Annotated in this window: 178 protein-coding genes, 4 tRNA genes and 2 pseudogenes (1 of these 184 only partly in view); 100 read left to right on the forward strand and 84 right to left on the reverse strand. The window is 55.6% G+C overall.

Translation table 11 applies throughout. From position 1 onward, the window contains the following. From R5H23_RS00835 to recO, 8 genes are all read left to right on the forward strand, one after another. Positions 1-1,327: the 3' portion of a ribonuclease J gene (locus R5H23_RS00835; RefSeq protein WP_203547465.1), read on the forward strand. Its footprint begins 332 nt before the window's first position; 1,327 of the gene's 1,659 nt are visible here — the last part of the coding sequence; its start codon lies beyond the left edge, outside the window; it ends in the stop codon at positions 1,325-1,327. Positions 1,328-1,338: 11 nt separating this feature from the next. After that, positions 1,339-2,655 carry a proline--tRNA ligase gene (gene proS / locus R5H23_RS00840; RefSeq protein WP_317213899.1) on the forward strand — a complete coding sequence of 439 codons (1,317 nt, stop codon included), beginning with the start codon at positions 1,339-1,341 and terminating at the stop codon, positions 2,653-2,655. Beyond that, positions 2,655-3,902, forward strand: coding sequence for a lipoprotein-releasing ABC transporter permease subunit (locus R5H23_RS00845; protein ID WP_317213900.1), 1,248 nt, complete (start codon positions 2,655-2,657; stop codon positions 3,900-3,902). Before proS ends, R5H23_RS00845 begins: the two co-directional genes overlap by 1 nt. Then, positions 3,895-4,584, forward strand: a complete 690-nt coding sequence (locus R5H23_RS00850) for an ABC transporter ATP-binding protein (RefSeq protein WP_317213901.1) — start codon at positions 3,895-3,897, stop codon at positions 4,582-4,584. The genes R5H23_RS00845 and R5H23_RS00850 overlap by 8 nt, the downstream gene beginning before the upstream one ends. 60 nt (positions 4,585-4,644) lie before the next feature. Beyond that, entirely contained in the window at positions 4,645-8,067 is a 3,423-nt protein-coding gene (dnaE, locus tag R5H23_RS00855; RefSeq protein ID WP_317213902.1) for a DNA polymerase III subunit alpha, read from the forward strand. Positions 8,068-8,238: 171 nt separating this feature from the next. Then, complete coding sequence (rpsB, locus tag R5H23_RS00860; RefSeq protein WP_046901435.1) at positions 8,239-9,033, forward strand: 30S ribosomal protein S2; 795 nt, start codon at positions 8,239-8,241, stop codon at positions 9,031-9,033. A gap of 102 nt (positions 9,034-9,135) precedes the next feature. Then, positions 9,136-10,044, forward strand: a complete 909-nt coding sequence (gene tsf, locus R5H23_RS00865) for a translation elongation factor Ts (RefSeq protein ID WP_046901436.1) — start codon at positions 9,136-9,138, stop codon at positions 10,042-10,044. A 123-nt stretch (positions 10,045-10,167) separates the two neighbouring features. Beyond that, complete coding sequence (recO, locus tag R5H23_RS00870; RefSeq protein WP_211502844.1) at positions 10,168-10,965, forward strand: DNA repair protein RecO; 798 nt, start codon at positions 10,168-10,170, stop codon at positions 10,963-10,965. Here recO and R5H23_RS00875 read toward each other — a convergent pair. Then, positions 10,925-11,401 (reverse strand): hypothetical protein, encoded by a 477-nt coding sequence (locus R5H23_RS00875; protein ID WP_211502753.1) that lies wholly within the window; start codon positions 11,399-11,401, stop codon positions 10,925-10,927. The two genes, recO and R5H23_RS00875, sit on opposite strands and share 41 nt — an antisense overlap. Between R5H23_RS00875 and parC the strand changes: the two genes are divergently transcribed. Next, positions 11,378-13,588: a DNA topoisomerase IV subunit A gene (parC, locus tag R5H23_RS00880; RefSeq protein ID WP_211502752.1), complete on the forward strand. Its 2,211-nt coding sequence runs from the start codon at positions 11,378-11,380 to the stop codon at positions 13,586-13,588. The genes R5H23_RS00875 and parC overlap by 24 nt on opposite strands. A gap of 2 nt (positions 13,589-13,590) precedes the next feature. On the opposite strand, the gene R5H23_RS00885 is transcribed toward parC, so the two are convergent. Then, positions 13,591-14,307 (reverse strand): arginyltransferase, encoded by a 717-nt coding sequence (locus tag R5H23_RS00885; RefSeq protein ID WP_099212259.1) that lies wholly within the window; start codon positions 14,305-14,307, stop codon positions 13,591-13,593. Between the two features lie 115 nt (positions 14,308-14,422). On the opposite strand from R5H23_RS00885, the gene cls reads away from it, so the two are divergent. After that, a complete protein-coding gene (gene cls / locus R5H23_RS00890) occupies positions 14,423-15,835 on the forward strand; it encodes a cardiolipin synthase (protein WP_317213903.1) in 1,413 nt (470 codons plus the stop codon). Between the two features lie 3 nt (positions 15,836-15,838). Here the strand turns inward: cls and R5H23_RS00895 are convergent, their stop codons facing one another. Further along, on the reverse strand, positions 15,839-16,465 hold the full coding sequence (locus tag R5H23_RS00895) for an endonuclease/exonuclease/phosphatase family protein (protein WP_046901441.1): 627 nt from the start codon (positions 16,463-16,465) through the stop codon (positions 15,839-15,841). Continuing rightward, entirely contained in the window at positions 16,462-17,538 is a 1,077-nt protein-coding gene (locus R5H23_RS00900) for an AI-2E family transporter (protein WP_046901442.1), read from the reverse strand. The genes R5H23_RS00895 and R5H23_RS00900 overlap by 4 nt, the downstream gene beginning before the upstream one ends. Positions 17,539-17,589: 51 nt before the next feature. Between R5H23_RS00900 and R5H23_RS00905 the strand changes: the two genes are divergently transcribed. From R5H23_RS00905 to R5H23_RS00915, 3 genes are read left to right on the forward strand one after another with little or no spacing between them, the layout of a single operon-like run. Then, positions 17,590-18,480, forward strand: coding sequence for a sulfurtransferase (locus R5H23_RS00905; protein ID WP_317213904.1), 891 nt, complete (start codon positions 17,590-17,592; stop codon positions 18,478-18,480). Between the two features lie 3 nt (positions 18,481-18,483). Beyond that, the gene (metC, locus tag R5H23_RS00910; protein WP_317213905.1) at positions 18,484-19,701 is read left to right on the forward strand and encodes a cystathionine beta-lyase; all 1,218 of its coding nucleotides are present in this window, start codon (positions 18,484-18,486) and stop codon (positions 19,699-19,701) included. After that, entirely contained in the window at positions 19,701-19,910 is a 210-nt protein-coding gene (locus R5H23_RS00915) for a hypothetical protein (RefSeq protein WP_317213906.1), read from the forward strand. Before metC ends, R5H23_RS00915 begins: the two co-directional genes overlap by 1 nt. Here R5H23_RS00915 and R5H23_RS00920 read toward each other — a convergent pair. The 3 genes from R5H23_RS00920 to R5H23_RS00930 form a co-directional block, all read right to left on the reverse strand. Further along, positions 19,890-21,392, reverse strand: coding sequence for a YifB family Mg chelatase-like AAA ATPase (locus R5H23_RS00920; RefSeq protein ID WP_317213907.1), 1,503 nt, complete (start codon positions 21,390-21,392; stop codon positions 19,890-19,892). The genes R5H23_RS00915 and R5H23_RS00920 overlap by 21 nt on opposite strands. Positions 21,393-21,428: 36 nt before the next feature. Continuing rightward, the gene (serA, locus tag R5H23_RS00925) at positions 21,429-22,676 is read right to left on the reverse strand and encodes a phosphoglycerate dehydrogenase (RefSeq protein WP_046901444.1); all 1,248 of its coding nucleotides are present in this window, start codon (positions 22,674-22,676) and stop codon (positions 21,429-21,431) included. Between the two features lie 80 nt (positions 22,677-22,756). Continuing rightward, positions 22,757-23,563, reverse strand: a complete 807-nt coding sequence (locus tag R5H23_RS00930; protein ID WP_317213908.1) for an inositol monophosphatase family protein — start codon at positions 23,561-23,563, stop codon at positions 22,757-22,759. A 74-nt stretch (positions 23,564-23,637) separates the two neighbouring features. On the opposite strand from R5H23_RS00930, the gene R5H23_RS00935 reads away from it, so the two are divergent. From R5H23_RS00935 to smpB, 4 genes are read left to right on the forward strand one after another with little or no spacing between them, the layout of a single operon-like run. Then, the gene (locus R5H23_RS00935) at positions 23,638-24,363 is read left to right on the forward strand and encodes a 3-deoxy-manno-octulosonate cytidylyltransferase (protein ID WP_317213909.1); all 726 of its coding nucleotides are present in this window, start codon (positions 23,638-23,640) and stop codon (positions 24,361-24,363) included. Next, on the forward strand, positions 24,363-25,199 hold the full coding sequence (locus R5H23_RS00940) for a prephenate dehydratase (protein WP_211503884.1): 837 nt from the start codon (positions 24,363-24,365) through the stop codon (positions 25,197-25,199). The genes R5H23_RS00935 and R5H23_RS00940 overlap by 1 nt, the downstream gene beginning before the upstream one ends. Then, positions 25,196-26,146, forward strand: coding sequence for a 4-hydroxy-tetrahydrodipicolinate synthase (gene dapA, locus R5H23_RS00945; RefSeq protein ID WP_317213910.1), 951 nt, complete (start codon positions 25,196-25,198; stop codon positions 26,144-26,146). The genes R5H23_RS00940 and dapA overlap by 4 nt, the downstream gene beginning before the upstream one ends. A gap of 8 nt (positions 26,147-26,154) precedes the next feature. Beyond that, complete coding sequence (gene smpB, locus R5H23_RS00950; RefSeq protein ID WP_046901449.1) at positions 26,155-26,649, forward strand: SsrA-binding protein SmpB; 495 nt, start codon at positions 26,155-26,157, stop codon at positions 26,647-26,649. 121 nt (positions 26,650-26,770) lie between these two features. On the opposite strand, the gene R5H23_RS00955 is transcribed toward smpB, so the two are convergent. Continuing rightward, a complete protein-coding gene (locus R5H23_RS00955; protein ID WP_211496921.1) occupies positions 26,771-27,520 on the reverse strand; it encodes a cold-shock protein in 750 nt (249 codons plus the stop codon). A 287-nt stretch (positions 27,521-27,807) separates the two neighbouring features. Here R5H23_RS00955 and R5H23_RS00960 point away from each other — a divergent pair, with 287 nt between their 5' ends. After that, positions 27,808-28,812, forward strand: coding sequence for a lipid A deacylase LpxR family protein (locus tag R5H23_RS00960; RefSeq protein WP_099212284.1), 1,005 nt, complete (start codon positions 27,808-27,810; stop codon positions 28,810-28,812). 70 nt (positions 28,813-28,882) lie between these two features. Here R5H23_RS00960 and R5H23_RS00965 read toward each other — a convergent pair whose 3' ends face one another. Together R5H23_RS00965 and recG are read right to left on the reverse strand one after the other, a co-directional pair. Continuing rightward, positions 28,883-30,556: a GGDEF domain-containing phosphodiesterase gene (locus tag R5H23_RS00965; RefSeq protein WP_317213911.1), complete on the reverse strand. Its 1,674-nt coding sequence runs from the start codon at positions 30,554-30,556 to the stop codon at positions 28,883-28,885. A 95-nt stretch (positions 30,557-30,651) separates the two neighbouring features. Continuing rightward, positions 30,652-32,754 (reverse strand): ATP-dependent DNA helicase RecG, encoded by a 2,103-nt coding sequence (recG, locus tag R5H23_RS00970; RefSeq protein ID WP_317213912.1) that lies wholly within the window; start codon positions 32,752-32,754, stop codon positions 30,652-30,654. Positions 32,755-32,826: 72 nt separating this feature from the next. On the opposite strand from recG, the gene mfd reads away from it, so the two are divergent. Beyond that, complete coding sequence (mfd, locus tag R5H23_RS00975; protein WP_317213913.1) at positions 32,827-36,327, forward strand: transcription-repair coupling factor; 3,501 nt, start codon at positions 32,827-32,829, stop codon at positions 36,325-36,327. Between the two features lie 27 nt (positions 36,328-36,354). Here mfd and R5H23_RS00980 read toward each other — a convergent pair whose 3' ends face one another. After that, positions 36,355-37,227, reverse strand: coding sequence for a hypothetical protein (locus tag R5H23_RS00980; protein ID WP_046901454.1), 873 nt, complete (start codon positions 37,225-37,227; stop codon positions 36,355-36,357). Between the two features lie 110 nt (positions 37,228-37,337). On the opposite strand from R5H23_RS00980, the gene R5H23_RS00985 reads away from it, so the two are divergent. Both R5H23_RS00985 and R5H23_RS00990 read left to right on the forward strand, forming a co-directional pair. Next, positions 37,338-38,156 (forward strand): DUF1217 domain-containing protein, encoded by an 819-nt coding sequence (locus R5H23_RS00985; protein ID WP_046901455.1) that lies wholly within the window; start codon positions 37,338-37,340, stop codon positions 38,154-38,156. Between the two features lie 74 nt (positions 38,157-38,230). After that, on the forward strand, positions 38,231-39,643 hold the full coding sequence (locus R5H23_RS00990; RefSeq protein WP_317213917.1) for a pyridoxal-dependent decarboxylase: 1,413 nt from the start codon (positions 38,231-38,233) through the stop codon (positions 39,641-39,643). Here the strand turns inward: R5H23_RS00990 and R5H23_RS00995 are convergent. The 3 genes from R5H23_RS00995 to R5H23_RS01005 form a co-directional block, all read right to left on the reverse strand. Further along, complete coding sequence (locus R5H23_RS00995) at positions 39,612-41,486, reverse strand: cobaltochelatase CobT-related protein (protein WP_211502736.1); 1,875 nt, start codon at positions 41,484-41,486, stop codon at positions 39,612-39,614. The genes R5H23_RS00990 and R5H23_RS00995 overlap by 32 nt on opposite strands. A 6-nt stretch (positions 41,487-41,492) precedes the next feature. Continuing rightward, complete coding sequence (gene cobS / locus R5H23_RS01000; RefSeq protein WP_211502735.1) at positions 41,493-42,509, reverse strand: cobaltochelatase subunit CobS; 1,017 nt, start codon at positions 42,507-42,509, stop codon at positions 41,493-41,495. Between the two features lie 78 nt (positions 42,510-42,587). Further along, a complete protein-coding gene (locus R5H23_RS01005; protein ID WP_211500707.1) occupies positions 42,588-43,202 on the reverse strand; it encodes a J domain-containing protein in 615 nt (204 codons plus the stop codon). Between the two features lie 67 nt (positions 43,203-43,269). On the opposite strand from R5H23_RS01005, the gene R5H23_RS01010 reads away from it, so the two are divergent. Then, the gene (locus R5H23_RS01010; RefSeq protein ID WP_099212308.1) at positions 43,270-43,560 is read left to right on the forward strand and encodes a BolA family transcriptional regulator; all 291 of its coding nucleotides are present in this window, start codon (positions 43,270-43,272) and stop codon (positions 43,558-43,560) included. Beyond that, positions 43,557-44,150 (forward strand): outer membrane lipoprotein carrier protein LolA, encoded by a 594-nt coding sequence (locus tag R5H23_RS01015; RefSeq protein ID WP_317213922.1) that lies wholly within the window; start codon positions 43,557-43,559, stop codon positions 44,148-44,150. Before R5H23_RS01010 ends, R5H23_RS01015 begins: the two co-directional genes overlap by 4 nt. On the opposite strand, the gene lipB is transcribed toward R5H23_RS01015, so the two are convergent. Further along, positions 44,131-44,814, reverse strand: a complete 684-nt coding sequence (lipB, locus tag R5H23_RS01020; RefSeq protein ID WP_317213925.1) for a lipoyl(octanoyl) transferase LipB — start codon at positions 44,812-44,814, stop codon at positions 44,131-44,133. The genes R5H23_RS01015 and lipB overlap by 20 nt on opposite strands. A 75-nt stretch (positions 44,815-44,889) precedes the next feature. Between lipB and R5H23_RS01025 the strand changes: the two genes are divergently transcribed. The 8 genes and pseudogenes from R5H23_RS01025 (at position 44,890) to R5H23_RS01055 (ending at position 49,364) form a co-directional block, all read left to right on the forward strand. Beyond that, positions 44,890-44,975 (forward strand) — tRNA-Leu (locus R5H23_RS01025). Positions 44,976-45,191: 216 nt separating this feature from the next. Next, positions 45,192-46,070: a UTP--glucose-1-phosphate uridylyltransferase GalU gene (gene galU, locus R5H23_RS01030; RefSeq protein WP_099212317.1), complete on the forward strand. Its 879-nt coding sequence runs from the start codon at positions 45,192-45,194 to the stop codon at positions 46,068-46,070. 209 nt (positions 46,071-46,279) lie between these two features. After that, entirely contained in the window at positions 46,280-46,462 is a 183-nt protein-coding gene (locus tag R5H23_RS01035; protein ID WP_211496909.1) for a DUF3553 domain-containing protein, read from the forward strand. 9 nt (positions 46,463-46,471) lie between these two features. Next, positions 46,472-46,681: pseudogene (locus tag R5H23_RS17080) on the forward strand (double zinc ribbon domain-containing protein); the annotation flags it as partial. Positions 46,682-46,768: 87 nt separating this feature from the next. Beyond that, positions 46,769-47,245: a ComF family protein gene (locus R5H23_RS17085; RefSeq protein ID WP_408874333.1), complete on the forward strand. Its 477-nt coding sequence runs from the start codon at positions 46,769-46,771 to the stop codon at positions 47,243-47,245. Between the two features lie 7 nt (positions 47,246-47,252). After that, positions 47,253-47,510, forward strand: coding sequence for a glutaredoxin 3 (gene grxC / locus R5H23_RS01045; RefSeq protein WP_099212323.1), 258 nt, complete (start codon positions 47,253-47,255; stop codon positions 47,508-47,510). Next, positions 47,511-47,987, forward strand: coding sequence for a DUF2147 domain-containing protein (locus R5H23_RS01050; protein WP_317213930.1), 477 nt, complete (start codon positions 47,511-47,513; stop codon positions 47,985-47,987). Between the two features lie 105 nt (positions 47,988-48,092). Next, the gene (locus tag R5H23_RS01055; RefSeq protein WP_064273179.1) at positions 48,093-49,364 is read left to right on the forward strand and encodes a lactonase family protein; all 1,272 of its coding nucleotides are present in this window, start codon (positions 48,093-48,095) and stop codon (positions 49,362-49,364) included. A gap of 41 nt (positions 49,365-49,405) precedes the next feature. Here R5H23_RS01055 and ubiG read toward each other — a convergent pair whose 3' ends face one another. Further along, positions 49,406-50,161, reverse strand: a complete 756-nt coding sequence (gene ubiG, locus R5H23_RS01060; RefSeq protein ID WP_211503870.1) for a bifunctional 2-polyprenyl-6-hydroxyphenol methylase/3-demethylubiquinol 3-O-methyltransferase UbiG — start codon at positions 50,159-50,161, stop codon at positions 49,406-49,408. Positions 50,162-50,336: 175 nt separating this feature from the next. Between ubiG and R5H23_RS01065 the strand changes: the two genes are divergently transcribed. The 6 genes from R5H23_RS01065 (at position 50,337) to prfA (ending at position 57,470) form a co-directional block, all read left to right on the forward strand. Beyond that, complete coding sequence (locus R5H23_RS01065; protein ID WP_408874317.1) at positions 50,337-51,659, forward strand: aspartate kinase; 1,323 nt, start codon at positions 50,337-50,339, stop codon at positions 51,657-51,659. Positions 51,660-51,664: 5 nt separating this feature from the next. Continuing rightward, on the forward strand, positions 51,665-52,699 hold the full coding sequence (locus R5H23_RS01070; protein WP_202207602.1) for a nitronate monooxygenase family protein: 1,035 nt from the start codon (positions 51,665-51,667) through the stop codon (positions 52,697-52,699). Between the two features lie 16 nt (positions 52,700-52,715). Further along, positions 52,716-53,951 (forward strand): RodZ domain-containing protein, encoded by a 1,236-nt coding sequence (locus tag R5H23_RS01075; RefSeq protein ID WP_317213933.1) that lies wholly within the window; start codon positions 52,716-52,718, stop codon positions 53,949-53,951. A 61-nt stretch (positions 53,952-54,012) separates the two neighbouring features. Next, positions 54,013-55,164, forward strand: a complete 1,152-nt coding sequence (ispG, locus tag R5H23_RS01080; RefSeq protein ID WP_046901473.1) for a flavodoxin-dependent (E)-4-hydroxy-3-methylbut-2-enyl-diphosphate synthase — start codon at positions 54,013-54,015, stop codon at positions 55,162-55,164. Then, on the forward strand, positions 55,164-56,405 hold the full coding sequence (gene hisS / locus R5H23_RS01085) for a histidine--tRNA ligase (RefSeq protein WP_317213937.1): 1,242 nt from the start codon (positions 55,164-55,166) through the stop codon (positions 56,403-56,405). Before ispG ends, hisS begins: the two co-directional genes overlap by 1 nt. Before the next feature lie 3 nt (positions 56,406-56,408). After that, a complete protein-coding gene (gene prfA, locus R5H23_RS01090; RefSeq protein WP_317213939.1) occupies positions 56,409-57,470 on the forward strand; it encodes a peptide chain release factor 1 in 1,062 nt (353 codons plus the stop codon). A 6-nt stretch (positions 57,471-57,476) separates the two neighbouring features. Here prfA and R5H23_RS01095 read toward each other — a convergent pair whose 3' ends face one another. Beyond that, on the reverse strand, positions 57,477-57,935 hold the full coding sequence (locus tag R5H23_RS01095; RefSeq protein ID WP_064273185.1) for a hypothetical protein: 459 nt from the start codon (positions 57,933-57,935) through the stop codon (positions 57,477-57,479). A gap of 30 nt (positions 57,936-57,965) precedes the next feature. Here R5H23_RS01095 and prmC point away from each other — a divergent pair, with 30 nt between their 5' ends. Continuing rightward, positions 57,966-58,814, forward strand: coding sequence for a peptide chain release factor N(5)-glutamine methyltransferase (gene prmC / locus R5H23_RS01100; protein WP_317213943.1), 849 nt, complete (start codon positions 57,966-57,968; stop codon positions 58,812-58,814). 259 nt (positions 58,815-59,073) lie between these two features. After that, positions 59,074-59,508, forward strand: coding sequence for a DUF4167 domain-containing protein (locus R5H23_RS01105; RefSeq protein WP_373321848.1), 435 nt, complete (start codon positions 59,074-59,076; stop codon positions 59,506-59,508). A 41-nt stretch (positions 59,509-59,549) separates the two neighbouring features. Here the strand turns inward: R5H23_RS01105 and R5H23_RS01110 are convergent, their stop codons facing one another. Together R5H23_RS01110 and R5H23_RS01115 are read right to left on the reverse strand one after the other, a co-directional pair. Continuing rightward, positions 59,550-60,419, reverse strand: coding sequence for a glycosyltransferase family 2 protein (locus tag R5H23_RS01110; protein WP_317213946.1), 870 nt, complete (start codon positions 60,417-60,419; stop codon positions 59,550-59,552). A gap of 72 nt (positions 60,420-60,491) precedes the next feature. After that, positions 60,492-60,566 (reverse strand) — tRNA-Met (locus R5H23_RS01115). Positions 60,567-60,740: 174 nt separating this feature from the next. Between R5H23_RS01115 and R5H23_RS01120 the strand changes: the two genes are divergently transcribed. The 3 genes from R5H23_RS01120 to R5H23_RS01130 all read left to right on the forward strand — a co-directional run bounded on the left by R5H23_RS01120 (position 60,741) and on the right by R5H23_RS01130 (position 63,009). Next, positions 60,741-61,928: a mechanosensitive ion channel family protein gene (locus R5H23_RS01120; protein WP_064273188.1), complete on the forward strand. Its 1,188-nt coding sequence runs from the start codon at positions 60,741-60,743 to the stop codon at positions 61,926-61,928. 149 nt (positions 61,929-62,077) lie between these two features. Next, positions 62,078-62,389: a GIY-YIG nuclease family protein gene (locus R5H23_RS01125; RefSeq protein ID WP_317213950.1), complete on the forward strand. Its 312-nt coding sequence runs from the start codon at positions 62,078-62,080 to the stop codon at positions 62,387-62,389. A gap of 29 nt (positions 62,390-62,418) precedes the next feature. Further along, positions 62,419-63,009 (forward strand): DUF4357 domain-containing protein, encoded by a 591-nt coding sequence (locus R5H23_RS01130; protein ID WP_317213952.1) that lies wholly within the window; start codon positions 62,419-62,421, stop codon positions 63,007-63,009. Positions 63,010-63,036: 27 nt separating this feature from the next. On the opposite strand, the gene R5H23_RS01135 is transcribed toward R5H23_RS01130, so the two are convergent. Further along, positions 63,037-64,566: an amino acid permease gene (locus R5H23_RS01135; protein ID WP_317213954.1), complete on the reverse strand. Its 1,530-nt coding sequence runs from the start codon at positions 64,564-64,566 to the stop codon at positions 63,037-63,039. 39 nt (positions 64,567-64,605) lie between these two features. Next, positions 64,606-65,448 (reverse strand): undecaprenyl-diphosphate phosphatase, encoded by an 843-nt coding sequence (locus tag R5H23_RS01140; RefSeq protein WP_317213957.1) that lies wholly within the window; start codon positions 65,446-65,448, stop codon positions 64,606-64,608. Positions 65,449-65,576: 128 nt separating this feature from the next. Between R5H23_RS01140 and R5H23_RS01145 the strand changes: the two genes are divergently transcribed. After that, complete coding sequence (locus R5H23_RS01145; protein WP_046901483.1) at positions 65,577-66,041, forward strand: MlaD family protein; 465 nt, start codon at positions 65,577-65,579, stop codon at positions 66,039-66,041. Between the two features lie 6 nt (positions 66,042-66,047). Here R5H23_RS01145 and R5H23_RS01150 read toward each other — a convergent pair whose 3' ends face one another. Beyond that, positions 66,048-67,112: an ATP-grasp domain-containing protein gene (locus tag R5H23_RS01150; RefSeq protein WP_317213962.1), complete on the reverse strand. Its 1,065-nt coding sequence runs from the start codon at positions 67,110-67,112 to the stop codon at positions 66,048-66,050. Between the two features lie 4 nt (positions 67,113-67,116). Further along, positions 67,117-67,683, reverse strand: coding sequence for a DedA family protein (locus R5H23_RS01155; protein ID WP_064273192.1), 567 nt, complete (start codon positions 67,681-67,683; stop codon positions 67,117-67,119). Between the two features lie 180 nt (positions 67,684-67,863). Between R5H23_RS01155 and R5H23_RS01160 the strand changes: the two genes are divergently transcribed. The 8 genes from R5H23_RS01160 to R5H23_RS01195 are packed head-to-tail and all read left to right on the forward strand — an operon-like array spanning position 67,864 to position 75,672. Next, positions 67,864-68,847: a lytic murein transglycosylase gene (locus R5H23_RS01160; protein ID WP_046902058.1), complete on the forward strand. Its 984-nt coding sequence runs from the start codon at positions 67,864-67,866 to the stop codon at positions 68,845-68,847. Continuing rightward, positions 68,834-69,691 (forward strand): RlpA-like double-psi beta-barrel domain-containing protein, encoded by an 858-nt coding sequence (locus R5H23_RS01165; protein ID WP_317213964.1) that lies wholly within the window; start codon positions 68,834-68,836, stop codon positions 69,689-69,691. Before R5H23_RS01160 ends, R5H23_RS01165 begins: the two co-directional genes overlap by 14 nt. After that, positions 69,688-70,965, forward strand: a complete 1,278-nt coding sequence (locus R5H23_RS01170; protein WP_046901487.1) for a D-alanyl-D-alanine carboxypeptidase family protein — start codon at positions 69,688-69,690, stop codon at positions 70,963-70,965. Before R5H23_RS01165 ends, R5H23_RS01170 begins: the two co-directional genes overlap by 4 nt. Then, the gene (gene tmk / locus R5H23_RS01175) at positions 70,949-71,614 is read left to right on the forward strand and encodes a dTMP kinase (protein WP_317213967.1); all 666 of its coding nucleotides are present in this window, start codon (positions 70,949-70,951) and stop codon (positions 71,612-71,614) included. Before R5H23_RS01170 ends, tmk begins: the two co-directional genes overlap by 17 nt. Beyond that, the gene (locus R5H23_RS01180) at positions 71,611-72,534 is read left to right on the forward strand and encodes a DNA polymerase III subunit delta' (protein ID WP_099212377.1); all 924 of its coding nucleotides are present in this window, start codon (positions 71,611-71,613) and stop codon (positions 72,532-72,534) included. The genes tmk and R5H23_RS01180 overlap by 4 nt, the downstream gene beginning before the upstream one ends. A 29-nt stretch (positions 72,535-72,563) precedes the next feature. Next, positions 72,564-74,102 carry a methionine--tRNA ligase gene (gene metG, locus R5H23_RS01185; RefSeq protein ID WP_317213971.1) on the forward strand — a complete coding sequence of 513 codons (1,539 nt, stop codon included), beginning with the start codon at positions 72,564-72,566 and terminating at the stop codon, positions 74,100-74,102. After that, entirely contained in the window at positions 74,099-74,884 is a 786-nt protein-coding gene (locus R5H23_RS01190) for a TatD family hydrolase (protein ID WP_317213973.1), read from the forward strand. Before metG ends, R5H23_RS01190 begins: the two co-directional genes overlap by 4 nt. After that, positions 74,881-75,672, forward strand: coding sequence for an MBL fold metallo-hydrolase (locus R5H23_RS01195; RefSeq protein WP_046901492.1), 792 nt, complete (start codon positions 74,881-74,883; stop codon positions 75,670-75,672). The genes R5H23_RS01190 and R5H23_RS01195 overlap by 4 nt, the downstream gene beginning before the upstream one ends. Positions 75,673-75,710: 38 nt before the next feature. On the opposite strand, the gene R5H23_RS01200 is transcribed toward R5H23_RS01195, so the two are convergent. Further along, positions 75,711-77,339 (reverse strand): porin, encoded by a 1,629-nt coding sequence (locus tag R5H23_RS01200; protein WP_211508413.1) that lies wholly within the window; start codon positions 77,337-77,339, stop codon positions 75,711-75,713. 359 nt (positions 77,340-77,698) lie between these two features. On the opposite strand from R5H23_RS01200, the gene R5H23_RS01205 reads away from it, so the two are divergent. Beyond that, positions 77,699-79,234 (forward strand): MFS transporter, encoded by a 1,536-nt coding sequence (locus R5H23_RS01205; protein ID WP_317213978.1) that lies wholly within the window; start codon positions 77,699-77,701, stop codon positions 79,232-79,234. A 29-nt stretch (positions 79,235-79,263) separates the two neighbouring features. Here R5H23_RS01205 and R5H23_RS01210 read toward each other — a convergent pair whose 3' ends face one another. The 16 genes from R5H23_RS01210 to mutM all read right to left on the reverse strand — a co-directional run bounded on the left by R5H23_RS01210 (position 79,264) and on the right by mutM (position 101,079). Further along, a complete protein-coding gene (locus R5H23_RS01210) occupies positions 79,264-81,828 on the reverse strand; it encodes a cation:proton antiporter (protein WP_099212391.1) in 2,565 nt (854 codons plus the stop codon). A 74-nt stretch (positions 81,829-81,902) separates the two neighbouring features. Beyond that, on the reverse strand, positions 81,903-82,508 hold the full coding sequence (locus R5H23_RS01215; protein ID WP_046901495.1) for a thiamine phosphate synthase: 606 nt from the start codon (positions 82,506-82,508) through the stop codon (positions 81,903-81,905). Continuing rightward, positions 82,509-83,294 carry a thiazole synthase gene (locus R5H23_RS01220; protein WP_046901496.1) on the reverse strand — a complete coding sequence of 262 codons (786 nt, stop codon included), beginning with the start codon at positions 83,292-83,294 and terminating at the stop codon, positions 82,509-82,511. Position 83,295: 1 nt separating this feature from the next. Then, positions 83,296-83,493, reverse strand: coding sequence for a sulfur carrier protein ThiS (gene thiS / locus R5H23_RS01225; RefSeq protein ID WP_046901497.1), 198 nt, complete (start codon positions 83,491-83,493; stop codon positions 83,296-83,298). Positions 83,494-83,534: 41 nt separating this feature from the next. After that, the gene (thiO, locus tag R5H23_RS01230) at positions 83,535-84,503 is read right to left on the reverse strand and encodes a glycine oxidase ThiO (RefSeq protein WP_317213985.1); all 969 of its coding nucleotides are present in this window, start codon (positions 84,501-84,503) and stop codon (positions 83,535-83,537) included. 52 nt (positions 84,504-84,555) lie between these two features. Then, entirely contained in the window at positions 84,556-86,136 is a 1,581-nt protein-coding gene (locus R5H23_RS01235) for a hypothetical protein (RefSeq protein WP_317213986.1), read from the reverse strand. Beyond that, complete coding sequence (locus R5H23_RS01240; RefSeq protein ID WP_317213987.1) at positions 86,133-89,120, reverse strand: FAD-binding and (Fe-S)-binding domain-containing protein; 2,988 nt, start codon at positions 89,118-89,120, stop codon at positions 86,133-86,135. The genes R5H23_RS01235 and R5H23_RS01240 overlap by 4 nt, the downstream gene beginning before the upstream one ends. Positions 89,121-89,213: 93 nt before the next feature. Beyond that, positions 89,214-91,040: a glutamine--fructose-6-phosphate transaminase (isomerizing) gene (gene glmS / locus R5H23_RS01245; protein ID WP_317213988.1), complete on the reverse strand. Its 1,827-nt coding sequence runs from the start codon at positions 91,038-91,040 to the stop codon at positions 89,214-89,216. Continuing rightward, a complete protein-coding gene (glmU, locus tag R5H23_RS01250) occupies positions 91,040-92,374 on the reverse strand; it encodes a bifunctional UDP-N-acetylglucosamine diphosphorylase/glucosamine-1-phosphate N-acetyltransferase GlmU (RefSeq protein ID WP_317213989.1) in 1,335 nt (444 codons plus the stop codon). Before glmU ends, glmS begins: the two co-directional genes overlap by 1 nt. Positions 92,375-92,451: 77 nt before the next feature. Continuing rightward, a complete protein-coding gene (locus tag R5H23_RS01255) occupies positions 92,452-93,270 on the reverse strand; it encodes a DUF3108 domain-containing protein (RefSeq protein WP_211498109.1) in 819 nt (272 codons plus the stop codon). Next, the gene (gene gyrB, locus R5H23_RS01260; protein ID WP_099212412.1) at positions 93,260-95,704 is read right to left on the reverse strand and encodes a DNA topoisomerase (ATP-hydrolyzing) subunit B; all 2,445 of its coding nucleotides are present in this window, start codon (positions 95,702-95,704) and stop codon (positions 93,260-93,262) included. Before gyrB ends, R5H23_RS01255 begins: the two co-directional genes overlap by 11 nt. An 82-nt stretch (positions 95,705-95,786) precedes the next feature. Then, positions 95,787-96,890: a DNA replication/repair protein RecF gene (recF, locus tag R5H23_RS01265; protein ID WP_317213990.1), complete on the reverse strand. Its 1,104-nt coding sequence runs from the start codon at positions 96,888-96,890 to the stop codon at positions 95,787-95,789. Positions 96,891-96,900: 10 nt separating this feature from the next. Continuing rightward, the gene (gene dnaN, locus R5H23_RS01270) at positions 96,901-98,025 is read right to left on the reverse strand and encodes a DNA polymerase III subunit beta (protein ID WP_317213991.1); all 1,125 of its coding nucleotides are present in this window, start codon (positions 98,023-98,025) and stop codon (positions 96,901-96,903) included. Positions 98,026-98,121: 96 nt separating this feature from the next. Next, positions 98,122-99,537 (reverse strand): chromosomal replication initiator protein DnaA, encoded by a 1,416-nt coding sequence (dnaA, locus tag R5H23_RS01275; RefSeq protein ID WP_211500732.1) that lies wholly within the window; start codon positions 99,535-99,537, stop codon positions 98,122-98,124. 314 nt (positions 99,538-99,851) lie between these two features. Continuing rightward, the gene (gene rpsT / locus R5H23_RS01280; RefSeq protein ID WP_046901507.1) at positions 99,852-100,121 is read right to left on the reverse strand and encodes a 30S ribosomal protein S20; all 270 of its coding nucleotides are present in this window, start codon (positions 100,119-100,121) and stop codon (positions 99,852-99,854) included. Between the two features lie 124 nt (positions 100,122-100,245). Then, on the reverse strand, positions 100,246-101,079 hold the full coding sequence (mutM, locus tag R5H23_RS01285) for a bifunctional DNA-formamidopyrimidine glycosylase/DNA-(apurinic or apyrimidinic site) lyase (RefSeq protein ID WP_317213992.1): 834 nt from the start codon (positions 101,077-101,079) through the stop codon (positions 100,246-100,248). Between the two features lie 30 nt (positions 101,080-101,109). Here mutM and R5H23_RS01290 point away from each other — a divergent pair, with 30 nt between their 5' ends. The 5 genes from R5H23_RS01290 to R5H23_RS01310 all read left to right on the forward strand — a co-directional run bounded on the left by R5H23_RS01290 (position 101,110) and on the right by R5H23_RS01310 (position 106,618). Further along, complete coding sequence (locus R5H23_RS01290) at positions 101,110-101,898, forward strand: class I SAM-dependent methyltransferase (protein ID WP_064273224.1); 789 nt, start codon at positions 101,110-101,112, stop codon at positions 101,896-101,898. Positions 101,899-101,901: 3 nt separating this feature from the next. Next, the gene (gene coaBC / locus R5H23_RS01295) at positions 101,902-103,092 is read left to right on the forward strand and encodes a bifunctional phosphopantothenoylcysteine decarboxylase/phosphopantothenate--cysteine ligase CoaBC (RefSeq protein WP_317213993.1); all 1,191 of its coding nucleotides are present in this window, start codon (positions 101,902-101,904) and stop codon (positions 103,090-103,092) included. 23 nt (positions 103,093-103,115) lie between these two features. Next, entirely contained in the window at positions 103,116-103,571 is a 456-nt protein-coding gene (gene dut, locus R5H23_RS01300; RefSeq protein WP_317213994.1) for a dUTP diphosphatase, read from the forward strand. Between the two features lie 90 nt (positions 103,572-103,661). Next, the gene (locus R5H23_RS01305) at positions 103,662-105,308 is read left to right on the forward strand and encodes an ABC transporter permease subunit (RefSeq protein ID WP_317213995.1); all 1,647 of its coding nucleotides are present in this window, start codon (positions 103,662-103,664) and stop codon (positions 105,306-105,308) included. Further along, complete coding sequence (locus R5H23_RS01310; RefSeq protein WP_099212431.1) at positions 105,305-106,618, forward strand: AAA-associated domain-containing protein; 1,314 nt, start codon at positions 105,305-105,307, stop codon at positions 106,616-106,618. Before R5H23_RS01305 ends, R5H23_RS01310 begins: the two co-directional genes overlap by 4 nt. Before the next feature lie 37 nt (positions 106,619-106,655). On the opposite strand, the gene msrA is transcribed toward R5H23_RS01310, so the two are convergent. Beyond that, a complete protein-coding gene (msrA, locus tag R5H23_RS01315) occupies positions 106,656-107,198 on the reverse strand; it encodes a peptide-methionine (S)-S-oxide reductase MsrA (protein WP_215768747.1) in 543 nt (180 codons plus the stop codon). 50 nt (positions 107,199-107,248) lie between these two features. Continuing rightward, positions 107,249-109,180 (reverse strand): CocE/NonD family hydrolase, encoded by a 1,932-nt coding sequence (locus R5H23_RS01320; RefSeq protein WP_211513686.1) that lies wholly within the window; start codon positions 109,178-109,180, stop codon positions 107,249-107,251. A 153-nt stretch (positions 109,181-109,333) separates the two neighbouring features. Here R5H23_RS01320 and ilvD point away from each other — a divergent pair, with 153 nt between their 5' ends. After that, positions 109,334-111,190: a dihydroxy-acid dehydratase gene (gene ilvD, locus R5H23_RS01325; protein ID WP_317213996.1), complete on the forward strand. Its 1,857-nt coding sequence runs from the start codon at positions 109,334-109,336 to the stop codon at positions 111,188-111,190. Here the strand turns inward: ilvD and R5H23_RS01330 are convergent. From R5H23_RS01330 to R5H23_RS01345, 4 genes are read right to left on the reverse strand one after another with little or no spacing between them, the layout of a single operon-like run. Next, the gene (locus tag R5H23_RS01330) at positions 111,168-112,046 is read right to left on the reverse strand and encodes a hypothetical protein (protein ID WP_252350066.1); all 879 of its coding nucleotides are present in this window, start codon (positions 112,044-112,046) and stop codon (positions 111,168-111,170) included. The two genes, ilvD and R5H23_RS01330, sit on opposite strands and share 23 nt — an antisense overlap. After that, the gene (locus R5H23_RS01335) at positions 112,039-114,705 is read right to left on the reverse strand and encodes a valine--tRNA ligase (protein WP_317213997.1); all 2,667 of its coding nucleotides are present in this window, start codon (positions 114,703-114,705) and stop codon (positions 112,039-112,041) included. Before R5H23_RS01335 ends, R5H23_RS01330 begins: the two co-directional genes overlap by 8 nt. 45 nt (positions 114,706-114,750) lie before the next feature. Then, complete coding sequence (locus R5H23_RS01340; protein WP_317213999.1) at positions 114,751-115,221, reverse strand: DUF2497 domain-containing protein; 471 nt, start codon at positions 115,219-115,221, stop codon at positions 114,751-114,753. Positions 115,222-115,257: 36 nt separating this feature from the next. Next, a complete protein-coding gene (locus tag R5H23_RS01345) occupies positions 115,258-116,715 on the reverse strand; it encodes a TolC family outer membrane protein (RefSeq protein WP_099212441.1) in 1,458 nt (485 codons plus the stop codon). Positions 116,716-116,868: 153 nt separating this feature from the next. Between R5H23_RS01345 and R5H23_RS01350 the strand changes: the two genes are divergently transcribed. Then, a tRNA-Cys gene (locus tag R5H23_RS01350) sits at positions 116,869-116,942 on the forward strand. Positions 116,943-117,094: 152 nt separating this feature from the next. Here the strand turns inward: R5H23_RS01350 and glk are convergent. Then, complete coding sequence (glk, locus tag R5H23_RS01355; RefSeq protein WP_317214002.1) at positions 117,095-118,063, reverse strand: glucokinase; 969 nt, start codon at positions 118,061-118,063, stop codon at positions 117,095-117,097. Positions 118,064-118,156: 93 nt separating this feature from the next. Further along, positions 118,157-118,960, reverse strand: a complete 804-nt coding sequence (locus tag R5H23_RS01360) for an SDR family NAD(P)-dependent oxidoreductase (protein WP_317214004.1) — start codon at positions 118,958-118,960, stop codon at positions 118,157-118,159. A 150-nt stretch (positions 118,961-119,110) separates the two neighbouring features. On the opposite strand from R5H23_RS01360, the gene R5H23_RS01365 reads away from it, so the two are divergent. Next, on the forward strand, positions 119,111-120,280 hold the full coding sequence (locus R5H23_RS01365) for a hypothetical protein (RefSeq protein ID WP_099212443.1): 1,170 nt from the start codon (positions 119,111-119,113) through the stop codon (positions 120,278-120,280). A gap of 21 nt (positions 120,281-120,301) precedes the next feature. Here R5H23_RS01365 and thiL read toward each other — a convergent pair whose 3' ends face one another. Genes thiL through nrdR form a run of 3 tightly spaced genes read right to left on the reverse strand, consistent with a single transcriptional unit; the run spans position 120,302 to position 122,235 of the window. After that, positions 120,302-121,249 (reverse strand): thiamine-phosphate kinase, encoded by a 948-nt coding sequence (gene thiL, locus R5H23_RS01370; RefSeq protein WP_211496878.1) that lies wholly within the window; start codon positions 121,247-121,249, stop codon positions 120,302-120,304. A 3-nt stretch (positions 121,250-121,252) separates the two neighbouring features. Further along, entirely contained in the window at positions 121,253-121,735 is a 483-nt protein-coding gene (gene nusB / locus R5H23_RS01375; protein ID WP_046901521.1) for a transcription antitermination factor NusB, read from the reverse strand. After that, positions 121,732-122,235 carry a transcriptional regulator NrdR gene (gene nrdR, locus R5H23_RS01380; RefSeq protein WP_064273249.1) on the reverse strand — a complete coding sequence of 168 codons (504 nt, stop codon included), beginning with the start codon at positions 122,233-122,235 and terminating at the stop codon, positions 121,732-121,734. Before nrdR ends, nusB begins: the two co-directional genes overlap by 4 nt. A gap of 107 nt (positions 122,236-122,342) precedes the next feature. Between nrdR and R5H23_RS01385 the strand changes: the two genes are divergently transcribed. Next, positions 122,343-122,810, forward strand: coding sequence for a copper chaperone PCu(A)C (locus R5H23_RS01385; protein ID WP_099212706.1), 468 nt, complete (start codon positions 122,343-122,345; stop codon positions 122,808-122,810). A gap of 15 nt (positions 122,811-122,825) precedes the next feature. On the opposite strand, the gene recQ is transcribed toward R5H23_RS01385, so the two are convergent. The 8 genes from recQ to R5H23_RS01425 all read right to left on the reverse strand — a co-directional run bounded on the left by recQ (position 122,826) and on the right by R5H23_RS01425 (position 132,058). Beyond that, a complete protein-coding gene (gene recQ / locus R5H23_RS01390) occupies positions 122,826-124,676 on the reverse strand; it encodes a DNA helicase RecQ (RefSeq protein WP_099212447.1) in 1,851 nt (616 codons plus the stop codon). Between the two features lie 13 nt (positions 124,677-124,689). Next, positions 124,690-125,097 (reverse strand): OmpA family protein, encoded by a 408-nt coding sequence (locus R5H23_RS01395; protein WP_046901524.1) that lies wholly within the window; start codon positions 125,095-125,097, stop codon positions 124,690-124,692. A 59-nt stretch (positions 125,098-125,156) separates the two neighbouring features. Beyond that, on the reverse strand, positions 125,157-126,830 hold the full coding sequence (cydC, locus tag R5H23_RS01400) for a thiol reductant ABC exporter subunit CydC (protein WP_317214016.1): 1,674 nt from the start codon (positions 126,828-126,830) through the stop codon (positions 125,157-125,159). Beyond that, positions 126,827-128,518 (reverse strand): thiol reductant ABC exporter subunit CydD, encoded by a 1,692-nt coding sequence (gene cydD / locus R5H23_RS01405; RefSeq protein WP_317214018.1) that lies wholly within the window; start codon positions 128,516-128,518, stop codon positions 126,827-126,829. Before cydD ends, cydC begins: the two co-directional genes overlap by 4 nt. A gap of 84 nt (positions 128,519-128,602) precedes the next feature. Further along, a complete protein-coding gene (locus R5H23_RS01410; RefSeq protein WP_317214020.1) occupies positions 128,603-130,408 on the reverse strand; it encodes a sensor histidine kinase in 1,806 nt (601 codons plus the stop codon). Between the two features lie 91 nt (positions 130,409-130,499). Next, entirely contained in the window at positions 130,500-130,673 is a 174-nt protein-coding gene (locus tag R5H23_RS01415) for a NepR family anti-sigma factor (RefSeq protein WP_160298815.1), read from the reverse strand. 208 nt (positions 130,674-130,881) lie between these two features. Further along, on the reverse strand, positions 130,882-131,457 hold the full coding sequence (locus R5H23_RS01420; protein WP_046901528.1) for a sigma-70 family RNA polymerase sigma factor: 576 nt from the start codon (positions 131,455-131,457) through the stop codon (positions 130,882-130,884). Positions 131,458-131,572: 115 nt separating this feature from the next. Beyond that, the gene (locus tag R5H23_RS01425; protein WP_317214582.1) at positions 131,573-132,058 is read right to left on the reverse strand and encodes a sigma-70 family RNA polymerase sigma factor; all 486 of its coding nucleotides are present in this window, start codon (positions 132,056-132,058) and stop codon (positions 131,573-131,575) included. Positions 132,059-132,281: 223 nt separating this feature from the next. Between R5H23_RS01425 and R5H23_RS01430 the strand changes: the two genes are divergently transcribed. Both R5H23_RS01430 and R5H23_RS01435 read left to right on the forward strand, forming a co-directional pair. After that, complete coding sequence (locus tag R5H23_RS01430; RefSeq protein ID WP_317214025.1) at positions 132,282-133,013, forward strand: response regulator; 732 nt, start codon at positions 132,282-132,284, stop codon at positions 133,011-133,013. Between the two features lie 58 nt (positions 133,014-133,071). Further along, positions 133,072-134,883, forward strand: a complete 1,812-nt coding sequence (locus R5H23_RS01435) for an ATP-binding cassette domain-containing protein (RefSeq protein ID WP_317214027.1) — start codon at positions 133,072-133,074, stop codon at positions 134,881-134,883. A 12-nt stretch (positions 134,884-134,895) separates the two neighbouring features. Here the strand turns inward: R5H23_RS01435 and R5H23_RS01440 are convergent, their stop codons facing one another. After that, entirely contained in the window at positions 134,896-135,891 is a 996-nt protein-coding gene (locus R5H23_RS01440) for a Gfo/Idh/MocA family oxidoreductase (RefSeq protein WP_317214583.1), read from the reverse strand. A 151-nt stretch (positions 135,892-136,042) separates the two neighbouring features. Here R5H23_RS01440 and secD point away from each other — a divergent pair, with 151 nt between their 5' ends. Both secD and secF read left to right on the forward strand, forming a co-directional pair. Continuing rightward, the gene (gene secD / locus R5H23_RS01445) at positions 136,043-137,584 is read left to right on the forward strand and encodes a protein translocase subunit SecD (protein WP_317214584.1); all 1,542 of its coding nucleotides are present in this window, start codon (positions 136,043-136,045) and stop codon (positions 137,582-137,584) included. Between the two features lie 5 nt (positions 137,585-137,589). Continuing rightward, positions 137,590-138,534 carry a protein translocase subunit SecF gene (secF, locus tag R5H23_RS01450; protein WP_064273272.1) on the forward strand — a complete coding sequence of 315 codons (945 nt, stop codon included), beginning with the start codon at positions 137,590-137,592 and terminating at the stop codon, positions 138,532-138,534. Positions 138,535-138,611: 77 nt separating this feature from the next. Here the strand turns inward: secF and R5H23_RS01455 are convergent, their stop codons facing one another. Further along, positions 138,612-138,944, reverse strand: coding sequence for a hypothetical protein (locus R5H23_RS01455; protein ID WP_215766940.1), 333 nt, complete (start codon positions 138,942-138,944; stop codon positions 138,612-138,614). After that, the gene (gene mscL, locus R5H23_RS01460; protein WP_099212467.1) at positions 138,944-139,402 is read right to left on the reverse strand and encodes a large-conductance mechanosensitive channel protein MscL; all 459 of its coding nucleotides are present in this window, start codon (positions 139,400-139,402) and stop codon (positions 138,944-138,946) included. Before mscL ends, R5H23_RS01455 begins: the two co-directional genes overlap by 1 nt. A 194-nt stretch (positions 139,403-139,596) precedes the next feature. On the opposite strand from mscL, the gene rpmE reads away from it, so the two are divergent. From rpmE to R5H23_RS01490, 6 genes are all read left to right on the forward strand, one after another. Next, a complete protein-coding gene (rpmE, locus tag R5H23_RS01465; RefSeq protein WP_046901535.1) occupies positions 139,597-139,821 on the forward strand; it encodes a 50S ribosomal protein L31 in 225 nt (74 codons plus the stop codon). A gap of 154 nt (positions 139,822-139,975) precedes the next feature. Continuing rightward, positions 139,976-140,458 carry an Hsp20 family protein gene (locus R5H23_RS01470; protein ID WP_167386140.1) on the forward strand — a complete coding sequence of 161 codons (483 nt, stop codon included), beginning with the start codon at positions 139,976-139,978 and terminating at the stop codon, positions 140,456-140,458. Between the two features lie 210 nt (positions 140,459-140,668). After that, positions 140,669-141,253 carry a DUF1013 domain-containing protein gene (locus R5H23_RS01475; protein WP_046901536.1) on the forward strand — a complete coding sequence of 195 codons (585 nt, stop codon included), beginning with the start codon at positions 140,669-140,671 and terminating at the stop codon, positions 141,251-141,253. A gap of 161 nt (positions 141,254-141,414) precedes the next feature. Then, positions 141,415-141,615 carry a YdcH family protein gene (locus tag R5H23_RS01480; protein WP_046901537.1) on the forward strand — a complete coding sequence of 67 codons (201 nt, stop codon included), beginning with the start codon at positions 141,415-141,417 and terminating at the stop codon, positions 141,613-141,615. After that, entirely contained in the window at positions 141,615-142,139 is a 525-nt protein-coding gene (gene purE / locus R5H23_RS01485) for a 5-(carboxyamino)imidazole ribonucleotide mutase (protein WP_064273283.1), read from the forward strand. The genes R5H23_RS01480 and purE overlap by 1 nt, the downstream gene beginning before the upstream one ends. Continuing rightward, positions 142,136-143,266, forward strand: a complete 1,131-nt coding sequence (locus tag R5H23_RS01490; protein WP_211503990.1) for a 5-(carboxyamino)imidazole ribonucleotide synthase — start codon at positions 142,136-142,138, stop codon at positions 143,264-143,266. Before purE ends, R5H23_RS01490 begins: the two co-directional genes overlap by 4 nt. Positions 143,267-143,278: 12 nt before the next feature. Here the strand turns inward: R5H23_RS01490 and radC are convergent, their stop codons facing one another. Next, complete coding sequence (radC, locus tag R5H23_RS01495; RefSeq protein WP_317214037.1) at positions 143,279-144,037, reverse strand: RadC family protein; 759 nt, start codon at positions 144,035-144,037, stop codon at positions 143,279-143,281. Between the two features lie 79 nt (positions 144,038-144,116). Further along, the gene (locus tag R5H23_RS01500) at positions 144,117-144,812 is read right to left on the reverse strand and encodes a RadC family protein (protein WP_099212473.1); all 696 of its coding nucleotides are present in this window, start codon (positions 144,810-144,812) and stop codon (positions 144,117-144,119) included. A 27-nt stretch (positions 144,813-144,839) separates the two neighbouring features. Here R5H23_RS01500 and R5H23_RS01505 point away from each other — a divergent pair, with 27 nt between their 5' ends. The 5 genes from R5H23_RS01505 to R5H23_RS01525 are packed head-to-tail and all read left to right on the forward strand — an operon-like array spanning position 144,840 to position 151,169. Then, on the forward strand, positions 144,840-147,068 hold the full coding sequence (locus R5H23_RS01505; RefSeq protein ID WP_317214038.1) for a UvrD-helicase domain-containing protein: 2,229 nt from the start codon (positions 144,840-144,842) through the stop codon (positions 147,066-147,068). Beyond that, complete coding sequence (locus R5H23_RS01510; protein WP_046901543.1) at positions 147,068-147,973, forward strand: 50S ribosomal protein L11 methyltransferase; 906 nt, start codon at positions 147,068-147,070, stop codon at positions 147,971-147,973. Before R5H23_RS01505 ends, R5H23_RS01510 begins: the two co-directional genes overlap by 1 nt. Before the next feature lies 1 nt (position 147,974). After that, on the forward strand, positions 147,975-148,505 hold the full coding sequence (locus R5H23_RS01515) for an N-acetyltransferase family protein (protein WP_317214039.1): 531 nt from the start codon (positions 147,975-147,977) through the stop codon (positions 148,503-148,505). Further along, complete coding sequence (locus tag R5H23_RS01520) at positions 148,502-150,301, forward strand: aminopeptidase P family protein (protein ID WP_317214040.1); 1,800 nt, start codon at positions 148,502-148,504, stop codon at positions 150,299-150,301. Before R5H23_RS01515 ends, R5H23_RS01520 begins: the two co-directional genes overlap by 4 nt. 34 nt (positions 150,302-150,335) lie before the next feature. Then, positions 150,336-151,169 carry a transglycosylase SLT domain-containing protein gene (locus tag R5H23_RS01525; RefSeq protein ID WP_317214041.1) on the forward strand — a complete coding sequence of 278 codons (834 nt, stop codon included), beginning with the start codon at positions 150,336-150,338 and terminating at the stop codon, positions 151,167-151,169. Between the two features lie 9 nt (positions 151,170-151,178). Here the strand turns inward: R5H23_RS01525 and R5H23_RS01530 are convergent, their stop codons facing one another. Beyond that, positions 151,179-151,346, reverse strand: a complete 168-nt coding sequence (locus tag R5H23_RS01530) for a hypothetical protein (RefSeq protein WP_198150435.1) — start codon at positions 151,344-151,346, stop codon at positions 151,179-151,181. A gap of 562 nt (positions 151,347-151,908) precedes the next feature. On the opposite strand from R5H23_RS01530, the gene R5H23_RS01535 reads away from it, so the two are divergent. Together R5H23_RS01535 and R5H23_RS01540 are read left to right on the forward strand one after the other, a co-directional pair. After that, positions 151,909-152,418, forward strand: coding sequence for a hypothetical protein (locus R5H23_RS01535; RefSeq protein WP_317214042.1), 510 nt, complete (start codon positions 151,909-151,911; stop codon positions 152,416-152,418). Positions 152,419-152,644: 226 nt separating this feature from the next. Beyond that, positions 152,645-153,043 (forward strand): VOC family protein, encoded by a 399-nt coding sequence (locus tag R5H23_RS01540; protein ID WP_317214043.1) that lies wholly within the window; start codon positions 152,645-152,647, stop codon positions 153,041-153,043. Between the two features lie 368 nt (positions 153,044-153,411). Here the strand turns inward: R5H23_RS01540 and R5H23_RS01545 are convergent, their stop codons facing one another. The 10 genes from R5H23_RS01545 to R5H23_RS01590 all read right to left on the reverse strand — a co-directional run bounded on the left by R5H23_RS01545 (position 153,412) and on the right by R5H23_RS01590 (position 159,999). Further along, positions 153,412-154,575 (reverse strand): site-specific integrase, encoded by a 1,164-nt coding sequence (locus R5H23_RS01545; RefSeq protein ID WP_317214045.1) that lies wholly within the window; start codon positions 154,573-154,575, stop codon positions 153,412-153,414. Positions 154,576-154,701: 126 nt separating this feature from the next. Continuing rightward, a complete protein-coding gene (locus R5H23_RS01550; protein ID WP_317214047.1) occupies positions 154,702-154,980 on the reverse strand; it encodes a hypothetical protein in 279 nt (92 codons plus the stop codon). After that, positions 154,977-155,582, reverse strand: a complete 606-nt coding sequence (locus tag R5H23_RS01555; RefSeq protein WP_317214049.1) for a hypothetical protein — start codon at positions 155,580-155,582, stop codon at positions 154,977-154,979. Before R5H23_RS01555 ends, R5H23_RS01550 begins: the two co-directional genes overlap by 4 nt. Then, complete coding sequence (locus tag R5H23_RS01560; RefSeq protein WP_317214051.1) at positions 155,579-155,902, reverse strand: hypothetical protein; 324 nt, start codon at positions 155,900-155,902, stop codon at positions 155,579-155,581. The genes R5H23_RS01555 and R5H23_RS01560 overlap by 4 nt, the downstream gene beginning before the upstream one ends. 495 nt (positions 155,903-156,397) lie before the next feature. Next, positions 156,398-156,658 (reverse strand): hypothetical protein, encoded by a 261-nt coding sequence (locus R5H23_RS01565; RefSeq protein ID WP_317214053.1) that lies wholly within the window; start codon positions 156,656-156,658, stop codon positions 156,398-156,400. Continuing rightward, positions 156,655-157,770 carry a hypothetical protein gene (locus tag R5H23_RS01570; RefSeq protein WP_317214055.1) on the reverse strand — a complete coding sequence of 372 codons (1,116 nt, stop codon included), beginning with the start codon at positions 157,768-157,770 and terminating at the stop codon, positions 156,655-156,657. Before R5H23_RS01570 ends, R5H23_RS01565 begins: the two co-directional genes overlap by 4 nt. Before the next feature lie 104 nt (positions 157,771-157,874). Then, positions 157,875-158,744, reverse strand: a complete 870-nt coding sequence (locus R5H23_RS01575; protein ID WP_317214056.1) for an ORF6N domain-containing protein — start codon at positions 158,742-158,744, stop codon at positions 157,875-157,877. Further along, complete coding sequence (locus R5H23_RS01580) at positions 158,741-159,067, reverse strand: hypothetical protein (RefSeq protein WP_317214058.1); 327 nt, start codon at positions 159,065-159,067, stop codon at positions 158,741-158,743. The genes R5H23_RS01575 and R5H23_RS01580 overlap by 4 nt, the downstream gene beginning before the upstream one ends. Positions 159,068-159,070: 3 nt before the next feature. Then, a complete protein-coding gene (locus tag R5H23_RS01585) occupies positions 159,071-159,229 on the reverse strand; it encodes a hypothetical protein (RefSeq protein WP_317214060.1) in 159 nt (52 codons plus the stop codon). Between the two features lie 182 nt (positions 159,230-159,411). Next, a complete protein-coding gene (locus R5H23_RS01590) occupies positions 159,412-159,999 on the reverse strand; it encodes a helix-turn-helix transcriptional regulator (protein WP_317214062.1) in 588 nt (195 codons plus the stop codon). Between the two features lie 102 nt (positions 160,000-160,101). On the opposite strand from R5H23_RS01590, the gene R5H23_RS17090 reads away from it, so the two are divergent. Then, on the forward strand, positions 160,102-160,317 hold the full coding sequence (locus R5H23_RS17090) for a carph-isopro domain-containing protein (RefSeq protein ID WP_408874318.1): 216 nt from the start codon (positions 160,102-160,104) through the stop codon (positions 160,315-160,317). Positions 160,318-160,503: 186 nt separating this feature from the next. On the opposite strand, the gene R5H23_RS01595 is transcribed toward R5H23_RS17090, so the two are convergent. Together R5H23_RS01595 and R5H23_RS01600 are read right to left on the reverse strand one after the other, a co-directional pair. After that, positions 160,504-161,007, reverse strand: coding sequence for a hypothetical protein (locus R5H23_RS01595; RefSeq protein WP_215767423.1), 504 nt, complete (start codon positions 161,005-161,007; stop codon positions 160,504-160,506). Between the two features lie 143 nt (positions 161,008-161,150). Continuing rightward, positions 161,151-161,465 carry a hypothetical protein gene (locus tag R5H23_RS01600; protein WP_317214065.1) on the reverse strand — a complete coding sequence of 105 codons (315 nt, stop codon included), beginning with the start codon at positions 161,463-161,465 and terminating at the stop codon, positions 161,151-161,153. Between the two features lie 62 nt (positions 161,466-161,527). Here R5H23_RS01600 and R5H23_RS01605 point away from each other — a divergent pair, with 62 nt between their 5' ends. The 16 genes from R5H23_RS01605 (at position 161,528) to R5H23_RS01680 (ending at position 170,764) form a co-directional block, all read left to right on the forward strand. After that, on the forward strand, positions 161,528-161,851 hold the full coding sequence (locus tag R5H23_RS01605) for a hypothetical protein (RefSeq protein ID WP_317214066.1): 324 nt from the start codon (positions 161,528-161,530) through the stop codon (positions 161,849-161,851). Further along, on the forward strand, positions 161,848-161,973 hold the full coding sequence (locus R5H23_RS01610; protein WP_255494183.1) for a hypothetical protein: 126 nt from the start codon (positions 161,848-161,850) through the stop codon (positions 161,971-161,973). The genes R5H23_RS01605 and R5H23_RS01610 overlap by 4 nt, the downstream gene beginning before the upstream one ends. Continuing rightward, on the forward strand, positions 161,970-162,935 hold the full coding sequence (locus R5H23_RS01615) for a helix-turn-helix domain-containing protein (RefSeq protein WP_317214067.1): 966 nt from the start codon (positions 161,970-161,972) through the stop codon (positions 162,933-162,935). Before R5H23_RS01610 ends, R5H23_RS01615 begins: the two co-directional genes overlap by 4 nt. Then, on the forward strand, positions 162,932-163,138 hold the full coding sequence (locus R5H23_RS01620; protein ID WP_317214068.1) for a hypothetical protein: 207 nt from the start codon (positions 162,932-162,934) through the stop codon (positions 163,136-163,138). Before R5H23_RS01615 ends, R5H23_RS01620 begins: the two co-directional genes overlap by 4 nt. Then, entirely contained in the window at positions 163,128-164,639 is a 1,512-nt protein-coding gene (locus R5H23_RS01625; protein WP_317214069.1) for a DnaB-like helicase C-terminal domain-containing protein, read from the forward strand. The genes R5H23_RS01620 and R5H23_RS01625 overlap by 11 nt, the downstream gene beginning before the upstream one ends. 510 nt (positions 164,640-165,149) lie before the next feature. Then, positions 165,150-165,335, forward strand: coding sequence for a hypothetical protein (locus tag R5H23_RS01630; RefSeq protein WP_099182710.1), 186 nt, complete (start codon positions 165,150-165,152; stop codon positions 165,333-165,335). Positions 165,336-166,150: 815 nt separating this feature from the next. Next, complete coding sequence (locus tag R5H23_RS01635; protein ID WP_317214070.1) at positions 166,151-166,450, forward strand: DUF5681 domain-containing protein; 300 nt, start codon at positions 166,151-166,153, stop codon at positions 166,448-166,450. After that, positions 166,443-167,195, forward strand: coding sequence for a hypothetical protein (locus R5H23_RS01640; protein WP_317214071.1), 753 nt, complete (start codon positions 166,443-166,445; stop codon positions 167,193-167,195). Before R5H23_RS01635 ends, R5H23_RS01640 begins: the two co-directional genes overlap by 8 nt. Then, a complete protein-coding gene (locus R5H23_RS01645; protein WP_317214072.1) occupies positions 167,083-168,264 on the forward strand; it encodes an SGNH/GDSL hydrolase family protein in 1,182 nt (393 codons plus the stop codon). Before R5H23_RS01640 ends, R5H23_RS01645 begins: the two co-directional genes overlap by 113 nt. Beyond that, entirely contained in the window at positions 168,261-169,037 is a 777-nt protein-coding gene (locus R5H23_RS01650) for a hypothetical protein (RefSeq protein WP_317214073.1), read from the forward strand. The genes R5H23_RS01645 and R5H23_RS01650 overlap by 4 nt, the downstream gene beginning before the upstream one ends. Further along, the gene (locus tag R5H23_RS01655; protein WP_317214074.1) at positions 169,037-169,336 is read left to right on the forward strand and encodes a hypothetical protein; all 300 of its coding nucleotides are present in this window, start codon (positions 169,037-169,039) and stop codon (positions 169,334-169,336) included. Before R5H23_RS01650 ends, R5H23_RS01655 begins: the two co-directional genes overlap by 1 nt. Positions 169,337-169,402: 66 nt before the next feature. Beyond that, positions 169,403-169,750 carry a cell wall hydrolase gene (locus tag R5H23_RS01660; RefSeq protein ID WP_317214075.1) on the forward strand — a complete coding sequence of 116 codons (348 nt, stop codon included), beginning with the start codon at positions 169,403-169,405 and terminating at the stop codon, positions 169,748-169,750. Further along, positions 169,747-170,082 carry a hypothetical protein gene (locus R5H23_RS01665; protein WP_317214076.1) on the forward strand — a complete coding sequence of 112 codons (336 nt, stop codon included), beginning with the start codon at positions 169,747-169,749 and terminating at the stop codon, positions 170,080-170,082. Before R5H23_RS01660 ends, R5H23_RS01665 begins: the two co-directional genes overlap by 4 nt. A 39-nt stretch (positions 170,083-170,121) precedes the next feature. Further along, the gene (locus R5H23_RS01670) at positions 170,122-170,331 is read left to right on the forward strand and encodes a hypothetical protein (RefSeq protein WP_046902179.1); all 210 of its coding nucleotides are present in this window, start codon (positions 170,122-170,124) and stop codon (positions 170,329-170,331) included. Beyond that, positions 170,328-170,561 (forward strand): hypothetical protein, encoded by a 234-nt coding sequence (locus R5H23_RS01675; RefSeq protein ID WP_317214077.1) that lies wholly within the window; start codon positions 170,328-170,330, stop codon positions 170,559-170,561. Before R5H23_RS01670 ends, R5H23_RS01675 begins: the two co-directional genes overlap by 4 nt. Further along, entirely contained in the window at positions 170,558-170,764 is a 207-nt protein-coding gene (locus tag R5H23_RS01680; RefSeq protein WP_317214078.1) for a hypothetical protein, read from the forward strand. The genes R5H23_RS01675 and R5H23_RS01680 overlap by 4 nt, the downstream gene beginning before the upstream one ends. Before the next feature lie 218 nt (positions 170,765-170,982). Here R5H23_RS01680 and R5H23_RS01685 read toward each other — a convergent pair whose 3' ends face one another. Beyond that, a complete protein-coding gene (locus tag R5H23_RS01685) occupies positions 170,983-171,996 on the reverse strand; it encodes a Hint domain-containing protein (protein WP_317214079.1) in 1,014 nt (337 codons plus the stop codon). Positions 171,997-172,703: 707 nt separating this feature from the next. Further along, positions 172,704-172,778 (reverse strand) — tRNA-Val (locus R5H23_RS01690). A 78-nt stretch (positions 172,779-172,856) separates the two neighbouring features. On the opposite strand from R5H23_RS01690, the gene R5H23_RS01695 reads away from it, so the two are divergent. The 4 genes from R5H23_RS01695 to R5H23_RS01710 all read left to right on the forward strand — a co-directional run bounded on the left by R5H23_RS01695 (position 172,857) and on the right by R5H23_RS01710 (position 177,906). After that, entirely contained in the window at positions 172,857-173,729 is an 873-nt protein-coding gene (locus R5H23_RS01695) for an N-formylglutamate amidohydrolase (RefSeq protein ID WP_317214080.1), read from the forward strand. Between the two features lie 118 nt (positions 173,730-173,847). After that, positions 173,848-175,308 carry a xylulokinase gene (gene xylB / locus R5H23_RS01700; protein WP_317214081.1) on the forward strand — a complete coding sequence of 487 codons (1,461 nt, stop codon included), beginning with the start codon at positions 173,848-173,850 and terminating at the stop codon, positions 175,306-175,308. Positions 175,309-175,374: 66 nt separating this feature from the next. Continuing rightward, a complete protein-coding gene (locus R5H23_RS01705) occupies positions 175,375-175,974 on the forward strand; it encodes a nucleoside 2-deoxyribosyltransferase (protein WP_317214082.1) in 600 nt (199 codons plus the stop codon). 735 nt (positions 175,975-176,709) lie between these two features. Next, on the forward strand, positions 176,710-177,906 hold the full coding sequence (locus R5H23_RS01710) for a diguanylate cyclase (RefSeq protein ID WP_317214083.1): 1,197 nt from the start codon (positions 176,710-176,712) through the stop codon (positions 177,904-177,906). Positions 177,907-178,007: 101 nt separating this feature from the next. Here the strand turns inward: R5H23_RS01710 and R5H23_RS01715 are convergent, their stop codons facing one another. The 3 genes and pseudogenes from R5H23_RS01715 to R5H23_RS01725 all read right to left on the reverse strand — a co-directional run bounded on the left by R5H23_RS01715 (position 178,008) and on the right by R5H23_RS01725 (position 180,941). Continuing rightward, a complete protein-coding gene (locus R5H23_RS01715; RefSeq protein WP_249211278.1) occupies positions 178,008-178,241 on the reverse strand; it encodes a hypothetical protein in 234 nt (77 codons plus the stop codon). A 219-nt stretch (positions 178,242-178,460) separates the two neighbouring features. Beyond that, the gene (locus R5H23_RS01720) at positions 178,461-179,051 is read right to left on the reverse strand and encodes a CatB-related O-acetyltransferase (RefSeq protein WP_317214084.1); all 591 of its coding nucleotides are present in this window, start codon (positions 179,049-179,051) and stop codon (positions 178,461-178,463) included. Between the two features lie 942 nt (positions 179,052-179,993). Further along, positions 179,994-180,941 (reverse strand): annotated as a pseudogene (locus R5H23_RS01725) (IS5 family transposase). 160 nt (positions 180,942-181,101) lie between these two features. On the opposite strand from R5H23_RS01725, the gene ampC reads away from it, so the two are divergent. Then, complete coding sequence (gene ampC / locus R5H23_RS01730; RefSeq protein ID WP_317214085.1) at positions 181,102-182,250, forward strand: class C beta-lactamase; 1,149 nt, start codon at positions 181,102-181,104, stop codon at positions 182,248-182,250. Between the two features lie 434 nt (positions 182,251-182,684). Here ampC and R5H23_RS01735 read toward each other — a convergent pair whose 3' ends face one another. Beyond that, entirely contained in the window at positions 182,685-185,060 is a 2,376-nt protein-coding gene (locus tag R5H23_RS01735; protein ID WP_317214086.1) for a Hint domain-containing protein, read from the reverse strand. Positions 185,061-186,022: 962 nt separating this feature from the next. Further along, positions 186,023-186,459 (reverse strand): TetR family transcriptional regulator C-terminal domain-containing protein (locus R5H23_RS01740; RefSeq protein WP_317214087.1); only part of this gene is annotated, 437 nt, incomplete at its 5' end.

A 186,459-nucleotide genomic window follows, 5' to 3' on the forward strand; every position in this document is an offset into this window, starting at 1 on the left:
GCATGAAGCGCATCTGGTTAATCAGGTAAAAATTCATGTGGTGATGCCGGGCTCGCGCTTCCATGTCGGCCCGTTTGATCTCCAGTTTGTGTCGGTGACGCACTCTGTCGCGGAAGCGCAGGCAGTTGCTCTGCGGACACCCCATGGCCTGATCGTTCATACCGGTGATTGGAAGCTGGACGAAAATCCGCTTGTTGGCCCGGTTACAGATCTGGAAGAGTTCCGTCGTCTGGGTGACGAAGGCGTTCTGGCGATGGTGGGTGATAGCACCAACGTCATGAAGGAAGGTCGTTCAGAGTCCGAAGCGGACGTCCGCAAAGGACTGACGGATCTGATCACAAGCCTTCACGGGCGTGTGGCCGTAACGTGCTTTGCCAGCAACGTGGCGCGCGTTGAGAGCATTGCGAAGGCTGCCATGGCGGCTGGTCGTGCTGTCATGATCGTGGGCCGTTCCCTGCGTAATCTTGAGACTGCTGCCCGGGAGTGCGGTTACTTCAGCGATCTGCCGCCGTTCCTGACGGAGCAGGACGCACGCGACGTCCATGATGACAACCTTCTGATGATCATCACGGGAAGCCAGGGCGAGCCTCGTTCTGCCCTGTCCCGTATCGCGTCCGATACTCATCCGAACATTTCCCTCGGTGAGGGTGACACGGTCATTTACAGCTCCCGCGTTATTCCGGGGAATGAGCAGGCTGTCATGGCTGTGCAGGACAACCTGTCCCGTCGTGGTGTGACTGTTCTGACTGACAAGGACGCGAAGGTTCATACGTCCGGTCATGCAACGGGCGATGATATTCGCGTTCTGTATGGCATTGTCCGTCCGAAATACAGCATCCCAACACATGGCGAATGGCGTCATCTGACGGCTCACGCGGCCTTGGCCCATGAAATGGGCTCTGATCCGATCCTGCTGGAAGATGGTGACATCCTGAACCTGTCGCCGGGCGAAGTGAAGGTTGTCGATACGGCACCGACTGGTCGTTTGGCGCTGGATGGCGGTCGTCTTCTGCCCATGACGGGTGGTGTTCTGGCGGCACGTCGCAAGATGCTCTTCAACGGCATGGTTCTTGCGAGCTTCGCTGTTGATGACGAAGGCTATGTGATCGGTGAGCCAAAGATCAGTGCGCCAGGTCTTCTGGAATCGGAAGATCCGGAAAGCATTCGCATTCAGGAAGAATTCGCTGATTCTATTGACGAAATTCCTGATGAACTGCGAAAGGACGACACGGCATTCCGTGATGCGGCCAAGACGGCCCTGCGCCGTGCCCTGGGGCGCAAGCTCCAGAAGCGTCCGCTTGTCGATGTTCATCTGCTGCGCGTCTGAGAGAATAGAGTATGCGTCTGAGTAAAGCCTTTCAGCCGACGCTGAAGGAAGTTCCGGCGGAGGCGCAAATTGCGTCTCACCGCCTGATGCTACGTGCAGGTCTGGTTCGCCAGACCTCCTCGGGTATTTATGCCTGGCTGCCCGCGGGCCTGCGTGTTCTTCGGAACATCGAGCAGATCATTCGCGAAGAGCAGGATACGATTGGCGCACAGGAAGTCCTGATGCCGACGCTTCAGTCTGCTGATCTGTGGCGTCGTTCAGGGCGTTATGACGCTTATGGTCCGGAGATGCTCCGCATTCAGGACCGTCATGGTCGTGAGCTGCTTTACGGACCGACGAACGAGGAAATGATCACGGATATCTTCGGATCCTCCGTGAGTTCCTACAAGCAGCTTCCAAAGGCGCTGTATCATATTCAGTGGAAGTTCCGTGATGAGGTGCGTCCCCGGTTCGGTGTGATGCGCGGTCGCGAGTTCCTCATGAAGGATGCCTATTCCTTCGATGCAGACTATCAGGGCGCGGTTAACAGCTATCGTCGCATGATGCTGTCCTATCTGCGGATTTTCCAGCGTCTTGGCGTTCGCGCTGTGCCAATGGTTGCAGATACGGGGCCGATCGGTGGTGATCTCAGCCATGAGTTCCTGGTTCTCGCACCGACTGGTGAAAGCGGCGTATTCTTTGACGCTGCCCTTGAAGAGCAGGATTGGCTGGGCCGTCCGGTTGACTGCGATAACGAGGAAGATCTCGCCGCATTCTTCTCTTCCGTGACGGATCACTATGCCGCAACGGATGAGAAGCACGACGAGGCTGCTTGGGCGGAAGTGCCGGATGACCGGAAGCGGGAAGGGCGTGGCATCGAAGTTGGCCACATCTTCTACTTCGGCACCAAGTACACGGAATCCATGGGTATCGAAGTCAGCGGTGCGGACGGGACGAAATTCTCGCCTCACATGGGGTCTTATGGCGTCGGTGTCTCCCGGCTGGTCGGTGCTATCATCGAGGCATCGCATGACGATGCTGGCATCATCTGGCCGGATTCCGTTGCGCCGTACAAAGCTGCGATCCTCAACCTGCGTCCGGGTGATGAAGCCTGTGATGCGATCTGTGAAGAGATCTACGGGGCTGATCCAGGGAACTTCATGTACGATGACCGCTCCGAGCGCGCGGGCGTGAAGTTTAACGATGCTGATCTGATGGGTCATCCCTGGCAGATCATTGTCGGTCCTCGTGGTGCCAAGGAAGGCAAGGTTGAACTGAAGCGCCGTGTAGACGGTGAGCGGTTCGAGCTGCCGGTGGCTGAAGCGCTGGCCAAGATCGGAGCAGCCTGATGTTTGGCCGCTTCGAGCGTATGGTGGCGGGGCGCTATCTGCGTGCTCGCCGTGGCGAACGCTTCGCCTCGATCATTGCAGTTTTCTCATTGGTCGGAATTGCGCTCGGAGTGGCCACACTCATCATCGTCATGTCGGTGATGAACGGGTTCAAGGCCGATCTGATGGGGCGTATCCTTGGTCTTCACGGAGATCTCTCTGTATATGGCTATGGCCACCCCATCGAGGCCTATCAGAACGACGTTGAGGCTATCCGCTCTATTCCCGGGGTTAAATCCGTCACACCCATGGCGCAGGGAACTGTGCTGGTCGAAGCCGGACGGTATTCGACGGGTGCGGAAGTCCAGGGGATTGCACAACAGGATTTTCGTGACTGGCGCGCCTTAAGCAGTGGTATTATCGCCGGGTCGATTGATCGTTTCACGGGAGACGACGCCGTTGCCATTGGGACAACCATGGCAGATCGTGCGGGTCTGACGATCGGTTCTCCAATTACACTCCTTTCCCCGGACGGTCAGGCGACACCATTCGGCACGATGCCGCGCGTAAAAACGTATCATGTGGCTGCCATCTTCGATGCCAATTGGAACGATTATAATTCCAACATCGTTCTCGTGCCGCTACCGGCTGCGCAAAAATTTCTGATGCTTGAAAATGCAGTGTCGCTCATTCAGGTTTCGGTAGACGATCCTATGAACGTCCAGCTTACGCGTCAGGCCGTTGTCCAGCGTCTGGATGATCCACGCCTACGCGTTATTGACTGGAAGAACAGCGCAAATGGCTTCCTGGATGCTGTGACGGTTGAGCAGAACGTCATGTTCCTCATTCTGACGCTCATTATTCTGGTGGCTGCTTTCAACGTCATCTCGTCCTTGATCATGATGGTGAAAGACAAGACGCGTGATATCGCGGTTTTGCGGACGCTTGGTGCGAGCCGCGGCGCAATCATGCGGATATTCCTCATGAATGGCGCTTTTGTCGGGATTGTCGGGACTGCTGCCGGTTCTGCCCTTGGTATTGCGTTTGCCCTAAATATCGAACGCATCCGGCAGTGGCTCCAGTCTCTTACCGGCACCAACCTGTTCAACCCGGAAGTTTACTTTCTCGAGCGTCTTCCGGCGAAGCTTGTCTGGTCGCAGGTTGGAGAAGTGATTGCCATGTCTCTGGTGCTTTCTCTTCTCGCAACGCTGTATCCATCGTGGAGAGCAGCGCGAACTGATCCAATTGAGGCGTTGCGTCATGAGTGAGACACAGGTGCCAGCATTAAATCTGGAAAATCTGACGCGTCGTTTTCGGTCAGGTGAAGAAACGCTTGAAATTCTATCGAATGCCGAGTTTACGCTTTACCCCGGTGAAATTGTCGCCCTTGTGGCGCCGAGCGGGACCGGAAAATCTACGCTCTTGCATCTCGCCGGGCTGTTGGAAGCTCCCACCGAAGGTACAGTTTATATCGGTGGCAACGCCGTAAGTGGACTGAGTGATAGCGTTCGCACGGCTGTCCGGCGTGATCAAATCGGGTTTGTGTATCAGTTTCACCATTTGTTGGGTGAGTTCACGGCACGCGAGAATGTCATGTTGCCCCAGTTGGTTGCGGGTGTGTCCGCAAAGGTGGCGAAGGCGCGTGCCGAAGATCTATTGGGACGTTTTGGATTGTCTCATCGCCTGAATTCTCTGCCCGGCCGCCTGTCTGGCGGTGAGCAGCAGCGGACTGCTATCGCGCGGGCATTAGCCAATAGACCAAAACTTCTCCTTGCGGATGAGCCGACCGGTAATCTGGATGTTGGGACGTCTGATCACGTTTTTGATGAGCTATTGCGTGCCGTTCGTGAGGAAGGCGTTGCAGCACTGATTGCAACGCATAATCAGGAACTTGCGGCCCGTATGGACCGGACGGTGACGTTACGGGATGGGAAGCTCGTACCGTTTTGAGTTGAGGTGACCGGCAAGAAGAGCGCTGTATCTGCTCGCCGGTCCTGATAGAATAGAGGCATGTCTTATGCCGATTTTGTCCATCTCCGTAATCACTCAGCTTACTCCCTGAGCCAGGGCGCCATTCGCATTCCAGATCTGGTTAGTCTGGCTGTGAAGAACGGTATGCCTGCCGTTGCATTGACGGACAGTGGCAACCTATTTGGTGCTCTGGAATTTTCTCTTTACTGCCGAAGCAGCGGTGTGCAGCCGATTGTCGGCTGCCAGCTCTCACTCCCATCGCGCAGTACCAAGCCCGGAGCTCCTTCTGAGCCGCTGGTAGTTCTGGCCCGGAATGAGACGGGGCTGGCCAATCTCCAAATCCTGTCCTCTGAGGGCTTTCTGAACGGTGATCCGGCTGATCCAACAGTTGCTGTGGATGTGCTGTGCCAGCATGCCGATGGGCTGTTCCTTCTGACTGGCGGCAATCGTGGGCCGATCAATCGGTTGATTTACGACGAGCAGAAAGGTGAAGCAGAAGAACTGCTCCGTCGTCTGGCAGACGCTTTTCCGGGTAATATTGCGGTGGAGCTCAATCGCTTCGGCGCGGCGGGTGAACGCGAAATCGAAAGCGTTCTGATCCCACTCGCGGACAAGCTTGATATTCCCCTTGTCGCTACCAATGAGTGCTTCTTCCCGACGCCTCAGATGCACGAAGCCCATGATGCGCTTATCTGTATTGCGCAGGGGCGGACGATGGCCGAAGCCGATCGTTGGCACGTTTCCCCGCAGGCCTGGTTCAAGACGCCGGCCGAGATGCGTGAGATCTTCAAGGATCTGCCAGAAGCTTGTGACAATACGCTTATTATTGCGCAGAAATGTGCCATCGCTGCGTGCACGCGAAAGCCACTTCTGCCGATTTGCCCGAAGGTTCGTGAGGGCTCAACGGAAGAAGAAACGCTTCGTGCCATGGCATGGGAAGGGCTGGAAAAGCGCCTTGAAGCGATCAGTGCGGACGAAGATAAACGAAAAATCTATTCAGATCGTCTGCAAACTGAACTCGACATCATCGCGAAGATGGGCTTCCCCGGCTACTTCCTGATCGTTGCTGACTTCATTCAGTGGGCAAAAGCGCATGATATTCCCGTCGGGCCTGGGCGTGGATCGGGTGCAGGCTCACTGGTGGCGTATGCACTGACCATCACTGATATTGATCCGCTACCCTTCGGCTTGCTGTTCGAGCGCTTCCTGAACCCGGAACGTGTCTCGATGCCTGACTTTGATATCGACTTCTGTCAGGACCGGCGAGACGAAGTTATCCGCTATGTCCGTGAGGAATACGGTGGAAGCCGTGTCGCTCAGATCATTACCTTCGGTAAGCTTCAGGCCAAAGCTGCCGTCCGTGACGTTGGTCGTGTACTTGGTTTGCCTTACGGCATGGTTAACCGCGTTGCAGAACTGATCCCGAATAATCCTGCCAAACCAGTGACGCTGGCGCAGGCGATTGAGGGCGAACCGCGCCTGCAGGAGATGCGAGACAGCGATGAAGCTTTGAAACGGCTTCTGGAAATAGCTCTTCAGCTTGAAGGTCTCTATCGGCACGCCTCAACACACGCCGCAGGCGTCGTGATTGGAGACCGAGAACTGGTCGAACTGGTGCCGCTTTATCGAGACCCGAAGAGCGACATGCTGGTCACTCAGTACAACATGAAGTTTGTTGAGCAGGCCGGACTGGTCAAGTTCGACTTCCTTGGTCTGACGACATTAACAATTCTGAAGCGTGGTCTTGATTTCCTTAAAGAACAAGGAATTATCGTCGATCTCTCACGTATTCCATTAGATGATAAAAAGACTTTTGAAATGCTCGCGAAGGGAGACACGGCTGGTGTCTTCCAGTTTGAAGGCGCGGGCATGCGCGACATGCTCAAACAGATGGCCGCCAGCCGTCTGGAAGATCTGATTGCCGGTGTGTCGTTGTATCGACCGGGGCCGATGGCCAACATTCCGGACTATTGTCGGCGCAAACATGGTGAGGCATGGGAGCCGCCTCACGAAGAAATTCGGGATATTCTGGAAGAGACCTATGGGATCATGGTCTACCAGGAACAGGTTATGCAGATCGCTCAGAAGATGGCGGGCTACAGCCTTGGTGGTGCTGACCTTCTAAGACGCGCCATGGGCAAGAAAATTGCCTCTGAAATGGAGAAGCAACGCGAGATATTCACTGACGGCGCTACGGCCCGAGGAATTCCAAAAGATAAAGCCGTGGAAGTCTTTGATCTTATGGCTCGTTTTGCCGACTACGGCTTTAACAAGTCACATGCCGCTGCCTATGCTCTGGTTTCATATCAAACGGCCTGGATGAAGGCGAACCATCCAGTCGCATTCCTTGCCGGCTGCATGTCTCTGGCACGGGAAAAGACGGATAAACTCGCTGCGCTTTGTCAGGAAGCAAAGCGTATGAACATCTCGGTGCTTCCCGTTGATATCAATCGCTCAATGGCAGATTTTTCCATTGAGACACTGGAGAACGGGCGTCAGGGCATTCGTTATGCGCTTTCAGCCATCAAGCGCGTCGGGACTGCCGCCATGGAGGCGGTGGTGGCAGTTCGCGGGAACCGTCCTTTTAAGGATCTGACAGATTTTGCAGAGCGATGTGACCCTAAAAGCATCAACAAAATCCAGATAGAAAATCTCGCAAAATCAGGAGCTTTTGATAGTCTTCTTAAAGACCGTCACACCGTATTCGCGAGTGCGGATATCCTCATCCGGCGGGCGCAGGCGAGAGCGCAGGAACAGCAGGTTGGTCAGACGGGTCTCTTTGGCGGGAGCGGACAAGAGCGGGAAATTCTTCGCCTGAATGAGGGGCGCCCTTGGCCGGATTTCGAACGTCTTTCACTGGAAGCGTCTGCTATTGGTTTCCATATGAGTGCCCATCCTCTGGACGCATACCGTACGGTCCTCAGACGCTTGGGTGTCACGCCGTCGAACGCACTGGAAAATGCTGCAAAAACAGGAAGTACCCGCGTCAAGATCGCTGGATGCGTCGTGGATAAGAAAGAGCGTCCTACCCGAACTGGCAAGAAGATGGCGTGGGTTAATCTCTCGGATAGTGGCGGTGGCTGTGAAGTCACGCTCTTCGCTGAGACATTGATTTCCTGCCGAGATCTCTTGGTTGCAGGGCAAGCTATTCTTGTGCAGGCTGAACTCAAACTGGACGGGGACGCTCTGCGGATTACGGCACAGAGCGTCATGGATCTGGAGGTTGCAGCCGCGGCTGAGCGGTCCGAAATGCGGGTGTGGCTCCGTCAGTCAGCCGCTTTGCCCAGCCTTTCTGAAATGCTTGAAGAAATGCGTGGCGGACATGGGCGTGTCGTACTGCTTCCTTCTCTGGAAGAGACGCAGGATGTGGAAATCCTTCTGCCTGGGACATATCGCGTGACGCCGCGGTTGGCTGAGCGGATGCGCACCATCCGTGGCGTAGAGAAGGCTGAACAACGATAAACCAGAGAAAATTCTTGCAATAAGGGCGCGTATCAGCCATATCGCGCTCGTCCGTTTTCTTCCCTTCAAGGAGGTTGGCGGACAATCCGCACGCATGACCATGAGGTTTTCTGGTGTTCCGCAAGGGACGTCGTCATGCGGAGGTCTAACCAGATGCTAGGAATTTGAATCATGGCAATGCCAGAATTCACCATGCGCCAGCTCCTTGAAGCCGGCGTTCACTTCGGTCACCACACCCGCCGTTGGAACCCTGCAATGGCGCCGTACCTGTTTGGTATTCGCAATCAGGTCCACATCATCGATCTGCAGCAGACCGTTCCCCTGCTGGACCGCGCCCTGAAGCTGGTCCGCGAGACGGTTGCAAACGGTGGTCGCGTTCTTTTCGTTGGAACGAAGCGCGCTGCTGCTGAGCATGTTGCTGAAGCTGCCCAGCGTTGCGGCCAGTACTACGTGAACCACCGCTGGCTCGGCGGCATGCTGACGAACTGGAAGACCATCACGGGTTCCATCAAGCGTCTGCGCCAGATCGACGACATGCTGTCCGGTGACACGGCTGGTCTGACGAAGAAGGAAGTTCTCGACATCACGCGTGACCGTGAGAAGCTCGAGCGCTCCCTCGGCGGTATCAAGGAAATGGGCGGCCTGCCTGACCTGATTTTCGTGATCGACACGAACAAGGAAAAGCTGGCTGTTGAAGAAGCCAACAAGCTCGGCATCCCGGTCATTGGCATTCTGGACAGCAACTCCAACCCGGCCGGTGTCACGTACCCGATCCCGGGCAACGACGACGCTATCCGCGCCATCACCCTGTACTGTGACCTGATTTCTGGCGCAGTTCTGGACGGCATTTCTGCTGAGCTGGCTGCTTCCGGCCACGATATCGGCGCTGAAGAAGAGCTTCCGGCTGAGACCGCAGTTCTTGAAGCTGCCGTCGCCGAAGGTGAGCAGGCTCCAGCCGCTAACTGAGACAGCGTGCCGTGTTCTCTCTGATGGCACGGCAACTGAAAAACATGCATGCGGTCGGGCGTTTACGCTCGGCCGCATGATCTTTTCGAGGGATAAGAGAACATGGCAGAGATCACCGCAGCCCTGGTTCGCGAGCTACGCGAAAGCACCGGCGCAGGCATGATGGATTGCAAGAAGGCTCTGACTGAAGCCTCTGGCGACATGGAAGCCGCCATCGACTGGCTGCGCACGAAGGGCCTGTCCCAGGCTGCCAAGAAGTCTGGCCGTACCACGGCAGAAGGCCTGGTTGGCGTTGTTTCCGGCCCGAACCGCGCCGCTATGGTCGAAGTCAATGCCGAGACGGACTTTGTTGGCCGTAACGAAGCATTCCAGGCTTTCGTTGAGCAGGTTGCTCAGGTTGCTCTGGAAGTGGGTGATGACCTGGAAACCATCAAGGCTTCCAAGGTTCCGTCTGGCCGTACGGTTGCTGACGAACTGACGCACCTGATCGCCACGATCGGTGAAAACATGTCCATCCGTCGCGCCAAGGTTCTGTCCGTAGAGACCGGCGTTGTCGCAAGCTACGTGCACAGTGCACTGCGTCCGGGCATCGGCAAGATCGGCGTTCTGGCTGCTCTTGAAGCACCGTCTGAGAGCGAAGCTATTCTGACGCTCGGCCGCCAGATTGGTATGCACGTTGCTGCAACCCGTCCGGCTGCTCTGGACGTTGCAAGCGTTGATCCGGAATCTCTGGAGCGTGAGCGCGCTGTTCTGATCGAGCAGGCTCGTGAGTCCGGCAAGCCTGAAGCCATCATCGAAAAGATGGTCGAAGGTCGTGTCCGCAAGTTCTACGAAGAAGTTGTGCTTCTGGAGCAGGTGTGGGTGCTGGACGGCGAAAGCCGCGTGTCCAAGGTCGTTGAGAAGGCTGGCGCGAAGCTGATTGGTTTCGAGCGCTTCCAGCTTGGCGAAGGCATCGAAAAGGAAGAAAACGACTTCGCTGCTGAAGTGGCTGCTGCTGCTGGCACGAAGTAAGATCTTTCTTTTTCCGGCTGATGGGCTTGCCTGCTCAGTTGGATACGAGAGACTGGAAACTCCCGCATGGTTATCGTGCGGGAGTTTTTCTGTTTTCAGGGGCTGTGGGGCTGTTTTGCAATGATGGAATGGGAAGCCGCTGCGCTTGTTCTCTCAGTTCGACCCTACGGTGAAGGCAGCGCACTTGTTCACCTGTTGAGCGAAGAGCACGGTGTTTCGCATGGAATGGTTCGTGGTGGTGGTTCACGGAAACAGGCCCCGCTTTGGCAAACCGGTAATCTTGTTATGGCCAGATGGCGCGCCCGGTTGTCTGATCAGCTTGGAGGTGTGACTGCCGAGCCGGTGCAAAGCGTTGGAGCCAGATTGCTGGACTTGCCGTTGCAACTGGCGATGGTCAGCAGTGCATGTGCCCTCGCTGACGGGGCGCTCCCACAGGGTGAGCCTCACCCTGAGCTTTTCATGCGCCTGATCCGCCTGCTGACATTGATTGCTGTTGCTCCGGAGCCGCCCCCCATGGCGGCCTATATTCGCTGGGAACGTGAACTGCTCGGTGGTCTTGGGTACGGTCTGGATCTTTCGACCTGTGCAGTTACGGAGGCGACTGAAGATCTGAATTTTGTCTCTCCACGATCTGGCCGGGCAGTCAGCGTTGCGGGAGCAGGAGAATGGCGGGACCGCCTATTGCCGCTTCCGGCCTTCCTCCGACATAACGAAGAAGAAGGCCTGCCTGACGAATGGTTGCAGGGAATGACGCTGACAGGTCATTTTCTGGCACGCTGGGTCTTTGGCGTCCGGCATCAACCATTGCCTGCAGCCCGCGAAAGGCTTTTCGAACGTGTCCGTAGATTGACGGAGCCAAACGAGTTGCAGAGGGGGGCGGTCAGTATTGCACCTGAACCGGACCTGGACGAAGGCCACTGACGACATCCGGGTCCGCGCGCCAGTTCCAGACTGACCAGTCCCATCCCGGATGCTGATTAATTTCTGCGGTCATACGTTGTTCTTCATTCGCAGAGACATGGTGGCCGGACTGGTAAGCGTGGTAAGCTGACATATTGCCCATATAGACGCACCCGCAGGCTGTCGGATCCGCATAGAGCAGGACCGGAATATTGCCTTGCATGCGGTACGTCATGGTGTTGGCAGGAAGCAGGTTCATCATTTGCCAGCGGGCTGTCGTATCGGCCGGATGGGCGACAAAGCCGCTGCGAGCCAGTGTATGCTCTTCATGGAGGATGGGCCGGTAAGGTGAACAGGCCGAAAGAAGAACGAGGGCGGCGCTGGACAGAAGCGGGCGCCAGTGTCTAATTCCTGCGGAGAAAAGGGGAAGTGCATGGGCGTTGATCTGGCGGGTCATATTGAGGATACCAAGCTCGCGGAGGCTTTGAGCGAGCGATATATTGCGTATGCGATGTCGACGATCATGTCGCGGTCCCTTCCGGATGTGCGTGATGGTCTCAAGCCGGTGCACCGGCGCCTCCTCTATGCGATGCAGCAGCTACGCCTTGATCCCACATCAGGGTTTAAAAAGTGTGCACGTGTCGTCGGTGACGTGATCGGTAAGTTTCACCCGCATGGTGATGCGTCCGTTTACGAAGCGCTGGTGCGTCTGGCGCAGGATTTTGCCGTTCGGTATCCGCTGGTTGAGGGGCAGGGCAACTTTGGCTCCATCGACGGTGATGGCGCGGCTGCCATGCGATACACGGAAAGCCGGCTGACCGAGATTGCCCAGACGCTGCTGGATGGCATCAACGATGATGCTGTCGACTTCCGGCCGACCTACGACAACGAAGATCACGAACCGATCGTCCTGCCTGGAACATTCCCGAACCTTCTGGCCAATGGCTCCGCGGGTATTGCGGTGGGCATGGCGACAAGCATTCCGCCTCACAATGCTGGTGAAATCTGCCGAGCTGCAAAGCTTCTGATTGAAAAGCCTGAAGCAACAGTTGCGGAACTTGTCGATTACATCCCAGGCCCTGACTTTCCGACCGGTGGCATTCTGGTGGAAGATCGGGATTCGATTATCCGGTCTTACGAAACTGGCCGAGGCAGTTTCCGGACACGGGCGCGTTGGGAAGTTGAACAGGGACGTTTTGGTACGTGGTGTATCGTCGTCACTGAAATTCCCTATCAGGTGCAGAAATCCCGTCTGATCGAACAGATTGCCGAGTTGATGGAGCAGCGTAAGCTGCCCTTGCTCGGAGATGTCCGGGATGAAAGCACCATGGAAATTCGTCTGGTGCTGGAGCCCAAGACCAAGGGATGTGATCCTGAGGTCCTGATGGAGACGATGTTCCGCAACACGGCACTTGAGAACCGGTTCAGTCTGAACATGAATGTTCTGGGCGGGGATCGTGTACCGGGTGTTTTGTCGATCAAGCAGGTCATTCAGGCCTGGCTGGCACATGTGCATGAAGTGCTGGTTCGACGTTCCAACCATCGCCTTGCGGCAGTCCTGCGTAGACTGGAAATTCTTGACGGCTTTCTGGCGGTTTATCTGAATCTTGATGAGGTTATCCGCATCATCAGAGAAGAAGATGAGCCCAAGGTCTGCCTTATGAAGACCTTTACTTTGACGGATATTCAGGCGGAAGCTGTGCTGAATATGCGTCTGCGCTCTTTGCGACGCCTGGAAGAGATGGAAATCCGCAAAGAACGTGATGCGCTGGCGGATGAGCGGAAGTCTCTTGAAACCCTTCTGGGGTCTGAAAAGCGGCGCTGGACACGGATCGGCAAAGATCTGGACGCCACGATCAAGAAATTCGGCAGTGGCCCACTAGGTGATCGCCGGACAACGGTTGCTGAACCGCCCAAAGCCATCGATATTTCAGCGGCTCTGGAAGTTGATCGTGAGCCTCTGACAATTCTGCTGTCCAGCGAAGGCTGGATACGGGCCATGAAAGGTCACGGATTGGACCCGGAAGGCCATCGCTTCAAGGAAGGCGATTCACCAGGACTGATGGCGGAGTGTCAGAGCACAGACCGGGTCTGTCTGATCGCCAGTGGCGGAAAGGCGTTCACACTCAAGGCTGCGGATCTACCCCGCGGGCGTGGTTTCGGTCAGCCAGTGCGGACACTGATGGATATCGCACAGGAAGAACGCATCGTGGCGATGTTCCCCGTGACGGAAGATGGCAGACGCCTGATCGCGTCCGAAAGCGGGCGTGGCATGATTGTCTCTGAGGCCGGTATTGTTGCTGAGAAGCGCACAGGCAAGCAAGTGTTTAACGTCAAGGATGGGGAAAGCGTTTTTGCGTGTATTCCGGCAGTTGGAACGCATGTTCTGGCGGTTGGGCATAACAAGCGCGTTCTTATTTTCCCAATGGAGCAGGTGCCTGAGATGACGCGTGGGTCAGGCGTCTCTCTGCAGAAGCTGGGAGATAGCACATTGCGGGATCTTCGAGCGTTTACGCTTGAAGAGGGCCTTTTGTGGCAGCCCGGGCAGCGTGTACGACCTGCTGCTGACCTGGCCCCGCTTGAAGGACGGCGCGGTGCAGTTGGGCGTGCCGCCCCGCAATGGATCCTGCGCAAACCAAGCTGATGTCAAACCGGTGCGGCCAACGTTTCCCAGTGACCGCCCTGGAAGATCTCAGCCGGACGGAAGGTGGCCTTGTAAGCCATTTTCCGACTGCCGGGGACGTAATAGCCCAGATAGAGGTGAAGGCTTCCGCGCCGCTTGGTCAGATTGATCAGCGTCAGGATTGAATAGGTTCCCCAGGAGGCCGTCGGGCTGGATGTATCGTAGAACGTATAAACTGCGGACAGGCCGTCAGACATAATATCCACGAGGCTGACGCAGACGAGTTGGCCTTCAGGGGTTCGAAATTCCACGACAACCGTTTCCACCGGCGTGTTGGAAATCAGTTCGACGTAATCCTGCCAGGACATGTGGGCCATGTCGCCGTCCGTGTGCCGGCTTTCCTGGTAGGCATGGAACAGGGCAAACTGCTCCTGCGTTGGCACCGGCGGTATGATGACAGCATTGGTATTTTCGTGATGCTTCCAGACGCGCTTCTGCGCACGCGAAGGCGTGAAGAGTCCTACAGGAAGGCGCAGGGGCTTGCAGGCCCGGCAGTCAATGCAGACAGGTGCGTAGGCGATTGTATGGCTGCGCCGGAAGCCAGCCTGGGACAGACGGTCATGCAATGCCGAAGCATTCGGGCCGGAAAGATCAGTCAGAACCTTGCGCTCCATGCGATCAGGCAGGTACGGGCATGGTGCTGGCTCGGTTGTATAGAAGAGCTGTGGGCGGTGTTGCACAGGGCCGCTCCTCCAATGGAAAACCAGATGCGTTCTTCAGCCTAACCCAGACAGGACGCTGGCGCATCCATCATCTTTGCGGGAAGAGTATAGCCTCGGCCTGATTGGGAGTTTTATGAGGCACTGGACCATTCTGGATTGTGTTCTGACGTTTTTTCGCTGGGCGCTTCCCATCTGCGTGACGCTCCATGCGCTGCGGCATAAACGGAATACGTCTGCCTGTGCCGGGTGGATTGGCGTGTGCTGGGTCGGACCGTTTGTAGGGACAGCGCTTTATCTGATGTTCGGCATCAACCGGGTGCATCGCCGGGCCCGGAAGATGATCGATCATCATTCCTGGGAAGGACGGGAGCTGCTCGCCAAATACCGGCAGGTGATGGACGGCCATCTGGCGCCATTGGCAAAGATGCTCGGACGACTGACAGAGCGGCCGCTGATGGGGGGGAACTCCGTCAAAGTGTTGCATGATGGGGATAACGCCTATCCCGTCATGATCGAAGCCATCAATCAGGCGCAGACGTCGATCGTGCTGTGCTCTTACATCTTCCGGGCCGACAGGATCGGAGAAATGTTTGCGGAATCTCTGGTCGAAGCGCACAGAAGGGGCGTCGAAGTTCGTGTTCTGGTCGATGGAATCGGGAGTGGATATTTCAGGTGTGCGATTGAACGCCGCCTGCGACGGGACGGCGTGAAGTGTTCGCGGTTCATGCATTCTGTGTGGCCGTGGCGCATGCCGTTCATCAACCTCCGCAATCACCGTAAAATTCTGGTGGTGGATGGTCGTCTCGGTTTCATGGGTGGCCTGAATATCGGTGAGGAGAACATGCTTCGTCTCCGCACCAAACTGCCGGTTGCGGACACGCATTTCCAGTTGCGTGGGCCAATTGTGCATCAGCTTTCCGTAGCTTTCGCCTGGGATTGGTCTTTTACAACCGGAGAAGAGCTTCGGGGGGAGCCATATCTGCCTGAGCCGGTTCCGGTTGGGGACGTGCCCATGCGGATTGTCACATCTGGGCCGGATGCGGATCTGGAGAAGATTGAGTACGGAATGCTTCAGGCCATCACGTTGGCAAAGACGCATGTTCGCCTCATGACGCCATATTTTCTGCCAGACGATCGATTTTCAGCCGCATTGAATCTGGCCGCCCTACGAGGCGTGGTGATTGACGTTGTCGTGCCCAGGAGCAGCAACCATGCCATCATTGATTATGCACGAGATGCCAATCTGAGGCCGTTTCTGGATGCCGGGTGCCGCGTATGGATGGCCGATCCGCCCTTCAACCATTCCAAGCTCATGGTTGTGGACGATGAATGGAGTTTTGTTGGCAGCACTAATCTGGACGTACGGTCTCTGCGGTTGAATTTCGAAATCAATCTGGAGATTTACGATACAGGCGTCGCGCGGAACCTGTCTGCGTTCATGGATAGTCACCGGAAAAACCGCCTGACCCATCACGATATTGATCGGACGCCGTATCTGATCCAGATTCGCAATGCGGCGCTCCGGCTTTTTCTTCCTTATCTGTAACCGTCAGGGATTGAGGCGCAGCGTCACCGAGATGGGCCGGTGATCAGAGCCAAAGCGTGGCAGGGCCTTCGCCTCAAGACGGTTCACGCCACGCACAAGGCATCGGTCCAGTCGCAAGGGAAGGCGATCCAGCATGCGGTGTGTCTTTTCACGAGGGCCAACATCGTGAAAGCCGGGCAAGAGCACAGGGCCAACAAGATTGAAGTCCCCCATAATAACGGCACGCCGATGCATGTTGGCTGTCAGACTGCGTAATTGCCTGCGGTTCAGGATCTGACCGTGCGACAGATGAACGTTGGCGAGAGAAAAATTTCCAAAATCGAGAATCTGCGCAGTACGCTTAACCATCAGGCCCCGCGGCAGATGACAGAAAGATGGAGGCTGCGTGAAAGGCAGGCGGCTCCAGCAGGCTGTGCCATGTGGTCGGCCAGGAAGAGGGATGCGATCATAATATCCCCCTAGAATCTCCGGTAGGACATCAACGGGCTCCTGAGCTTCCTGCATCAGGACGACGTCCGGGTTTTCCGAACGAATGACTGTGAGGATGTCTTCCAGTGATGCGCCGTCCCAGCGCAGAAGGTTCCAGCTGAGAACGCGGAACGGCGCGCCAGACATAAGGGATGCCGTCACTTGGGAGACTCCGAAATATAGAGGGGGCCTGATTGTGGCCTGTGCGGACCAGCAGCGAACTCACTTGTCAGGGTGTAGCCGATGGCCAGAAGAACAGGGCCTAGAAAAATCCCCAGTCCGCCAAAGGCTACCACGCCGCCAAGAACTCCCAGAACGGTCAGGAGATAAGGGAGTTGTGCCCCTCGTGAAATGAAAATCGGGCGGATCAGGTGGTCGGCGCCTGAAATGACGATGACGCCATAAGCCGCCAGAAAAAGGCCATGTCCGACATGATGGGTCATGGCCAGCCAGATGGCGGCGGGAATCCAGATCAACGGTGCTCCGATGGGAAAGACAGCCACGAAAGCTGCGATACCCGCTAGAAGAACGGGCGATGGGACACCTGCGATCATAAGGCCAATCCCGGTCAGGACGCCTTGAATGATGGCTGTGCCGAGCACGCCGTACACAGTGCCACGAATGGTCCGACCAATGACATTGATGAGTCGTGGTGTAGCGCGTGGCCCAGCAATGCGAGCGATGAGGGCCGTAATGGTCATGCCAAGGGCGTCGCCGTTCAACCAGAGGAAGAATGCGACGAACAGGGCCATGACCAGCTCAACGAGACCGCTGGCCAGCTTTACAAGAACGGCAAGCGTGAAATGAGCGATCTGCCCGAAGTAAGGACGCAGCATCTCCGTGGCGGCACCCACGTCATGCGTTAGATGATACCAACCTTCGACCAGGTGTGGACCAGCCATAGGAATGCGCCCCATCCATGCCGGGGGTGGGCCAGCTGAGGCGGCTTTGAGAAGCAGCGTGTCCAGGCTGGCGATGGTTGCTGGAATATCGCTGATTCCGGCAGATGTCAGAACGGACAGAGGCACGATAATAGTCACGGCGCTGAGCATCATCATGGTGAGTGCAGCGAGAGCCGGACGAATATGACGTCGCAGCCACCGATAGATGGGCCAACTCGCAAAAGTCAGGATTGCCGCCCAAAGGATGGCCGAAAGAAATGGCCAGAGGATGATTCCACATCCATAGGCAATTCCGACAAGGACGAAGCCAAGAATGATCCGTTCGGTCTTCATGCAATGGTTTTCCGGACGGTCAGAGGCTTCAAGGCTGGGACCTGCATGTTCATGACTGGACAGTGTGCCACGCTCTGGCGTTCTGCGCATCCCTCGACCTATGGTGGATCTATGACGAACTCCCCCCTTATCACCGCAAAAGACCTCCTTTCTGTTGGGACGGCATATGTTCCCCTCGACGCCAGTGTTCTTCTGCCGGGTCAGAAGGGCGATCTGGACGCAGCTTTTCTTGAGCGTCGCCTGCCAAATGCGCGCCGATTCGACATTGATGTTTTTGCCGATCCGGACAGTCCGCTTCCACATACGGTGCCGGGTGCAGCCCGGTTCTCCCGTCTCATGGGTGAACTGGGGCTGAGTGAAGAGACACCTCTTGTCTTCTATGACGGCAAAGGAAGTGTTGGAGCCTGCCGAGCGTGGTGGTTGGCTCGTCTTTTCGGGCATCAGAACGTGAAGGTTCTGGATGGCGGACTGGCAGCCTGGGAAAACGCGGGCGGCGCATTGGAACACGGTGCCCAAGCGCCAATACAGCCAGTGTCCTACAGGACGCGTCCACAATACCGGTTACTCGCTGGAAGCGCCGACATTCTGAACGCTGACGCGCACACTGTGGTGCTGGATGCGCGAAGCCATGCCCGTTTCACGGCGTCCGTGCCAGAACCTCGCCCTGGTGTTCGAGGAGGGCATATGCCGGGAGCTCTCAGCCTCGACTGGACACAGCTTGTGGATGAGGCCGGTCATTTTTTGCCCGTTGAGTCTCTGCAAGATCTGTTTGCTCCAGTCGCTGGGCGGCGGGTGATTACCAGTTGCGGGTCGGGTTTGACGGCGGCAACGCTCTTGGCTGGTCTGGCAATCGCTGGGCTGCCAGATGGCGCGTTATATGATGGGTCATGGGCTGAATGGGGCAGCGATCCACAGGCACCAATCGTGACGGGAGAAGAATAAAACATGAGCGACCTTGAAACGAAGGTGAGTGCGGGCTGGAACCGTCTGGCGTCAACGCTGGTGCAAGGTGGCCGGGCCGATGTCAGGGAGAGCGGCACGCTTGTGAACCTTCCTGTCACACGGGGCTCGACAGTTCTTTTCCCAAGTCTTGAAGCCATGAACCGGATGGATGGTCGAAGCCATTCGCATAAGGCCGTGTATGGCGCCATGGGGACGCCCGTTCAGCATGAGCTGGAAAAGCTCCTGTCGCTCATTGAGGGGGGAACGCATACGCAGGTCGTCAACTCTGGCCTGAGTGCCTGCACGACGCCGCTTCTGGCGTTTCTGGGGCAGGGCGATCATCTTCTGCTTCCCGATTCGGTTTATGGTCCGACACGTCGTTTCGCAGATACGATGCTCAAGCGGATGGGCATCAGCACAACCTATTATGCTCCCATGGCGACACGCGCAGAGATTGAGGCGCTGATCCGAGCCGAGACCCGGATTATTCTGGCGGAGAGCCCGGGAAGCCATACATTCGAGGTGCAGGATGTACCGATGCTGGCAGATGTCGCTCATCAGGCGGACGCACTGCTGTTTCTGGATAATACCTGGGGCATTGGCGTGTTTCAGCCGTTTGAGCATGGCGTGGACGTGTCCATTCAGGCTCTGACGAAATATCCCGGCGGCCACTCGGACGTCATTATCGGGGCCATTACGGTTAATGATGAGACACACTGGAAAACCCTGCGGGATGCGTCCATCCAGTTAGGTCAGTGCGCAAGCCCGGATGACTGCTGGCTCACCCTGCGTGGCCTGCGAACCATGGGAGTGCGCCTCACGCATCAGTCGCGTTCGGCTCTTGAGATTGCACAGTGGCTGAAGACGCGCCCGGAAGTTGCCCGGGTTCTGCATCCCGCTTTGCAAGACTGCCCCGGGCATGAATTCTGGAAGCGCGATTTTACGGGGGCTTGCGGTCTGTTCGGTGTTGAACTGCAACGAGATATCAGTGTCGAAGCTGCAGAACGCATGATTGATGGTCTGAGCATGTTTGGGATCGGCGCCTCATGGGGCGGTTACGAGAGCCTGGTTCTGCCGACCACAGGCCATGTCCGACGTGTGACCGAGGCTGGGGCTCCAAAGGCCGCGACGTTCCGTCTGCATATCGGTCTTGAAAGTGTAGATGATCTCAAGGCGGATCTGGCGCGGGGCCTGGACGGTTTGCGGCGGGTCGATCAGTAATGCCACGCAAGGAATGGCTGATCTGGTGGGTCATGGTCTGCGGGTATGTCTTGATGACTGCGACCCTGCTTTATGGCGTCTGGCTGTTTGGAACGGCGTTTTTCCTGAGGATTAATTTCTGGATCACGCTGTTCATCATGGCCGCCATGATCCCATCTTTTCTGGATCTAAAGCGCCGCAAGAACGGGTCAACGCCGCCGAAACCCTAGCGCTTCTGCCACATGGTGGCGCTGGATCTGCTGCGTTCCTTCCAGATCAGCAATTGTTCGCGAGACGCGCATCAGCCGTGTCAGGCCGCGATTTGAAAGGCGCAGTTTTTCGGCAGCCTGTTCAGCCAGGGACCTCGCATCATCGTCCATGACAAACAGGTCTGGCGAGGCCAGGGCATTGCACACGTTCTGACGGGTAATCTGTCGATCGCGTGCTTTTTCAACGCGGGCACGGACGGTTGCACTGTCTTCACCCCGAGGAGCACGACTGATCTCGATGGGCGAGAGCGGGTCAATTTGCACGCAGAGATCCATGCGATCCATCATCGGACCTGAGATCTTTGCGCTATAATCTTCTCCGCATCGAGGGGCTTTGCGGCAACTCCGTTCCGGGTCTCCCAGATATCCGCAACGGCAGGGATTCATGGCTGCGATGAACTGAAAACGGGCTGGATAGGTTGTGTGCTGGGCAGCGCGGGCGATCGAAATTGAGCCGGTCTCGATAGGTTGTCGGAGTGCTTCCAGACATGACCGCGAGAATTCGGGCAATTCATCCAAGAAAAGCACACCATTATGGGCAAGGCTGACTTCGCCGGGTCGTGCTTTGGCCCCGCCACCGACCATCGCGGGCAAACTGGCGCTGTGATGAGGCGCACGATAGGGCGGCCGGATTGTCAGGCGACCGTCTTTCAAGAGCCCTGACACACTGTGGATCCGGCTTGTTTCCAGCATTTCCTCAGTCGTCAGATCCGGCAAGATACCGGGCAATCTGCACGCAAGCATGGATTTTCCAGCACCTGGTGGTCCGCTCATGAGGACGGAATGTCCGCCAGCGGCGGCAATTTCAAGTGCTCGACGCCCAAGAGCCATGCCCTTCACGTCAGCGAGGTCAGGGCCATAATCCGGGGTGTATCCTTCTGCTGCGGGAACAGGCGTTAAAACCTGTTCGCCACGGAAATGAGATACAACGCCGAGCAAAGTGTCTGGAGCCAGAATGTCTTGGTCTGGATTGCCCCAGCGTGCCTCTCTTCCCTGCAGCGCCGGGCAGATTAACCCTAGAGAATGTGCTGCAGCACCAAGGGCTGCGGATAAAACACCGTTAACCGGGTTGATCCGTCCATCGAGCGAAAGCTCACCGACGGCCGCATAGGCAGAGACAGCTTCGAACGGCAGAATTCCCATGGCGACCAAAAGCCCGAGCGCGATGGGAAGGTCAAAATGTGCACCTTCCTTGGCGAGGTCTGCGGGGACGAGATTGACCAGAATACGTTTTGGAGGAAGGGCCAGGCCCATGGATGTCAGAGCAGCACGGACACGCTCGCGTGCTTCGCCGACCGATTTGTCCGCCATGCCGACCAGCAGAAACGCTGGAAGCCCTGTCGAGACCTGAACTTCAACCGTAACCGGAACAGCTTCGATTCCAGAAAAGGCAAAGCTTTGGATACGGGCAAGGGCAGGAGTGTTCTGGCCAGATGTCGTCATGGAACGAGATCTTAGCCAGAACATATTACTGGATGGTTAACGCTGGTAAATCAGGCGCGCACGAAGCGTTCCATCAAGGGCGCGCAGGCCGTCCAGAAGGTGCTGGTCCATATCGGGGCCCGTCGATTCAGCCTCGACGACAACGTAACCGACTTCACCGTCCGTCTGCAGATACTGTGCCGTCACATTGCAGTTCTCGGCTGCGAACAGCTCGTTGATCTGGCGCATGATGCCGGGACGGTTGGCATGAACGTGCATGAAGCGCGTGCCACGTGGCCGCTCCGGAAGCTGCACGCTCGGGAAATTCACGGCACCAATAGTGGAACCAACATCGGAGTAATCCACAAGCTTGCGGGCGACTTCAACGCCAATCCGCTCCTGTGCTTCCATGGTGGAGCCGCCGATATGCGGGGTGAGAATAACGTTTTCCAGGCCCTGAAGCGGGGAAACGAAACGCTCTCCGGCAACTTTGGGCTCCACTGGGAACACGTCCACGCCAGCACCCATGAGATGGCCGTCCTTAAGGGCTGCGGCCAGAGCTTCAAGGTCAACGACACTGCCGCGGGCGTTGTTGAGGAGAATCGAGTTGGGCTTCATGGCCCGGATCTCGGCTTCTCCGATCAGGAGGTCTGTGTCCGGTGTCTGGGGAACGTGCAGTGTGACGATATCGGACTTGGCAAGAAGGTCCTTGAGCGTCGCGACTGCAACGGCGTTACCGTGCGGGAGGCGGGGCATGATGTCATAATACAGGACGCGCATGCCAAAGGCTTCGGCCAGAACGGAAAGCTGTGAACCGATGGAACCGTAACCGACGATACCGAGCGTCTTACCACGGACTTCCCACGCATTAATGGCGGATTTGTCCCAGCCACCCTGGTGGCACTGTTCAGAACGGGATGGAATGCGGCGCATCAGCATGACCACTTCACCCATCACCAGTTCGGCGACGGAGCGCGTGTTGCTGTAAGGCGCGTTGAAGACCGGAATGCCGGCCATGCGGGCGGCGGTCAGATCGACCTGATTTGTCCCGATGCAGAAGCAGCCGATGGCCATCAGCCGATCAGCGGATTCAATAACTTCGCGCGTCAACTGCGTCCGGCTGCGAATACCCACCATGTGCACGCCTTGCAGTGCTTCCTTGAGGGCATCGCCTTCAAGAGCGCCTTTCAGACGCGTGACCTCTGCATAACCCTGCACATTAAAATGCTCGACAGCACTCTCATGGATGCCTTCAAGCAGGAGGATGCGGATCTTGTTCTTGGGGAGAGAGAAGTGCGTTTCCATATTTCCATCCCGGTCCTGAACCGGAAGGCTCCGGCTCTCATTCCAACCTGTCCCGGCCCATGATCACCGGGGCGTCATGCCTAGCCCATCGTTCCCGGATGGGAAAGGTGGTTCACGATGTCTGTGAGCAGGGCAGGGTTGCCGCACGCCAGAACGGTTCCATCACTTTCGAGCGTAAGAGGCTTGCCCTGCCAGTCCGTGATGCTGCCGCCTGCGCCTTCAATGACCGGAACAAGTGCCCCCCAGTCCCATGGGTTCATGGTGCATTCGGCGATTACATCGATCTGGCCAAGCGCCAGTAGTCCGTAGGCGTAACAGTCGCCGCCCCATGATGTCCGCCGGACCTGCTTCTGGAGGCTGGCAAAGCGTGGTGCGTGATTGGGCGTCATGATTTCCGGGGATGTGCAGGATAGTTCAGCTTGCCCAAGAACCGGGCATATGCGTGTGCCAATCTGACCGGGCAGTCGGGTGGACACAAAGCGTGTCCCCTGCCCGGCAACGCCTATCCACCGTTCGCCCGTCAGTGGTTGGTCAATCAACCCCAGAACAGGTCGTCCTTTATGGAAAAGCGAAATAAGGGTTCCGAAGGTTGGGCGGCCGGTCAGGAATGCGCGTGTTCCGTCGATCGGGTCCAGCACCCAGAGCCAGTCTCCTTCGTGACCGCTCATTCCGCTTTCTTCGCCCAGGATAGCGTGCTCGGGCAGAGCATCTTCCAGAATGGAGCGCATGACTTTTTCAGCCGCACGATCTGCAACAGTGACCGGGCTGTCATCGGATTTGGCATCAGCCTGTAGTGAGGTGCGGAAATGGGGGATGACCGTCTCGCGGGCAGCGTTTGCACAGGCTTCGGCGACGACAAGTGCCTTTTCCAGAACTGTTTCGCTCATATTTTCTTTCAATTCCTGCCAGAAAGCCGTGTGTGAGATTGACGCCCGATCAGGCGGGCGGCATCAGAAGGGCCATGCGTCCGATCATCGTCATTCCCTCCAGACTTGCCTCGACCCGCCTCCCACGCAAGCCCCTTGCGGATATTGGTGGCCTTCCCATGATTGTCCGCGTTGCGAAACGGGCGTTGGAAGCAAAGATCGGGCCAGTGGTTGTTGCTGCGGGCGATCAGGACATTCTTGATGCCGTCCGTGAGTTAGAGGGCGTGCAAGGTGTCTTGACCGACTCGTCTCTGGCCAGCGGTTCGGATCGTGTGCATGCAGCCATCCAGAAGCTCGATCCGTCTGGAACTTATGACGTGGTGATCAATCTGCAGGGAGACCTGCCTTTGATTGATCCGACCAGTCTGACTGCCGTGCTCAAGCCGCTGGAAAATCCATCCTGTGATATCGGGACGCTTGCTGCTCCCGTTCAATCAGACTGGGAAAGAGATGCCGAACAGGTGGTCAAGATCGCCTGTGATTTTGGCGACGCCGCGGTGACGCGCGCACTTTATTTTTCACGTATGCCCATTCCATGGGGCGCAGGGCAGCATTGGCATCATGTTGGCGTATATGCATGGCGTCGAAACGCATTGGAGCGTTTTGTCAGTCTGCCACAGTCGGCTCTGGAGCGGCGTGAAAGTCTGGAGCAGCTTCGTGCGCTGGAAGCAGGAATGAGCATCGGGTGTGCCCGGATAGAACATGCTCCTCAAGGTGTTGATACGCCTGAGGATCTGGAACGAGTGAGAGGACTGGTCTGATGCCGGTAATTGCTTTTCAGGGGCAGCCTGGCGCCTATTCGGACCTCGCATGCCGACAGGCTCGTCCGGGTTGGACGACCCTTCCCTGCGCGAGCTTTGCAGCTGCGATTGAAGCTGTGCATGATGGTCGGGCAGATGAAGCGCTCCTGGCCTGTGAAAATTCGCTCGCCGGGCGTGTGCCTGACATTCATTCTTTGCTGCCGGATGCAGGGCTGCACATCGTTGGAGAGCACTTTCAGCGTGTGGAGCACTGCCTTCTGGCTGTGCCGGGCACCGAAATCTCTGACATCCGGCGTCTTCACACACATCCAGTTGCACTCGGGCAGGTCCGTAAGCTTATTCATGAGCTGGATCTGGAAGTCGTGCCGGAGTTCGATACGGCTGGTGCTGCCGAAATGGTCGCGAAATGGGGCCGGAAGGAAGACGCTGCCATCGCCTCGTCACTCGCAGGAGAGCTGAACGGTCTCGTCATCTTACGGAGTAACGTTGAAGACGCGGCGCACAACACGACGCGCTTTTATCGCGTGGCACCTGTGCCAAGTTTTCCCGATTCTCAACGCAATGACACGTTGACGACGCTGCTCATGAAAGTCGGCAACAAACCCGGGGCGCTTTACGCGGCATTGGGTGGATTCTCACGTCATGGTATTAATATGACGAGAATTGAAAGTTACATGCTCAACGGCTCATTCGCGGCCACGCAGTTCCTGATGGATGTTGAAGGACATCCAGAGCAGCCTGCATTGGCGGCCGCTTTGAAAGAGCTGGAGCATGTCAGCGATAATTTGAAGATTCTGGGTGCATACCCACGCAGTCTTGCTCGTTCCAGCGCATGACGCTGACGGATCTAAAGAGCAGGATGGTGCGCATGATGAGCAGAGGCAAGGCAATGGTGGAGACGGGCATGTATCAAGGGTCGCTGACGGCTCTGATCACTCCGATGGGTACGGATGGGCGTATCGATTTCGAGGTGGCGACAAAGCTTATTGAGCGCCAGATTGAAGCGGGGACCAGCGGGCTCGTACCGGCAGGGACAACCGGCGAAAGCCCGACGCTGTCGCACGAGGAGCATGGCCAGATCATTGCCCACTGCGTCGAGACATCGAACGGTCGTGTTCCGGTCATGGCTGGAGCCGGCTCAAACAGCACATCTGAAGCTGTGCAGATGGCGCGACATGCTCATTCTGTAGGGGCGAGCAGCCTGTTGGTTGTGGTTCCGTATTATAACAAGCCCACCCAGGAAGGCCTGTATCGCCATTTCATGACGATCGCCGACGCGACGCCACTTCCGATTCACGTATACTGCATTCCGGGTCGGTCTGTGGTGGATCTTACTCCGGAGACACTGGGACGCCTCGCTCAGCATCCCAATATTGCTGGCGTAAAGGATGCTACGGCCAATCTGGCTCGTCCCATCGCGGTGCGGCGGAACGTTAAGAAGCCGTTCAACCAGCTTTCTGGTGACGATAACACAGTGGTGTCGTTTCTTGCGGCAGGTGGTGATGGCTGCATTGGCGTGACGTCAAATGTCGTTCCTGCGTTATGCGCGGAAATGCACAGCGCCTGGCAGGAGGGGCGAATCGAAGACGCAATCGAAATTCAGGATCGTCTCTCTCCGCTGCATGATGCCATGTTCATGGAAAGCAACCCGGGACCGGTGAAGTACGCTATGTCTCGGCTGGGTCTGTGCAATGCGACCCTGCGCCTTCCACTCGTGGAGCCTCAGGAGGCAACGCGGAAGGCTATCGATGCTGCTTTACGATCTCTCGATCTATTGGACTGATATTTTTAATGGCCGGAAAAAAAGAGAAGAGCGGCATGATCTCTCACGGGATCGTCGCTCAGAACCGTAAAGGCCGGTTCGATTACACGATTCTGGAAACTGTAGAGGCTGGAATTGTTCTGAAGGGGCCGGAGGTCAAAAGCCTTCGCTTGGGACGTTCAACCATTACCGAGGCCTATGCGGCCGAGCGTGATGGAGAAATCTGGCTCTTTAATTCCTACATTCCGGAATATCAGGGGGGCGTTCTTTCCCGCTTTGAGCCAAGGGCTCCTCGCAAACTGCTGCTGCATCGCAAACAGGTTGCGCATTATCTGTCCGCTGTGACGCGTGCCGGTGCATCGCTTGTCCCGTTGGATATTCATTTTAACGCCCGCGGAGTCGCGAAAGTGACGATTGGTTTGGGGCAGGGGCGCAAAAAAGAAGACAAGCGACATGCAATCGCTGAGCGCGACTGGCAACGTGATAAGGCTCGCTTGATCCGGAACAAGGGCAAGGAATACTGAGTTCTCGCGACACCGCCTTGTTTGACTATGGCACGTAATTTTTAGCAGTCATTAAAAAAGCCGCTGTGGAAAAATCCACAGCGGCTTTTTTTAGTGCTCAGCAAGATGCCGAAGCTACCAATCAATCGACGTTGATTGCAGCAGCTTCCGGACCCTTCTGACCCTGAACAACCTTGACGTTGATCGCCTGGCCTTCGTCGAGAGTCGGGAGCTGTGAACGCTCGAGAGCGGAAGCGTGGACGAAGATGTCCTTGCCGCCGGAGTCAGGCGTGATGAAGCCGAAGCCCTTGGTGGCGTTGTACCACTTCACGGTGCCGCGGATGTCCTGTGCGTCGGACAGGTCAGGAGCCGGACGGCCCGGACGTGCTGACGGGCCACCGAAGCGTGGCTGCGGAGCTGCACCGAACTGGGCGCGCGGACGGGGAGCTTCAGCCGTGCTTTCGTCAACGGAAATGACTTCAGCAACCTGGCGACCCTTCGGACCCTGGCCAATGCGAACAACCACGGTTGCACCCGGGTTGACGCTGCTTACGCCAGCGTTGCCAAGAGCGTTGGCGTGCAGGAAGACATCGCCCGAGCCGTCAGCCAGTTCAACGAAACCGAAACCCTTTTCGGTGTTGAACCACTTAACGCGGGAGCTGATTTCTGGGCCGGAAGCGGTAACGAAGCTGCTGCCAGCGCCACGACGAGGTGCGCCGAAGCCACCACCACCGCCGCCACCGAAGCCGCCGCGATCGCCGCCGCCGAAGCCGCCACGATCGCCGCCGCCGAAGCCGCCACGGTCACCATAGGATGGCTGGGACGAATAGTCCCCGTCAAACCCGCCGCGGCGAGGTGAGTTAAAGCTGCGGTCGGTTCTGTTGTTTCTCAACGGTCTAATCCCGAGACTGGGGTGCCACGGAGGGCTTCTATCCCCTGCCATGACGTATTTCAAAAAGGTGAGAAAAGCCTCAGGCCTTCCTCTGAGGGAATCACTAGCATGGTTTTTTCCCGCACTGCCACAACGAAAGTGCGAGAAGTGCCCAACTCGCGCGGATTTTAAGATTGTCTCAGTCCGTCAAGGTGCTCCGAAGGCTTTGCTTTGACGCTCAGTAATGACATAAAGACACAAATTGATAACGTCATTACCCTGATCGTACGCGAGATGCAGAGGTGCCCATGCAGACCCGACTGACTCTTTCCTTCGGGGCTATTGCCCTGCTTGCACTGGCATCCTCGTCCGCATTGGCGACTCCTCTTCAGGATCCACACGGTACCTGGACCATTCAGGGTGAGAACGATGCTGTCTCGACCCTGAAGGGAACGTCTGATCAGTATTATACGTCTGGTCTGCGCATTAACTGGACTTCGGGGACCGATAACCTTCCAGAACCGATTGCGAATCTGAATCATTTCCTGATGGGAAATGGCATGCAGCGTATCAGCATCGGTTTGCAGCAGCTGATTTATACCCCGCGCCAAACCCAGATGGCCCAGCCGCCACTTGGAGATCGTCCTTACGCAGGTTTGATGCTCGGCACCGTTAACCTTATTAATGATACGGATCTGTCCCGTACCGTCATGGGTATTCAGTTTGGTGTCATGGGCCCTGCAGGTCTTGGGCGTCAGGTGCAGAACGGATTCCATAACCTGATCAGCGACACGCCGAACAAGGGGTGGGTGCACCAGCTGGCGAATCAGCCGATCATGCAGATTCAGGCCGGTCGCATCTGGCGTCTGCCAGTCGTAAATGTTTACGGCATCGGCATGGACGTTTTGCCTGCGGTTTCAGGTGCGGCGGGCGATTACCGAACATACGCTGACGCGGCAGCCACCTTCCGGGTCGGACAAGGGCTGGACAGTGATTTCGGTAACTCGACGATTGGACCGGGACTGGATGGTACAGATGCGTTCCGTGGAACGCGTCCTGTCGCTTGGTACTTTTATGGTGGTGTAGAGGGGCAGGCCGTTGGGTACGACGCCACGCTTCAGGGTAATACCGTGCGTCCCGACTCGCCTCACGTCGAAAAAGTCTGGGATGTGGGCGAAATTCATGCCGGCGTGGCCGTGATGTGGCACGGCGTGCGACTCTCTTACAGCCAGAACTGGCAGACGGCTCAGTTCAAGTCGCAGAAAGCTGGCCTGTTTAACTATGGGTCGCTCAAGCTCTCTGTTAAATTCTAAAGCGTAATTTTTAGCTTGATCTTCGGACCAAGAAAAAAGCCCGACCGCAAAAGCGGGACGGGCTTTTTTCTTAAGCGGACTGTGACGCAGGCTTGGCCTGATCTCGAACCGGGGAGCCAAGAAGATATCCCTGGACCTCTTCGCACCCGTAAGCATCCAGGAAGGCCATCTGGGACTCGGTCTCTACGCCTTTGGCGCATGTCGTGATGTTCAAGGCGCGTGCCAAAGCGAGAATCGCGCACATCACTTCATTTGCGCGGTTGTTTTCGCCGAGGCTGTTGATGAATCTGCGATCAAGCTTGATCTGATCCAGCGGATAGAAGCGAAGACGCTCAAGGGACGAGAAGCCAGAACCGAAATCATCAAGCGCCAGCCTGACGCCGAGCGCGCGGACGCGGGACAATTCACGGAATGTGATGTCTTCTGGTCCGAAGAAGCGTGGCTCCGACATTTCAATTTGCAGTCGTTCAGGTGCGAGGCCGCTTTCCTGAAGAATTTCCTTGACGAGTTTCGAGAGGCGTTCACTCACGAGCCAGACTGGCGAGATATTGACGCAGACCCTGTGGGGGACATCCCAGCTCGCCGCAGCCATGCAGGCTGTTTTAAGACTCCAGCTATCGAGCATTTCAACCAGGCCGGCTTCTTCTGCGCAGCGAATAAAGAGGGCCGGCGGGACTTCTCCGTAGCCTGGTCTATTCCATCTTAGCAGGGCCTCATGAGCCACGATTTGCTGTGATGCGGTGTCAACAACCGGCATCCAGTTCAGGAAGAGGCCGTTCTGTTCCACGGCAACGGCAAGATCCTGCTCCAGGCTGGAAGACAGGATATGCATCCGTGTTGTTTCTTCGTCCGCGCGTCTCTCGTGACCGCCACCCAGGCGTTGGGCTTCCATAAGCGCAGCTTTGGCGCTGGTGAGAAGGTCATCAACCGTGTGGCCATCTTCCGGGAACATGCTCCAGCCGATGGACAGGGAAAATGGAAGAGAAGAGCTGGCAAGGGCAACAGGGGCTTCAGAAATCCGCAGAATGGATGTCATCAAGGATCGTGTTGTGACCTGCGTGTAGCCTGGTGGCGTCAAGACAATGAAGTTGCCGCCGCCCATGCCGCCAAGGAACGCGCCCTGGGGTAGGAGCTTTTCGATTCTTCGGACGATCTCTTCCAGAATGATGTCGGCGACATCCCAGCCGTAGCGCTCATTAATGAAAGACAGATGGTCAAGGTTGAAGCGAATTAATCCAAATTTTGCTCGTCTTGTCAGGCCAGCAGTCTGCTCAATGTACCACTGAACAGATTCCATGCTCTGCATACGGTTCGGCAGGACTGAACCGCTGTTGTAAATCGGGTTTCTGGTCAGGTCTGCGAGATCTGCAAGTGCATCCAACGTCTGCTGACTTGAAAGGTCAGTCGTCTCGCACGCAGCAAAAAGGAAGAGAGAGGTGGAAGTGCGCTTCTGTCGGGGCAGGCTTCCGACATTGATCCCGGCAACAGATCGCCCTGCTATTCTGAATGTCTGTGGTGAAGTGCTTTCTGAAAGTTCTTCATACGGAAGTTCACCCAGCGCATCGGCTAAAAATACACCAACGGAGGCAATTTCAAGGGGCGTAGAGTCCTTTGACAGGGCCACTATTCCCGCTGACGAAGCGCCAGTGAGCAGGCGTGCCAGTCTCAAGAGAGGCAGGTAACTGGCGGACGACGTCCCTTTCAGGAAAGAAGCTGCATGCTGATCGTCACCAGTTGAGAACATACTGTAAACCCGATTATGGATAAGTCGTAAAACCGTCAAAGAACGATAAAGTTCCTTCTCGGAAGGCAGATTAACAATTCTTTCTTAAAGGTCCTTTAACCAGAAATCAAAAGCCTGTCGGGTTCGGAGCGGTCAAAGAGCGTTAGCATAATTCTCAATCCGGCCCCGCGTGGGCCTTCCAGCGACGGATTGCGCATAAGTTCTCGCTCGCTGTCCTGTTGCATTGCCGCCAAAAGCAGCGAAATTCTTGCGCCCTGAGCTAACCGGAAGCCGGGCAGTCCGGACTGGCGGTCTCCAGCAAGGTCGCCGCCACCACGGATTCGGTAATCCTCGTCAGCAATCATGAATCCATCGTTAGTGTCTCGCAAAAGCGTTAACCGCCTGACGGCTGTTGGTGTGGCCATGCCATCATGGAGCAGCAGGCAGAAGGACTTTTTCGAACCGCGCCCGACGCGCCCCCGTAACTGATGAAGCTGAGCGAGCCCAAAGCGTTCTGCCTGTTCGATCACCATGACCGAAGCATTCGGTATATCCACGCCGACCTCAATAACGGTTGTAGCAACGAGGATACGTGTTTCACCCTTCCGGAATGCTTCAAGTGCGGCTTGCCGGATGGCGATGTCCTGTTTGCCATGTGCTAATCCAACGATACTGGGAAATCGCTCTCCAAGCATCGCCCACCGTTCTTCGGCCGCTGCGGCAGACTGTGTTTCGCTGTTCTCAATGAGAGGACAGACCCAGAAGACCTGTACCCCATCCGCTACTGCGCGGGATATGGCGGCCAGAATGTCTGGCATGGCATCCATATTATGCAGGGTCGTGCGAATGGGCTGTCTGCCTGCAGGTTTGGAATCCAGCCGACTTACGCTCATTTCGCCCCATTCCATGAGCTGAAGGGTCCGGGGAATGGGAGTGGCGGTCATGACCAGAATATCTGTAGCCTGTCCCTTGGCGCTCAGATTCATCCGTTGCTTCACGCCAAAACGGTGCTGCTCGTCAATGACGGCCAGTCCAAGGTCCGCAAACGTCACGCCTTCCTGAAACAGGGCGTGAGTCCCGACGATGATGCGCGCAGTTCCATCGGCAATGGCCGCCAGTGTCTCGCGGCGTGCTGCGCCTTTGATCGTCCCGCTCAGATAAACGCATTGCGTGGGACAAAGGCGGGACACTGTCTCGAAGTGTTGGCGTGCCAGAATTTCCGTTGGCGCCATGAGGGCTGCCTGGGCACCGGATTCCACGGCTTGAAGCATGGCATTCATCGCGACAAATGTTTTGCCGGCGCCTACGTCTCCTTGCAGCAGACGCATCATGGGAGCAGTGGCCGCCATGTCCTGACGGATTTCAATGATAGCTGAAGACTGGGCCGCCGTTGGCTTATGACCAAAACGACGATTGAGCTCTGCCTGGAGTGCGCCCGTGCCCGGCATGCTGCGGCCTATCCGGCTGCGTGCTTTAAGGCGAGCCAGTCCAAAACAGAGCTGGTCAGCAAGAAGTTCATCCGCAGCAAGACGGGAAAGTGCGCGCTCTCGCACTGGCGCCCATTCGACATGAGCAGGAATGCTTTCCGGGGCCTGCAGGATATGCAGCGCCTGTGTAAAAGCTGGCCAGCGGCGCTTTTGGACAAGGGCGTGGTCCTGCCATTCTGGAAAATCGGGCAGAAGCGTCAGGGCAGCGCGCATGGCTTTGCGCACGATGTAGGGAAACAGGCCTGCGGTCAGGGGCCAGACGGGTTCAAGTCTGGGAAAGCTGTCACGCTTTTCCCATGTTGTGACGTGATCCGGCTGGGGCATCGTCAATTCACCCTGGAACCGGCTGGTCTTGCCAGAGACAAGAAGCTCTGCCCCGACCGTTGGGGCAGGCATGTTTTTCTGCTGGAAAAAAACCAGATCCAGCCTTCCCGTGTCGTCTTCTGTGCGAATGATGGAGGGTTGGCCGGGGCGTGCAGCCTTGCGGATTGAGACGACACGGACACGCGTTGTCAGGATTTCTCCGGGTGCGAGATTGTGTCCTGCGGCAACTGTGCGCAGAATACGACGGTCAACAATTCGCTCGGGAAGGGTGAACAGCAGGTCCAGGACGCGCCGTCCCCCTGCGATCTTTTCCAGCAGACTTGCATGTCTTGGCCCGATTCCGGGCAGGGACGTCAGTGGTGCGAAGAGTGGAGCAAGAAAATCTGGAGAGGGCTGTTCGGACTGCATTGCAACGGGCGCTCCCCGGGGCTTTTCTTGGTATGGCAGGGTCTGGAACGGCAGGTATAGGGCAAGAGCAGGATGGAACAAAACGAAACCATGAGCCGTGAAATGCCCCTCACATCCTTTGGTCCGACCGTCTGGGGTGTCCCGGACGGGAGTGTGGCGTTGCTGCTTCGCCAGCGGCTGGCAGAGCATGAAGGGCCGTTGCTGCATGTTGCGCGGGACGACGCTGCTGTTGCGGCTCTGATGGACATGCTGTCCTATCTGATGCCGGAAGTTGAAGTTCTGCGCCTGCCTGCGTGGGACTGCCTGCCTTACGACCGTGTCTCTCCCAACGCTGCACTGGTTGCTGAGCGTGTTGGAACATTGTGCCGCTTGCTGGAGCCGACGAAAGCCCGCCGGCTCGTTCTGACGACCGTGCACAGTCTGTTGCAGCGCGTTCCGCCACGATCGGCTTTCAAAGGCCAGTCCATCAGTGTGGCTACGGGTGAAATGCTGGATCAGTCTCTCCTGATCGAAGTTCTTGTCGCCAATGGCTACACGCGGACTGATACGGTCATGGAAGCGGGTGAGTTCGCGGCGAGGGGCGGCATTTTCGATCTGTTCCCTGCAGGCGCACCAGACCCCATCCGCCTCGACCTTTTCGGCGATGAAGTCGAAAATATCCGTGCTTTTGATATCGCTACGCAGCGCTCGACAGAAAAGCTTGCGCGTTTCGAGTTACGACCTGTCTCGGAGTTCTCGCTCAGTCCAGAGAGTATCAGTCTTTTCCGAACGGGATGGCGCGATACGTTTGGGCCATCAGCTGCATCTGACACGCTTTATGAAAACGTCTCTGACGGGCGGCGTTATCCGGGTCTGGAGCACTATCTGCCGCTTTTCCATGATGGCGATGGCCACCAGATGGAAACGCTGCTGGATTATCTGCCAGACGTTGCAATCAGCTTCGACAGCCATGCACCGGAGATTTTGAAAGCCCGTCTGGACATGATCGCCGACCACTATGAGGCGCGTCGTGTTCCTGTTCGAGACGGCGAGATGCCGTATCGGGCGCTTCCGCCTCATCGTCTCTATCTGGACCAGCATGGCTGGAATGCCATGCTCTCCAGGGCGCCATCTGTTTTGCTGAATGCATTTGGCAAGCCGGATCTGGGAGAAGGCGTAGAAGCCGGAAGCCGTCCCGGACCGCTTTTTGCCCGGGCCAAGGACGGGTCTCGCGAGGGTGTTTTTGAAGCGTTTGGTAAGCAGGTTGAAGAATGGGCGCAGTCCGGGCGCCGCACGTATGTTACGGCTTGGAGCCGTGGCTCGCGGGAGCGGATTGCCCATCTGCTTCAGGAGCATGGCGTTGGTGTTGAAAGTTATGACGACTGGCCGTCCGCAGCAGGCATGTCCCGCGGGACAGTTGGTCTGCTCGTTCTCGGGCTGGAGCGCGGGTTCGTTTCAGATCGTCTGTGTTTTGTGTCTGAACAGGACCTTCTGGGAGAGCGTATTTCCCGGCCGCCCCGTCGCAAGAAGCGTGGTGAACAGTTCATTTCTCAGGTGGGCGAGATTTCCGAAGGGGACCTCGTTGTTCATCAGGAATACGGGATTGGACGGTATGTCGGGCTTGAGACTATCCGCGAAGGGCTGGTTGCGCATGACTATCTTTCCATTCTGTATGATGGAGAGCAGCGCCTTCTTCTGCCGGTAGAGAACATCGAACTCCTGAGCCGGTTCGGGTCGGAGCAGGCCAGCGTCCAGCTCGACAAGCTCGGTGGTACGGCTTGGCAGGCTCGTAAGGCCAAGATGAAATCGCGCATCCGCATCATGGCGGGTGAACTGATTCGGACGGCAGCTGCGCGTGCATTGCGTGAAGCTCCGACGCTCGCGCCGGCAGAGGGGCTGTGGGACGAATTCTGTGCCCGTTTCCCGTTCGTGGAGACGGAAGATCAGTCCCGTGCCATCGCGGATGTTCTGGAGGATATGAGCTCCGGTCGCCCGATGGACCGTCTGGTGTGTGGCGACGTCGGCTTTGGAAAAACCGAAGTTGCCTTGCGTGCAGCCTTTGTTGCCGCGCTTTCAGGGATGCAGGTGGCTGTTGTTGTTCCGACAACGCTTCTGGCTCGTCAGCATTACCGTGGCTTTGTGGCGCGATTCGAAGGTCTGCCGGTTCGGATCGGGCAACTGTCACGTATGGTGACACCCAAGGAAGCGACAAAAGTCCGCGAAGAGATGGCGGATGGCCGTCTGGATATCGTCATCGGGACGCATGCTCTTCTGGCCAAGACGGTCTCTTTCGAACGTCTGGGCCTGCTGATCATTGATGAAGAGCAGCATTTCGGTGTGTCTCACAAGGAAAAGCTCAAAGCCTTGCGGGAAGACGTGCACGTCCTGACACTGTCAGCCACGCCGCTGCCACGTACGCTCCAGCTGTCCCTGTCCGGTGTGCGGGAAATGAGCCTGATTGCGACGCCGCCGACGGATCGTCTGGCAGTTCGCACGTTTATTACGCCGTTTGACAGCGTCATGATCCGCGAAGCGATTCAGCGTGAGCGTTTCCGCGGTGGGCAGGTGTTCTGCGTGTTGCCGCGACTGGCTGATCTGGACCGGATGGCAGAGCGCCTGGCCGAGATTGTTCCGGATGCGAAGGTCATTCAGGCCCATGGCCGTTTGACGCCGACCGAACTGGAACGCGTCATGACCGAATTTGCCGACGGCAAATATGACATCCTGCTCTCCACCAATATCGTGGAGAGTGGCCTCGATATGCCCAGCGTGAATACGATTATTATTCATCGGGCAGATATGTTTGGCCTGGGGCAGCTTTATCAGCTGCGCGGGCGTGTGGGGCGAGGCAAGCAGCGTGGCTATGCCTATCTGACCTGGCCGCAGACGAACCCATTGTCGGCCGCTTCTGAAAAACGTCTGGAAATCATGCAGACGCTCGACTCGCTCGGCGCAGGCTTCACATTGGCATCGCACGATCTGGATCTTCGGGGTGCCGGAAATCTGCTGGGGGATGAGCAGTCCGGGCATATCAAGGAAGTCGGGATCGAGCTGTATCAGCAGATGCTGGAAGATGCCGTTCTGGATCTACGTCGCGAACGCGGTCGAAAGGCGGAGGAAGAAGACAGCTGGACGCCGAATATTATCCTCGGATTGCCTGTGCTGATTCCAGACACTTATGTGCCTGATCTGCCGGTTCGGCTGGGGCTATATCGGCGTATCGCATCCTTGACCGGAGAAGCGGAAGTCGAGGCCATGCGTGCTGAACTCGTGGACCGGTTCGGATCATTGCCGCCAGAGGTGGGGAATCTTCTGGACGTCGTGCTCATCAAGCGTCTGTGCCGTGAGGCAGGTGTGGAGCGTCTGGAAGCCGGGCCCAAAGGTATGGTGCTTCAGTTCCGCAAGAACCGGTTCCAGAACCCCGCCGGGCTGATCGATTGGGCGACTCGTAAGAAGGATTCGGGCGTGAAGATCCGCCCCGATCAGAAGCTGGCTATTATTCGCGAAATGACGAACGCCACCCGCATTGGTTTTGCGAAGAAAGTAACGACCGTTCTGTGCAAACTCGTGCGGAAACTGGAAGACGCCGACTAAGCGTTTTTCCAGTTTCCGCAGTGGCACTCAGGGAACGGCGATAGGGAGCGGAATACGGTTGACCGTCGCTACGCCGCCCTGAAGGGCAATATCCCACGTGGTGGTGTCGCCGCTCTGGCGTCCCATCAGGCGGGCAATGGTAAGGGCGGTGACCACTTTGGTCGGGGCTGTCTGGCGAATGGCCTCGATCAACTGCGCAACATTGGTGATGCTGACATGGGTGTCTGCGGTGGATGTTGCAGCTGACGAGCCGATCTGAATGGTTCCTGTGCCATCAACAGTGCTGCTTCCGGAAATGGCATGCAGGGCGTTGATCGTGATCTGCTGTGAGGAGCCGGAGAGGCCGCTTACGGACAGATCGGCGGACAGGGACGATGGAATAAGAGGCTGTTTCGAGTCGTGAATGCCTGTTCCATTGACCTTGATGCGGAGCTCAGGGCTGGTCTGGACTGCGTTGATCGTCGCGTGCTGGATGGTCATTGTGTGACCAGGGCGGGACAGTTTTACGCTGCTCCATGAGGCTTCTGGCGTTCCTTCATGGATGTTGTGGACTGTAATGGTGGCATCCTGCCCCTGACAGGCTGGGCTGATACCGCCACGGAAAGCGCTCAGTGCTGCATAAGCGGCCGTTGCATTGAACTGTTCCAGCTTGGCTTCCGTGACTGCGCCTTTGGGGTCTTTCAGGGTGATAGGCCCGATATCGAGGCCGATGCCGGTTCCTGTCAGGGTGGCGTGCAGGCCTGATGCTGAAAAGCCGTGGGCGGCAGCCTGGTGCCCGTTCAGGGAATAGGTGAAGCAGGATGCAGGAATGTTCGGCAGCGTGTCTGCGAGAGCAGATGACGCGAAGGAAGGCAGAGCCGTCGCTAATGCTGTTACGAGAAGGGTTTTAAAAGACATCATGCCCTCAATGCTGTGGTGTCTGATCTCTCAGACAGAAAGACTGTTAAGACTCTCTTAGGATTATGGAGAGACAATGGTTCCCCATAATCCTTCCTTGCGGGTGAGTGTGCATGTCTTCGTCCATTTCCGCCATGCCAGCGGTGCCGCAATACCTGTCCATCGTGAAAGACGAACAGGCCTCCGTGAACCGATGGGAAAAGACCAGTTCATCTTCGCAGCAGGCATTGACGGCGTTCAAAGCTGAGGCTTCTTCCATCACGACGCCTGATCAGCTTCTGAAGAACTACAAGGCGCTGAAAGTCGTTCTTGGCGCCTATAACATGTCTTCCAATATTGATCAGACGGCCGTCCTTAAGCAGCTCATGACGCAGGACCCTACGTCTTCCAAGTCGTTGGCACAGAGAAGCGGGAATGCGTCCTGGAAAGCGTTTGCGACCGCGTTTTCAGACTGGTCTACGTCTCCTCTCTCGTCAGAAGACACTTTGTCTAAAATCGCCCAGAATTACCTGACGAACGGGTATGAAAGCAGCGTTCAGGACGAGACGCCGGGCCTCGGAGATGCTCTTTATTTTACCCGAACCGTCACGTCAGACATGAAGCTTTCCAGCATCATGGCAGATCCGAAACTGTTGAAGGTGGCGGAAAAAGTGTGTGGGTTCGATACAACCCAGTTTGGCGCACTGGATTACGACCAGCAGGTTCGACTGCTGGGGAACAAGCTGGATCTTTCACGTCTCAGCACGTCCCAAGGTGTGCAGCGGTTTGCTGAACAATATCTGGCGCTTCTACAAATCAGCCCTGAAGCATCCACGACGCCTGCCAGTATGCTCACACTTTACGGAAGTGGAGGGACATCGGATGGTATTCTGTCCCTTTTTACAGGAAGCAGTAGCAGTTCCTCGTCATCGCTGTATTCCGCACTTCTCTGATCCGGTTGCGTGACATCCTGAGAGGAGGCCTGTATCGCGGCTAGGGGAAACGTGGCAGCGAAAAGGATCTCTTCATGGCGGGACTGGACCCTGAAGACTGGAGCGGCATTCGTGCCATGGGTCATCAGATGCTGGATGCTCTGTTTGATCGTATGGAACATGTCGGGGAAGGCCCGGTCTGGCGTCCTATGCCGCAGGCAGCCAGGGATGAGCTGAGAACAGGCTTTCCTGCCGAAGGGACCTCTCTGGAAGAGCTGCACGAGCGTTTCACTGAGCTCGTTGTTCCCTATGGCAATGGAAATACTCATCCGGGTTTCATGGGCTGGGTGCATGGCGCCGGAACACCCATCGGGATGCTGGCAGAAATGCTGGCGGCCGGCATGAACGCCAATTGTGGTGGCCGCAGCCATGCCGCAAATGAAGTCGAGCGTGAAGTTATTCGCTGGGCTCTCTCCATGGTTGGAATGCCGGAAGATGGGTCCGGTTGTCTGGTGACCGGATCTTCCATGGCCAACTTCATCAGCATCATTACGGCCAGTCGGGCGCGTGATCCGTTGTTGCGACGGCATGGCGTTGGGCAGAGCAGAATGGTCGGATATGCCGCGACAACGGCCCACGGGTGTCTGCCTCGTGCCTTTGATCTTGCTGGTTTCGGAAGCGAGGCTTTGCGCCGTGTTCCGGTGACGGATGATCATCGGATGGATCTTGCGGCACTGCGCCAGATGATCACCGAAGACCGACAGAGCGGGTTGGTGCCCTTCATGGTAGCCGGAACGGCGGGAACGGTGGATTGCGGGGCTATTGATGATCTTCAGGGGATCGAGGCTATCGCACGGGAGAACGGCCTCTGGTTTCATGTGGATGCAGCTTTTGGGGCGCTGGCCTGTTTGTCGTCACGTTTGAAGGCGCAGCTTTCCGGCATTGAAAAGGCTGACAGTCTGGCATTCGATTTTCATAAATGGGCACAAGTCCCCTACGACGCGGGCTGCGTTCTGGTGAGGAATCGTGAACTTCATGCGGCGGCGTTTGCTCAGTCGCTCGACTATCTGACGCGTGAAGCCAGAGGGCTTGCGAGTGGCGCGCCATGGTTCTGTGATTTCGGGCCAGATCTTTCCCGCGGGTTCCGGGCGCTCAAAGTCTGGATGACGCTGGGCCATTATGGCTCACAGCGTATGGGGCAGATGGTGGAAGAATGTTGTGACGTTGCACAGCATCTCGCGCGCCGCGTGCAGGCTACGCCCGGGCTCGTTCTGCTCGCACCAGTGACGCTGAATATTGTCTGCTTCGGAATAGAGGGCCTGTTAGATCAGGATGTTTCCGAGCTGGTGCAGGATTTGCATGAAAGCGGTGTAGCGGCCCCATCCACAACGCGGATCAACGGTCGGTTGGCGGTGAGGGCGGCGATCGTTAATCACCGCACCACGACCGTCGATACCGACCGGATGCTGAATGCCGTTATCGCACTCGCCGCTGACCGGCGGGGGTAAACAGTTCACTCAATTGAGCCATCATGGTGCCGCCGAGGTCTTCGGCGGAACTGATGGTTACGCTGTGTCGATAGTAACGCGTGACGTCATGGCCGATGCCGATGGCCAGAAGCTCCGTGTTCCGATCGCTTTCGATCCGCTTGATGACCTCACGTAGATGGTTTTCAAGATAGTTGTGCGGATTTGCAGAGAACGTACTGTCATCCACAGGCGCACCATCCGAAATCACCATGAGAATATGACGGTGTTCCGGACGCCGTTTCAGGCGCTTCCAGGCCCAAAGCAGCGATTCGCCATCAATGTTCTCTTTAAGGAGACCATCACGAAGCATGAGGCCAAGGTTCTTCCGGGCCCGGCGCCAGGGCGTATCTGCATCTTTGTAGATGATGTGACGCAGGTCATTCAGGCGTCCTGGCTCGGGTGGGCGCCCATTTTTCACCCATTGCTCCCGGCTCTGACCACCTTTCCATTGGCGTGTCGTGAAGCCCAGAACTTCGACTTTCACGCCGCAGCGCTCCAACGTGCGGGCGAGAATGTCGCCGCATATTGCAGCAGTTCCAATTGGCCGGCCACGCATTGAGCCTGAATTGTCGATCAGGAGTGTGACGACCGTATCGCGGAACTCCATTTCGCACTCATACTTGTATGAGAGCGGCATGGTTGGGTTCGTGACGACGCGGGAGAGGCGCCCGGCATCGATGATGCCCTCTTCCTGCTCGAACTCCCAGCGGCGTTGTTGCTGAGCCATGAGCCGCCGTTGCAGACGATGCGCAAGACGGGAAATCAGGCCCTGAAGTTGAACAAGCTGCTGGTCGAGCTGTTGGCGTAGCCGGTCCAGTTCGTCCGGGTCACAGAGGTCAGCAGCCCCGACTTCTTCATCGAACCTTGTGGTGTACGCTTTATAGGTTGAGCCGCCGCCGATGGCCGTGCCTTCACCTGACTGGTCAGACGGCCCCGCAGCTTCTTCCGAACCTGTCTCAGGGGAATCAAGCGCGTCGGAAGACGTCTCTGTTTCGCCTGTTATTCCGCTTTCACCGCTTTCTGGCTGATAACCATCTTCCTCATCAGGGTCATCGCCTGCAGGTGTCTGCTGATCTTCCTGCGGAACCGCGGCTTCGTCTTCGGAAGGCTGTTCGTCTTCAGATAAATCGTCTGAAGGGGCCTGTTGTTCGATCTCTTCTGGCAGTTCTGTAAGCTGGCAGGCTCCGAGCAGATGCGTAATTGCGCGTGCGAAGGCTTTCTGGTCAGATTGCGTTACAGCCATTTCCGCCAGTGCGTTTTTGGCTGACGGAGAGAGAGAGGCGCGCCAGGCTTCCAGCGCCGGGCCGGCCTGCGAAGGGGTATGCTCTCCTGACATGGCTTCCCGAGCTAGCAGGCTCAGAGCCATGGCGGCAGGCATTTCGTCCTTGGTCGCCATGCGGTTACAGCCCGCCTCGGCGCACTGCTGGATCACACGCTGGTCAAGATTGGCACGGACGCCGGCCATATGGCGGGAGCCGTAAACTTCACAGCGCGCCTGTTCGAGGACGTTGAATGCCTCCTGAGCTTGCGGCTCCGGAAACTGCGCGTTCAGGCCACTCTTGTGGTAGCGCAGCTTCAGCGCCGCAGCATCGGCTGCTCCGCGAATTTTCTGAATTTCGCGATCGTGCATGCTGCGGGACAGGTAGGGCAGTTGCACGGCATCAGGTGCCGGCGGAGCGGGCAGCCTGTTGCCAACAACCGCACCCTGAAAATCCACGCTCTGTTCAGGCGTGCCGCCCATGGCGCGAAGGGTTGCGATTGTGGCGCGGCGGAAACCTTCCTGACGGTTTTCGTCAGGAGGGGAGTTCTTGGGCGCGGACAAGGTTTTTTACTCCACCGGGGAGGTGTTGAAACAACGCTGATAGTATTCCGCAACAATACCGCGCTCGGCTTCGTCGCACTTGTTCAGGAACGTGAGCCGGAACGCGAATGCGACATCGTTGAAAATGTTGAAGTTCTCAGCCCAAGCAATGACAGTTCGTGGGGACATGACTGTGGAGATGTCTCCGGCCATAAAGCCCGAGCGCGTCAGATTGGCCAGAGCGACCATACGCTCGACCATCTTGGTCTTGTCCTTGTCTTCCGCACCAATCTTCAGCTTGGAGGTGACAATCGCGACTTCCTGTTCAAGCGGAAGATAGTTCAGGGTCGCGACGATGTTCCAGCGATCCATCTGGCCCTGATTGATCTGCTGCGTGCCGTGATACAGGCCTGTCGTGTCACCAAGGCCAACGGTATTTGCGGTCGCAAAGAGGCGGAAGGCCGGGTTGGGACGGATCACGCGGTTTTGGTCCAGAAGGGTAAGGTGCCCCTCTGCTTCGAGAACGCGCTGGATCACGAACATCACGTCCGGACGGCCTGCGTCATATTCATCGAAAATCAGCGCACAGGGATGTTGCAGGCACCAAGGCAGCAAACCTTCACGGAATTCCGTTACCTGCTTGCCGTCGCGTAGCACGATGGCGTCCTTGCCGATGAGATCAATACGGGACACGTGGCTGTCGAGGTTGATACGGACGCAGGGCCAGTTCAGGCGCGCCGCAATCTGCTCAATGTGGGAGGACTTTCCCGTTCCATGAAAGCCCTGAACCATCACGCGGCGGTTATAGGCAAAACCCGCAAGAATGGCGCGCGTCGTGTCTTCATCGAACTTGTAGGATGGATCGATGTCAGGGACGTGCTCTGTCCGGACGGAATAGGCTGGGATCTGAAGATCAGTCTTGATGCCGAAGACTTCACGCGAAGACACCGTGAGGTCGGGCGCACCAAGAACACTGGTTGGGACCGCAGAACTTTCGGCGGTGGTGACGGTTTCCGGGGCGTCGATCGTCGCGAAATCACTCATGAGACTGGCGGACTTTCATTGAATTCAGGAATGTTCTGAAAAGATGGGCCTTTAGGCTCTATTCTTCCAGAGAGAAAATCAGGAAACGAACTCTGACTCGCGACTGAAATGCGTTTTCAGCACGGCGTACGCGGATCCGATGGCCTTGAAACGCTCTTCAGCCTGCTTGTCGCCGATATTCGCATCAGGGTGGTGACGGCGGGCAAGGGCACGATATCGGCTTTTGACGTCATCCAACGAGACGGGCCATGTCAGGTCCAACGTTGCGAGGGGTAGTCGAAGCGGTTCTGGTGGGCCGTCGGCTGTGGCGCGCTGACGTGCACTGTCTTTGGCGCGCTGGGCTCGGTCGCGGCGGCTGGCACCGAGAATATCCAGTGGGTCCAGAACATCTTCTTCGTTGAATTCGGCTTTCTGTGCCGCACCAGTCCCAAGTTTCCACGAAGGGCGCTGCCAGGACGTGTCAGCTCTAAGTTGGGCTTCGATCTGGGCCGGTGTCATACCGCGATAGAAGTCCCATCGCGCGTTATAGTCGCGAACGTGTTGAAGGCAGAACCAGAAGTAGGACCGCAGGGCATCGCGCCCGCGGGGAGCACGGTAGCCGGCAGGCTCCGCACAGCCTGGATGATCGCAGGTCTGGTCTGGTGCCTCTGGATCGGGGTCAAAAGCCCGATGTCTGGTAGATTTACGCTGCATGGTGTCTGATATGGGCAATGTGAGCCGTTTGATGCAAGCGGACAAACCAAGTCGGATTTAATTGACCATGACGCAGCCCCTCACCAGGCGGGACCGAATTGCTGAAATTCTTCACCGGGAACTGGCGCCGAGCGTTCTTGAAATTCAGGATGATAGTGCCCGGCATGCCCATCATGCGGGAGCAAAAGCTCTGGGGAGTACGGGAGAAACGCATTTCAATGTGGCGATCACCAGCGCGAAATTTGACGGACTGAACCGGATTGCCCGGCACCGTCTTGTGAACGGATTGCTCGCCGGGGAGTTTGAAACAGGCCTACATGCCCTGTCTCTTGTTCTGCACGGAGAAACCACTCCATGAAGCGTGCACTTCTGGCTCTTCTGTTTCTATCTGGCTGCGCCACAAGTGGGTACGGCCATCTTCCTGCAGACCAGCAGGAGGATGTGCACAGAATTGAAACCTACATGAACGGCGTGACCGGGATGCAGGCGTCGTTCAATCAGACTGGCCCCGATAATGGGGTGAGCGCCGGACGATTCGTCTATATGCCCGGTCATCTGCGACTGGATTACGTGACGCCGCATACGATGGAACTGGTTGCGGGGGATGGTCATCTGGTTCTGGATGATATGGAGAGTGGGGCGGTGACCCATCTGTCCTTGAAGAGAAACCCCTTGGGGCTCCTGCTTCATTATCCGATTCGGTTTGACCGTGGGATTCAGGTGACTGACGTGCGGCGCGGGCAGGGATCGCTTCAGGTTTCGGTTGCTGAGGCGGACAACCCTTCCCAAGGGCTGTTGACGCTCCAATTCTCCGATACGGCTGGAAAACTGCTGCTCATTGGTCTGCAGGGTGTGGATGCCCGGCAGAATCATTTCAGCGTATCTCTAAGGAATGTAGTGGAAGGGGTAACAGTGACCCCTACCGTCTTTACTCCTCCCGGGGGATAGATCCGAAATGCGCTGGCCAGGAGGCGGCCAGCGCATGATCCAGTTCTTCCATGGAAAGAGCCGGGTTGAAGCGCCTGAGGCTGGTGACACCAAATTCCCTGATTCCGCAGGGGACGATGCCGTCAAAGTCATCCAGGGCCGGATCAAGATTGATCGAGACGCCATGCCAACTGACCCAGCGGCTGACCCGGATGCCAAGCGCTGCGATCTTGGCTTCCTCGCCGGTGACAGGATCAAAAGTCCAGACGCCGATACGTCCTTCTCTCGTAAAGGCCGTTACTCCTAGGCGGCTAAGAGTTTCAATGATCCAGGTTTCAAGTCCTTTCACAAAGGCACGAAGATCCCTGGGAGGTATTGTACCATTGGGCTGGCTTAGATTTAGAAGAACATAAGCCAGTCTCTGTCCCGGACCATGATACGTCCACTGGCCGCCTCGGCCCGCTTCGTATGTCGGGTAGTGATGTGGGTTATAAAGATCCTGCTGCTTTGCAGACGTTCCGGCCGTAAAGACAGGGGGGTGCTCTACGAGCCAGACAACGGGATCAGCTGTTCCTTCGTGAATCTGGCGCGAGCGGGTGGCCATGAAGTCCAGAGCATCAGGGTAGGGTGTTAGCCCGGCAGATTTTTTCCACAAAATTTCTTCACAAATATCGTTTCTGGTCATTGCTCTCGTTTCAGGCATCAGCTATATCGCCCCTCACCGGACGGTCTTGCACTACACAAGACGGTTTGTCACGGGGCGGCCGTGGCGGAATGGTAGACGCGCAAGCTTGAGGTGCTTGTGGGGGCAACCCCGTGGAAGTTCGAGTCTTCTCGGCCGCACCATCACTCTTCGGAGCTGATGGAAAAAATCTCGAAAAAATCACAATTATAAAAAACACCCTGAATGCCAGTGTTAAGGCATCCAGTGTGGTGTTTTATTCTGTGCCATTTTATTGCCAGACTGTTCGTCCACCGTTATGCCTGACTATGTTTTCATTTGAACGCTGCTAGCTTTGTGCTCAGTAATCAAATGATATTCTGGCTGATGTGTGAGGTTTCGTGATCAAGCCCTTAAAGAAAGCAGTCCTTCCCGTCGCAGGACTGGGAACGCGCTTCCTTCCGGCCACCAAGGCTATGCCGAAGGAAATGCTTCCTGTCGTCGATAAGCCTCTGATTCAGTATGCTATCGACGAAGCTCGTGAAGCTGGTATCGAAGAATTCTGTCTTGTCACAGGGCGCGGCAAAGACAGCCTGATCGATTATTTCGATATTGCTTACGAGCTTGAGGCAACGCTGAGGGAGCGTGGCAAAAAAAGTGCGCTTGAAGCACTTCAGCCAAGCAGCGTGCAGGCAGGCTCTCTTGTCGCTGTGCGTCAGCAAGAGCCGCTAGGTCTTGGTCATGCAATCTGGTGTGCTCGTTCCTTTATCGGAAACGACCCATTCGCAATTCTGCTTCCGGACGACATCGTGAAAAGTGGCCGCAGCTGCGTTGCTCAGCTTGTGGATGCTTACAACCAGACCGGTGGAAATGTTGTCGCGGTAACGGAAGTGCCGCGTGAGCATACAAATCGGTATGGTATCCTCGACGTGGGCGCCGATGACGGCAAGCTCGTTGAGGTCAAAGGATTGGTTGAAAAGCCGAATCCTGAGGACGCTCCTTCAAACCTTTCCATTATCGGTCGCTATGTTCTGACGGCTGATGTGATGGAGCATCTCGCCAAGCTGGAACGCGGTGCTGGCAATGAAGTGCAGCTTACTGACGCCATGGCCAAGATGATCGGGCATGTTCCGTTCCACGGACTGCGTTACGAAGGCACGCGTTTCGATTGTGGTGACAAGGCTGGCTTCTTGGAAGCACAGATTGCTTTCTCCATTGATCGCCCTGACCTCGGCGATGCGGTTAAAGCCTTCCTCAAGAAATATGTCGACGTCGTCTGACATCTTGGGAAACAGCATTATCTGCTGATGATGCTGGGGCTGATTTAAATAAGGGAGGGTGTTGTCGTTTTAATTACGGCAACACCCTCCCTTTTTCTATTTTAAGCCTCGACACGAATTTACATCTGATCATTTCAAATTTTTTTTCGCGGTTTCGTTTTTGTAAAAACGCTGGGCAATAATGCAAATCTCATGGCATGAAGAGCGTCATGTCCATGCCATTTCAGTCTTTTCTAGAGCCGGGTCAGATTGTGCAGCATCCCGATTTTCCTGAATGGGGATGGGGACAAGTGCAATCGGCGATTGGTGAGCGTGTTACGGTCAATTTTCAGAATGAGGGGAAAATTCTGATTGATGCGTCACGTGTGGAGCTGAAACTGGTTCAAGGCTGATTCTGGCCTTTGGCTCGTTCTCTATTCTCGAAGCTGGGCCGTAGTGCTCTGGACGTTCTCCTTCCTCCAGTGTGCGGAGTGTGCGGAGCAGACGTCATGACGAACGGCGCGTTCTGTTCTGACTGCTTTGCTGAAGCAAAGAGAATTATTTTTCCCTGCTGTGAAAAATGTGGCGTTTCTCTGCCTGGTGAAGCTTTTGGAGGGACGCAGAAAACCTGTGTATCTTGTCAGTTGCGCCCTCCAGCCTGGCGATCTGCGCGTGCGGCCTTTGAGTATGATGATTGGTCACGGCGCCTTATCCTGCCCATGAAATATGCTGACCGGACTGAGAACGCACATATTCTTGTGCAGGAAATGTCTCGGGCAGGTTCTGCCTTGCTGGATCAGGCGACTGTTTTAATCCCCGTGCCGATGCATCGAACCAAACTGTGGCGGCGGCGATACAATCAGGCCGCTCTATTGGCGCATGGTTTGTCTCGAAGAAAGGGGATTACGCTGCTTGCTGACGGACTGACGCGTCGGCAGGCCACCAGACCTTTGGCCCGTTTGTCCGCCAAAGAGCGTCAAATGGAAATTGCCGATACGATTATTGTCCGCGCCGGGCGGGAAAAACGAATTAAAGGGCAGGCCGTTCTTCTGGTGGACGACGTGCTGACGACTGGTGCCACGGCTTCTGTTTGCACTGGTGCTCTTTTGAAGGCCGGGGCATTGTCAGTGGATATTCTTGTTGCAGCGCGGACCTGCAAAGGCGATGAACAGGACGTTCCGTATCCCGAGGAGTAAGAGCTTTATGTCAGAAATTGAAATCTTTACCCAACCGGGATGCCCTTACTGTGTTCACGCTGTCGATCTTCTAAGATCAAAAGGTGTGGCCTTTAAGGAGATTAACGCGCCACATGGAACCCGAGAGCGTGAAGAATCCATGAGCCGTTCGGGTCGCAGGACTGTCCCTCAGGTATTTGTGAATGGGCAATCTCTGGGGGGCTGTGACGACATTATGGCTTTGGATCGGGCCGGACGGCTTGATTCTCTGCTTGGCGGTGCCTGAATGCGCTGGGGACGGCTTTTCGCGGGTGCATTACTCTGCCTGACGCCCTTCATGGGATACGCTGAGGCGCCGGCAGTCTCTCAGGCACCGACTACGCCGTCAGAGCTGGGCCTTTGGCTATCTGCGGGTAAAGACGGTGTTTTCTCGATCGAGCACTGCGGCAGTGCCTTGTGCGGCAAGCTCGTCGGAATGGACTATGACGGGGAGATGCCCAAGGACGTTTGGGGCCGGGCAGAATGCCATCTTTGGATTTTGACAGATTTTGTCGCAGCAGAAGACCAGAAATGGCGGGGTCACATCCTTGATCCTCGGAGCGGACGTATCTATCAGGCGTACATCTGGCTCTCCGAGCCAAATGTTCTAAAGCTGCGTGGCTTTGTTCTTGGAATGCCTCTGTTGGGTCAGACCGAGACCTGGACGCGATATACCGGAGGCTCATTCGGGCCACAGTGTAAGATGCCTCCGCAGCCTCACTGAGAAACTACAATGGCAGGTCATATCTCTCTGATATGGTTTGCCAGGAACATGCAGGCCAATCTCAGGTCTCTGATTCTGCCGAACTGAAAGGACCGTGGAACCACTATGTCCCACACTGTTTCCCGCCGCGATTTTGCGCTCGGGCTGGCTGCTGGTGCGGTTGGCGCCAGCGTGGCAGGCACGTCTTATGCCGCTGACGAACCAAAAATTGTCCCTGTTCCTCCGCCGTTGCCCAAGCTGGTGTCCAAAACAGTATGTTTTGTCGGGGGGTACACCAAGCATGCCCCTGCAGGTGGTGCTGGAAATGGGCAGGGCATTGCCGTGTTCGAGATGGATCGGGATTCAGGCGTTCTGACGCCAATCACGACCTACACGGACATTGCCAGTCCTTCGTTTATCACGCTCTCAGCAGATAACCATTTCCTGTATGCGCTGAGTGAGATCGACGATTACAACAAGGCCGGAGATGGATCTGTCACGGCTTTTGCCGTAGATCAGAAGACGGGTTCTCTACGTAAGCTGAACAGTGTCAGCTCCGGTGGTGCTGTGCCTGCGCATCTGAGTGTTCATCATTCAGGTCGTTATGTTCTGGTCGCGAACTATGTGGGTGGCTGTGTTGCAGTCCTGCCGATCCGGAGCGATGGATCGCTGGGTGAGGCAACCGATGTGGTGCATAATACGGGGCCGCGTCAGCCAGAGCGCGCAACGGATAATCCGCAAGGCAACTTTGCGGTTTCTGACCATTCCGGGTCTCATCCGCACATGATTCGTTCCGATCCGAGCGGTCGCTTCGTAATCGCGGATGATGCGGGTCTGGATCGAGTTTATGTCTGGACGCTGAATCTGGCGACTGGGAAGCTCATTTCGGCAAAAACACCATATTACGATATGGAGCCGGGTTCTGCGCCGCGTCACTTCGAGTTCAATCACTCGGGGCGCATTATGTACAATCTGTGTGAGCAGAACTCGAAGATTGTCGTGTCCAGCTTTGATCCGCTGACGGGTACAATCACGAATATCCAGACTGTCAGCACCGTCACACCTCATTTCCGAGGGTCAACGCTGGCTGCGGAAATCCTGATTTCTGCCAGTGGAAAGTACGTATACGCGTCTAACCGCTTGGGAGATTCACTCGCGGTATTCGCGATTGCCGCGGACGGAACGCTGTCCTTGCAGGACGAAGTCTGGATGCATGCCGATTATGGCCGCGCCATGATGTTCGATCCGTCTGGAACGTTCCTGTTCTGCGCCAACCAGCGCTCGGATGCGGTGACGTCCTTCAAGGTGGACAAGAACACCGGGCAGCTTGCGTTTACTGAGAACTTTACGCCTGTCGGTAGCCCGACGACGTTTGCGTTCATGAACACGCAGGTCTGACATTCAATGGAAAAGGCGCTCTTCGGAGCGCCTTTTTTATTTCAGCCCTTCGTGAACATGGCGATGTAGTTCACGCCGGTGTCGCGGGTTGTGCGCCAGCGTGGGGGCAGGTAGCTCATGCCGGCAATATCGGTCATGCGCAGGCCGGCGTTCCGTGCCATGGCGGCCAGTTCTTCCGGCTTGATGAATTTCTTCCAGTCATGTGTGCCGACGGGCAGCATGCGTAGAAGGTATTCCGCGCCCAGCTTTGCCATCGCGAACGAACGCGGTGTGCGGCTCATTGTAGAGACAGCAACCATGCCGCCCGGGCGGGTCAGGGTTGCAAGCATGTGCAGGAAATCCTGCGGATCGTTGACGTGTTCGATGACTTCCAGAGCTGAAACCACGTCGAATTCTGCGCCTTCCTCAACCAGGTCTTCCGCGCTGCCATTACGATAAGTCAGAGGTGCGGCACTCGGTGGGAGTGGGTAGGTAGCCTGATGGGCGCGGGCGGCTTCGATCCCGTCCGGGCTTGCATCAAGGCCGAGTGTCTCGAACCCCAGCTTTGCAAAAGCTTCGCTGGCGAGGCCTGCGCCGCAGCCAATATCAAGCAGGGAAAGGCTTTTTCCTTCAGATGGCTTGAGAGAGGTCGTCCGGGAAGCGACCCAGTCCGTCCGCAGGGGGTTCATGGCGTGCAAAGGGGCCATCGGGCCACGTGGATTCCACCAGTCCTTGGCCAGCGCACTGAAATGGGCGATTTCGGAATCGGAAACGGAAGAGCGATGTGAGGTGCTTCCGGAAACGGTTTCTGAGGCCATCAGAACTGTCCTTCTGTGTGCCCGCATGATGCCGTCGGCTGGACGCGGCGTGGCGAGACGAGTATGTGGACCGGCAGAGTCTGTTCAGAAGACCGGCCGGCAAATCTGTTTTGTGCCGTATCCGATGCCAGACCCGAGCGCGCAACGCCAGACACGTACTGGAGCCTTATCCGCGATGTCCATGTCCGATACTCCCGTTCACGACCAGATTTCGGGTCGTGCCGATACTCTTTCCATGTCTGTGGATAGCGGGAAACGGAAAACGATCGTCATGAAATTCGGCGGAACATCCGTCGGAAATATTGAACGCATCCGGATCGTTGCGCAGCGGGTCAAGGCTGAGCACGCGCTTGGGCGTCGGGTGGCTGTCGTTGTGTCTGCCATGGCCGGCGTGACCAATCAGATGGTTGGATACTGTTCCGAACTCGATCCGCTGGCGGACCCGAAGGAATATGATGCCGTTGTAGCATCGGGTGAGCAGGTTACGAGCGGTCTTGTGGCTATTGCGCTACAGGCACTGGGCGTTCCGGCACGGTCTTTTCAGGGCTGGCAGATACCGCTTGTAACGGATGATGCGCACGGGAAAGCATCCATTGATGGCGTTGACGGCACGGAACTGCTGAAATGCCTTGATAAGGGGATTGTACCGGTTATTGCCGGCTTCCAGGGAGTTGGTCCGGATAACCGGATTGCCACACTTGGACGTGGCGGATCGGACACATCTGCTGTAGCGATTGCCGCCGCGATCCATGCGGATCAATGCGACATCTATACGGATGTTGATGGAATTTATACGACGGACCCGCGTATCGTGAAGCGTGCGCGGAAGCTGGATCGCATCACCTATGAAGAGATGCTTGAACTCGCTTCCGTGGGCGCCAAGGTACTTCAGACCCGCAGTGTCGGGCTGGCGATGCGTGAAGGGGTCCGTGTACGTGTGCTGTCGTCATTCTCCGAGACGGACGATGACAGTGGGTCGATTGTGGTGGATGAGGACGAGATCGTGGAGAAGGAACTGGTTGCGGGCATTGCCAGCTCGCATGATGAAGCAAAGCTCTCCGTCCGGCGTATTCCGGACCGTCCGGGCATTGCCGCGGCCATCTTCGGACCTCTGGCTGAAGCAAACATCAATGTGGACATGATCGTGCAGAGCACGGGCGTTGACCGCATGACGAACATGACCTTCACGGTCGGTAAAAGCGATGAGGCTGCTGCCCGCGCTGTTCTGGAAAGTGCTCATGGCATCATCCAGTATGGCGAGCTTGAGACGTCCCACAATGTGGTGAAGATCAGCGTCGTGGGTGTTGGCATGCGTTCGAATGCCGGGCTTGCTGCGACCATGTTCGCTACGCTGGCGGAACGTGGGATCAATGTGCAGGTGATTTCCACCAGCGAAATCAAGATCTCCGTACTGATTGATTCGGAATACAAAGAGCTTGCGATGCGTGCACTGCACACCGCGTACGGGCTGGACAAGAAAGAGGAACCCTCTACGTGAGTGCAATGACGGACGCCCGCGAGACCCTGAACCGCCTTTGGAAGCCGGGATGTGACTTCCTGGGCAGCGAAGTCGCCATTCTTGGCGGCGCGATGTCCTGGGTGAGCGAGCGCAATCTTGTGTCCGCCATTTCCAATGCTGGCGGTTTCGGTGTGATTGCCTGCGGTGCCATGACGCCGGAGCGCCTTGAGGAAGAAATTGTTGCCACGCAGGCTCTGACGAAGCGCCCGTTTGGTGTGAACCTCATCACCATGCATCCTGAGCTAGAGCGTCTGGTGGATGTGTGCCTCGCACATAACGTATCCCACGTCGTTCTGGCTGGTGGTGTGCCGACAAGTGCCATCATCAAGCGTGTTCGTGATGGCGGAGCGCGTGCGATTGGTTTCGCGCCTGCGCTGGCTCTCGGCAAGCGTCTGGTGAAGCTGGGTATTGAAGCGCTCATCATTGAGGGTTCAGAAGCTGGTGGCCATGTCGGACCGGTTTCCTTGACGGTTCTGGCGCAGGAAATCCTGCCGCACATCAAGGATGTTCCTGTCTTTGTTGCTGGTGGTCTGGGCCGTGGTGATGCCATCGTGTCTTACCTTGAGCAGGGCGCTTCCGGTGCGCAGCTTGGAACGATCTTTGCTGCGTCTGAAGAGAGCATCGCACACGAAAACTTCAAGAAGGCGTTCCTGCGGGCCAATGCCCGTGACGCTGTGACATCCGTGCAGCTTGATGAGCAGTTTCCGGTCATTCCGGTTCGTGGTCTTGCCAATGCTGGAAGCCGGGGCTTCCTGAAGCATCAGGCAGAGACGATCCGCACGTTCCAGAGCGGTGGTGTCAGCAAGGAAGATGCTCAGCTTTCCATCGAACATTTCTGGGCTGGTGCGCTTCGTCGTGCCGTGATCGAGGGCGACGTCGAGAACGGGTCTGTCATGGCTGGCCAGTCTGTTGGTATGGTCAAGGAAGTCCGTCCGGTTTCCGAAATCATTGCCACACTCGTTGAGCAGGCTGTCGAAGCCATTGCGAAGCGGGAAGATCGCGTTCACGCTTCTGCCTGATCAGGTTTTATCAGCCATGTCTCCTCCCTCCGACCGTCCGATGCCGCTTCGTTCAGACCAGCCCAGTGTTGGCACGATTCTGCGTACGCGACGGGAAGAACTGGGATGGCAGATAGATGACGTTGCGCAGTGGCTGCGCATCCGGTCACGTCTGCTGGTTGCGCTTGAAGCTGATGATCTCTCGTCTCTGCCAGGTGTAGCGTATGCCGTTGGCTTCCTGCGGACGTATGCCCACGCCATGCAGTTGGACGCAGATGGGTTGGTTGCTCGTTTCCGTCGAGAATATCGTGGGGTCGTCAATCGGAAGACGGATCTCGTCTTTCCGCAGCCTGAGGGTGAGCGCGGGCTGCCCATTGGTCTGCTGGTTGGAGCAGGGCTTGTTGTTGTCGTGGCGGCCTATGCTGGATGGTATCGGTTTGCCTCGCATGACAGTCCGGCAGATCGCCGCATTCCGGCTGTTGCGGAATTGATGCCAGGTGCTGCGACATCTGCGACTACGTCCCCTCAGGTCGCGTCTGTCATGCCCGGCAGGGCACCAACTCCCGACCCCACTCTGCCGCATGATCCTCTTCCTGCGCCCGTCGCTCCAGCTGTGCCGGCTCCGGCACCACAGCCGGTTATTGCACCGACTGAGCCCGTGACGTCTGCAGCATCGCCAGCGTCTCCCTCGCCGAGCGCAGAAGAGGATGAGGCCGCGCCGAACAATACGGATCAGTTTGGCCCCGCTACAGATGTTCCTGCCGAAACTCCCGCTCCAGCTGTCCCCGTCGGGGCTGTTGTCGTGCGTCTGTTGGCGCCTGTCTGGATGCAGGTGAAAGACAAGGACGGTCATGTTCTTGTGTCTCGCGTGCTCAAAGCTGGCGAGAGCTGGCAGGGTGACGCTTCTGCAGCGCCGTTTCGCATGTCTTTTGGCAATGCGGGTGGTGTTGTCCTTTCGACAGATGGCTGCACGAGCGCGCCTCTTGGTCGTCAGGGCGAAGTGCGCCGGAATGTTGAAGTTACAGCGGATGCCATCCGCTCAGGTGCATTCGGCAATGGTGTTGCTCTCCCGGCACAGCCGTCTGCCGTGGTGGCTGCGCCTGCAGAGCAAAGTGTTGACGGGCCCACTGCGGCCGCACCAGATGATTCGTCTGCGGCGCCTGCTGTGAAGCCTGTAATTCGTCGCCCTAAAAAAGCTCCTACGCCTTCCGCAGAAGTTTCTGCTGACGATCTGAATGCCCGGCAACTGGATCAATCGTCTCCATCGCATTAAACAGGGGGGTAACGCCCCTGACCCAAAGGACCCGGTTATCCCGGGCACGAAGAGGTAAATCATGAGCAGCTACCGCCCCTATCAGCACATCGAGCGTCGCAAGTCGCGCCAGATTCATGTCGGCAAGGTTGCGGTCGGTGGTGATGCGCCGATCTCCGTGCAGACCATGACTAATACCCTGACGTCTGACGCGCAGGCGACGATCGACCAGATCCGTCTCGCCGAACTAGCGGGCGTGGACATCGTTCGTGTGTCCTGTCCGGATGAAGCCAGCACGGCCGCTCTGAAGGAAATCGTTCATGAAGTGAACGTGCCGATCGTTGCGGACATTCACTTCCACTATAAACGCGCGATCGAAGCCGCGAAGGCCGGTGCGGCTTGCCTGCGTATCAATCCGGGCAATATCGGCAGTGCCGAGCGCGTGCGTGAAGTTGTAAATGCTGCCAAGGATTATGGCTGTTCCATCCGTATCGGTGTGAATGCTGGCTCGCTGGAAAAGCACCTTCTGGAAAAGTACGGTGAGCCTAACCCGGAAGCGCTGGTCGAGAGTGCTCTGGAGCACGCAAAGATCCTTCAGGACCATGATTTTCATGAGTTCAAGATCAGCGTGAAGGCGTCTGACGTATTCATGGCAGTTGCGGCCTATCAGCAGCTTGCAGACTGCTGTGACCACCCACTGCACATCGGCATTACGGAAGCTGGCTCCAAGCGTGCCGGTACGGTGAAGTCCTCCATCGGTCTGGGCAATCTGCTCTGGGCGGGCGTGGGTGACACGATGCGTGTTTCGCTGTCTGCGGCACCGGAAGAAGAAGTGCTGGTGGGCTGGGACATTCTGAAGTCCCTGGGGCTGCGTCATCGCGGTGTGAAGATCATTTCTTGCCCGTCCTGCGCGCGTCAGGGTTTCAACGTGGTCGAGACAGTTCAGACGCTTGAAGATCGCCTCCAGCATATCAAGACACCGCTGACGCTCTCCATCATCGGATGCGTTGTGAATGGTCCGGGTGAAGCCCTGATGACCGATATCGGCGTGACTGGCGGTGGCTCAGGTCGTCATATGGTCTATTCGGCTGGTCGTCAGGACCATACGATGCCAGCAGAAGACATGATCGAGCACATTGTGGACCTGGTTGAGACCAAGGTTGCCGCTATTGAGGCAGACAAGGCTCAGACAGAAGCTGAAGCAGCCAAGTTGTTGGACCCGGCGGCTCACTGATGTCAGGATTGCAGCCACCTCGCGGCACACACGACCTTATTGGCGACACGATGCGCCGTCACCACCATGTGGTGCAGACGGCCAGAGCTGTTCTGGAAACCTATGGCTTTGAAGAGTGGAGCACCCCCATCTTCGAAGACACACGGGTTTTCTCCCGGACACTCGGGGAAACCTCCGATGTCGTCTCCAAGGAAATGTACACTTTTGAGGACCGGGGCGGCGAGAGCATTACGCTGCGTCCCGAAAACACAGCCTCAATCTGTCGTGCTCTTGTGACGAACGGCTTGACCCAGTCCTTACCTCAGAAGGCGTTTTATCACGGGCCGATGTTCCGTTATGAGCGCCCGCAGAAGGGGCGTTATCGCCAGTTCCATCAAATTGGTGCGGAGCTGCTGGGCGCAGAAGGTCCTCTGCGAGACGCCGAAGTCATCACGATGGCCTACGACATTCTGAAAGCGCTTGGTCTTTCAGAGCATGTTGTTCTGGAAATCAATACGCTCGGGGATATTGCGTCCCGACAGGCATGGCGCGAGGCTCTGGTGGCGTATTTCCGTCAGCACGCAGATGCGCTTTCTGAAGAAAGCCGTGTGCGTCTTGAGGTAAACCCGCTGCGCATTCTGGACAGCAAGTCCGAGCAGGATCGTGCGCTGCTGGCCGATGCCCCGGCTTTTGCGGATTATCTGAACGATGATTCTCGTAAATTCTGGGACGACCTGCGGTCCTACCTGACGGCATTTGGCGTGAAGTTTGTCGAGAACCCGCGGATTGTGCGTGGCCTTGATTACTACAGCCACACGGCTTTCGAGTTTGTGACGACGAAGCTGGGTGCTCAAGGCACTGTTCTGGCTGGGGGACGCTACGAAGGTCTGGTTGAGCAGATGGGCGGTCCTGCTGTTCCGGCAATCGGCTGGGCTGGTGGTATCGAGCGTCTTGCCCTGCTGCTTGAGGACGCGCCTGCTGTTCCTGCTGGAATTGCAATTGTTCCTATGGGAGACGAGGCTCTTCTCAAAAGTGCGGCGATTGCTCGCTCACTGCGCGAAGCGGGACTGCGTGCTGAAATTGAGACGCGTGGGAACATGAAGAAGCGCATGGAGCGCGTCGTGAAGTCCGGTGCATCTCATGCGGTTGTTCTGGGTGATGAAGAAATTGCGCGCGATGTCGTGCAGCTTCGTGATCTGGGTACACGTGATCAGCAGGAAGTATCTGTTGCGGATCTGGTTCAGGCACTGAAGGGCGCCTGACACGTGGCATTTGACGACAGGCTTGAGCGAATTGTTGCGCGGTCGGAGGAAATTCAGGCTCTGATGTCCGCAGGTGAGGCGACAGGGGAAGAGTTCACGCGTCTCTCACGGGAGTATGCAGAACTCGAGCCTGTCGTTGCTTCAATCCGGGCCTGGCAGGACGCCGACACACAGCGCGATGGAGCCAAAGCTCTTCTTTCTGACCCGGAAATGAAGGAACTGGCTCAGGCTGAGCTGGAAGAGATTGAAGCCCAGATTCCTGAACTGGAGCACAATCTCCGACTCGCGCTTCTTCCTAAAGATGCAGCAGATGAACGCAGTGCTATTCTGGAAATTCGTCCGGCGGCAGGTGGTGATGAGGCGGGGCTTTTTGCCGCCCAGCTTTTCGATGCCTATCGCCGATTTTCGGAGCAGAATAGCTGGCGTTTTGAAGTCATGGAATACGCCGAGAATGAAGTTGCAGGGCTGAAAGATGGCATGGCGACAATTTCCGGCCGTTCTGTGTTTGCTCGCCTGAAGTATGAGTCTGGCGTGCATCGCGTACAGCGCGTCCCGGCGACTGAAAGCCAGGGGCGCATTCATACGTCCACGGTGACGGTCGCTGTTCTGCCGGAAGCCGAGGAGGTGGACGTCACGATTAATGACGACGATCTGCGGATTGACGTTTATCGTGCGTCGGGTGCGGGTGGGCAGCACGTCAACAAGACGGAAAGTGCCGTTCGCATTACGCATATTCCTACTGGCGTCGTAGTGGCGATGCAGGAAGAAAAGAGCCAGCACAAGAACCGTGCCAAGGCGATGAAAATCCTCCGTGCACGTCTGTATGAGCGGCAGCGATCAGCTGCTCATGAATCCCGTGCCGCGGATCGGCGCTCTCAGGTTGGAACAGGGGACCGGTCAGAGAGGATTCGGACGTATAACTTCCCGCAGGGACGTGTGACGGACCATCGCATCAATCTGACGCTCTACAAGATCGAACGCATCATGGCGGGCGAGTTTGACGAGATTATCGACGCGCTGACGCGTGAAGAACAGACAGAGCTTCTGGCTGCTGAAGGCTTTTAAAAAGACTTAGCTGCTGGGAACTGCGCAAACAGCAGCCCGTCCATGCCGATGAGTGGCGACGGACGGGTCGTTGTAGTCTACCAAAAAAAAGTCTGTGAAATTATTGCTGCCGACAGCATCCAGGGCATGGTCTTGCGGGCTATGAAGCTGGCCGTCGCTGCTGACCTGATGCGTTTCCTGATGACCGTTGTGCATGATGGTGATTTCGCCGCACAGGGCGTAGTCAACATCGTTGCGTCCGGCAGGCAGCGTGATGGTTTGCGTTTCTCGTGATTTGGATAAGCCGAGGCGGAAGGTCGCAACCAGGTTACCATTCAGGTAAAGGCGAGAGACTTCGGAGATTTCTTCAGGAGCACGTTCATCGGTGACGGTGAAGGTGCCAGGAAGTTCAGACTGGGCGCTGGCTGAATGCAGGGCGCATCCCAGAAGAAGGACCGAGAAGAAAAATGCACGTTTGGACTTCATGATCACAGGTATAGCAGGTTCACTGACAAAATGACTGCAAAAGATGACATTCTTCAGCGTGCAGCAGTGGTCTTGCAGCAGGCTGGACTTGAAGATCCTCGTCGTGAAGCCCGGCTGCTGCTGTCCTGGGCTACGCATCGTGATCTGGCTGGATTATTCGCTCTGAACGTTCTTTCGGATGATGAAGCGAATCGCTTTGAGGCGGCTGTTCAGCGGCGCGCGTCTCGTGAACCTCTGGCTTTCATCACGGGTGAAACGGGGTTCTGGACTCTTGATGTTTTTACGTCACCCGAGACGCTGATTCCCCGGGGAGACAGTGAAGCTCTGATTGAAGCGCTCCTGATCGTTCGACCGGACAAGGCGGAGGCTCTTAGCATGCTGGACCTTGGGACGGGGACAGGGTGCCTGCTGTTGTCCGCGCTTTCAGAATATTCCCGGGCGTGGGGGGTAGGCGTTGATCTTGCACCAGGAGCGGCACTTCTGGCCCAGCGGAATGCGGCTCGGAACGGATTGGAAAAACGCAGTGCGTTTTTGGCAGGGAACTGGGATTCTGCCCTGAACGGGCAGTTTGATGTCGTGATTTCCAATCCACCCTATATCGAGAGTGCTGACGTGCCCGACCTGATGCCGGAGGTCTCGCGTTATGAGCCCGCCCGGGCGCTGGATGGAGGAACGGACGGCCTGGATGCCTATCGGTTGTTGTGTGACGCGTTGCCTCGACTGCTTGTTCCCGGGGGGCATGCCATTCTGGAAATGGGCATCGGGCAGATCGATACTGTGTCCGAACTGGGGAGCCGGCGAGGGCTGAAAGAGGTCGCGCGGCATGATGATCTGGGGGGCATTGCACGCGCTCTTGTTCTGCAGCGGACAGAAAACTGAGGAAAGACGTTGGCTTAAGGGCTGAGAGTTGGTATGACCCAAAAGCTACGTTTTGGAGTGAAAGCCGTAATGGCGGTTTTTTCCTCACGGAGTTGCTCCTGTTGGCCGTCTTTCAGTAAGCCGGTAACAGATGAGAAGGCTGGCCAGTGTCCAGCCACAGCGAGATAGACAGACGTCTTTTCGACAGCGGCGGATGCATCCTTCTGCAAGGGCAGAAGAGGGGCCCGCCATCAGGAAAGTGCATCACGGGTCGATGAATATGAAGCGTATAAGAGGCCGGCATCATCGTGCAGGCGGCGGGACACCACGCACAAGTAGTTCCCAGACCCCTCTGAACCGCAACCATGTGTTTGACAGCAATGGCCCGGACCTCAGAATTCGCGGAACTGCTCAGCAGCTTTTCGAGAAGTATCTCCAGCTTGGTCGGGATGCCACCGGAACCGGGGACCGTATTCTTGCGGAAGCCTATTTCCAGCATGCCGAGCACTATTTCCGCATTCTGAATGCGATGAATCAGGCGGCCCAGCAGAGCCAGCAGGAGCGCAACGAGCGTCAGGCGCAGCGTCAGCGCGCTTATGAAGATCGTCGTGAGCCACATGGCGAAGAAAATTATCAGGGCGGCGACCGTGAAGGTGGCGAACAGCCTTCCTTCGAGGCCCAGCGGCCTCAGGACGCTTCAGCCGACGCTGAATAAGATTTGAAAAAGAGCCGGTCCTGAAAAGGTCCGGCTCTTTTTTATATCCGCCCTACAAACCGTTCGGGGAGGTGCCAGAGCTCGGTTCCATTGATGTGGAGGTCGAGCCGGTACTGGTCATGATCACGGTCAATTGCGCTTTGTTCGACCGCATGACGCCAGTTCTTTAGCCGCTGGTCCTGCTGATCGAATGTTGGGTGGACAATCGGGAGGCCTGCCATGTTGCGGAGCATGTTCTCCCAGTCCTGATCAAGGAGGCGCTGGTGCTGGCCAGCATTTTCTGAGCTCCAGGGTTGCGTTCGGGTTCGGTTCAGACGCCTGAGGCCTGAGGCAAGGTCTGCGTAACGCAGGTGGAAAAGAAATAGCGGTGCTGTCACCTGAGGACTGACTTCTTTGCAGCAATGAAAGCCAGGAGCCCACGTCACCGCCGCGCGGATGAGTACCGGCTTACACATCGCACTCGAAAATCGTAAATGCTGCCTCTGGATTGAAACCAGCCGACTATAATCGAAGTCAGTTTCGCTGTTGGGCAGATGGATGACATCCAGGCCCGTGGCTGTGACGACAGGGCTACTATTGGCAATGGCAAAATGGGTGAGGGACGGGTAAATGGCAGGATCTGCCAGGAGAAGCTCATCCACATCACTGTAAATGACGCTGTCATACCATTCGAGAAGACTGGCACAGAATGCGCCAATGGCGCGCGCACGTCGTTCGTCATCCTGAGGAGAGCGGGGAATTCGGATCCTGTTGACCTGACCAAGATGATCCGTCGAGCCGTCATTGGAGCCATGGTCAATAACGTAACATGACGCTTCGCCGACCTGAGCGCCATAATGCCGACGCCAGATCTGAAGATGTTCTGGTTCATTATAGGCCATGGTGACGACGGCAAGAGGCTTCTTGATCATGTCAGCATGATACAAAAATGCTTTCAGATCAGATACCTGAAAGATTTTTATTTAATTTTAGGAAAATAAGGATGGTAGCGGTGGACGGATTTGAACCGCCGACCAAGGGATTATGATTCCCCTGCTCTACCACTGAGCTACACCGCCATCCCACCGGGCAACCCGGCGTTGAGGCGGGTTTTTAAGGGGGATCTGTTGGTGTGTCAACACGTTATCAAAAGGAAAATGCAGGATTTTAGTCACCGCATTTTTCACAATGGTCATATCTGTTATGGTTTTCTGAATCCCTCAATTCCCTCTTGATATGGAGCTTCCTGCCTAGTGACGCAGCACTTCGTCAGCACGCTGTTTGCCGTAAGGTCTTATTTTACGTGGCTTCCGGCAGCCGTTGTTTCTGTTCTGATGCTCGCGGTCGTGGGTATTCTGGCTTTTTATTGCGGTAATCTCGTAACGTCCCTGACGTTGCGGATCCCTGGCTCCCGAAGTGGTGCGCTGATCCGCCGGATCGTGGCTGCGCTTCGGCGTCCAACACGGATTATGATCGCACTGCTTGCGATGATTGCGGCTTTGCCTGCCGTGACAGGCTTTGCCTACGAGACTGAACAGAACCTCAGACTCTTTTTCCTGTTCCTGCTGGTTCTGACGTTTGGCTTCTCTGCCATTATCGTTTTCCGGATCATGACGGAAGCGTATCTCAACCGGCTTTCTTCAAGAGAACAGACCGACGACATCATGATCCGTACGCACCAGACGCAGATCCGCGTTCTGAGGCGCCTGACGGAAATCATGGTGGGCATTGTGACCGTGGCGTCTGCCCTTATGCTGTTCCCGTCCGTGAAACAGTATGGTGTGTCGCTCTTTGCTTCGGCTGGAGCCGCATCACTGATCGTGGGTCTTTCTGCGCGTGGTTTGCTGACCAATCTGATTGCAGGCGTGCAGATTGCCGTGACCCAGCCCATTCGTATGGAAGATCTCGTCATCATCAATGGTGACTGGTGCTGGGTTGAGGAAATCAACGCGACCTATGTTGTGCTGCGGGTGTGGGACTGGCGCCGTCATATTGTACCGATTTCTTACTTCCTGGAGAACCAGTTCGAAAACTGGACGCATAATTCTGCGGCGATCATCGGTGTTGTGTTTCTATGGCTCGATTATGAGGCGCCAATGGATCGCATCCGGGAGATGCTGAATGAGATCATCCGCACATGCCCACTTTGGGACGGTAAGGTTTTTGATGCGCAGGTGGCGGACTGTAACTCTCAGGTGATGTCGATCCGTATTATCGCCAGTGCACGCAATGCTCTTCAGAGCTGGGATCTACGGTGTGATATCCGGGAAAAGATTATCGCGCGGATCAGGGAAGAATGTCCGGAGGCTCTGCCGCGGGCACGTTTTGCCATGATGCCACCCCGGCCGGGCGCTGAGGCTTGGCCAAGCGAGCTTTTGTCTCCAAAGATCGATCGGCCGCCGCCGGGGAGTTATATGGGCCCAGGAACACCGGGAGCCTGATCCAGAAACCATCGCTTCGGCGGTGGTTTTTTCTTTTGAGGGACGTAGCCGCTCTGCATCTGGCTTGATCAGCTTATGGCTGTTACGTCGGATTTGAGTGTTTCTGCTTGAAGCATGAATGCCGGATCTTGTGCAGGACTGAAGAAGATATGTCGGAACATCCTCAAACCATTCAGATCTTTCTTCCGTCAGGTGACCCGCAGGGCATTCGTACCGCAGCCATTACCACACGTATTGTGCAGGTGATTGAAATTCCCCGAGTGCGCCTTGAGTCCTTTTTGGCGATGCCTGAAGCCGGGTTTGTTGGTGTGTATGTTCTTTTTGGTGAGAATGAACAGACTTCTGCGCCCATGGCTTATGTGGGGCAAACAGGAAACCTGGGTACGCGCCTGAAGCAGCACAATGAGAAGAAGGACTTCTGGAACCGCGCCGTTGTGGCGTTATCTTTGACCAGAGCCTAACGCTGACGCACGCTTATTATTTGGAATGGTTGTCAATCACTGGGGCCGCGAAAGCGCAACGCTTTGAGTTGGATAACGGTACGATCGGTACCAAGCCGCATACGCCACCAGCAATAGAAGCCGAATGCCGGGAAATCTTTGAAACATTCGATATTTTGCTAACGACGCTGGGCCACCCGCTCTTTGATCCATTGATCAGGGCTCGTGTTGTTCAAAGTCCAGTCATCACTCCGCATGACACCTGTAATCCTGTGGCATCGGAAGATGTGGAACAGGAGTTTTATTGCAGAGCATCCGGAGTGAATGGCCGGGCGCGGTATACTGAGGAGGGTCTTGTAGTTTTCGCTGGGTCGTACGGGAGAACAGAGGTCTCCGAGGCGTTTCTGGAAAACGGATACTATCAAAAGCGGCAAGACTTAATTGATCAAGGCGCTCTGAAGGTGGAGGGAAGTCGTGTCATCTATACGCGTGACACGCTTTACAAATCTCCCAGTTCATCCGCCGCTTATTTGCTCGGGCGGTCGGCTAATGGATGGTTTGAGTGGAAAAACAGCGTCGGTGTGTCTCTTGGTGCAGCCATGGACCGCTATGGTGCCACGGAAGAAAGCGTTGCCGAATAAACGCTATTCTGCCGTGAGACGAGACTTTCACCCCGCCATTGTGGAATTGCGGCGTCCGTAAAATACATATGTGACGATGCCGAGAATGACGTAGCCGGTGAGTAGAATAAGGGGCACGGGATTACCGTTGGCAACGGAGTGGATCATGTCTGTGACGAGCGGAATGGTCATGAACAGGCAGAAAATAATCCCGAGCAGTGGTGTTATCCCGATCCAGAAACCACGCACCCGGAACCCGCCCAAGGGGACACTGAAAGGCCGATGCAGATCCGGCCGTGTGTTCCGCTGCCAAATGACCGTAAAGCACACGATACCAAAAGCTGCTGCTGTACCGATTGAAACCAGATCACTGATAATGTCGATGGGGAGCGTTGCCGTCATGATGGCAACGATGATCCCCAGAACGATCGTGCCGAGCCAAGGGGTGCGGAATTTGGTATGAACCTTGCCGAACAGCGAGGGGATCAGGCCGTCACGGCTCATTGTCATGAGCACACGCGACTGGGCATACATCAGCCCCATCAGAACGGAACACAGTCCGATGGTTGCGCCCACATTAATGAAAATGGATAGCCAGGGCGTGTTCATTACGCGCACAGCGATGGCCAGTGGGTCCGGAACATCCAGGTCTCGGTAAGGGACGATCCCGAGAAGGACCGCAGCAACGATGATGTACACAATCGTGCAGATCAGAAGGCTGCCGATAATCCCGATGGGGACATCCCGTGTCGGGTTCTTCGCTTCTGCTGACGCAGTCGAGACGGCTTCAAATCCGACATAAGCGAAGAAGATGATCGACGCTGCGCGGAAGATCCCTTTGACACCGTAGTGAAAGCCACCTTCGTTGGGCGGAATAAACGGGTGCCAGTTTGCGGGGTGAATGGCATGGATGCCGAAGGCAACGAACAAACCAAGAACACCGACCTTCAGGATAACGATCAGCGTATTAACGCGGGCAGATTCCTCAATGCCACGCACTAAGAGGCCGGTTACCAGAAAGACTGCCGTCAGGCCGATAAGATCCAGTCGCCAGCCGGCGCTAATGGCAGTGCCATCCGAACCGGGAACGGGCTGCAACGTCGCCTGAGTAAGGCTGGCGGGAATATGGATACCAAAAACGGCAAGGAGAGACGACGCATAACCGGACAGTCCGGCGGCGACGGCTGCACAGGAAATTCCGTATTCCAGAAGGAGCAGCCACCCCACGATCCACGCCACTTTCTCACCCATGGAGATGTAGGCGTAGGAGTATGCCGAGCCCGAGACCGGAAGCGTGGATGACAGCTCGCCGTATGAGAACGCGGTGAAGAGGCAGGCGAGGGCGGCTACCACGAACGAAACAAGAACAGATGGCCCTGCATATTCGGCAGCAGCCGTTCCAGTCATGACGTAAATGCCTGCGCCGATGGTGGAGCCGACGCCCAGCAGAATAAGCTGCGTGGCCGTGAGGCTGCGTTTCAACCCGTGCGCTTCATTCTCGGACATGATCTGTTCGAGACTCTTTCGACGGGCAGCCGTGGCTGAGGCGGATGAGCTGGATTGTATCGGAAGTGGCATGATCCCTAATCTGCCGGGAAAAGCGGCGTCTGGAAAGGTTTATAGAACGATGAGAACGCCTGCCAGCAGGCCGGCAGCAATGCAGTAGATGCCGAAAGGCTTGAGAGCCCATTCGTCATGATTGCGGAAGAAGCGCAACATCAGGAGAGAACAGATAAGAGCTGTGATGCCGGCAGCGATGGCTCCCACGACGCATTGAAACAGCACGTCGTGGGAAATCGTCATATGCCGCATCTGCCAGCCTTCCTTGACGGTCGCTGCCAGAACGACCGGCTGGGCCATGAGCAGGGAGAAACGGGCGGCGGTTCCATGATCCAGTCCACGCAGAAGACCGCCATTCATGGTGGCACCTGAACGCGATAGACCAGGGAATAGGGCAAGACACTGCCAGAACCCGATAATCAGAGCATCTTTGGGAGACAGGGAAGAAATCGGACGGTGATCCGCCTGTCCGCGCTGTCTGCGGAGCCATTCCGTGACCAGAAGCAGCAGGCCATTCAGAACCAGAAAGCCTGCGACGGCCAGAGGTGCCCCGAAGATGGAGCGCAGGCTATGTTCAAAAAGCCCGCCGAAGATGACGGCCGGGATGGTCGCAATGACGAGAAGACCAAAAACCCGAATCGATTCAAGCTGGTTGTATCGGCCGTGCAGACCCAGCATTCCGCGAAGAATGGCCATCCAGTCGCGCCAGAAGACACCGGCCAGAGCCACCAGGGTTCCGACGTGCAGCATTGTCAGGAATGGCAGGAACATTTCGGAATGTTCGTCCAGGTTCCAGTGAAGGATGCCGGGCAGCAGAACGGCATGGCCGAGGCTACTGACGGGAAAGGGCTCAGTAATGCCCTGAACGATGGCGAGAATGATGGCCTGAAAAAGCGTCATGGAGCCTGCACGGATGGGCGGAAAAGGAAGTCACTTGCCTGATGGCGCGAAGGGACGCAACCTTGACCGTGCTGTGGGGGAAGACTAACTCGCCAGCTTACCGGGTTTTTTGAAAGTTGAGGCACCACATGAAGGCAGGATACAGCGGGCGCGGTGGCGCCATTCTGGCAAGCGGTCTTGTCCTTCTCGTTGCCGGGGCTTTCCTTGTTTATGGCGGTGAGCTTCGCAAGGGGCCGGTTCAGCACAGCATCGTCATGCATGCGCAGTTCAATTCAGCGAATGGCCTAAAAGCTGGGGCGGATGTTGATCTCGCCGGAGTGACGGTGGGGCGTGTCCAGTCGATCAGCCTCAACCCACAAACCCAGATGGCTGACGTGACGTTTTCCGTTGATCAGCAGCTCAATCTTCCGGTTGATACGGCTGTCGGTATTGGTGCGCCAAGCATGACGGCTGATAACGCGCTTCAGATTGAACCGGGGAAAGACCCTAAGACGCTGTCTGCTGGCGGGGTCATCAAGGACACCCGCGACCAGCTTTCGCTGGAGCAGCAGGTCAGCAACTATATCTTTGGCGGTGGTAAGCTCGGGAACTGAGTTCCCTCAGTCGTTCATTGGATAGGATGCCAGCAGACGGCGCTGCTTGCGCCAGGAGTGCAGCATTCCGAAAGCGCCTGACGTCTTCCATCCACGGGCCTTGTTGGCAGCGCCGATGAGGAAGGTCTGGTGATAGTGTGAGAACTGCGCCCGATACGCTTCCCACAGGGTGGTACGGCGGTCCCAGATATGGATTGCTTCGGAGCCGACACCGTTAATTTCGATAATGCGAAGGCCTTCTCCGCGCTGCAGGGCTTCAACCGACGGAACCTTCACGTCTACACGGCCGAAATAGAAATCCGGGACGTCTTTCATAATGGCGTCCAGGCGCGCTGTCAGCTCTGGGGTGGTATCGGCCCGGCCATCGCGAAAGACAGATCCTTTGCAATGATTGCCAGCAAACACGAGGGGTAGAACTTCCCCTTCTGCCAGAACGGACTTTTCCCGACCCGCCAGACGCGGAAGATAGATTTGCGGAACCTGCCCCATGCGAGGATCACTCATGATGAGTTCTTCGATGGTGGAATGTCCGTCGCCAGTAAGAACCGGTGCTTCCTTGTATGTTACCGACGTGATGCGACCTTGCGGTTGATCGGGATGGCGAATGTAAAACAGGCCGGCTTCGACGGGATAGTCGATGAGTTCCTGCACCATCAGGTCAACGTCGTTCGGGAACTGAGGAAGAACGTTTTCGAGTTGCTCCCGGGAGCGGACGAGTTTCACGCCTGTTCCGTTGCAGCCAATATCGGGTTTGACCACCACCGGAAATGACAGGTCCTTCCGTTCCATCGCGGCCAGCGCACGATCCAGCGCGCCCATGCCACTCGCAAAAACAGCGTAAGGGGCAATAGCCTCCTGGGCGATTGGGCCAGCCATGTCGAGAATGGAAGACTTGCTCTCTCCGCAAAGACCCCCGGTCTCGATGCGCGGATTGGCAGCCGTCGGAATGCTGAGATCCCGGTACTTCAGGCCCATTGCGATCCAGTACAGGACGATGGGCGTGTAAAAGATGGAACCGGGCCAGAACTCGAAAAGCGAGAGGGGATTTTGTTCAGTCTCTGTCTTGGACATTCGGTTACTGGCTCACGGTCTGGATACGGGCGATCAGGCGCCCGACAACAACAATACACAGAACAAATCCCGCCAGTCCGGCCCAGCGCCAGCCTCCCTGATGCGCCAGAAGCCAGCCGCCAATGCGCATGGCCAGCAGGAACAAGAGTGTTGTCCACACAAGGGTGGCGAGCACTGCTGTCAGGGCAAAGCGCAGGAACGGTGCGTGGAAGAAGCCACAGGCTGTGTAGAGCGGGAGGCGCGCGCCGGGCACGAAGCGGGAAATGGCGACGATGCGGATGACGTTCTTGGAAAACCAATCCTGCGTTCGTTCCTGCTTGGGAAGCGTCAGGAAGCGGCGAAGACGGGGCCAGCGTGCACCAGCGGCGCCAAGGCCATATAACCCGAGATCACCGATTGCGACGCCAAACCAGAGTGCACCCAGGGCCAGAGCGATGCTGACATGCCCCGCACGCGCAGCTACTCCGGAAAGAACGGTTGCCACGTCTTCGAGGATAAAGGTCCCCACAATGATGCTGACTGCTTTCAGCCAGGCAGGCTGTGACGCCAGGGCGGGGCCAATGGCTATCATGCCGCGGGATGTTCCATGATCATGGAACGTTGATGTCGCATGTCAGCGCGCTGGCGACAATCTCACGCCGGGCGTTTTAACCGGAGAATGCTCGAAAGGTTTTGCGGAAGACTGGTAGGGAGCATCACAGGTTGCTAGCGTGCGCTTCAAATGAACCACCCTCTGGGGGCTGATATTCCCGTGCTTAAAAGACGTCATCTTCTTGCTGCCTTTTCCTCTGTTGCCGGAGCGGCTGCGATGGGGATCCGCTCTGCTGAAGCTCAGGACTACGGTGCATTTCTCGCCGGCGTCCGATCGCAGGCACTGGCGCAGGGGCTTTCTTCCAGCATCGTCTCCCGTGCTCTGGCTTTGACGCGAGAACCCAATGCCAAAGTTCTCAAGCTCGATCGGCATCAGCCGGAGTTCACCCTGACATGGGCGCAGTATCGTGATCGCGTGCTGCCGGAGTCGCGTTTTCAGAAGGGCCGGACAGTCTATTCGGGCGTAGAGAACGTCATGGCACCCGTCAGTGAGCGCTTTGGGTGTGACGATCGGGGCGTGATGGGGATCTGGGGTCTCGAGTCGGGTTTTGGTGCGCATACCGGCACTTTCTCTGTCGTGGACGCCCTTGCGACTCTGGCATTCGATGGACGGCGTTCAACGTTCTTCCGTGGGGAGCTGATGAAGGCGCTCCAGATCCTGAATGATGGTGATATCGCACCGGAAGCCATGATGGGCAGCTATGCCGGTGCCATGGGGCAGGCCCAGTTCATGCCGAGCGCGTATCTGCGGTATGCGGCTGACGGTGATGGTGACGGCAAGCGTAATATCTGGACGTCCCAGCCCGATGTGTTTGCGTCTATCGCGAACTATCTCGGGAAATGCGGTTGGCAGCCTTACGAGCCATGGGGACAGGAAGTCACACTGGCCAGCGCGTTAGATAAAAGTGAGATTGGCCGGACCAATACCAAGTCACTGGCAGAGTGGATGTCTCGCGGCGTGCGGCGGGCAGATGGCGCGCGTTTCTCCCGTACGGACGTAAAAGGCGCGATTGTGCAGCCGGATGGTCCGGGGACGCAGGCCTTCATGGTTTACCATAATTTCAACGTGATCCGTCGTTACAACCCGTCTGATTATTACGCGCTGGGCGTAGGTCTTCTGGGAACCGGCATTGTTTCTCCGTAATTTCGCGCCACTTCTGGCGTTCTTGCCCCTGGTCGGGGCGTGTCATCAGGATGATGAGCCTGCTATTGCGCCGCATCCCCACTATGAGCTGGGGAATGCGTGGCACGGCCCGCAGGGTTGGTTTTATCCCAATGAGCAGTTCGACTATCGGGCAACGGGTCTGGCGACACGTGAGGCGCCGTTACATGGGCAGCTGGCTTCTGACGGAGAGGTTTGGTCTTCGGATGGAATGACCGGGTCACACCAAACCCTTCAACTGCCGTCGATCGTGACGGTCCGAAATCTGTTGAATGGGAGGGTGGTTCGGATCCGACTGACACGGCGGGGGCCGGAAAGTGCAGGGCGCGTTGTCGCGTTGTCCCCAAAGGCCGCAGATCTGCTGGGCATGACATCTGATACGCCTGTTGAGATTGTTGAAGACGAAACCGCGAGCCGTTCCGTTATGGAGGGACTGACGGGTGCGCCGCATCTGGACGTCCAGTCTGCTCCGGTTGGGGAAGTTCGCGCAGAGTCGCTTGATGGTAGCGCTTCGAAAAAAGTCTATGGCAGCGACTCGTCTGTGGGTGGCCAACCGTCCGCTGCGCTCACGCCGTTACCTGTAACGTGGTCTCAGGGAATGACAGGTCCGCAGGGGCTATATGTTCTTCTTGGAAAATTTTCCGGGCATGGGGCCGCCGCGAGTGTGGCAGTGCGCTGTTCCGGCGAGGTTCAGCGTGTACCAGATGGAGCAGGGCTGGACTGGCGCGTAAGGTCCGGACCCTATACCGATACCGCCCAGGCCGATGCGGCACTGGACCGGACCCATGCGTGCGGGGTAGAGGGCGCGCGGATCATTGTGGAATGACGGCCGTGACAAAGGCCGAACAACTGGGGACGAACGTGCGGACTAGACGCTCTCTTTTCGGTGGTGTTGCGGGCTTTGCAGCCTGTGCTTCTTTTGGCGGGCCGCTGAGTGCGCTGGCACGCCCGCACCATCATGCCGCAGCTCATGCAAAAGCCGCTGCTGCCGCTTCTGATGTTCCGGCTGCTCCGGTTGGGACGCCTGCCAATACGCCGATTGGTCCGTTCGATACCGTTGCGCGCTGGGCTTACATTGTGGATTCCAGCACGGGTGCAGTTCTGCTGGATAAATCTGCAGATGAGCGGATGGCACCATCGTCCCTGACGAAAATGATGACGGCCTATATCGTGTTCGGCATGCTGGCGACCGGACGTCTGCACCTGGAGCAGGGGCTTCCGGTCAGTGAAAAAGCCTGGCGGACGCAGGGCTCCAAGATGTTCGTGCCGCTGGGCGAGAGCGTACTTGTTTCTGAACTGATCCAGGGCATGGTCATTCAGTCAGGCAATGACGCTTGCGTTGTGCTCGCAGAAGGGATTGCCGGCTCTGAAGAGCGCTTCGTCGCCATGATGAACGAGGAAGCTCCGAAGATCGGGCTGACGAATTCGCACTTCATGAATGTGACGGGTCTGCCTGCTGAAGGGCATTACATGTCCGCGCATGACGTCGCGACCGTGGCCATGCACCTGATCCGTGACTTCCCGCAATATTACCATTTCTTCGGTGAGACGGAATTCACGTTCAACAAGATCCGTCAGGGCAACCGTAACGTTCTGGTCGACAAGGGACTGGCTGATGGCCTGAAGACGGGTCACACCGATGCGGGTGGGTTTGGTCTTTGTGCCAGCTCCAGCCGGAACGGAAATCGCGTGATTGTCGTGATTAACGGGACAGCGTCCAGCAATGAGCGCGCGCATGAAGGTGAACGCCTCATGTCTTGGGCGTTTGCAAACTTCGAAAATGCGACGTTGTTCCGCAAGGGGCAGGTTGTGGACCATGCGCCGGTCTGGATGGGTGAACACAAGGCTGTACCGCTTGTCGCGGGTGCCGACATTGTGATGACCATGCCGGTGGGCTGGCAGCAGCGTTCCCATATTGCAGTGGATTATGCGTCACCAGTGATCGCACCGGTCGTTGAAGGTCAGGCCTGTGGCGCGATCGTAATTTCAGCGCCGGGCATGGGTGATATTCGTGTGCCGCTTCAGGCGGGTGCATCCGTTGCAAAACTCGGACTGGTTGGACGTGCGATGGCGCGCCTTGGTCATGGCCCTGCAAATTAAAAACGGTTTGTTCGTTACGCTGGAAGGTGGCGAGGGCGCGGGGAAATCCACGCAGGCGCGCCTTCTGGCAGACCACATTCGTGGGCTAGGGTACGAAGCCGTTCTGACGCGCGAGCCAGGCGGAACGCCGGGCGCAGAAGCAATCCGGCATCTTCTGCTGTTCGGAAAAGAAGAGCTGTCCTGGCGGGCAGAGGTGCTGGCTCATATGGCAGCCCGCTGTGACCATCTGGATAACCTCATTCTTCCGGCTCTTCAGCGCGGCGCAGTTGTAGTTTGTGATCGGTTCCATGATTCGACACTGGCTTATCAGGGTTATGGTGTTGGGCGAGGATCAACGGAACGTCTGGACTTCATTACTGGCGCACGACGTCTTGTCGGGCGAGAGCCTGATCTGACCTTGCTGCTTGAACTGCCACGCGAACAGGCGCTGGAGCGGCTGGAAAGTCGCGGAGGTCGGACAGACCGATACGAAGGGCAGGCTGAGGCTTTTCATCAGCGTGTCCTTTCTGGCTTCGATGCGATTGCCAAGGCAGAACCGGAGCGCGTGAAGCGTATTAACGCTGGCCGTACTCCTGAAGCTGTCAGCCGATCCCTTCTGGATGCTGTGGCGGAGAAGCTCGGTCATACGGCGTGCACGTCTGACGCGTGACGGATCCACGGCACACATTCGACCTGCGAGGCCACGAAGCGGCTGAAGAGACGTTTCGTGCTGCCCTTGCATCTGGGCGATTACATCATGCATGGCTGATTTCCGGCCCCGCCGGGATTGGAAAGGCGACGCTCGCGTTCCGATTGGCGCGGATACTGCTGAATGGAGAAGATCCAGCCTCTGCAGCCGCACGGCGTATTACGGCTGGGACGCACGGAGATCTTTTGGAAATCTCGCGTGCAGTGGACGAGAAAAAGGGTCGTTTGCGGGGCGAAATCACGGCTGCAGATGTGCGGCCCGTGCAATCTTTCCTGCACCACACAGCCACGGAAGGTGGGTGGCGTGTCGTGATCGTGGACGGCGCGGAGTATCTGAACCGTTTTGCAGCAAATGCGCTTCTGAAAATTCTGGAAGAGCCGCCCCCGAAAGCTATTCTTCTGCTGACAACCGCGTCTCCGGGACGGCTGCTTCCGACCATTCGTAGCAGATGTCGCGCGCTTGCCCTTTCGCCTCTGCCTGACGCGGATATGCGCGTGCTGGTTCCTGATGTTCCGGAAGATGTTCTTGCGCGGTCTCATGGTTCTCCAGGGCGCGCATTGTTTCTTGCTCAGGATCGGGATGGAGCGATTGCTGCGTTTGTGGCGGAAATACTGGCAGGGAAGACGCTTACGGCTGATATGCTTCCTCTCATTGACCGGATTGCCCGTGAGACGGAAGGTTTCGCATTGCTCTGTGATTTGCTAGGCGAGGGACTGGCAGACCGTGCACGCTCGGCAGCACGACGTGGCGACCTGCCTGTTGCTGATTCTTCTGCCCGTCAGTGTTCGGAACTTGATACACTGAGGCGGCAGACAGACGGTTTTAATCTGGACAAGGCCCAGGCCATCCGTCAGGCAGTGGAACTCGCTGCCGGAACGTGAATGGCTCGGGCATGACAAGACGAGTGGACATGACGCGGCGCTTCACCATTACAACTCCGATTTTCTACGTGAACGGCGCTCCGCATATCGGGCATGCCTATACGTCCATCGCGGCGGACGTTCTGGCCCGGTTCCATCGCCTGAATGGTGAAGACGTCCTGTTCGTCAGCGGGACGGACGAGCACGGCCAGAAGGTCGAGCAGACCGCGACCGCTCAGGGCATGGAGACGCAAGCCTACGCCGACAAGATTTCTGCGTCGTTTCGCCAGATGCAGCAGGACATGGTGATCTCCACGGATGAGTTCATCCGTACGACGGATGAGCGCCACAAGGTTGCTGCAAGTGCATTGTGGGAAAAAGTTGCGGCTAACGGTCACATCTATCTCGGCGCGTATGAGGGCTGGTACTCCACACGCGATGAAGCGTTCATTGGTGAAGATGAACTGGTCAAGAAGCCAGACGGCACGATGGTTGCTCCATCCGGTGCGCCAGTAGAGCGCGTCAAGGAGCCGTCCTACTTCTTCAAACTGTCCGAGTTTCAGGATCGTTTGCTGAAGCTTTATGAAGATAACCCCGAGTTCATTGGCCCGCATGGTCCACGCCGGGAGATCGAGAGCTTCGTGAAGCAGGGGCTGAGAGATCTTTCCGTCAGCCGGACAAGCTTCAAATGGGGCATTCCGGTTCCAAACGACCCGGATCACGTCATGTATGTGTGGTTTGATGCGCTCGCCAACTATCTGACGGCTGTGGGCTACCCGGATCTGAATGATCCGCGTGCGAAGTTCTGGCCGGCGGACCTGCATATTGTCGGCAAGGAAATCGCGCGGTTCCATTGCGTGTACTGGCCAGCATTCCTGATGGCTGCTGGCATTGAACTGCCGAAGAGCGTGTTCGCCCACGGCTGGTGGACGGTTGAAGGCGAGAAGATGAGCAAGTCTCTCGGCAACGTTCTGGATCCGAAGGCACTGGCTGATGAGTTCGGTCTGGATGCGCTAAGGTTCTTCCTGATGCGTGAAGTGCCGTTTGGTGGCGATTCAAACTTCAGCCGTCGCTCCATGATTACGCGCACGAATGTCGAACTGGCGAACGATCTTGGCAATCTGTGCCAGCGGACGCTGAGCCTCGTGGCGCGCAATCTTGGTGGCGTTGTCCCGGAACGCGGGCCACAGACGGAAGACGATCTGGCCATTCTGGCCACGGTGCAGCTGCTGCCGTCTTTGATGAGCGAGCAGATCGAGCGCAAAGCCATTACAGATGCGCTTGAGGAAGTCTGGAAGATCATCCGTGCGGCCAATTCTTACATTGACCGTCAGGCTCCCTGGGCGCTGAAGAAGACTGATCCAGAGCGGATGGCGCATGTTCTGCGTGTGCTGCTCGATGTGATCCGTGCGATTGCGACGATGCTTCAGCCCTATATGCCGAACACGATGGACAAGATGCTGACCCAGCTTGGTGTGGAAGAGAACGAGCGGACATTCGCCGCTCTTGAAACACCGCTCCCAAGTGGTCGCACATTGCCAAAGCCGGAAGGGCTGTTCCCGCGCTTCGTGGTCGAGGACTCAGAATGACGGGACTGATCGACAGTCATTGCCATCTTGATCGTCTGGACGATGTGCCTGCCGCGCTGGAGATCGCGCGGCAGTCTAGTCTAGCTGGCATGATTACGATCGGGACGCGCTTTTCACAGGCAGAGACCCAGATTGGTCTGACGCGCTTTGACGCGCCAGATCTTCGTGTCTGGTGTGCCATCGGCACGCATCCGGATCATGTGGGTGAAGAGCGTCTTCCTTCTGTGGAAGAGCTGGTTCAGAAAGCCGAGCCACCCTGCGTGGTGGCCATTGGTGAATCCGGGCTGGATTATTTTCACAGCGGAGATGAGGCGAAACCGGCGCAGCACGCTGCATTCCGCACGCATATTGCTGCGGCTCGTGAGACAGGTTTGCCGGTCGTCATTCATACGAGACAGGCAGACGACGATACGATCGCGATTTTGCGCGAAGAGAGCGGGAAGGGCGCGTTTCCTTTCCTGATTCACTGCTTTGCCTCGGGGCCTAAGCTCGCTGAGGCTGCGCTCGAACTCGGGGGCTATATCAGCTTCTCCGGGCTTCTGACGTTTCCGAAATGTGAGGAAATCCGGGACGTTGCGCGGATCGTTCCTGAGGATCGACTGCTGGTTGAAACGGACAGTCCGTTTCTTGCGCCCGTTCCAAAGCGCGGTAAGCCGAATACGCCGGGATATGTTGCCCACACAGCTGCGCGACTGGCGCAGGAGCGGGGGGTTTCCGCTGAAAAAATCGCGGATATCACCACCGAAAACGTACATCGTCTTTTTGCAAGGACACGCCTGTGAAAGTCACAATCCTTGGATGTGGAGGTTCTGCTGGCGTGCCAATGCTTGGTGGTCAGAACGGCTCACAAACGGGGATCTGGGGGCACTGTAATCCGCAGAACCCCAAGAACAGGCGTACGCGTTCTTCGATTGTTGTTGAAGGTGAGGGCGGGTTTCGGCTTCTGGTTGATTCCGGGCCGGATTTCCGCTCTCAAATGCTGAATTGTGGCCTGAGCCACATTGATGCAGTGCTCTATACGCACCCGCATAGTGACCATATCGCAGGACTTGATGATCTGCGGGCCATCAACCGTGTGATTGACAAACCACTTCCGCTTTTGGCCGCGCAAAGCACTTTGGAAGAGCTCCGGCAGCGGTTTGCTTATGCCTTTGCGCCTTGGAAAGGCCCGGATTTTTATCGTCCGGTTTTCAATGAGCAGGTTGTTACGGCTGGCGAAGACGTCGATTTTCCCGGTCTGGAAGGGCGTATTTTCGAGCAGCGACATGGGCGGATCACGTCTCTGGGGCTGCGGTTTGGAAAATTTGCCTATTCCACGGATGTGGAAACATTGTCCGAAGACGCTCTGACGCTTCTGGATGGTGTGGATACGTGGGTTGTGGATTGCTTCCAGTATGAACCGCATCCAGCTCATGCCTGGCTGGAACGTGTGCTGGAATGGCGCACGAAAATCAGGGCAGGGCGCACAATCCTGACTCATATGGGCACAGATATGGATTACGATATTCTATGCCAGACACTGCCGCCGGATGTGCGTCCGGCTTATGATGGAATGGTTCTGACGTTCTGAAAAAACCGGGCAGGGTGGTCTGCCCGGTTTTTCCGGGCTCAGAAGGTGATCATCGCGCCCGCTGACATGGTATGATCGCTCTCATGGTTCGGGCCATGAGCATCGGATTCCGTATGGGCATATTCACCCACAAGGAACATCCAGTCTGTCAGTGTGTAATAAAGTGCCCCGACTTCGGACTGATTGCGACGGACCAGCGATGGATTGTCTTCGCCCGCAGCCTGATAAAGATTGCTGACGCCATAGCTTCCAACCAGCTTCAGGCGTGGCAGGATCTTGTAGGAGGCCTGAACGTAGTAGCCTTCCGAGTTTCGTTTGCGGCCGGACTGGGAAATGCCATCAAACAGCAGGCCGGTCGTGCCCAAACCATTACCGTAATAGTAATAAGCCACGCCTTCAAACGGTCCGCGGGAGAGCTTGACGCCAACATCGCCCGCAGCGACAGTCGCGCCTTTGCGGCTGTCTGTACCCAGGGTTGAGCTTGTCAGGTTCTGGACGTGCTGGGTCAGGAAGCTGGCCCAGAGGCGTGTGGTGAAACCTGCAATTTTTGCGTCGTAGGTAACTTTACCCTGAACCATTGGCGAGCTGTGCTGCGTGCTTGTCGCAGATAGGCCACCGCCAGCGTAGTTGAACGGATCCAGTGGCGTCATGATGCCGACAGATCCCTGAAGACCATGCCACTTTGGGGAAATATAGGTGATCTGTGGGAGCCAGTCCGTGTAGACGTAACCTACACCGATGCGGCCCAGAGACGTATTGGCCGGGTTCGCATTACTGCCCGTACTGCCGACACTCAGCAGTGTTGCATCATTCAGAATGGCATCAGATGCGAACAGGGCAATGTCACGACCGATCTTGATCGTACCAAGGCTGTCGGTGCCAGCTGTCATGTACACCTGACGGAAATCAACGCCCGCTGTTCCGAGGCCCACGGGGCTGCCACCGGAGTTGGCGTTGAACGCGCCGACATCTGCGTTGTTCAGTCCCGGATACATTCCGAAAACGGCGCCAAGCTTGATGCCGTCCTGAACCGTATTCAGTTTCAGGATGAGGCCACCAGGAAGCAGGCCGTTTCTGACGGATGAGGAATCAAATCCACTGGAGCCGGTGGAGACGCCACCTGCGACGGGCTTGCCGCCGCCAGGGCTGTTATACGTGTAAAATCCGTTGACGAAGCCTGAGAGATTGATCTCGATCTGGCCGGCCTGAACGGTTACGCCTTTGCCTGCGACGTAAGGTTTGACGCGCACAACGCTATCTGGATCGTAGCTCGCGCGCGCCTGACGGAGCATGGAACGTGTATCACGTGCATCAGCCGCAGCTTCACTGGCTGCACGGCGTGCGGCCTGAGCAGCAGCGATGGTTGTGACGTCGGGGGGCTCAAGGCTGCCGTCATACTGAGTTGGATTGTAGCGGCGGTATCGGTTGCGTTTTGCCGGGGGGCTTGAGGTGCCATCCTGGTTGGAAGATGCCTCGGATCGGCTGTGTCGCAGATGGTGTGCCAGAAGGCTGTTATATTCTCCGTGTGTCAGGCTGCCTTTGGCCCGAAGGATATCCAGAAGTTCGGTGTAATCGTCGGCGTGTGCGGTTGCAGGAAGAACCGTGAGAGACCCAACAGAAAAAACGCAGCTCAGAAAAGCAATCTGGCGCAATGAAAGGCGTGGCATGCAACAACCGCTCCAGCGGAGGATCCGGTTCACGACAATGGGTTCGTGCACCAGAAGAATTGATCTTCGTTTCACGTTAGCGCCAAAAATGACATTCTTCGCAACAAGTCATCGTGTATCACGGATATGTGAGTTTTCCGGCTGTTTTTGATATGCAAGTTGGCATAATATATATTATACGACATGTGTGTGAAGCACAATATGAAGCCTCTTCCGCATTTGCAGACCCAATATCAGAGACTGAAATCAGCTTATTATCCACGATTTTGGCCTAGTTTGACGTTCTTTGCGTTGAGTTAAGTGATTTATGGCATTTTGCCACTTCGTCTGATGCTTGTGGCTCTCTGGCATATCGCCGCGTGAGAATTTTCAGTCAGTGGCAAAATGCCATGATGATTGATCGCGGTTTGCTGATGGCATTTTGCCATAAATTTTTCAGCCTCTTTACCCATGGTCTGATTGGCCTTTACCCATGGTCTCTCCTCTCTTCAGGCTGTGAGACTGTTTTGACCGAAGTGATTCCGAACGACCCTGTGGTCGATGCCGTGAAAGTGCCGTCTTCCAGGGATTTGTTTGGGCATCCCAGAGGGCTTTGGGTCCTGGTGCTGACTGAAGGCTGCGTAGCATTCTCGCTTTACGGCATGCAGGCCATTCTGGTGCTCTATCTGGCGGACTACCTGCTCCAACCCGGGCATGTAGATCATGTGCTGGGTATGAGCGCGTTGAAGTCTTTCCTTGGCGCGCTTTACGCACCAGTCGGGACACAGGCTACCGCAGGTGCGATTACCGGCCTTTTTCTGGCACTGATTTACGCAACCCCTCTTCTCGGCGGTATCGTTGCTGACCGGTTTCTCGGTCGAACCCGAACCATTTTCCTCGGTGCGATCCTTATGACAGTCGGGCATGTTCTCATGTCTTTTGACTGGAGTTTTGTCATCGCCATCACCACGCTCCTATTGGGGCTTGGAGCGGCTGGTGGTCTACGCGCTCAAGTCGGCGCTCTTTACGCACTGGACGATCCAAGGCGCTCAAAGGCCTATCAGTTTTATTCGTTGGGTGTCCAGGCTGCGGTTATCGCAGCTCCTGCCCTATGCGCTTATCTTGCCATCAAGGCCTGGCACTGGGGCTTTCTGGCAGCCAGTCTAGGGATGCTGACGGGGCTTTTCGTCTATATGTTGGGCAGGCGTTGGTTACCGGAAGACGGCAATTCCAAAGCAATCGCCCCTCGCCCATCTCTGACCTCTGCGGAAAAGAAAACAACAATTCTGCTTTTGGCGCTTTTGCCCGTTCTGGCTCTGAGCGCCCTGCCAAATTCCGAAATTTTCGATGGCTATTTGTTATGGGGTCGTGAGCATTACCAACTGACACTTCTGGGGCACCCGTTCCCGGTCAGCAGCCTTGTGTCGCTGGATGGTCTGGTCAGTACTGTTTGTACGATTTCTGTTCTTGGTTTCTGGAAGCTCTATAATCGCCGCCGCCCGGACCCCGCGGAAATCACAAAGGTTGCCATCGGGGCCTTTATCGCGTCGTGTGGCCCGCTCGTTTTGGCCCTTGCATCGTGGCTTTATCCTGCGCCGCATCAGGTCAGTCTGCTATGGGGCATTGCTTTTCATACGATCAACGATATCGGCTTCAGCATGAGCTACGCGATCGGTATGGCGTTATATTCCCGTGCTGCGCCTGCGAGCCTTAATACTATCCTTGTCGCCTGCTTCACCCTGCATCTCTTTCTGGCAAACCTGATGATCGGGAAGCTTTCAACCCTGATCGGCTATGTCGCAGATGTTCCGTTCTGGCTTATTCACAGCGGGGCATGCCTAGTGGCAGCCTGTATTCTGTTGGGATGCTCTTTCCTTTGGCGGGATCTGCTGGCGCCTGAGAAAAGAGCTTCGTAACTGAAAGTAGCATAAGGCCATAATGAGGCTCAGGAAGAAGCAATTCCCTTGAGCCCCTGGGCGGGAGCAAGTCTCACGCCTTCTGCCGTTTTCACGACGTATGGGTCCAGAAGGCCGTCCGCGCGCTTATTGCTGCGAGCGATGATGAGGCGCTGGACAATTGGGTAGTCGGTGATCAGTTTTTCGAATACCGGCTTGGGGATTGCCAGAAGATGGCTGAACTGAAGCGACCGGACTGTGCCCTGTAGCCTCTCTCCGCGAATGACAGAGGCAGCACCGATCAGATCTCCGCTGCCAAACAGAATTTCACGCTCCGGAAGATGAACTTCGGCCAAGCCCGCAACCTGTGCATAGACAACCCGGGCTTTTTGCCCACGCTTGAAAAGCACTTCGCCTGGTGAAACGAAACGCATCGCGACCTTCCGGGACAATGTGTGCAGCACACTGTCAGGCACGCCATTGAAAGCCGGGAAAGCTCGCAACCGCTGTTCAATGCCGCTCTTGAGATTAAAGCGCAGCGGAGCTTCAAGGCGCGCGCTCCGGCGTTCAATATCTCGGTGTAGTTCCCGATGCAGCTCCTCGGAAATGAGATTGTCAGCCTGAAGCGCATCATATTCTTCGTCTTCCAGACGCAGCGCGATCTGACGGAGAATACGGCTTTCGAGAGCTTCCGAGTAACCGGAATAATGCAGGCGGAGTGTTTCCAGAGCATCGTCCAGAAGCTTGCGCTGACGGCCCAGAACCTCGGACACGATTTCCGTAATACGCGGGCCGAGAGTTGGCTCCATGCGCTGCCTCACAAAGCGCTGCAACGACAGTGACACGAGATGCGCGATGATCAGCATCTCGAAGCGTTCCATCATCGCGTACATCAGAGGTTCGTCGAAATGGAAGCGGCTATGCAGTTCCTGGGCAACCCGGAACCTCACCGGCGGCTGTAGTCGGCGCTTCAGGGCACGGACATAGCCATAGCGTCCTTCGAGACGAGCGCCATCGGCCATCGCCTCAGCCGTCCGCAAGAGCGTTTCCATGACACGACGCGACAGGCCCTGAATGCGAAACAGGTCCAACAGAAGAGAGCGTTCCTGATTGGCAATCGTGATGAGCGCGATATTGACGCGAGCGCGGTCGCTCAGGGCAGATTCAAAATTATTGGCCGCCCTCTCCTTTTCAGCGCGCTTCTCGATCCGGCTGATGACACCGATGCGCGTCTGCTCGCTAAAGCCCAGTTCATCAGACATCACGCGCGTCCGTTCCGCGACTTCACCAAGACCGATTCCGAGGATCTGCTGGCGGATCGCCTGATCGATCGGTGACAGTTGATCAAGCTTCAGGAACAGCACGAGTGAACGCAGGGTCGTCCCGTTAACCAGTAGGGTAATCAGCACGAAGCCTGTCGCGATGATGCCGATGAAGTGCGCTACGGGGCTTGAGACGCTCTGGTTTTCGGTCACGGCCAGCGCGAGCGCCAGAGTGATGGCGCCGCGCAGGCCGCCCCAGACCATGGTAGCCTTGAAAGGCGTTGGGACAGGTGGCGAAAGCTTCGTGAACGCAAGGATCGGCAGCATACCGAACACAACGGCACCGCGCGCGACCAGACCTGCCACGCTCGCGATCAGGATGAGCACACAGTCCCACTTGGTCATGCCAATTAGGAGGCGCGGAACCAGCATGGAGGCAAGAAGGAACACGAGAGAGCCTGCCCAGAAAACGAGCTGCTGCCAAAGCTCGTTCAGGAAGCGCCAGACTTGCGGACGGAAGGTGGACGGTCCGTAAGCTGAGACTGTCAGGCCGGCTGCTGCCGTGGCGACAACGCCGGAGAAGCCGAGCATTTCGTCACAGAGAATATAGACCGTGTATGGCAGAGCGAGGGTCAGGGTGATTTCTGCTGCCGGTGCGCCGCCCAGGCCCGCAATAAGCAGCAGGGTCAAGCGGCCAAGACAGACGCCGACAACAATGGCGCCACCAAAGGCCGAAGCAAAATCAACGACCGCCTCACCGAGATGGATGTGCCGGTGGGAGGTGACGGAGGCCAGCAGGATGGCGAAAATCGCAATCGCGGCGGCATCGTTCAGGAGCGCCTCACCTTCGACAAGGCGCGTCAAACGTGACGCAGCACCGATTTCCCGGAAGATACCTGCCACGGCTGACGGATCAGTCGTTGCGACAATGGATCCGAGGAGAAGGCAGACCACCAGGCTCTGATTAGCGAAGGGGTAAAGCGCGAGACCAATGGTGGCCGTGGAAACCACAACCGCCACAACCGCCAGCAGAAGCACTGTCGCTGTCTCATGGGCCAGACGACGAACATCAATGCCCATGGCACCCTGGAACACCAGAATGGGCAGGAAGATCAGCAGGAAGGCTTCACTGTTGATCGGGAAATAGATCAGGGCTTCGGCGGCGCCATCCAGCAGGTCCGTTGCGGAGGAACGAACAACAAGAGACGCAGCGCCACCCAGAACGATGCCAGCAAGGGCCAGCAGAACCGTTTCGGAAATCTCAAGCCGTTTGGCCAGAGGCTGAATGATGCTGACGAGCGTGAGCAGGAACGCAATCGCGAGAAGAACGGCTGCAAGGCCTGTCACCATCATTGTATTCCGTACTCCCTTGGTTCGAAAACCATCCTAGAGACGGTTGCCGCCCCACGATAGCTCTGTCTTGCAAATTATGTGTCAGCGGCGGCAAGCCACTGTCTGACCTGGCTTTCCGGGTCTTCGGCGCGAATGAAATCGCTTACGGCGGCAACGCTGTCTGCCCCTGCCTTCAGGCAGGACGGCAGCCGATCGAGCGTGATGCCACCAATGGCAACCAGAGGGACATCGCCGCTGAGTTCACGCCACTCGGTCAGGCGCTCAACACCTTGCGGACCAAACGCCATCTTCTTCAGTTTCGTTTCCCAGATCGGACCGAGTGCAACGTAATCGGGTTTGCAGGCCAAAGCACGCTGCAGTTCTTCATGGCTATGGGTCGAGATGCCGAGGCGAATGCCCGTCTGGCGGATGGCCTCAAGGTCTGCGGTCTCAAGATCTTCCTGCCCCAGATGCAGCCACTCATAGCCCAGTTCGATTGCCAGCTCCCAATAATCGTTCAGCACGAGGGCGACATTATGGCGGGCGGCCAGTTCCTGGGCAGTTTCAGCCTGCGCCCGGATTTCTTCCGACGGCATGTCCTTGAGGCGCAGCTGAATGAAACGTGCCCCTGCTCCGCCGAGGCGTTCGACCCAACGAGGATGATCAACGACAGGATAGATTTTCGAAGGCAGACGGGACATTTACAGCATTTCTCCACCGAGGCTGCGGGCCAGACCGAGGGTTGGGGTCGAGGGCACCGCCATATCGCGTTCTTCCATAGGGTCTGCAGCAAATCCGGCAAGCCCGGCTTCGCACGCCAGGCGAAACGCGGTGGCCATCTGGGCCGGGTTTCCTGCTTTGGCGACCGCCGTGTTGATCAGAACGGCATCGTATCCGAGTTCAAAGGCTGCCGTGGCATGAGAGGGCTTTCCGATGCCGGCATCCACGACCATTGGAATGTCCGGGAAATGGCTGCGCAATGCGCGGAGGCCGAAAAGATTGTTCAGTCCCCTGCCCGAACCAATTGGTGCGCCCCATGGCATCAGCACCTCAGCACCCGCACGGAGCAACCGTTCAGCCACAACCAGATCTTCCGTTGTGTAGGGGAAGACCTTGAAGCCATCTTCCGTCAGGATCCGTGTGGCCTCGACCAGCCCAAAGACATCGGGCTGAAGCAGGTCTCCCTGGCCGATCACTTCCAGCTTGATCCAGTCCGTTCCGAAAACATCCCGGGCCATCTGTGCCGTGGTGACAGCTTCCCGAACCCCATGACACCCTGCGGTGTTAGGGAGAATGGGGACGTTCAGACTCTGGATCAGAGACCAGAACGCCTGTCCCGCCTGCGCGCCCGCAGCTTCGCGACGCAAAGACACGGTTACAACACCAGCCTGAGCGGCCTTTACCGCGTCTGCGAGAATGGCCGGGCTGTCATATTGGGCCGTGCCCAGCATCAGCCTTGAAGAGAGTTCAGTGCCGTAGAACTGCATGTCAGCCTCCCTGCATGGGGGCAAGAATTTCGAGCACGGCCCCCTCTTCCACCGTTTGTGCACTCCGCTGGGTGGCGGGAATGAAAAAGCCGTTCAGGGCCGTTGCTACACGCGCTTTGCCGTAACCCAGTTCATCAAGGACCGCGCCAAGTGTTCGCGCATGAACTTCATGGAGTTCGTCATTCACGGTGATCTGCATGATGTCTCTCCCATCCAGGGGTGTAAGAGGAAGAAAGGGTCTCAGGCCCGATCCGTTCCGAAAATGATGTCACAGACTTCTTGTGCACGCGCTGGCGATAGCAGGAAACCGTGACGATACATGCCATTGAGGGAGATGCTCTTCCCGTTCTGCCTCACCCGTGGAACATTGTCAGGATAGGCGGGTCTGAGGCCAGCATTAGCCTCCAGAAGTTCGGCTTCCGCGAAAGCAGGATGCAGCGTATAGGCCGCATTGAGCAGTTCGGTCACGGCACGCACCGTAATGCCGCGCGTATCATCACTCTCGACCATAGTGGCACCGACCATGAAAACGCTGTCTGCCCTCGGGACAATATAGACCGGAATGCGCGGATGCAGCATGCGAACAGGTCGGTGAAGGCTGATTTCTGGGCAGCGCAGTAAAACCATCTCCCCGCGCATGCCTCGAAGGTCATTTTGCATGGTCCGGGCCGCTACGCCCGTACAATCAACAACCCAGTCGAATTCAGCATCGTTAATCGCCTGAACCGTCAGGACTTGGCCGCCTTGTTGCTTGAGACGGTGTGCAAGAGCCTGCAGAGCCTTGCGAGGATCAACATGACCCTCTTCCGCAAAGAACAACGCCTTATCGAAACGGCCTGCCAGATCTGGCTCCAGCGCATCAATCTGGGGAGCGTTGAGGGTTTCGAAGTGACTGGTGCGGCGTCCAAAGCGGTTTAACTCTGGTGTATCGCGAGGTGGCGCGACGACAAGACTGCCCGCCTGCACAACGTCTGGAACGTGGGCTTTCCACCAATCAAGCGACGTTAAACTGTCCTGAGTGACCTCGTCTGGTGCTGATTCTGCTTCACACCAGGGTGCCAGCATGCCGCCCGCAAACCACGAGGCACCAGCGCCAACCCGGCCACCGGTGTCATGAACTGTGACGTCCGCGCCGTGTTCCGCCAGTGCCACAGCGGTGACCATTCCCGCTACGCCAGCCCCTCGAACCAGAATGCGAGGTCCAGTCATCCACGTCCTCCTCGTAAAAGCGGGACGTGTTTAACATGGCTTGACTGTTTGGTCAGGAGGCGCGCACGGGGAGATGATCGGCTGGGTACAGAAAGATCGTATAGCGCCCTTCAGTCAGACGTTTGGCCGGAGTGCCAAATGTGCGAAGGGCCTCGGCTTCCCCGAAGGGCTCTTCCGGGTGTGGGATCAGGACGAAAAAGGCTTTTCCATCAAAGTCATGCCAATCCATTTTCTTGCGAATGTGCACGAACGGCGCAACCGTGCCGTCTCCCTGCTTCATCCCGGGGTAAATGTGTATTTTTCCGAGAGAGGCCACTTCCAGATTGCCGGAACTCCACCAGGAACCAACACCATCCGGAGGGAGATCGCGCTCAAGTCGGCTGAGAAGCTGGTTATCATCGGAACTTAGAAGGCCAGTCGAATGCGTTGGGAGGTTCCGGTAGTCCGTAATGAGCGTGACGACCAAAATCATGGCTGCCAGACTCACGGCTACGCCTTTCTTCGGCCAGACAAGCGCTGTGAGGCAGGCCAGATCAATCCAAAGCGGAAAAAGATAGCGCGCGACAGCAATGGGGCTGCCATCCAGAGCGATGCGGTTGCTGAGAGCGAGTGCCACGAAATTCAGGGCGGCGGACAGAAGCAGCATCATGGGGAATGCGGCAATCTGGCCCCTGCTCTGCCATCCTGATCGGGCAATCTTGAAAGCCGCAGTAAGAGCGAGGGCGACGAGAAGAAGCCGGAGGCATTCCGGTATTGTGGATGCTACGGCCTGCCCGAAGGGTTCTGCTCCGTAGAGAAGAAGAATGGAGCGAACGGACGTCCCGAAGTTGCTGCTCAGTTGTTCCCATGGTGCAAAGCGGGTTTCCAACGGCTCCGTGACAAAGCCGCCGGTCACGGCATTGATGTGCAGAATGGCTTTGGCCAGCACGGTTGCTGCCAAGGATGCGAGGACTAAAAGCCCACGTTGGCGAAGAGCAAAGTCCTGAGCCAGAAAAGCGTAGGCGATGATCGCCCCCGCTCCTGTCACTGCGAGTAACGGGTCTCCAATCACCCCGAGGCACAGTAGCACTGCGACGGCCGCCAGTGACCGGTAGGAGCCCGATGAGAGAAACCGGTCAGCCCAGTGAAGTGCCCAAAGACCGTAAATCAGCGCGCCCATATGGATCGCAGAGAGCGTGATGAAATACGCCATCGGAGAGCGCATCAGGGGAAAGGCAAGCACTGGCAAAAGGAGGATCGCTGCGCCGAGGCGTTCCTCAATGTCTCGCAAGCGCAGAAAAACCACCGAGAAAGCTGACGCGACAACGCCGACCCATAGGATTGCGGGTTGCACCATCAGAAGAAATGGGCTGCCTGCCGGTCTGCCTAACAGGTGCCATAGTCCACTCAGGAGGGCGCTGAGAGGGATATCGGACGTCCAGAAATCCGGCGGGGTCAGAACCCAGTCATGCAGGCGCCAGTTTCCATGCAGTACATCCAGTCCGGCAAGGAAATAGGACGCCTGATCCGATGTCTTGGGCCACAGCGAACAGACGTAAACCGCTAGAACGAGATAAAGCGTTAGCCCTATGACCGACGCGATAAAATAGCCGTTTCTAAAAGAAAAATTTCCAAAAAATATTTTTGATATCATTGGGTTGAGAAGGCTTTCTCATTTTTTATCTGAAGGTGGGATACGAGTATTTCGACTGGATGAGCAGGCCGCCGTCCGGCAAGACGCTTTGTCTGGCAACGACAGGAGAAGCCCGTTGCCAGAATATTGCCTTCCGCCTTGCTGGCCCAGTTCTGGGCAAAAATGCTGGCGGACAGATCGGCGTGTTCCTTCTCATGGCCGAACAGGCCAGCCATCCCGCAGCAACCAGCTTTGCCCGCATCTGCCTGAACGCCCAGATGCCGCAGAACGGTAGTCCAGTCCTCAGCACTTCCCGGACGCACCGCCTGCTCTGTGCAATGTGAGATGATGGTCAATGCTGCTGTGTCAGGTTTTACCGCATTTGAAGGTATGATGCCCTTGGTGATCTGGCGTTTCAGAAAGGCTTCCAGTGAAAGCACGGTTGGGATGGCTTCCGACACTGCGACATCCCGATATTCCTGCTCAAACATCAGACCTGTAGCGGCATCCAGAGAAATAACGGGTACGCCGTGACGAGCGATATTCTTGAGTTGCTTCAGGGTGTTGCAAGCAGTGGCTGAGAACCCTTTACGAAATCCTCGTACATGCCTGGCCTTGCCATTATCCCAGACGGACGTGACGCGCGGGTCCATCCCAAGAGATTTGAGAAGCGTATATGCGCTTTCGATGACACCGCCATCAAAGCTTCCCGTAAATGAGTCCTGAATCAGAACAACGGACCGGTCATTGTTTCCTGCTTGTTCAAGCCATTCTGTGCTGACCCGCGCGGTTTTTGGCAGTTTCGCGGGGCTAATCTTCGGAAGATCGACAAGCCCCAGCTTCTTGAGAAACACAGTCGAGATCGGGTTCTGCATCAGAATATTGGCGAGCGTCGGCATCTGGCGACCGACTTTCAGGAGAGGCTCGAGCCAATACACGAGATAGTCCCTCACCGGGCGGTGATGCTTGAGGAAATAGAGGTCCAGAAACTTCGACCGCATGGATGGAATGTCCACCCGGATCGGACATTGCGTGGCACAGGCCTTACAGGACAGGCATGTGTCCAGACTGGCTTTGAGCTCGGCTGTCAGCTCTGGAAGCGCACTTTTGTCAGCGGCGCTATCAGGGAGTGAATTCAGTCGCGCCCAGCTTCGCAGCAAGGTCGCTCGACCCTTAGGTGACTGAAGCCTGTCCTTGGTAGCCTTGTAGGACGGACACATGGCCATGTCAGGTTCGCGATTATAGCAGGCCCCATTTCCATTGCAGCTCACAGAAAGGCTGAAGTCATCTCGTAGATCTGAGGAAATCTGCTCGTCAAACTGACCTTTGAACGGGATGCCATCTATCCGGTCTACTGGATATTCGACGCCAACGGGCGCAAGCTTCCCACGATTAAAAATATCTTTGGGATCAAAGACTTCTTTAATGCGGCAGAGCTCTGCGAAGAGTGTCTCCCCAAAGAATAGAGGTGAAAATTCTCCGCGGTAACCTCTCCCATGTTCCCCCCACAACAACCCACCATGGCGTTTGGTCAGGTTGGCCACGGCGTCGGAGATCGGGCGGATCAGGGCTCGATCATGTTCGGACAGCATATCCAGAAAAGGACGGACATGCAGGCAGCCAACATCGGCATGCCCAAACATGCCGTAAGATAGTCCGTATCCGTCGAGAATGGCCCGGAATTCAGACACATAATCAGCTAGGGCTTCCGGTGGAACGGCTGTGTCTTCGACAAAAGCCACGCCCTGTTTGCGGCCATCCGGACGGCCGAGAAGCCCCACGGATTTTTCACGCAGGGTCCAGAGCTGATTAATAATCACCTGATCAGAAACAGGTTTACAGTCAATGACTTCGTAAGGAGAGCTTTCAAGAAGGGTAACGGCTTCCTGCATCTGTTGATGGGGATGGTCTGCGTTATCTCCCACGAACTCAACAAAACTCATCCCCCGTACGGGTTGCTCTGAACGGGCACCAAGAACGCTTTCCAGGGATTGCCAGACAATATCCTGCGACGCTTTCTCCAGCACACGGTCATCCAGCACTTCTACTGCCGATGGATTGGCTGGAAGAATGGTCTGGACGTCTCGGAGGGTGCTGTCGAAACTGGCGTAGCGCACGACGAGAAGCTGACGATATTTCGGAAGCTTCCGAACACGCAGCACGACACGCTTCGTTAAGGCAAGTGTTCCCTCTGAACCCGCCAGCAGGCGAGCCAGACTGAACTGGCCGTTCTCAAGAAGAACGTTTTCGAGGTTATACCCGGTCAGTCCCCGGTTCATGTCTGGAAAGACCCGACGGATTTCGTCCGCCCGCTCCGTCACTACGCGGTACACTTCGCGATAGACCCGCGCAGAGAGATCGCTACCGGTCTTCTTGTGCTCAAGAGCGTCGCTGGTCAGTTTCTCAACATGGAGATTACTGCCATCCGATAGCACCACATCCATGGTTTCAATGTAGTCGGATGTGCGGCCGTAAATACGAGAGCCCTTGCCTGAAGCATCGGTCGCAATCATTCCGCCGATCGTGGCGCGGGTCGCAGTTGAAACTGTAGGCGGGAAAAAATAACCGTGGGGCTTGAGAAAGGCATTCAGTCTGGCCAGAACAACGCCGGGTTCGACGGTTACGTGCCCAGTGTCAGGGTTGAAATCCAGAATGCGATCCAGATATCGGGCCACATCAACGACGATCCCCGCAGTCAGGGATTGACCGTTGGTTCCTGTGCCGCCTCCGCGCATGGCAAGTGTAAGGGAGCCGTCTTCTGCCGCACGCACGGCACGGTTCAGGTCTTCGGTTGTTCGGGGGTAGATTACTGCTAGTGGAAGGCGCTGGTAAATGCTGTTGTCTGTCGCTCCGACTAATCGGGCAGAGACTTGAGGCGTGACATCCCCCTCAAAGCCTTCGGCAGCCAATCTGGCGAGGAAAACATCGCGGATGTGCAATTCAGATGCGGCAAGATAGAGGCCGGAGCGTCCGGCCACACCTGTCAGATCTGCATCGCCACCCATGTTCGTTTCTCCCCGGTCGTATAGCGTGTTGGAAGACTATCCTCGACGAAATGAAGCATCTTGGAAAGTCCTCCTCACGGAAAGAAAATGTCCTTATTCCACCGTGACAGATTTCGCCAGATTGCGAGGCTGGTCTACGTCCGTACCCTTCAGAAGTGCGACTTCATACGCCAGGATCTGGACTGGGATAGCATAGAGAATGGGGGCAACGAACGCATCGACGTCCGGCAGGATGACGACATGCTCCGCAACGCCTTCCAGACGCTTGGCGCCGGCGGCATCTGTAAAGGCCAGAATACGACCACCGCGAGCCTTGGCTTCTTGAAGATTAGAAAGTGTCTTATCGAACAGGATGGTTGATGGAGCGATGGCGACGACCGGAACGGTTCTATCGATCAGGCTGATCGGACCATGCTTCAGTTCACCGGCCGCATAAGCTTCTGCATGGATGTAGCTGATTTCTTTTAGTTTTAAAGCGCCTTCGAACGCGATCGGTGTGCAGATACCGCGACCCAGATACAGAACATCGCGCGCCTCCGCGACAATACGCGCCATTTCCTGAATGGCTTCAACGCGTGTGAACACCTCTGCGGCCCGGGATGGCAAATCAAGCAGGCTTGCTGTCAGGGTTTCTTCGCGTGCCTTGTCGATCGTTCCACGAGCCCGTGCAAAATCAATAGAAAGAGCTGCAAGAACAGAGAGTTGTGCCGTAAAAGCCTTGGTTGAGGCTACAGAAATTTCTGGACCAGCAACCATGCCCAAGACGAGATCGCTTTCGCGGCCCATCGTCGAATGCTCGACATTTAGAACCGACACAATGCTCTGTCCTGCCTTCTTGAGGCTGCGCAGGACGCCAAGCGTATCTGCCGTTTCTCCAGACTGGGAAATCAGCAGTGCCACGCCCTTGTCTGGTTGCGGTGCATCGCGATAGCGCATTTCAGACGCCACATCGATTTCCACCGGAACGCGAGCGAGTGATTCAAGCCAGTAGCGCCCGACCATGCCTGCATAGAAAGCAGACCCACAGGCTGTAATCGTGACGCGGGGCACCTGTGCCGGATCGAAAGGCATTGTCGGCAGGGCAATTGTCTTGGACGCTGGGTCCGTAATGCGCTGAAGCGTCTGGCCAATGGCGACCGGATGCTCGTGCAGTTCCTTCTCCATGTAATGGCGATAGCCATCCTTGCCGACCTGGCCCGCCATGAACGCAATGTTCTGGATTGGACGGCTGACTTCTTGACCTTCCCCGTTGAAGATGATGACATTGCCGGGCGTCAGTTCGCACCAGTCTCCATCATCCAGAAAGGTGATGCGGCTTGCCAGAGGTGCCAGGGCGAGGCTGTCGGAGCCAAGGAACATCTCGCCGTCGCCGTAACCTACAGCGAGAGGCGCACCGTGGCGTGCGCCGATGAGCAGACCATCATGACCCTGAAAAATGATGGCAATGGCATAAGCGCCTTCAAGACGCTTAATGGCCGCGAAAGCGGCATCACGCGGTGTTTTGCCCTGATCAAGGTAGAAATCGACGAGATGGGCAACTGTTTCTGAATCCGTGTCGGATAGGAAAATCCGGCCTTCACTTTCAAGCTCGGCCTTCAGTGTCGCAAAGTTTTCGATGATGCCGTTATGTACGATGGCAACCCGGCCTGCCGCATGGGGATGGGCATTGGCTTCTGTCGGTGCGCCATGCGTGGCCCAACGCGTATGGCCGATGCCTGTGGTGCCTGTTAGCGGATCAGCCTTTAGAACAGCCTCAAGATTATCAAGTTTGCCAGCAGCGCGTCGGCGATCAATCGTGCCGTCCGCTGTGAGCGTGGCGATGCCTGCGGAGTCATATCCGCGGTATTCAAGCCTGCGGAGAGCCTCGAAGACGATCGGGGTGGCTGGACGATGGCCTACAACGCCACAAATTCCACACATCAGCCCTGCTCCTTTTTGGCTTTAAGGGTCTGTTTGATTTCAAGTCCGCGGTCTGGCTTGATTGTCTGGCGAGCGCGCCCGAAAGCGAGTGCACCGGCCGGGACGTCTTCCGTGATGGTGCTTCCCGCAGCGATCAACGCGTCATCGCCAATTGTGACGGGGGCCACCAGAATGGCATCAGAGCCGATAAAATTGCGGGCGCCGATCGTCGTCCGGTGCTTGAAGTATCCATCGTAATTGCAGGTGACGGTCCCTGCTCCGACATTGGTTTGTGCACCGACGGAGGCGTCACCCAGATAGGTCAGGTGATTGGCTTTTGCGCCAGGGCCTAGATCGACATTCTTCAGTTCAACGAAATTACCGACATGGGTATCGGCAGCGCAGATTGTTCCGGGTCTTAGCCTTGCATAAGGGCCGATCATGGCGTCCTCGCCCACTATGCAGCCTTCCAGATGAGAGAACGCACGGATCAGGGCGCCGCTGCGAACCGTGACGCCTGGGCCAAAAAAGACATTTGGTTCAACGACGACATCCGGCTCCAGGCAGGTGTCGGTGCTGAAGAATGTGGTTTCTGGAGAGACAAGTGTGACGCCGCCTTCCATCGCAGAAATGCGCAGGCGCTGCTGAAGCGTGGCTTCTGCCTGGGCAAGCTCTAAACGTGAATTGACGCCAGCCAACTCAGTCTCGGGCGCTTCCACGCACTGGACCCGCCCTTCTGACGCGGCCATTGCGACAACATCGGTCAGATAATACTCACCCTGCGCATTGTCGTTGCCAACAGCGGCCAGCCACCGCCGGAAATCTGCGGCACCTGCGCACATGACGCCTGCATTGCAGAGTGCGATTTCACGTTCCTGCTCGTTTGCGTCTTTGTATTCTACAATTCGGCTGACGCGGCCCTGCTCTTCAACAATACGTCCATAACGACCTGGATTGGTTGGGCGCATCCCAAGGAGTGCGAGGCTCGCCCCGCCCTGACGGGCTTCCGTGAGACGACGCATTGTATCGGCTGTGATCAGCGGGTTGTCTGCGTAGAGAACCGCGATATCGCCGTCTCCGAACAGGTCTTTTGCAGTGTTAGTCGCGTGTGCGGTGCCCAGACGTTCGGTCTGAACGACCGTTCGGTATGGCTGAACGGCTTTTTCCAGTTCAGGCATATCCGGTCCGATGACTACAACGACGTCGTCAAAGATTTCTCGGGCCGTATCGATGAGGTGTGTGATCATCGGGCGGTTTCCAAGGCGATGCAAAGCCTTGGGAAGACGTGATTTCATCCGCGTGCCGAGGCCCGCTGCAAGGATGATGGCTGTGGTGTGGCGTGCGGTATTGGTCATGTTCCGTTCCGGGTATCCAAACCACGCCAATCCGTCAAACGATGGTTGAGTTAAGCTCCATCACTTCCGATTGCCATTTATTGCGAAAGGACTGCGGTGGATTTTGACGGTGGAAGTGGCTGTTGCATGACAACAGTGACGTGCCCAAGCTTGGGATGATTGAATTCGATCCGCACTGGGACAAGTCCAACACCATCGATCTCTTTAAACCAGGCTGACCCGGGCTGTGGCGCGGCCATTTTCGAACGATTTGGAGAGTCTTTTACAAAGCCTGCAATCTGTTGGCCGACAAAGTCGCAGCGAAGCGCTGGACCGGAATAGGCCTGCTTATGACTTTGAGGAATGTCAGATGTAACGGGACCATGCACCGTCATTTTTGTCAGACGCAGCCCATCAAAAATAACGCCAGATCCCTCACAGCTTTTCGTTTGGGTCAGGGTCTCAAGAAGTCGCGCCATTCCGCTGAGCGTATCAATGGTATGGGGGAGATCGCTGTCCGGAATGGGATCGCGGTCTGTCTCCGCAGGCTCCAGAATGTCTACATGCGGTGTGTTGCCATTGTAGGTTAGCAGAACACGCCGATGTTGGCCCCGGGATAGCCCTCCGCTGTCATAACGGATGGGTTTGACGTTCCCGCCCGGAACGAAGTCGCCCTCGACGCGGGAATGAATGTCCATCGTCACGAACCAGCTGATCAGACCGGCCGGTCTGATATGCGTCGTTCCGCCGTAGCCCCAGGGTTCGATCTGATATGAGGCATCTGCATCAAGCACATGAAGTCCGCGCATATAAATGGCGAACGTTGTGTTGACCTGTCCGGCCGCATGAGCTGTAGGCGCGAAGCCAGCCAGCAGCACTCCTGCTGCGGCCAGCGCGCGAAGGCCCTTAAACGTCAAGGTTGGCAACCTTGAGGGCATTACCCACGATGAAGTCTCGGCGTGGCTCAACCACATCGCCCATCAGTGTGGAGAACACCTGGCCAGCCTCTTCCACATCGCCAACCTTGACCTGCAGCAGGGTGCGGGTCGAAGGATCAAGTGTGGTGTGCCAGAGCTGTTCATCATTCATTTCGCCAAGGCCCTTGAACCGGTTGATTGTCAGACCACGACGGCCCTGAGCAAAAATCCGGTCCATGACGTTGGACGGGCCAAACAGCGGAAATTCCTGCGTGTCCAGACGGAGTATGGCTGGCGTCATGAAGTCACGTGCCAGACGCTCGCCTTCCGAAGCAAGCCAGCGTGCTTCAGCAGATTTCAGAATGCTCTGCTCCAGACGGTAGATCTCGCTGACGCCACGAACAGAGCGGGCACACTCAATTCCCGTGCTGGACAGTGAAACTTTCCAGCCACGTTCATTGGCAGGTGACGCTTCTTCCAGGTGGCGCTGGAATTCTGGAATACGGTCGCTGATAGCTGCTGGATCAATATCAAGCACGCGGGATACAGCTGCCTGCTCCAAAATCCACACAGGGATTTTGGTTGCGATATTTTTCAGGTTCTGTGCCGCCGCAATCAGGAAGCGGACTTCTTCACGAAGTTCTTCTCCTGTGAGCTCAAGGCCATCGCCGAAGCGTAGCGAAGCATTTGCCAGAGCCTTGTCGAGCAGATACTGCTCCAGCGCAGCATCATCCTTCAGATAGCGCTCTTCCTGGCCGCGTTTGGCCCGGTAGAGTGGCGGCTGGGCGATGTAGAGATACCCGTGTTCAATCAGCTCTGGCATCTGGCGGAAGAAGAACGTCAGAAGCAGCGTCCGAATGTGGGAACCGTCCACGTCGGCGTCTGTCATGATGACGATCTTGTGGTAGCGCAGTTTGGCAGCCGAGAAGCCACCTTGATCGACTTCACCACGACCGATGCCCGTACCGAGCGCCGTGATGAGTGTGCCAATTTCCGCAGACCCAAGCATTCTGTCGAAACGGGCGCGTTCAACGTTCAGGATCTTGCCGCGTAGCGGTAGGATGGCCTGGAAGCGGCGGTCACGCCCCTGCTTGGCTGTGCCACCTGCAGAGTCACCCTCAACGATGAAGATTTCTGCTTTGGACGCATCACGCTCCTGACAGTCAGCCAGCTTGCCAGGCAGCGAAGAAACATCGAGCACACCCTTACGGCGCGTCAGTTCACGCGCACGACGGGCAGCCTCACGGGCGCTGGCTGCGTCAATGATCTTGGCGACAATCGCCTTGGCTTCCTTAGGGTGCGTCTCAAACCAATGTGAAATCGAGTCAGCGGCCGTGGCATGAACGACCGGCTGAACCTCGGACGACACCAGCTTGTCCTTCGTCTGGGACGAGAACTTCGGGTCCGGAACCTTGACGGACAGGATGGCAGTCATGCCTTCACGCATGTCCTCACCCGTCAGTGAGCCCGCTTCACGTTTGGCAACGCTTTCCGCATATTTGCCAACAACACGCGTCAGTGCCTGACGGAACCCAGCCAGATGCGTGCCGCCGTCTCTCTGTGGAATGTTGTTGGTGAAGCACAGCATTGTCTCGTGATAGCTGTCGTTCCACGTCAGAGCGAACTCGACGCGGATACCGCTTTCAGTATGGTCAATGAGGCCCGTGATCGGCGGGTTAACAATCGAGGTCTTGGACGCATCAAGCCATTCCGCGAAAGCACTCAGGCCGCCTTCGTAGAAGAACCGAAGTTCCTTGCTTTCAGCGTGACGCTCATCGCGCAGGATAATTTCCAGCCCGGAATTCAGGAATGCCAGTTCGCGAACGCGACGTTCCAGAATGGAAAGCTCGAAATCGACCCTCGTAAAGGTCTGCTTGCTTGGCTTGAACGTCACTAATGTGCCGCGTGGCTCGTCTGACGGCCCTACAACCGTCAGGGCTTCATCGCGTTCACCGTGCTGGAAGCGGATCTTGTGCTCCAGACCATTCCGCCAGATGCGAACTTCCATCCATTCGGACAGAGCATTCACCACAGCGGCACCCACGCCATGCAGACCGCCGGAAACCTTATAGGAATTCTGGTTGAACTTGCCGCCAGCATGCAGCTTGGTCAGCACGACTTCGGCGGCGCTGATGCCCTCTTCCGCGTGCATGTCTGTTGGGATGCCGCGGCCATCATCGCGTACGGAAACGGAGCCGTCTCCGTTGAGTGTCAGGATGCAGCGGGTGGCGTGTCCGGCCTGGGCTTCGTCAACGGCATTATCGATGATTTCGAACACCATGTGGTGCAGGCCGGAGCCATCATCCGTGTCACCGATATACATGCCGGGGCGTTTGCGGACAGCGTCCAGTCCCTTCAGTACCGAGATCGAGGAGGCGCCGTAATCGTCACCGTCTGCGCCTGGAATCTCCGGCTGGTTCTGGGTCTCTGACATGCGCGAGGCGGTCTCCGTGGAACTCTGAAAATCTGTTGTATGACTATAGCGTGTCACAGGCCGTGAGGCCAGAGCGCACACATCATGTGGGCTGGATATGACCATCCTGAACGCTGAAAAAGCCCGCTTTTTCGATCAGGCTTGAAAACGGATCAGGATCTGTTCCGGTCAGGAGAACCGGCGTTTTCAGCTTGCTTAGACTGTACAGAAGCGCGTCCCGTCTGGGCTCATCCAGATGAAGAAGCGGTTCATCCAGCAAAATGGCAGGTGCATCGCCCCTGCTCTGTTCGATCAATGCAGCATGGCACAGAACGACCCCCAAAAGCATGGCTTTTTGCTGCCCGCTGCTTGAGAGTTCGGCAGACCGTCCTGTGGTGTGATCAAAAAGAAGGAAATCCGCCTTATGGGCACCCAAAGATGTACTGCCTTTAAGGCGATCTTCCCGCCGACTATCCCTTAACTTTGCCCGCAACCAGTCTTCCACCTGCAAAGCCGGGCTGATCATCAGTTGTTGCGTAATGGGGCAGTCAAGATGCAGGCGGCTTTTTGGAAAATTGGAACTGTCGAAGGGGTGAGTGTTCATGCTTTCAACAAGCGCCAGCCGAGCGGCTGATGCGGCAACCGCATGGCGGGCAATGGAATCTTCCAGCGACGTGAGCCAGAGCCCCTCGTCCGGTCTTTCTGACAGCAAGCGGTTACGACTGGAAACTGATCGCTCATGAGCCGTCATTTGCCGGGCATGATCCGGAGAAAGCGCCATGACCAGACGGTCAAGGAAGCGCCGCCTGCCGCCCGCACCTTCAAGAAAAATCCGATCCATCTGTGGCGTTAGCCAGACGCAGGAGAAGATTTGAGCAATTTCTGCCTGAGACCGAACGGAAGCGCCATCAAGCTGGAATGAACGCCGGCCGTTCTCGGAGAGGTTTGCTCCAGTCCCAAGAATAGTCTGGTCGATCCCGTGAGAGAGCGTTGCGGCAACGCCCCAGTGATCGGCAGTTGTGCGGCACAGCGCTTGAAGAGGCGCGCCTCGCAGGCCTCGTCCAGGAGCCAGAAGCGAAACGGCTTCCAGAAGATTGGTCTTTCCAGAGCCATTCTGGCCGGTCAGAACGGAGATATTTGTCTCAGGCTTCCAGACGGAGTGCCGGTAATTCCGGAAATCCGTCAGGGCAAGGCGCGTTAGTCTCAATGCGGACCGATCAGACCCGCATCGGCATCAGAACATACAATGCAGAAGGCGACGCTGTGTCACGGACCAGTGTCGGAGCTGAGCTATCTGCGAAAGCAAACTCGACTTCAACATCGATCTGATCCGTGATGTCCGTCAGGTACCGCGCCTGAAAGCCAATTTCGATCGGAGGCGCGTCATACGTGACCGTGCTGTCGTCCAACTCTTCCTGTGCCACGCCCTGATCGGGGCTGATGGCCGACAATGTCAGCATGTTGTGCGTGACAGAGAGCTTGACTGGGCGGGAGCGCTCCTGGCTGATAGCGGCAACGCGACCTACCGCAGCAGCGAAATCCTTCTTCGTGATGCGCAGGATGCGGTCATTGCCCTTAGGGATCACGCGTTCATATTCCGGGAACGTGCCGTCAATCAGCTTGGACGTCAGCAGGACAGGTCCAGCCTGAAACTGAATACGTGTATCTGAAAGGGAAACCTCCAGATCCGCAGCGCCCTCGTCCAGCAGCTTGCGAAGTTCAGCAACGGTCTTGCGCGGGATGATAACGCCCGGCATGCCACGTGCGCCTTCCGGAAGCTCGGTCTCGACGCGGGCAAGGCGATGTCCATCCGTTGCGACGGCGCGGAGCATCGGGATGGCGCCGCTTTCCGTAACGTGCAGATAGATGCCGTTCAGGTAATAACGCGTTTCTTCGTTGGAAATCGCGAACTTCGTCCGGTCGATCAGGCCACGTAGCGTTCCTGCAGGAATGCGGAAGCGGTGTGGGAGATCGCCAGCAACCATGGCCGGGAAGTCATCAACTGGAAGAACGTTGAGGCTCGTCGCGTAACGGCCCGCACGCAATGCGAGGGGCGCATCGCTCTCCGGATGATCGAACTCGATTTCCACGCCGTCTGGCAGTTTGCGCACAATTTCGAAAAGTACGGCTGCGGGGACTGTGGTGGAACCTAGGCGCTCACCTGCTGCCGGAACGTCTTCGACGACCGCAATTTCCATATCCGTGGCCGTGAGGCGAAGCACATTGCCTTCATAGGACAAGAGAACATTCGCCAGAATGGGAATGGTGTTCCGCTTTTCTGCAACGCCATGAATATGCGCCAGGGCCCGTTGCAGCAGGGTGCGGTCAACCTTGAATTTCATCGTTTTTTTCCCTGGGTCGGCAATCTTTAAGTTTTGCCGTTTCTTAGCAGACAGCCGCCTCCGGTGAAAGGCACCGAAGGCGACTTGTCGTCTTCCTTAGCCTTCGAGCATCCGGCGCAGAAGTTCGACGTCTTCTGCAAAGGACGGATCCTGCTCCATCAGTTCACCAACGCGATTGACCGCATGCATGACGGTTGTGTGATCACGATTGCCAAACTTGCGTCCGATCTCGGGAAGAGAGCGGCTTGTCAGCTGCTTTGCGAGGAACATTGCCACCTGCCGTGGGCGAGCAACAGCACGTGCACGGCGCGCGGAGGACATGTCCGTCAGACGGATATTCCAGTGTTCAGCAACCTTGCGCTGGATTTCCTCGATTGTGACGCGACGGTCATGCGCTTTCAGCATGTCCTTGAGGACATCCTGCGTCGTATCCAGTGTGACAGGGCGCCCAACCAGATCGGCGTGTGCGACAAGGCGATTCAGTGCGCCTTCAAGCTCACGAACGTTCGATGTGATCTTGTGGGCGAGATACTCAAGCACCTTTGACGGGACATGCGTGCCTGAGGCTTTCGCCTTGGCTTCCAGAATGGAAATACGCAATTCAAAGGTGGTGGCATGAATATCTGCGACCATGCCGCAGCCGAGCCGCGTTCTCAGACGGTCTTCAAGCCCCGACAGATCAGACGGACTTTTATCGGCGCTGACGATGATCTGACGTCCGGCATCAACAAGGGCGTTGAACGTATGGAAGAACTCTTCCTGCGTATTATCCTTGCCGATCAGGAACTGAAGATCGTCGATCATCAGCACGTCCACGGAACGAAGCTGTTCCTTGAACTCCATGGTGGACTGCGAGCGGATCGCCGCGATGAAGCGGTACATGAACTTCTCAGCTGACATATAGGCAACCGAGACATTGCCCGTCTTCGTCAGTTCAGACCCAATGGCATGCATAAGATGTGTTTTGCCGAGGCCGACGCCGCCATACAGGAAGAGCGGATTAAAACCGGGGCTGGATGGTTTTTCGGCCACACGACGTGCACAGGCATAGGCAAACTCATTTGGCTTGCCGACGATGAACGTATCGAAAGAAAAGCGTGGGTCCAGCGGAACAGCAAGATCGCTGCGAACCTCATGACTGGTCGCAACCTGCGCTGTTACTTCCTCGATGACGCTGTCACCGTCCGTCTCAGCTGATGGAAGGACCTCGGGTAGGCCGCGTTTGACCTGCAGTTCAATGCCCTGCACGTCCTGCCGTTCGGTACGCCACAGGGTCTGGAGACGCTCTTCGTATTGGCTGCGAACCCAGTCTCTCAGAAAGCGCGTCGGCAGATAAAGGATGAGTTCACCATCCTCCAGTGGGCCAAGAACGATCTGACGAAGCCAGGTGCGGTATTCGACTTCACCGACCTCGCCCTTCAGCTTCTCGCGAACCCTGTGCCAGGAAGTTTCCAGCGGGCTCGACGAGCCGGGGGCGGAGGCGCTGGCGTCCAGATACTGAGCGTTTTCCACCTATGGTACCCCCTTTCATTTCGGCCCCGGGACTTGCGGGGCGTCTGTCTTGATTCCCTGCGCGCAGGGTGAATACGTCCTCAACGGGAAGTGACCACACAAGCTGCATGGCGCTTCAGAAAAAGCTGACGCTTCCCGGAGAAAACAGAGCCTCTGGCACTGACTTGATCTGACAGAATAGGCTTCTGGTCAGACCGAAGCAAGCTGGAACACGAAAGGTTCAGAAGTGCTGCAGAGGGGTGTTGCCATATAGTCAAAAAAGAACGCGCTCCCGTGAGAGAGCGCGTTCTTCAGTTCAAACCCTGCAAAGGGTCTCAGGCCGTGGCGAGAGACTTGATGCGGGCAGAAAGACGGGACAGCTTGCGGCTGATCGTGTTCTTTGCAACGACACCCTTACCGGCAGCGCGCTGCATTTCAGGCTGTGCAACCTTGTATGCTTCGGCAGCAGCCGTCTTGTCGCCGGACTGGATGGCCTGTTCGACCTTCTTGATGAAGGTACGCATACGGGACATGCGGGCGACGTTGCGCTCGCGGCGACGTTCGTTTTGACGGATGCGCTTACGGGCAGAAGCTGTATTTGCCATGGATCTTTCGGTTCAGTTAGCGGTCTTGTCGCGGAAAATGATTGGCGCCCTCTACCCGTCATGAGCGGCGGCGTCAAGCGTTTTACACATTTTATACACACTGCCACCAATGGGGCGGAGGCCACTATTTCTGGCAGTTTGCACAGAAAAATGTGGAACGCCCCGCCTGGGTGATGCGTGAAATGGTGGAGCCTGCCCCACATTGGCGGCATGCCTCGCCTTCCCGCCCATAAACAAGGTGGAGATCCTGAAATCCCCCTTTCGTCCCGTCAGCCTGAACGTAGTCTCTCAAAGAAGAGCCTCCTGACGCGATGGCCTCTTCCAGAACAGTTCGAATGGCATTTGCAAGACTGTCGGCTTCTGCCTCTGTCAGCGTTGTGGCCGCGCGTGCGGGGTGGATATGGCTCCGGAACAGCGCTTCACACACATAAATATTGCCGAGGCCCACAATCAGCTTCTGGTCCAGAAGCGCTGTTTTGATCGGCGTGCGGCGACCTTGCAGGACCGTATGAAGATACGTGCCAGTCATATTCGCGGATAAGGGCTCGATTCCCAGGCCGCTCAGAAGGCGATGTGCGTTTTCCCGATGTGTGGGAACCACGTCCACCATGCCGAACCTGCGTGGGTCAACGAGGCCAGCGCGTGCCCCGTTTTCCGTCTGCAGGACAAGGTGCTCATGTTTTGGCGGAGTCGTATTCATGCCTGACTGCCCAAGGAGCAGTCTGCCGGACATTCCCAGATGCAGCATCATGCTCCATCCGTTCTCAACGCGCATCAGGATATACTTGGCGCGACGATGAAAGGAGAGCACGGTCTGCCCTTCAAGCCTTTCCCGGAGATCCAAGGGAAATGGCCACCTCAGGTCAGGGCGGTTGACAGTAACGTGACGGATCCTCTGCCCCTGAAAGGCATCCTGGAACCCACGCATGACGGTTTCGACTTCTGGAAGCTCTGGCATGACTGGTCACAAAGATATATCGATTGCCCCATGACCGATAGCGCTGAACATAACGTCCCGCCCTTCCCGTCTTCCGAGCAGACCGGAGACACCACGGATTTTGGTTACCGCAATGTCCCGCGGAACCAGAAGAAGACCATGGTCAGGGAGGTGTTCGAGAGCGTCGCTGGCAAATATGACATCATGAATGATGTCATGTCGCTGGGGATCCATCGCGTCTGGAAGCGGATTTTCGTGGGCATGCTCGGTGCCCGTCCGAACATGAAGCTGCTGGATCTGGCTGGCGGTACAGGTGACATCACATTCGGCTGGCTTCGTGCAGGCGGTGGCCCGGCCATTCTCTCTGACATTAACTCGGCGATGTTGTCCGTTGGGCGTGATCGCGCAATCAAGGCTGGTCTGATTGGCCAGATTGAAGTGTGCGTCGTCGACGCCGAAGCGATTCCCCTGCCCGATTGTTCTGTTGATCGTGTGACCATCGCTTTTGGTCTGCGGAACTGCACGGACAAGGATGCAGTGCTTCGTGAAGCGCGTCGTGTTTTGAAGCCCGGTGGACGCTTCTTCTGTCTTGAATTCTCGCGTGTCGAAATTGCAGCTCTTTCGCCTGTCTATGATACGTGGTCCTTCAAGGTTCTCCCGAAGATGGGACAGTTGATCGCCAAGGACGCTGAGAGCTACCAGTATCTTGCTGAGAGCATCCGTATGTTCCCGGACCAGGAAACACTTGCTCAGATGATGCGGAATGCAGGTCTGGAGCGTGTTCAGTATCGCAACCTGTCTGGCGGTATCGCTGCCATTCACTCTGGTTGGCGTCTGTAATTGATGCGCCGCGTTCTGCTGATTGTTGGCGGAGGAATTGCTGCTTATCGGGCGCTGGAACTTGTGCGCCTGCTAAAGGCAGACAATGTCTCCGTGACACCGGTTATGACGGACGCGGCAAAAGCATTCATTACGCCTCTTAGCCTTGAGGCTCTGTCCGGGGAGCAGGTGCATGATGCGCTCTTTGCTCCCACGCAGGAGAGCGAGATTGGGCATATCGCTCTGGCACGCAGCGCAGATCTTGTTGTGGTCTGCCCGGCTACAGCCAATCTCATGGCCCGTATGGCGCATGGGATGGCCGATGATCTGGCCACAACGCTCCTTTTAGCCACCACGACCCCTATACTGCTGGCGCCTGCCATGAATGTGCGCATGTGGGAGCATCCCGCGACACAGGCCAATCTCGCCCTTCTGAAAGAACGTGGCGTGCGCGTCGTAGGCCCCGATGAAGGCAGTATGGCGTGCGGGGAGTTTGGTCCGGGGCGTCTGAGCCAACCTGACGTCATTCGGGACGCAATCCTGGAGGCGCTGGCGTCAGATCATTCTTTGGCTGGCAGGCATGCTCTCGTTACTGCGGGGCCAACAGTTGAACCTCTGGATCCTGTCCGGTTTCTCTCCAATCACTCTTCTGGCAAACAGGGCTATGCGATTGCCGCCGCTCTTGCTGCGCGAGGCGCAAAAGTAACACTTGTCAGTGGTCCGGTTACTCTGCCCGTCCCGGCAGGTGTCGTCTGTGTAAAGGTTCAGACGGCACGTGAGATGTTAGGGGCATGTGAAGCCGCGCTTCCTGCCGAAATTGCCGTTTGCGCCGCCGCGGTCAGTGACTGGCGCGCAAAGGCAGCGGCTCAGGGTAAAATCAAGAAGACCAGTGAAGGGCCGCCTGTTCTCGAACTGGTGGAAAACCCGGATATCCTTGCAACTCTCTGTCGACTGGCAAATCGGCCGAAACTGATCGTTGGCTTCGCCGCTGAGACTGATGACGTGCTCGAGAATGCTGTTGCCAAGCGTCAGCGCAAGGGGTGTGACTGGCTGGTGGCCAATGATGTGCGTCGCGGTGTCTTTGGAGCAGACAGAAATTTGGTCAGCCTGATCACTGAGACGGGCATCGAAACCTGGCCTGAAATGGACAAGTCTCAGGTTGCCGGGAAACTGGTACAGCGGATTTCTGACGTCTTCGTCTCTTCAATCCCCTGAAAATCCAAGATAAGAAAGGCCCCATGATGACCGATCTTATTGATGTACGGATTACACGCCTTCCTCATTCCAAGGGGCTGCCTCTGCCAGCTTACGCCACCTCTGGCGCTGCTGGTTTCGACTTTGTTGCTGCGATTGCAGAACCCATTGTTATCGCACCGGGTGGCCGTGCACTTGTTCCCACAGGGCTATGCATTGCCCTGCCCTCTGCCTACGAACTTCAGATCCGCCCCCGGTCTGGCCTGGCCCTGAAGCACGGCATTACACTCCCGAATTCTCCTGGCACGATTGATGAAGATTATCGCGGGGAAATTGGCATTATTGTCATGAATGCCGGGAGTGAGCCCTTCACGGTAGAGCGTGGCACCCGCATTGCTCAGGGGGTTTTGGCACCGGTTTCCCGTTTGAAGTGGCAGGAAGTTTCTTCTCTCGATGAAACAGATCGCGGTGCACGCGGTTTTGGCAGCACAGGCCACTGAGACGCTTCGGGACATGCAGAAAACACTTGAGCCTCCGGAAGAACCTTCCTTACTCTCGGTCATCATGAAACCGGGAGGACAAAAGTCATCATGACGGGCAGCCCGCTGGCCATGCCCATTCGCGTCATGCATCGCTGGCGACAGCGTATGAGTGGCGTAGAGTTATCAATTCTGTTTGCCATGACGGGTCTGTGTCTTTTCCTGCTGAAGGGTGCAGTCTGGGTTCCGGGTGCCCTGCCCTTGCCACTCAAGCCGGCATTCCCAATCTGGCAGGAAGTCGCCTGGACTGTCCTCCACGCCGGGCTTGCTCTGACGACAGTCGTTGTTGTGTCGCTCGTACTGGCAGGCACGGCGCGGCAGTTTCCACGGTTTCGTAGTATTCTGGTGCCTGCACTCTCTGTTGCACGCGCTGTTCCGGGGCTTGGCCTGACGGGGCTCTTACTTCTATTTTTACCTCCTCTTGTCGTGATTGTAGCGGCAGCGGCCTTCAATATGATCTGGCGTGTTCTGACGGCTCTTCTGGATGCCCAGGACACGCTTCCAGCCGAGCTTGAAGAAGTCGCCACAGGTCTGCGTATGACGGGCTGGCAGCACTTCTGGCGGTTGCAGGTTCCGGTTGCCATCCCTCTGGTGACGTTCCGTGCTGTGCAGGCCATTCCGGGGTTATGGTTTCGCCTGCTGTGTGTGGAGGGTCTTATGACCCTTCTGATGCGGCGTGACGTCGGAGGGTGCGGGGCGCAGGCACTGGTGGCGCTTGAAACCCATCATCTGAGCGGATTTCTGGAGGCTGGCATCTGCGCGGTTCTTCTGATCGTGATCATGGACCAGTGTCTGATCAGGCCTATGACCGGATGGGCGCAGCGGTACAGGCTGGATGGTCCTCAGCCACAGAAAAAACGTACGCACTCCTGGATGCTTCAGTTCTGGAGAGAAACAGGTCTTTTGAACGGTGTTAGCGTGAGCTTGCACACGCTCATTAGCGGGGTTGGTAACTGCCGGATCGGCCGGACGATGCGTTATGTTCAACCCTCCTCCCCAAAATCCCTCCCGGTGCCTGGCTGGCTTATTCCCGGGGCCTCCCTGATCTTTCTGGGTATCGCCGTTGCGCAGAGCCATCTGGCGACACGTTTGCCGTATGATGTGCTTGAGAGTGTTTTGACGCTTCTGCATGTTTGCGGGGCTCTTATCCTCTGCATCGTGCTCTGGTTGCCGCTGGCTCTATTTTTCTTTGATGCTGGAGCCGGTATTTTTCGGGTCAGTAGGATGGTTATTCTGGCAGGCTCGCTTTTCCCGGCCGTTCTTCTTTATCCTGCCTTCCGTGGGCTGGATGTCGTTCCCACCGCTGTTCTTCTGTTCCTTGGTGCGCATTGGCTCACGGGTGGGACGGTACTGGATGCCATTCAGGCTATTCCGGCGCCGTTCAGGCAGGTTGCGCGCGGACTGCGGCTTAAAGGCGTTCTGCTGTGGAAGCGCCTGATCTTACCAGCCATTGCACCTGATCTGTGTGGTGGCCTGCTTTTGGCCGCTGTTCCGATCTGGGATGCCGTGATGGTGGCTGAGGCGTTCGTGCCTTCTGATAGCGGACTGGGTGCGACGCTGCTGGCCGATATGCTTCAGGGACAAATTGGCGCACAGATCGTTATTCTTATGCTTCTCACGCTTCTTTCCATGCTGCTTGATCGTCTTGTCCTTCAGCCCCTCGCGGTTTACGCCGCACAGAAATATGCAATCCGATGATCTATTCCCTGCTTAGCCTTCAGGACTGCCGCCAGATTTACCAGAAGGACAGCAATGCTGATCTTGTGGTGCTTGATCAGGTCAGTTTCGATGTGCGTCCTGGTGAAATCCTTGGGCTTCTTGGTCGCTCTGGTTCCGGAAAGTCTTCCCTCCTGCGGATTATGTCCGGACAAACGCCTCCTGTAGAGGGAAAGGTCTATTGGGAAGGCAAGCCGGTAGCTGGCCCACTGGAAAAGGTGGCGACAGTTTTCCAGTCGGGCGCGATGTTTCCATGGCTGACTCTTCGACAGAATGTGCTTCTGGGGCTTGAAGCGCAGCGTTTGTCACGGTCTGAGCGGGAAACGCGTGCCAGTGCCGCGATTGAGGTCATGGGGCTTGAGGGGTACGAAAACGCCTATCCCAAGGAGTTGTCTGAAGCCCTCAGCCAACGTGCCTCATTTGCACGGGCACTGGCGCTTCAACCTTCTCTTCTCATGCTGGATGAGCCCTTTTCTGCCCTCGATGTTCTGAGTGCGGAAAATCTAAGAACGGACCTGATTGAACTCTGGGCCGAGAAACGCCTCTCGTCGCTCAATGCGATGATACTCGCGACGCATGGCATTGAAGAAGCCGTGCTGATGTGTGACCGGATCCTGATTTTCTCGTCCAGCCCAGGACGGGTGACGCACGAAATTTCCGTTCCGTTTCCCCATCCGCGGAATCGGGAGGGCGCTGATTTTCGGAGCTTCGTGGATCAGATCTACACCCTCATGACACGACGTGCGCCGATCGTCTCGGAAGTCGATACTACGGTTGGGGTGTCAGCTGCCGCGTTGCCGCCTCTGTCCATTGTATTGCCAGACCTTCAGATTGAAGTGCTGGTTGGCCTTATGGAAGTTCTGAGTGGAGAGCCACTCTCAGGACGCGCTGATCTGCCGGAACTTGGTCAGCGTTTGCAGATGACGCTCGATGATCTTCTGCCGCTGGGAGAGTCCCTGCAACTGCTTGATCTTGCAGAGCTGGAAGATGGAGACATTCTTCTGACGGATGATGGGCGATCATTCGTCGAGGGAGACGCCGATGCCCGCCGGGATATTATGCGCACGGCGCTGCTGCATTATCTGCCGCTCCTTCGCGTCATTCGAAGCACGTTGGATGAGCGGCCGAACCATGTGGTGGATGCCAATCGTTTTCGCAAAGCTCTCGAGGAGAACATGTCTCCCGATTATGCCCAGCAGACACTGACAACAGCTATCGGCTGGGCACGGTATGCTGAACTGTTTGATTATGATGAAGAATCAGACCGCTTCCATCTGGAAACGGAAGAATAGGATCTGCTTCTGCCCCTCAGCAGAAGCAGAAAACCCTTCAGGCCGGTGTCTTGAGACGGTCCCGGTATAGCTTGCGCGCCTTGGCAACCTTGGGGGCTACAACAGCCGCACAATAGGCCGTTTCCGGATTGCGGGCGAAATAGTCGAGGTGCTTTTCCTCGGCGCGCCAGAAATGCGCCGGGCCTTCAATGGACGTGACAATCGGTGCGGGCCAGATCTGCTCTTCGGTGATCTCGGCCTTTACTTCTTGGGCAACACGCTGTTGGTCGGCATCTCCGAAAATAACAGAGCGATACTGCGTCCCGACGTCATTGCCCTGCCGATTGAGCTGAGTGGGATCATGGGTCGTGAAAAAGACCCGCAGGACATCTGCCAGAGAAATTTCCGCTGGATCAAACACGACCTTCACGACCTCTGCATGTCCGGTGTTCCCGGTACAAACAGCTTCGTAGGACGGATTATCGACATGACCGCCTGCATAGCCCGGGTCTGCTGAGATAATGCCGCGCAGGCCGGTATAGACGGCTTCCACGCACCAGAAACAGCCTGCACCAAGAAGAATGGAAGAGTGTGCACTCATAAACTGAGTCTCCTGAGACGATAGCCTCCCCATATGGGGAGGCCTCTTCCTTATTTCACCACTGGTAACCAGATTGCGCTGGCAGCATTACCACCGCGATGAATAGTCTGGGTTGCAGAGTGATAGTCCGATGCTTTCGCGTCGAAGATATTCTGAACGAAGCTCTGTGGATTGCGGTCATAGAGCGGGAACCAGCTGGACTGGATCTGGATTTGAATCCGATGGCCCTTCTGGAAAACATGGTTCACCGCCGGCAGCGTGAACTTGTATTCCTGAATCTGTCCTGCGGGTATGGCCGATGGGTGCGCGAAGTCATTGCGATAGCGCCCACGGAAGATGTCCATCGAAACTGGAAGCTCATACCCGCCCATTTCCGGACGATCCGGCGTAACGCCAGGCTGCACGTCGATGATTTTTACAACCCAGTCGGCGTCCGTGCCGGTCGTGGAAGCAAAAATATCGGCGGTTGGGACGCCTGACACGCGGACGGGCGCGTCTAGGACGGGAGTTTCGTAAGTCAGAACGTCCGGGCGGCTCTCGGCAAAGCGCTGGTCCGTAACAAGCCATGCTTTCCAGCGGGCATCCCCTGCGTTGTATGGGCGCGGCATGAAAGGAACAGGATGCGCGGGATCAGAGATATAAGCATCCGTGCCGGGGAGCGTCCGCTTGAATGACAGGCCGTGGTCAGGCTGAAGATACAGACGCTCTCCACGCATCATGCAGGTCGTGTCACACTCTGCGAGCCAGTTGCGGAAATGATCCCAGTGGTTTTCGCCCGTGTTGTAGATAATCGCTTCATCAAGATGCGGGTCAGCGCCATCCTTCAGATAATGATCGAAGAATGGGCGCATGACGTTGGAGCGGTACCAAAGGGCCGTGTCACCTTCAAAGTGCAGTGGACCCAGCGTCGATCCGTCATAATTAACGCCACTATGGCGCCATGGCCCCATGACGAGAACATTCGGGACCTGTGTGTGGTGAGCCTTGAGGTTCATCCAGGAATGGATCGCGCCCCACATGTCTTCCTGATCCCACAGGCCCTGTTCCCAGATTGTCGGGACCTTTAGAGGCTTACGGACAAGGATCTGGTCAAGCGCCTGTTCCTGCCAAAACGCATCGTAGGATGGGTGTGCTTTCAGGCGGTTCCACCACGGATACTGGTTCAGCCCTGCTTTGGTTGCAAATGCCCCCGTTGAGCCAGCCTGCAGGAAATTGGTGTAATCGTCGGCATCTGCGCGAGGAATTGTCGGCCCCTCGCCGGCTTCGCTCATTTGCATGGTAAAATAGTCGAGGCCAGGCTGACGGAACGCGCCGTAATGGAACCAGTCGTCACCCATCCAGCCATCCACCATCGGGCTTTCCGGAGCGGCCACTTTGAGGGCTGGATGCGGGTCCAGCAACGCCATCACAACGGTCCAGCCTTCATACGAAGAGCCAGTCATGCCAACGCGACCGTTGCTTTCCGGAAGGTTTTTCACGAGCCAGTCGATCGTATCCCACGCATCGGTGGTATCGTCTGTCTTGGTGGGATTGAGGGGCCCGATCGGCGGACGGGTCATGATGTAGTCGCCCTGAGACCCGTACTTTCCACGAATATCCTGGAAAACGCGGATATATCCTTCCTCGACGAAGACCCCATCGCCCTGAGGGCAAATTTCACGCATGGTTGGCGCGTTGGGAATTCGGTTCAGGCGCTCACTGGCATGATATGGTGTGCGCGTGAGCAGGATTGGTGCGTTTTTTGCTCCCTTGGGAATGACAATCACGGTATGGAGCTTCACTCCGTCCCGCATGGGAATCATGATGTCACGCTTGATGTAGTCCTGCTGATCAGTTGGCAGGGCGGCATGAGCTGGAATGTCGTTTCCGGTCTGGATCATGTCTGGCGTTACGGCGGGTCCAGCAGATGCCGGGGCAGCCAGTGCGGCAGGGATACAGGCAATGGAAAGAGCCGTTCCAAGGCTGAGAAGATAACGTTTCACAAAAGGCTCCTGATCTTTGGATGGATTTTGGCCTTGTGTGTTCCCATCTAGCAAGAGCGGGAGAGAATGCTTTTCATATCTTTCCTGCGCTGGTCTTTTTTTGTTTGATTCGCTATGGAGCATGGCTCCTTCTGTTATGAAAGTTCTGTTCTGATGCCTGCCTATCGTTCCCGCACTACGACCCATGGCCGCAACATGGCTGGCGCGCGTGCGCTCTGGCGCGCAACGGGGATGAAGGACGGTGACTTCGGAAAGCCTATTATCGCGATTGCCAACTCGTTTACCCAGTTTGTTCCTGGGCATGTGCATCTGAAAGACATGGGCTCTCTCGTAGCTTCCGCCATTGAGGAAGCCGGTGGTGTCGCCAAAGAATTCAACACGATCGCTGTGGATGATGGCATCGCCATGGGACACGGCGGAATGCTGTATTCCCTGCCCTCACGAGAGCTGATTGCTGACTCCGTCGAGTATATGGTGAACGCGCACTGTGCGGATGCCATCGTCTGCATCAGCAACTGTGACAAGATCACGCCGGGCATGCTGATGGCCTCCCTGCGACTGAACATTCCTGTTGTGTTCGTGTCCGGTGGCCCCATGGAAGCGGGCAAGCTCAATGGCCCAGGTGTTGAGCGTAAGCTGGACCTTGTAGATTCGATGGTTGCTGCGGCGAACCCGAACGTGACGGACAGTGAATCTGAACAGATCGAGCGCTCAGCCTGCCCGACCTGTGGCTCATGCTCCGGCATGTTTACGGCCAATTCCATGAACTGCCTTGTGGAAGCGCTGGGTCTTGCGCTGCCTGGTAATGGGTCTTTGCTGGCAACCCACGCTGATCGTCGCGATCTGTTCCTGAGGGCTGGTCGTCTGTCAGTTGAGCTCGCACGTCGCTGGTATGAGCAGGACGATGCTTCCGTGCTGCCGCGGAGCATCGCAACCCGGAGTGCGTTTGAAAATGCCATGGCGCTGGATATTGCCATGGGTGGATCAACGAACACCGTACTGCATCTGCTGGCTGCTGCCCGCGAAGGTGAAGTGGATTTCCACATGGCAGACATTGACCGTCTGTCCCGCAAGGTGCCCCATCTTTGCAAAGTCGCGCCTGCCAAAGCAGACGTTCACATGGAAGACGTGCATCGTGCAGGTGGTGTTCCAGCCATTCTGGGCGAACTCGATCGCGCAGGTCTGCTGCAAACATCTCTTCCAACAGTTCATGCTCCCACATTGGCTGATGCCCTTCAGAAGTGGGACATCATGAATGGCGGCGAAGAAGCGGTTAAAATGTTCAAGGCCGCTCCTGGTGGAGTGCGCACCGTGCATGCCTTTTCACAGTCCAGCCAGTACCATGAACTGGATACGGATCGTGAGAATGGCGTCCTGCGAAGCCGTGCTCATGCCTTCTCGCAGGATGGTGGGCTGGCCGTTCTGTACGGCAACCTCGCGGAAGACGGTGCGATTGTGAAAACCGCCAGCGTGGCCAAAGACATTCTTACCTTTACGGGTACGGCTCGCGTGTTTGAAAGTCAGGACGATGCTGTTGCCGCTGTTCTTGGGAACAAGATCGTTGCTGGCGATGTCGTTGTTATCCGCTACGAGGGGCCGCGCGGTGGTCCAGGGATGCAGGAAATGCTGTACCCGACCAGCTATCTGAAATCCAAAGGGTTGGCTGAAGTCTGCGCTCTGGTGACGGATGGCCGTTTCTCGGGTGGTAGCTCAGGCCTCTCCATTGGGCATGTCTCGCCGGAGGCTGCTGAAGGCGGTGTGATCGGCTTGGTAGAAGATGGTGATCGCATCGTGATCGACATTCCAAACCGGACGATGCGTCTTGATATTTCAGATGCGGAAATCTCGAACCGTCGTGAAGCCATGAATGGCCGTGGCGAAAATGCCTGGAAGCCGAACCGTACGCGTGTCGTATCCCGCGCTCTGCAGGCATATGCGGCGATGACAACAAGCGCTGCCAACGGTGCTGTTCGTGATCTGTCTCAGATTATTGTGAAGACACGCGGCTGATCACGCGCTCTACGGCCTCTCTCAACTCGGGAGAGGCCAGCATTTTTGGCCCGTCATGCCCCGTGTTGGGCACGATATCGATGTCCCAGTTAAAAGGGACATCAAGCCTGTAGGCTTCTTCTCTGGCTTGGGCATAGGCCCACTGCCCTCTCTCCAGGCGATTGCGGCCCTGTCCCATGGCTTGGGCAATGCGGCCTGCCTCGAGAGTAGTTTCCACATCGTCCGAACCAAGCAGGATGGTGAGATGTTCAGCCAAATAACGCTTGATGGATTGCTGCTGGGTATTCTCCGGCCAACCATTGAACCCATAAGGGACTGGACTGTCAGTCTCTGGCTCCACGTATGTTGCCGGGTTCATGAGGATAATTTCGACCTCATTTGCCGGAGCATATGCCGCCACGCGGTCCAGAAACTGCGCGCCAGCTGAGTGGCCAATCAGAATAATAGGAAGATCCGGCTGCTGGGTTTCCTCCCATGCCCACTGTTCCATGGGCTTAATCAGTGTCGCAGCCGGGATTTCGTCCTGCCGTACAGGAAAACCGCCGCGCTGATATTGCCAGGTTGGAAACTGCTTCAGAGGAAACGACGGTGAAAAGACCACCCCGCAAACAGCGCGTGCAAGCGGGATGCTTTGATCACGGTATGCCTCGTTATCACGGTCTTTTGCCGCCAATACAAACAGGATAGCCCGTAAACGACAGCCAGAGGGTCGGAACGCGTCAATATCCAGCGACCGACCATACAGAATGGCTTTCTGGGAGCTGGGTCCGACAGGAAGTTCTGTGGCCCTGGCAACTGATGTCTGTGAAAGCATCATTGCCAAGGCAATCAGGAAAAGCTTGGGAGGCTTAGCCAAGCCGCGCAAGTGCAGCCTTGAGGCGTTCGAGATCATGCTCGAAGGTTTCAAGGCGCTGACGGTTTTCTTCAACCACTTCCGGCTTTGCACGTGCAACAAAATCAGCGTTGTCCAGTTTGCGACGGACCTTGATGATCTCACTGTCGTTCTTGCTGATCTCTTTTGCAAGACGTCCCCGTTCTGCATCGAGATCAATCAGGCCCTCCAGCGGGATAAAGACCGTCGCTTCATCAAGAACGATCTGAGCGGCGTTTTTGGGAATTTCGCCTTGGAAAACATCAACGTCCGAGACGCGTGCCATGCGGCCAATAGCTTCAGCCCATGTTTTTGCACGAGTGAGGTTTTCTGGCGAAACATCGCGGAAAATCAGCGGTGCTTTCTGCGCTGGGGGGATATTCATCTCAGAGCGAAGCGTACGAAGTTCGCTGATCAGACGTACGACCCAATCCAGTTCTGCACGGGCTTCTTCTGCGTTCTGTACCGGCATTTTTTCCGGCCAGAGAATTGCTGTGAAGTCACCGGAATAACCCAGTTCTTTCCAAAGTGTAGCTGTTACAAATGGTGTCACAGGCTGCATGAGGCGCAGAATCAGTCCTAAAACATGGGCACTGACCGCGCGAAGTTCGATGGTCTCGTCATTTTCCGCCGCGAAGACGGGTTTGGAAAACTCTACGAACCAGTCACAGAAACAACTCCACACGAAACGATAGCAGCAGTTAGCGTACTCATCGAACCGATAGTTCGAAAGTGCCTGCTGTGCATCCGCAATGGCGGTGTTTGCTTCTGAGAGGATCCAGCGCCCCAGACTGCTTTGGACGTTCGCCGGATCGAAGCCCTCTACGGGCCGCGCGCCATTCATTTCAAGGAAACGGGACGCGTTCCAGAGTTTCGTGACGAATGCACGATGCTCTTCAACGCGCTTGCGACCGAGCTTGATGTCGCGGCCTGGGCCTGTACCCGCACAGATTGCCAGACGCGTTGCATCAGCACCAAACTCTGCAATCAGGTCCAGAGGGTCCAGCCCATTCCCCTTGGACTTGGACATTTTTTGCCCTTTTTCGTCCCTGACAAGGCCGTGAATCAGGACCGTTCGGAAGGGTACGTCGTCCATGAAATGCAGGCCCATCATCATCATCCGGGCGACCCAGAAGAAGATAATATCAAAGCCCGTGACGAGGACGCTCGTCGGGTAATAGTGAGCAAGCTCGGGCGTTTTGTCCGGCCAGCCGAGAGTTGTGAAGGGCCAGAGGCCGGAACTGAACCACGTGTCGAGAACATCTTCGTCCTGCGTCAGTGGAACGCCATCACCGGCCTGGGCCTGGGCCTCAGCTTCTGTATTAGCGACATAAACACTGCCATCCGGACCATACCAGGCCGGAATACGATGCCCCCACCAGAGCTGGCGGCTGATGCACCATGGCTGAATGTCTCGCATCCAGGCGAAGAACGTATTCTGCCACTGTCTGGGTTCAAAAACGATTTTACCACTTTCCACGGCCTCTACTGCTGGGCCTGAAAGCTTTTTTGCATCGCAATACCACTGCAGGGTCAGGCGCGGTTCGACAACCGCGCCACCGCGCTCGGCATAAGGGACCTGAAGCTTATGTGGTTCGATTTTTTCAAGCCACTCAAGACGTTCGAGTTCGGCGACGATGCGCTTGCGTCCCTCTTCCCTGCTCAGACCCGCAAGCGATTCCACAAACGCTACTGACGACAGGCCGTCGACATCAGCCAACTCGGCATGGATTTCGTCGAGCCAGATATCGGCTGTCTCATCCAGCATCGTGGGCGCAGACAGATTGTGTCTTTTGCCCACTTCAAAGTCATTGAAGTCGTGAGCAGGCGTAATTTTTACAGCGCCGGTTCCCTTTTCAGGGTCGGAATAGAGGTCTGCCACAACAGGAATACGGCGACCCGTTAACGGGAGCGTAACGAACTTGCCCACCATGTCGGCGTAGCGTTCATCTTCAGGGTGAACTGCAACGGCAACGTCTGCCAGCATTGTTTCAGGGCGCGTGGTTGCAACCGTTATCGTCCGTCCGTCCTCGAGCGGATAACGGATGTACCACATGGATCCCTTGGTTTCGCGGTTCTCAACCTCAAGGTCGGAAATCGCGGAACGGAAGTTCGGATCCCAGTTTACCAGGCGGCGATCACGATAAATGATCCCTTCCTCGTGTAACTGTACAAAGACCTTGCGGACAGCGCGTGAAAGCCCCTCGTCCATGGTGAAGCGTTCGCGGTCCCAGTCTGCCGAAGCACCAAGTTTGCGAAGCTGCTGGACGATCTCACCGCCGGACTGCTCTTTCCACTCCCACACCCGCTCAAGAAAGCCTTCGCGACCTAAAGCGGTTCTGCTGACGCCTTCTTTATCCAGCGAGCGTTCGACAACCATCTGCGTGGCGATGCCAGCATGGTCAGTTCCTGGCTGCCACAGGACATTGCAGCCCTCCTGACGCTTCCAGCGGATCAGAATGTCCTGCAGCGTAAATGTCAGGGCATGGCCGAGATGCAGTGTCCCCGTGACATTTGGTGGGGGAAACATGATCGAAAATGGCGTTCCCGGTGCACTCGGGTCGGCACGGAAGGCCCCGTTGTTCTCCCAGCTTTCGTAGAGAGACGTTTCATGATCAGCGGGAACAAAACTTTTTTCGAGCATGATAATCCAGAAAGTTCAGCGGCAAATGTTGGTAAAAGAAGGCAATCAGTTATTCGGGCGCAGGCGCGCAATCTCGGCGCGCACCAGAATTTCTACAAGCGAAGGCAGATGAGCATCGAGCCACGTCCGTACCATGGAGCGCACTTCAGTGCGAACCATGTCTTCAATCGTCATGCCGCTGCTTCCGCTCACGACGGTATCGGACGGGATTGATTTTCCGTTACTGCTGAATGCGGTCTGCAGGTCATTGAGCGAGTGCTCTGCAGCTGCAATGGTTTGTGCGCCCATGAGATCATCCTGCGGCGCGGAGTTGCCGTGCTCTGTCTTTGCAGGCGACACCATCATGGATGGTTCAAGGGTCAGTTCGTCATTTTCGATAGCTGACGTCACGAGTGTGCTCTCCACTGTTTTGTTCAAAGTCTTGTCGTCCTTCAGGATCCGGCGGATCGAGCTAAGGACGGTGTCGATTGTATCGTCAGCGGAGCCATGCTGCGGCTCCGGAGATGGAGAGGTCATGACGTATGGGGCATCTTGAGCATTACAGGAAAAGCATTAGCGTCCAGGCTGATTGATCGCGTAGTCGCTGGTGCCCCACAATCTGTTCTTGACCGCATTGTAGTAGGCTTTTTCATCGTAGAGCGGGACCCCCAACTTGAGGTCAGATGCCGTCAGTCTTCCGATCGACGCTGCGACCGCATACGAGGAGATGACCAGGTTAGACAGGTGCTGAACCAGTGTCTGCTGGGCCTGCAGGAGCGTCTGCTGCTGCTGGAGAACGGCCAGTGTTGTGCTGGTCCCGACCAGAGCCTGACGTTCCACACCATCTAACGCAATTACGTTGGCGGAAATGGCCACGCGATCACTGTTGATGGATTGCTTGAAAGCAACCATCTGCTGCCAGCTCGCCGCTCCTTTCTGAAGGGCCGTACGGCGCTGCACATCCACTTCACGATGGGCGGCCTGTGCCTGCTGGCGTGCACCGCGGATGGCAGAATATTCAGAACCGCCCTGATAGATCGGAATCTGGAAGGCCAGCATTCCATATTTATTATCTGTCAGCGAGCGGCTGTAACCCTGATTTATGGAGTGCTGAAAAGCAAGCTCAGCGGAAACCTTGGGCATAATCGCCGAGATCTGCACAGACACATTGTCTTTTTGCTGCGCTTCAGTGAAGAGCGCGTTCACAACGTCCGGATTGTTCTGAACTGCAAGGGCAACGACTTCGCGCTCACTTTGAACGGGCAGCTTGAGTGGCTGGGGCGCTTCAATGTTTGGAGGTGCAGCAATCCCCACGACCTGCATATAGGTTGCCTGTGCTCCCTGAAGAGTTCCTTCCGCCTGCTGCCGCTGCGCTGTTGCGCTTGCAAGAGCTGCCTGCGCCTGGGCGACGTCAGTTCTGGTAATTTCACCAACGTGGAAGCGTTCCTGCGTGGCCTGAACCTGCTGCTGGAGAACGCGCTCGTTATTGATGGCGAGCTGCAGAAGCTGCTCGTCCTGAACGACGCCTACATAGGCATTGACGACATTTGTGAAGACTGTCTGTTCTGTCGAGATCAGTTTGGCGCGTTCAGCCATCACCTGATTTGTCGCTGCGTGAATGCCTGCGACAGTTTTGCCGCCTTCATACAAAGGCTGGGTAATATTTACACCGCCGCTGTATCCAGGCGTCTGATAGCGCTGGTTCGTCCCCAGATTACCGCTGCCAGCTGCATAGTTGGTCTGACCGTCGTAGTAGGTCAGGTTCATTGTTGTCTGGATGGTCGGGTGCCAGCCCGCCATTGCGGTCGGAACCTGCTCATCTGTTGCACGCAGGCGGGCACGCTCCTCTCGGAGTGTGGGGTTTGTCAGATAGGCAGTGGAAAGAGCTTCCTGCAAAGTATGTGGGACGAAGGTTGGGGACCCGCTCCCGTCATACTTCTGAGCCAGGGCTGTTCCGCTCAGGAGAAAGCTCAGAAGACCCAGTCCCAAGGGACCAGATAGAGCCTTTGTGCCGTTGCATCCTGAAGTCATGAGATATCCTGCCATCTGAACACTGTATCGCAGCGTTTCGTGAATCAGCCCTTAATAGCCTGATCCCTCTCAGAAGAAAAATCCTCATCGAGGCTGAAATATCTCTCTTGACCAAAATGTCCTGAAAGACGATATAGCCCCTGTCTCCTCCGAGGTCCGGTGGCAGAATGGTGATGTAGCGGACTGCAAATCCGCGAATGTGGGTTCGATTCCCGCCCGGACCTCCAGAGAGACTACTCCCCCGCAGAAAATAGCCGTTTTTTCCTGATGTTCTAAAAATCAGGAATTCGATTTTACCATTTTCAAATAAAGTATTGGCTTTTTTGATCGGCTGGCCGTGCGTATTGCGTCACGTTAGCCAGCCGTCTTGCTCAGTCTGTCAGGAGTGAGCCTCTGCATAGGCTGCGGCTGCCCCAAAGAGACCAGGCTGGGGATGCGTGATGATTTTGACAGGCATTTCGCTCATCATGGTCTCAAAGCGCCCTTTTGCGACGAAACGTTCGGCAAAGCCGGATTGACCGAGAATATTCGCCAGCCGCAGTCCAAGGCCGCCGGCAATCACAACGGCATGGGCGCCGTGTGCTAGGGCAAGATCACCAGAAACGGCACCAAGGCTCAGACAGAAGCGCTCCAGAGCTGCGGCTGCGATCGTGTCGGAACCTTCCATGGCGTTCTGCCAGAGTGTTCTGTTATCGCGTAGTGTGATGGGTAGGCCCTGCTGTTCGGCAATGACTTCGTAAAGGTTGGTCAGGCCGGGGCCAGACACGATGCGTTCTGCTGAAACGCGCCGGAAACGCTGGCGGAGCGCCTTGAGGATGTTGTCTTCAACTTCGTCGAGTGGTGGGTAGTCGAGGTGGCCGCCCTCGGTCTCCATGACAAAGTATTTTTCTCCACGGCGTAGCAGGCAGGCTGCCCCCAGACCTGTGCCTGGACCGACAATCGTGATGGTTCCCTGCGATGGAAGATCCACGTCCGGGCCGCACAGATGTCTCATATATGATGAATCAACCTGGGCGACCGCATGAGCCACGGCACCGAAATCGTTGACCAGAACGAAGTTGTCGAGATGCAGACGGCTGGCAAGCTGCGTCGGATGGATGACCCAGGGATTATTGGTCATCTTCAGGATTTCACCTGTAACCGGACAGGCTACGGCAATCCCGGCTTCCCTTGGTAAAGGGCGATCCAAGGTCCTGCCAAAAGCTTCCCAGGCCAGAGCCAGGCTTGCGTGTTCCGCGCATTTCAGGGTGACGGCTTCACCCAGTTCAGCGACGGTTCCGTTTTCGATGCTTGCGATTGCAAAACGGGCATGGGTGCCGCCGATATCGACCGCAACGATTTCCCTCATGACAACTATCCTCTGGCCTGTCTGGCATCTGTTGAATGTGGAAGCAGTCGCCTACCGGCAGCATGCCGTCAAGTTAGTGAGAGGCGGCTTTTCTTAATTTGCAGCACGTTGTCGCACTTCGGCGGAACGCAGCAGGCGATGAACGATTGGCCGCGGCACCAGCATTTCCAGAAGTCGGGCCAGAGCGAAAGGCCATGGAAAGAGAAGATGCGCCCGTCCCTGCCCGATGGCGCGTGCGATGAGGCGCGCTGCTTTGGTAGAGGACACCAATAGCGGCCGAGCCCCTTCCAATCGCTGGCTCATAGGGGTGTCGACATATCCCGGAGAGACAAGCGTCACATGAACATTGTGCGGTGTCATGGCGGCATGAAGCGCTGTGCTGAAACGGGCAAGGCCAGCTTTTGAGCCGCTATAGGCCGTCGCGACGGGAAGATCATGGAATGCAGCAACAGAACCGATGAGAGCGATATTTCCGCCACCCCGTGGAGCCATGCGCCGTGCCATTTCGGTGGCCAGGGTCACGGGCGTCGTGAAGTTGACGAGCGAAATGGTTTTCACCTGCTCCGGGAGTTCCGTGAGTTCATTTTCCGGGCGGATGTCTCCCAGCCCTGCACCGAGAACGAGAATATCGATCGGGCTGACGTCGTCGGCTTTTCGTAAGGCAGCCAGGGCCGCGTCTGTGTCACACAGATCAAGAGCGAGAGTTTCTGTCGTGGCGCCGTGGCGTTGGGCCTGCGCTGCGACCTTATCCAGTCGCTCTTGGTTGCGGCCCCATAGAACAAGATGTGTTCCTGCCCGCGCATAGTGAAGTGCGAGTGCCTCACCGATGCCGCTCGAGGCTCCGGTGATCAGAATTCGTGACTGAGGGCCGCGTCTGGAAAGCGGAAAGGTTGCCATGCGAGAGATATCCACGTTGAAAGTCATGGTCGGATTGGTAATGGGAGGGTATAGCCTTCCGGTGCGAAAAAATGCGACCCTGTGCTGTTAAGGCATATTACTCCATTAGCTCTGAAAAATTTTTCAACCAGAGGTGCAAGGCCCGACCCTATGACATCGCCCGCTCCGCAAGATGATCTAGTAGTCCGTCCGGTTACGACGCGGGCACATTTGAAGCTCTTTATTACCCTGCCCCGCCGTATTTACGCTGGAATGCCCGGGTTTGTTCCACCACTGGACATGGAACAGAATGACCTTCTGAACCCCAAGAAAGCTGCCATTTTCCGTCATGCCAGCATTCGCTATTTTCTGGCTTGGCGTGGTGACACCCCTGTCGGGCGTATTGCTGCGATTGTTGATCATCGTGCGATTGAATTCTGGGGTGAGAAAACAGGGTCTTTTGGCGCACTGGATGCTGTGCCGGAGGCGTCTGTTGTTGCAGCCCTCCTGAGTGCGGCCCGTCACTGGCTTCGCCTTCAGGGCATGGATCGCGTGCGTGGTCCGGTTACGCTGAGCGGGAATGGTGAATCCGGGCTCATGATCGAGGGGCAGGATCAGCCACTCATGATTGCGATGCCCTGGCACCCCAAACTGCTGGGGCAGTTGGTCGAAGGCGCTGGCTACGAACGAAGCGAAGATCTTCTGAGCTACCGTTTCGATCTGACTGAAGAAAACAGGGCCAATTTTCGCGTTCCGGGTGATCTGAAAATCGGAGAAGGTCGTCTCGGATCCATTTCCGTGACGCGTCTTTCCAAGAAGCAGATCGCAGCGCAAGGTGAAGTCCTGCGGACGCTCTACAACGATGCCTGGAGTGGAAAGTATAATTTCGTGCCTTTGCAGGACTACGAAATGAAGGCGATGATCAATCAGCTCAAGCCGCTGCTGAGACCTGAGCATTATGTTCAGATTGATCAGGACGGTGAGCCGGTGGCCATGGCTCTGGTTGTTCCCAATCTCTACGATATTGCAGGCGATCTCGGTGGTGATCCCACCCCGCTTGGTTGGATCAAGCTCGCTGCCCGTCTGGGACTGCATCGCTTCCATTCTGCGCGTGTCATTCTGTTGGGCGTTACGCGCAAGCTTCAGGGCACGATGCTGGGCTCTCTCCTGCCCTCTCTGGCAATTTCGGAACTGCTGCGTCGCGGGCGCTCGCTACCCTACTCCTGGGTAGAACTTGGGTGGATTCAGGAATCTGACACGAGAATGAAGAATTTGGCGGAAGCTGTAGTTCCGCACCCTTACAAGCGTTATCGCCTGTACGAACGCTCAGTCCAGGATTGAGCTCTGAAAGGGGTGCCAGCTTTAGAAGTGCTGCCACCCTTTTTTTTGTATTTCCATAACCTGTCCCTCAGCATTTAGAACGTGAACTCCCGCTCCTGAGCGGATGGCCCCGATACAAGTGACGGGCACGTTTCTTTGAGAGCACGCCTGAACCAACATGCTCTCGTTTTCAGGGGCACAGGTTAAAAGAAGCTCGTAATCATCGCCGCCTGTGAGACGTTGTTCGAGCCATTGTGACCCGAGTGCGTTGGCAGCCGAGGAGGCCGGAACTGTGTCTGCCAAAATATCTATGGCCACACCGGATTCTGCCGCGATATGACCGGAGTCCTGTATCAGGCCATCAGAAATATCCATAGCCGCATGCACAAGCCCACTCAGGTTCAAACCCGTTCGTGGGCGGGGCAAACGGTAACGCTCTGACAGGAAACCTGTTGGATCAGAAATTTTTCCTTGGAGAGCTAACAGGCCAAGCGCGGCATCACCGATTGTTCCGGTAACCCACAGGCTGTCACCAGCTTTGGCTCCGCTCCGGCGAAGAGCAGTGCCTTTTTTCAGTCGTCCAAAAACTGTTGCTGACAGAACAAGTGGACCCGCCGTCGAGGTCGTGTCTCCCCCGAGTAGCGTTACGCCATAGAGCTTCTGATCCTCCGCCAGGCCCGCAGCAAACGCACTGAACCACACGTCATCGTAGCAAGATGCGTGTGGGATGGTGACGTTCAGGGTGTAGGCATAGGGCTCTGCGCCCATGGCGGCGAGATCTGAGAGATTGCAGCGGAGAAGCTTGCGCCCCACTGTTTCAGGGGGATCATCCGTCAGAAAATGGACGTTCTCGACCATCGTGTCGGTAGAAATGGCCATCTCCTGCCCCGAGGGGCAAGAGATCAGCGCGCAGTCGTCTCGAAGGTCGAGACTTTCCGGGCCAGCGAGCTGCCGGAAATGTCGGGCGATGAAACTGAATTCGCCCGACATGCTTCAGGTGTTGCTTTCGTTGCGCCGGCTGACGGCATCAAGAATGCCGTTCACCATCTTTGGCTCATCCCCGAAGAAAAAGCCGTGCGCAACGTCCATATATTCATTGATCACGATGCGGTCGGGCGTATCGGTGTCAGCGATTTCGAATGTTGCTGCCCGGAGCAGTCCGCGAAGAACGGGATCGAGACGCGTCATTGGCCACTGCTCGGGAAGCAGATCGCTTAACGTGTGGTCGATCTTGTCCTGATCGAGCGTTACGCCACGAACAATTTCCTGCATCAGAGTCAGGTCGGCATCAGGAATGTGGCCGTCTTCGAAGGATGCTGTCGGGCTGACGCGGCGGTGACGGAGAAACTGGCCGAGAACGGTCTCCGCATTGTCGCCGGACTGTTCGCACTGGAACAGAGCCTGAACGGCTGCAACACGGGCAATTGTCCGGCTGCGGCGCGTTGGTCGGCTGTTGGGCGCGTCTGATGCGGTCATGGTGTCTCCTGGGAGTCGTTTTTTCCGGAGGACGCGTCTGCGTCCCCGGTTATGGGGTTCATGTCGGCGAGGATCTTCGAGAAAGCCTCGACCTCGCGGAAGTCGCGATAAACGCTGGCGAAGCGGACATAAGCCACACCGTCCACCTCGCGCAATGCGTCCATCGCAAGTTCGCCGATACGATGTGAAGAAATATCCTGCTCTCCGGACGCCTCAAGCTGCCGGACAAGCCCATTGACCAGGCGTTCCTGCCGCTCTTCTTCAACGGGGCGTTTGCGCAAAGCGACGCGGATCGAACGACTGAGCTTGTCCCGATCGAAGGGCACGCGCCGGCCATCTGCCTTGATAACGTTCAACTCGCGAAGCTGAACGCGCTCTACGGTTGTGAAGCGCTGTGTGCAGACCGAGCAGACGCGCCGACGTCGGATCGCGGTCCCGTCTTCACTGGACCGGCTGTCCTTTACCTGAGTGTCGTCGTGTCCGCAGAAAGGGCAACGCATGAACAGTCCTGATCGTTCGGGCCTTGTCGGGGCCAGGAAAATAGGAGCAGTTTACCGGATCATCCGTTCTGGCCCAAATGGGCCTGTCCGTTACCGGGAGACTATCGTTGAAACGGGTATCTGCGGCTTTTGCTGTCTTGTTATCGCTCTCTGCTGTTCCTGCTTTTGCGCAGGACACTGGCGCTCTGCCAGTTGCACAGCATAATCGCCAAAAAATTGTCGTTCTGGATGGAACACTTGCCCCGTCGAAGCATGATGACACACGGGCCAATGCGTATTTTACGATTCGCAATGACGATGACAGTGATCATCTGTTGAAGGGCATCACGTCACCGGCCTGCTCCACCATCACGGCGCATCACACGAACCAGGAGCAGACGCAGGCGACGAACGATCTGTTTTCGCATTTGGCCCTGCCCCATAATTCAGACATGATATTTCCGGTTTCCGGTTATCACCTGCTGTGCGGTGGTGTGCAGCAGGGTCTTCAGATCGGACAGAAAGTACCGTTTACCTTCGAGTTCCTCGACGGTGACAGCATAACGATCGGTTTTACGGTCGAAGCGGCCAAATAAACTGATTTGGGGATCTCAGGCCATGATGGTGGCTGAGATCTCCTTGATAACGGCCAAAACCGATTCGCCGTACCGGTCGAGTTTCGAGGCCCCGACCCCTTTGATACTGCCGAGTTCCTGATGGCTGACGGGGTGTTCTCTTGCGATGTCCCGAAGAACCGAATCGTGGAAAATGACGTAAGGGGGAATTTCCTGCTCCCGCGCTTCTGAAAGGCGCCATTGCCGCAGCGCATCGAAAACGGATTTTTCTTCTGCGGAAAGATTGTCGTTTTCCGGATTGGTGGTCGGAGACCGCGCAATAAGGCTCTGCTTGGCGTCCAGTCGCAAAGAGACCCTTTCTTCCCCACGAAGGATTGGCCGCGCAATCTCGCTCTGAAGCGCAAGGCTTCCATGTTCGCCATGCGTCCGGATTGCCCCGCGCGCGATGAGCTGTCTGACCACGGCACGCCACCAGTTCTCGGTCTGATCCTTCCCGATCCCGAACACTGAAAGGTGCTGATAGGCGTGACGTTCGATGGTTTCGTTGGTTTTGCCGCGTAAGACGTTGGTGAGCTGGACGGCGCCGAGGCGTTGTCCTGTGCGATAAATGGCTGACAAAACTTTCTGTGCGGCTTCAGTGCCATCGAATGTGGACACGGGATTGATGCAGTTGTCGCAATGGCCACAGGGAGAGGACAGATTTTCTCCAAAGCAGGCGAGAAGAGCTTGTGTGCGGCAGCCTGTGGTTTCCGTGAGGGCAATCATGCTTTCCAGACGGGACTGCATGACGCGCTTTTCGTTGTCAGGCGCGCTTGACTGCTCCAGCCAGTGTCGCGCGCGAGCCATATCCTCACCGCCATAAAGCAGGAGCGTGTCAGACTTCTCACCATCACGCCCTGCCCGTCCAATCTGCTGGTAATAGGCTTCCGGTGAGGATGGCATGTCCAGATGCACTACACAGCGGACGTCCGGGCGATCAATGCCCATTCCAAACGCTACTGTGGCAACAATGACCATGTCCTCGCCGGAGCGGAACCGCATGAGCGTTGCGCGTTTTTCAATGGGAGACAGGCCTGCGTGAAATGGAAGCGCAGTCAGGCCTTTGCCCCGCAGCATTGTTGCTACACGTTCGGTCTTGTTACGGCTTCCACAGTAGACGATGGCAGCACCGCTCCGATGGCTTTCCAGTGCCTCGGTCAGCTGCTTGCTTTCGCCTCCCTTTGGGCGGGCTTCCATGAAAAGATTAGGCCTGTGAAAGCTCGCCATCAGGACGCGTGCATCGGGCATCCCGAGAACATTCAGGATATCGTCGCGTGTGCGCGGGTCAGCGGTTGCCGTTAGGGCAATACGGGGAACGTTCGGGAAGAGTTCAGGAAGCGATGCGAGGGCCCGATATTCCGGTCGGAATTCGTGTCCCCATGCAGAAACGCAGTGAGCCTCATCAATCGCGATCAGGGAAATACGGCGCTTGGAGAGAAAGTTGCTGGTCGCGGGCTGTAAAAGTCGTTCCGGCGAAATGTACAGAATGTCGATCTGATTATTGCGAAGATCCTGATGCAGGATGTCACGCTCTTCGGCGTCCAGCTCGGAATGAAGAGCTGCGGCACGGATTCCGAGCTGCCTCAGGCCGGCTACCTGATCGTCCATCAGGGCAATCAGGGGAGAAATAACGAGACCCATGCCGTCCCGACATAATGCGGGAACCTGATAGCAGAGGCTCTTTCCTCCACCGGTGGGCATGAGGACGAGAACGTCTTCGCCCCGCATGACAGTTTCAACGGCCTCTCCTTGGAGGCCGCGAAATCCTGGAAACCCGAACACGTCTGCAAGAACCTGTTCGGGAGATTGGCCCGGTCTGGCCGCAGGGTGGTTTTGTCCCTCCGTCACTCCGGGCTCCGGCTCAAAGACCCGGTGTGATCGTGATGGACACGCGACGCAGCGCAACGTGGGAGGCGTCGATGGTTGTCTCTGGCTCTGGCTTGATCTCAATTTTCGCACCATTCACGCCGTCATTGGCAAGCTGTGTTGCAACGGCTTGTGCGCGGCTGTCAGCAAGTTCCTTAAGAACGGCCGGATCACCGTTCATGCCAGCAGAACCGGAAACGCGGATGCTCTGAGCGTGCTCATTGCGTGCTGCCGTAGCCGCTTTTGTGACAACAGCCTGAGCAACGGGGCTCAGTGAAACGGAATCACGGTCGAAAAAAACAACGTAGCTGTCGCGTGTCGGCTGGTCGGCACAACCGGCCAGAGCGGCGGTCAGGACGAAAGCCGGAGCCGCAATACGGATGGAAGAAAGGATACGAACCATGGCGTTACGTCCTGAGAGAAAGAATTGAGGCTCCTAGGTGCCTTGTCGGCAGAGTCTGGTCAACCTGCGCTTGAAACTACCTGTCCGTTCTCAAGGCGCCAGATGCGATCCAGCCTTTCAACGCCTGTGAGGCGATGAGCGATCAGCAGAACGCTGCGGCCTTCTGCAACGTTGTTCAGGGTCTCCAGGAACGCCTTCTCGGTATCTGCATCGAGGCCTGTTGCAGGTTCATCGAGGATCAGGATCGGGGCGTCTGACAGCAGGACACGGGCGAGTGCTATGCGCCGCCCCTGCCCGCCGGAGAGTTTCGATCCGCTTTCACCAATCCATGTATCCAGACCTTCAGGAAGGCTGTGCACCAGATCCGCGACTTTCGCCTGATCGAGAGCGTTCCAAAGTGCGGCTTCTGGAAGGTCGGTGCGACCAAGAAGAAGGTTATTGCGGATCGTATCATCAAAAAGGTGGCTGGACTGCGAGAGCCACGCGACCTGAGAGCGCAATGCGTCGTTGTTCAGATTGGCAATATTTTCGCCACCCAGACGAATTTCTCCGTCTTCAGGCGCAACAACTTTCAGGATCAGCGCTGCGAGACTGGATTTTCCGGCACCTGACGGGCCAATCAGCGCCGCGCGTTCGCCCTGGCGAAGAGAGAGGGTGAGATCACGAAAAACTGGTTCCCGATTCGGGGTCCATCGAAAGGTTACCCTATCGACTTTGATGTCTCGTCCAGATGGAAGCGGCGTTGTTCCCTCGGCGACAGTAGGGGTCTTCTCGGCGACTTCCATGATGCGTTCAGCAGCGTACGAAACCTGGCCATATAGAAGGCCTGCACGAGAGAGGCCCGTCACGCCTTCCAGAGCGGTAATGGCAACAAAAAGTGCTGCGATGCCAGCAACTGGCGCGGCCTGCTGGAAAATCAGACCTGCGACTGCGCAGAGAATGATAGCGATGCCTGCTTTGGCGACCAGGCCAGCCACCAGATTTGTCAGCGCCATGCGGATGGCCTGTCTGCGCTGGGCAGAGAACAGGGCTTCCTGGCGTTCAGTCACCGCGTTTGCAAGGACGTCTTCGGCGCCGAAAGCACGAGCCTCACGGAGACCTGACGTCAGATCAAGAGCTGCTACGCGCAGATCCGCCTCAGCGTGAAGAATGTCCGGGCCGAAACGCCGTGACACTCGGGTTGCCACCCAAGGCATGGCGAAAGCGAGAACCGCAAATAGAGCTGTTGTGAGCAAGCCGGGGAGTGTTCCAGCTTTAAGCCAGACAAACGCGGCAACAGGCAGCGTCAGAACAGCGGACGCCATCGGGACCAGAATGCGCAGGTAGAGATTATCGAGCGTCTGGACGTCCGAGACCAGACGAGACAGGAGATCTCCAGAGCGTTGGAAGCCAAGGCCTGCTGCTGCGCCGTTTGCGAGACGGCGATAAAACCACACACGCAGGTCTGACAGGGCGCGGAACATCGCATCATGCGTATAGAGGCGTTCCAGATATCGCAGGACGATCTGGGAGGCACCGGCTGCCTGTAACAGCATCGAGCCAGCAGCAACTCCTACGGCTGCAGCAGCAACGCGACTACCGGCCTGCCCCATCAGAGCCAGACTGGAACATACAGCCAGTTCTGCAATGACGATGCCTGTAATTAGGCGGCCGTAATGTGGCTTCCAGACGCGGATAATACGCGAGAGAGCCGTGCTGTTCTCTGGGCGCTGCGATTGAAGAGAAGCGCTCATGCTGCTTGCTCCGTATAGGAGATAACGCGACCTTTGCTGAGAACAAGGTGGCGACCATGGAACTTCTGGGCTTGCGCAGAATGAGTGCAGAGGACGACCGTTCGCCCCTCAGCCAGACGATGAAGGCTGGTCAGGATGTCTGCCTCTGTCGCCGGGTCCAGATGTGATGTGGGTTCGTCCAGAAGCAGAAGTGGCGCGTTCTTGAGGAAGGCTCTGGCAATTGCAATGCGCTGGGCCTGTCCGCCTGAAAGACCAAACCCGCCTTCTCCGATCCGCGTTTCCAAGCCTTCGGGAAGATGCGGGATATAGCTATCCATTGCCGCGTAAGAAATTGCTGACTGCAACTCCTGGTCGGAAGCCTCAGGTTTAGCGAAAAGAATGTTCTCGCGAATTGTTCCTGCAAAAAGGACCGGTTTCTGACCGATCCAACTAATGCGGGATGAAATCTGTCGTGGCGTCAGGGTAGCCATGTTTGTGCCATCCAGAAGGATGCGGCCCTGTGTCGGGTCTACAAAACCCAGAAGAAGTTCGAGAAGTGTGGACTTGCCTGCGCCCGAGGGCCCTTCCAGGATCAATGTCTCGCCAGCCGGGAGCGTGAAGCTCACGTTTTCGATCACGGGACCACGCTCTTCGTTCCAGGAAAACGACAGGTTTTCAGCAGTCATGGTGAGGCCACGACCATTCTGTACAGCGGCAAGTGCGGGCGTTGACGACAGTTCTTCAGGAAGGTCGGCCAACTCGTGCATAGCCTCGGCGGCTGCTGTCGCATGGGCGCGATCCTGATAAGCCGCAGATAAGGCACGAAAAGACGCGAATGCTTCTGGCACAAGAAGAATGGCGTAAAGGGCGCGTGTCAGGGCAATTTCAGGCGTCCCGCTGCTAAGGCTATGGCTCTGGGTGATGACGATCAACACCAGCGCTACGACCATGGCGATATCTGTGGTGGCCGATGCAATAAAGGCAATACGCAGGACCTTCATGGTCCGTAGGCGGAGATCGTCAGCACTTGCTGCCAGCGCCTGGGCTTCACGCTCCGTGCTGCCAGACAGGACAATCGTGGCAATTCCCTTTACGCGGTCCAGAAAGCGCGTCTGCAGACGTGTCATCGCCAGAAACTGACGGCGGGATGCAACGGCAGTGGCGATCCCGAAGAATGCCTGGAAGACCGGAAGGGACGCGCAGCAGATTGCGAGGATGATGCCTGCACGATGGTTCTGCCAGAAGACTGCCGCGACAACGATCCATTGTGAGACGAGCCACAGCGCAGATGCCGGGAGCCAGCGTGCGAAATACCCATCCAGCGCTTCCACGCGATCCACAAGGGTGGAGGCGATTGCCGAGCTGTGTTGCCGACGCAGGAGCGCAGGACCTTCGCCAATAATACGAGCCATGATTTCAGAACGAAGTCGGCGGCGGGCCGAAAGACTTGCGGACGATGCTCTGATGTCCTGCACTGCCGTCAGGCCTACGCGGATCACGCTCACGGCAATGAACATTCCGATAGCCGGGGGGGCGTTGCCCGGATGTCCGGTCAGAATGGCGGCAAGTGTCCGGGCCAGAGCCCATGCCTGCAGAAGACCCAGGAGAGTCGAGAGCAGTCCGAGGATCACTATAACGGAGGTCAGGGAACGGCTGGCACGCCCCTGAGCTTTTATCCACGCTTTTGCGATTGTCTTGTCGGCCTTCATGATCCCTGCATATAGGTCGCAAAGTCGCCACAAGACAGTCTTTGACGCATTTCTTGCTGCTTATTTAGATTTTAAGTGGTTATTTCAGGAGTCGGACGGGCTGCCGGAGCCTGTGAACGATGGCGACTCTTCGCTGTGGATTGCTTTATGGGCAATCGCGACAGCTGTTGGCGACGGATCTGCGGGTACGAACTTCATGTTGTACCATGTGCCGTTCTCATTTGAGATGAGAAGATCCGCATTGATCTGGCGGGCAAATCCCCGGATCAACTGAATGCCGATCCCTTCCCGTCTGTTCCGTGATTCGGTCGCGCGGGACGCTTCGAGCCCGATCCCGTCATCTCCGAGTTCAAATTCTACCAACCCGGATTTGTCGGCAGGTGGATTTTTGACGCGGTGAAGCGAAATCCGAACGACGCCCGAACGATTTTCTGGAAAAGCATAACGGAGAGCATTGCTGACAACTTCAGTCACGATCAGAGCAACAGGGACTGCTTGATCGGGTGAAATCAGGACATGTTCGATGTCCAGTTCCAGCCGAATGCGTGTCTGCGTATTCATGCTGTGGGCAGAGAAGAGAATTGAACACAGCTCTTCCAGAAAGCTTTGAACATCCAGCGCCGAAAGGCCGTTTTCGGAATACAGATAACGATGCAGCGTAGCGAGCGCGCGGACCCTGTCCCGCACCAGTCTAAATTCTTCGCGGGCCTCATGGGACCGGATGCGACTGGCTTGAAGATTCAGGAGAGATGCAATGACCTGAAGATTGTTTTTAACCCGATGATGAATTTCCCGGATGAGCATGTCCTGATGGTGTGCGGACTTCTCAAGGGCGCGTTCATGTCGCGTGAGCCGGCGCGTTGCTCTTAGAAAGGCACGCTCAAGATGACGGATTTCCAGAGGGATGGAACGATTGATACGCGGGTCGAATGGTGCCCCTCGCCGCCAGTCCGCTACGGCCAGGGCAAGTCTTTCCAAGGGTTCTACAAGGAAAGTCCGTGCAGCCCACGCAACGATCAGCAATTCCAGAACCAGAAGCGTCGCAATCAGACCTACGCGGATCAGAAAAATATTAAGTGCCCGACTTTCTTCGCGGGTTCGCTCGGTAGCAACAAGAAGACTGACCGGGCCATAGGCGTTTTGCAAAACATAAGTTGTGCCGTGAAACGTGAATGAGTCATGCAAAGCATGATTCGCAATATCTCTTTTCAGCCGATCATGCACAGCCGTGGGAAGTTCTGGAATATTGGGTCGATCTGGAAAAAGCGAAAAAATCGACCCGTCCCCCATCATGAGGAGGTTTCTCGCATTGTCGTTGACACCGAGGAGCAGTCTTCCATCACCAGCAGGGAGATGGCTGCGCTGCCAGCCCAGTGTCCTTACTGCGATGATATAGCCTGCGATCGTGCCCTGATTCATCAGGGGAACGACGAATCTTATGAGAGGGCCACGCCCCCCCTTGATGACATCGACACCGATATTAGGGCGTGCGCCATTCTGGTTCAGCGTTGTCAGGAGTTGCCCGGACGGACAGATCGCCGGGTCTTGAGACGACGGTGGAGGAAGCACAACTGACGGATGCCCCTGCGCGTCAGTCAGCATCAGCGAGCAATAATGATGCTGGGAAATCGTTTGGACGAGGCCGAATTCACGGAGAGCCGTTTCCGCGGTGATGTCCCTGTCAGCCAGCATGTCCAGCACGCTGTGGGTCTGGTCCAGATCGCTTGATAACTCGGAAAGCGCTGCCTGAGCGTCACGCTCGGTTCTGGCCAGAGCATTGCCAACGTTTTCCTGGTAGCTATGCCACGCCAGAAGACCCGCAATTGTCGCAAGAGGAAGCGTCGTCGCGACGATCAGGGCCATAACGCGAGCCCCAACCGTATCGAACATGCGAACGCTGCGAAAAACCATTCTGCGATAAGGAATGACGAGACCCTTTATGACCTGCTGCCCAGGATCTCAGGCCAGGTTTCCTGTGCAATCACTTTTTCCGGTCTTCTTCGATCAGCTTTAAAAGCTCTTCAGGGATAGGTTCGCTCGCAACATCGTCAAAGAGCTGATGAAGTCCGCGGCTCAGCCAGATGCCAAAGGGAGAATCCTGATCATCGCCTTTGGATTTTCCGGATGAGGATTGGGACTTGTCTCCTCCGGTCATTGTCTAGTCCTGAGCCTCTCTGTGACAACGCAGAATAATCGCCTCTGCTCCCTGCAGATCGCCGTGTGGTTCTGAGGCTGTTCGAAAGCTACAGACCTGCACGGCGGTAAAGAACTGTTTACAAAAACGGCTCAGTTACCGCAATCGCTTCAATTCCGAAATGGGCGAAATACGAACGTTTCTGAGAGGCGAAAAGTTCAATCCAGGCTTACGAGAAAAGCAGATCGTCTGCTGACTGTCCGGCACGATGGCGCACATCGATAGCATCACGCAGGGCTTTCACCTTCACGCGCAGCTTGTCGTTGCTCGGCATATCGCCTGTCATCCATGCTTCAAGCTGGCGGCGAGCGCGGAAAACGCGACTTTTAGCTGTACCAACAGCGCAGTCAGTTGCTTCAGCCAGCGCTTCGTAGCTCATTCCCTGAATAACGACCATAACGAGTGCCTCGCGCTGGTCGGCCGGCAAGCGAGAGAGTGCCAGCGACAGATCCTTCAAAGCGAGACGATCTTCATGCGTTGCGGGGCTTGCGAATGTTGATGCTGGCACATCGTCAATGTCGGTCGTCTCACGACGCTTGCGCAGGTCGGAGATGAAGCGGTTACGCAGGATACGATGCATCCATGCTGAGAAATTCGTGCCGGGAATGAAGCTGTTCTGGGCGGCTAGAGCATTGCACACGGCGTCCTGAACAAGGTCCTCCGCAGCAGCGCGGTTACGCGTCAGGGACAGGGCCTGCACACGCAGCTTCGGTAGGATTGCGATGACCTGATCATGGAACGTCATGGGAGTACTCCTGGTTTCGTCCTGTTTCATGAGATCAATGAACGGGGTTCCAGGATCGTTGCATCAAAAGGAGATTTTTTTTGATATTTTTCAAAAATTATTATTTGTCAGTTGGTTAGAGAGTCATTTTCTGATGATTTTTTCCTTCGGCCAACATGGAAAGCTGGCTTCTTGCTCGTGAGACACGTGCTTTCATGGTTCCCGATGGAACATTGCAGATGCAGGCGGCTTCTTCATAAGACAGCTCCTGTGCGCCCACGAGGATGATAGCTTCGCGCAGAAGGTCCGGAAGTTTCCAGATAAGCTCTCCGAGATCCGTTACGGCATCTCGGGCACTTTGCATGGAGGGAATTTCGGTCGACAGGGGCATGTCCATTTCTACGTTCTGCATGATCTCCTGTTCACGGGAAGATCGTCTACGCTGTTCGTAAAAGGCATTTCTCTGAATTGTGAACAGCCAGGCTTTGAGTGTGGTTCCCGCCTGGAACTGTGCTTGCGCAGCGAGTGCGCGAACAACTGTGTCCTGCACCAGATCGTCTGCTGCGACGGCATCACGTGTCAGGAACCGTGCGAAACCACGGAGGTCTGGCAACGTTTTCAGGAGTTCCTGATGAAAGGAAACGCCTCTTTTCTCCTGTGGAGCCGTTTCAGGCTCGGAAACAGGTGCCGTCAGAGGGAGGTCCTTTCAGGAAGGTGAAGTCTGCGGATGCAGACAGACACTAGGCGTATCCGGTCGCTCGTGTCATGATTATTCAATCGCCACAAACGGATAGTCCTTCATAAGGTTTCCGCGCGGCTGTCCAATATCAAGAGGCTGAGGATCCATGGCTGACACGTCACGTCACGAACTCATTGCGGCGCTACCCTATGCTCGCCGTTTTGCCCGTGCCCTGGCTGGAGATCAGGCTCAGGGAGACCGGTTGGTGGCCGGTGCCCTGAAGGATTTTCTGGCAGCAGAGAAATCAGACCTTCCTCCCCGGCTGGCACTATACGGCAAGCTCGTGCAGGAGTTCTCGAAGCAACATGCTGATCGGCCAGACATGACTCTTGTTCAAAGGGCTCTCATGCTTCTGACCTCGCTTGAGGAGCAGTCGCTGTCGTCGGCCGCTCGGGCTCTCTCTATTTCTGAAGAGGATGCCGCTGCAAATCTGGCTGTGGCTCGACAGGCTCTTCAGGGCATTGCGCAGACGACGGTGCTTATCATTGAAGATGAGCCGATCATTGCCATGGATATTCAGGATCTGGTGGAGCGCTGTGGCCATAAAATCGCAGGCGTTGCTTATACGGAGGCTGACGCCGTGAAGCTGGCTGCCGAGACGAAGCCAGGTCTTATCCTGGCTGATATCAATCTCGGCGGTGGCGGTGATGGAATGCATGCTGTCGGGCGTATTCTGAAAACACATGAAACGCCTGTGATTTTCGTCACGGCTTATCCGGAGCGCCTGTTAACCGGAGAAGCGCATGAGCCTTCCTTCGTGATTACGAAACCATTCGAGCCGATGGCGCTGGCTGTAGCGACCTATCAGGCCGTCACGGGTGGTATAAAGTCCGTCTGAGAGAAAATCCGTCTTTGGGTGCCTTGCGGGCAAACGTTCCCTGCGACACATAGGGGATATGTCGGCACCCATTCTTCTTCTTCAGAATATTACTTACACTCTTGGCGGACGCCCGCTCCTTGATGGCGCCGAGCTCGGCGTTCTTCCGGGCGAACGCATCTGCCTTGTGGGGCGGAATGGCTCCGGTAAGTCTACACTCCTCAAAATAGCGGCTGGCGACATCGTTGCTGACGACGGGACCCGGTTTGTGCAGCCGGGCGTCAAGGTACATTACCTTGCGCAGGAGCCTGATCTGACGGCCTACTCCTCCACCTTCGATTATGTCGCAGATGGGCTGGATGAGACGGAGCACTATCGGGCCCGATCCATGCTCGCTGAACTTGGCATGACGGGTGACGAAGGGTGCGAACGGCTATCTGGCGGCGAGGTTCGCCGCTGCGCTCTCGCCCGCGCCTTGGCTGCGGAGCCAGATCTTCTGCTGCTGGACGAGCCGACAAACCATCTGGATCTTCCAACGATTACCTGGCTGGAAAAAGAGCTGGCCGCATCGCGCTGCGCCATGATTGTCATCAGCCATGATCGACGCCTTCTTGAGACGTTATCCCGAAGTGTGGTGTGGCTTGAGCAGGGCAAGACGCGGCGTCTGGACCAAGGCTTTTCGCGCTATGAGACTTGGCGGGACGAAGTGCTGGAGCAGGAAGAACGTGATGCTCACAAGCTGGATCGTCAGATCGCTCGGGAAGAGGACTGGATGCGTTATGGCGTGACAGCGCGCCGGAAGCGTAATGTCCGCCGTGTCGCTGAGCTGGCGTCCTTGAGGAACAACCGTCGAGAAATCTCCGCGCGCGGCACCAGCACGCTGCGCATGTCTGCGACCGAAGCAGATGGCGGCGGCAAGATTACGATCGGTACGGAAAGCCTGGGGTGGGCGTATGGGGATCGCACGATTGTAAAAAATCTCGATCTCAAGATTCTGCGCGGAGACCGTTTGGGGTTGGTTGGCGCCAATGGTGCAGGAAAGACCACTCTTATTCGTCTTCTGACCGGTCGCATGCCCCCGCAGGAAGGATCTGTTTATATCGGACCTTCTGTTGCGATGGTGACGCTGGACCAGCAGCGTGAAAGTCTGGACCCGACCAAAAGCCTTTCTGACACCCTTACAGGCGGCAGTGGGGATATGGTTCAGGTCGGGAATGAGAAGCGTCACGTTATCGGATATATGAAAGACTTCATGTTCCGTCCGGAACAGGCACGTACGCCCGTTGGAAAATTATCTGGTGGTGAGCGTGGGCGTCTTGCTCTTGCGTGCGCGCTTGCCAAGCCATCCAGCTTGATGGTGCTCGATGAGCCCACCAATGACCTTGATCTGGAAACGTTGGATCTGTTGCAGGAAATGCTGGCGGACTATGCGGGGACCGTTCTTCTGGTCAGCCATGATCGTGATTTTCTTGATCGTGTAGCGGGGTCTGTTCTCGTTTCCGAGGGTGATGGGCAGTGGATTGAGTACGCCGGCGGCTACTCGGACATGCTGGTTCAGAGACGCGGTGAAGCTCCTGCTGAGCGTCATTCAGAAGATCGGGGTGAGAACGATTTTGTATCGAAAAATACTGTAAAATCAGAAAAGAAGCAGACGAAGCTTAGTTATAATGACAAGCGGACCCTTGACCTTCTTCCCGGCAAAATGACCAAGCTGGAAAAGGCTATTGTCACGTATCGCGAGGCATTGTCTGACCCCGTGCTTTACAGCAAGGACCCAGAAAAATTTACCAAGATCAGTGATGCGCTTCAGGCGGCAGAGCGTGAATTGACTGACGCCGAAGAGCAATGGCTTGAACTGGAAGCCAAAAAAGAAGAGTTGGAAAGTCAGTAAAAAATAAGGTTCTCAGGCCTTATCTGATACCGGGATAAGGCCTGAGAGCTCCATGGCCTTGCGAGACGCATGGATGCTTTCGGTGACGCGGATTGCCGCATCGAGCGCTCTGATTCCAGCTTGGGCATCAACCAGCACTGGTGCGCCGTTAAGGCATGATTCAGCAAAAGCTTCGTGCTCTACGGCAAGGTTGTCGTGGTCATGCCAGCTGATGGCTTCGCGTTTGAAGCCTCCAGTTCCGGGTAGAGGGAGGCCACGCTCTCTGCCAATGAAGCTGAGTTTGCGCTCCATGAAGTCTGCTGAAAGGTAGCCTTCCTGTGAGAAAAGTCTCATACGGCGTTCTGTTTTAAGGGAAATTCTGCTCGCCGTGATTGTGGCGACGCATCCGTTCTCAAATCGGACCCGCGCATTCGCGATGTCCTCGTGTTCGCTTGAAACGGCTGCGCCAATGGCATCGATGTCCGTGATCGGGCTGTCTACGATTGCAAGAACCAGATCCAGGTCATGGATCATCAGGTCCAGAATGACAGACACATCGGTTCCTCTCGGCTTGAAAGGCGCGATGCGTGTGGCTTCGATATAGAGCGGCTTGTCGATACGTTCTGTGATTGCCCTGTGCTCTGCGGAGTAGCGCAGCAGATGGCCCACCTGAAGAACTTTACCCGTCCGGGATGCGAGATCCGCCAGATTGCGAGCTTCATCCAAAGTGGCTGCAATCGGCTTCTCAACGAGAACATGACGGTCCGCGTTAAGGGCTTCGCTGGCAAGTCGGAAATGATGCTCGGCTGGAGCCGCAATGATCACAGCCTCGACCGAATTCAGCAGGGTCTCGTAAGTTTCTGCAACGGCACAACGTGCCTCACGAGCGACTGTTGCCGCACGTGCCGGATCAGGGTCGAAAAGCGCCACCAGATTTTCAGCCGGATTTGCGGCTGATTTGAGGGCGTGAAATCGCCCGAAGTGACCGGCACCGACGATGCCGACCCGAAGCTGTCGCCGAGTGTTCATGGGTGACAGGATTACCAGTCCATCACGGCTTCGCAAAGCCGTCAGGGGCGGAATGTTGGTGAAAGGTTGCATCGGCATTGCGGAAGCGGCATGGTCCCGCGCAAGAAACTCGAACCGTCCAAACCCGCCGAGGACATCTCGACCCGTTATGATGTATTATAGCCGGCTCAGACTGCTGGGCGTCGCAGGCATCTGCCTGATCGGCCTCCTGTTCTGTCTGCCCAATTTCATGCGTGCCCCCACGCAGTCCCTGCCCTGGCGGCAGATCCACCTTGGCCTTGATCTCCGTGGTGGTTCATATCTGCTGCTGCAGCTTGACCTGAAGTCCCTGGAGCATGACCGCCTGCAATCCTTGCAGGATCAGGCACGTCAGACCCTTTTGGACAAGTCTCTCGGTTACCGTGACTTCCAGAAGGATGATCAGACGGCCAGCCTGAGCTTTGAGCCACGCTCAGATGCGGAGCGCGCTGTTGCCTTGAAGACGATGCAGAATCTTCCTGTCGTTGTGCCTGATGAATTTCATGTCACTGAGTCCAATGGTCGTATTGTGCTTACGCTTCAGCATGATGCCATGTTGGCGCGTGCCCGGGACGCTGTTGCCCAGTCCATTGAGATCGTCCGCCGCCGTATTGATGCCACGGGTGCGATTGATCCGAGTATCGCCCGTGAGGGCGATGACCGGATCGTGGTGGAACTGCCTGGTGTCAGTGATCCCGAGCGGATCAAAACGCTTCTGGGAACAACTGCCCGTCTGACGTTCCGTCTGCTGGCGCCAAACCCCAGTGTTGCCAGCCCTGGTTCGGCGATGCTGGAAGACATCAGCACTCATTCTCAGGTTGCCGTACAGGACCATGTGGATGTTGACGGTACGGATCTGACGAACGCAGGTGCGGTGATCGATCAGCAGAGCGGTGGCTGGGCCGTGACGTTCCAGCTCAATAGCGCTGGTGCAACAGCTTTTGCCAATACGACCCGCGCGAATGTGGGTAAGCGATTTGCGATCGTGCTTGATAACAAGGTTATCGAAGCGCCGAACATTATTAATCCGATTACGGCAGGGAGTGGTCAGATCACAGGTGGCTTTGATGCCCACAGTGCGTCCGATCTTGCGCTTTTGCTGCGTGCTGGCGCTCTGCCCGCTCCGTTGGCTGTTATTGAGCAGCGCACGATTGGTCCGAGCCTTGGCGCTGCGTCCATCCACGCTGGCATTCTTAGCCTTGCGGCCGGATTTGTTTTGGTCGTGGTGTTTATGGTGCTCTTCTACGGTCGCTTCGGCCTGTATGCGGATATTGCGCTGTTCGCCAACCTGATCCTGATGGTAGCAATTCTGTCGCTTTTCCAGGCGACGCTGACGCTGCCAGGTATGGCGGGTATGCTGTTGACGCTTGGTATGGCTGTGGATGCCAATATCCTCATCAATGAGCGCATCCGAGAAGAAGTGAAGCGCGGGCGTGCGCCGCTTCAGGCACTGCAAGCTGGCTTCGAGCGCGCAACCAGCACAATCGTTGACAGTAATGCGACGGCGTTTCTCGCCCATGTCATGCTGTTCGTGTTCGGCACGGGTCCCGTGCGGAACTTCGCCCTGACGATTACCATCGGCATCGTGACGACCCTCTTCACGACCCTGCTGCTGTCACGCTTCCTTGTCGTGCGGTGGTATGCCCTTGCCCGTCCCAAAGAACTGCCGGTCTGAACGTCATGCTGTCACGTCCCCTTCTCCGTTTTGTCCGTGACGATCGGCGCATCAACTTCATGCGCGGCCGTCATATGGGGCTTATCGTTTCGGCGGTTCTCTCCATTGCTTCCGTCATCCTGTTTTTCGAGCCGGGCCTGAAACTCGGCCTCGATTTCCGGGGTGGTATCATCGTCGAAGCCCAAACGCCGGGAGCCGCAGATTTTGGCAAGCTGCGCTCTGCTTTGGAAAAGGCCGGCATTCATCCGGATGCTGTTCAGGCCTTCGGTTCTCCGCGGGATGTCCGCATCTCGATCAATGCGCCGGAAGGTGCGGATCGTGAAGCGCAGACACAGAAGCTTGTCGATGGCGTAAAGACCGCCATCTCAGCGGCCGAACCCGGTACGCAGGTTCTGCGGGCTGATGCTGTGGGGGCTTCGGTATCTTCCGAGCTTTTCCGTGATGGCCTGTTGGCGCTCGGTTTCAGTCTGGCCATGATTCTGGCTTACATCTGGATCCGCTTTGAGCGTGAGTTCGCCATTAGTGCTGTGGTGACACTTATTCTGGATCTGACGAAAACCGTGGGCTTCCTCGCCATTACGCGTTTTGAGTTTGATCTGGTGATGGTTGCCGCGTTGCTGACGATCCTCGGATATTCCACCAATGACAAGGTGGTTGTTTATGATCGTATCCGTGAGAATCTTCGCAAATACCGTACGATGCCGCTGCGGGAGCTTCTGGATCTTTCCATCAATGAGACCCTGAATCGTACGCTCGGCACCTCCATGACCGTCTTTCTGGCGGCCCTACCGCTGGCTTTGTTTGGTGGCAGCACGCTGACCGGGTTCGCAACGGTCATGCTGTTCGGTATCGTTGTTGGAACATCGTCTTCCATCTTCATCGCTGCTCCCCTGCTGCTTTTGATGGGTGAAAAGCGACTTCGGAAAACTCCTTCTTCCGATACAGAATGACGCCCTGAAGTCTTTATCAGGCGCAAAAAAAACCGGCTCAGTTAGAGCCGGTTTTTTTGTGCCGTGAGGCGGAATGTCTAGCTATCGAAGCTGGTCAGAAATGCTGCGATTGCGGCGTCTGCCTGACGATTTTCCGATGATGTCTGAAGCCTTGTAGCATTCAGAACTGCTTTTTGAGCATCATGGTCGAGGCTTATGAGCTTTTGAACATTCTGGGGGGTAACTTTTCCCCTCATTAACGCCCCTCGTGCCATGCCGTGAGCAATCAGATACGCATAAAGTCTGGCATTCGGAGATGGTGGCACGCCTTCGAAAGGACGTGCCACGCATCCACAAAGCAGGCTCCCCACCAAAACAAAACCTGTCAGTTTGCGGGTGAAGATTGCTCCGAAAGGAGCCTGCCGTGACATCAGGAAGCCTTGGTGGCCAGAATGTCGCGGATTTCTGTCAGGAGAACTTCTTCCTTGGTTGGTGCTGGCGGCGCTGCTGGTGCAGCCTCTTCCTTGCGGTGAAGCTTGCCGATGAGGCGCACAACCCAGAAGATGAAGAATGCCACGATCAGGAACTGAATGACAGCATTCAGGAAAACACCAAGATTGACGGTAACCGCACCGGCCTTCTGTGCTTCTGCAAGGGTATCCTTGACCGGACCTTTCAGGGTGATGAAGAGGTTAGAGAAATCCACACCACCTGTCAGGAGGCCGATGAAAGGCGTCAGGACGTCCTTGACGGCGCTGTTCACAATCGTGGTGAAGGCCGCACCGATGATGACACCGACGGCGAGATCCAGCACGTTTCCGCGCATAATGAATTTCTGGAAGTCGCTCAGCCAGCCCGGAGTATGCAGGGCATGTTTCGTTTCGCTCATATTTCGAACCTCTCTTGGGGGAACCCGCATCACTGCGGTTGCAGGCCGGAAAAGCGCTACCTGCATCGCCCAAGGGATAAACGGACTCATGCGATCCCGTAAAGTGTGCTTTCATCCTTGAGCGGTTTCCGTTATACGCGCCTCATGATTCGCTCCGGTCGGTATCGGAGCTTTTTTCCTGGAGTAGAGAATTCATGAAATCCGGCATTCATCCCGACTACCACGAAATCAACGTCATCATGACCGATGGCACCGAGTACAAGACCCGCTCCTGCTATGGTCAGCCTGGTGCTACGCTGCGTCTCGACGTTGATCCGAAGTCCCATCCGGCCTGGACAGGCGTGCAGCGTATGCTCGACACCGGAGGCCAGGTTGCCAAGTTCAACAAGCGCTTCGCTGGTATCGGTACCCGCAAGTAAGCTTGTCTGCCTCCGCGCTCCCCTCTTGAAGGGGCGCAGGACAGGTACCATCTGGAATATCGGTCATGATGCCTTCGGGGTCATGGCCGGTAAACCAAACGCAGTCTGCCAATTGGGGATTGCATCAGATGAACCCTGCCTTGAGGAGGTTTTCATGACATACGATTTTACGCCGCTGTTCCGCAGCGCAATTGGCTTTGATCGCCTTGCCCGTATGGCTGGCAACGCTGCCAATGCTCAGGCTATGCCGAGCTACCCCCCCTACAATATCGAAAAAACTGCCGAGACAGACTACGCCCTGACCATGGCCCTTGCCGGTTTTGGCCCGGATGATGTTGAGGTTCTCCAGGAAGACAATACGCTTGTCATTCGAGGCAGCGTTCCCGAAAATACCCGGGATCGTGAGTGGCTTCATCGCGGCATTGCGACGAGAGCTTTTGAGCGGCGCTTCGTGCTTGCCGATCACACAGAAATTGATCAGGCCGAGCTTCAGAATGGTTTGTTGACCATCGTAGTGCGGCAGGTTGTTCCTGAAGCTGTCCGGCCTCGCCGTATTCCGATCGTCACAGGGAATGGCGTTCCTGGTCATCAGAACGTAGCGGCCTCCACATACGCTGGCACGCAGCACGCTGCATGACGGAGGATCGGCAGGGCGGTTTTTGGATTTGCCCTGCCGTTTCGACCTTGACCAGATGTGTGATGGTGCCCCATACCGTTTCTCATTATCGCCGTGCATCCAGCAGGTGCCGCGATCATATCCCGAGCGGCCTTTCGTTCCTCTCCGGGTACGCCAATCGGTGCCTGCGCTCTCGCCGGCCCCTTAGCGCCCCAAAAGGAACGCACTGACATGACCCTGCCTTTGATGCCCAAGGCCACGGCCGTCTGGCTAATCGAGAAAACCGGCCTGACCTTTACTCAAATTGCTGAATTCTGTGGCATGCATCCGCTTGAAGTTCAGGCAATTGCTGATGGTGAAGTTGCAGCCGGAATTAACGGTTACGATCCGGTCAAAAATCATCAGCTGTCTGACGCCGAGATCAAGCGCTGCGAAGCGAACCCGGACTCCAAGCTGAAGATCCTGTCGTCTGGCAGCCCGGTGAAGCGTCGTGCCAAGGGCGCGCGTTATACGCCTGTTGCAAAGCGCAATGACCGACCTGATGCCATTGCGTTTGTTCTTCGTCAGTTTCCGCATCTGACGGAAGCTCAGATCGTAAAGCTTTTGGGCACGACGAAGGACACCATCATCAAGGTGCGTGACCGCCAGCATTGGAATAGCGCGAACATCAAGCCGCGCGATCCGGTCATTCTCGGTCTTTGCACCCAGATGGATCTGAACGCAGCGGTTTCAGCCGCCAACGACCGTCTTGCCCGTGAGGGACAGACGCTTCCTGTGGTGAGTGCTTACGACGCTCATGAAGACAGCGCTCACTGAGCTGAGATCAAGGATGTAGCTTTTCACGAAGCTGCATCCTTTTTTTATTGGTGCGGGCCTGACTGGTTTAGGCCGCCTCAGCCGTGATATGGATTCATGACGATGGACGGAATGAATTCTGTTCGTCATCATGCCGTGACAGAGTTCCGGGACCGATAGCAATGATGACCGATAACAATGCAATGCTCCGCCGCCTCCACGAACTCCGGAGCGAGCATCGCGATCTTGATACGGTTATTGAGCGCCTGGTGGACCATCCCCTCAATCAGCTCCAGATCCTGCGCCTTAAAAAGCGCAAGCTGCAGCTAAAAGACGAGATTTCCTGGATCGAGACCCGTCTGATTCCGGATAACATTGCCTGATGAGCCAGATCCTTTCTCCAAGCGAGACCATTCAAGCAGAAGACGCTGTGCGCGTTGGTGTCATTATGGGGAGCCAGTCTGACTGGGAAACCATGCGGCATGCCTGTGACATTCTGGACGAACTGGGCATTGCCCATGAACGTCGGATTGTCTCTGCACACCGGACGCCAGATCGTCTTGCGGACTATGCGCGTACGGCTCGCAGCCGTGGATTGCATGTCGTTATCGCGGGCGCAGGTGGTGCTGCCCATCTGCCCGGCATGTGCGCAGCGTGGACGTCCCTTCCCGTTCTCGGCGTTCCAGTGGAAAGTCATGCCCTGAAGGGACAGGATAGCCTGCTGTCCATCGTTCAGATGCCAGGTGGCGTGCCTGTTGGAACGCTGGCGATTGGTAAGGCTGGAGCCAAGAATGCTGGCCTGTTAGCGGCGTCCATCCTCTCTTTGGCTGATCCAGAGCTGGCTGCACGTCTTGATGCGTGGCGCGGTACTCAGACGGCAGCTGTTGCGGACATTCCTGTCGAATGACGGCTCAGAATAATCAGGTTTTTGCACCTGGAAGTACAATCGGGATTATTGGCGGCGGCCAGTTGGGACGCATGTCAGCAATGGCTGCGGCCAAGCTTGGTTATCGTGTTCATATACTGAATCCGGCAGCCACGAGCCCGGCTATTGAAGTTTCAGCCTCCGCGACGGTCGGATCTTACGATGATCCCGTAGCGCTGGAAGATTTTGCGGCTCGCTGCGACGTTGTGACGTTCGAATTTGAGAACATCAGCGTTGAGGGGCTGTCATTGCTCGAAAAACGTCGCCCCGTCCGTCCAGGTGGCGAGATCCTCAGGATCAGTCAGGATCGGGTTCTGGAAAAGACCCGGCTGGCTCAGGCTGGGGTAGAGCTTGCCCCGTGGAAAGAAGTATCCGGACCAGCTGATCTTTCTGCTGTGGGAGAGCTGGGTTTCCCTCTCATCCTGAAGACAACCCGTTTTGGTTATGACGGGAAAGGACAGTTTCGGGTTGAGAATGCGGAAGCTCTCTCGGCTTTGACGGATCTGCCGTATCCGCTTGTTGCGGAAAAGATGATCGACTTTCAGCGTGAGCTGAGCGTGATGGTTGTTCGCGGAAGTGACGGAACTGTACGGTGTTTCGACGCAGTGGAAAATCGCCATCGTGACGGTATTCTAGACATCACCCTTGCTCCCGCGCGCGTCATGCCAGAAGTTGCAGAACGCGCTCAGGCAATTGCAATCCGCATTGCGACGGATCTTGAGCTGGTTGGCATCATGGGGGTGGAGATGTTCCATGCCGCTGATGGTCAGTTATTGGTCAATGAAATTGCTCCCCGGCCCCACAATTCAGGGCACTGGACGATGGACGCCTGTCTGATCGACCAGTTTGAAATGCATATTCGGGCTGTAGCGGGGCTGCCCCTTCCACCCGCGCGTCGTCATTCGGACGCTGTCATGCATAATCTTGTCGGGCCGGAAGATATGGCGCGGGTTCCTGCCATACTGGCCACAGACGGTGCATCACTGCATCTCTATGGCAAGCACGAGGCGCGTCCGGGCCGGAAGATGGGGCACGTCAATACGCTCTTTCCGCGTGGCGCATTGCCGGGCGAACTGGCCCTTGAAGGACTACTGCCTCCGAGGGGTTGAGAGTGGCTTGCGCTAGATCAGGCCAAGCCGCTGGAAGCTAGTATGTTTTCCATTGCCGATAATGAGGTGATCTGTGAGCTGGACGCCCACAACGTCCAGAGCGGCCTGAACCTGCTGGGTCATCTGAATGTCGGCTTGTGAGGGCGTTGGATCACCGCTTGGGTGGTTGTGCACCAAGATGAGGGATGCAGCTTCAATTTCGATTGCGCGGCGGGCGACCTCCCTGGGGTACACAGGGGTATGGTTGACCGTACCGCGCGCCTGAGCTTCATCAGCAAGTAGGCTGTTTTTCTCATTGAGGAAAAGGATACGGAATTGCTCGATATTCTCTCGGGCAAGTCTGGCCGTCAAATAGTCGAGGAGCTTCTGCTCGCTATCGAGAATATCAATTTTGGGTAACCGCTCCCGATTATAGCGAAGTGCAGCTTCATGCAGGACCCGGATCATTGGGATCATGTGTGATCCCATCTCTTTTATGCCGGCCAGCTCCCTGTTTGTTGCTGCCAGAATGGCCGCCAGTGATCCAAACCGCTCCAGCAGTAGCGGGCTCAGGGTCTGCGCTTTTGCTTCGTGGCCGGTGAAAAGAGTGACGACCATTCTAAGAAGAGTATCGTCATCCAGATGACGACCTCGTCCGCTCAGCAGAGCCCGGGGCGGTTCGGGGAGCTCGACCGATTGCTGCGTGGTTACAGCTACGGACTTTATGGTCTGAAGCAGTTCACTGTTCAGAACTTCAGAAAATCCGTCTTCGGTAGCCAGGGTATCGTCCATGCGTTTTTGTGGCATTTCCCAAGTGTTGTTATCAAGCCACCAGATATGAGCCTATGTCTCGTAAGGCCACCTTGCAAAGTTACAGCAAGCCTTCCTGACGAAAGCTGCGAACTGCTGTGTTGGGCGTATCTAACAGAATGTCATGCAGAACAATCGAGAGCGGCCTGAGCGCCGTTTCCAGCGTTCGGGCTGCGGTTGAAAGCGCGACGGGCTTCAAAGCTGGTTGAACATGAAGTCCAATGACGGCGGTGGCGTGCAGGGCGAGTGCGCGGATTGCGATAGCGCGATTCAGGAAGGTAATATCTTCGAGTTCTGGAGCTGCTTCATCGGATAAAAGACGATTGCGATTGTCCAGGTAAAAAAGGCGGAATTGCCCGCGGATGGCTCCCGTCAGGGCGGTCTCAAGATATTTCATCAGCTGAGGCCAATCCCCCAAAACGGGTCGTTCGCGGTGTTCGGCAGATGCCAGTCGTTCTGCCGCAACGGCTGGCAGTCTCAGTGCACGAATGGTGTCGTCGTTGAGGCCTGCGCTTCTCAAATCCTGTGTGGGCGCGCGGAAGACGTCGATCAGGCTTCCGAAGTGGCTGATGAGGCCTTTTGCGAGCGGCTTGGTATCCTTGCGCGGGATGCCCAAGAACAGCAGCATTTCCAGAATTTCGTAATCTGCAAGGGTTTCGGCGCCGTTGGTTTCAACGCGTGTTCGCATTCTGGCGCGATGTCCCTGCGGGCCTGTGCCGCGTGTCAGGTCGATCCGGGGAGATGATGTGTTGGCCATAGGGCCATCACACTCTATATCGGGAGTGTGCCGCAAGACCCTCTCATCCCCACCCCCGAGTATCTCTCCCGCCTGAACCCGGAGCAGAGACGTGCCATCGAGACAACCGAAGGCCCGTTGCTGATTCTTGCCGGTGCAGGAACGGGAAAGACGCGCGTGTTGACGACGCGCTTTGCCCACCTCCTTCTGACCGGAAGGGCTTACCCCAGTCAGATTTTAGCTGTGACATTCACCAATAAGGCTGCGCGTGAAATGCGCGAGCGTGTTGGCGCTCTTCTGGGAGAGCCTGCTGAAGGGCTCTGGCTTGGCACATTCCACGCCATCTGCGCGCGGATGCTGCGGCGTCATGCGGAATATGTGGGCCTGACGAGCGGATTCAATATTCTGGATACGGATGATCAGCTTCGTTTGTTGAAGCAGATCATGGAGCCTTTCCGGCTGGATACGAAGCGTTGGCCGCCTAACCAACTCATGGGCATCATCCAGCGCTGGAAAGATCGTGGCCTGACGCCGGATCGCGTGACGCCTGCCGAGGATACGGATTTTGCCAATGGGCAGGCCTTGGCCATCTATCGCGGCTATCAGCAGCGACTGCGCGAACTGAATACCTGCGATTTCGGCGATCTGATGCTGCACATGGTGGAGATTTTGCGGTCCCAGCCGAATGTGCTGGCGCAGTATCATCGGATCTTCCGCTATATTCTGGTGGACGAGTATCAGGACACCAACACGATCCAGTATCTGTGGTTGCGTTTGCTGGCAAAGCGCGAGCAGGGTCCATCCAACATAGCTTGTGTGGGGGACGACGATCAGTCGATCTACTCCTGGCGTGGTGCCGAAGTTGAAAATATTCTCCGGTTTGAGAAGGATTTTCCCGGTGCCGCTGTTGTGCGGCTGGAACAGAATTATCGCTCGACGGCGCAAATCCTGGCAGCGGCGGCGGGACTGATTGCTCACAATGAAGGACGGTTAGGCAAGACGCTCCGTCCCGGCCGTGAGGATGCGCAGGGCGAGAAGGTTCAGATTATCGGGGTTCGGGATTCCGATGAGGAAGCCAGAATTGTTGGTGGCGCGATTGAACGCCTTCATGCCGATGGTCATCCGCTGTCTGAAATGGCCATCCTGATGCGTGCAGGCTTCCAGACGCGGCCATTTGAAGAGCGCCTGATGACGATAGGCATACCCTATCGGATTGTTGGTGGTCTGCGGTTTTATGAACGCTCGGAAATCCGGGACTGTCTGGCTTACATGCGCGTTCTGTCGCAGCCTTCGGACGATCTGGCGTTTGAACGGATCATTAATGTTCCGAAGCGTGGCGTAGGGGCTGTGGCTGTGCAGAAGCTGCATGGTGTAGCGCGCACCCTGCCCGGCCCGTTAACTGCGGGTGTTCTGACGCAGATTGAACAAGGTGCGCTCAAGGGAAAGTCCAAGGAAGCCCTGACCAGTCTGATGGAAGCGTTTCAGCGCGCGAAAGCGACGCTTGAAACAGAAGGTCAGGTGGTGGCTGTTGAGCAGCTTCTGGAAGACAGCGGCTATCTGCAAATGTGGCGTGATGACCGCTCTGTGGAAGCTCCGGGCCGGCTGGATAACATCCGTGAGCTTTTGCGGGCGATTGGCGAGTTCGCGACGCTCGAAGGTTTTCTGGAGCATGTCGCGCTTGTCATGGATACGGAAAGCGAGACGAGCGACGACAAAGTGAGCCTCATGACGTTGCACGGCTCCAAAGGACTGGAGTTTGATACGGTCTTCCTGCCCGGTTGGGAGGAAGGGGTTTTCCCGTCTCAGCGGTCCCTGGACGAAGGCGGCAACCGGGCGCTGGAGGAAGAACGGCGTCTGGCTTATGTCGGGCTGACACGGGCGAGACTTCGGGCCATCGTTGTTCATGCGGCCAGCCGCCGCATTTATGCGAACTGGCAAGCCTCGATGCCGAGCCGGTTCATTGAGGAAATTCCGTCCGAATACGTTCAGACGAGTGGGCAGTCTCTTGAGAGCCGGAGGCAGGCTGCGGCAGCGCCTTCCATGTTTGCGTCCGGCCCGTTTACCAGTACGCGTCGTTCTTCAGGGGGAGTTCAGACCCCTCGCCCGCGCGTTACGGACGTGCAGCCGCAGGCGAATGTCCCTCTTGGAGCAACGGTTTTTCATCAGAAGTTTGGCGAAGGCACCGTGATTGCGGTGGATGGCAGCCGACTGGAAATCAACTTTGAAAATGGCGGCATCAAGCGCGTCATGGCAAATTTCGTGGAGATCAGATCGTGATGGCACCCCGCAGCATTGGCCGACGCCATGCCAGTGCGCTTGAAACCCTGTCCATTACGGTGGAGGAGGAATTTGTTCCTCTTTTCGAACAGGCTCTGATGTGTGTCTGTGAGACTGTCGGGATTTTTGAGGCTGATGATGCGCAGAAATACTGGCGCATCGAAGGTGTCAAAGACACTGGCTACAAAGAAGACGAGCTTGAAAGCGCCTTGTCCGTTGCGCGTCTTCTGACGGGCTGTGAGGCAGAACTGCTTCGTGAGGCAACAGAAGCCGAAGGTTGGCTGGCACGGACCTATGAATCCTTCCCGCAGCAGGACGTTGGCAAGAGGTTTGCCATCCGAGGAACTCATCTGCATGGAGAGCCTGACCGCTCGCGCCTGACCATTACTCTTGATGCCGGTATTGCCTTTGGGTCGGGTGAACATGGATCAACGCGGGGATGCCTGCGCGCACTGGAAATGGTGGCGTATCGCAAACCTCATCATATTCTGGATATGGGGTGTGGCTCGGGTATTCTGGCAATGGCTGCAGCGAAGCTGCTGCATCGCCCGGTTCTGGCTGTCGACATTGAGCCATGGTCTGTGCGGACAGCCAAAGCCAATGCCCGTCTGAACGGACAGGGCAACCTGCTGGACTGTCGCTTCGGAAATGGCTGGAACACGGCTCAGGTGCGCGTCAAGGCGCCGTATGATCTCGTGTTTGCCAATATCCTGGCGCGTCCCCTCTGCCGGATGGCGCAGTCTCTCGCCATCAATCTGGCACCGAACGGCACGGCTATTCTTGCTGGGCTGTTATACACACAGGCCAATATGGTTCTGGCTGCGCATCGCCGTCAGGGGCTGGTTCTTGAGCGTCTGTTGCGTGAAGGCGACTGGGCGACCCTGATTTTGCGTAAAAGAGGCTAAGATGTCTGTCGTAATCCGTGAGGTTCAGGAGGCCGACCTTCCCGCAATTCTGCGGATTACGAACGATGCCATCGAGCATACTGATGCACTCTGGATCAGCACGCCGTTCACGATGGAGCAGCGTCAAAAATGGGTTGCTGATCGACAGGCTCAGAATTTCCCGGTTTTCGTGGCCGTTGATGGAGATGGCGTGGTCTGCGGGTACGCATCCTATGGGCCGTTCCGGGCTTTCGAAGGCTACGTAGGCACGGTCGAACACTCCGTATATGTTTCATCCGAGTGCCAGGGACGCGGACTAGGCAGGCTTTTGCTAAATCAGTTGATCCAGCACGCAAAACGGGCCGGATTTCACGTAATGGTGGCCGGGATTACGGCTGGCAACGAGGCATCCATCGCGCTGCATCAGCGGTTAGGCTTTCAAAATAACGGTATTTTGCCTCAGGTTGGACGAAAGGGTGGCCGTTGGCTGGATCTATTGTTCATGACGCTCTGCCTTGAGGCTGTTTCCAAACCGGAAAAGGACTTTCCATGACCCTTTCCTCCATTCCGCTCAAAGAGCGCCCTACTCTTGTTCGCAAGGCGTGTGAGGCGCTGGGCGTTATAGGTTTCATCATCCCGCGGGGGGATGAATATCTTGGGGAATATGTTGCCCCCTGCTCTGACCGTCTGGCCTGGCTGACTGGCTTTACGGGGAGCGCGGGCCTCGCGGTTATTCTTCAGGACGCTGCTGCAGTCTTCTCGGATGGACGATATACCGTTCAGATGGAGGAACAGGTTCCCCATGATCTCTGGGAGCGGCGACATGTGAGCATGGAGCCTGCGTCAGACTGGCTGGAAGAAAATGCGCAGGGTAAGCGCGTTGGGTATGACCCCAAACTGGTCAGCCGTTCCATGCTGGCATCCTGGAGTGCTCCCGGGGTTGAACTGGTGCCGCTGGTACTTAACCCGATTGATCAGGCATGGCTCGACCGCCCTGCTGCGCCAGCTAATCCCGTCATTAATCACGGTGTGGAACTAGCGGGGGAAACAAGTTCAAGTAAGCGCCATCGCCTCGCTGCCGGGTTACGGAAAGCTGGACAGGATGCTGTGGTGCTGGCGGACTGCACGTCTGTCGCCTGGCTCCTGAATATTCGCGGTAGTGATGTCCCGCTAACGCCTGTGGCCCATGGCTATGGCCTGCTGCATGCTGATGGTCGGGCAGAGCTGTTTGTGGACCCCGCCCGCCTTGAAGGCGGATTGGCTGCAGCGCTTGGTGAAGAGGTCACTGTTCAGGCACCAAGTGCATTGGAAAAACGCCTTGCTGCGCTGGGTGGCAAAGTCGTACGGCTTGATCCTGTGACGACGCCAGTCTGGTTCGAAACGACCCTGAAAGCCGCTGGCGCTTCGGTGGTTGATGGGAATGATCCCTGCACGCTTCCCAAGGCTGTCAAAAACCTGACCGAGCAGGATGGTGCACGTCAGGCGCACCAGCGCGACGGTATTGCGATGGCACGTTTCCTCCATTCCGTTTCGGTGTCTGCTGCGGGACAACGGGAGACGGATCTTGTTGAGCGTCTTGGGATGTTCCGCGAACGCTCTGCCGACTATCGGGAACAGAGTTTTGATGCGATTTCGGCCTCGGGACCGAATGGGGCCTATCCGCATTATCGTGCAGAAGTCGGCAAGGATCGCGTGCTTCCGGCCAACAGTGTTTATCTGATTGATAGTGGTGGACAGTATCCGTTCGGGACGACTGACATCACACGGACGCTCTGGATCGGGCCGGAGTCAGCTCCTCAGGACGTCAAAGAAGCATTCACGCGTGTTTTAAAGGGAAATATTGCGTTGTCGCGCGTGCGTTTCCCCCCGGGGACCACAGGGCATCGTCTGGATGTTCTGGCGCGTGCTGCTCTTTGGCAGGTTGGGCTGGATTATGATCATGGGACCGGACACGGCATTGGCAGTTATCTGTCCGTGCATGAAGGCCCGCAGAACATTTCTCCTGCGCCGCGGCCAACTGCCTTGGAAGCGGGTATGATTGTCTCCAATGAGCCAGGGTATTACGAGCCGGGGGCTTATGGCATCCGAATTGAAAATCTGATGCTTGTTAAGCCCTCCTCCTATCAAGGGGCGAAGGGCGTATTTCTCGAATTTGAAATCCTGAGCTACACGCCAATTGATCGAGAGCTCATTGATGTGACGCTACTGGATGATGCTGAACTCGAATGGCTTAATGCGTATCACGCAGAGGTTTTGACGCGCGTAGGACCGGTTGTTGAGCCTGATGTCCAGGAGTGGCTTGAGAAGGTCTGTGCGCCGATGATGCGCGAAACGCCCGGTATTCAGTAAGCGTTTATTCATTTTTCCCGGTCATAAGGTTGGTATGACCGGGAAACTCCTGTTTTTTCTATTCTGCATAAGTGTTGCCACCTCATCGGCAGGCGCCAATGACTGGGATATGGCGCGGGCATGTAGCGAGGCCGTGTCTATTGCAGAGCCAGAGGCTGGTATTCCGAACGGTCTTTTGGGGGCTATCAGCCGTGTAGAGAGTGGTCGTCGTGACCCTTTATCGGGCCGGACGGTCGCTTGGCCATGGACTGTGAATGCTGCCGGAAAAGGATATTTTTATCCTTCAAAAGTCGAGGCTGTTGCTGCCGTCGAGGCATTTCAGAGTGCAGGTATCACATCGATTGATGTTGGTTGCATGCAGGTCAATCTTCATCATCACCCGAATGCATTTCTCTCGTTAGAAGAGGCTTTCGATCCCCTCACCAATGTCAGATATGGGGCTTCTTTTCTAAAAAATCTTTTTACGCAATTGCGTGGCTGGAGTGCGGCAACGGCTGCCTATCACTCTTTAACGCCTGCTTTGGGCGCGGAATATGAAGAGCACGTCATGGCAGTCTGGAATGGGAAGAATGACATTTACAGGCCGCCAGACTTCCTGCCTCAGGTGGTCATGACTGGTTCCGGTCTGAGGGTTATCGTGCCGCAGTCTGATGAACGAATAGCAACCAATGTGCCAAGAAGTTCCTTGCAGGCGAAAACGACTACTTCTAGCAGCTTTCCTCCATCAACTGTGAGCCATACAGCTTACGCTCCTCCTCCGCGCATTATTCACCATGTGACAAATAACGGAGGAGGAACTGAAAGCCATGGCCGCGACCTGATGTCTTATCGTGCAAGTCCAGTCAGGATGGCCTGGCGACAGAACTGATGTGGCTTATTACCTGCCAGGTGCGGTCCAGTTATTATGTTTGTATCCGGAATATGGACCTGGCGTGTCGCCCTGACGCCAATGCGTGCGATCAACACGATCGGAGTGATGGTCGTGGGCGCAGGATGTCAGCCCAAGGGCTAACAGAACAGGCCCCAGAAGAAAGCGGAACCTCATGATTTCTCTCCACGATATAGCCAGCCTAGCAGCAGGAGGCTGACGACAACGCGTTAGAGGGGATCAGCGTTGCGGGGAGAAACCTGTCAAAAGATGATAGAGATACAGCATTAGCCAGTAGAGTTCTTTCAGGAGCACCCAGAAAGCACGGAAGACCTCGAATGGATCAAAAGTTGCGCTAACTGACAGCTGGTTGTTCCTTCCGGTTTCAAGGTTGCTTTTCGATAAACGAAAAATATCTCCTTAAGAAGCCTGCGTATGATTTCAAAGCGTTCTGAAAGATTTCAAGAACGTCACAACGGATTAAGATTTTTGAAGAGTTTGAGGTCAGTAGCTACCCGATAGTCTTTTCCCGTTGCGTCGCTTCATAGAGTGTTTGGGGTTTTGCTCAAAATGCCTTTGCCCAGCAGTTGCTGCGCGCAGGCGAATTTCGCTACGGCATACAACTCAGGAGTGGATTCCCTGATATATTCAAACGGCATCAGGCCCGAATTATCGTGGCTATTCGTTATCTTCGACCGCCCCAGAGGGCGGTTTTTTTATGTCTGGAGACTTGTATTCTATGCGTATTTTTAATCGCCTTGCATCTCTTGGCCTCTCATTTTTTTTGATGGCTACCACGGTAGCATGTTCTACCAACGGCAATACCACCACATTCGATACTGCGGCCCTCAATAAAGACGCTACGGCAATTGCCTATGCCGTGCAGGTTATTGAAACGATGCCGGGTGTGGTTGATCACCTTTCGGCTGATGACAAGGCCAAGTTCGATAGTCTCGTGTCTCAGATCAAAAGTGTTACGGCCTCTATTGATGCCAGTTCGGAAGGTGCTGTCACGGTCGATACTGGTAAAAACTGGGCTAAGTCCCTTGGGGCGGATCTGAATACGCTCTTGAGTATCACCAGCCCGATTGTGCAAACTTATTATCCATCTGCCAGTTCATATATACAGACCGTTCAGTCCATCATCCCGCTGGTAGAAATGCTGGCTGGTCTGGTTGCAGCTCCGTATGAAAATACATCTCCAGATAATGCGGATTCGATTAGGGCTCGTATTTATCGCGGGGTTTGATCAGACATTTGAGGCCTACGATAAAAGAGAGCAGGTCTATCTGTTCTCTTTTATGGTTTTTTGAAATGCTGGCAAACTTATAAAGGCGCTGGTGAACCGGGCTATATGTTTGCGACTTGCGATGTTTCGCGTTGGGTAGGGCGGCCGTTTTTATTATGGAGGCCCGCGCGGTTCAGGCAATGTGGCTTAGAGTGTTCTGGTCGATAAATGAGAGGCATGGAGCCTGATGAAAGAAAGCAAAGCCAATATTTCTGGTTTTCATCACGTAGCAATCATTGCTTCGGATTATCAGCGCTCCCGAGCTTTTTATGTCGATGTGTTAGGGTTCACTGTTGTAGCTGAAAATTTTCGGGAAGAGCGGAATTCCTGGAAATGCGATTTGCAGGTTGGTGATGCGCAAATCGAGCTCTTTTCTTTTCCTCAGGCGCCCCCGAGAGTTTCTCGACCAGAAGCCTGTGGCCTGCGCCATCTCGCATTTCGTGTTCAGGATATTGCTGCGACTGTCGGACATCTGGAGAAGCATGGCGTTGCCTCCGAACCAATCCGAATGGACCCTTATACAGGGCGGCAGTTCACTTTTTTTGCCGACCCGGATGATCTTCCGCTCGAACTATACGAAATATAGTTAAATACGGGTTTTTGGGATTTTTAGATCCTGAAGAAGCCTTGTGTCATTTATTTAAAACGAAATGAAACGAGAATGGCGCGAAATCTACTCATTTGGAGGGCGTTACTGAGGTGCCTTGTCTTCACTGGGCACAAGGAAATACATGCCGTGAATTCAGGTCTAATTAGGCTAGCCCTATATCAGCCAGGATAATGAGCGCTAAGTATTTTTCTTAGGGGAGATTTCTGACCGGATCGGGTGGTGGGCGCAACAGGGATTGAACCTGTGACCCCTACCATGTCAAGGTAGTTGCGCGCTCACAAAAAATGGCAGTTTATCAATGGGTTTAGCGCAGTCCAATTGAGGACTGCACCAGTTCTGCACATTTAAGCAGTTATCCCCAGCCACTCCATGATCTCATCACGGTCGGCATCCGGCATCACTTTGGCGTATCGAGTGACCGTCGTGATGTTTCCCCAGCCGCCGTCTGCTCTCAGTCGCATGAGATCCTTGTGGATGCAGTATTGCCAACTCGCCCATGTATGGCGAGCGTCGTGAGGCGTGACGTCAGGTACAAAGAAATTACGCTCTGTCTGTTTCCCTTTCGGAACCCATGTCCGTATTTTTCCAGGCAGCCCGGCCTTGTGACACGCGACTGACCAGCCTGCCTTAATCTGTCCGCCGCTCGTACGACCATTTTCAGAGTAAGCATCGCCGACCTCTTTGCCCTGCCCGCTTCGCGATTTGCGAGGACGGACAGGACGAAACACTCGTCCGTCTCGATTGGGTAGTGCGGCTAAAGCAGCGCATACTCGTTCCGGAAGGTCGATGTGTCGCTCGTTCCCCTGCTTCTGCCAGACAACGGCCCTCTTGCCCCGCAGATCAACGCTCGACCAGTCTAGTTCCAGCGCCTCCGACATTCTGGCTCCGGTTCCGAACAAGAAGACCAGCAATGGCCGAAGATGGGGTGCTGCGCACTCGATAAGGCGCGTCACCTGCTCAGGTCGCAAATAGATCGTTCTGTTCGTCGGAATGCGCGGCTTGTCGAACGCGGGACGGTCACACCACTTGCGAATGGCAGCAAATTCAAAAGCTGACCGCAATGGAGTAAGGACAGATCGAACCTTTGTTGCAGGACTGCCCTCGGCACCATCCCGCAGGATATGCCGATAAGCCTGATCCAATGATGTTTGGTCGATGTCCGAAAGGCGGATCGTCCCGAAGTGATCCAGAAGCCTGAGAAGGTAAGCCTTGGTCGAGTCGGACCTGGGCTCTGCCTCCAGATAAGCGGTCACAGCATGAGCAAACGTTACAACGGCGCGTTTGCCATAGATGCCTTCTTGCCAGAGTTCTGCTTCGCGTTTTGCGCGGTATTCTTCTGCCTGCCTCGGGTTAGCAGTTCCTGTGCTTTCATAAATGCTCTGTCCTTTGACAGTTCCACGGACATAGAGCGTTTCTGAATTGGGGCGCTTGTAGACTTTAAGGGGCCTTCCAGGCTCAACAGAAGGCGTTTGTAATCTGCCGGATAGAAGATAATACGGCTGCCCCATCGGCGGTGTGTGGGCCCTCCGTGGAACTCATGGAAGCGGCTTAGGTGCTCCCTGAGCTTTGTCTTGCCGATGCGGCCTTTCAGGCGGTCTAGGACGTCCTGAAAGGTCATTATTTCATCGAGCGTCTCACTCACGGCCGCCCTCCTGGCAAATGGGGGATCGATATGTTGCGTTAATCTTCTCGATCTCGCGTGCAAGGATCTTCTTACTCCTGCGTTCGGCAAAAAATCCGAGAACAACACCTGACCAGCATAAAAATTGACCAAATACGAAGCAAAAGATTTCTCTGTCTCGCGGCAGAACTGCGAACACGGAAATCAATACAATAGCGCCTCCAATAATAGAGAGCACCAAGCAGAGCGAATTCATCCACTGAACATAGATATAGGGATTTGAGATGCTCATTTTGGAGCGCCTGAAATTATGGCTGATGTATCGGTTGTGCGTCGGGCCTGATCGAACAGCTCCCGATGAACGTCCTCGCCAAATTTTTGCTGAACCAGCTGACATACTTTTCGATGCACCAACCTTTCAGCAGCGACGGAAACAATCTGGAGTTGGGTCTGAGCATTCCTGGCTGATGCCTCTGCGCGTCGGGCTGCAGCATCAGCTTGTTCCTTTTTCAGAGTTTCGACTTCGAAAGCGCGAACATCTTTTCGGCTTTCAACTTCAATGTGGTTCAAGACGCCTCGGCGTTTAAGAACCCGACGATGCTGCATCTGTGATACAGACAAAGCATGATGCGCGCGAATGTGCCAATCTAGATAGTGGTCACTAGCTCCTCGTTGTGACGCCGCAATCCGAGAAGTTTCCAGTTGGCCTTCGATAGATGCAATCTTTGATTCCAGAAAGTTCAGAACATCAGAACACTCTCCCATCGATTGAATGAGCTCAGGGCGTTCCACAAGCGATATCAGGCGAGCAATGTCTGCGTGATCAACTTCGGAAGAGTGCTTTGCCACGTCAGAGTGAAGTTCGCCTGAGCCAAAGGTAACATTGCTGATCATGTGAGTGACTCCAAGCGCTCACGAAGCGCTTCAAGGTCTGCAATCAATGCAGTCGCTGGCTTCTCATCATGCAGGCATCCCGTATGATGCAGATGCTCAAGGCGGATTTGGATTTCCGTAATATTCTGAGCGCGCAGTTTGTGCTCCACCAGATCTCGGATGATGTTTCGTCGGTGCGCACACGCATCCGCCAAGTACCAGTCTGGAGAAAACTGCGGATTTATTCCGCCTACCACATGGTCCAGCTCTTCCTCGCGCAGTTCCCAGAAAGAAAGTTCCTCCCATGCCGCCGCAACATTTGTCGGCATCAGAATTGCCATTCTCAATGGCTTTCTGCACCCGCGGAAGGCACTCTTTGAAAAAATCATGTGCCGTCCAGCCAAGTAGCGTTTCATATTCACCACTCTCTCGACCCTCCCGCCATTTTTTGACACGAATGAAGGGATGGACGGCTTGTAGAACCATTTTTTCCAATGCTGTCGGAGCTCTGGCAGCCTCTTTACTGCCATAGGTCCTGATAATTCGGGCCCGTTCTTCACTTCGCTTGCGAAGCCGCTCAGCCTGTTCGGCTGCTCGCTTGGCTTTATAGCCAGGTTCACGCTTTTCCATTTCGTCGTCAAAGGCGGAAAAAGGGTTTGATGCTTCGAATGAGCGTGGAGCCGTCCGTGCCAATGCATCAGTGTCAGATGCAGCGTAGCCAGCCGCAGTTACAATGGCCTCCGCTCTGGCACGAGCTGCCTGACGTTCACCTGCAGGTGAACTTGGGTCGTTGGCAATAGCCATGATTTTGACGAGCTTGGGTATGTCCAACGGTTTCATGTTAGCCCCTCCGGATGAGAGACGCGCACCCCTTTGGCTAGCTCACCACGACGCATCGTGGCCCCTTCAGCGTATTGCATTGCAAACTTCCGCACTTGCTCGAGGCTGTGCCCTTCGGATTTCCAACGGGATACCAAGTTGCGACAGACTTCTTCGTATTTAGACAGGAAGGCTTGGTCGCCAGCGCCTTCCGTAATCTCGGCGACCAGCGCGCCCATTCCTTTGGGTGTGATGCGAATGTCGTCAGCCTGGGTCATGCGGCTTCTCCCATCATGGCGATGAAATCTCGAAGGATGGCGTCTGAAAGACCGATTTCATTCGTAGCGGGATGGTTCTTTTCGCAACCGCTGTAGCTGCGCCGTTCGTTTAGAAGGCGCAGCCGGGCTTTTTGCGCTGGCAGCGTCGTCGCATTCAGCTCTCGAACGCGGGCTTCTGCTTCCATGCGTTCGATATTTAGGGGCTTAGTGCGTTCCTCATTGTCTGGCGCTTCCGCAAGCATCGCCGCAATACGATGTTCCAAGTTAATCGCGTGATCACAGAGTTTGATGATCTCCATTTCATTCTGAACTGCTGGCCAGTCCTTCTGAGGAGAACCAAAGCTGACGCGAAGCGGCTCCAAGACGCGGGTGTTATTGCGGGTTACTGCCCCCTCAGAAAGCCACCAATGCTTACCTCTGAGACGTTCATCTGCACTTCCCGCACGTGGCAGGAACATATGATCCCGCTCACACAGAAGAGCTTTGGCCTGATCACCAATGTATTTGATCCCATAATCGTCAATTTGCTTGAGTACGTCCGGATGTGCAGCCATGACGTCTCCATAAATTGCTACGCTGCCATCTGGGGCCACATGGAAAACAAGACCGTCTTCTAGTGCTTTAAGGGTTAGAAAATTCTCATAGTAAGGAATATCGGTTGTATCGTTCTGATCGATGCAGAAACCTTCGCCACCTAGCTCACTGAGTGAGACGCCTTTCATTCTTCCGAGAGAAGATGTCAACTTTAACAGGCGTTGAAGCAACGGGACTGAGTGGACAAGTTCAACGCCAGATGGACCAATGCTGGCGCTCAATGTGTCGACACAGCACATGAGATCCACAATAGCGTCTTCTGCAGTTTCTATGGGGAGTCGGCCTGCTCTGATTTCCGCGCCGATAGCTTCCTGCCTCAGACGCGCTGCCTTCTCCTCAGGTGGTTCGTCGCTTAAGCAATTCATGCAATCGTATTGGCGCCATGCTTCAGCGTAATCCCGACCTGCATCGGCCAATGTGCGCGGCTTTGAGGTCAGCGCGGCGTCGAGTTGATCCTCGACAGTTATGACACCAGGCGAATTTTGGACGCACTTCGGGCGTGTGGTGGTTTCAACCATTTCTCGAACTCTCGGATATCCGGCCTCAGCCGGTGAATTTCAGGATTGTGCTGTTGGTGAGGCCATGGCCAACGTGACGACGGCGTACCTTGCAAGCAAAGTGGTCACGTCACGGTACTTTCCCCGACGAGAGCCGCATCCTCGGTAGCTGTGATAGCTGCGTATGGCGTGGCTCTTTGCGCGATATGCTGCTTAACCAGCGTGATAATTTCTGCCGACCATAGAAGCATCTGCTTGGAACGACGGCCTTTGATTGGAGTGTCTTCCAGCCGACTGTACGTTTGGCCTGCTTCTGTCGCTGTCCAAGGATTGTCATCACTCCCGGATTTTTCCTGAAGCCCCATGGCGAGAAGCGTTCTGTTTAGCCATTGTGCAGACTGCCACCCTTCCCGCTTCGCCAGATCGCTGACCGTGAAAAACGGCTTCTGCGCTGGGCTTTCAATGCGCCGGATGTTCATGACTTCAAGCGGGTTGATCCCATGCAGGCGCTCGACGGCGTGCGAGGCATGAATGGCAGCCTGTGCGTCATCCAGTTTCATCAGCTTGGCGATGCGGCGCATGTCAGCGAAGGTGCGGCCCATTCCGGCCAGCTTTGGTTGGGGTGCTGACTTGACCCTGATCGGACCACCGACGCTTGATCCGAAATACTGCTTCACCAACTGACGCTGAACGCTCCAGGCCAGATCGTCCGTGAAGGACTTCACCAACATGAGGTATCCACTCTCAGTAAGGAGCGTGATATCGCTCTGAGCCTTCGGAGAAAGATCCATCAGTTTGCGCGTACGAATTTCGTCCGCACAAACCGAAATGTAATCTTCCCCCTCGATCAGGTGTGACTTGTTGGCGTTGAAATTTCTCCGTGCCGTCCCTTCCGGACGTTCATGAAGAGCATCAACCATTCCAAGCGTGACAACACGCTGATCGGCGTACGCGATTACGTCTACAGCACGGTCGTTAATTGTAACCTGTGTCATGCTGTACCTCCATTATGAAGGTTCAGACCGAAAAGGACTTCGAGGCGCTTGGTGGCTGCCTCTAACGCTAATTGCTCAAGGTCCGAAGCCTGGTGGTCAATATTGAAGCCGCCACGCTCTGCCATCTGCCGAAATACACCGATCTTTTCTTCGCAAAAGGCTTGCGCATGCAGAATGGCGTGGCACTGCTGAAAGGCAGCGTTGGCTGTGAGAATTCCAACCCCTTCCGCGCTAATGCACTCGATGCCGTCAATAGTCGTGGTGGGAACGTCCCGGAAGATGGAATGCGTCTTCGCGGCCTCCCAGAGTTTCTGGTTGCTCATCCCCTACACTCCTGACAAGGCGTAGAGCGTGCCAGCGAAAATTGCGGCACTCACAAGAGCGGGGCGCCCATATTCGAGCGCGATGGCGAGACGAACTGCCCAACGCAGGGCATTTGCACCCCGCCATTCGGGAGTGATATAGACGCACGTATCCATTGGCATGATCTCCATGCTCCAGTGGGTTCAAACCGACGGCGGCCAGGGACTGTTTGGCGATGGGCCCTGCCGCCGTTTGTCTTCCTGAAAAGACTGTCTCAACCGCGCTAATGGTGTCGTGCTTGTATGGTGCGAAACCCCATCAGCATGCGGCTGATGAAATTAGCTAACATTAGCTTTAATTAGCGTCAATTATTTTTTAAGGCCTTGTGCCTTTTCCTGCTCGACAACGGGAGCGTCTTACGCAAATTGCTTGGTAGATAGCCATTTGCGATTATGGCTTCGAAATCCTGACGCAAGTCGACATAAAGTTTTTGATTTTTATTAACTAATCTTTCTATGACTGCGCAAATTTCCAGATTGGATTCGGGTGATGATTGATTTTTGATCATCTCAATCAACTGACCTACCACTTCTATTATGGCTTGATTTCTTCCCTTCGGCTCACCTATCGCAATAATAAACAACTCCATAATGTCATCAATTTTCTCCGCCGTAATGTCCCCAGAAATTCCAGCCAGAAAAGGGTATTTCGAATCAAAATATTTATTTTTATCGTTAATGTAGTCACCGAATATATATTCCATACTAACATCAAGTATCTTGCATATATCTTCCCTGCGCTCCACTGAAGGGGTTTTTTTGTCATTCTCCCATTCGCTAATTGTAGGGACGGAAACAGTTAAGGCTGCGGCCAATTCTGCTTGTCCCATTTTTCTGAGCAGGCGAGCTTCTTTTATTCGTTGTCCGACTGTTTTTGCCTTCATCATTTCCATAAATTAGCTCGCTTCCGTTGATTTTTCATTTTTCCATAAAAAAACCCAAATTGATTAGCTGATACATTGTGGTTTATCGCTAATTTAGCTAATAAGCATTTTATGGACATTGATTTCAAAACTCTGCTTAGAGCGTTCGGTGGTATGACCAGCCTTGCCAAAATATTAAATATTAAGGCGCCATCTATATGTGGATGGCGATACCGCGGTCATATCCCCTCCAACCGCATCCCGCAGATCATTGAAGCCGCCAAACGCTTGGATCCTCCTGTACATCTCGAGCCCAACGACTTCTTCCAACTGGAGGATGTGAAGTGAACAAAACGGGAACTCATTTCCTGCCCTCTTTATGGCTCATGCCTTCTAGGATCTGGATGGAGCCTACGCCCTTCGGTGTGCTTTTGATGTGCTCAGTGCCGGCTCCATGCTCGCAGCAATCAGATTTTCGCACACGCATTGACCTGGGTGTGACCTCACATGAAGTGACGTTCACTTTCTCCGGGATCAAAGATGGTGAAGCGCTTTTTCGAGCCACGGCACTAGATCTGCAGCCGATCCCAAACCCCGCTTCACCAGTTCCCCTGTTAGGCTTGTCAACGCACTGGCCGGAAGGGAGCGGATCGCTTGCTTAATCTTGCTCTTCTCTCCCACATCTGCGTCAGCCTCATCCACACGATCAACAAGAAGAGCTTTGATGGTTTGCGCGTCGAGCTCCACTGTGATGGTGCGCAGACGTTTTGTCAGACCGCCGTCCGCCATAAGGAAGTCCATTCCTTTTGTCGTAATTTCGGCCTGCCCAAACCAAAGAAAGCGTCCGTAATTCGCGCGCTTCATGTTGGCCTTCACGAGCTTATGCTCAATCAGATACCACATGTTTTGAAAGAAAGCGTTTTGCTCGACGCCCGGTGCTATTTCATCCGCGCGCGACAAGACCTTAAAAGCATGCGCATTCAGTTTTTCCAGTATTGGACGCCATATTTCTTCGGCAACCAGCGGGCCGTCGGCCATGCGTGACACATCTCCTTCACTGGCGATGCAACACGCAGAGAGGCTCATCCGAGAGGCCTGCTCATCGCCGAATCCTGCCTCCCGGACGGAAGACCTGATGCGAGCATATCGGCTGGCTTCCGGTGACGTCCAGCATGCGCTGGTCATGGGTCTGATTGCCCGCGTGGCGATGGAAGGCGTTCGACGTCATGGTCGCTGATCGCCCCCATTCTCTCCAATCCCACCAGAAGCTCCTCCAGTGCCCGGTTCACGGCTGGGCTCTGGGGGATCTGCTGGATTGCGAGCAGCGTCGGCTGCAGGATTATCCCGGTGAGCCGCGTCGCAAGACGTGCGGCTGGAATATATTCGTACACGCCGGCCTGTGCTCGCAATCGTGCCAGACCGACCATGGCCGCGTCGATGCGGGCCAGGGCTTCCATCGCCTCCGTGGCGCTATCCTGATCTTTTTCATTCTCCACCTTCCCTCCTTTGCAAAGCTCACTGGTCTGAACGCCCTGAAGCATGTCGAAGGAGTGATCCAATGCCGTGGAGTATTTTGTCCAAGGGCGCGGGAATGACAGCCGCTGTAGTCGAGGAGTTCGCCGATCTCGTATCCCAGACTGTAGAAAGTCGCCGTAAGGCTGGCTTCAAGTCTGCGATTTACGAGGCTGCGCGACTGCTCGGTCTGACGGAGCGGCGCGTCCGTGCCTGCCTGTATCGCGAAATCCGCAACGTGACCGCCGCCGAGTGGCTGGACGTCCGTGCGCGTTTCGCGTCCCACCTTGAAGCCGAGGCACGCCGACACGCTGCTGAGGCCGATCTGTTGCGCGCCCGCATAGAGGCGTTGCGAAACGAGGCTGCATGATCTGGAAATGGTTCTGTCAGAAAATGGCGGCTTACTGGCGCTGGGTTGCTCGCTCCCAGGCTGACAAGGCCGCCCTTGCTCTTGCCCGTGCCGAAGAATGGCGCCGGAGGGCTGGCCTGTGAGTATTGCTGCGACCCACTGGGCCTTCACGTTGCCTATTCCTGCCACCCACAAGATGGTTCTGCTGGCGTATGCGAACCATGCTGATGACAGGGGCGAGACGTGGCCAGGCATGGACCGTCTGATGCGTCATACGAGCCTTTCAGAGCGGGCAATTCGTCGCTCCAAGAAGTGGCTTACGCAGCTTGGTCTGATCGCGCCAGTCACGACGGGAAAGCATTCCGACACGTTCATTCTGAGTGTCGGAATGGAGGTTCCCGAGGACGTTCTTGATGGACAGTCTGGCCGGAAAACGGACTGTGAGTCCGAAACTGATGACACGAAAACAGACTATTGGTCCGCTGAAACGGACTCACAGGCCAAAAAAACGGACTGTGTGGCCCCCGAATCATCAAGAACTATCAAGAACTATCAATATCCTCCTTTTTGTTCCTCCACCGAGGCGACGTTTTCGAGTGGCGATTCTGACCTTGCTCCGAGCAAGACCCGTGAGTTTAAATCCGGAGCCCATCAGCTTCAGCTCACTTCCCCGGATGAACCATCGGGGCCTTCGCCTTCCCGAGAGCGGAAGCCGTCCTCCAGGGCAGGAGCTTGTGATCCGCAAGAGTTCGATGCGTTCTGGGCGGCTTATCCAAGGAAAGATGGCAAAAAGACTGCGAGGGCAGCCTTTGCCAAAGCCCGAAAGAAGGTTTCGCTGGAACGCCTCGTGGCGGCTGTGAAAGCTTATCCTTTTGCCGAGCCGACAGCTCGAGGCGATTTCCGACCCATGCCAGCCACGTGGCTCAACGGTGAACGTTGGGAGGACGACGTCGTGGCAGATGCCCTGGAGATGATCGAGCAAGAGCGCCGGATGGGCTCTGATGGTCAGAAGGCTTTTGCTGCCGCCCGGGCAAAATGGGCCGCAGACGGCGGAAGTGGGCGCATGCCAAAGCGTGAAGATTTCGAGATGGGAGTGATGGCATGAGCCCGGCCCACTGGACTGCACAGCATTGGACGGCGCTGGAGCGCTACGATCACACGCTTCAGGCTCTGACGGAGGCCTGGCAGGGCCTGTTGGAGCTTAACAGTTTTGATCATGAACAGATCCTGAAGGAAATCCGGATGGTCTCTCAGGCGATGGCCGTGCGAGCTGTAAAGCACGAGGAGAAATGCCTCCATGAGTGCTGATCTTCATGGCTTGCAGGATCTCTGCACGACGTACCTGCGCCCATTGGAGAGTGTTCAGGCTGAGAACGCGGTCTTGTCCTCAATCCTGCTACGGAACCCGGACTTTGATGCGATTGCTGAGATCCTGCGTCCTGAACATTTCTCGGCGTTACATCGTGGGGAAATGTATCGGCTGATTGGAAATGCTATCCAAGCCGGGCGACGCGTGGATCCGGTCACGATGAGGGAAGCCTTTTCTTCGAACGAGGCTTTGGCCGTCTACGGGGCCCAGAAGGCCGTACTTGAGGCGATGAACAATGGCATTCCCTGCCCTCATGCTTTGCTGCGTTCCTACGCTAGTGAAATCGTGGATCTTGCGATGCGTCGTAGCCTCAGAAGCATGGCTCAAAAGGTTCTGAACGCGGAGAACGAAACCGAAGACGCCAATGCCAGCGCAATCATCAGTCGGCTCCAGGAGCAGCTTCAGGGTCTCTCTGCGGGTGTGGATGGAACGCGACAAGCTAAGACAGCCAGTCAGGCGTCTCATGAGGTCATTGGAGATCTGGAGGCATCTTGGAAAGCCGGCACGTTCCTGTCTGGTCTGGATTGCGGGTATGCCGAACTGAACAAACGCCTGCGTGGCCTACGCCCGGGTGGCATGTATGTGTTAGCTGGGCGCCCGGCTATGGGAAAATCTTCCCTCGCTTTGGGTATTGCTGTGCGTATGGCTTTGCAGGAAGGCCGCGGTCTTTACTGGTCTGGAGAGATGGACAGCAAAGAGCTCATGGCTCGTGCCATCTCGGCCAAATGCGGGCTACCTCTGCAAACCGTTCTGACCGGAATGATCGAGGGCGATAATCATCCTGAAAAAGTCTCTCGTCATACGCTCGAGCGTATCATTTCTGCTGGTATGGCGGCGAGAAAGATCCCGCTTGTTATTGATGATCGTGAAGGGTTGAGCGTTCAGCAGATCGCCGTTCGTGCTCGTCGCATGGCCCGTGAGCCTGACGGCCTGAAGTTTGTCGTCATTGATTACATCGGTCTTTTGCGAGGAAGCGATGCCGTCCGCCGTTCTGGTAACCGTGTCGCCGAAGTGACGGAAATCAGTGGTGAGATTGCCCGCATGGCCCGGGAGCTGAAGGTTCCTGTGCTCGCCCTTTCGCAGCTCAACCGACAGTCCGAAAACCGCAAAGATCGGCGCCCAGGGATGGCCGATATTCGAGACAGCGGCGCTATCGAGCAGGATGCGCGGTGCATTCTGGCTGTCTATCGAGAAGAAGCGGCTTTACGGCTCCGCCTCGGTCACGACGGACAGGTTGTTCGTAATTTGAACGAAGGTGAACAGGCCTATCAAAAGCGTGCAGTCGAGTTTGAAGCTGCTCTCGAAAGGTCTCGGGGTAAGGGTGAGGTTCTCATCCTCAAAAATCGGGGCGGTATGGGCGGTGTTGTAGATATGTGGTTCGACGGCCCTGCAACATGGTTCCGGGATGTGTCTGAAGGAGAACGTGGCGTGGCTTGGTGATCCCAACCCACTCTAAGCAAACTGAATGCCAGAAGCCGACGGATGCGGAAATCGCGGCCGTTGTTCGCTCTGCACGGATGGCCAGACAGGCTCTTGCTGAAGGTGTGGAGGAACTCGGATGAAGGCCGCGGATGCGCCACTTGGGGAGCCGCGGATAAATGGGGGTAAGCGCTGATAAGTGAAAGAGAATGGTGCCAAAGCTCTAGAGTGCCTCTGAGAGGCTCTAGGTTGGCTGTACAGGCGCCATAGTATCGTCAGTTAAGGTCTTAGGCCTTAAACAGAAAAACGCGCCGTGCGGCAAAATACGTTGCGCTTGCGCATGAGGTGAGTTACATTTGGTGCAGATACGAAAAAGGGACGGGATTGAGCCCCCGTCCCTTTTAATTCCACGAGCGTCTGAACCGCCTGTGGAAACACCTAACGCTACGTTAGCGCGTGAATCTTACGCGTTGGCAGCGGTGTCGGTCAAGGCGGCTCTTCATTTCTTCATCAGAAAGAAGAGTCCCCACAATGACCAAAAACAACCGAAAACCGTCGAAAAAACTGACTGATCTAGACGCACAGATTATCATCGCGCGTCTTGCGACGAAGGAATATCAGAACCGTATTGCGGCTGATTTCGACGTTAATCCCGGACGTATTTCCGAGATTAAGACTGGGAAAGCGTTTCCAGATCTTCAGCGCCCTTGGGGCTGATCGTTCGGGGTGGCCTTACAAGGCCACCCCATGTGTTTAGGGTAAGAAAGCAATTTTATTAATTGAAAAACAAACAATATTTTTCAATTATGAAAATTACTTAAAGAGTTTACGAAAGAAAATAATATACCCAAGTCTTAATGAAATTAAAGATGCGCTCACTATTAATATATATAATATACCAAAAATTTTGCAAATATTTTCTAGTAAATAATAGCTATTATATTCAGATGGAATTGATATAGAAATTAGGCCAGTTGCAGCCGCAATAGTTATTGAAATTGAAGTATTAATTTTTCTTCTCATTGCACTTGCGCTGTATAGTATCCCAAAACCTAAGAATGCGGAAAGAAAAACCGAAAAAACTGACGTAAGTTTACAATAGAAATCGAGCCTTACGTGGTGATTATTCATAATAACCCATAATAAATTCAAGTTTTCAATAAAGTTATCGGCCATATTCTCTGTTGATATTTCTAGTATTGAGAGTAATGAATTTACAAATACAGCAATATATATAAAAGTTATTAAAATAATTATAAACGCACAGAATTTAACTATTTTTTGTCTCATAAAAACTCTCTTTCGCTCAATCGTCATAGCGTGACTTTAAAATCCGCCCAAATGTTTCGAATGTTTTATAATATCACGTACTGTTTGAATTATGAATGTGTGTAACACGCATATGCAGCCAGTCCGGCCTGATTTTGTCTGTCTTGTGGTCATGGGGGGGTAGCACGGATTGAGCGCAGAATTGTGGTATCCTGTTACCGGTTTTGCTTGTACTGATTGATGCCTGATGATAGGTTGGGCCTATGACCGAACCCACTGCAAGCAGCGGCAAGCCATTCCAAAAAGGACAATCCGGCAATCCATCAGGGCGACCAAAGGCCCTGAAAGAGGTTGTCGAGCTTGCACGGTCTCACACCATCACGGCCATCGAAGCGCTGGCACAGATCGCAGGTAAAGCAACAGCACCCGAAAGCGCTCGCGTGTCTGCTGCCAATGCGCTGCTCGACCGCGCGTGGGGCAAGCCGAAGGACACAGTCGCACTGGAGAACGCGGAAGGTGGAGAGCCCTTCCAGATCGTCATTCGCAAGCTGAGTGATGGCTGAGCTTCAGATCCCGGCTTACGGTTGGCTTCCACGTGACTACCAGATGGGGCTTTGGACCTATCTCGAGAACGGCGGGAAACGCGCTTACGAGGTCGCGCATCGTCGTTGGGGCAAGGATGACGTCGCGCTGAACTGGGCGGCCGTTTCTGCGCTCACGAAGGTTGGCAACTACTGGCACATGCTTCCCGAGGCGAGCCAGGCGCGGAAGGCCATCTGGGACGCCGTGAACCCACACACCGGACGCCGCCGCATCGATGAGGCTTTCCCGGCAGAGATCCGCGCCACGACCAAAGAGCAGGAAATGTTCATCCGGTTCATCAACGGATCGACATGGCAGGTCGTTGGTTCGGACAACTTCAACAGCCTCGTGGGCTCAACGCCGATTGGTGTGGTGTTCTCCGAGTGGGCGCTGGCGAACCCGTCGGCCTGGGCGTTCCTCTCTCCTATCCTGCTTGAGAACGGCGGATGGGCGATGTTCATCACTACGCCACGCGGTCGCAATCACGCCAAGACGTTCTTCGATGCCATGCGCAAGGAAGACGACTGGTTCTGCGAGGTGTCGAGCGTCGAGAAGACAAAGCGCTTCACCCCTGAACAGTTGGCAGCAGAAAAGAGGCAGCTCGTGGCTCAGTATGGCGAGGACGACGGCGGCGCGAAGTACGAGCAGGAACCTGACGGGCTCCTACGGATCAGCCCCGAAAATCGGGGTGGTCACGGTCAACGGCTTTCCGGCCATCTCTTTTGATACATCTGGCGCTTCGACTGCCCGGTCACTGAAGAACACTGCGGTGTCTCTTGCGTCCGGCACGTTCACGGCCCTGGCGTTTGGTCGGTGGGCTGGCACGAACGCGGCGTCGGATGAACGCATTCAGCTTCTGACGGTCGGGTCCGTCTCGACCATCAGCGGCATCAACGAAGACGGTAAGCTCGGCGTCTATGATGGCACATCCTACGTTCAGGGCAGTCAGTACCAGCCCTGCAATCCGTCCATGGTGGGCATCAGCGCGGCCGGTGGCACGTCAGTTTCAACGTGGATTGGCGAGACGTCGAACGCTGTCACGGTCGCAGATTCGGCGCTTGGGACGATGTCAGAGTTTACGCTTGGCTCTTCCGGTCTGGGAAATGCCTGCAATGGTGTTCTGACGGGCGTGGTTCTTGCCAAACGTGCTGCCACGACCACCGACATTCAGCGCGCCAACCGATCTGCAACGCTGCGGTGGAATTACACGCCGCAGGTCAAGCCACGCCTGTTCTGCATCGGTGACAGCCGCACGGCGGGCTACATCAATACGGACTGTCAGAACTGGCCGGGCATGATCGGGGACTATCTGGATCAGCCGCTTGAGGTGATTAACCTTGCTGTTTCCGGGTCACAGACGACGGACTTCATTCCCAACACGCAGCCGGGTCTCATTACGGAACTCGGCAAAGGCGGATACGATCTTGCGACCATCTGGCTCGGGATCAACGATTTCAGCCACGGCAAAGACAAGGCCGCAACGCTTCAGAACGTCCAGGCCATCGCAGCGGCTGTTCTGGCGGCTGGCGTCAAACACGTCTGGGTCATCTCCGAGGCCAAGACAGGCGATATGGACTGGTTCTGGCAGTACTTCCCGGCTGGCCAGCATCCGAACATCACGCTTCTGACGCCATTTCTGAACGGGCTTCCGCTCTCGGTTAATGCGGCCGGGAACTATGATCCTCTGCTCTGGCACCCCGACACAATCCATCCGCTCCCGCCCACTTGTCGCACGCTGGCATCGGATGCCGGGGCATCCGTAAATGCATTCATCGCACAGGATATCGACGCATGAGCTACGTTCAGACTGCAACGGTCCTGTCGCAGAGTGCCAGTGAAGTCCTTGGGGGCGTCTATCCGACTGCGGTTCAGCCGTCTTATGCGAGCCGCTTTGATAGTGCGCTTGAGAACCTGGCGGAAGGCAACGCCCCTTCAGTGCCTTTCTTGTCGACAGCCCCTGTGGCTGCGGACGAGATTGTCACATTGGGCCGCTCTCTGTCCTCACCCGTTGCGCTTCAGACAGCAGCGATGCAATCGGCGGACATGACACTGATGTTCGTCGCGCGATTGCCGAATGCGCCCGCATCGGGGAATGGCAATCTCGGGGTGATGGGAGCGACGTTCTATAATTCTACCAGCCTGAATGGCTGGAATGGCCTAGCGTTTGGCCTCAGTTCAGGAAACGCGCTTCTTTATCTCTGCAATGATGTGAATGGCTCGCTGTCCACGCAGTATGAGGGGGCGGCCATCACTGATGCTCAGGCGCAGGCTTGGGGGCTGTACGTCGCTCGCATCAGTTCTTCGGGCGGGAACGGAATTACAGCGACTGTCCGCGCCCTATCAGCGGGCACTGAGAAGATCCAAAGCTGGTCAGGCTCAATCTATTCCAAGTCTGGCGAGACCCCGACTGTGATGCTGGGGGCTGATTATCTCAGCCTTTTCGGAACCACGCAGTCCATTCAGCTCAAACGCGGCTTTGCCTGGAATGCTGCTCTGTCCGATGCGGATCTTGCGGCAATGGCTACCCTCATTCGCACGGACCTCGCAGCCGATGGCGTCATTGTCTGATGGGTGACGCTATGCCAGCGGCAGCGGACCCGCGCTTTGACGACCACGAACGACGCATCACAGCCTTGGAGGTTGGTATGACGGCCATTCAGGTGAAGCTCGGAGAAGTCCAGACAGACGGGCGGATGCGTGGGGAACGGCAGGACACGGACCTGCGCGACCTCAAAAGCATGATCAGCACCCTTCTTGGTGGCATGTCCTTTTTCAAATGGGCTGGTGCCATGGCGGTAACGGTCCTCGCCTTCTTGGCGATCTACGGGGAGCGCCTTCTCCATTTCTGGCAGGCGCTTCACACGTGAACACTGTAATCGATATCGCAGCGCGAACAGCGTGGGGGGGAAGCCCGTAGTGAAGGTGTTAGCGGCGTGCAGGCCATTCTGAACGTCATTGCCAATCGTGCAGCTCATCCCGGCTGGTGGGGGCACGATATTGCGTCTGTGTGCACGACCCCGTGGCAGTTCTCTTGTCGCAATGAAGACGACCCTAATCTGGCGAAGCTCAAAGCTGTGACAGACGAAGACCTAATCTTCAGATCTGCTCTAAGCCTTGCGGGGCGCATGGTTGCTCACACGCTTCCCGACATCACGGGGGGCGCCGATAGTTACTACGCAATCGGATCAACCAAGCCGCGATGGGCCGCAAACCGGAAGCCTCTTAAGATAATCGGTCATCATGCCTTTTATCGCATCGGCCTGACGGGAAATGGCGCATGAACCCGAACGTCAACACCTTCCTCAAGGCTGGCGGCGTCGGCTCCCTGCTGGTGCTGCTGCCCGATCTGATCCCGGCTCAATATTTGATCTATCCGGCATGGCTGATCGTTGGCTGCGCGATCCTGCGCGCCGTGATCCAGCCTTCGGAAGCGACGAGCAAGTGGGCCGGACTTTACGAATTGATGTCGGCCATTGGCGGTTGCATCGGATGGGCGATTCCTCGCCTGCGTCCAGGCATTACCGCCATTCCTGTCGCACGCGAAGACGCGGCGAAGGTGAAGGCTGCCATCCCCGAAATCCTCAGCAAGTCTACGGCATCAGCTGCGGATTGACTGCAGGACACCCCAACCCACTCAGAAGGAAATGCCATCATGGCAACTGACACACTCATTCAGGAAGCCGGCGCACTCGGACAGGAACTGCTTCCGGTTCTCGGCGGCTTCATCATCGAAAAGCTGGATCCGAATTGCGACACGGTAGCGGCCAAGGCGGCTCTTGTCGGTCTGGCGGGCAACATCGCTTCCCTCGTCACGGCGCTGGAAACGAAGACGACCACGACTGAAACGGCTGCGGCTGCTTGAGCCAGTACGTCTACATCGGCGGGGGCGTCATTGCCCTTGCCTTTGTCTCCTGGCTGATCTGGTTCTCGTACCGGGCCGGGAAGAACAACGCGTCTGTCACGACGGCACAAGCCGCGACTGATAGCGCAACAGCAATCACCGAGAAGGCCGAAGCGATGGCCCAGGCTCAGGCGGATAAGCCCGCTACAACAGACGCTGTTTTGGCTCGGCTCGATGGTGACAGCGCATGAGGTGGCTCGTCTTGGCGCTTGCCGTCACCGGCTGCACCTCCGTGCGTTATGTGCCCTGCCCTACGCTGGTGACGTACTCGGCTGCCGATCAGAAGGCGCTGGCCACGGAGATCAGAGCGAACCCGCAGTCACAGACCGTGCGCTGGATCGGTGACTATATCGGGCTGCGTGAGCAAGTGCGGGCGTGCTCAAAGGCTCAGTGAGCCAGTTCGGCACCCACGATACGTCACCGACTGGTGAGACCGTCGTTTCCCTGGTGGCAGAAGTCTGTGCGGCATGATGGCTGCTGGCTTCCATATTATAGCAAAATGGTTGTTTGCTATAATATGGAAGGATAGTTGTTAAAGAATTCTGGAAATATTTTCAGGAAAGAGGAGGAATTATTATCGTAATTTTATGGCTTTAGGTCCGTAAAAAGCTGTTACACAGCTTCTGAAACCCTACGTAATAGCCTGTTTTTAATACGGTCAAGCTCTTTTCCTTCCCAGATCATTGGACAACAATGGGTTCGCCCTTCGAGCTGCTTCTGGGCCAGTGGGTAAGTTCCAGAATTATCAAATCGACAACGAAAATTATCGAACTCGAAATATGATTCACTCGGCGCATTGTTCGAATAAATTATACTATGATCGGAAAGTTCTACGTGGAAATATTCCACATAATTGTTACTTTTTTCTTGTAAAATTGTACTGCCATTCACAAGAAGAAAAGCACATATACGAACGCCATCAACAAACATACCATGCAAAGGCGAAACTAAAAGATCTTCTGTGGGAGAATGGAAACCTAAGGAATTCGCCTTAAAGCGAATAGGCCAAAAACCGTTACGTTCCTTTTCTGGGTAATGCGAAGCGTGATCTTTCCTGGATCCGATCCAAGTAATAGGTTTTGTTTTTCCATCCAGCGTTAAGACTTGATCGCCGATCACAAGATCTTCGACGGCTATGTCTCCGTTAATAGTACGAATGTAGGTTCCTGCGCAAAAACAAGGTGGATTGATGACAGGATTAGGATCAGACGGAAGGGGTGATGTTGGAGTTGCTGAAAAGGAGCCTAAAATATCAATTCCTGAATCATTGGGCGCTACCCCTTCCCGAGACATTTGGTAAAGTCCCGGTATCCTTCCGGCATGTATATTCCATGTGGATGGCCCCAATCCTGTAGTTGTTGTAGTATAAAACTGGAAACTATCTTTTATTTGAAATCCGTTAGTTTGAGATACCCAATTCTGACTGATTGTATTATCAGGGCTTAAGCTCCCTGCGCCCCCTATTGTATATTTATCCCCATCGACATTAACAGTTCCGCTAACCGAAGTTACTTCGTACCAATAATCTTTTTCTGTCGAAACAGGTGTATCGCCTGTTTCAAATGTTCCAGAAATGGATGTCGGGCCATCATTATAGGTGAAATTCCATTCTGTTTGCTGGTTCACTTGGCTTTCCCTCGTGCGTATCGATTCTACATTCCGTTGGGAATTGTTACAAATTTTATCGAAGAGAGGGAATAATAATTTGGATAATCGTATTACCTACATTCATAGCAAAGACAGAATTGCTGCATCGATCCAGACTGCTCAACATAATCGCGATACGATTTAGGTGCCTGTATCTACACCTGATATATTTGGTAGGTGTCGCCTGTGATTTTCATCTGAAGTAAGCGAGTTTTAAGGCCTTGAGAGAAAAAGCGTCAGGCCAGTGCACTTCCTGGCCGGTCAGTACCAACTATTGGAAAATCTTCAATGGTTGGATGCGGGTGGGCCTACAAGAACCCACATTGTGCTCCTGACCCGGAACGGGACAGTGCTACGGCCGGTAGAATATCACCGTGTCACCACATCCATGGTGACGGTAGCACGCTTGAGTGCAGGGCTTCCACCTGCGCCGTGGTAGTGAGTTCCCCACGTCCCCGATAGCTATAGCCGCCTCGGAATGTGAACCAGAATCGTATGACAACTATTGAACCCCACGCAACCCAAAAGCGATTCGTGCAGAGCCTAATTTCTGCACGGATTTTATCGGTACAGCACGATTCTACGCGGTAGATATCGGCGATATGCGGCAGCAGAAATGATCGGATTGGTTCCGAATTTTCTCTGGAAAACTGCTATTTTATAAGGAGATTTCTGACCGGATCGGGTGGTGGGCGCAACAGGGATTGAACCTGTGACCCCTACCATGTCAAGGTAGTGCTCTACCGCTGAGCTATGCGCCCCCGATCCGGTGAGGCGGTGTTTAGCTGTCTCGAATGGGCGTGACAACCCCCCTTTGAACAAAAAAATGCACTGAGGTTATGACCACCCCTACCCCCTATCCTGCTGTAATCATTCAAAAGCCTCAGAAAACGGCCATTCCTCTGGTGGTTTCCTCTCCGCATTCCGGGCAGAAATATTTTCAGGACTTTTTGCAGAGCAGTCGTCTCTCGTTATGGGAGCTGCAACAGACGGAAGATCGATTTGTCGATCAGTTGTTTGAGTGTGTTCCATTCACGGGGGGCGCATTGCTTTCAACAGAATTTCCCCGGATCTGGTGTGACGTAAACCGGGACTGTCGAGAGCTGGATTCGGGAATGTTCAAACCTCCCCTTCCTCCTTCTGGTCTTCTGCAGACTTCCAAAGTTCGTGCGGGTTTTGGTGTTATTCCCCGTTGTGCCACCCAGGGTCGGCCAATTTACACGCATTGCCTGCCATTGGATGAGGTCCAAAGGCGGCTGGTTACGTCTTGGGTGCCTTATCATGAGGCCCTGCATAATCTTTTGCGCGAAATGAAGGAGCAGTTTGGCTCGGTCATTCTTCTTGAGGCTCACTCCATGCCTCGCCTGCATCAGGCGAAAAGCTGCGACATGGTTTTGGGAGACTTGCATGGGAAATCCTGTTCCCCTGCCCTGACGAACTGTGTGGAGCAGTATCTTTCAGGGCAAGGTTATGCTGTTCGCAGAAATGTGCCCTATGCGGGTGGTTACATCACGCGGCATTACGGTCGGCCATCTGATGGAATCCATGTTCTTCAACTGGAAATCTGCCGATCCCGGTATTTGAATCCAGCCACGCTCCAGCCGTCGCGCGGTTTTGAGCAGGTCAAAGCGGATATGGAAGGTCTCGTTCGGGAATTGGCTGACTTCGTATGTCACTCTTTTGAGGCGGCCGAAGTAGAAGCAGCCGAATGATCCTAATGGCTTTTTTATGGTTTTCTGCTGAGAAACGCGGTCACTAAATTGTGCCCTGATTATTCTCTAAAACTATGCGCTAAGCTCCAGATTTTAAACTCGGGTTTGGGACAGAGGCATGTTTCTGGGAATTGATGTCGGAACTTCCGGAATTAAGGTTCTGTTAGTGGACGAAAACCAGCAGGAAGTTGCGTCCCATACAGAGGGATTGACGGTTAGCCGGCTGCACGATGGCTGGAGTGAACAGAACCCGGAAGACTGGTGGACTGCGACCTGTCGCGGCATCGACGTTTTGAAGTCCAGAGTTCCGGACGCTGTTGCTGCGATCCGGGGAATTGGTCTCTCTGGCCAGCAGCATGGTGCGGTTTTACTGGATTCTGCGGGAGATGTGCTGCGGCCTTGCATTCTATGGAATGACACCCGCGCAGAAGCAGAATGCGTCCTTTTTGAAGAGCGCTTCCCAGGGAGCAGGGAAATTACAGGCAATGTGGCAATGCCTGGCTTTACCGCTCCAAAAATTCTTTGGGTCGCACGACATGAACCTGAAATCTTCGAACGTCTTCAGCATGTTCTGCTGCCCAAGGCCTGGTTGCGCTACAAAATGACGGGCCAGATGATTGAAGACATGTCCGATGCGTCAGGCACTCTCTGGTTGGACGTGGGAAAGCGTGAATGGTCAGTGGAGGCCTTGAAAGCAACGGGTCTGACGCGTGCGAACATGCCTGAGCTTCGTGAAGGAACCGCGGCCGCGGGGTATCTGAACGACGACCTAACAAAACGGTGGGGAATGGCCGCCTCTCCTGTCTTCGCTGGAAGCGCTGGCGATAATGCTGCGGGTGCTGTCGGGTTGGGTGCAATTCGCAATGGCGATGCGTTCATTTCGCTGGGAACGTCCGGTGTGGTTTGGGTCACGACCGACGTATTTCGCCCCGAGCATCAGTCTGCCATCCATGCGTTCTGTCATGCCGTTCCCGAGACGTGGCATCAAATGGGTGTCACCCTCTCTGCTGCGGCCTCGCTAGCTTGGTGGGCGAGAACATGCGGAATGAAGGAGGTTGATTTGCTGGCCGAACTCCCTGAAAAGCCTGCTCACCCTTCGCCTGTCTTGTTTGCGCCTTATCTCTCTGGCGAAAGAACGCCTCACAACGATGGTACTATTCGCGGGGCATTTATTGGGCTTTCACAAGATACAAGCCGTGCTGAACTGACCCAGGCTGTGCTGGAAGGAGTAGCATTCTCCTTTCGGGACGCTCTTGAGGGCCTGAAAGTGTCAGGATCTTCCATTCAGGAAGCTGATGTGATTGGCGGCGGTTCACGAAGCCCATTCTGGATTTCCATTCTGGCGTCCGTGTTGGGTCTCAGGCTCCATTGTCTGGCACATGGTGAGCATGGTGGAGCATTCGGCGCCGCTAGACTGGCTCGTATCGCAGCAACGGGTGAGAGCGTGGAGAGCGTTTGCACGTCTCCGGAGCGCGTTTCGGCGACAGACCCTGATTCACATCTTCAAAATGAGTATGCCGCAGCATATCACAGATACCGGAAGTTATATCCGGCACTTCGTAATATTCAGGATGCATGAATTAATTTTGGCGCTGCGAGAAGAAGAGGTTTTTTCTGCTGCAAACGCGTGATAGGGCCCATGTTCATGCAGACAAAACTTCCTTCCGTCTATCTTGCTGGGGATTTGGTCTTCCGACCTGAGGCCCTCTCCATATTCGAGCGTCTTAAAGCCATTTGCGCAGACTATGGGCTTGAAGGAGTTGCTCCGTTCGATGGGCAGGCAGAGGCTCGCTTGATGCCGCCAGGGCGGGAGACCATTCTGGCATTTGTTCGCGCTGACCGTGCACTGATGGATCAGTGCGATGCAGGTTTGTTTTGTGTGGATCCTTTTCGCCGTGCGGCGGATATGGATCCAGGCACGGCCGTAGAGATCGGGTATATGCACGGTCTGGGGAAGCCGATGGAGGGCTATACGGTTGATGGACGACTGTATCCCGAAAAAGTTGAAGCCTATTGGGGGAAATCCTGGAAGCAGATGCTTCGCACTCGGGTAGAGGATGGTGCGCCCGCATCCGGGACTCAGGAAGATCCGGATGGAATGCTGGTTCATTCTGAAGGCCTTTTTCAGAATGGGATGGTCGATGGATTTATTGGTTTCTCGGGTGGAGAAATTTCTGTGGATCCAGATTTTTATGAAGCATTTCGAAAAGCAGCAAAACGTCTCTCAGAGCGCCTTGGGAGTTAAAGTGTATTCCAGTACAGGATCTGAACAGGCTCGCCAGCAGGCTTTAAGATCAAGAGCGGTGCGCCTATCATTCTGAGAGGTTACCGCCTTGCAATTTCACAGACTGACCATTGTCTGTTTCAGCATCCTATCCGGGTGTGCTTCTTCACCTCAGAAAGATGCCCGCGGGGATCTTTTGAAGCCTGTTCATTCTACATCTCCAGAGAGTAATGCGATGAATGAGTTGAAGGATGGCAAAGTTCATGGCTCCATGTCGATGAGTACGGGTTTTGGAGCCGGTCGCGCCCCTAATGGCGTGGGGAACGTTGGGCCGTTGGGTGGCTGGTAGAAGACACAATTATTAAAAGTGATTTTGTTGTTTTTCTATTTTGGGAAACATGACAATTTGTGTTTGTAGGTCTTTATCAGGGTATTTACGTATGCCGATAAGCGCTTCTTAATGGTTTGGAAAACATGTTTGATGCAGACTTCAAGAGGTCGGCTTATTGTAAATCTGGGATAGTTTAATTTTTCATGCTTTTACGTCTGACAAAAAAATGTCCACCATTTCTTTTTGTCGGCGTCGTTGTATTTGTTGCAGCAACGATTGGCATATCTTCCCGCTACATCGGGCAGCTTGCCCAGATCTGGCCAGCAAACGCTTTGTTGCTCTGGCTGATGATCACTTACCCGCGCTTTAGCCAAAAAAGCTGCTGGATTAGCGCATCTGCCGGTTTTTTGCTTGCCGGGTGGGTAATGTCGGATCCACTTTTCGTCAATATTTGGCTGGCCACGGCTAACCTAGCTGGCGTTAGTGTAGGGTATGCTCTGTTCCGACGATTGGAGCGACAAGAAAAAGAGCTGGATGGCCCTCAGTCGGTTCTTGCGTTGCTTCTCGTTTGTTCTGGCGCGGCCGGGGCGGCCGCATTGGTCGGAACAGGAATAGCATTTTCTCTCCCCGGTAGTACGCCGTGGGGCCGCTTCATTCTGTGGTTCAGCAGCGAACTGAACCGATATCTCGTTTTGCTCCCTGTCTGTTTTGCGGGGAGAAAATGGTTCTCAGATCTCGTACATGCGGGCTGGCGCAGCGTCCTGTCAGCGCAAAGCTTCAATATTGCTCCGATTGTAAGTTTGGCAGCGTCCGTCGTTCTTGCGACACTTACTGGAGGCCCGGGTGCTATTGCCTTTCCCGTCCCTGCCCTGCTGTGGTGTGCCCTCACCTATAGCGTGTTGCCAATGTGCCTTGTCGTTCTGATTTTTAACGTCACGGTGATGGGAATTGTGGAAGCTGGCCTGCTGAATTTTCATCAGACGAATGAGACTATTGGCGTCACTGTTTCTTTTCGGCTTGGGCTCTCTTTTTTAGTGCTTGGCCCACTGACGGTGGCCGCCATTATGAATACCCAGCGTGCTCTGGTCGCTCGGCTGAATCAGTCCATTACCTGGGATAGTCTGACGCACGTTCTAAGCCGCCAAGCTTATCTGGAGAGAAGTGCGGATCTGATAAAAAACGTTAGGGAAACGCGGAAGGATGAGGGCGTCGCCATACTGATGCTGGACCTTGATCGCTTCAAGGATATTAACGACACATATGGCCATTTCACCGGCGACGCAGCGCTTGTTGCTGTAAGCGCGGCTATTTCTGATGCTTTGTGTGCCGAGCAAATATTTGGTCGTGTTGGCGGAGAAGAGTTCGCAATTACTGTCGCCGCTATTGATGAAAGCATGGCGCTCGGTCTGGCTGAAAAAATTCGCCAGACCGTAGAGAATGTTTCGTGCTTTATCTCTGACGTAGGCTTGCAAATGACAGTGAGTATAGGCGTTGTTTATCGAAAGGAGGCGGACGTTATAGATTTTCAGTCTCTTCTGACGCAAGCCGATGCAGCTCTCTATGCAGCCAAGACTGCTGGCCGTAATTGCGTTATGAAATACTCGTCTTTAAATAGGAATTAATTTTTTACCTGTTTTCAAAAATATTATTTGTTTGAAACTTAGAAAATTTTTGCAAACTCAAACTTGTTAAAAAGAAACCCAGCCGAAGCTGGGGTTCCAAATTACATGCCGCCGTTGGGACCGTTGCCGCCGCCCATTCCGCCGCCACGGCCTCCACCTTGGTTGTATCCACCACCGCCATTGCCGCCCGGCCCATTACCATAACTACCTTGTCCGCCCCCGTGATGATGGCCACCACCATGACGGCCGCCCATACCATCAGGTCCGGGACCCCAGCAGGCTGACAGAGCAAGTGCCAAGCTGATGCCTGTACCAAATTTCACAATCTTGTTCATACGTTCCTCCTGGCACCATTAACGCACGAACTTTGGAGCAGAGGGATGGCGAACTTGAAACAAAAAGAAACTGAGGCACTGCCTTTATCATGCTGAATCTATTGAAATAGATAGGCTTCTTGTATGTACAAACGTCTAATGCTGTTTTCTTGGATAGTTTACGTAAAATGGTCTTATAAAATTCTTCTAAATTACTTTATTCGGATTGAAAGGGCGTTTTCAAACTTTAAACGCTCGCAAAAATCCCTCTATATCGTCGTTCATCAAGAGTTTCATTCTTGTTCGGATAACGTCTTCAGTCCAATCCCACCACGCAATTTCTAAAAGCTGTTCTATTACTTCTTCAGAAAATCGATATTTTATAACACGTGCCGGGTTCCCGCCGACAATGGCGTAGGGGGGAACATTTTTGGTCACGACTGCAGCAGTGGCAACGATTGCACCAGAACCAATGGTGACACCGGACATTATATTAGCGCGCGCTCCAATCCAAACGTCATTGCCAATAATGATATCTCCTTTTGTGGAGTGGTCATCAACGGAATCGGCAGCTTCTGGCCATGCAAACGAAATATCTTTAAATGGGTATGTAGTAATAGTATCGTATCTATGATTTCCTAAAATCATCAAAACTTCACTGGCGATGGAGCAATATTTTCCTACGTGAAGTCTGGCATATTTTTCTTCTATAATTATGGGAGATCCTTTGGCTCCATATGAATGCTCGCCAATTTCCCACCCCCATTCTTCAATCTCATATGCGAGAGAATGCCGGAGGAGTAGTGAGAAGATATTGTTACGGCGTAGCATGGATTTTTGTTCCTCCGGATAAGAGTTTACAAAACCTATAATCGTCTTTCTATCGCCTCACAGATATCTTTTTACTGAGAAATTGGAATGATCTCAATTGTGCGAATGGGGCATCTAATTCTGAATGCTTCATTAAGTGAACTTGCTACGGTTATGTGTTGGTATGTGATTTTGTTATACGGCTTTAGCCTCGAAAGGGGGCGGGCTTATGTTGCCGAGATATGAATGGCGCCGTCGCGGATTGTAGAAGCGGTTTTCCTTGTCGGACATCATCCTGTATTCCCTCGGTTTCTTTTGAAAATCGCGTGAGTAATATTTGCTGCCCATTTCTGGTTGAGTTCGTTAGCGAGAAAGTTGCCGCAGAGAACATTGGCTGCAACATCAAGGGAATGACGCCTGTCAGTTGTGACCCTGTGACGACAGGTGCGCACTGGGCAGATCCCGTTGGATTTCCATGGCCGTCTGATGGCGACCATAGGTTTAGCTGCTCAGAATAAACTGCTCGCAGATATACTCTAGTGACTTCAGGTCGTGTGTTGGCAGAGGTATACTGCCCTTACCTTCTGCGTCCGATAGCTGCTCGTCGAGGCCTACAGAACACCAGCACAATTTTTCAATGGACCAGTTATGGGGGCGCTTGCAGATAAACGCGAACCTCGCACCGTTTGGCTTACGAAGAACTGCATGGTTTTTAAAATCTTCCGTTCCCCCAATCCGTCTGTCTACTCATGGAAACCAACGCAGGCAGATAGATCACAGTCTCTTACATTTCAGATACACAAAAATCCGTTCAATTCTTCGGTAAGCAAATTTGGGGGATCGAAGAACCTTTGATCATTTTGGGGCGTCCTGATTCCAGGTCACCGATTAGGTCCTGATGGTTTTTTGTGGGGAAATTATTTCTGCATCTGCGGTAGAGCGAAGCTATTGTGCCCAAGATCACTATGCGCCTGCACTGATCCTTTCAAAGAAGGAAAAGCGGCGCATGTTGTAGACGATGTTGGCCAGCCCGATCTTTATGGTTGCTCACGTGATCCCGACGCTGCGGATGAACAGCTTCGTCTATGATTTCTGATCGGCGAATATATGCCCGACATGCGAACGGATAACGAACTTTCTTGCGTTGGATCTCTGGATATGTCGCGGCATGGGTTTGAGATACGGCCTCTTGCGATGAACGCTGGAGACAAAGCCCTGCTTCTCCATGAAAGCTTCGTTAGCCTTTGAGCGGTAGGCTGTGTCAGCCCAGACATCGGATGCTGTATGCTTCGATCGAGCAGTCCCTCACGCAGGTCTGGTGCCATCACTGGCGGCCGTATCAGTTGCCTTCCATTGACGGATCTGCCTGAATTTCCGGTCGATGGAGACATGGGATTTGTAGCTAAAGAGTGGGATGGCAAGATCTGTTGCGGGCATAGCCCCGTCCTCCTGTCGTTTCGGACCTTCTACCAGTGTTGCTTCCAGGATTGGGCCTGATATCGGCAGATAGCCTGCGTTCCGCAATATGGTGTCGAACCGATTGCACAGTCTTTCAGTCGCACCCGCGTGCGTTAGATGTTCGCGGAGCAGCCAGACCGTTTTTTGGCGTCCGGTACACGATCCGACAAGCCCAGACCAAGGAAACTCATAAAAGATTGGCGGTCATTGATCAGGTATTCCGTCCGTTCGTCTGACAGATTGTTCAGCGTCTGGATCACGAGGATTTTGAATATCAGCACCGGATCAAATGGAGGACGGCCACCTTTGCTCCTATCCGCGTAGGCAAGAGCCTTGTCCAGATCAGGACGGAACACGTTGAAATCCACATTCCGGGAAAACGCCTCGAGCTGATCACCAAGCTCACTCAACCGAGCAAGTCGCTCTTTAACATCAAAAAACGGGCTGCTTCATATTGCCATTTTTCCAATTAGAACTGGAAAAAAGGAATCACAAAGGACCCGTAAAAAATAGAGAGTTTTTTGAAGCCTCCACTTATGTTCATAAGGGATCGATTATACTCACCTAGTATTTTCACGAACTCACGAGAGGAACGCACGGGTGGAGCATATAAATGAATAAGCGGCCGTTGATTGTGGCACTTTCTGTTGCCGTAATCGCTTCAAGTATTTTGCCTGCAAAAGCGGACAATTTTTCTGAACAGGCGCGCGATGTGCTCCAACCCGTGATGAAAAAATACGACATACCCGGCCTTGTTATCGGTATTACCCGTAACGGCAAACATGAATTTTATGCCGCTGGAGTAGCCTCACGGGCTGATAACCGCGCTGTCACGCCTGATACTCTTTTTGAACTCGGCTCAATAAGCAAAATCTTTAGTGTGACGCTTGCAGCATTGGCTGAAGAACGCGGTGAACTCAGCCTCAATGAAACAGTAGCACATTATGTCTGTGTAGATGCCTGTTCGATAGGCAATCGGTTGACCCTCATGGATCTGGCAACGCACCATTCGGGAGGCCTGCCTTTGCAGGTTCCGGGAAGCATAACCGACGTAGATGGGCTGGTGGCCTGGTTGAAGAACTGGCAACCATCGGAACCGGGAGTAAGAAGCTACTCCAACATCAGCATCGGAATGCTTGGCTACATCACTGGTAAGGCCATGGGCTCTGACTATAAGCAAGTTGTGCAGGACGTACTTATTCCTATGTTCAGGCTGCAGCATACTTGGCTCGACATACCAGAAAGTGAAATGGGCCAGTACGCTTGGGGATATGACCGCAAGACCAACGCACCAATCCGAATGAGCCCCGGCGTTTTGGCTGATGAAGCCTACGGAATAAAATCGAACGCTCGGGACATGCTGAAGGTCCTCGATGTAGAGATGGGTCAGGGGGCAGCTTCGGAAGAATTGCGGAAGGCTGTTAAGAAGACTCATGACGGACAGTACAAAACAGCGTTCTTCACGCAGGACATGATCTGGGAGCAGTACTCCTGGCCCACTAACCTAAATACGATGACACTGGGCAATGGATCTGACTTTATCATGAAACCACAATCAGAGCAGAAGTTGAGGCCGCCGCTCCCTCCGCAGAAAAACGTTCTCCTTAACAAGACCGGATCAACGAATGGTTTTGGTGGCTATATTGCAATTCTGCCCGGTAAAAATATCGGCATAGTTGTCCTAGCTAACAAAAATTATCCTAATGAAGCTCGGGTGAAAGCAGTCTACTCGCTCATCGAATCATTGAACTCTCGGCAATAGTCGCCAATGACGAAGACGTCTGAGTTTGAAGATCGATATCAAAGAACGGACTTTCCCGCCGCCATGTCGATTGCATGAAGAAACGTAGCAGGACAACTGTTCTCTTAACGAGTGGTAGAGAGCAGTTCACTAACCAACGACGGCCGCTTATCGAACATCGCCAGCAAAAATTCTAGGGTGGTCCGGCTGGCTGACAACGGCCATGTTAAGCACCCTTAGCGACCACGATGCTCTTGGTGTGTTGTGCCTGAGACAGACCGGTTCAGGTTCTGATGGCCACCACGTCTATGGACGGGGTGAGTAATAGCGCTTTTAACCTGGACTTCTGAATATGCGAGAGCCTCATTCAGGCAGAGTCTGAAGAAATTTTGAAGGCCAAAGACGTCTGACGTGATGGAGAGGCAGTCGCCTCCCCATCATCATTTAATAGCGCGTTATCCGGCCTGACGCAGATCAGAGCGCACAGTGTGATCTTCCATAAGGTATGGTCCACCGGACACAACCTGAATGGAGAGAATGCTTGGCTCTCTGCTAACGATATCTCCGCTCTGCAACGACAGAGCTGCATCCCCATCTGTCCAGCGGTATCTGGAAGATTCCAGCCCGTGCCACCCTGACAGATGAGACAGAGAAAGGTGCGCTGTCAGACTGATTGTCTGACGCGAAGCAAAGAGTGAAACATCCCCGACAAGAACACCCAGGTCACGACGATCATCCACAAACGGTCCGATCGTGTCACTCGGACGGCTTGTCCGCGAAACCAGACGAACAGTCGCGACATTCGCAGGGATCATGAATGTGACCCGATCGTTCGCCTGACGCAGCGGACGGATAATCTGCCCAAAGTTTGTCACCAGGTGCAGATCTGGATCCGTCGTCAGCTCGGGCTGAGGCGCAGCACTTGCAGCGCGTGCGGCAATCGCGGCATGGATCGGCTCGACAAACGCCCGGGACGTCTCCAGCGGCAGTGTTTCCGAACCGCCAGCCTTTGAGCCACCAAAGATTGCGGTCACTGCGTGGTTGTCGAACTGGCTGCGGTTCCCTGTATCAAGATAGCTCTCGGTCAGTGCGTTTTCAGCCCAGACCGCTTCATGGCTCTCCAACTCCACATGGTAATAGGTGTAGCTGTTGATCGTGCGATCAATCAGGATCGAGACGCCGTTAACCAGCATACGGGCTGGAACAAGCTTGCCCTCGAAGACCATGCAGTGTTCCTGCGTGACCAGGAGATCACGGGACGGAACGCCATCGGCCAGAGCGCTCTCGCGGATGCGGACGAGCCAGTTTTCTTCTGGCACACGCTGGTCGGCAACCGTGATGGAGCGATGACCCAGCCATTTGACGGGCATGGCGCCTTTGGGTGTCATGACCAGCGTTCCGGGCACGAGGGTCTCGACAGTTGCTTCGCCGTCTGGCGTCGTAAGCGAGGTGCCTTCTGCAAAGCAGGTTGTGTAAATCAGGCCGCCATTACTGTCAGACGACAGGGTGTAACCGTAGCTGCTGGCACCCGGTACATTGAGCGAGTACGTGCCGCCGGTCGTGTAAAACGTGATGCCACTTGCAGTCGTACTGACACTGGTAACACTGGCCTGCGGAATGGAGGCAAGATCGATCGTGTCCTTAGGAGACCAGCCAGAAATTGTATTGGTTGGCATGGAGGTGCCGCTGACAACCAAACGCGCACCATCACCAGAGAGCAGGATGCTATTGCTGCCAACAGTGCCGTTGACAACCAGAGTACCGCCCGAAGAGACAACTGCCTGCCCTGCAATCATACCGCCCGAGGCAACAGCTACAGTACCGCCATTCTGAACTGTGGGGGTGGAGATCGCGGCACCACTCAGAACATTGAAGGTAACGTTATTAGAGACGGTCCAGGTTCTGGTATCTTTAAATCCAGATTCCAGATTAACAACACCACCATTCGACGTGAAAGTTGTATTATTCGTCCCGCCGGTAGGTGTGTAAACATTCAGCGTTCCACCATCCACTACCGTGCTGGATACAACGCCACCCTGAACATTTATCGTACCACCGGAAGAAATACGCGAGCCAGACAGAACGGCTCCCGAATTAACGGTAATTGTGTTTCCGCTGGTAGCGTAATTTCCACTGGTAGCCGTAAAGGTTACACCAGACTCCAGAATGAAGTTACCGCCAGTACCAACAATAGTCGTGCTAGTCGTATTATTGGTGTACAGGTCCAGTGTACCACCACTTATAACAAGATTGGTTCCGGCGCTTGCATACGCTTGAAGAGTAGCCGAGGCACCACTTCCAATCGTTTGGCTAGCAAGAGTTGCACCGGAAGAGACTACTAATGTAGTGCCAGCCCCCGAGAGCACACCTCCAGAGATGCTTCCTGAGTTTGTGATCGTACCCGTGAGAATAGTACCTGAAGCCGCCGTAATAGCAGCACCTGCTGCGACAGTGCCTCCGCTGATGACAGCACCGTCAGCAGCACTCAGAACGCCGCCGCTGAAAGCGCTAACAGCAAGAACAGTTGCCCCGCTAGCGGCACTGACAGTACCGCCGCTACGAATATAGGGATTATTGGCCGTTCCACCGCCAGAAACGTAACGAATACCTCCGCCCAAGATGACACCTTGGTAGGAAGAGCCGCCGCTGGAGATGTAATCCTTACCACCACCACTGACCACACCGTTCCGCACGATGGCGCCCGACGAAACAAATCGCTGACCGTAGTTGTATTGGTCCTGCGTTGCACCGCCACTCGAGACGATTTCAATATCGCCAGCGGAGATAACATTCGAGGCGATTTGCCCCGAGGAAACATTATAAGTCGCCATTGCGTGTGCATCCTCAATCATCAACCACTGAGCGGAATGTGAAAGGGTTCACGCCCTGGCTCAGAAAGTTTCTCCTCTGCAACTACTCGCCGGTTTATTGCGGGCCATTGCAGTGAGAAAAAAACAAACATTTACAAAGTATGAATTCAAGCTTTTTCCGACAAAATATGGCATTTAATTTTAATGTTTTTTTTACGAACGAATAAAGGCTGTCTCAAAAACGATTTTGGAATTGGAAAAGCCTTTAAATAATCAGGAATTTTTATTTTTATGATAAAAATTTAAAAAGAAATGTATTCGCTCACGAAATTCAAATTATTCCAATCCGAGGAGTTGTTTTTTCTTGGTTCTGATGGATGCTTTGGATTCGATGTGACGTCTGAAGAATTTTCGATTTGATCAGAATCGAAATACGGCCTTGGAATGGTAAGAATTTAAAGAAAAACCACATCATATTTGATTTTGAAATTTACAGCGCTTTTCAAATATCCCTGTGCGTGGTGGTAATATTTCCTGAGTGAAGTCTGGCAAGAGAAGCCGGTTTGGGCCCAAATCCCTGTTGGCATGCCGTGAGATACGATTCCATGGTTATGCAGCTTTTACGGAAAAGCTGCGCCAAGGTGATTTTGTGTTGGATGTTATTCTGCCCACACTGAAGTCGGTTACGGCCATGCGGCAGACAGACCCGTTGTAATGTTTTCCAGTTTCAATCATGCGGACAATACGTCTGCCTTACCGTATCGCATCATCAAATTGCACATTTGTAATTTCTACTGGAGTCACATTAGAGCGCCCATTCGATCACTATAATTTCCTTTGAGGCGTATGGCACAAAGAGGTTGAAATGCAGTTTGCATCTATCGCCTTCTCACATCCTTAAAAGTAACGGTTCGCTTGTCACGAATATGGAAAACAAAAAAAGTGCGTAAGTGGGCTTACCAAGACTGTATTTAAAGTCTCGGTCATGCCTTTGGCCAAGCGTTCATCCCGAACCGCGCGATTTCCATCAGCCGCTCCTGTGATGCTCCGTCACGAGCTTGGACAGCCATGCCGCGTAGGAGGGAACCGTAGAACGCTGCCAGAGCCTCAATATCGGTACCGGTCGGCAAATCTCCTACCTCCAATCCCTGCTGCAAGCGTGCAGCCATAGCGCCTTCTGCCTGTGTCCGCTGACTAGCCAAAAGATCGCGCAAACGGTGCTGGTTCGGGGAGCATTGCGTTGCCGCGACTGAGATCATGCAGCCTGCAGGCTGGTCGGGGCGTGTAAATTCAACGGCAGCTGCTGTCGTTAAATCCTGAAAGACAGTTCGCGTATCGGTATCTTCACCAAGGATATCGAGAAACCAACCTCCAGCGACACTCATGTAGGTCTCAATCACCTCGTGATACAGCGCCTCTT

Origin of the sequence: Gluconobacter sp. GP1 (assembly GCF_032913585.1) — a bacterium.
In the GTDB taxonomy this organism is placed as follows: Bacteria; Pseudomonadota; Alphaproteobacteria; order Acetobacterales; family Acetobacteraceae; genus Gluconobacter; species Gluconobacter cerinus.

Bases quoted from the DNA above. Each gene is read 5' to 3' on its own strand.
- serA (WP_046901444.1), bottom strand. From the start codon at position 22,676: ATGGAAACGCACTTCTCTCTCCCCAAGAACAAGATCCGCATCCTCCTG.
- thiO (WP_317213985.1), bottom strand. From the start codon at position 84,503: ATGACTGGACCTCGCATTCTGGTTCGAGGGGCTGGCGTAGCGGGAATG.
- R5H23_RS01105 (WP_373321848.1), top strand. From the start codon at position 59,074: ATGAAGCGTATAAGAGGCCGGCATCATCGTGCAGGCGGCGGGACACCA.
- R5H23_RS01170 (WP_046901487.1), top strand. From the start codon at position 69,688: ATGACGGCCGTGACAAAGGCCGAACAACTGGGGACGAACGTGCGGACT.
- R5H23_RS01340 (WP_317213999.1), bottom strand. From the start codon at position 115,221: ATGACCTCTCCATCTCCGGAGCCGCAGCATGGCTCCGCTGACGATACA.
- R5H23_RS00990 (WP_317213917.1), top strand. From the start codon at position 38,231: ATGGCGGGACTGGACCCTGAAGACTGGAGCGGCATTCGTGCCATGGGT.
- R5H23_RS01680 (WP_317214078.1), top strand. From the start codon at position 170,558: ATGAGGTGGCTCGTCTTGGCGCTTGCCGTCACCGGCTGCACCTCCGTG.
- R5H23_RS00965 (WP_317213911.1), bottom strand. From the start codon at position 30,556: ATGTTCTCAACTGGTGACGATCAGCATGCAGCTTCTTTCCTGAAAGGG.
- R5H23_RS01585 (WP_317214060.1), bottom strand. From the start codon at position 159,229: ATGCCAATGGATACGTGCGTCTATATCACTCCCGAATGGCGGGGTGCA.
- R5H23_RS17085 (WP_408874333.1), top strand. From the start codon at position 46,769: ATGAAATATGCTGACCGGACTGAGAACGCACATATTCTTGTGCAGGAA.
- R5H23_RS00940 (WP_211503884.1), top strand. From the start codon at position 24,363: ATGCCGGTAATTGCTTTTCAGGGGCAGCCTGGCGCCTATTCGGACCTC.
- R5H23_RS01150 (WP_317213962.1), bottom strand. From the start codon at position 67,112: ATGTCCAAGACAGAGACTGAACAAAATCCCCTCTCGCTTTTCGAGTTC.
- R5H23_RS01220 (WP_046901496.1), bottom strand. From the start codon at position 83,294: ATGCAGTTCTACGGCACTGAACTCTCTTCAAGGCTGATGCTGGGCACG.
- R5H23_RS01360 (WP_317214004.1), bottom strand. From the start codon at position 118,960: ATGGCAACCTTTCCGCTTTCCAGACGCGGCCCTCAGTCACGAATTCTG.
- cydD (WP_317214018.1), bottom strand. From the start codon at position 128,518: ATGAAGGCCGACAAGACAATCGCAAAAGCGTGGATAAAAGCTCAGGGG.
- R5H23_RS00915 (WP_317213906.1), top strand. From the start codon at position 19,701: ATGCCACGCAAGGAATGGCTGATCTGGTGGGTCATGGTCTGCGGGTAT.
- tmk (WP_317213967.1), top strand. From the start codon at position 70,949: ATGGCCCTGCAAATTAAAAACGGTTTGTTCGTTACGCTGGAAGGTGGC.
- R5H23_RS01630 (WP_099182710.1), top strand. From the start codon at position 165,150: ATGACCAAAAACAACCGAAAACCGTCGAAAAAACTGACTGATCTAGAC.
- R5H23_RS01720 (WP_317214084.1), bottom strand. From the start codon at position 179,051: ATGCTACGCCGTAACAATATCTTCTCACTACTCCTCCGGCATTCTCTC.
- R5H23_RS01155 (WP_064273192.1), bottom strand. From the start codon at position 67,683: ATGATAGCCATTGGCCCCGCCCTGGCGTCACAGCCTGCCTGGCTGAAA.
- R5H23_RS00980 (WP_046901454.1), bottom strand. From the start codon at position 37,227: ATGATGTCTTTTAAAACCCTTCTCGTAACAGCATTAGCGACGGCTCTG.
- thiL (WP_211496878.1), bottom strand. From the start codon at position 121,249: ATGTCGGGCGAATTCAGTTTCATCGCCCGACATTTCCGGCAGCTCGCT.
- R5H23_RS01560 (WP_317214051.1), bottom strand. From the start codon at position 155,902: ATGGCAATTCTGATGCCGACAAATGTTGCGGCGGCATGGGAGGAACTT.
- R5H23_RS17090 (WP_408874318.1), top strand. From the start codon at position 160,102: ATGGACATTGATTTCAAAACTCTGCTTAGAGCGTTCGGTGGTATGACC.
- dapA (WP_317213910.1), top strand. From the start codon at position 25,196: ATGACGCTGACGGATCTAAAGAGCAGGATGGTGCGCATGATGAGCAGA.
- R5H23_RS01655 (WP_317214074.1), top strand. From the start codon at position 169,037: ATGGGTGACGCTATGCCAGCGGCAGCGGACCCGCGCTTTGACGACCAC.
- R5H23_RS01420 (WP_046901528.1), bottom strand. From the start codon at position 131,457: ATGACGTTCCATGATCAGGTCATCGCAATCCTACCGAAGCTGCGTGTG.
- R5H23_RS01570 (WP_317214055.1), bottom strand. From the start codon at position 157,770: ATGGTTGAAACCACCACACGCCCGAAGTGCGTCCAAAATTCGCCTGGT.
- R5H23_RS01490 (WP_211503990.1), top strand. From the start codon at position 142,136: ATGACGGCTCAGAATAATCAGGTTTTTGCACCTGGAAGTACAATCGGG.
- R5H23_RS01435 (WP_317214027.1), top strand. From the start codon at position 133,072: ATGTCGGCACCCATTCTTCTTCTTCAGAATATTACTTACACTCTTGGC.
- dnaE (WP_317213902.1), top strand. From the start codon at position 4,645: ATGTCTTATGCCGATTTTGTCCATCTCCGTAATCACTCAGCTTACTCC.
- ampC (WP_317214085.1), top strand. From the start codon at position 181,102: ATGAATAAGCGGCCGTTGATTGTGGCACTTTCTGTTGCCGTAATCGCT.
- msrA (WP_215768747.1), bottom strand. From the start codon at position 107,198: ATGAGTGCACACTCTTCCATTCTTCTTGGTGCAGGCTGTTTCTGGTGC.
- smpB (WP_046901449.1), top strand. From the start codon at position 26,155: ATGGCCGGAAAAAAAGAGAAGAGCGGCATGATCTCTCACGGGATCGTC.
- R5H23_RS01005 (WP_211500707.1), bottom strand. From the start codon at position 43,202: ATGCAGCGTAAATCTACCAGACATCGGGCTTTTGACCCCGATCCAGAG.
- nusB (WP_046901521.1), bottom strand. From the start codon at position 121,735: ATGACCGCATCAGACGCGCCCAACAGCCGACCAACGCGCCGCAGCCGG.
- R5H23_RS01550 (WP_317214047.1), bottom strand. From the start codon at position 154,980: ATGAGCATCTCAAATCCCTATATCTATGTTCAGTGGATGAATTCGCTC.
- ubiG (WP_211503870.1), bottom strand. From the start codon at position 50,161: ATGGCCTCAGAAACCGTTTCCGGAAGCACCTCACATCGCTCTTCCGTT.
- R5H23_RS01235 (WP_317213986.1), bottom strand. From the start codon at position 86,136: ATGATATCAAAAATATTTTTTGGAAATTTTTCTTTTAGAAACGGCTAT.
- proS (WP_317213899.1), top strand. From the start codon at position 1,339: ATGCGTCTGAGTAAAGCCTTTCAGCCGACGCTGAAGGAAGTTCCGGCG.
- R5H23_RS01050 (WP_317213930.1), top strand. From the start codon at position 47,511: ATGCGCTGGGGACGGCTTTTCGCGGGTGCATTACTCTGCCTGACGCCC.
- R5H23_RS01595 (WP_215767423.1), bottom strand. From the start codon at position 161,007: ATGGCCGACGGCCCGCTGGTTGCCGAAGAAATATGGCGTCCAATACTG.
- gyrB (WP_099212412.1), bottom strand. From the start codon at position 95,704: ATGTCAGAGACCCAGAACCAGCCGGAGATTCCAGGCGCAGACGGTGAC.
- R5H23_RS01345 (WP_099212441.1), bottom strand. From the start codon at position 116,715: ATGACTTCAGGATGCAACGGCACAAAGGCTCTATCTGGTCCCTTGGGA.
- mutM (WP_317213992.1), bottom strand. From the start codon at position 101,079: ATGCCAGAGCTTCCAGAAGTCGAAACCGTCATGCGTGGGTTCCAGGAT.
- cobS (WP_211502735.1), bottom strand. From the start codon at position 42,509: ATGAGTGATTTCGCGACGATCGACGCCCCGGAAACCGTCACCACCGCC.
- cls (WP_317213903.1), top strand. From the start codon at position 14,423: ATGAGGCACTGGACCATTCTGGATTGTGTTCTGACGTTTTTTCGCTGG.
- R5H23_RS00985 (WP_046901455.1), top strand. From the start codon at position 37,338: ATGTCTTCGTCCATTTCCGCCATGCCAGCGGTGCCGCAATACCTGTCC.
- R5H23_RS01365 (WP_099212443.1), top strand. From the start codon at position 119,111: ATGACATCGCCCGCTCCGCAAGATGATCTAGTAGTCCGTCCGGTTACG.
- rpsB (WP_046901435.1), top strand. From the start codon at position 8,239: ATGGCAATGCCAGAATTCACCATGCGCCAGCTCCTTGAAGCCGGCGTT.
- R5H23_RS01290 (WP_064273224.1), top strand. From the start codon at position 101,110: ATGACCGATAGCGCTGAACATAACGTCCCGCCCTTCCCGTCTTCCGAG.
- R5H23_RS01535 (WP_317214042.1), top strand. From the start codon at position 151,909: ATGCGTATTTTTAATCGCCTTGCATCTCTTGGCCTCTCATTTTTTTTG.
- metC (WP_317213905.1), top strand. From the start codon at position 18,484: ATGAGCGACCTTGAAACGAAGGTGAGTGCGGGCTGGAACCGTCTGGCG.
- R5H23_RS01440 (WP_317214583.1), bottom strand. From the start codon at position 135,891: ATGAACACTCGGCGACAGCTTCGGGTCGGCATCGTCGGTGCCGGTCAC.
- mfd (WP_317213913.1), top strand. From the start codon at position 32,827: ATGGAACAAAACGAAACCATGAGCCGTGAAATGCCCCTCACATCCTTT.
- R5H23_RS01610 (WP_255494183.1), top strand. From the start codon at position 161,848: ATGATCTGGAAATGGTTCTGTCAGAAAATGGCGGCTTACTGGCGCTGG.
- R5H23_RS01530 (WP_198150435.1), bottom strand. From the start codon at position 151,346: ATGAGGTTCCGCTTTCTTCTGGGGCCTGTTCTGTTAGCCCTTGGGCTG.
- R5H23_RS01200 (WP_211508413.1), bottom strand. From the start codon at position 77,339: ATGCCACGCCTTTCATTGCGCCAGATTGCTTTTCTGAGCTGCGTTTTT.
- nrdR (WP_064273249.1), bottom strand. From the start codon at position 122,235: ATGCGTTGCCCTTTCTGCGGACACGACGACACTCAGGTAAAGGACAGC.
- tsf (WP_046901436.1), top strand. From the start codon at position 9,136: ATGGCAGAGATCACCGCAGCCCTGGTTCGCGAGCTACGCGAAAGCACC.
- thiS (WP_046901497.1), bottom strand. From the start codon at position 83,493: ATGCAGATCACCGTGAATGACGAACTCCATGAAGTTCATGCGCGAACA.
- purE (WP_064273283.1), top strand. From the start codon at position 141,615: ATGAGCCAGATCCTTTCTCCAAGCGAGACCATTCAAGCAGAAGACGCT.
- R5H23_RS00935 (WP_317213909.1), top strand. From the start codon at position 23,638: ATGCGTCCGATCATCGTCATTCCCTCCAGACTTGCCTCGACCCGCCTC.
- R5H23_RS00875 (WP_211502753.1), bottom strand. From the start codon at position 11,401: ATGACCCGCCAGATCAACGCCCATGCACTTCCCCTTTTCTCCGCAGGA.
- R5H23_RS01545 (WP_317214045.1), bottom strand. From the start codon at position 154,575: ATGGGGCAGCCGTATTATCTTCTATCCGGCAGATTACAAACGCCTTCT.
- R5H23_RS01095 (WP_064273185.1), bottom strand. From the start codon at position 57,935: ATGAAGTCCAAACGTGCATTTTTCTTCTCGGTCCTTCTTCTGGGATGC.
- secD (WP_317214584.1), top strand. From the start codon at position 136,043: ATGTATTATAGCCGGCTCAGACTGCTGGGCGTCGCAGGCATCTGCCTG.
- R5H23_RS01625 (WP_317214069.1), top strand. From the start codon at position 163,128: ATGAGTGCTGATCTTCATGGCTTGCAGGATCTCTGCACGACGTACCTG.
- R5H23_RS01575 (WP_317214056.1), bottom strand. From the start codon at position 158,744: ATGACACAGGTTACAATTAACGACCGTGCTGTAGACGTAATCGCGTAC.
- R5H23_RS01310 (WP_099212431.1), top strand. From the start codon at position 105,305: ATGATCTATTCCCTGCTTAGCCTTCAGGACTGCCGCCAGATTTACCAG.
- R5H23_RS01525 (WP_317214041.1), top strand. From the start codon at position 150,336: ATGACCGGGAAACTCCTGTTTTTTCTATTCTGCATAAGTGTTGCCACC.
- R5H23_RS01305 (WP_317213995.1), top strand. From the start codon at position 103,662: ATGACGGGCAGCCCGCTGGCCATGCCCATTCGCGTCATGCATCGCTGG.
- cydC (WP_317214016.1), bottom strand. From the start codon at position 126,830: ATGAGCGCTTCTCTTCAATCGCAGCGCCCAGAGAACAGCACGGCTCTC.
- R5H23_RS01415 (WP_160298815.1), bottom strand. From the start codon at position 130,673: ATGACCGGAGGAGACAAGTCCCAATCCTCATCCGGAAAATCCAAAGGC.
- R5H23_RS01640 (WP_317214071.1), top strand. From the start codon at position 166,443: ATGGCTGAGCTTCAGATCCCGGCTTACGGTTGGCTTCCACGTGACTAC.
- recO (WP_211502844.1), top strand. From the start codon at position 10,168: ATGGAATGGGAAGCCGCTGCGCTTGTTCTCTCAGTTCGACCCTACGGT.
- R5H23_RS01070 (WP_202207602.1), top strand. From the start codon at position 51,665: ATGACGGACGCCCGCGAGACCCTGAACCGCCTTTGGAAGCCGGGATGT.
- R5H23_RS01555 (WP_317214049.1), bottom strand. From the start codon at position 155,582: ATGATCAGCAATGTTACCTTTGGCTCAGGCGAACTTCACTCTGACGTG.
- R5H23_RS00845 (WP_317213900.1), top strand. From the start codon at position 2,655: ATGTTTGGCCGCTTCGAGCGTATGGTGGCGGGGCGCTATCTGCGTGCT.
- secF (WP_064273272.1), top strand. From the start codon at position 137,590: ATGCTGTCACGTCCCCTTCTCCGTTTTGTCCGTGACGATCGGCGCATC.
- R5H23_RS00920 (WP_317213907.1), bottom strand. From the start codon at position 21,392: ATGACGACATCTGGCCAGAACACTCCTGCCCTTGCCCGTATCCAAAGC.
- R5H23_RS01410 (WP_317214020.1), bottom strand. From the start codon at position 130,408: ATGTTCGATACGGTTGGGGCTCGCGTTATGGCCCTGATCGTCGCGACG.
- dnaN (WP_317213991.1), bottom strand. From the start codon at position 98,025: ATGAAATTCAAGGTTGACCGCACCCTGCTGCAACGGGCCCTGGCGCAT.
- R5H23_RS01015 (WP_317213922.1), top strand. From the start codon at position 43,557: ATGAAGCGTGCACTTCTGGCTCTTCTGTTTCTATCTGGCTGCGCCACA.
- xylB (WP_317214081.1), top strand. From the start codon at position 173,848: ATGTTTCTGGGAATTGATGTCGGAACTTCCGGAATTAAGGTTCTGTTA.
- R5H23_RS01055 (WP_064273179.1), top strand. From the start codon at position 48,093: ATGTCCCACACTGTTTCCCGCCGCGATTTTGCGCTCGGGCTGGCTGCT.
- R5H23_RS01510 (WP_046901543.1), top strand. From the start codon at position 147,068: ATGGCACCCCGCAGCATTGGCCGACGCCATGCCAGTGCGCTTGAAACC.
- R5H23_RS01035 (WP_211496909.1), top strand. From the start codon at position 46,280: ATGTCCATGCCATTTCAGTCTTTTCTAGAGCCGGGTCAGATTGTGCAG.
- R5H23_RS01475 (WP_046901536.1), top strand. From the start codon at position 140,669: ATGACCCTGCCTTTGATGCCCAAGGCCACGGCCGTCTGGCTAATCGAG.
- glk (WP_317214002.1), bottom strand. From the start codon at position 118,063: ATGAGGGAAATCGTTGCGGTCGATATCGGCGGCACCCATGCCCGTTTT.
- R5H23_RS01645 (WP_317214072.1), top strand. From the start codon at position 167,083: ATGGCGAGGACGACGGCGGCGCGAAGTACGAGCAGGAACCTGACGGGC.
- R5H23_RS01665 (WP_317214076.1), top strand. From the start codon at position 169,747: ATGAACCCGAACGTCAACACCTTCCTCAAGGCTGGCGGCGTCGGCTCC.
- R5H23_RS01395 (WP_046901524.1), bottom strand. From the start codon at position 125,097: ATGGTTCGTATCCTTTCTTCCATCCGTATTGCGGCTCCGGCTTTCGTC.
- mscL (WP_099212467.1), bottom strand. From the start codon at position 139,402: ATGAGCGAAACGAAACATGCCCTGCATACTCCGGGCTGGCTGAGCGAC.
- R5H23_RS01065 (WP_408874317.1), top strand. From the start codon at position 50,337: ATGTCCATGTCCGATACTCCCGTTCACGACCAGATTTCGGGTCGTGCC.
- R5H23_RS01650 (WP_317214073.1), top strand. From the start codon at position 168,261: ATGAGCTACGTTCAGACTGCAACGGTCCTGTCGCAGAGTGCCAGTGAA.
- R5H23_RS01540 (WP_317214043.1), top strand. From the start codon at position 152,645: ATGAAAGAAAGCAAAGCCAATATTTCTGGTTTTCATCACGTAGCAATC.
- R5H23_RS01735 (WP_317214086.1), bottom strand. From the start codon at position 185,060: ATGGCGACTTATAATGTTTCCTCGGGGCAAATCGCCTCGAATGTTATC.
- hisS (WP_317213937.1), top strand. From the start codon at position 55,164: ATGTCAGGATTGCAGCCACCTCGCGGCACACACGACCTTATTGGCGAC.
- ispG (WP_046901473.1), top strand. From the start codon at position 54,013: ATGAGCAGCTACCGCCCCTATCAGCACATCGAGCGTCGCAAGTCGCGC.
- R5H23_RS01190 (WP_317213973.1), top strand. From the start codon at position 74,099: ATGACGGGACTGATCGACAGTCATTGCCATCTTGATCGTCTGGACGAT.
- R5H23_RS00850 (WP_317213901.1), top strand. From the start codon at position 3,895: ATGAGTGAGACACAGGTGCCAGCATTAAATCTGGAAAATCTGACGCGT.
- dut (WP_317213994.1), top strand. From the start codon at position 103,116: ATGATGACCGATCTTATTGATGTACGGATTACACGCCTTCCTCATTCC.
- R5H23_RS01520 (WP_317214040.1), top strand. From the start codon at position 148,502: ATGACCCTTTCCTCCATTCCGCTCAAAGAGCGCCCTACTCTTGTTCGC.
- R5H23_RS01145 (WP_046901483.1), top strand. From the start codon at position 65,577: ATGAAGGCAGGATACAGCGGGCGCGGTGGCGCCATTCTGGCAAGCGGT.
- R5H23_RS00905 (WP_317213904.1), top strand. From the start codon at position 17,590: ATGACTGGACAGTGTGCCACGCTCTGGCGTTCTGCGCATCCCTCGACC.
- R5H23_RS01500 (WP_099212473.1), bottom strand. From the start codon at position 144,812: ATGGCCAACACATCATCTCCCCGGATCGACCTGACACGCGGCACAGGC.
- glmS (WP_317213988.1), bottom strand. From the start codon at position 91,040: ATGTGTGGAATTTGTGGCGTTGTAGGCCATCGTCCAGCCACCCCGATC.
- R5H23_RS01670 (WP_046902179.1), top strand. From the start codon at position 170,122: ATGGCAACTGACACACTCATTCAGGAAGCCGGCGCACTCGGACAGGAA.
- R5H23_RS01455 (WP_215766940.1), bottom strand. From the start codon at position 138,944: ATGTCACGGCAGGCTCCTTTCGGAGCAATCTTCACCCGCAAACTGACA.
- prmC (WP_317213943.1), top strand. From the start codon at position 57,966: ATGACTGCAAAAGATGACATTCTTCAGCGTGCAGCAGTGGTCTTGCAG.
- R5H23_RS01430 (WP_317214025.1), top strand. From the start codon at position 132,282: ATGGCTGACACGTCACGTCACGAACTCATTGCGGCGCTACCCTATGCT.
- parC (WP_211502752.1), top strand. From the start codon at position 11,378: ATGGGCGTTGATCTGGCGGGTCATATTGAGGATACCAAGCTCGCGGAG.
- R5H23_RS01335 (WP_317213997.1), bottom strand. From the start codon at position 114,705: ATGCTCGAAAAAAGTTTTGTTCCCGCTGATCATGAAACGTCTCTCTAC.
- radC (WP_317214037.1), bottom strand. From the start codon at position 144,037: ATGGACGATACCCTGGCTACCGAAGACGGATTTTCTGAAGTTCTGAAC.
- R5H23_RS01705 (WP_317214082.1), top strand. From the start codon at position 175,375: ATGCAGACAAAACTTCCTTCCGTCTATCTTGCTGGGGATTTGGTCTTC.
- R5H23_RS00930 (WP_317213908.1), bottom strand. From the start codon at position 23,563: ATGAGCGAAACAGTTCTGGAAAAGGCACTTGTCGTCGCCGAAGCCTGT.
- R5H23_RS01135 (WP_317213954.1), bottom strand. From the start codon at position 64,566: ATGCCACTTCCGATACAATCCAGCTCATCCGCCTCAGCCACGGCTGCC.
- R5H23_RS01695 (WP_317214080.1), top strand. From the start codon at position 172,857: ATGACCACCCCTACCCCCTATCCTGCTGTAATCATTCAAAAGCCTCAG.
- R5H23_RS01620 (WP_317214068.1), top strand. From the start codon at position 162,932: ATGAGCCCGGCCCACTGGACTGCACAGCATTGGACGGCGCTGGAGCGC.
- R5H23_RS01480 (WP_046901537.1), top strand. From the start codon at position 141,415: ATGATGACCGATAACAATGCAATGCTCCGCCGCCTCCACGAACTCCGG.
- metG (WP_317213971.1), top strand. From the start codon at position 72,564: ATGACGCGGCGCTTCACCATTACAACTCCGATTTTCTACGTGAACGGC.
- rpsT (WP_046901507.1), bottom strand. From the start codon at position 100,121: ATGGCAAATACAGCTTCTGCCCGTAAGCGCATCCGTCAAAACGAACGT.
- R5H23_RS01125 (WP_317213950.1), top strand. From the start codon at position 62,078: ATGTCGGAACATCCTCAAACCATTCAGATCTTTCTTCCGTCAGGTGAC.
- R5H23_RS01110 (WP_317213946.1), bottom strand. From the start codon at position 60,419: ATGATCAAGAAGCCTCTTGCCGTCGTCACCATGGCCTATAATGAACCA.
- R5H23_RS01580 (WP_317214058.1), bottom strand. From the start codon at position 159,067: ATGAGCAACCAGAAACTCTGGGAGGCCGCGAAGACGCATTCCATCTTC.
- coaBC (WP_317213993.1), top strand. From the start codon at position 101,902: ATGCGCCGCGTTCTGCTGATTGTTGGCGGAGGAATTGCTGCTTATCGG.
- R5H23_RS00900 (WP_046901442.1), bottom strand. From the start codon at position 17,538: ATGAAGACCGAACGGATCATTCTTGGCTTCGTCCTTGTCGGAATTGCC.
- ilvD (WP_317213996.1), top strand. From the start codon at position 109,334: ATGCCTGCCTATCGTTCCCGCACTACGACCCATGGCCGCAACATGGCT.
- R5H23_RS01710 (WP_317214083.1), top strand. From the start codon at position 176,710: ATGTCGGATCCACTTTTCGTCAATATTTGGCTGGCCACGGCTAACCTA.
- R5H23_RS01240 (WP_317213987.1), bottom strand. From the start codon at position 89,120: ATGGGTGGCGATGCAGATCTGACAGGTGTGGCCGGACGCTCCGGCCTC.
- R5H23_RS01515 (WP_317214039.1), top strand. From the start codon at position 147,975: ATGTCTGTCGTAATCCGTGAGGTTCAGGAGGCCGACCTTCCCGCAATT.
- R5H23_RS01605 (WP_317214066.1), top strand. From the start codon at position 161,528: ATGCCGTGGAGTATTTTGTCCAAGGGCGCGGGAATGACAGCCGCTGTA.
- R5H23_RS01075 (WP_317213933.1), top strand. From the start codon at position 52,716: ATGTCTCCTCCCTCCGACCGTCCGATGCCGCTTCGTTCAGACCAGCCC.
- R5H23_RS01565 (WP_317214053.1), bottom strand. From the start codon at position 156,658: ATGACCCAGGCTGACGACATTCGCATCACACCCAAAGGAATGGGCGCG.
- recG (WP_317213912.1), bottom strand. From the start codon at position 32,754: ATGCAGTCCGAACAGCCCTCTCCAGATTTTCTTGCTCCACTCTTCGCA.
- lipB (WP_317213925.1), bottom strand. From the start codon at position 44,814: ATGACCAGAAACGATATTTGTGAAGAAATTTTGTGGAAAAAATCTGCC.
- rpmE (WP_046901535.1), top strand. From the start codon at position 139,597: ATGAAATCCGGCATTCATCCCGACTACCACGAAATCAACGTCATCATG.
- R5H23_RS01715 (WP_249211278.1), bottom strand. From the start codon at position 178,241: ATGAACAAGATTGTGAAATTTGGTACAGGCATCAGCTTGGCACTTGCT.
- R5H23_RS01210 (WP_099212391.1), bottom strand. From the start codon at position 81,828: ATGATGGTGACAGGCCTTGCAGCCGTTCTTCTCGCGATTGCGTTCCTG.
- glmU (WP_317213989.1), bottom strand. From the start codon at position 92,374: ATGACCAATACCGCACGCCACACCACAGCCATCATCCTTGCAGCGGGC.
- R5H23_RS01590 (WP_317214062.1), bottom strand. From the start codon at position 159,999: ATGGAAATGATGAAGGCAAAAACAGTCGGACAACGAATAAAAGAAGCT.
- R5H23_RS01010 (WP_099212308.1), top strand. From the start codon at position 43,270: ATGACGCAGCCCCTCACCAGGCGGGACCGAATTGCTGAAATTCTTCAC.
- R5H23_RS01215 (WP_046901495.1), bottom strand. From the start codon at position 82,508: ATGTCCCGTCTGCCTTCGAAAATCTATCCTGTCGTTGATCATCCTCGT.
- grxC (WP_099212323.1), top strand. From the start codon at position 47,253: ATGTCAGAAATTGAAATCTTTACCCAACCGGGATGCCCTTACTGTGTT.
- R5H23_RS01470 (WP_167386140.1), top strand. From the start codon at position 139,976: ATGACATACGATTTTACGCCGCTGTTCCGCAGCGCAATTGGCTTTGAT.
- R5H23_RS00960 (WP_099212284.1), top strand. From the start codon at position 27,808: ATGCAGACCCGACTGACTCTTTCCTTCGGGGCTATTGCCCTGCTTGCA.
- R5H23_RS01140 (WP_317213957.1), bottom strand. From the start codon at position 65,448: ATGACGCTTTTTCAGGCCATCATTCTCGCCATCGTTCAGGGCATTACT.
- R5H23_RS01635 (WP_317214070.1), top strand. From the start codon at position 166,151: ATGACCGAACCCACTGCAAGCAGCGGCAAGCCATTCCAAAAAGGACAA.